The 230,686-nt window shown below is 43.0% G+C and carries 170 protein-coding genes, 3 pseudogenes, 1 riboswitch and 3 other annotated features; of the genes and pseudogenes, 51 read left to right on the forward strand and 122 right to left on the reverse strand.

The features are described 5' to 3' along the window. Positions 1-115 precede the first annotated feature (115 nt). The 3 genes from YK48G_RS10830 to YK48G_RS10840 all read right to left on the reverse strand — a co-directional run bounded on the left by YK48G_RS10830 (position 116) and on the right by YK48G_RS10840 (position 2,838). Entirely contained in the window at positions 116-970 is an 855-nt protein-coding gene (locus YK48G_RS10830) for a transporter substrate-binding domain-containing protein (protein ID WP_203630735.1), read from the reverse strand. A gap of 19 nt (positions 971-989) precedes the next feature. Beyond that, positions 990-1,748, reverse strand: coding sequence for an amino acid ABC transporter ATP-binding protein (locus YK48G_RS10835; RefSeq protein ID WP_203630736.1), 759 nt, complete (start codon positions 1,746-1,748; stop codon positions 990-992). Between the two features lie 274 nt (positions 1,749-2,022). Then, positions 2,023-2,838 (reverse strand): amino acid ABC transporter permease, encoded by an 816-nt coding sequence (locus tag YK48G_RS10840; protein ID WP_203630737.1) that lies wholly within the window; start codon positions 2,836-2,838, stop codon positions 2,023-2,025. A gap of 356 nt (positions 2,839-3,194) precedes the next feature. Beyond that, positions 3,195-3,440: a binding site (T-box leader), on the reverse strand. 486 nt (positions 3,441-3,926) lie between these two features. Further along, positions 3,927-4,170, forward strand: a binding site (T-box leader). Between the two features lie 179 nt (positions 4,171-4,349). Between YK48G_RS10840 and YK48G_RS10845 the strand changes: the two genes are divergently transcribed. The 4 genes from YK48G_RS10845 (at position 4,350) to YK48G_RS10860 (ending at position 8,114) form a co-directional block, all read left to right on the forward strand. Then, the gene (locus YK48G_RS10845) at positions 4,350-5,318 is read left to right on the forward strand and encodes a glutathione S-transferase family protein (protein ID WP_203630738.1); all 969 of its coding nucleotides are present in this window, start codon (positions 4,350-4,352) and stop codon (positions 5,316-5,318) included. Positions 5,319-5,322: 4 nt separating this feature from the next. Continuing rightward, on the forward strand, positions 5,323-5,766 hold the full coding sequence (locus YK48G_RS10850) for a GNAT family N-acetyltransferase (RefSeq protein WP_203630739.1): 444 nt from the start codon (positions 5,323-5,325) through the stop codon (positions 5,764-5,766). A 575-nt stretch (positions 5,767-6,341) separates the two neighbouring features. After that, positions 6,342-7,262, forward strand: coding sequence for a glutathione S-transferase family protein (locus YK48G_RS10855; protein WP_373300221.1), 921 nt, complete (start codon positions 6,342-6,344; stop codon positions 7,260-7,262). Between the two features lie 18 nt (positions 7,263-7,280). Further along, positions 7,281-8,114: a transporter substrate-binding domain-containing protein gene (locus YK48G_RS10860; RefSeq protein ID WP_203630741.1), complete on the forward strand. Its 834-nt coding sequence runs from the start codon at positions 7,281-7,283 to the stop codon at positions 8,112-8,114. Positions 8,115-8,190: 76 nt separating this feature from the next. Here YK48G_RS10860 and YK48G_RS10865 read toward each other — a convergent pair whose 3' ends face one another. The 16 genes from YK48G_RS10865 to YK48G_RS10935 form a co-directional block, all read right to left on the reverse strand. Further along, positions 8,191-9,033, reverse strand: coding sequence for a MucBP domain-containing protein (locus YK48G_RS10865; protein WP_203630742.1), 843 nt, complete (start codon positions 9,031-9,033; stop codon positions 8,191-8,193). Positions 9,034-9,789: 756 nt separating this feature from the next. Continuing rightward, positions 9,790-9,969, reverse strand: a complete 180-nt coding sequence (locus YK48G_RS13675; protein ID WP_373300213.1) for a hypothetical protein — start codon at positions 9,967-9,969, stop codon at positions 9,790-9,792. Between the two features lie 325 nt (positions 9,970-10,294). Continuing rightward, positions 10,295-12,421 carry a DUF5776 domain-containing protein gene (locus YK48G_RS10870; protein ID WP_203630743.1) on the reverse strand — a complete coding sequence of 709 codons (2,127 nt, stop codon included), beginning with the start codon at positions 12,419-12,421 and terminating at the stop codon, positions 10,295-10,297. A 236-nt stretch (positions 12,422-12,657) separates the two neighbouring features. After that, a complete protein-coding gene (locus YK48G_RS10875; protein WP_203630744.1) occupies positions 12,658-14,760 on the reverse strand; it encodes a DUF5776 domain-containing protein in 2,103 nt (700 codons plus the stop codon). Between the two features lie 390 nt (positions 14,761-15,150). Continuing rightward, positions 15,151-17,826 (reverse strand): MucBP domain-containing protein, encoded by a 2,676-nt coding sequence (locus tag YK48G_RS10880; RefSeq protein ID WP_203630745.1) that lies wholly within the window; start codon positions 17,824-17,826, stop codon positions 15,151-15,153. Between the two features lie 326 nt (positions 17,827-18,152). Next, positions 18,153-19,043: a PfkB family carbohydrate kinase gene (locus tag YK48G_RS10885; RefSeq protein ID WP_203630746.1), complete on the reverse strand. Its 891-nt coding sequence runs from the start codon at positions 19,041-19,043 to the stop codon at positions 18,153-18,155. Beyond that, the gene (locus tag YK48G_RS10890; RefSeq protein WP_203630747.1) at positions 19,044-20,402 is read right to left on the reverse strand and encodes a purine-cytosine permease family protein; all 1,359 of its coding nucleotides are present in this window, start codon (positions 20,400-20,402) and stop codon (positions 19,044-19,046) included. A gap of 4 nt (positions 20,403-20,406) precedes the next feature. After that, entirely contained in the window at positions 20,407-21,417 is a 1,011-nt protein-coding gene (locus tag YK48G_RS10895; RefSeq protein WP_203630748.1) for an ADP-ribosylglycohydrolase family protein, read from the reverse strand. Positions 21,418-21,901: 484 nt separating this feature from the next. After that, a complete protein-coding gene (locus YK48G_RS10900) occupies positions 21,902-24,418 on the reverse strand; it encodes a DUF5776 domain-containing protein (RefSeq protein ID WP_203630749.1) in 2,517 nt (838 codons plus the stop codon). 187 nt (positions 24,419-24,605) lie between these two features. Continuing rightward, positions 24,606-27,422, reverse strand: coding sequence for a DUF5776 domain-containing protein (locus tag YK48G_RS10905; protein ID WP_203630750.1), 2,817 nt, complete (start codon positions 27,420-27,422; stop codon positions 24,606-24,608). Between the two features lie 182 nt (positions 27,423-27,604). Beyond that, complete coding sequence (locus YK48G_RS10910) at positions 27,605-28,600, reverse strand: DUF5776 domain-containing protein (protein ID WP_232365370.1); 996 nt, start codon at positions 28,598-28,600, stop codon at positions 27,605-27,607. A 136-nt stretch (positions 28,601-28,736) separates the two neighbouring features. Then, a complete protein-coding gene (locus YK48G_RS10915) occupies positions 28,737-29,579 on the reverse strand; it encodes a C39 family peptidase (RefSeq protein WP_203630752.1) in 843 nt (280 codons plus the stop codon). Positions 29,580-29,645: 66 nt separating this feature from the next. Then, complete coding sequence (locus YK48G_RS10920) at positions 29,646-30,332, reverse strand: hypothetical protein (protein WP_203630753.1); 687 nt, start codon at positions 30,330-30,332, stop codon at positions 29,646-29,648. Positions 30,333-30,665: 333 nt separating this feature from the next. Continuing rightward, on the reverse strand, positions 30,666-38,735 hold the full coding sequence (locus tag YK48G_RS10925) for a DUF5776 domain-containing protein (protein ID WP_203630754.1): 8,070 nt from the start codon (positions 38,733-38,735) through the stop codon (positions 30,666-30,668). A 539-nt stretch (positions 38,736-39,274) separates the two neighbouring features. Next, positions 39,275-40,963 (reverse strand): CotH kinase family protein, encoded by a 1,689-nt coding sequence (locus YK48G_RS10930; RefSeq protein WP_203630755.1) that lies wholly within the window; start codon positions 40,961-40,963, stop codon positions 39,275-39,277. A gap of 175 nt (positions 40,964-41,138) precedes the next feature. After that, the gene (locus YK48G_RS10935; protein WP_203630756.1) at positions 41,139-41,573 is read right to left on the reverse strand and encodes a hypothetical protein; all 435 of its coding nucleotides are present in this window, start codon (positions 41,571-41,573) and stop codon (positions 41,139-41,141) included. Positions 41,574-41,805: 232 nt separating this feature from the next. On the opposite strand from YK48G_RS10935, the gene YK48G_RS10940 reads away from it, so the two are divergent. After that, positions 41,806-42,546: a hypothetical protein gene (locus YK48G_RS10940; RefSeq protein WP_203630757.1), complete on the forward strand. Its 741-nt coding sequence runs from the start codon at positions 41,806-41,808 to the stop codon at positions 42,544-42,546. A gap of 294 nt (positions 42,547-42,840) precedes the next feature. Then, positions 42,841-43,470 (forward strand): annotated as a pseudogene (locus YK48G_RS10945) (HNH endonuclease); the annotation flags it as partial. A gap of 170 nt (positions 43,471-43,640) precedes the next feature. Here the strand turns inward: YK48G_RS10945 and YK48G_RS10950 are convergent. The 4 genes from YK48G_RS10950 to YK48G_RS10965 form a co-directional block, all read right to left on the reverse strand. Then, complete coding sequence (locus tag YK48G_RS10950; protein ID WP_203630758.1) at positions 43,641-45,443, reverse strand: S-layer protein; 1,803 nt, start codon at positions 45,441-45,443, stop codon at positions 43,641-43,643. A gap of 545 nt (positions 45,444-45,988) precedes the next feature. Then, positions 45,989-46,222, reverse strand: coding sequence for a DUF2922 domain-containing protein (locus YK48G_RS10955; protein ID WP_203630759.1), 234 nt, complete (start codon positions 46,220-46,222; stop codon positions 45,989-45,991). 26 nt (positions 46,223-46,248) lie between these two features. Then, positions 46,249-46,491, reverse strand: a complete 243-nt coding sequence (locus YK48G_RS10960; RefSeq protein ID WP_203630760.1) for a DUF1659 domain-containing protein — start codon at positions 46,489-46,491, stop codon at positions 46,249-46,251. A gap of 91 nt (positions 46,492-46,582) precedes the next feature. Next, positions 46,583-47,164, reverse strand: a complete 582-nt coding sequence (locus YK48G_RS10965) for a sigma-70 family RNA polymerase sigma factor (RefSeq protein ID WP_203630761.1) — start codon at positions 47,162-47,164, stop codon at positions 46,583-46,585. Between the two features lie 367 nt (positions 47,165-47,531). Between YK48G_RS10965 and YK48G_RS10970 the strand changes: the two genes are divergently transcribed. Next, positions 47,532-47,678, forward strand: a complete 147-nt coding sequence (locus YK48G_RS10970; RefSeq protein WP_203630762.1) for a hypothetical protein — start codon at positions 47,532-47,534, stop codon at positions 47,676-47,678. Positions 47,679-47,851: 173 nt separating this feature from the next. Here YK48G_RS10970 and YK48G_RS10975 read toward each other — a convergent pair. After that, positions 47,852-47,971, reverse strand: a pseudogene (locus YK48G_RS10975) (SDR family oxidoreductase); the annotation flags it as partial. A 280-nt stretch (positions 47,972-48,251) separates the two neighbouring features. On the opposite strand from YK48G_RS10975, the gene YK48G_RS10980 reads away from it, so the two are divergent. Next, a complete protein-coding gene (locus YK48G_RS10980; RefSeq protein WP_203630763.1) occupies positions 48,252-48,737 on the forward strand; it encodes a YbaK/EbsC family protein in 486 nt (161 codons plus the stop codon). Between the two features lie 55 nt (positions 48,738-48,792). Here YK48G_RS10980 and YK48G_RS10985 read toward each other — a convergent pair whose 3' ends face one another. The 12 genes and pseudogenes from YK48G_RS10985 to YK48G_RS11040 form a co-directional block, all read right to left on the reverse strand. Next, positions 48,793-49,068, reverse strand: a complete 276-nt coding sequence (locus YK48G_RS10985; protein WP_203630764.1) for a helix-turn-helix domain-containing protein — start codon at positions 49,066-49,068, stop codon at positions 48,793-48,795. Further along, the gene (locus YK48G_RS10990; RefSeq protein ID WP_203630765.1) at positions 49,043-49,387 is read right to left on the reverse strand and encodes a type II toxin-antitoxin system RelE/ParE family toxin; all 345 of its coding nucleotides are present in this window, start codon (positions 49,385-49,387) and stop codon (positions 49,043-49,045) included. Before YK48G_RS10990 ends, YK48G_RS10985 begins: the two co-directional genes overlap by 26 nt. Positions 49,388-49,604: 217 nt before the next feature. Further along, positions 49,605-50,714 (reverse strand): glycerol dehydrogenase, encoded by a 1,110-nt coding sequence (locus YK48G_RS10995; RefSeq protein ID WP_203630766.1) that lies wholly within the window; start codon positions 50,712-50,714, stop codon positions 49,605-49,607. Positions 50,715-50,936: 222 nt separating this feature from the next. Continuing rightward, positions 50,937-51,248: a type II toxin-antitoxin system RelE/ParE family toxin gene (locus YK48G_RS11000; protein ID WP_203630767.1), complete on the reverse strand. Its 312-nt coding sequence runs from the start codon at positions 51,246-51,248 to the stop codon at positions 50,937-50,939. Further along, positions 51,248-51,499, reverse strand: coding sequence for an AbrB/MazE/SpoVT family DNA-binding domain-containing protein (locus tag YK48G_RS11005; RefSeq protein WP_203630768.1), 252 nt, complete (start codon positions 51,497-51,499; stop codon positions 51,248-51,250). Before YK48G_RS11005 ends, YK48G_RS11000 begins: the two co-directional genes overlap by 1 nt. A 121-nt stretch (positions 51,500-51,620) precedes the next feature. Beyond that, positions 51,621-52,064: a helix-turn-helix domain-containing protein gene (locus YK48G_RS11010; protein WP_203630769.1), complete on the reverse strand. Its 444-nt coding sequence runs from the start codon at positions 52,062-52,064 to the stop codon at positions 51,621-51,623. A 320-nt stretch (positions 52,065-52,384) separates the two neighbouring features. Further along, positions 52,385-54,427: a DUF5776 domain-containing protein gene (locus tag YK48G_RS11015; protein ID WP_203630770.1), complete on the reverse strand. Its 2,043-nt coding sequence runs from the start codon at positions 54,425-54,427 to the stop codon at positions 52,385-52,387. Positions 54,428-54,601: 174 nt separating this feature from the next. Then, on the reverse strand, positions 54,602-54,961 hold the full coding sequence (locus YK48G_RS11020; RefSeq protein WP_203630771.1) for a DUF5776 domain-containing protein: 360 nt from the start codon (positions 54,959-54,961) through the stop codon (positions 54,602-54,604). Positions 54,962-55,246: 285 nt separating this feature from the next. After that, entirely contained in the window at positions 55,247-59,659 is a 4,413-nt protein-coding gene (locus YK48G_RS13565; protein ID WP_232365356.1) for a DUF5776 domain-containing protein, read from the reverse strand. 191 nt (positions 59,660-59,850) lie between these two features. Then, positions 59,851-60,180: pseudogene (locus YK48G_RS11030) on the reverse strand (cyclase family protein); the annotation flags it as partial. Between the two features lie 160 nt (positions 60,181-60,340). Continuing rightward, positions 60,341-61,462 (reverse strand): 5-methyltetrahydropteroyltriglutamate--homocysteine S-methyltransferase, encoded by a 1,122-nt coding sequence (locus tag YK48G_RS11035; RefSeq protein WP_203630772.1) that lies wholly within the window; start codon positions 61,460-61,462, stop codon positions 60,341-60,343. A 79-nt stretch (positions 61,463-61,541) separates the two neighbouring features. Continuing rightward, positions 61,542-61,780, reverse strand: a binding site (T-box leader). 573 nt (positions 61,781-62,353) lie between these two features. Further along, the gene (locus tag YK48G_RS11040; protein ID WP_203630773.1) at positions 62,354-64,294 is read right to left on the reverse strand and encodes an ABC transporter ATP-binding protein/permease; all 1,941 of its coding nucleotides are present in this window, start codon (positions 64,292-64,294) and stop codon (positions 62,354-62,356) included. A 244-nt stretch (positions 64,295-64,538) separates the two neighbouring features. On the opposite strand from YK48G_RS11040, the gene YK48G_RS11045 reads away from it, so the two are divergent. Continuing rightward, the gene (locus YK48G_RS11045; RefSeq protein WP_203630774.1) at positions 64,539-65,285 is read left to right on the forward strand and encodes a matrixin family metalloprotease; all 747 of its coding nucleotides are present in this window, start codon (positions 64,539-64,541) and stop codon (positions 65,283-65,285) included. Between the two features lie 68 nt (positions 65,286-65,353). Further along, complete coding sequence (locus tag YK48G_RS11050; RefSeq protein ID WP_203630775.1) at positions 65,354-65,728, forward strand: hypothetical protein; 375 nt, start codon at positions 65,354-65,356, stop codon at positions 65,726-65,728. Positions 65,729-65,830: 102 nt separating this feature from the next. Here the strand turns inward: YK48G_RS11050 and YK48G_RS11055 are convergent, their stop codons facing one another. Together YK48G_RS11055 and YK48G_RS11060 are read right to left on the reverse strand one after the other, a co-directional pair. After that, positions 65,831-66,475, reverse strand: coding sequence for a GPP34 family phosphoprotein (locus YK48G_RS11055; protein WP_203630776.1), 645 nt, complete (start codon positions 66,473-66,475; stop codon positions 65,831-65,833). A gap of 245 nt (positions 66,476-66,720) precedes the next feature. Beyond that, positions 66,721-75,417 (reverse strand): DUF5776 domain-containing protein, encoded by an 8,697-nt coding sequence (locus YK48G_RS11060; protein ID WP_203630777.1) that lies wholly within the window; start codon positions 75,415-75,417, stop codon positions 66,721-66,723. Positions 75,418-76,190: 773 nt separating this feature from the next. On the opposite strand from YK48G_RS11060, the gene YK48G_RS11065 reads away from it, so the two are divergent. Both YK48G_RS11065 and YK48G_RS11070 read left to right on the forward strand, forming a co-directional pair. Continuing rightward, positions 76,191-76,787: a TetR/AcrR family transcriptional regulator gene (locus YK48G_RS11065; RefSeq protein ID WP_232365357.1), complete on the forward strand. Its 597-nt coding sequence runs from the start codon at positions 76,191-76,193 to the stop codon at positions 76,785-76,787. Between the two features lie 185 nt (positions 76,788-76,972). Beyond that, entirely contained in the window at positions 76,973-77,614 is a 642-nt protein-coding gene (locus YK48G_RS11070; RefSeq protein WP_203630778.1) for a TetR/AcrR family transcriptional regulator, read from the forward strand. A 119-nt stretch (positions 77,615-77,733) separates the two neighbouring features. On the opposite strand, the gene YK48G_RS11075 is transcribed toward YK48G_RS11070, so the two are convergent. Continuing rightward, positions 77,734-79,305, reverse strand: a complete 1,572-nt coding sequence (locus YK48G_RS11075; protein ID WP_203630779.1) for an NHL repeat-containing protein — start codon at positions 79,303-79,305, stop codon at positions 77,734-77,736. A gap of 690 nt (positions 79,306-79,995) precedes the next feature. On the opposite strand from YK48G_RS11075, the gene YK48G_RS11080 reads away from it, so the two are divergent. Continuing rightward, entirely contained in the window at positions 79,996-80,487 is a 492-nt protein-coding gene (locus tag YK48G_RS11080; protein ID WP_203630780.1) for a hypothetical protein, read from the forward strand. Between the two features lie 103 nt (positions 80,488-80,590). Here the strand turns inward: YK48G_RS11080 and thiE are convergent, their stop codons facing one another. The 4 genes from thiE to YK48G_RS11100 form a co-directional block, all read right to left on the reverse strand. Beyond that, entirely contained in the window at positions 80,591-81,238 is a 648-nt protein-coding gene (gene thiE, locus YK48G_RS11085) for a thiamine phosphate synthase (RefSeq protein WP_203630781.1), read from the reverse strand. Continuing rightward, entirely contained in the window at positions 81,239-82,060 is an 822-nt protein-coding gene (thiD, locus tag YK48G_RS11090) for a bifunctional hydroxymethylpyrimidine kinase/phosphomethylpyrimidine kinase (RefSeq protein ID WP_203630782.1), read from the reverse strand. It abuts the gene before it with no gap. A 61-nt stretch (positions 82,061-82,121) separates the two neighbouring features. Next, positions 82,122-82,910 (reverse strand): hydroxyethylthiazole kinase, encoded by a 789-nt coding sequence (thiM, locus tag YK48G_RS11095; RefSeq protein WP_203630783.1) that lies wholly within the window; start codon positions 82,908-82,910, stop codon positions 82,122-82,124. A gap of 431 nt (positions 82,911-83,341) precedes the next feature. Further along, a riboswitch (TPP riboswitch) is annotated at positions 83,342-83,449 on the reverse strand. 48 nt (positions 83,450-83,497) lie between these two features. Further along, entirely contained in the window at positions 83,498-84,355 is an 858-nt protein-coding gene (locus YK48G_RS11100; RefSeq protein WP_203630784.1) for an oxidoreductase, read from the reverse strand. Positions 84,356-84,516: 161 nt separating this feature from the next. On the opposite strand from YK48G_RS11100, the gene YK48G_RS11105 reads away from it, so the two are divergent. Then, entirely contained in the window at positions 84,517-84,999 is a 483-nt protein-coding gene (locus YK48G_RS11105) for a GNAT family N-acetyltransferase (RefSeq protein WP_203630785.1), read from the forward strand. A 76-nt stretch (positions 85,000-85,075) separates the two neighbouring features. Next, positions 85,076-85,921 carry an aldo/keto reductase gene (locus tag YK48G_RS11110; RefSeq protein WP_203630786.1) on the forward strand — a complete coding sequence of 282 codons (846 nt, stop codon included), beginning with the start codon at positions 85,076-85,078 and terminating at the stop codon, positions 85,919-85,921. A 68-nt stretch (positions 85,922-85,989) separates the two neighbouring features. Here the strand turns inward: YK48G_RS11110 and YK48G_RS13570 are convergent, their stop codons facing one another. Beyond that, positions 85,990-87,642 carry a DUF5776 domain-containing protein gene (locus YK48G_RS13570; protein ID WP_232365358.1) on the reverse strand — a complete coding sequence of 551 codons (1,653 nt, stop codon included), beginning with the start codon at positions 87,640-87,642 and terminating at the stop codon, positions 85,990-85,992. 406 nt (positions 87,643-88,048) lie between these two features. Between YK48G_RS13570 and rlmD the strand changes: the two genes are divergently transcribed. Both rlmD and YK48G_RS11125 read left to right on the forward strand, forming a co-directional pair. Next, entirely contained in the window at positions 88,049-89,434 is a 1,386-nt protein-coding gene (gene rlmD, locus YK48G_RS11120) for a 23S rRNA (uracil(1939)-C(5))-methyltransferase RlmD (protein WP_203630787.1), read from the forward strand. A gap of 72 nt (positions 89,435-89,506) precedes the next feature. Then, a complete protein-coding gene (locus YK48G_RS11125; RefSeq protein WP_203630788.1) occupies positions 89,507-89,941 on the forward strand; it encodes a hypothetical protein in 435 nt (144 codons plus the stop codon). Between the two features lie 270 nt (positions 89,942-90,211). Here the strand turns inward: YK48G_RS11125 and glpK are convergent, their stop codons facing one another. Beyond that, on the reverse strand, positions 90,212-91,741 hold the full coding sequence (glpK, locus tag YK48G_RS11130; protein ID WP_203630789.1) for a glycerol kinase GlpK: 1,530 nt from the start codon (positions 91,739-91,741) through the stop codon (positions 90,212-90,214). A gap of 189 nt (positions 91,742-91,930) precedes the next feature. Continuing rightward, positions 91,931-92,170, reverse strand: a complete 240-nt coding sequence (locus YK48G_RS11135) for a hypothetical protein (RefSeq protein ID WP_203630790.1) — start codon at positions 92,168-92,170, stop codon at positions 91,931-91,933. Between the two features lie 394 nt (positions 92,171-92,564). Here YK48G_RS11135 and YK48G_RS11140 point away from each other — a divergent pair, with 394 nt between their 5' ends. Then, positions 92,565-92,771 carry a hypothetical protein gene (locus tag YK48G_RS11140; RefSeq protein WP_203630791.1) on the forward strand — a complete coding sequence of 69 codons (207 nt, stop codon included), beginning with the start codon at positions 92,565-92,567 and terminating at the stop codon, positions 92,769-92,771. 292 nt (positions 92,772-93,063) lie between these two features. On the opposite strand, the gene YK48G_RS11145 is transcribed toward YK48G_RS11140, so the two are convergent. Continuing rightward, complete coding sequence (locus YK48G_RS11145) at positions 93,064-93,690, reverse strand: hypothetical protein (RefSeq protein WP_203630792.1); 627 nt, start codon at positions 93,688-93,690, stop codon at positions 93,064-93,066. A 135-nt stretch (positions 93,691-93,825) separates the two neighbouring features. Between YK48G_RS11145 and YK48G_RS11150 the strand changes: the two genes are divergently transcribed. Further along, complete coding sequence (locus tag YK48G_RS11150; protein WP_203630793.1) at positions 93,826-94,482, forward strand: DUF6198 family protein; 657 nt, start codon at positions 93,826-93,828, stop codon at positions 94,480-94,482. On the opposite strand, the gene YK48G_RS11155 is transcribed toward YK48G_RS11150, so the two are convergent. After that, entirely contained in the window at positions 94,460-95,311 is an 852-nt protein-coding gene (locus tag YK48G_RS11155) for an alpha/beta hydrolase (protein ID WP_203630794.1), read from the reverse strand. The genes YK48G_RS11150 and YK48G_RS11155 overlap by 23 nt on opposite strands. Positions 95,312-96,318: 1,007 nt before the next feature. Further along, positions 96,319-96,477 carry a hypothetical protein gene (locus YK48G_RS11160; protein WP_203630795.1) on the reverse strand — a complete coding sequence of 53 codons (159 nt, stop codon included), beginning with the start codon at positions 96,475-96,477 and terminating at the stop codon, positions 96,319-96,321. 130 nt (positions 96,478-96,607) lie between these two features. On the opposite strand from YK48G_RS11160, the gene YK48G_RS11165 reads away from it, so the two are divergent. Then, positions 96,608-96,877 (forward strand): type II toxin-antitoxin system RelE/ParE family toxin, encoded by a 270-nt coding sequence (locus YK48G_RS11165; protein WP_373300222.1) that lies wholly within the window; start codon positions 96,608-96,610, stop codon positions 96,875-96,877. A gap of 305 nt (positions 96,878-97,182) precedes the next feature. Here the strand turns inward: YK48G_RS11165 and purB are convergent, their stop codons facing one another. After that, positions 97,183-98,478 carry an adenylosuccinate lyase gene (purB, locus tag YK48G_RS11170; RefSeq protein ID WP_203630797.1) on the reverse strand — a complete coding sequence of 432 codons (1,296 nt, stop codon included), beginning with the start codon at positions 98,476-98,478 and terminating at the stop codon, positions 97,183-97,185. A 652-nt stretch (positions 98,479-99,130) separates the two neighbouring features. Here purB and YK48G_RS11175 point away from each other — a divergent pair. From YK48G_RS11175 to YK48G_RS11185, 3 genes are all read left to right on the forward strand, one after another. Then, entirely contained in the window at positions 99,131-100,411 is a 1,281-nt protein-coding gene (locus YK48G_RS11175; protein WP_203630798.1) for an adenylosuccinate synthase, read from the forward strand. A 95-nt stretch (positions 100,412-100,506) separates the two neighbouring features. Next, positions 100,507-101,478 carry a GMP reductase gene (locus YK48G_RS11180; RefSeq protein WP_203630799.1) on the forward strand — a complete coding sequence of 324 codons (972 nt, stop codon included), beginning with the start codon at positions 100,507-100,509 and terminating at the stop codon, positions 101,476-101,478. A gap of 125 nt (positions 101,479-101,603) precedes the next feature. Beyond that, positions 101,604-102,326, forward strand: a complete 723-nt coding sequence (locus tag YK48G_RS11185) for an alpha/beta hydrolase (protein ID WP_203630800.1) — start codon at positions 101,604-101,606, stop codon at positions 102,324-102,326. A 116-nt stretch (positions 102,327-102,442) separates the two neighbouring features. Here the strand turns inward: YK48G_RS11185 and YK48G_RS11190 are convergent, their stop codons facing one another. The 4 genes from YK48G_RS11190 to YK48G_RS11205 form a co-directional block, all read right to left on the reverse strand. After that, positions 102,443-105,127: a DUF5776 domain-containing protein gene (locus YK48G_RS11190; RefSeq protein ID WP_203630801.1), complete on the reverse strand. Its 2,685-nt coding sequence runs from the start codon at positions 105,125-105,127 to the stop codon at positions 102,443-102,445. A 409-nt stretch (positions 105,128-105,536) separates the two neighbouring features. Further along, positions 105,537-106,145: an aggregation-promoting factor gene (gene apf / locus YK48G_RS11195; RefSeq protein ID WP_203630929.1), complete on the reverse strand. Its 609-nt coding sequence runs from the start codon at positions 106,143-106,145 to the stop codon at positions 105,537-105,539. Positions 106,146-106,378: 233 nt separating this feature from the next. After that, entirely contained in the window at positions 106,379-107,779 is a 1,401-nt protein-coding gene (gene nhaC, locus YK48G_RS11200) for a Na+/H+ antiporter NhaC (RefSeq protein ID WP_203630802.1), read from the reverse strand. Positions 107,780-108,557: 778 nt separating this feature from the next. Beyond that, a complete protein-coding gene (locus tag YK48G_RS11205) occupies positions 108,558-109,100 on the reverse strand; it encodes a GNAT family N-acetyltransferase (protein ID WP_232365359.1) in 543 nt (180 codons plus the stop codon). Positions 109,101-109,197: 97 nt separating this feature from the next. On the opposite strand from YK48G_RS11205, the gene YK48G_RS11210 reads away from it, so the two are divergent. Then, the gene (locus YK48G_RS11210) at positions 109,198-109,587 is read left to right on the forward strand and encodes a hypothetical protein (RefSeq protein WP_203630804.1); all 390 of its coding nucleotides are present in this window, start codon (positions 109,198-109,200) and stop codon (positions 109,585-109,587) included. On the opposite strand, the gene trxA is transcribed toward YK48G_RS11210, so the two are convergent. The 4 genes from trxA to YK48G_RS11230 all read right to left on the reverse strand — a co-directional run bounded on the left by trxA (position 109,580) and on the right by YK48G_RS11230 (position 112,554). Then, positions 109,580-109,909, reverse strand: coding sequence for a thioredoxin (trxA, locus tag YK48G_RS11215; protein WP_203630805.1), 330 nt, complete (start codon positions 109,907-109,909; stop codon positions 109,580-109,582). The genes YK48G_RS11210 and trxA overlap by 8 nt on opposite strands. Then, positions 109,887-110,654 (reverse strand): TerC family protein, encoded by a 768-nt coding sequence (locus YK48G_RS11220; protein ID WP_203630806.1) that lies wholly within the window; start codon positions 110,652-110,654, stop codon positions 109,887-109,889. The genes trxA and YK48G_RS11220 overlap by 23 nt, the downstream gene beginning before the upstream one ends. Positions 110,655-110,919: 265 nt before the next feature. Then, entirely contained in the window at positions 110,920-111,537 is a 618-nt protein-coding gene (locus YK48G_RS11225) for a glycoside hydrolase family 73 protein (protein WP_203630807.1), read from the reverse strand. A gap of 39 nt (positions 111,538-111,576) precedes the next feature. Beyond that, positions 111,577-112,554, reverse strand: a complete 978-nt coding sequence (locus YK48G_RS11230) for a linear amide C-N hydrolase (RefSeq protein ID WP_203630808.1) — start codon at positions 112,552-112,554, stop codon at positions 111,577-111,579. Between the two features lie 652 nt (positions 112,555-113,206). On the opposite strand from YK48G_RS11230, the gene YK48G_RS11235 reads away from it, so the two are divergent. The 3 genes from YK48G_RS11235 to YK48G_RS11245 all read left to right on the forward strand — a co-directional run bounded on the left by YK48G_RS11235 (position 113,207) and on the right by YK48G_RS11245 (position 117,926). Beyond that, complete coding sequence (locus YK48G_RS11235) at positions 113,207-115,918, forward strand: MMPL family transporter (protein ID WP_203630809.1); 2,712 nt, start codon at positions 113,207-113,209, stop codon at positions 115,916-115,918. 283 nt (positions 115,919-116,201) lie between these two features. Continuing rightward, positions 116,202-116,672, forward strand: a complete 471-nt coding sequence (locus YK48G_RS11240; protein ID WP_203630810.1) for a C40 family peptidase — start codon at positions 116,202-116,204, stop codon at positions 116,670-116,672. A gap of 144 nt (positions 116,673-116,816) precedes the next feature. Then, on the forward strand, positions 116,817-117,926 hold the full coding sequence (locus YK48G_RS11245; RefSeq protein ID WP_203630811.1) for an acyltransferase family protein: 1,110 nt from the start codon (positions 116,817-116,819) through the stop codon (positions 117,924-117,926). A 92-nt stretch (positions 117,927-118,018) separates the two neighbouring features. On the opposite strand, the gene YK48G_RS11250 is transcribed toward YK48G_RS11245, so the two are convergent. Together YK48G_RS11250 and YK48G_RS11255 are read right to left on the reverse strand one after the other, a co-directional pair. Continuing rightward, positions 118,019-118,441, reverse strand: a complete 423-nt coding sequence (locus YK48G_RS11250; RefSeq protein ID WP_203630812.1) for a GNAT family N-acetyltransferase — start codon at positions 118,439-118,441, stop codon at positions 118,019-118,021. A gap of 129 nt (positions 118,442-118,570) precedes the next feature. Then, positions 118,571-119,227, reverse strand: coding sequence for a histidine phosphatase family protein (locus YK48G_RS11255; protein WP_203630930.1), 657 nt, complete (start codon positions 119,225-119,227; stop codon positions 118,571-118,573). Positions 119,228-119,405: 178 nt separating this feature from the next. Between YK48G_RS11255 and YK48G_RS11260 the strand changes: the two genes are divergently transcribed. The 3 genes from YK48G_RS11260 (at position 119,406) to YK48G_RS11270 (ending at position 123,556) form a co-directional block, all read left to right on the forward strand. Beyond that, positions 119,406-121,535 (forward strand): LTA synthase family protein, encoded by a 2,130-nt coding sequence (locus tag YK48G_RS11260; protein WP_203630931.1) that lies wholly within the window; start codon positions 119,406-119,408, stop codon positions 121,533-121,535. A gap of 8 nt (positions 121,536-121,543) precedes the next feature. Further along, positions 121,544-122,335: a potassium channel family protein gene (locus YK48G_RS11265; RefSeq protein ID WP_373300214.1), complete on the forward strand. Its 792-nt coding sequence runs from the start codon at positions 121,544-121,546 to the stop codon at positions 122,333-122,335. 246 nt (positions 122,336-122,581) lie between these two features. After that, positions 122,582-123,556: a lectin-like domain-containing protein gene (locus tag YK48G_RS11270; RefSeq protein ID WP_203630814.1), complete on the forward strand. Its 975-nt coding sequence runs from the start codon at positions 122,582-122,584 to the stop codon at positions 123,554-123,556. An 85-nt stretch (positions 123,557-123,641) separates the two neighbouring features. Here YK48G_RS11270 and YK48G_RS11275 read toward each other — a convergent pair whose 3' ends face one another. From YK48G_RS11275 to YK48G_RS11285, 3 genes are all read right to left on the reverse strand, one after another. Further along, positions 123,642-125,903, reverse strand: coding sequence for an ATP-binding cassette domain-containing protein (locus tag YK48G_RS11275; RefSeq protein ID WP_203630815.1), 2,262 nt, complete (start codon positions 125,901-125,903; stop codon positions 123,642-123,644). Positions 125,904-126,084: 181 nt separating this feature from the next. Further along, complete coding sequence (locus tag YK48G_RS11280; protein WP_203630816.1) at positions 126,085-127,080, reverse strand: NAD(P)/FAD-dependent oxidoreductase; 996 nt, start codon at positions 127,078-127,080, stop codon at positions 126,085-126,087. Positions 127,081-127,512: 432 nt separating this feature from the next. Then, positions 127,513-128,580 (reverse strand): PrsW family intramembrane metalloprotease, encoded by a 1,068-nt coding sequence (locus tag YK48G_RS11285; RefSeq protein WP_203630817.1) that lies wholly within the window; start codon positions 128,578-128,580, stop codon positions 127,513-127,515. Between the two features lie 150 nt (positions 128,581-128,730). Here YK48G_RS11285 and YK48G_RS11290 point away from each other — a divergent pair, with 150 nt between their 5' ends. Beyond that, positions 128,731-129,687 carry a nucleoside hydrolase gene (locus tag YK48G_RS11290; protein WP_203630818.1) on the forward strand — a complete coding sequence of 319 codons (957 nt, stop codon included), beginning with the start codon at positions 128,731-128,733 and terminating at the stop codon, positions 129,685-129,687. Between the two features lie 251 nt (positions 129,688-129,938). Here YK48G_RS11290 and YK48G_RS11295 read toward each other — a convergent pair whose 3' ends face one another. Both YK48G_RS11295 and spx read right to left on the reverse strand, forming a co-directional pair. After that, entirely contained in the window at positions 129,939-130,733 is a 795-nt protein-coding gene (locus YK48G_RS11295; protein WP_203630932.1) for a Cof-type HAD-IIB family hydrolase, read from the reverse strand. 285 nt (positions 130,734-131,018) lie between these two features. Further along, a complete protein-coding gene (gene spx, locus YK48G_RS11300) occupies positions 131,019-131,414 on the reverse strand; it encodes a transcriptional regulator Spx (protein ID WP_203630819.1) in 396 nt (131 codons plus the stop codon). Positions 131,415-131,911: 497 nt separating this feature from the next. Here spx and YK48G_RS11305 point away from each other — a divergent pair, with 497 nt between their 5' ends. After that, positions 131,912-133,465: a bifunctional metallophosphatase/5'-nucleotidase gene (locus YK48G_RS11305; RefSeq protein WP_203630820.1), complete on the forward strand. Its 1,554-nt coding sequence runs from the start codon at positions 131,912-131,914 to the stop codon at positions 133,463-133,465. A 108-nt stretch (positions 133,466-133,573) separates the two neighbouring features. Here the strand turns inward: YK48G_RS11305 and rny are convergent, their stop codons facing one another. Further along, positions 133,574-135,172 (reverse strand): ribonuclease Y, encoded by a 1,599-nt coding sequence (gene rny / locus YK48G_RS11310; protein WP_232365360.1) that lies wholly within the window; start codon positions 135,170-135,172, stop codon positions 133,574-133,576. Between the two features lie 98 nt (positions 135,173-135,270). Next, a complete protein-coding gene (locus YK48G_RS11315) occupies positions 135,271-136,215 on the reverse strand; it encodes an alpha/beta hydrolase (protein ID WP_203630822.1) in 945 nt (314 codons plus the stop codon). Positions 136,216-136,341: 126 nt separating this feature from the next. Between YK48G_RS11315 and YK48G_RS11320 the strand changes: the two genes are divergently transcribed. Next, on the forward strand, positions 136,342-136,764 hold the full coding sequence (locus YK48G_RS11320) for a helix-turn-helix domain-containing protein (RefSeq protein ID WP_203630823.1): 423 nt from the start codon (positions 136,342-136,344) through the stop codon (positions 136,762-136,764). A gap of 20 nt (positions 136,765-136,784) precedes the next feature. Next, positions 136,785-137,633 carry an SAM-dependent methyltransferase gene (locus YK48G_RS11325; protein WP_203630824.1) on the forward strand — a complete coding sequence of 283 codons (849 nt, stop codon included), beginning with the start codon at positions 136,785-136,787 and terminating at the stop codon, positions 137,631-137,633. Here the strand turns inward: YK48G_RS11325 and YK48G_RS11330 are convergent. Beyond that, positions 137,605-138,183 carry a methylated-DNA--[protein]-cysteine S-methyltransferase gene (locus tag YK48G_RS11330; RefSeq protein ID WP_203630825.1) on the reverse strand — a complete coding sequence of 193 codons (579 nt, stop codon included), beginning with the start codon at positions 138,181-138,183 and terminating at the stop codon, positions 137,605-137,607. The two genes, YK48G_RS11325 and YK48G_RS11330, sit on opposite strands and share 29 nt — an antisense overlap. A gap of 97 nt (positions 138,184-138,280) precedes the next feature. Between YK48G_RS11330 and YK48G_RS11335 the strand changes: the two genes are divergently transcribed. Together YK48G_RS11335 and YK48G_RS11340 are read left to right on the forward strand one after the other, a co-directional pair. After that, positions 138,281-139,699 carry a DUF2252 domain-containing protein gene (locus tag YK48G_RS11335; protein ID WP_203630826.1) on the forward strand — a complete coding sequence of 473 codons (1,419 nt, stop codon included), beginning with the start codon at positions 138,281-138,283 and terminating at the stop codon, positions 139,697-139,699. Between the two features lie 25 nt (positions 139,700-139,724). After that, positions 139,725-140,066, forward strand: a complete 342-nt coding sequence (locus tag YK48G_RS11340) for a DsrE family protein (protein ID WP_203630827.1) — start codon at positions 139,725-139,727, stop codon at positions 140,064-140,066. Between the two features lie 5 nt (positions 140,067-140,071). On the opposite strand, the gene YK48G_RS11345 is transcribed toward YK48G_RS11340, so the two are convergent. The 8 genes from YK48G_RS11345 to arcA all read right to left on the reverse strand — a co-directional run bounded on the left by YK48G_RS11345 (position 140,072) and on the right by arcA (position 149,739). Next, positions 140,072-140,728: an HAD hydrolase-like protein gene (locus YK48G_RS11345; RefSeq protein WP_203630828.1), complete on the reverse strand. Its 657-nt coding sequence runs from the start codon at positions 140,726-140,728 to the stop codon at positions 140,072-140,074. 242 nt (positions 140,729-140,970) lie between these two features. Beyond that, the gene (arcD, locus tag YK48G_RS11350; protein ID WP_203630829.1) at positions 140,971-142,401 is read right to left on the reverse strand and encodes an arginine-ornithine antiporter; all 1,431 of its coding nucleotides are present in this window, start codon (positions 142,399-142,401) and stop codon (positions 140,971-140,973) included. Positions 142,402-142,417: 16 nt separating this feature from the next. Beyond that, positions 142,418-143,113: a Crp/Fnr family transcriptional regulator gene (locus YK48G_RS11355; protein WP_232365361.1), complete on the reverse strand. Its 696-nt coding sequence runs from the start codon at positions 143,111-143,113 to the stop codon at positions 142,418-142,420. A 211-nt stretch (positions 143,114-143,324) separates the two neighbouring features. Next, the gene (locus YK48G_RS11360; protein WP_203630831.1) at positions 143,325-144,443 is read right to left on the reverse strand and encodes an aminotransferase; all 1,119 of its coding nucleotides are present in this window, start codon (positions 144,441-144,443) and stop codon (positions 143,325-143,327) included. Positions 144,444-144,462: 19 nt separating this feature from the next. Then, positions 144,463-145,905, reverse strand: coding sequence for an arginine-ornithine antiporter (gene arcD, locus YK48G_RS11365; protein ID WP_203630832.1), 1,443 nt, complete (start codon positions 145,903-145,905; stop codon positions 144,463-144,465). Positions 145,906-146,060: 155 nt separating this feature from the next. Then, entirely contained in the window at positions 146,061-147,014 is a 954-nt protein-coding gene (gene arcC / locus YK48G_RS11370) for a carbamate kinase (RefSeq protein ID WP_203630833.1), read from the reverse strand. Between the two features lie 253 nt (positions 147,015-147,267). Next, positions 147,268-148,299 carry an ornithine carbamoyltransferase gene (argF, locus tag YK48G_RS11375; protein WP_203630834.1) on the reverse strand — a complete coding sequence of 344 codons (1,032 nt, stop codon included), beginning with the start codon at positions 148,297-148,299 and terminating at the stop codon, positions 147,268-147,270. 204 nt (positions 148,300-148,503) lie between these two features. Continuing rightward, entirely contained in the window at positions 148,504-149,739 is a 1,236-nt protein-coding gene (gene arcA / locus YK48G_RS11380) for an arginine deiminase (RefSeq protein ID WP_203630835.1), read from the reverse strand. Between the two features lie 529 nt (positions 149,740-150,268). On the opposite strand from arcA, the gene YK48G_RS11385 reads away from it, so the two are divergent. Then, positions 150,269-153,376 (forward strand): YfhO family protein, encoded by a 3,108-nt coding sequence (locus YK48G_RS11385; protein WP_203630836.1) that lies wholly within the window; start codon positions 150,269-150,271, stop codon positions 153,374-153,376. 373 nt (positions 153,377-153,749) lie between these two features. Here YK48G_RS11385 and YK48G_RS11390 read toward each other — a convergent pair whose 3' ends face one another. Together YK48G_RS11390 and YK48G_RS11395 are read right to left on the reverse strand one after the other, a co-directional pair. Next, the gene (locus tag YK48G_RS11390; protein ID WP_203630837.1) at positions 153,750-154,232 is read right to left on the reverse strand and encodes an arginine repressor; all 483 of its coding nucleotides are present in this window, start codon (positions 154,230-154,232) and stop codon (positions 153,750-153,752) included. A gap of 385 nt (positions 154,233-154,617) precedes the next feature. Next, positions 154,618-156,930: a glycoside hydrolase family 65 protein gene (locus YK48G_RS11395; protein ID WP_203630838.1), complete on the reverse strand. Its 2,313-nt coding sequence runs from the start codon at positions 156,928-156,930 to the stop codon at positions 154,618-154,620. Positions 156,931-157,388: 458 nt separating this feature from the next. On the opposite strand from YK48G_RS11395, the gene YK48G_RS11400 reads away from it, so the two are divergent. Beyond that, complete coding sequence (locus YK48G_RS11400) at positions 157,389-158,321, forward strand: LysR family transcriptional regulator (protein ID WP_203630839.1); 933 nt, start codon at positions 157,389-157,391, stop codon at positions 158,319-158,321. 96 nt (positions 158,322-158,417) lie between these two features. Here YK48G_RS11400 and YK48G_RS11405 read toward each other — a convergent pair whose 3' ends face one another. After that, a complete protein-coding gene (locus YK48G_RS11405) occupies positions 158,418-159,722 on the reverse strand; it encodes a nucleobase:cation symporter-2 family protein (protein ID WP_203630840.1) in 1,305 nt (434 codons plus the stop codon). A gap of 398 nt (positions 159,723-160,120) precedes the next feature. Between YK48G_RS11405 and YK48G_RS11410 the strand changes: the two genes are divergently transcribed. Further along, complete coding sequence (locus tag YK48G_RS11410) at positions 160,121-160,486, forward strand: hypothetical protein (protein WP_203630841.1); 366 nt, start codon at positions 160,121-160,123, stop codon at positions 160,484-160,486. A gap of 71 nt (positions 160,487-160,557) precedes the next feature. Here YK48G_RS11410 and YK48G_RS11415 read toward each other — a convergent pair whose 3' ends face one another. Then, positions 160,558-160,908, reverse strand: a complete 351-nt coding sequence (locus YK48G_RS11415; RefSeq protein ID WP_203630842.1) for an aggregation-promoting factor C-terminal-like domain-containing protein — start codon at positions 160,906-160,908, stop codon at positions 160,558-160,560. A gap of 224 nt (positions 160,909-161,132) precedes the next feature. Continuing rightward, positions 161,133-161,873: a hypothetical protein gene (locus tag YK48G_RS11420; protein ID WP_203630843.1), complete on the reverse strand. Its 741-nt coding sequence runs from the start codon at positions 161,871-161,873 to the stop codon at positions 161,133-161,135. Between the two features lie 380 nt (positions 161,874-162,253). Here YK48G_RS11420 and greA point away from each other — a divergent pair, with 380 nt between their 5' ends. Then, positions 162,254-162,721 carry a transcription elongation factor GreA gene (gene greA / locus YK48G_RS11425; protein WP_203630844.1) on the forward strand — a complete coding sequence of 156 codons (468 nt, stop codon included), beginning with the start codon at positions 162,254-162,256 and terminating at the stop codon, positions 162,719-162,721. A 116-nt stretch (positions 162,722-162,837) separates the two neighbouring features. On the opposite strand, the gene YK48G_RS11430 is transcribed toward greA, so the two are convergent. Both YK48G_RS11430 and YK48G_RS11435 read right to left on the reverse strand, forming a co-directional pair. Beyond that, positions 162,838-165,654 carry a cation-translocating P-type ATPase gene (locus YK48G_RS11430; protein WP_203630845.1) on the reverse strand — a complete coding sequence of 939 codons (2,817 nt, stop codon included), beginning with the start codon at positions 165,652-165,654 and terminating at the stop codon, positions 162,838-162,840. A gap of 264 nt (positions 165,655-165,918) precedes the next feature. After that, positions 165,919-166,542 (reverse strand): DedA family protein, encoded by a 624-nt coding sequence (locus YK48G_RS11435; protein WP_203630846.1) that lies wholly within the window; start codon positions 166,540-166,542, stop codon positions 165,919-165,921. 127 nt (positions 166,543-166,669) lie between these two features. Here YK48G_RS11435 and YK48G_RS11440 point away from each other — a divergent pair, with 127 nt between their 5' ends. Both YK48G_RS11440 and YK48G_RS11445 read left to right on the forward strand, forming a co-directional pair. After that, entirely contained in the window at positions 166,670-167,623 is a 954-nt protein-coding gene (locus YK48G_RS11440; RefSeq protein WP_203630847.1) for an aldo/keto reductase, read from the forward strand. A gap of 213 nt (positions 167,624-167,836) precedes the next feature. After that, positions 167,837-168,652, forward strand: coding sequence for a DNA/RNA non-specific endonuclease (locus YK48G_RS11445; protein ID WP_203630848.1), 816 nt, complete (start codon positions 167,837-167,839; stop codon positions 168,650-168,652). A gap of 381 nt (positions 168,653-169,033) precedes the next feature. On the opposite strand, the gene YK48G_RS11450 is transcribed toward YK48G_RS11445, so the two are convergent. Further along, positions 169,034-169,780, reverse strand: coding sequence for a glucose 1-dehydrogenase (locus YK48G_RS11450; RefSeq protein WP_203630849.1), 747 nt, complete (start codon positions 169,778-169,780; stop codon positions 169,034-169,036). Between the two features lie 172 nt (positions 169,781-169,952). Here YK48G_RS11450 and tenA point away from each other — a divergent pair, with 172 nt between their 5' ends. Further along, a complete protein-coding gene (gene tenA, locus YK48G_RS11455) occupies positions 169,953-170,624 on the forward strand; it encodes a thiaminase II (protein ID WP_203630850.1) in 672 nt (223 codons plus the stop codon). A gap of 94 nt (positions 170,625-170,718) precedes the next feature. Here tenA and YK48G_RS11460 read toward each other — a convergent pair whose 3' ends face one another. After that, positions 170,719-171,705, reverse strand: a complete 987-nt coding sequence (locus YK48G_RS11460; protein WP_203630851.1) for an ADP-ribosyltransferase — start codon at positions 171,703-171,705, stop codon at positions 170,719-170,721. A gap of 87 nt (positions 171,706-171,792) precedes the next feature. After that, complete coding sequence (gene abc-f, locus YK48G_RS11465) at positions 171,793-173,307, reverse strand: ribosomal protection-like ABC-F family protein (RefSeq protein WP_203630852.1); 1,515 nt, start codon at positions 173,305-173,307, stop codon at positions 171,793-171,795. A gap of 645 nt (positions 173,308-173,952) precedes the next feature. Between abc-f and YK48G_RS11470 the strand changes: the two genes are divergently transcribed. Beyond that, entirely contained in the window at positions 173,953-174,150 is a 198-nt protein-coding gene (locus YK48G_RS11470) for a hypothetical protein (RefSeq protein ID WP_203630853.1), read from the forward strand. Positions 174,151-174,232: 82 nt separating this feature from the next. Here the strand turns inward: YK48G_RS11470 and YK48G_RS11475 are convergent, their stop codons facing one another. Beyond that, the gene (locus YK48G_RS11475) at positions 174,233-174,874 is read right to left on the reverse strand and encodes a DNA alkylation repair protein (protein ID WP_203630854.1); all 642 of its coding nucleotides are present in this window, start codon (positions 174,872-174,874) and stop codon (positions 174,233-174,235) included. Between the two features lie 67 nt (positions 174,875-174,941). Between YK48G_RS11475 and YK48G_RS11480 the strand changes: the two genes are divergently transcribed. Beyond that, positions 174,942-175,514, forward strand: coding sequence for a GNAT family N-acetyltransferase (locus tag YK48G_RS11480; RefSeq protein WP_203630855.1), 573 nt, complete (start codon positions 174,942-174,944; stop codon positions 175,512-175,514). Here YK48G_RS11480 and YK48G_RS11485 read toward each other — a convergent pair. The 14 genes from YK48G_RS11485 to YK48G_RS11545 form a co-directional block, all read right to left on the reverse strand. After that, entirely contained in the window at positions 175,473-175,988 is a 516-nt protein-coding gene (locus YK48G_RS11485; RefSeq protein ID WP_232365362.1) for a YoaK family protein, read from the reverse strand. The genes YK48G_RS11480 and YK48G_RS11485 overlap by 42 nt on opposite strands. Next, positions 175,985-176,128 (reverse strand): hypothetical protein, encoded by a 144-nt coding sequence (locus tag YK48G_RS13575; RefSeq protein WP_232365363.1) that lies wholly within the window; start codon positions 176,126-176,128, stop codon positions 175,985-175,987. The genes YK48G_RS11485 and YK48G_RS13575 overlap by 4 nt, the downstream gene beginning before the upstream one ends. 574 nt (positions 176,129-176,702) lie before the next feature. Beyond that, a complete protein-coding gene (locus YK48G_RS11490; protein WP_373300215.1) occupies positions 176,703-177,581 on the reverse strand; it encodes a metallophosphoesterase family protein in 879 nt (292 codons plus the stop codon). A gap of 72 nt (positions 177,582-177,653) precedes the next feature. Further along, positions 177,654-178,802 (reverse strand): ABC transporter ATP-binding protein, encoded by a 1,149-nt coding sequence (locus YK48G_RS11495; RefSeq protein WP_203630856.1) that lies wholly within the window; start codon positions 178,800-178,802, stop codon positions 177,654-177,656. 10 nt (positions 178,803-178,812) lie between these two features. After that, the gene (locus tag YK48G_RS11500; RefSeq protein WP_203630857.1) at positions 178,813-179,634 is read right to left on the reverse strand and encodes a carbohydrate ABC transporter permease; all 822 of its coding nucleotides are present in this window, start codon (positions 179,632-179,634) and stop codon (positions 178,813-178,815) included. Continuing rightward, complete coding sequence (locus YK48G_RS11505; protein WP_203630858.1) at positions 179,624-180,568, reverse strand: carbohydrate ABC transporter permease; 945 nt, start codon at positions 180,566-180,568, stop codon at positions 179,624-179,626. Before YK48G_RS11505 ends, YK48G_RS11500 begins: the two co-directional genes overlap by 11 nt. Next, entirely contained in the window at positions 180,555-181,838 is a 1,284-nt protein-coding gene (locus YK48G_RS11510) for an ABC transporter substrate-binding protein (protein ID WP_232365364.1), read from the reverse strand. Before YK48G_RS11510 ends, YK48G_RS11505 begins: the two co-directional genes overlap by 14 nt. A 368-nt stretch (positions 181,839-182,206) precedes the next feature. Next, complete coding sequence (locus YK48G_RS11515; protein ID WP_232365365.1) at positions 182,207-183,514, reverse strand: D-alanyl-D-alanine carboxypeptidase family protein; 1,308 nt, start codon at positions 183,512-183,514, stop codon at positions 182,207-182,209. A gap of 229 nt (positions 183,515-183,743) precedes the next feature. Beyond that, positions 183,744-185,759 carry a lectin-like domain-containing protein gene (locus YK48G_RS11520; protein ID WP_203630859.1) on the reverse strand — a complete coding sequence of 672 codons (2,016 nt, stop codon included), beginning with the start codon at positions 185,757-185,759 and terminating at the stop codon, positions 183,744-183,746. A gap of 482 nt (positions 185,760-186,241) precedes the next feature. After that, positions 186,242-187,120, reverse strand: a complete 879-nt coding sequence (locus tag YK48G_RS11525) for a glycosyltransferase family 2 protein (RefSeq protein ID WP_505744176.1) — start codon at positions 187,118-187,120, stop codon at positions 186,242-186,244. Positions 187,121-187,315: 195 nt separating this feature from the next. Next, on the reverse strand, positions 187,316-188,044 hold the full coding sequence (locus YK48G_RS11530; RefSeq protein WP_203630861.1) for an L-ribulose-5-phosphate 4-epimerase: 729 nt from the start codon (positions 188,042-188,044) through the stop codon (positions 187,316-187,318). Positions 188,045-188,283: 239 nt separating this feature from the next. Next, positions 188,284-189,891 carry a xylulokinase gene (locus YK48G_RS11535; protein WP_203630862.1) on the reverse strand — a complete coding sequence of 536 codons (1,608 nt, stop codon included), beginning with the start codon at positions 189,889-189,891 and terminating at the stop codon, positions 188,284-188,286. A 112-nt stretch (positions 189,892-190,003) separates the two neighbouring features. Further along, positions 190,004-190,675: a Crp/Fnr family transcriptional regulator gene (locus YK48G_RS11540; RefSeq protein ID WP_203630863.1), complete on the reverse strand. Its 672-nt coding sequence runs from the start codon at positions 190,673-190,675 to the stop codon at positions 190,004-190,006. After that, positions 190,675-191,325, reverse strand: coding sequence for a hypothetical protein (locus tag YK48G_RS11545; RefSeq protein WP_203630864.1), 651 nt, complete (start codon positions 191,323-191,325; stop codon positions 190,675-190,677). The genes YK48G_RS11540 and YK48G_RS11545 overlap by 1 nt, the downstream gene beginning before the upstream one ends. A 568-nt stretch (positions 191,326-191,893) precedes the next feature. Between YK48G_RS11545 and YK48G_RS11550 the strand changes: the two genes are divergently transcribed. Further along, a complete protein-coding gene (locus YK48G_RS11550; RefSeq protein WP_232365366.1) occupies positions 191,894-192,445 on the forward strand; it encodes a LysM peptidoglycan-binding domain-containing protein in 552 nt (183 codons plus the stop codon). 174 nt (positions 192,446-192,619) lie between these two features. Here the strand turns inward: YK48G_RS11550 and YK48G_RS11555 are convergent, their stop codons facing one another. The 5 genes from YK48G_RS11555 to YK48G_RS11575 form a co-directional block, all read right to left on the reverse strand. After that, on the reverse strand, positions 192,620-193,261 hold the full coding sequence (locus tag YK48G_RS11555; protein WP_203630866.1) for a TetR/AcrR family transcriptional regulator: 642 nt from the start codon (positions 193,259-193,261) through the stop codon (positions 192,620-192,622). Positions 193,262-193,521: 260 nt separating this feature from the next. Further along, positions 193,522-195,129, reverse strand: coding sequence for an ABC transporter permease (locus YK48G_RS11560; RefSeq protein WP_203630867.1), 1,608 nt, complete (start codon positions 195,127-195,129; stop codon positions 193,522-193,524). Between the two features lies 1 nt (position 195,130). After that, positions 195,131-196,051, reverse strand: coding sequence for an ABC transporter ATP-binding protein (locus YK48G_RS11565; protein ID WP_203630868.1), 921 nt, complete (start codon positions 196,049-196,051; stop codon positions 195,131-195,133). 308 nt (positions 196,052-196,359) lie between these two features. Further along, positions 196,360-197,214: an aldo/keto reductase gene (locus YK48G_RS11570; RefSeq protein WP_203630936.1), complete on the reverse strand. Its 855-nt coding sequence runs from the start codon at positions 197,212-197,214 to the stop codon at positions 196,360-196,362. Between the two features lie 147 nt (positions 197,215-197,361). After that, complete coding sequence (locus YK48G_RS11575; protein WP_203630869.1) at positions 197,362-198,567, reverse strand: MFS transporter; 1,206 nt, start codon at positions 198,565-198,567, stop codon at positions 197,362-197,364. A gap of 474 nt (positions 198,568-199,041) precedes the next feature. Here YK48G_RS11575 and YK48G_RS11580 point away from each other — a divergent pair, with 474 nt between their 5' ends. The 3 genes from YK48G_RS11580 (at position 199,042) to YK48G_RS11590 (ending at position 202,233) form a co-directional block, all read left to right on the forward strand. Then, positions 199,042-199,521, forward strand: a complete 480-nt coding sequence (locus YK48G_RS11580) for a PH domain-containing protein (protein WP_203630870.1) — start codon at positions 199,042-199,044, stop codon at positions 199,519-199,521. Further along, on the forward strand, positions 199,511-200,962 hold the full coding sequence (locus YK48G_RS11585) for a PH domain-containing protein (protein WP_203630871.1): 1,452 nt from the start codon (positions 199,511-199,513) through the stop codon (positions 200,960-200,962). Before YK48G_RS11580 ends, YK48G_RS11585 begins: the two co-directional genes overlap by 11 nt. Positions 200,963-201,387: 425 nt before the next feature. Further along, positions 201,388-202,233 (forward strand): aldo/keto reductase, encoded by an 846-nt coding sequence (locus YK48G_RS11590; protein ID WP_203630872.1) that lies wholly within the window; start codon positions 201,388-201,390, stop codon positions 202,231-202,233. A 180-nt stretch (positions 202,234-202,413) separates the two neighbouring features. On the opposite strand, the gene YK48G_RS11595 is transcribed toward YK48G_RS11590, so the two are convergent. From YK48G_RS11595 to YK48G_RS11605, 3 genes are read right to left on the reverse strand one after another with little or no spacing between them, the layout of a single operon-like run. Further along, positions 202,414-203,262, reverse strand: coding sequence for a hypothetical protein (locus YK48G_RS11595; RefSeq protein ID WP_203630873.1), 849 nt, complete (start codon positions 203,260-203,262; stop codon positions 202,414-202,416). A gap of 32 nt (positions 203,263-203,294) precedes the next feature. Then, entirely contained in the window at positions 203,295-203,666 is a 372-nt protein-coding gene (locus tag YK48G_RS11600) for a hypothetical protein (protein ID WP_203630874.1), read from the reverse strand. Between the two features lie 49 nt (positions 203,667-203,715). Further along, a complete protein-coding gene (locus YK48G_RS11605) occupies positions 203,716-204,363 on the reverse strand; it encodes a uracil-DNA glycosylase (protein ID WP_203630875.1) in 648 nt (215 codons plus the stop codon). Positions 204,364-204,537: 174 nt separating this feature from the next. On the opposite strand from YK48G_RS11605, the gene YK48G_RS11610 reads away from it, so the two are divergent. Next, positions 204,538-205,482 carry a GRP family sugar transporter gene (locus tag YK48G_RS11610; RefSeq protein WP_203630876.1) on the forward strand — a complete coding sequence of 315 codons (945 nt, stop codon included), beginning with the start codon at positions 204,538-204,540 and terminating at the stop codon, positions 205,480-205,482. 421 nt (positions 205,483-205,903) lie between these two features. On the opposite strand, the gene YK48G_RS11615 is transcribed toward YK48G_RS11610, so the two are convergent. The 8 genes from YK48G_RS11615 to YK48G_RS11650 all read right to left on the reverse strand — a co-directional run bounded on the left by YK48G_RS11615 (position 205,904) and on the right by YK48G_RS11650 (position 218,055). Further along, positions 205,904-206,854: a metal ABC transporter substrate-binding protein gene (locus YK48G_RS11615; protein ID WP_203630877.1), complete on the reverse strand. Its 951-nt coding sequence runs from the start codon at positions 206,852-206,854 to the stop codon at positions 205,904-205,906. Further along, complete coding sequence (locus tag YK48G_RS11620) at positions 206,832-207,692, reverse strand: metal ABC transporter permease (protein WP_203630878.1); 861 nt, start codon at positions 207,690-207,692, stop codon at positions 206,832-206,834. Before YK48G_RS11620 ends, YK48G_RS11615 begins: the two co-directional genes overlap by 23 nt. After that, positions 207,692-208,429: a metal ABC transporter ATP-binding protein gene (locus tag YK48G_RS11625; RefSeq protein WP_373300218.1), complete on the reverse strand. Its 738-nt coding sequence runs from the start codon at positions 208,427-208,429 to the stop codon at positions 207,692-207,694. The genes YK48G_RS11620 and YK48G_RS11625 overlap by 1 nt, the downstream gene beginning before the upstream one ends. 115 nt (positions 208,430-208,544) lie before the next feature. After that, entirely contained in the window at positions 208,545-209,696 is a 1,152-nt protein-coding gene (locus tag YK48G_RS11630; RefSeq protein WP_203630879.1) for a CobW family GTP-binding protein, read from the reverse strand. 354 nt (positions 209,697-210,050) lie between these two features. After that, positions 210,051-212,444 (reverse strand): DUF5776 domain-containing protein, encoded by a 2,394-nt coding sequence (locus YK48G_RS11635; RefSeq protein ID WP_203630880.1) that lies wholly within the window; start codon positions 212,442-212,444, stop codon positions 210,051-210,053. Positions 212,445-212,802: 358 nt separating this feature from the next. Beyond that, positions 212,803-215,208 (reverse strand): phosphoketolase family protein, encoded by a 2,406-nt coding sequence (locus tag YK48G_RS11640; protein ID WP_203630881.1) that lies wholly within the window; start codon positions 215,206-215,208, stop codon positions 212,803-212,805. Positions 215,209-215,435: 227 nt separating this feature from the next. After that, the gene (locus YK48G_RS11645; protein ID WP_203630882.1) at positions 215,436-217,055 is read right to left on the reverse strand and encodes a peptide ABC transporter substrate-binding protein; all 1,620 of its coding nucleotides are present in this window, start codon (positions 217,053-217,055) and stop codon (positions 215,436-215,438) included. A 97-nt stretch (positions 217,056-217,152) separates the two neighbouring features. Further along, on the reverse strand, positions 217,153-218,055 hold the full coding sequence (locus YK48G_RS11650; protein ID WP_203630883.1) for a proline iminopeptidase-family hydrolase: 903 nt from the start codon (positions 218,053-218,055) through the stop codon (positions 217,153-217,155). A 1,062-nt stretch (positions 218,056-219,117) separates the two neighbouring features. Here YK48G_RS11650 and YK48G_RS11655 point away from each other — a divergent pair. After that, positions 219,118-219,933, forward strand: coding sequence for a CAP domain-containing protein (locus tag YK48G_RS11655; protein ID WP_203630884.1), 816 nt, complete (start codon positions 219,118-219,120; stop codon positions 219,931-219,933). An 849-nt stretch (positions 219,934-220,782) separates the two neighbouring features. On the opposite strand, the gene YK48G_RS11660 is transcribed toward YK48G_RS11655, so the two are convergent. The 5 genes from YK48G_RS11660 to YK48G_RS11680 all read right to left on the reverse strand — a co-directional run bounded on the left by YK48G_RS11660 (position 220,783) and on the right by YK48G_RS11680 (position 230,362). Further along, positions 220,783-221,208 carry a hypothetical protein gene (locus tag YK48G_RS11660; RefSeq protein ID WP_203630885.1) on the reverse strand — a complete coding sequence of 142 codons (426 nt, stop codon included), beginning with the start codon at positions 221,206-221,208 and terminating at the stop codon, positions 220,783-220,785. A 549-nt stretch (positions 221,209-221,757) separates the two neighbouring features. Further along, a complete protein-coding gene (locus tag YK48G_RS11665; RefSeq protein WP_203630886.1) occupies positions 221,758-222,399 on the reverse strand; it encodes an SDR family oxidoreductase in 642 nt (213 codons plus the stop codon). A gap of 215 nt (positions 222,400-222,614) precedes the next feature. Continuing rightward, complete coding sequence (locus YK48G_RS11670) at positions 222,615-223,439, reverse strand: aldo/keto reductase (RefSeq protein WP_203630887.1); 825 nt, start codon at positions 223,437-223,439, stop codon at positions 222,615-222,617. Between the two features lie 970 nt (positions 223,440-224,409). Continuing rightward, on the reverse strand, positions 224,410-225,684 hold the full coding sequence (locus YK48G_RS11675; protein WP_232365367.1) for an S-layer protein: 1,275 nt from the start codon (positions 225,682-225,684) through the stop codon (positions 224,410-224,412). A gap of 274 nt (positions 225,685-225,958) precedes the next feature. Further along, positions 225,959-230,362, reverse strand: coding sequence for a S8 family serine peptidase (locus tag YK48G_RS11680; RefSeq protein ID WP_203630888.1), 4,404 nt, complete (start codon positions 230,360-230,362; stop codon positions 225,959-225,961). Positions 230,363-230,686 lie beyond the last annotated feature (324 nt).

Here is a 230,686-nt window from a genome sequence, read left to right on the forward strand (position 1 = left end):
CTGTCCTAGTAAGTGAGCGAAGCAAAGCGGAATATAAGTTTTCTAAACCAAAGCCTCGCCTTGGGATTTTGTGGCCAGGCAACTTGTACATGGGTTCCCACTCCGCGCAAGCACCCTACTCATTTCTCAACACCTTAGGCGAATAATCTTGTCCTAAGTATTTCTGGCTGATTTTAGTTAACGTGCCATCTTTTGCCAGCTTGACCAATTCTTGATTAACTGCCTGCTGGAACTTTTTGTCCTTGGCAGTTTTACCAAATAAGAAGTAAGTATAAGGATTACCAACGTTTTGACCGTCAGCGTTTTGGCTGGTATTTAACTGAACTGCTTTAACGTTGTTGACGTGATATTCTTTTTGTTCTGCATTGTACATTGACAGGTCCGTATAAGCAAAGTCGTATTTGCCGGCACTGACATCTTGTAGGTCGTGATAGTCTTTGACATATGAAATTTTGATTTTCTTGTTTGGATGCTTCTTATTATACGTTTCGAGATCAAGGGAAAAACCGGTCCCCACTTGGGCTGGCGTGGTCTTGCCGGCCGCGGTCGCAAAACTCTTGATTGTCTTATTGGTCTTCTTGACGATAAAGACCGGCTTGTCTTCAAAGATGGGCTTGGAGAATAAGTATTTTTCTTGCCGCTCAGCTGTCTTACCTAGATGATTGACGCCGACATCGGCTCGGCCAGAATCAATATTGCCTAACAAAGCTTCGTAATCAACTAACTTCCACTGTAGCTTGTATTGTGGTAGATGCTTAACAGCTGCCTTTAAAACATCGACATCATAGCCGGATAACCCACCAGATTTTTCCTTGACCGCAAACGGGGCAACGTTGCCATCCGTCACTGCAGTAATTGTTGTTTTATTGGCGGCACTAGATTTGCTTTGTTTACCACAGCCGGTCAATACCAACGTTGTAATTGCTAACAAGCCTGTCACGACTGCTATTTTTTTAAGGGTCAATTTCATGAATAAATTCCTCCGTTTCTTATGAATGAGCTAATTGTTGTTGGGTAAAGCGGCTCAAAAATTGTTGGGTTCGCTCATGTTGTGGGTGTTCCAAAACTTCTTCGGCGGTGCCCGTTTCTAGAATTTGACCATCTTCGAAAAAGACCACCTTAGTGGCAACTTGTTTCACGAATTCCAATTCGTGAGAAACTAAAACGACCGTGTAATCCGGATGGTCAGCGACAACCTGGCGTAGCGTTGCCAATACTTCACCAACCAACTCCGAATCAAGCGCCGAAGTTGGCTCATCCAACAGCAAAATTTTCGAATCAGTTGCTAGTGATCGGGCAATCGCAACTCGTTGCTTTTGGCCGCCGGATAACTGACCTGGATAGAAATTGGCATATTCGCTTAAACCGACTTTGGCAAGTTCGGCAAGGGCCCGCTGCTTGGCTTGTTGTTTATTGACGTGTTTAACAACCACTAGACTTTCTGCAACATTTTGCCAGGCTGTTTTTTGCCTGAACAGATTAAATTGTTGAAATACCATGGTCGATTCTTGGCGAATTTTGACAATTTCTTGTCGAGAAATGTGGCCAGCTTCATAATGTTGGTCGCCAATCACCACTTTGCCGGTTTCTGGAAACTCCAATAAATTCAAGCATCGCAGTAAAGTTGACTTCCCAGACCCTGACGGCCCGATAATCGCTAAAATATCCCCGGTGGCTATCTTTAAATTCAAATTTTTAAAAATGGTATGATTACTAAATGTTTTACTTAAATTTTCAACTGAAATCATTTGGCATCCTCCTAAAAAAAGTGAGCGGAGCCAGGCGCTTAGAAATCGGAGTATAAGTCTCCTCTAACAGAAATCCCCGGGCTTGGGATTTTTGTTAGAGGTGCTTATACGGAGATTTCTGCCTGGCGTAGCTGTCCTAAAAAAGTGAGCGGAGCAAAGCGGTTAGGGATCGGAGTGTAAGGCTCCTTTGTGAGAAATTCCCGGGCTTGGAATTTTTCGCAAAGGTGCTTACGCGCAGATCCCTGCTTTGCGCAGCTGTCCTAGTAAAAGCTCCCTAAACCGGCTTTTGATCTGAACGAAATTCCGAAACCGCCGGCTGAGATTGAACGCCAGCAACAGTTTGTGCAGCAGACGGCCTTTTCGAACCTGCTGTAATGACGTTTTGAGTTGCTCTAAAGCGATTAATGCGTTTTTCAATTATTCGGACAATCACTTCAGTAATTACGGTCAATACCCAGTAAATAATGGCCAGTGACAGATAAACCTCAAAATAACGGAAGTTTCTGCCGGCAATAATTTGACCCTCGGCGGTCATTTCAACCACCCCGGCTACAAATGCCAGCGAAGTGCCCTTGATTAAGCTAATGAATTGATTGCCAAGGGTTGGCAAAGCAACAACTAAGGCCTCTGGTATCGTAATCCGTCGCAAAATTTGGAAGTTAGTCATCCCAAGTGATTCGGCTGCCTCAATTTCGCCATGATCAACTGACAATAAGGCGCCGCGAATATTTTCAGAGTTATACGCTGCTTCATTGATTGCAAAAGCAATAAAAACAAAGAAGAACGCCGGAATATTGTTAATGTTATAGTCCGTGTGATTGTAATAATTCCAGTACCTTAATGCGATGGGAATCCCATAATAGGATAAATAAAGTTGAACCAGTAAGGGCGTGCCTCGGATAAAGGACACCAGTACAGTAAATAGCTGGGTCAGACCGGGGATCTTTTTCAAACGAACCAGCGCGATAATGAGCGCCAAAAACAGACCCACAACCATCGATAAAGCCACGATTGCCAGCGTAATTGGCAAATACTGAAGCAATTGCGGAATATTAGTCAAAATCATTTTAAAATCAATTAGTTTGGGCATAGAGATTCCTCCTCTAAAAAAGTGAGCGAAGCAAAGCGGTTAGAAAGCGGAGCCTAAGTTGACTTGGCCGAAAATCCCGGGTTTGGATTTTTGGCCAAGTCGGTTTAGGTGCAGCTTTCTGCTTTGCGTAGCTGTCCTAGTAAAGTGAGCGGAGCCAGGCGATTAGAAAGCGGAGCGTAAGTCTCCTCGAACGGAAATTCCCGGTTCTGGAATTTTTGTTCGAGGTGCTTACGTGTAGCTTTCTGCCTGGCGTAGCTGTCCTAAAAAAGTGAGCAGAGCAAAGCGGTTAGAAACTGGAGCATAAGTTAACACAGTTATCCTAAAAATAAAAAGAACCCATCAGCCGACCATCACAGATCAAGGACGAATGGGTTCAATTCGCGGTACCACCTTTGTTTCAGCCATTCTCACAAATGACTGCACTTTGGAGTATAGAAAAATACTCAGCCACAATAACGGATGGCACCGACAACACTTTACGTAACGTTTAGCACCGCAGTTAACATGGGACCATCTTCAACAGTCATCATTATTGTCTTTCAGCAGTCGACAATTCTCTTTGAATGATTAAACCATCTACTCATCCCACTCGTTTACTTAATTTAATTTCTAATCAGGAATTGGCATGACCGAAATCCCGCCAGCATGGCGATAACCCATTGAAACTTGGCGCATTTTATCACAACCCCTTCAATTTTTGTTAACAACATCAAAAAATCCCTGCCCAGATTTCTCTGAACAGGGACGATGATCGCGGTACCACCCATTTTTGCCACAAAGATTACTCAATATGGCCTCAAGACACACCTAAAGGTATCTCCAAAGCAATATCGCACTTTACACGTGTGAGTCGCTTTCACTCCTCACATGACGATGAGCTCATCTTCACTAATCGTTCGAATTCACCTTCTCAGCTACCGGCGTTCTCTTTAATTTCTAATAAATTAGTTACTCTTCTCATCAACGTCTAACTTTCAAGTTAAATTGAATGTTAGGCCTCCTGCTTGGAAATGTCAATCACAATTTCAAAAAAATTTTGGTTGACAAATAAATATTGGCGGCTTAAGATTGCATGCAATTAAATAAATGAGAAATTAATCAAAAGATGAGTAAACGATGAGAATCAATTTCAGAGAACCACTGGTTGATGAAAAGTGGTATTGATTCCGCGTTGAAGATGGTCTGATAACTAACGTCTTGTCGAGCTAAGGTTAGGCAAGAACGGTGCACCCGTTAGCGTGTGTGAGTATCAACAGTGTACTCAGCAAGGAGTTATTTGTGAAAATAGCTTAAATTAAGGTGGCACCACGGAAAAGCACTTTCGTCCTTTAAAAATTTATTTTAAAGGACGAAAGTGCTTTTTTGCTAACTGAAGGACAGCTGTGCAAAGCAGAAACTTCCGCATAAGCACCTCCAACGAAAATCCCAGAACCGGGGATTTCTGTTAGAGGAGCCTTATATTCCTGTTTCTAACCGCTTTGCTCCGCTCACTTATTTTTGGAGATGATTTTATGTCAGTTTTATCAGAAGCTCAAGCAAAGGAAATTACGACTCATGGAAAATTTGAACGCCAAGCTAATGCTTTTTCAACACCATTTGGTGATCATCCCGGAGAATTGCCCGTTGAAGCTAATCGCTATCGCCTGATTTGGTCAGCTGCCTGCCCGTGGGCAACTCGTTCAGTAATCGCCATTAACTTGTTGGGATTAAATCAAGTAATCAGCATTGGCAAGGCCAGCCCACTACGGCCAAAGATTGATCATGCTGACTGGGCATTTACCTTAGATGACGGTGATGTTGATCCAGTTCTCAAAATTCATTATTTATCAGAAGCCTATTTAAAGGCTGATCCCAATTATACCGGCCGGCCGACGGTTCCGGCGGTCGTTGACTTAAAAAGCGGTAAAGTCGTTAACAATGATTACTTTAAACTAACCAACTACTTTGAAGTTGAATGGCAGAAGTTTCAAAAACCGGATGCGCCGGATTTATATCCCCAAGACCTCCGTGAAGATATTGATGCGTTGAATGATATTATTTTCCACGATGTCAACAACGGTGTTTACAAAGCCGGCTTTGCCACTTCCCAAGCCGCCTATGAAGATGCTTACGACCATCTCTTCTATCGTCTGGATTGGCTGGAAGAGCGGTTAAGCCACCACCGATTCTTGTTCGGCAATCAACTCACTGACAGCGATATTCGCCTTTACACCACCCTGGCCCGATTCGACACTGCTTATTACGATAAATTTAAATGCAACAAACAGCGGCTTCGAGATTACGACAACCTTTGGAACTATGCTCGTGATTTGTATCGTATTCCTGCCTTTAAAAACGCCACCGAATTTGACGCAATCAAACTTCATTACCACGTGTCTGGCCACTTAGCCGGCACCGCCGATCAGTTCCAAGTCTTACCAAAAGGTCCTGATCAATCAGTTTGGCTGGCACCAAATAATCGCAACCGATTCGAGGACTGAGCAAATGCAAGTCACTAATCACCTCATCACATTTAAGACTGATAACCGTCACGCGGACTTTACCGCCGTCGCCCACCTACTCAATCAGTTTGGTCTAAGCGACGGGGACGCTGCTATGCAAAAACGAATTTTTGAAAATAGCCATGTCAGCTTGTTTGCCTATGATGGGCAAGCACTCATTGGCTGCAGCCGGGTATTATCCGATGGCATCAGCCAAGCCGTTATTTACAACGTAGCTGTCGATTCCAAGTATCATCACTTAGGCATTGGCAGCGAAATGATCCATCGATTGGTTCATCAATATCAGCAATGTAATATTATTCTCTACACCCATCCTAAAACGGTCGGTTGGTATGAAAAGCTAGGTTTCGAGCGAATGAATACCGGCATGGCCATCTATCAAGCCGATCACCGGGAATGGATGCGCAAAGAAGGATTTTTGAAGTAATTGTTTGTAGGACAGCTGCGTCAGGCAGAAACCTCCATATAAGCACCTCCAACAAAAATCCCAAGCCCGGGGATTTCTGTTGAAGAAGACTTATATTCCGGTTTCTAAGCGCCTGACTCCGCTCACTGATTTTAGGACAGCTCCGCAAAGCAGAAAGCTGCACCTAAGTCAACTTGTCCAAAAATCCAGGCCCGGGATTTCCGGCCAAGTCGCCTTAGGTTCCGACGGCCGTGAAACGCCTAGCCTACTTGGCGCTTTCTAATCGCTTTGCTCCGCTCACTTTACTAGGACAGCTCCGCCAGGCAGAAAGCTACACGTAAGCACCTCCAACAAAAATTCCAAACCCGGGAATTTCCGTTGGAGGAGACTTACGTTCCGCTTTCTAACCGCCTGGCTCCGCTCACTATTTTAAGAAAGGGGTCATCATCATGAGTGAATCAGAATTAAAAACAGAAGCAGCTAAACTTGCCAAGACCGAAACCGACAACGGCGCTCTTTGCGTGGTTGATTTTTCTACCGGTAAAGCCGTTAAGCGCGAGGTTACTCAAGTTCAAAAAGAAATTATTGAAAGCCCCATTTCAACTGATGAGGCACAACATGAAATTACCCGCGACGGCACGTTTAAACGCCAAGCCAACCGCTTTACCAGCAAGTTTGGCTCTGGGGCCGGCGAACTGGCGCCAGAACCAAATCGCTATCGGCTAATCTGGGGCGAAATCTGTCCCTGGTCAAACCGAGCCGCAATTGTTCGCAAGTTGTTAGGATTAGAAGATGTGATTAGCGTTGGCAAGGTTGCGCCGGTTAGGACCAAAGAAGGCTGGGAATTCTCCCTTGATCGCGGAAACGTTGACCCTATCCTAGGGATTCAATACCTTGGTGAAGCGTACTTGGCCGCCGATCCAGATTACGATGGTCGAGCCACCATTCCAGCTTTGATTGATACGCAAACTGGTAAAGTCGTCAATAACGACTATCACACCTTAACCAATCAATTTGAAGTCGCCTTCAAGCCTTTCCAGAAAAAGGGCGCGCCGGATTTATATCCCAAACCCTTACGAGAAGATATTGACAACCTCAATCAAATTCTCTTCAACGAAGTCAATAACGCCGTCTACCAAGCTGGATTTGCCCGTTCTCAATCAGCCTATGAACAAGCATATGACAAATTGTTTAACCGTTTGGATTGGCTGGAGGAACGTCTCGCTACCCGAAAATATTTATTTGGCGATCAGTTAACTGACTCGGATGTCCGCTTATACGTCACATTGGCAAGATTCGATGCAGCTTACTACCCTGTTTTCCACGTGAACCGCAATCGGTTAATTGATTTCCCCAATTTATGGCGCTACGCTAGAACGCTTTATCGCATCCCGGCTTTTCGTGATACGACCAATTTTGACGCGATTAAAAAGGGATATCAATCACTTAATGACGGAACCGGCATTATTTCAAAGGGGCCTGATGAACGAATTTGGGATGATCCGATTAACGAATAGCCAGGAGGAACGACCGCTATGAAGAACAAAAAACGACTAATGACTGTTGGCCTTTCACTGCTAATTCTTGGCAGCCTTAGTGCTTGCGGCACAAGCGCCAAGTCAAAATCTAAACAAGCAGAAGCAATCACCGTTGGAACATCCGGTGCGCCAAAGCCGTTTACCTACGTTGGCAGCAATAAAAAGATTCAAGGATTTGATATTGATACCGTCCGCGCGATCGATCAACAATTGCCCCAATACAAATTCAGCTTCACCAAAACCGAATTTCCATCAATTCTAGGCGGCCTGACTGCCGGTCGATTCCAAGTGGGAGCTAATAATTTTGCTTACAATCCCAGCCGTGCTAAACGATACTATTATTCCAAGCCAATCTTTCACGATAAGTACGTTTTGGTTGTTCCCAAAAAGGATCACCAAATCAAGCAATTTGACGACATTGCCGGCAAAACAACCGTCAGTGCCCCAGCGGTTAATTTCACAACCGCCATTGAGAACTTCAATCAACACGCAAAGGTTAAAAGCAAAATCACATATAGTTCAGAGGATGCTTCCAAGCAAATTCAAGACGTCCAGTCTGGCAAGGTTGACTACGTCCTAATCGATAAGCCATTATATGATAATTACCAAAAGACTTATCATTTTGATAACGTTAAAGCCGTTTCGTTAGACCTTAGCGATACTAAAAAGATTTCTAAAACAACGCCCTACAGTTTCTTGCTCGTTTCAAAAACCCAAGGCGGCAAAAAATTACTGGACCAAATCAATGACGCAATTGTGAAGATTCAAAAGAACGGGACTGCCCAAAAGATTAGTGAAAAGTACTTTGGTGAAAATTATATACCGAAGTAATCAAAAACCACCCTGGCAAAATGAAGGTCATTTCAAAAATGCTAAGGTGGTTTTTGATTAGGATAAAATTCTAGACTTATTCAAGTGTCGTGAGCTTAACAATGGCTTTTGGTTGATTTTCAGTCATTTCATAGTCAACATAATTTGGCTGACCAGCTGCCAATTGGTAACCCTCAGGAACATCGACGTAGTAGCGCCCCGACTTAGCTGGATGAGTATCATCAGTGCTGACTGCTTTAATCATTTTGTTAGTTGGTTGCTCGATAAATTGGATGGTCAGCTTGGGCCAAATATTAAGGGTTCCAATTTCTGGCAGCCAACTTGAAAAGGCTAAGTCAGAATTTGCCCGCTGGATTTTTTGCAACCCTTTGGCAGATAAGCGTAAGTCATGTTGTCCCGCGTTGGCCGTTACGCCGGCCAAATCCTCTGCATGAATCCGATAGACGTTTGCTTCACCGCGGACTTTTTGCCACTCACTTGGAATGTTGAAACCACTTGGGATATAAAGCCTAAAAGTTTCAGGAATTTGGCCATTCCAAGTATAACTTTGATAATGAACTTTAAAGTTCTCTGTGGTCGCGTTTTTTCGGTAGAGCACCGAAAATTGATTTTTTTCATGTTCGATAACAACGATTCCCCCAACTTGGTCGCAGACGGCGGTGTAGCCGGTGATTTCTTCTGGCTGAAACTTAATCCGTTGGCCGACAATCCCAATCGTCTTTTTAGGCTTGGCAATAGCTTTTCCAGTCACATCAACAAAGTGAATGGTGACTTCCCGAGGGCAAAAGATCGGCTTTGGAAAAATAGGTGACAAGACAACTTTACGATTGGCAGTTAAAGCTTCACCATCGTTTAGCCGACGAAGGGGTTGGCCGTTAACTGATTGCAATTGACTCATGCGATTGATCATCATGTTCATTTTAAAATCCCCCAGTGAGCGGAGCAAAGTGATGAAAAAGCGAAGCCTAAGTTAACTTGGCCGGAAATCCCGGGCTTGGATTTTTGGGCAAGTTGACTTAGGTGCAACTTTTTGCCTGGTGCAGCTGTCCTAAAGTAAGTGAGCGGAGCCAGGCGGTTAGAAAGCGGAGCGTAAGTCTCCTCCAACGGAAATTCCCGGTTTTGGAATTTTTGTTGGAGGTGCTTACGTGTAGCTTTCTGCCTGGTGCAGCTGTCCTAATAACAGTGAGCGAAGCAAAGCGGTGAAAAAGCGCCAAGTAGGCTAGGCGTTTCACGGCCCTCGGAGTGTAAGGCTCCTCAGGCAGAAATCCCGCGTTTAGGATTTTTGTTGGCAGGGTATTTAAATAAACCTTTGCTTCATACAATCTTTTTAACTCAATATTAATAACAATAAGGTTTATATATTCATTCTTAGTTAAGAATGAATATAATCACAAAAGTATTATCTTACATTACCCGAAAAAGGGCAATTATTTTGTCCACGAATATACGTTAATTACTACCATTAAGCAATAGCTAAACAAACCCGCAGGCTGTAAGGCTACTTGTCCTCACAAATGATAACCCATTACCAATTAAACCAAGCCCGCATTTGACCCTCCTTGCAGTTTGCCCAAGCATAGTGTCATCTGAGTCGGTCGCTCGCTTGGCGCAGTACCCGCAGATGCATACAATGGCGCTTCACTGAATTCTAAGGTCAGCTTGATGGCGTTCGCTACTAATTACCAATGCCTTTCAGAAGGTTAGCCTCGTAATGATATTTTGGTGTTGCCGCCATTTTGACTTGATGAGTCCAAAATGGTTTTTCATTATCAGCCTCTTGGACACAATAAACAAGTGATCCGCGTTGGACGGCAACTCCGCCAAAACTAGCACTTACTCGATTGCTGGCCCGCATGAATTTAACATATCAAAGCCGCCTCACATTTCAATCATTTTTAGTCGTGTAGCCATCACTAATTCGTTTGGTAATCAGAATTACGAATATTATATGACAGTCGTTGCTTGGCTTCAACTATCAGTTAGTTGGTATTATTGGCTATCAATGCCGGTATTATCAGATTCTTGCAACTTGGCGTAAAATTGGTCGGAAACGAGCCATAATAGTCGATTTTTAACAATAGTCGTTCGCAGCATGTACTTTTTGATTCAAAAAAAGCAGCTACCCATTTGGTAAGCTGCCTTAATTTAGATGATTCAGCTGTTAATAACTAAACAATAAACTACCGATTACCTTGAATAATCAACTTCTTATTGGCGGTAATGTACTCACCGTTGCTCAACTGATAACGAGTGGTCAAGTTATGCTTAACTAACTTCTTAACTGTGAGATGAGTACCTTTCTTAAAGTTCTTAACTTTTTTGGTTAGGTTGGCGTTCTTGTAAGCATTGACGCCCTTCTTATTGATAACAGTAATCTTCTTATTCTTTGGTAAGGTTGAATAGTAAACCTTCACAACATACTTCTTGTTAGCAGTGATGTAACCGCGTTTCTTATCAGTCTTAGTTCCATGGTTAACATCGCGAACTTTGTAGCGAAGGGCGCCACCCTTAGAATAAGCGTAACCAGTTACCACGAACATTGGCCGGTTAACCCGCTTAGCCTTTTGATACTGGGCAATTCGCTGAGACTTCTTGAAGTTGGCATTTTGATACATATAAATACCCTTGGTAGCATATACTGCAGCGCCTTTTTTGGCAACGTAACTTGGAACGGCCGGCTCTTTAGTAGTTGCGGTTGTTCCAGAAGGACTGCTGGTTGGATTGCTTACGACAGATGAATTGCCGTTAGTACTTGACGAATTGCCGTTAGTATTTGGCGTAACATTTGTACCACCATTCCCACCGTTGGGGCTTGGGCTGGGAGCCGGTTGTTTAACGGTCACGTTAATTGATTTCGTAATCTTAGTAGATGGATTAGCTGGGTTTGAATAAAGCGAATAGGTAACTCGATAAGTTCCCGGCTTAGTCGTATCAACCGTCTGGCCACTGACGTTGAAACCATAATCTTTTGCTTCCAATTGGGCATTAGTAAGAACCGTGTCTTGATCCCATTTAGTTGGATCCCAAACCGTTACGTGAGCCAACGGATCCCAAGTAGCACCATAATCGAGTTGAACATCATCGGCACCAATGACTTTAACCGGCTGGAAGATAATACCGCCATAGTTGCCCTTATTTAGCTGATGAATTGCATCGGTTGGATCTGAATGGTCGTCCGGAGTAGTTAGGCTAGCATCCCATCGATAAACCGACAAGCCAACCGGTAATGTATAACCATTATCTTGTAGTGCTTGACCAATCGGTTGCCCATCTACCGTTTTAATTTTTGACGTATTTAGATAGAATCGCGCACCTGAATAAAGATATGGATCGGTTGCCCCTTCTCCAGTTGCGAAATCATCAAACGTTAACTCACCGTTACCTGGATAAGCAATTTTAGGGAATAACTGTTGAATGTTTTGATCAACCATTGTGTATTTATATTGACCATTCCGCGTGGCAACAAGATAATCTTTGCCAACGCCAAAATAACTATTTACGTCAATTTTTTTGGCAAAACGGGTACTGAGATTATACGTAGGGTGTGATTTATCTGTAGCGGAATCTTGATCTGAAATCGTAAACGTACTATTCCGTTGAGATAAATTCACCTTGGAAAGATTCGTTACCTTTAGTGGGATGGAAATATCAATACTTCTACCAGCAGGAACATTAATAGAAAAGAAAATGCTACTCAACTTATTAATCGCATCTGCACCATTCGTTTGAAGATAAGAATCTAGTTGGTCGGCATCGATTGCAGTACCGCCATCCATATAATAAGTGATTACAGCCAAAAAAACTCCAGTTGAAGGCGCCTTTATCGTTGGTTTTTGTGCTGCAACTACATCGGGGACTTGATCTTTATCACTTGAAGACTGATTATTTTTCCAATTTCTAGGCAACATAAGTGTATGATAATATAATTGTGGTTTATCGGTGTTATTAGTTAATTGGTAATGCAACGTCAACTCGTGAGTCCCATTACTAAACTGATCTTTATCAATAATGGATTCTGCACTGGGCTGCTCCCCATTACTAACTGGCGTTTTGTTTACCGTATCTATTTGCCCATAATTTGATTTAATCCCATCAACCGTTAAATATAAACTACCAGTTGTGCTCCCATCACCTGAATAATCAACCTGGTTTTGATTGGGCTTTGTTCCGTTATAGATAATCGGGCTATTATCATCAGCCCTAACGTTTCCTGAACTTGTAACTGATCCCATCGTAAAAAATGCAGCTGAAAGCAGGGCAACCTTAACGACCTGCTTTAGCTTTCTGCTTATTCCGACATTTGTCATCAATAAACACCCCTCAATTTTTTTGTTTAGTATATCCCTCAGTTCATTGCACTAACTATAATCATTCTAACATAATAACTGTTAAAGAATGTACCCATCCTTAATTATTTATAACAGCTGATTATCAGCACTTTCCACAAAAAAAGTCGATGCATCACAGCGTCGTCATCGCTAAGATAAGATTCTTAGCTCAGAAACACGCTGTCATTCTTCGACTTTTTATCTCCATCGATAATTTAGTAATTCCCCTGAATAATCAACTTCTTATTGGCAGTAATGTAATCACCATTACTCAATTGATAACGAGTGGTTAAATTGTGTTTAACCAACTTTTTAACCGTTAAGCGAGTGCCCTTCTTATAATTCTTAACCTTTTTAGTTAAATTAGCTTGCTTATAAGCGTTGACACCTTTTTGATTAATAACCGTAACTTTTTTATTCTTTGGTAAGGTTGAATAGTAAACCTTCACAACATACTTCTTATTAGCAGTGATGTAACCGCGTTTCTTATCAGTCTTAGTTCCATGGTTAACATCACGAACTTTATAGCGAAGGGCGCCACCCTTAGAATAAGCATAGCCAGTTACCACGAACATTGGGCGGTTAACCCGCTTAGCCTTTCGATACTGGGCAATTCGTTGAGACTTCTTGAAAGTTGCGTTCTTGTACAGGTAAATCTTCTTAACGCCGTAAACAACCGTCCCCTTGGTATATGCACCTTTGGGTGTTGTTGAGCTACTTGTAGTCTTTGCAGGTTGTTTTGTCGTTGATTCAGTGGTTGAAGCCGAGTTGTTAGCAGGAGTTACTGCCGAATTTGGCTCGCTAACGCTACCGGTCGGTGTTGAAGTTGAATTTGGCGTCGATACGTTGCCATTGCCGACCGTAACGTTAACTGTCTTGTGAACGGTTAATGTATCATTAATCTTATCGGCATACGTTACCGCATAAACACCGTTGGTACTCGTATCGACTTTATTATCGGTGACCGGCGTTTCATTACCATTGGCATCAACTTTCTTAACCGTATAAGAAATGTTGCCGTCTTTTTCTGGTGCCGGAATCTTCTTGGAATTTTTATCAAGAAAAGCGGTATTAGCAAATGGATCCCAAGCTGCCCCTATAGCTAAGTGACTATCATTGGCATCAATGATTTTTTCAAATTCAAGGTACAGCGAATCAAGTGATTGGCCATCATAAGTTGTCGTCCCCGGATTAACAGGCGTTTTGCCATCAGGGAGAAGAATAGTGGCCGCTTTGCTATCTTGACCGTAACCATTATAAGTATAGGTACTCATTTCCTGACCATTGTTAAGATCGAAAGAATAACCTAGGTTATGAATGGTATCAGCTAAATTAGTCTTGCCATTTTGACCCATTAAGTGATTTAACGTCACTATCTGTAAATCACTATCATAAAAGTCGCCCTCATTTCGCGTAGCACCACCAGCTAATTTTTCATCAACCGCGCCATTGGGGTTTGACTTTGACTTCAAGTTTGAAATTGTCGTTGGCATTAGTTGTTGAAGCTCAGGGATCATAGTGTACTGATCGCCAGTCTTTGTCACTGCAACCATGTGGCCAGTTGGGGCAGCCACTTTTTTGCTAAAGGTTGCATAACCAGTCACATCATTTAAGTAAGGATTATTATCAAATGAATACGAATAAGCCTGGAACTCGAAGGATTTAGTTGACTGATCAGTAAAAGCACCAACTGATAATTTTACATTAACGGAAAGCGTCTGTCCCTTTGGTAAAGTTCCCTGAAACTGGATTGAAAGTAACTTTGTCCAGTCTTGATTTTGTGACTCGCTGGCGGAATTGTAATTACCACCACCCCAGTTATACCCAATCGAAAGACCATTTGTATAGCCAGTTGGCGTCACCCCAGCTTTAGAATCCGCATACGAAACGTTTGAATGCGAATTATTATATCGTGGCAAAATAATCACTTCATTGATTTTCTGCGGATCATTCGCCGATGTATTGGTGACCGAAAAATGAAGGGTTAAATTTTTGCACTGGTCTTGATCAATCACTGAACTGTCAGCAGCTTCTACTGGATCAGAGCCGCCGGCAACCCCATAATTTGAAGTTGAAGCGTCACCATTTTGGTTGTCAGCTGTCAAATACAATGATTCATTCATCGATAGGTTAGCGTTAGGACCGGTTCCTTTAACAATCGTACCCGACTGATTCGGATTGGCACCAGCGTTAATTGCCGGATTGCTGTCAGCATTAGCCTTGCTTGGCGCAATTCCCGTCAACAAAATAACTGTCATAACAGCAACTATGAATGGTAGTATGTAACTCAAATAATTTCTTGAAGTTTTGGTTCCCATTTTCATTCCCCCACACTTATAGTTTATTTTGTGAATTCAGTTACCCTAGATTACCTATCAACTATAATTACATAACCGATTCACTATGTCGATTATAGCACAAGAATAATGTGGTTAACTATTTTTAATTGATTTTTCTAATAATTTGTTAACAGCTTAAATGACTTAAGGGACTAAACCCCTTTGCTTGCTAAACGTTTCAGCTGGTTAAAAAAGCCCCCGATGTTATTAAAATTCTTTCATAGTAAATTTGAGATTACCTATCTGGAATAATATCACTTTCACTACTCAATTGATGATGATTAGAATAGCCGTTGCCTCGTTGTATGCGAAAAAAGGCACGTCATCTCTGACATGCCCTTTAATAAATAGTTACTTGATTATTATCAATTATTTAAGAATCTTTACAAACTTCGGATTAGCTGTCACAAAACCACCGGTAATTTGATAACGTTTAGCACCAAAAGTCGTCGTTGAATATGGATGGGAGTATTCCCATTTCTTCACTTTTAGAGTGGTTCCCTTCTTAATCTTCTTAGTTCGTTTATTAAAGTTTGCGGTATTGTAACGATAAATCGTCTGCTTAGCTTTAATCTTAATAATTTGTTTCTGCTTTTCAGAAATAACTAGTTTGCGGTTTCCGGTTACATAGTGGCCATTGGTGAGTTGATAACGAGTGGTTAAATGATGCGTCACAAAGTGCTTAACCCTCAACTGTGTTCCTTGCTTAAAGTTTTTGACCTTACCCGTTAAGTTCTTATTCTTATATTCATTGACCCCGCGAGGATTAATTACCGTCAACGTCTTATGAGCGCTGCGGTAGTAAACTGGCCGAACATATGCCCACTGAGCGGTAATATATCCCTTCTTGCCAGCAGTTCGACTATGATGGTTCACGTCGCGAACTTGGTAACGCAACCGACCACTGTTGGAATAGGCGTAACCGGTAACGACGAACATCGGCCGGTTAATTCGCGGCTTCTTTGCATAGCCGACGATTCGATCAGCTTTTTTGAAAGTCTTGTTTTGATACAGATAGATCTTCTTCAGTGAGTAAACCGCCTCACCTTTACGGGCAATGCCGCTTGAACTGGCAGGTTGAGTCGTCGTGGTTGTTGTCGAACCGCTCCCACTTGGTGTGGTTGGCGTTGGCGTCACCGGATTAACTGGATTAATTGGATTGATAGGATTAATCGGTGTTGGTGGCGTAGGTGCTTGCTTTTTATTATAGTAGTAGTTAATAAACTGTGTTTGCTTAGTAAACTGTCCCTTTACATTACTTGGTAACTTAGTGTTATCCAAGTTGTAAGTATCACCATTAATCACAATCGTGCTTAGTTGATATTTACCATCAGCCTGGTAGGAATCGCCAACTTTACCGCTAATTGTTTGGCTTTTCAAAATCGTATGATTGGCGGCATCGATATAGTTGACGATCACCGTGGCATCATCAGCCACCGTGGATACCTTCTTATAAGTGTAGGTAACTGTAATTGGATTAGTTCCCAACTTCCCTTTGACGTTCGTCGGTAGTTGACTGGTATCTAGTTGATAAAGCTGATTATCTTTAGTAATCGTATCAACTTTATATGGTGAAACTGAAGCATCATACGGATCGCCAACGTTTCCATTGATCGTTTGATTGTTGGCAATTGAATGATTATCTTCGTTTACGTATTTAACAGTAACCGGGCTAGCTACAGTAGGCTGTACTTTTTTACTGAAAGTGTACGTGACCGTTGGAATTGGCGTTGAATCAGCAAATTGACCACTATTTGGTGTGCTAACGGTAATTGAATTAAACCCATATTGCTCCTTTAATCGGTCAATTATGCTTTGAATCGTTTGATTTTGAGCGGAATCCACGTCGGCCAAATCAAATGAATTATCACCATTTAATGCTAAATTCCAGCTCTCCCCAAGATTTCCTGACAATGTTTGCTGTCCATAGATGTATTGATTATTATCGCCATTCTTAAAGTTCACGTTGACGTTTCCAACACGATCAGACAATTGATATGGTTGAATGACCCATCCCTGGTAAGTATAGCTAGGATTACCAAATAACGGATCCTCCCAAGTAACCGTCATATAGCCATGATCAATCGTGTTATTCTGATTCAAATTGGTCCAAGTAACCTGTGGCTTAGCAGGATCACTATATGCACCGCCATCAGCTGTACTCTTATATGCAGCTGCATAACTGTTAAAGTTAGGATTACTATCACCCGCAGCATAATATGGCTTAACGGGGACATTAGCACCAGCCACATTTTTGATAACAAATGACGGTGTCGTATAACTAGTAACCTTGGCGTTCAACGTGATTGTAGGTAATTTATACGATTGAAAGCCAAATGTAAAACTACTTCCTAACGTATCTTTAGAAGACTCCAGATAAGATGCATCAGTGATATGGTTATAACTCATCGATGTCGCAACATCGAATTTTTTCCCTACAACCGGGCTTAAATCATAAACATCATCGAATTGGATATTAAGTGACGTTAATTTATTTAGTGACTTTAATGCACTAATGTCAGATAACCTTCCATTCGGAAAAAGCCCCCAACTGGTAAATGCTGCATCTTGATCCGGACTAGCTGTAATATCAGTGATGTCAGTCGCATATTGCATCCCCTCAAGTGATTGCGTGTTAGATACCTGATTAAAATATGTTCGATTGGTATGTTCTTCGTCAACGTCTGGATAAAAATAAATCAAATTATCTTTAAGCAAGTTCTTCGTAATGTCATTTGGAGATGAAAGATTCTGATCATGCACAATGAGCTGCTGCAAATTCTTATCCGGCATCCATTCATCAATATATGGATGCCCATCCTTGGTCGAATCCAGGCCCTTGGCATCAGCCGGGATACTCTCCGCATACGCCTCACTGACCCAGTTAGGATTAATCGTCTTTAACCAAGCATCATGCTGTGCCGTGGTGCCACCCATCCAATTGCCATTAGCATCTGTATACGTATTCGGTGTTGCCGCCAATGCACTGGCTTGATTAGTCGCCAATCCACAACCAACCATCATCAACATAGTCACAACTACCATCAAAGCACTCTTGACGAAGCCCCTCAGCCTCGCCAGCTTGCAAAAATCCGTGATAACCATCACAAACTCCCCCTCATGTATATGTTATGTGTCAATTATCCCCAACAGGTATAGATACCCTGTTAACATTACATACTTAGGGTAACATACATTGCCATTTTATTGGCGGTTTGTGATGACGCTTTCTAATAAAAATTCTAATTTATCATGGTCACTAGAATGACTTTTTCATTTAGAAAAAGAGAGACTATTAATTTCTCCCCCGCTTTTCTCTAAACTTTCAAAAATAAGACCAAGACCATCAAGCTTAGTCTTATCTATCCGCTTTATTTCATTCGATCCAATAAGGTCCCACTTTCTTGTCCAACTACCAGCGAGGCCAGCTGGCTAGCTTTTTTGACAGCTTCCTTAATTGATAAGTTATCTGCTAGACCGGCTAGAAAACCGCCACAAAAAGTATCACCGGCTCCCAATGTATTGATGACTGTAACCTGAGGTGATTCAACAAGCCCCGATTCAGTGCCATTAAAAAAGTAAGCACCTCGGCCACCCAAAGTCACAATCACCGGTGCGTGGGTTCGCTCATATAGCTGGTGGCATTTTGCTTCAAGCGATGCCTTGCCAGTAATCAGCCACGATAATTCATCTTCGTTACAATGAATCATCACCCCCATCGCTATCAAGGCTTCAATCGTTTGTTTCGGCAGATACTGAATCCGTGGGGAGGCGTCAAATAAGATTTGCGAACCCGGTTTGCATTTTTTTAAAGCCTTTAAAATCACTGCGGCCGCCTGGTAATCCTCCATCTCATAACCGCTTAAGTAAAAGCTGTCATAATCACTAATCGCAATCTGGTTAAACCACTCGTCTCGCCACAGTTGCTCAACACCGGTAATTGTCAAAAAGCTGCGTTCACCATCGGGCTCAACAAATGAAATATCCCAACCGTTGTCAGCATCGCCAACCGCTAACTTAATTGGAATCCGTCGGCGAACCATCTCTTCTCTCACGACATCAGCATACTGGCCGGTGCCAACGGGAACAAACAAATCGGCCCGCTCACCAGCATATTTGACCGCACCATAAACGTTGAATGCCGAGCCGCCAACAATATTACCTTGAAAGTGACCGCTAACGTCCTCGCCACTCGTCGGCAATTTGGGAACGGCCACCATGACATCGACGAACGCGGCCCCAATAATCAATGATTGACGCATTTAAGCCACCTTCCTACTTGGTACCGCAACTTTCCACAATAACATGCAGATAATGGCAATCACCGCCGAAACAAAGACCCCTAAACTGTTATTTCTAAAAATGCCGTGAGCAAACGGCCCGTTCCAGATTGCATTGTTGGTAAACAAGAATCCCGTTACCGTTGCAATCACCCAAGAAACAATGCCACGCCAGTTATAATGGGTTGACGATTCCGACACTAATAGGTCAATTGCGTACCCACCGCTTCGAAACATGACATTGTCACAAAGAAAAATCGCCACCCAGCTTGCCAAGCAAATCCCCAAAAAGTTCAAGAATAGCTCAAAATTACTCAAAAAGTTACCTGAGATAAACAACACGTAAATTGGAATTGCTAAAACAATTACGCCATGAATCGTTAGCGATGTCCGTTGAGACACGTTAATCCCAATCGTTGCTAAATTGATTCTGGCTGACCGAAACGAAATGATACACTGCGGAATTAAACCACCGGCAGCTACTAAAAAGTAAATGGGACCAATCCAAGTCGGCAGTGCCGCATACATCACGCCAAACGGATCACCAGTGGTGGCTAACGTAGGCTCAATCGTGCTTAGCAAAACACCACCCGCCATTAACACAAACAACGGAACCGCACCGCCCATCGTCGTGTTCCAAAAAGTGGCTGCCGGTTTGGTCTGAGCCGTAACGTAAGCCCCCCAGTCCGCGGCCGCCATCGACCAAGAAATACCGGAGCCAGCTGCAACGATGCTAACGGCTGGCAAAACGCCAGTAATCCAACTACCCGCCGGCAAACTTACTGCAGCTTGCCAGTTAGCTTTGGCAAGGAATAAAACGAGAATTAGAATTGTCAGCACCCCAAAAATCCAACTCAACCAGGTCTGAATCTTAGCTAGGGTAGCCTCCGTTAGTAGCCCTGACAGAACCACTAAGCCACCAAAAATTGCTAATGCAATTGCGGTCGTCACCGCTGATTTTTGGACATTGATCACCTTAAACAATGACACCAATAGCAAGGTTCCCGTAATAACATTAACCGCCAACCAGCCAACCATGTTCAACCAAGCAATTGCGTTGGGAATCTTATTGCCGTGCGTTCCATAGGCTGCTCGACTAAGCTTGAAAGTGGTAACCCCCTCTTTTTGACCAATCATGGCCACCCAACCTGGAATCACAAATGACAGGGCGCCAACTAATGAAGCAATCATTGCTTGGAAAAAAGACAAATGATAGCTGACAATCATTGCACCAAATACAAAGCCCATAATACCAATGTTCGCCGCAAACCAATTATAAAATAATTTCCCAGCCGTTAACGTTTTTTGTGACTCGGGAATTTTAATGATGTTATCGTCCATAATTTCACCTCATCATTGCTTTCTTAAATTGCAATATCTGGCCCGCATATTGCGTAAGGTCGTGCTGTGGGTTCTTAGTGTCAATCAGCCGAAGCCAATCAGCTGGGATTGCTGACCGGCCGGTTCGGGCCCCACAAATTGCCGTCGCCATCGCCCCAATCGTGTCGGTATCACCACCTAAATTTGCACACATTAACGCACACTTTTGCACGTTTCTACAATAATAGGCAATCGCAACGGCGGCCGGCACACTTTCAGAAATCATCGTGCCGGTGCCGATGACGTCATAGATTCGCTGGGCAAATTGGTCATCATCGCCTTCGTATTTTTGGGCAAGATAAATCCCCAGCCGCAGTCGATCATGTGTCTTGGCTGCCCACGTTGGCGCCCCTAATCTTAACCCTTCATCATTGACTTTTAAGGCAAAATCAATGATATCGTCCCAATCTTGGTAAGCCATCGCTGCACTCACCGCCCCAGCAATCATAGCAGCGCCACTAATTGCCACGTCACTAGAATGGGTAATCTTCGTGACATCAAATACCATATGAACCAGTTGTTCATGCTGGCTGGGCATAAACAACGTCCCAATTGGTGCAATCCGCATACCAGCACCATTGGTCAAGGCCTGATCGGTAATTGACTTAGGATCCTGTCCAGCCTTAATTGCCGATAGTGCCGCCTTGCTGCTAGGGCCTAAGATATTATGTTCCCACGCCCCAACCGATTCAGCCCATGCCAAAATGTGCTTAACTAAGACCTGGGTGTCTGGCTGCCAATCCGTTTCGATTAACCCATCTAAAATTGCTAATGCCTGATTGGTATCATCAGTATATTGACCCTTGGTAAAGTTCTTGGCGATGTCGTTGCTTTGAGGACCATCAAGAAAGTCCGTGATCCGCCCGTTAAATTCGGTCTGAATTCTTTCAGCTGGCCACAACTCCGATGGCATCCCCATGGCATCACCGATTGCTTGACCATACAAAGTACCTAAAATGTGATCTTGATCATCCATATGCAGCCTTCTTTCTAAAATCAATAGTAATAAAAGTATTTTATACTTATATCGGTATCATACAATGTTTTGTTTCAAATGTCTCTTTAAATCATCATTTTTTTGGCAAATAAAAATGACTGCCTTTTTTCACACTTGGCTAGCCATCTCGTTATTCGAAAATCATTATCACCTAATAGAAACGCACGTCTTAATATGCTTGATCTGCTTGCATTTTGCTTTACAGTGTCTGCAACTCTTAATCTGTTTACCACAGCCATTATTTGTAGAATCGATAAGATAACATTTTTGTAATAGTCGAAATGAACGTTGCAACTAATCTCTTGCTCAATAAACAGCCATCGTTGCTACTTACAGAAAAACACCAATCATTCCAAATAAGAATAATTGGTGTTTTCCAATACGTCTTAAATTCAACGCATCATTCTGAGCTCCGTAAAGTTGAGATAAAAGCTCCTACCCACCTCTTTTGATTGTTTTTGATTTATTTGACACTAACATACCGTTCATTACCCGTTACATAACCGCCAACCACCTGATACCGTTTTGCACCAAAGCTAGTCAACGAATACGGCTGGGTATATTCCCATTTTTTAACTTTCAAAATCGTTCCGGGGTTAATTCGCTTGAGTCGCTTGCCGAAGTTTGCGTTATTATAGCGATAAATTGTCTTTTTAACCCTAATTTGCTTTGCCTGAGCCACTTTCCCAGCCATTACCAGTTTGCGGTTCCCGGTAACGTAATTGCCATTAGTTAATAGGTACCGAGTCGTCAACCGATGCTTAACAAAGCCCTTCACCTTCAATTGGATCCCTTGTTTGAAGTTGCGAACTTTACCGGTCAGGTTCTTGTTTCGATACTCATTGACCCCTTTTGGATTAATGACGGTCAAAGTCTGATGGGAACTGTGATAATATACTGGGCGGACATAGTCCCACTTGGTGGTGAGATAACCCACTTTACCGGCCGTCTTACTGTGATGGTTCACATCGCGAACCTTATAGCGATTGTTTCCGGCTTTAGATTGACCATAGCCAATCACCACGAACATTGGCCGATTGATTCGTGGCTTCTTAGCGTAACTCGCCAAGCGCTCAGATTTTTTGAAATCTTGATTTTTGTACAAATAGACCTTCTTTAGCGCGTAAACAGCTTCCCCTTTGCGGGTTCCCTTACCGCTTTCGCTGGTCGTGGCTGTCTTATCAGATTGGCTTGTCGTTGAGCCAGTATTCTTCTGATCAGAATTGGTCTTTGAATCATTAGTGGTGCCGGTTGCCGTGCCACTGTTTGCGTTTGTTTGGCTATCGTCCTTGATATATACGAGCTTTAAGCCTTTCTCAATATCACCATAGGTTTCAATCGCTGATAAATCGATGTTATGCCCATCGGCTGCTTGGAAATGATTAAATGTGTAACCGCTAATCGCCTTCTTTAATCGATTCAAATCATCAGCTGTGACCTTGGCATCTACCTTTCCTTTCAACGTCTCACTGGAAACGCCAGCGATCTGATTACCATTGGTGTCAACATAATTAATCGGCACCTCAACCGTTCTCGTTGTAAAAATGATGGTCCGATTCTTGCTATCTTTCTCGAAGTTGCCAGTCAATCCAACTGCCGTAGCAGACCCGTCATGGCGAAGAAAATCAGCATAATTTCCCGTGCCGCCAATCACCATTAGTCGATCATATCCATTACGTCGAGCAGTCGCCAATGCCGATTGCGTTTCAGGACTGCTCTCAAGATCGTACGTTTGCGTCAGTCCTCCAGACAACACAGCGCCAGGGGCAATTGTGACCAAAGTTCCATCGGCTTTAAGCAACTGAAAGTTCACGTAGACATTACCGATTACGTCACTTAACGTATACGGCACCATGATCCAGCCTTCAAAATCGGAGTTGGGGTCTTTCCAATGGCTGGATAAAGAGCCATATGCCTTCTCTGGATCCTGTAACAAATTGGTCCAATTCAATGTGATTGGATCAATGTTTTGACTATTCGCCGTGCTTGGATAAAGGGAAGGATAGTCATTACTTTCCTTGAGTGAATCATAGGGACTCACCGGCAAATTGTTGGCCTGCAGGTCTTTGATGATAAATGATGGGGTGGTATATTCTTTAGTCCCGGTCCTCAAAGTAATCGGCGCCAATAAAATATGTTGGTAGCCAAACCCATGCTTCAAGTTTAAACCGGGATTATTTCGATTGGTTTCTAATGGTGACAAATCCGCAATTTGGTTAAAGCTTAGATTGATCGTCGTCAGATTGGGCTTATTGGCTAGAGCCGAAACATCATTGATTGACAAATTAACTAAAATAACTTCTTTTAATTTATCAAGGTTCTTCAAAGCACTGATATCCCAAAGGTTACTATGCATATTATGGATGCCCCAAGCAATTTCACTTAAGCCATCCTGCGGCACCAAACTTATCTTTTCAAGGTTGGTCGCGTATTGCATCCCTTCTATCGACTTCATTGACATCATTGCTTGGAAATAAAGAGTGGGCACCTGTTTCCCATTCGTGATCGTTCGTTGTAAATCATTGGTGCTATCAATCGTTTCAATTGCCTGCATATCGTTCTTCGTGAAGTTATTGATAAACTCGCCAAAACTTGGGTAAGCTTTCTTGAAGCTTCCTTCATAAATGAAAACTTGAAACCCTCTATCCGGCATCCATTCGTCAATATAATTTTGCTTAGTTTGTGGGTCAACTCCCTTGGCGTCCATTGGAATCTTGGCCGCGTAATCGGCTCCTTTCCAAGCGTGGGCGCCCTGCACCTTAGTTAGCGGCTCGTGGACATACGTATATTGTAACGCCACACCTTTGGGAATATTAAACACATCTCGGCCGATAACCGAATTATCGACCTGCGCCTCCGCTTGCACGCGCATTGGTCGACTTACGATTACTAAGGCCAGCATCGACATGATCAATGCCATTAAAATCATTAATTGCCTAACGGGTCTCATCTGATTATCAACATGAGGTTTTTTCATCATAACCACTCCTCGTTTGGTTGTGAGTGCCTTTACTTTCCATTTATATTATAATATATTTTTTATCCAAACGATAACGTTACGACTTAACGTTTTTGGAACTTAGGGCTACCGTAAAAGCCCCGCCGCTTAGGTGTTTAACACCCATCCAAGCAGCGGGGCAGTGAGCCGTTCATTCAGTTAAAACTGGTTATTTGATGATCTTAACAAAACGTGGATTAGCTGTGACATATCCACCCGCGACTTGATAGCGTTTAGCCCCAAAAGTTGTGAGCGAATACTCATGTGAATACGTCCACTTTTTAACTTTTAAGACCGTCCCCTTTTTAACTGGGTTAAGCCGTTTATTAAAATTAGTATCATGATAACGGTAGATTGTCTTCTTAACCTTAATTTGCTTTGGCTGTGGTGTTCGACTGGCAATCACGAGTTTTCGATTCCCAGTAACATAGTGTCCGTTTTCGAGCAGATAACGGGTCGTCAAATGATGGGTCACAAAGCCCTTCACTTTGAGCCGCGTTCCTTGCTTGTAATTCTTGACCTTACTCGTTAAATTCTTGTTCTTGTATTCATTGACACCCCGTGGACTAATAACCGTCAGTGTCCGATGAGAACTACGGTAATAAACCGGGCGAACGTATTGCCAATTCGCAGTAATATAGCCCTTCTTGCCGGCCGTCTTACTGTGATGGTTCACATCTTTTACCACGTAACGTAAAATCCCGTTTTTAGAGTGGGCATAATTTGTTACGACAAACATCGGTCGATTAACCCGCGGCTTTTTGGCATACCCGACAATTCTCTGTGCTTTTTTGAAAGTTTGGCCCTTGTATAAATAGATTTTCTTCAAGGAATAGACCGCTTCGCCCTTTTTAGCAATTACACTCGGATTGGCCTTTGAAGCAGTTGCCGGCTTAGAATCTGCATTTGAAGCCGTGGCTGAATTTCCCGCTGGCGCCGTTGGGGTCGAATCAGGCGTTGGCGTCGGTTGTGGCGTAGGCGTTGGCGTCGGTGGATTAGGTGGGGTTGGCGTTGTTGATTTCTTGTACACAACGGTTAGTTTCCCATTAAGGCCTGCATAGGTCTGGTCGGCTAAATTATCAAGTTTATTTCCCTTAGCGTCTTGGTAATGGTCAAAGGTGTAGCCGTCAATCTTCTTGGTCAAACTGGTAATGTCCGTTGAAGCTAGCTTGTCATCCGGATAGCCAGCGATTGTTGAATTGGCAACGTTTGTCAATGCCTTCCCGTTTGTATCAACATAATTAACCGTGATGGTGGCATCCGCGGCTTTTTGATACAAAAGGACAATTTGTTTATCATTGTTGCCAAACAGGATGGGACCGTTAGCCAGTTTCTTTAATTGGCCATTTTCAATTGTCCCGACGCCAACAAATTCGTAGCGTGGGAAGTCCCGTTTAACGTCATCTAAATTAAGCGCGGTCCCCACTTGGCCTTCCTTTTCCATCGAAACCGGCGTCTGAGTTCCCGCTTCATTAAACGGTACAAACTTCGTTGCCTCGTTTGGATCGGCATAGCCATACGCAACATTAATTTTGGAAGTTCCTTGGGTAAAGATAATTGTTCGTGCTTGTAAGGCTTCGGTAAAGGTACCGGTTTGCCCAACCGCATTGGCTTTGCCGTTATTTGCCAAATAATCCGAATATTGACCCGTTCCGTCTAGGACGGTAAAGGCTTTGTATCCAAGGATCCCCAGTAATCGGTTTAAGGTGTAGGCAGTCTCCGAATTGTTCCCCAAATTATACGGATCGCCAACAGTCCCAGAGATTACCGTGGTTGGAGCTAACGTTAACTGATTACCATCAGCTTGTAGCATTTGATAGTTCACGTTGACATTTCCCACGCCGGCTTTGAATTGATAAGGCACCATAATCCAACCCTCAAAGTCAGAATTAGCGTCATTCCAATGACTGGACAAGGCCCCATAGTAGTCGGTTGGATCCGGAATGAAGTTGGTCCAGTTCAAAGTCGTCGGGTCAACGTTTTGACTGTCAGAAGTACTTGGGTATAGTGCCGCGTACTTTGACTGCTCCGTATCCGAATCATAGGGTTTAACCGGCAAATTATGCGCCTGCAGGTCTTTGATGATAAATGACGGCGTGGTGTAAGTCGTCGTCCCTGTTCGCAAGGTAACTGGATTCAGCAAAATATGTTGATGACTGAATCCCCTGGTTAGATCAAGGTTTGGATTATTCTTATTCGTTGCCAGTGGCGATAAGTCGGCAATTTGGTTGTAAGCTAAAGCAACCTGCTGTAGTTTTGGTTTATTAGCCAAAGCCGCGATGTCATTAACCGAAAACATTTGCATGCTAACGCTCGTCAATTCTTTTAAATTCGTTAACGCACTGATGTCCCACAAATTGCCATTCTTTGCTGCGGTTCCAAAGACCGCTGCGCTCACTGTTGGATCAGGATCCAGATTAATCGTCGTTAGGTCGGTTGCGTACTGGAGCCCTTCCAGCGTTTGCATTGACATTAAAGCATTGTAATAAACGGATGCCTTGGGGCTTTCCTCCGTCCCTGCATTTTGCTTTGATTGATCGCTGGTTAACGATTTAAGCGTTTTCATTTCATCCTTTGAAAAATTGTCCCTGAAGGTACTAATTGACGAATACTTTTGATCAAAGGCCTCAAGATACAAGAAATACTGAAAGGCGTAATCTGGCAGCCATTCATCAATGTAGGCATTACCAGTTTGTTTGTCGATCCCCTTCGCATCGTCAGGAATTGCTGCTGCATATTTGGCACCCTGCCATGCTTTGGCGCCTTGAACCTGATTTAAAGCTGGATGTTGATAGGTATACTGAAGCCCGACAGTTTTGCTGATGTTGAAATCAGACTTACCAGGCACAAAATTAGTTTCACCAGCGCCCCGAGCTGTCGTCGCCGTTAAAGTCAGACCAACAAACAGCATGATCAAAGCTGACATAATGGTTATCAGCATCAACTTGAAACCATGATAATCATCTATTCCCTTATGGTTAACCATGATGAGTCCCCCTCTCATTTGCAATTATTCCTCATTACCAATCTTAATAATAACAAATGCAGAAAGTGTTTTGGGGCGATTTGATTGTGAATTATATTCATTTAAATAATGATTGTGACGTGAATGCAACAACCTATATTAAAAACCGATAGCTAAATTAGCTTACCGGTCTTGATAATCATTTAGACAAATGGTCGGGCAATTCCTGCCACATTTGATCGCTGGCTATTTCTAATTGGCTGAACCATAATTTTAGGCGGCCAACTCTCAATCACACGATTGCGGCCTAAGTAAATTGCCACGTGCCAAATTGTGTGCGTGCCGGGTTGATAGTAGAACACCAAGTCGCCACGTTGACGCTGTGAGTAAGCGACGTGCTTGAACTTTTTGGAAGCCCATAAGTTACGGGAATTCCATTCATTGCCCGGATAAGCGTGATGAATGGCGCTCACTGGTAATGGATTGATGCCGCCAGCATACAGTGCTTGGATCACCAAACCAGAGCAGTCCGTTCCGTACTTTGGACTTGAGGAAGATCCAACCAAGTATGGATTCCCCAAGTACCGATAGGCTTGATGGATCATCGCTTCAATGTGCGCCGATCGGCCTTGTGAAGCGGTTGCGCCCAGTGGGGCTACGTAGCTGTCAATCGCCGTCCAGGCTTTTTTGGAAAAGCCCATCTTGACCCAAGTCTGTTCATCAACGTTGCCGGTGGCTTTTAAATGATGACGCCGCTGGAATCGCTTCACCGCATTATAGGTCGCTTGATTATACTTGTCATAACCGGCAAACGTCCCCATTTTGCGCATGATATACCAAGTCTTGATGCCCTCAAAGTTGCGTTTGACCGTGTAGCCGACTTGGCCATGGGGCTTAATTTGCTGATATTGGACCTGATAATAGCGCTTGGGATTTTGATAACCGGCTGTTTTGGTCACAAAGGCTTTGCTGGCGGTTAAGTAACGGCCAGTAGTCGTTTTTAAAACGGGCACTTGGCCAGCACTAACAACCACCTTGGTAATTTTGGCGTAATGGTTAGCCGGGACGGTTTTATCTTTCACTTTCCTGGTAGCATCTTGATAATAAACCACCCGTTGTTTCGTCTTAATGATTCCCGGGTTGGTCGTATAATAGCTGGAATCCGCTTGTGTCAGCGACTCCGAATTGATCGCGATCATGCCGATAAAGGCCGCTGCCACTAATAAAATTCGCTTAAAATAATGTAGTTTTCTCTGTTTCATTTGCTTCATTCCCCTCAATATTCCCCTCAATCATTTTGCAAGTACCGCTTTTTGCTTTGCACATGCCCTCTCGTTAATAACTTAACGCCCGGTACCCATCGCGAGACCGGTGCTGCTGCATTTGGGTGATCGTCATACTGGTTTTCTTGTCTGTCCATGGATCGTTATAATAAAATCGCGTTTTGGAGTACCCCGAGACCGTCAGCGCGTGATTTACGAACCCGTCCACATTATAAACCCAGACAACGACGGGATGGCCCACATTAATCTTGGCCTTGATCTTCGCCGGACTGGCGCCAGTTAAATTTTGAGCGCTACCAGCATATTTCTTGACCACTTTCAAAAGTCCTTTTGGATAGATATACCAGCCGGTTGGACTGTATGGGCTGCCCACAAAGCCCTTATTGGGATTACGGCTGCGCGGCGTCTGTTTAGCCAGCTGCATCTTGGTTACCTTCGCACCAGCAAAGTTCAACATCATCGTCGTGGCAACAATCTCACAACCAGTCGGCAATTCTGGCCGCTGGGCAATGAGCGGGACGTTAAGCCAACGATAATTTACGTCGGTAGCCTTTTGGTTGACCCAGCCGGTGAAATGCTGGTAGCTAAACTTGATCCAGGTCGTCTTTTGGACAACGGCTTGTTTGGTAACGTGAATTTTTCTTCCATTATATTGGTTATATTGGTGCGAATTTGCGACTGCTTTAGTTGTATCTGATGACGTTTTTTCAGGCCCAGATTGGTAGATGGGATAGTTTGAGCTTGGTTTGATTTTGGTATAGTAACTGATATTTTTTTGACTATCAGCTTTGGTGTAGACTTGATTAGAATTTGCACTGACTCCAATCCCGACACTTAGGCCTATTATTAATGTTTCCATTAGGATCAGTAGCTGTAAACTTTTTAAGAACTGCATTTATTCTCCCCCTAATGAGGTGATAGGATCCATACTATTAAAACTAGACATGATGAAAATAGCGAGCTAGGAATTCTTGTTACTTAGGTAATGGTAACGGAGATCTTGGCAAACTTCTTTTTCTAGTTCTATGCGGTATTTTTCGAATAAAATAGTAATGATAAACGCCGGAATCATTACTAAAGTAAACGTAAAGAGCACAAAAATTACGTTTTGATAATCACTTCTAAATTCAATTCTTTTAAAAAGAATTTTAAAAAAGTAAAAAACAATTGGTAAAGCCAATGACAAAGCCGTCTCAATACTTTTAAAGCCCAGCATCGACTTCTGCTTTGAAGTTATCTCATTAATCATACAGTCAATAACTTGGAGGTTTTGCATACCATACTTACTAAGTACAGTTTTTAAAGTTTGTTTAAATCCGAAAAACATGATGTCTGCTTTATATATACCAACGCCTAACATAAACTTATGAATTTTCCTAACGTGATAACTTGTACCCCAAATTATAATTAAATAGGCAAAGTCTACATCCGGAAAATAATGTGAAAAAAGTTGGGGGAATAAAATAGCTACAAAAAAAGCAACCACTAGTGCAGATACAGAACCCCAGAAATAAATATCAGAATATCTTTTTTGATATGAAAAGTATTCCGGAACATTCTTTATTGCTCTTAATTTTAGCGTTTTAGTAGATTTATCTCTAGTAACTGCTTGATCAAAAATATAGTACATATTCTCTCGATTTGTCATTATTCGTTCTCCCAGTTTAAAAATATCAAGTATCAATTCTTTAAGAATCAAATAGTTCTCCAATTAAGTTACAATAATATTTTACTCCATCAAATAATTATAAGCGATAACTAATTTAATTCTTCAATTTGATCCCTCAAACGTCAAACTTCTCTTATAGAAATATTTCAAAACAACATAAATAAATCAAGGAAGTGACTAATATTGATAAAATAGTGATCTCGAAAATTAATCAATAGTATCACTATTCATCTCAATCCCTATGTACAGCAAAAAGGAGCTTCGCCCAATCGCGAAACTCCCTTTTGCTATCTTCACTTCAAATGATTCAAACTACTTCTCAGCTTTAACGTATTTCTTACTTGCCGTGACATAGTGACCATTCGAAAGCTTAAATTCAGATTTACCATTGTGGTGAACGAGACCCTTTACCTTAAGGGTTTTGCCCATCTTGTAATGGCGAACTTTTGAGCTTTTCTTTAGGGAAGAACTTGCGTACTCGTTGACCCCGTGCTTGTTAACAACTTTTGCCTTGTCTGTTGTTGCCTTAGCCTTCTTGGTTGCTTTGACCATCGACTGACTGGCAGTGACAAAGCGTCCATTAGTCAACTCAAACCGGGTAACATCGCCGGACTTGACAATTCTCTTCACATGAAGAACTGTCCCAGCCTTAAGATGACGAACTCTACGTCCCTTCTTGAAGGTCTTGTTGCTATATTCATAAACGCCCTTCTTAGCAACGACTTTCCAAGTGCCAGCTGCCTCATTGATATTGTACCTTGAGCCAATCTTGGCAAACTTGCTAAAGCCTTTGTTAGCGGTGACGTAAGCGCCATCTGCGAGTTCAAATCTGGTGGTATCGCCACTGTGAACCACTTTGACAACGTCTAGAACTGTTCCGGCTTTGACGTGACCCAACTTCTTAGCAGCTGAGAACTTCTTGCCGTTGTATCGGTTAAGACCTTTCTTAGTGACAACTGCGTGCGTTGTGACTTGATCGTAGTAGTCACTATTCGTCTTAGTTGGTCCAGCTGGCTGAGATGTGGTTGAGCCGGTACCATTAGTCGTTGAACCAGTCGTTGACCCAGTATTAGCAGGTGACGTCGTGGTTGTCGAACCGGCCGTTGAACCACCATTGGATGGCACAACCGTTCCGCCGTTATTATTGCCACCATTATTATTACCACCGTTGTTATTATTGCCACCATTATTCGGGTTGTAAGTTGAGCCACCTGGCGTCGTTACCGTGCCGTTTGGCGTCGTCTTGGTGCCATTTGGTGTCGTCTTCGTACCACCCTTGGTGATGACCGTGCCACCAGTTGTGGTCTTGGTCCCATTGGCGGTCGTCTTGTTACCGCCTTTGGTATACTTCGTACCACCCTTGGTTGTGACGGTACCACCTTTGGTAATCGTTGAGCCATTTGGTGTGGTCCAAGTGCCACCTTTGGTATTGGTTGTATTCTTTGGTGGAATAACCTTACCGTTTGGCGTGATCTTCGTGCCATTCTTCGTGGTAATCGTGCCGCCCTTGGTAATCGTTGAGCCACCAGTTGTGGTCTTGGTCCCATTCTTCGTGGTTGTCGTGCCATTTGGTGTGGTCTTGGTACCATTTGGCGTTGTCTTGGTGCCGTTTGGCGTCGTCTTGGTACCATTCTTGGTAATCTTAGTGCCATTTGGTGTGGTCTTCGTACCATTAGCCGTGGTCTGGTCGCCGCCTTTGGTGATCTTGGTACCACCTTTGGTTGTTACCGTACCACCTTTAGTAATCGTTGAGCCATTTGGCGTTTGGATACCACCATTGTCGGTTGTATGCGAGCCATTTGGTGGCGTTACTTGACCATTTGGCGTAATCTTAGTGCCATTCTTCGTGGTGATTGTACCACCCTTGGTAACGGTCGTGCCATTTGGCGTCGTCTTGGTACCACCCTTAGTTGTCTTGGTGCCGCCTTTAGTGGTCTTGGTACCACCCTTGGTAATTGTCGAACCATTCTTCGTGGTCTGCGTGCCATTTGGTGTGGTCTTGGTACCGTTCTTAGTGTACTTAGTGCCGCCCTTGGTGGTAATTGTGCCGCCTTTGGTAATCGTTGAGCCATTTGGCGTGGTGATCGTGCCATTCTTCGTGGTTGAATTCTTTGGTGGAATGACCGTCCCGTTTGGTGTGACTTTTGTCCCATTCTTGGTCGTGATCGTGCCACCTTTAGTCGTTGACGTACCACCTTTAGTTGTCACAGTACCATTTTTAGTTGTCTTGGTACCACCTTTAGTGGTTGATGTGCCGCCTTTAGTAGTTGTCGTGCCACCTTTAGTGGTTGTTGTGCCATTTGGCGTGGTGATCGTGCCATTCTTCGTGGTCTTGGTGCCGCCTTTGGTGATAGTTGAACCGCCTTTAGTGGTCTTGGTACCACCCTTGGTGATGACTGTCCCATTTGGTGTGGTCTTAGTACCACCCGTAGTTGTCACCGTACCACCTTTAGTGATGACGGAACCCTTAGTAGTAGTCTTCGTACCATTTGGCGTAATCTTTGAGCCGCCTGGAGTTGTTTGGTCGCCACCTGGAGTAATAACTGTGCCATTCTTCGTGGTCTTCGTACCACCTTTAGTAATGGTTGAACCACCTTTGGTAAATGTGGTCCCATTGGTCGTCGTCTTGCTGCCACCCTTGGTGTACTTAGTGCCACTAGGCGTCGTAACGGTGCCACCTTTGGTAATCGTAGAACCACCTGGCGTCTTCCAGCCGTTATCGTTATTTGTTGAATTCTTTGGCGGAACAACGGTGCCGTTTGGCGTGATCTTCGTGCCATTCTTGGTGATAATCGTGCCATTCTTGGTAACGGTCGTGCCACCCTTGGTCGTATTGGAACCGCCCTTAGTAATGACAGTGCCGCCCTTGGTCGTCTTGGTCCCATTTGGTGTGGTCTTGGTACCACCTGGCGTTGTCACGGTGCCATTCTTGGTCGTTTGAGTGCCATTCTTAGTATACTTAGTACCATTTGGCGTGGTCTTAGTACCACCTTTGGTAATCTCAGTACCATTCTTAGTAGTGACCGTGCCGCCTTTGGTAATCTTAGTACCATTCTTAGTGACCGTTGAGCCATTAGTGGTAATGCGTGAGCCATTTGGTGGGGTTACCGTACCACCTGGGGTGATCTTGGTGCCATTGTGAGTCGTAATGGTGCCGTTCTTGGTAATGGTTGAGCCACCAGTCGTGGTCTTGGTGCCACCCTTGGTTGTGACCGTCCCATTCTTAGTGGTGACAGTGCCATTCTTGGTCGTCTTAGTGCCGTTTGGTGTCACCTTGGTGCCATTTGGCGTGGTCTTGGTGCCACCTTTGGTATAGGTCGTCCCGTTCTTAGTCTTAATTGTGCCACCCTTGGTAATGGTCGTACCACCCGTAGTCGTGGTTGTACCGCCTTTAGTGGTCGTTGAATTCTTTGGTGGAACAACGGTGCCGTTTGGTGTGATCTTAGTCCCATTCTTAGTGGTGATCGTGCCGCCTTTGGTGGTTGATGTGCCATTAGTCGTGGTCTTTGTACCACCTTTAGTGATCGTGGAACCGCCTTTGGTCGTGGTTGTGCCGCCTGGGGTAACTTTACTGCCATTTGGCGTAGTCTTATTACCACCTGGCGTTGTCACCGTGCCACCCTTAGTTGTGGTTGTACCACCTTTAGTGATCTTGGTACCGTTTGGTGTGGTCTTCGTGCCACCCTTGGTGATTGTTGAACCACCTTTGGTTGTCGTCGTGCCGCCTTTAGTGGTCTTGGTTCCGTTTGGTGTGGTCTTCGTGCCACCCTTGGTGATTGTTGAACCACCTTTGGTTGTCACTGTGCCGCCTTTGGTAATCAAAGAGCCGTTTGGCGTCTTAATGGAACCACCGGCCGTCTTATTTGAATTGTCAGGCGGTGTCACCGTGCCACCTGGGGTGATCTTAGTTCCATTCTTAGTGGTAATCGTGCCGCCCTTGGTGTAATTAGTGCCACCCGGGGTCGTCGTGGAACCATCTTTGTTAATCTTGCTGCCATTTGGCGTTACTTGCGTCCCATTTGGTGTGGTCTTGGTACCACCCTTAGTAATCCTTGAGCCGCTTGGCGTTGTAACGGTACCGCCCTTGCTAATCAATGAACCATTTGGTGTCTTGATTGAGCCGCCCTTGGTAGTCGTTGACTTATCAGGCGGTGTCACCGTACCACCTGGGGTAATCTTGGTGCCATTCTTGGTAGTAATTGTACCGCCTTTGGTAATGACACTCTTGCCTGGCGTGGTCTTGGTACCACCCTTGGTTGTGACGGTGCCGCCTTTAGTTGTGACCGTGCCGCCTTTGGTTGTAACCGTGCCGTTTGGCGTTGTGGTCTTACCACCTGGGGTTGTGACCGTCCCATGCTTGGTTGTCTTAGTACCATTCTTGGTAACCGTTGACCCATTTGGTGTTGTCGTCGTGCCGTTTGGCGTCGTGACACTACCATTCTTAGTGGTCTTAGTACCACCTTTGGTCGTCGTGGTACCATTCTTGGTCGTCGTGGTGCCGCCCTTAGTGATTGTTGAACCACCCTTGGTTGTCACCGTGCCGCCCTTGGTAATCTTGGAACCGTTTGGCGTGGTAATGGTGCCACCCGTGGTCTTGTTAGAATTATCAGGTGGGGTAATCGTCCCGTTAGGCGTAATCTTAGTACCATTCTTAGTGATGATCGTGCCGCCTTTGGTGATCTTTGAACCACCAGCGGTCGTAGTCGTCGTTGATTTATAAGTAAATGTGACAGAAGCTGGCTTACCACCAAATTCACCCGATTGTGAAGCTGGGCCAACGACTTCATAGCCATCAATTGCTTTAGCTGAAGCCGTGTAAGGTGACTGATAAATGCCACCTTGAATTGTCGTATCTGGTGCCAGTGTCTTGCCATCTTGGTCAACATAGTGAACCGTCACGTCACCGGTGGCGTTGATAGTAATGTTGGCATCGCTGGTATCAAAGTTGTTGACAGTGTAGCCTTCACGATAAGCGGCGTCCATTACGGCCTGCTTACCAGCATCCGTCAGCGAGTAGGTGTACTTGCCAGTGTCACTGCCGTCGCGGTTAACCGTATATTGACCGTCCGTCAATGTGTAAGCGTTGGCGTCGGTGCCAAATGAAACGGTCAACTTAGTGCCTTGGCTGGCATTCTTACCATCGTAGTACTTCGAGCCACTATTTAACTTAGCAGTAACATCTTTGTACTGATCAACAATATTTAGCTTGCCAGTGTAGTCACCGGTATTAGCTGAAATCGTGTTAACGTTGCCGCCGAGAATGCTATCACTATTAATCAATGCGTTAATGGCGTTGATGCCATTACCATTAACCGTAAAGTTGTAAGTGCCGATCTGGTTACCATCATTACTGAAATCAACTTCCGAGTTATCAAGGGGCATTGTCTTAGTAATGCCGTTTGCATCAATTGTCACAACCGGTGCGTGGGCCGTGGTGCCAAAGTCACTGGCGTTAGTGACGTCATCGAACTTCATGGCCCCATCAGAGGTAGTAATCGTCGGTGTTGCTTTATTGATTGTCAATTGACCAGTCAATGAAGATGGGTCAAAGGTGTAATCAAACCCATTCTTAGCATCGTGGGATTGATTATAGGCGTCAACTTGCGCCTTAATTGCCTGAGCACCGGCAGCTGTCAAACTGTACTTATAAGTGCCGGCCTTAGCAGAATTACCGTTAACCGTGACGTCACCTTTGCCCAACTTAACATTAATCTTGGTGCCATCGGCAGCCGTTGCCGTCGCGGTTGGTTCAGTTTCACCGTCTTGATAATTATGGTTGGACGGATCCGTGTTGTCCCAATTGTAAGAAGCATTGCCCAACGTAAAGTTAAGGTTTTGAACGTTCTTCGTATTCTTAGTGTAATTAAAGGTAACTGATGTGCTGCGTTGACCATCTGGATCATAAGTCATCGTATTTCCGTTCGAAATGGTTTGACTAGTCCGAGTAGCGCTCCAACCATCAACCGCTGGGGCAAAGACGTTAAATGAGGAATGGGTTGAATCAAGTAGGCCATAGACCGCCTTTGGATCCGTTCCTGGGAACTTAGCGTCACTTGAAGCCGTCTTAACGGATACTTTGACAACCGACTTCTTAGCTGAATTAAAGCCATCGGTAAAGGCTTGCCCAGATGGTTGACCATCACCATCGTACAATTGCGCGGTACCATCATTGGTGCCAGATAAGCCGTTTGGATCACCACTCACGTTTGGCCCATCCAGTTGGCCTAACTGCTGGAACTTACTCGTGTTGAATTGGCGAACCAATTCAGTTTGGCCGGCAGTAAAGGCTTTGTTAGCCCGGTCAACTTCGGTGTTGTAGACGGCTTTGTAAACGTCTGGCAGTGACTTTTGAATTGCCTTGGTAACCGTGGTCCCATTTCCATCAACGTCTTTTTGCTTTAATTGGGCGCTCTTTAGATAGTTGTCATCCCAACCAGTGCCGTCGTTGCTGGAGTCAAACTGCTTGCCGTTGGTAATGTGTTGCGTCATAGCGTCGCCACTGGCAACGTTAGCTTTATGAGCAGCGTTATCAGCGTTGGCAATGCCATCAGTGCCGGCAGCTGTCTTGGACAAGAAGTGCCATACCTGGGTGTAATCATCCAGGGTGTATTTGGCACCGGTAGATGGGTTGGTCCAAGTTGGCGTGGTGCCAATCTTAGCTGGGTTGGTTTCAAAATCGTGGTAAGCTTTCTTCACGGCATTAAACTCAGCGGTGTACAACTGGGTAATGTAGTTAACCGCGCCGTGGTTGGTTGGCTTGTAGGTTGCGTCAGAAGCCGGGTCAGTCGTTAACGACTTATAATCGGCATCACTAATTGCCCCTTCGGTATGCAACGTACTCAAGACGTTATCAGGTGCTTGAGTTGTGGCTAAATCACCATCAACTGCATGATTCAAAGCATCCTTAACAGCTTGGTTGGCAACTGCTGTGCCATATTTATTACCAAAAGCATAACCTTCGGATTCAGCTAACAGTGAAGTTGAACCATTGCCTTGCTTTTGTTCACTCATTGCCGAAGCAGGATTGCTTGGGTTAAAGCCCTTGATGCTTGAGAAGGCTGAAGTTGGATCGAACTTACCATTATCGAGAATATTGTTCATGGATTCGTCCATGCCTTTTTCAGCATCACTGACAATCTGGTTCTTAATGGCTTTGGCTAGTGATTCGTAAACCGACTCGGCAGCACCGCTGGCCATTGTGTTCTTCAATCCAAAGGCCGTGGCCAAATCATTCAAGCTACTATTTTGAGAAACCGCAGCTTGTAATGTCTTTGGCAAGGCAACTGAATTGTCACCTTCAAATGGATTATCACTAGAGCCTTGTCTGAGTCCCAGTGATTGAACAGCGTGGTAAGCATCGTATTGAATAATATTTTGAACGGTTGGTACCACAATGTTAATAAACGAATTGATATTGCTTACCGTTTGGTTGACCGCACCATCAACCGCCTTTTTAGCGTCTGAATCGCTCAACGCTGAATTGGATGAATAATTAAAAATAACCTTAGTTGATGCGTCACTCGTTAATGACTCATTATAACCCAGCCACTTGGCAATTTGATCAGTTCCAATACTAAAGACTTTCCCTAAAGTTCCAGTAATCTGGCTAATAATACCACTTAACCCGCTTTTAGCAGGGTCGTGGTCGCTTGGATCATATGGTGTGTAATTGGCAAGAGCCTGACTGTTTTTGCCGGCTTGGCTGTCAACTTGGTCATAGTAGCCCTTCATCTGCTTGTACCAATCAGTCATGACAGCTTCGTAGCCATCAGTGAACTGAGTTGTATTCAGCTTACTAAGGGCTTTATTGGCACCGCCGCCATTGTCAAAGACATAGTGTGTATGGGTACTCAAACTCGTAAGGCCACTGTAATACATCTGATCGCCATTATGCTTTAAGTCAGCACTGGCTGTACTACCAGAAATAATGACTTGATTAGCAGCCGAAGGATTGGCCACGTATTTAGCCATCTGATTATATAACGTGGAAACGCCATCTAGCTTTTGTGGCCGAAAATCAGAGCCGCCAGCCCATTGTGGTGTCAAATCAAATGTCGCTACTGCTTGGCCAAACTTGTATGAATCCGTTTGGGTTTCGTCATCGGCCGTTGCCGTCAATGGTGTCGCTGCATCAGTTGTTGGCAGGGCCGCCGTTGTCCCAGTCGATCCTTTGTTTAAAACGACTGAGTTACTGGTCGCCGAGCTGGCATTATCGTTCGTGTCAGCTCGGGCTTGGCCACTGGCGCCAAATAAAAATGCCCCCACTGAAAGCATGAACAAGCTGGCAGAGACCCAATGCTTGCCATCCTTGTAAAGCTTATAGTGAAGACCTGTTTTCTTGGCTTTCGCCCAAATGTTATGTGTCGAAACATTTTTCTTCATGGAATACCCCCTCAAAAAATAGTCCGCGTCGCAAAGTGCTTAGGAATCGATATGTAAGTTGCCTTCAAGGAAGATTTCCAAACTTGGAAATTTTCCAAGGGTGCTTATGCGGGTCCCTGCTCCGTGCAACTATCCTAATAACATATATTACCCATCAAACTACCTCAAACAGCTTGTTTTAACATCGCCTCCCCAAAAGCAATCACGTTGACCATTCTTACTCAGGTCATTAGGCCATCATTTCAAACGAGCATAATCGATCTTTATGTAGAAAAAATATGCCTTATTAGTTATTTTCCTCTTCGCCAAAAGCCTTAATGATGTAACCTATTAACCCTTACGTACTCAAAATTAGCATAGAGCCACACGGGATACAAGCGACTTCACAATTTCTTCACACTTTTATCACAATTTCTTCACACTTTTGTAACACTCCGGAGTGATAACCTGAACATAATAAAAGAAGTACCCCTTTTCGCAAACATCAATCATTTGCTAGAAAAGGGATACTTTCTTTGTTTTAGCATTCTTTGTAAGAGTTATAGTTTTTTGATTATTTCATCACAAGTTGGTAATTGCTTTTCTAAGAATTTTTTAACATTTCGATAACTACTTGTCACGCCAGTCGGACTCTGCCAAGTTGCCTGATCATTAACGTAATTTTCATCGCCAATTGCCGCCATCGATTGCTGATAAATGGCTAGAATGTGGTCGACAGTTAGCGTGGTTTGCCGCAAGTCAGCCCAGCGTTGCTTAACTTCACTGGTGAAGCACTGGCTGATGCGCTTCATCAAAGGCGCCTGAATATTTTTCAACAGGGGGTCATTATTGGTTAGTAGCGCGCCGCGGGCTTCGATGTTAAAGCTGATATCGAGGTCCAGCAGCGAAAACAGCCAGTATTGGCCGTCATACGTGAACGCCGACATGTTGTGCGCTTCGTTGTCGTAGGCATTCAATACGCCGATAAATAGCAAGTAGTCAATCAAATTAAGCGGGCTGAAATAGTCGTGGGCATGGGCGCGGAAGTCGGCGTCGCTGGTTTGGTTAATAAACCGCATCAGTCGGTTGGTGTCTGCTTTGAGATGCTGGTTGGATGGATACTGGCTGCTCATCACGTCGAAGTCGCTTTCATTGAGATAGGCAAAGTCGTTGCCAAACGCGAGGTACTTGCCGCCAATCTCGCCATTCAATGCCAACAACAGAATCTCGTGGTCATTTTGCGGGTTCAGCCGTAAGCTGGCCGCGTCAAAATAGGAAAACAGCGTGTAGAGACCCTGATTTTTGCCGTCGATGGTCACAATCACCGGGGTACCTTGAATCGTCCCCAGCATTTCTTTGTCGCGGCTATGCGCCTGATAATCCGCTTCGCTGGCTAACAACTCCCGCCACAGCTTGAAGCCGGTGGTATTGCGGACATGGGTCTGGTCGTAGTAATCGGCCCGCAGCGAGAATTTCGCCCGCGGCTGCCAGCCGCCAAAGGCTAACGGGTGCGGTTGGGTCAAGGTCAGGTCATCATAAAACGTCACCTCAAGGTTCTTCCGCGGAAATTGGGCCGTGAAATTCCCCTGATAGCTGACTAAGCCGTATAAATGCTGCGAGTCGCCATTTCCCTTCGTCACCGTTATCGGTAAGACCGCCTTGCCATTATCGAGATTGTCGATCCCCTTCTCAATTCGAATCGTCGGCAGCGCTTTGCCGGGATGCTGCAGGCATTCGCGCCGCACCCAGTACAGTTGATCGTTATAGATAAAGCTGACGTAGCGGTGCCCATTGGCCAGCGTTGCTTCTTGAATCAGGTTGACCGACTGGTTGTTGAGGTGCTGCTGCCAGACGTATGAAGTGGGAATGTGAGCGTGGGGTGCCGTGTAAGGCGGCTTGGCAAACAGTGGGTAGTTGACGTCGTCGCTGAGGATCGCCATGTAACTGACGTTGGTATAAGTAGCCGACTGCAGCGGCGGGATAATCGCTGTTTTCGTCAGCCAAACCAATTCGCCATTATGTTCAAACCGCACCCAGGCCGCCATCGAAGACGTCACTAATTCCTCGGCCACGTGAATAACCTGCCCATGCAGCTTGCGGGCATCCTGATTAGTCGGCACGTCGCCACGATTTGCCGGCCATGGCATCCCGGTAAGCAATGCATCAAACCGGCCGGTCTCGTCAATTGTGGCGGTGTAATCGACCTGTTTATCCTCGGTAATTTTGATATCGTAATCTGTTTCTTGCATATATCCTCCTACAACTTTTACTAATAAATGAATCATTATCTAGTAAAAAGTATAGTGAAATTTTAAGAAATGACAAATTGAAGTTATTGATTAACCGTAAAAACGCTTGCTTAACACAAAAGCTTTACTCCTTCCAAGTTTTATATAGGGGGGGCAAATTCTATTGCTTAAAAACTCATTTATCAGAAATAACAACAGAAAGCGCACCGCATATTACAGCAGATGTTAATGCTACAAACGCTGCAATAAGAAGTGGCGTATGGTTTATACCAATAATGTTACTTGGGTCACCAGTCAAATGTTGCCATATTCCAAATAATGCAAAGAAAGCGATCCCATTTAGGAAAGTAGCAGCACACATTTGAAATGAGTTTAGGTCCTTTCTAACAGCAAATTCTGAGCCTAACATTCCTAAAAACAAAATAATAGTTGCTACGGTAGTCTTAAAAATCAACTGTGTAAAGTCAATTCCTTTGATAAAACTAGGATAATCAACATAAAAAGAGAGCAAAGAAACAGCAAATGAGCGACTATTTGCAATACTCAGCTGAAAATATGGTTTAAAATTAATTGCACTCTTATGTCGTATGTAGCCAAAAGTTTGGGACATCTTATAATTTTCTCCTTCCATAAAGTAAGATTGAAGACAAATTGAACCTTCCCCTATATTCTAGTGCTTTTTTTGATTGTTCTCAATTTAATTGTCAAAAAGAGTTGACGGGGTAAACAAATTACGGTATGATACATTTTCGTGATATTAGAATTATCCTATTTATTAGAAAATGATGATATACCGAACTATTTATTGCCCGTTGTGACTACTTTCAGGAGGAATTTAATCCATGCATTACAGTGACCATTTAACCCAAAGTGGCCGAAAGACCCATCAAAAGTCGTTGGACCTGACTAAGTTGAAGCTGAGCCATATTAAGCACCGGTTGACGTCGTATGACCCGACCTATGCAAATGTGATGATGCTGATTAATTTGGAAAACAAGCGGTATAAGACCGCGATCCTAGACGTTAAGCAAGGCCTCGTTGCCGTCACTTTGTCGCCTAAGCAATTGCTGAAGAAGATGACAAAGCAACATCAAATTATGACGCATTGGTTTATGAGACACATGGCCTTTCACTTAGGGATTAGGGAATATGTCCCCTACGTTTATGGTGGCCTCAACTTTTCGCCATTGAAGACCGCCAAAAACGGCACCCAAAGTTGGCTGAATACCATGAAGATTGAGGGGATGCAGGAACATACCAACTTCCATTGCGTCAAACTCTGGTTCAAGGAATGTGAACACCCGCTGATTATTCCGGCAACCCAAAATTTCATCTTAGAACGCCGTAAGGATGCCAACCTGATCCAGCGAGGACATGATTCACTACTTGCTCAAATGTCGCTAGCCAATAGCGGTGAGTTCCATGATTCGTATAGCCGGCTTAAATTTGGCAACTTTCAGGAAAGCCCGCTGGAGTTGTTTGAATTCATCAAGGAGGCAATTATTAGAAAGTCATTCAAGTTTGCCGGGTTTGAGTATACCGAAGATGACGTGAAGGAGCTTGTTAGCCAGCTCATTGATTAGTTGGACTTAAGCAGATTAAGGAGATTGAATGGCTTGATTAAGTGCTAAGATTTGGCAGTTCAGGTGATAATGGCTTTGCTATCAATTGCACTAGTCCATACCCCATTGAGGTTGTTTTGCCCATTGGTGCCAGTAACACAATCAATACACGCCGAATTTCACGCAAGTAACGCTGCATCATGCCATCGGAAAAGGCAAGGAGCTGTGCTGTCATCCCGTAAAAATCAAGCTAACTGGTAAACGCAATAACGACTTTCTAGCCGCCAACGCCGCAGCCGTCTACAAACCAAACCGCCTGGATACACTTGGCACCATCTATACGACTTGCTATACGACTTGAATTTCGCCAATCCCGGCAATAATGATCATAGTTGGATGCAATTAGTTAGGATGCCAATGCACCGAAATTCGTGTCCCCACTTGGGTTCTGCCAAACAGTGGGTGGACAAGTATCAGACACCCTATAAATTAAACTTATCACCAACCAGGGAAACCTTTGCCGACCATGAACTTTTAAGCGCCAACAATCACAAGCCGGTGATTGAACCAGTTAAGTCATCGATTGATTTAATTAAAGGATTACATGAAAATAGGTGCGTGGGTCCAACGGTTTGCATGATGTTACCACTGAACCCGCATCATACGCTATATGTACCTACTATTTACGACTGGCATAAGGTAGGTGACTATGTAGGACTAATTAAAGCTCAACGGCCTGAATTGGTAAAGCTGGATCTCTTACCTTTAGGTGAAGATCCCTTTAGAAATGTCTTATGGTGGCAACAAACCAATCGGGTAGCCGAGGGAAACATTTACTACGTTCAAGATGATGTCGGCTTAGACTCCTTTGATGATAATAGCATTGTTTCCATTGGCATTAAGTTAGAGACTGTCGCGCAATTTATACGACAGTATATCCGTTGATCTTTATAAATTAACTGAATTCTTAAAGTATTCAAAAACCTCCCAACTTAACATTTTCGAGTTGGGAGGTTTTTATGTATACAAAAAGCCTCGGAAGTTCCGAAGCTTTTTGACATAGCTATTTGCATTACTTTCTATATGCTAAGCTACAAAGCAACACACACTATCCATTAGTTAAATGGACTTACAGTGTTTGCAGTTGAGCTGTTAGCAACTGGGAATGTAACATTTGTAGCAGGCTTGTCTGAAGCAAATGTGTAAACTGCACGAACTGGTGTAGTACCAAATGTTCCACCATTACCATTACTAAAGTTAAATGTGTATTGGTCGTAAGATACTGACGAACCATCAGCTGAAACAACAGGGAATACACCTGACTTCAAGGTTTGTAATGTAGCATGCTTACTAATGTAACTTGCAACATCTGCAGATGTGAATGTAGCATTTTGACTACCTGAGAACAAATCAGTAGTGTTCAAGTTAGCAGGAGCAATATATGATGTATTGGCTGCTGCAGCAACTGCTTTATTATAGGCAGTAGCAAATGCAGCTACATCGTCTGAGCTATTCTTATCATATTTGGCAGCAGTCAATGCTGATGCGTATGCAGCTTTAAATCCACTAACATCAAACGCATCCTTCTTTACAAATGTTGATAAGTCAATTGTTGTATCAGCATTACCAGCATCTGTACCCTTAACAGGAACTACAACCTTACCCGCAAATGCTTGAGGGTTAGTATTAGTAGTAGGGATAACCGTTAATTTCGTTGAAGTTAAATTATCTGATTTGTCTGCAGTATCCTGTGAGTAAGGAGTGATTTGTTGATATACAGTTGCACCCTTAGCCAAAGTGATATTAGTAGTTTCGCCCAATTTAGCTTGAGCTACAAGTGATTCGTTGGCAGCATTTGAAAGATCAAATGAGTAGCCAGTACCACTTAATGCATTACTAATAGCATTTGATAAGTTAGTCTTGTCAGCTGCGTTAACAGTCCAAGCATAACTCTTTGTAGTGTCATTATAAGTTAATGTACCAAGAGCATCGCCCTTCTTAGAAGCGCCAGCCTTAGTGTAATCAACTGTCTTAACAGTCTTACCAGATGCATCAGTGAAGTTCAAACGAACTGCATTGTCAGCAACTGGAGTTTGAGCTGGAGTAGTTGAAGTAGCAGTCAAAGCACTGTACTTGATCCAGCCGTTGATCTTAGCACCGTTAGTAGTGTTAGTATCAGCTACCTTAACCCAAAGGTCACCTTCACGAGTACGAGTAGTTTGGTCTGTAATCTTGAATGTGTCGTTTGCGTAAGGAGTTGCATCAGTTACAGTACGGCCCTTCTTATATTGTGTCCATGCAGGGAAAGTATAAGTAGTTGCAGTACCATCGTTAGCAGTACCAGCCTTAGTAATCTTGTAAGTAGCGTTCTTTTGTGCATCAGTCAAAGCAGTTGTCTGGTTTGATGGTGTAGTGAATGATGCGTTACTTGCAGAAGTACTTGAAGCTGATGAGCTGCTTGCTGATGAACTAGCAGCAGTTGTGCCAGCAGGTGTAGTAGTGGTGTTGTACTTAGTAAGACCACCAGCAAATGCTGAAGTGCTCTTGCCACCATAGATCCAGCCACGGTAAGTCTTATCAAATGATACGACCTTGTAGTAAACTGAACCACGGTTAGTAGTAGCTACACGATATACACGCCAGTTCTTTTGACCAGTCTTGTTGTCCTTAAGGCCAGCTAAAGTGGTCTTTGAAGCAACAGTCTTGGCACCTTTCAAAGTACCAGCCTTGGTGTACAATGCGTTTGTACCGTTAACGTTAACGTTACGGGTAGTAGCATCAGTACTCAAAGCTTTATTTGATGTAACCTTAGCATAGCTCTTAGCATTTGCAGTAGTTGCGTTAGCTGAACCAGCAACTGCGACAAAGCCTAAAGCAGCCAAGCCTACAAATAATGATTTCTTCAAGCTTGATTTCATTATCTTGTCTCCTCCAATATAATATGATTTGTAGTTCACTAGGTATATGTAAACTGCACTTATTATTCTAACTTACGAAAGCTGAAATAACAAGGACAATTTGTACCTAATCAACTCTACGTCTATTATTGTATCGCCTAACATTTCATATCGCAAGGCAAATGCTTTTTATTTATGTGTTTGTTATATCTGAAACATTGTTGTAATAGAAACAGCCGTGGGGTTAAGTAATTCAGACAAGCCCCTTGAACGGCTTTGCTTCGCGGAATGTTGCGATTGATACATTGTGGGCAATCGACCTGATTGACCCGTTCAAAAAGTCTCAATGCGTTGCTTTTTAATCGATCACTTTTATCGTGGCAACTGGTTTTACTTACTTTTTGATGGCATAAAATTGGCATCGGCCGCCATTTGCCCGCAAAAAAACGGCCGTCCCCACCATCCTTTGGCAGGAACAGACCGTTTCTTCCGGGAAGTCACCTTCTCGGTTGTACCTTAACAATGCTTAATACATAAACTGTTATATTAACTTCAACTAATGGTCACTACTTTTGCTTCTCCCGGTTATCAAACAGGGATTGAATCTGGGTGTCACGGTATTGCGCGGCAACTGGCGTCGAGTACAGATTAACGCCGTCTTTTTGGAACATGTTGAGCGCGGCGATCTGTTCCATCCGGGCTTTGAGGTCATCGGCCGTTAAGGTGTCGCTGGCGTAGTTGATGACCATGGTTTTGAGTTTGTCGTCTGATGACTTGAATACCAATTCTAATTTTCTCATATTGATTTCCTCCGATTATCCGTTAATTAAGCCTTGGGTGCTGCTGGTACCTGCGCCGGCTGACCATCGATATCAACCCGGTCGACTGACATCACTGCCGCGTCGGCCACGGTACCTTCAATAATGCCTTCCAGAATCTTGCTGAAAGCCGTCACCGATTCAGCCGTCACATTTTGCGCGACATTGCTAAAAGAATGCTTAACACCTTTCTTGTGAGCTTCATTAACCAACGTATAGGTAACACTAGATTTTAACCAGTCTTTCTTCATAATATGGTTCTCCTTTGCTTCAATTAGTTGTAAGCCGGTTGGCCAACCCTTACATCTATTAATAACGAAATAAGGGGTACTAAGTGTCAACCTAATTTTGATTTAAGCTGGCAAGCTTTTGGCGAAGGCGATTTCGCCACTTGTAGACGGTCTGGCGGGAGACGCCACAGTGAGCCGCGATCTCGGTTAGGTTGTAGCCAAGCATGGCCAGCGACAGGTACTGGTCTTCGTTTGGCGTGAGGACTTCCCGCAGCTGGCTGGCAAACGCGTTGGTTTCATATCCTTGAACGGTATGGTTGGGGTCTGCCAAGGCTGCCAGCGGGTCGTCATCCTCGCTGGCTACTGGCTGGACGTGTTGATTAATGCTGGCCTGCTTGCGGAGATAATCCAACAACTTCCAGTACACGCCTTGGTAGATGTACACCATTAGCGCTTTGGCCTGCTTGCCGGCCTTCTTTGCCTGACAATACTTTTCCACAAAGGCAATCTGCCCTTCTTGGGTCAAATCATCGTAATGCGGACTGGCTTTGGTCACGTGCAGTCGTTTGAGGACACCGAAAATAAGCTGTTCGTGATTGTCTGCTTTGAGAAACTGAAATGCTTCATTAATTAAGTGGTCGTCTGTTTGAACTTGGTTTGCTTGAGCTTGGTTTGCTTGATCCTGGATTGTCATTTGAATCTTCCTATCGTTTGAATTGATCCAAGGGCCCTTGTCACAAGAAAGCAGTATAGGATGAAAGCAGTTACACCACAACGCACGACTTATTAGGAAATAAGAGAAGGATGATCATTGAAACGCCGGGATTTGTTTGAAAATAATTGGCTTAAGTTTTGGCGATGACAGGAAAATGATTGACAGAAATCAGTACGGGGCAGTTGCGCGGCTTTTTAGTGAATTGCTAACAACGCCTCAATTTTTAATTGCGCATGATTCAGGTGTTCAAATCGGGATTGGTCTTCTATACTAGAAATTGAACAAACCAATTAGTTGGGGGGTGCGTTAAGTTGGGGGGAATTTAGCCCAACTTGGCAGAAATGACATGGCGCATACACTTAAGTATCTATTCATTCTCGTGGCGTTGGTATTATGCTGGTTCTTCATGGGATCGCTCAAATGGCTGGGAATTGTGGCATTAGCTTTGTACACTGTTTGGAGCGTGGATCACGATGAGTCGGATTCGGATTAATTGGGACGTGCTTCGGGGGTGGTTGTCGTTGGTAAAACCGCTGGCTGCTGTTTGGAGCATTTATGATTTTTATTATCAGTAAGTAAAGGAATCCTAATATTAAAGGCAGGGCGCATTTTCGATTTTCGAAATGTGTCCTGCCTTTAACGATTGCTATGAAGTTGATACTTTGCTTATTGCGCGGTTGAGCCGCCATCGACAACAAATTCTGCTCCGGTTGAATAGCTTGAATCATCGGATGCCAAGAATAATACTAGCTTGGAAACTTCTTCTGGTTTGGCAATTCGCTTCATCCTGTATGTAAAGTGGTTGGTATAAAAAATACCGCCAGCAACTGCTGACAGCTGAATCATCAAATTAAGGGTACAGGGTTAGAAAGCGTCTCTAACCGCGACTAGTGAATAGATACAAGGCCTCTGTCAGGCAATGTGGCGACCCCCTACCACATCAATCAAGCAAAGGCATTTCACTTTGCTCCAAAATAATAGTACTCGAAATAAGTGTTCATTTCAAAAATTACAACCAACGAATTGGCTATCAAACCATTCATATTACTAAATTGGAGTGACCAACATGCAACCTGCTAGCGAACAAGAAGCCTTGGATCTGCTGGATAACTTGCGGATTAAATACAAACGACTCGATCATCCGGCTATTTGGACAATGAATGATCCTAACGCGCCTAAAGGGGTTCACGAAGTAAAGAATATGCTCCTAAAACAAAAGAAAACCAACCAGTTCTACCTTTACCTAACTGATAATCCACGGATTGATTTCAAGTCATTGGCTGACCAACTAGGCATCCCCCGCAACAGACTCACCTTTGCGAGCGAAGCTGAATTGGCCCAATTACTAGGGTTGGTGCCTGGCATGGTCACCCCACTGGCACTGATGCATGATCGTCATCACCAAGTTCAAGTTTTACTGCACCGGCATCTTCAATCAATGACGGCAATTCCGGCACATCCTAATATTAATACCGCGACGGTTTTACTGAGTTACCGGGATTTATTACAAGTGCTAAGGGCGATGGGCTACGAGCCGAGCGTGATTGATTAACTGGGCCTTAGCTTTAGATACAAAAAAGCAGGCAACATGCCTGCTTCTTTTGATCTCATTCAAAATACATCACTAATTTTTTGTGGGTCGCTCGGGCAATCTTCTCCATATTTTTAATGGTGATATTGCCATCCCCCGATTCCCAGCGAGCAATCGTGGATTGAGGAACTTGAACTTTGTCGGCTAATTGTCGCTGGGTTAAACCAAGCTCTTTTCTGAGTTTAGAAATTTCAACGGCAAAATCATCCTGCTGCTGATAATGTTCAACGAGTTGTTTGAACTGAGGATCCGATTTACTAATTGTCTCAATCATCTTTTCGGTGGGTGTCATCGTAGCGCCTCCTTCGACGTCTTGCTTTTTTTATTTCAGATTTGGGTGTCCGCTGGGTTTTCTTAATAAAAGTTTGCGTAATCACATATCGACCAAGGGCATCTTTAAAATATATTGACCGGCTGATACCGTTGCTAAAATGAACTCGAATTTCGAATAAATTGTCATCTACTTTCTTGATCCATTGTTTTTGAAACGCCATCATTAGCCCATACTTCTCAATTTTGGTAATTCGACCGAGCATTTTTGCTTGATCTTCCCTAGGAAGTTTAGCTAGCTCCTTAATAAAATCATCCCAATCGTAGTAATCAAACTGCATGAGATAGGCCTTTTATATGATATCATATATGCTATCAAAGCACATCAAGCATTCTAATATGATCTTTTAACTTTGCTGAGATTGTGCTTCTGAATTTTATATACGCAAACATGTCTGTGAGTATCTCCTCGATTTTTTAAAACAAAAAAAGCCACCGTTGCGGGGTCCCGCCTACAACGATGGTTTAATGCCTTCCAAGGAACCGGTCAGATAGTGGTTAGTCAATTCCTTGGAAGTTTTTCGAGAATGTATCAACGGCTTTGATGCCTTGGAAAACATCATCAGCAGTCACGTTAAAGCCCATATTGTGAATTGTTTCGCCTTCTTGAGTGGTCAACTTGGCAACTTTCATCAAATCGTCATCTGAAGCATCTTCCAGATGCAAATCGGCTAATGTCGTTGGCAAGCCCAAATCAACTTCGAACTTGAGATAACGCTCCAGTGTCTTGTCGCCGGCCCCTTCCAGAACCAAGTTCAGCAAGGTCCCAAAAGCAACCTTTTGGCCGTGAGACAGCTTGTGAACGTCACCGGATAACGCCGTCAAGCCATTTTGGAAGCTGTGAGCGGCAGCTAGGCCTGAACTTTCAGCCCCCACGCCACTTAGCAAAATATTAGCTTCAATAATATGTTCCAAAGCTGGCGTGACTTGATGATTCTGAGCAGCGGTAACTGCCTGCTTGCCATAAGTAAAGAGCAACTCTTGGCATTTTTCGGCAAGTGCCAAGCCTGCAGCGGTCTGTTGGGTGTTCAACGGCAACAAAGTCGTCTCCCTTGCCCGGGCAACCGTTTGGGCTTCAACGTTGGTCGACAAGGCATCCGCCATGCCATCGATTAGGAATTTAACCGGCGCGCCAGCAATCACAGAGCTGTCAACCAGTACCAAGTCTGGATTTTTATCGTAGAAAATGTATTTAATGAACTCGCCACTTTCAGAGTAAATAACACTCAACCGCGTACATGGTGAATCATTTGAGGCCAAAGTTGGCACAATCACCACGGGGATTTTGAGCTGATCGCCAACCGCCTTGGTAGTGTCGTTCGTCTTACCACCACCGAGCGAAATCACGAATTTGGCATCAGTCGTGTCGCCAATCTTTTTAATTCGATCAATTTCTTCCGGTGAACTCTCACCATTAAAGGTAACGTGTTCAATCTTTAAGCCAGAATCCGTCAGCGTTTTATAGAACTTCTCACCAACTAGTTTCCAAACGATGTCATCCGTCAATAACAGCCCGTTGTCCCCATAAGGTTTGATATATTTTGCGGCATTATCTAATAAATTCTTTCCTTGGACATACGTCGATGGACTTGCAAAAGCTGTGGTCATGATGATTGCCTCCTCTATTCCAAACCTAATCTATCTTCAATTCACCACCAATTGTAATCGCTTTAGGAGGTGGTGCAAGAATCTTGAATAGATTTTTTGATCCCTCAGAAACGACCATTATCAACTATTTAGAAGTCAGTCTAGTTTCAGCTGCATTCAAACAATAGCGGTAACCATAATGGTTAACCGCTACCGCATGTGTTTGATATTCAGTTAGTCTTCTCAAAAGCGGAGGTCCATCTGTTTAGAACTAAAAACCGAACCAATATCAATCATCTTCCTAGCATCATCCACTCGATAAAAAACTGCATACCTACCAATTAACAATCTCCGAGTTACTTGTTCAAAATGATATAAGTCAGTAACATCTTGAAATCTCTTGGGAAAAGTCTTTAAAAGTTCAATTTCACGATAAACGATTCGAATGAAAGATTGGATTTGGTCATCATCAAATCCGATCTCTGCCCAATCTGAGATAATGGCTCTCAAACTTGCAATAAACGAATCTGTATATAGAATGTCGTACGTTGGCACTACTTACCCCACCCATACTTGCCAAATATCTGTTTCATTTCTTCTTCAGTATGCAAGTTTCCTTTTTCAACATCTTCAAATGATTTTTCAATTAACGCTCGATCATGAGCCTTCTGAGCTTCAACTAAACTAAGCTTGATAGTCTCATCCTCCTTTGTATATTCCAACTCATCACCTTCAGAAATGCCACTGTCTTTAGGAAGAATAACGCCAAGTGAATTGCCGATTTTTCGAACTTTAATTTTAGCCATAGTGGTTCCTCCTCACACTACGTTATAACGCAATTATAACATGCAAACTGAAATATCTACACAACTATTAACTACGCTAATCGTCACTTGTTATTTTTCTCATTCATCGTTTCTCTTGCAACTAACGCCCCACCACAAAGGTTTTGCCCAACACCTTCATCGCCCGCTGAAGTGTCACCAGACTAATCGCGGCATGGCCAGTTTCAATCTTGGCCAATTGGCTTTGGGTCAAGCCAATCCGTTTGGCAAGTTCGACTTGGGTCATCCCCATCCGATTGCGTTCATCCCGAATCGTATAGGCTGCGTCGGCTTCAACTGGTAGTTTAATTGCATGATTCAAAGGCTCATGGCTTTCAGCCCCAAGGATCACAGCCGCAGTCTCTTCATTGGTCAGCGGCCGCCCCAGCGCTTGAGCCAGGAAATGTGCTTCCTTGATACCGATGTTGCCAAACACTAATTGCTGTAACGTTTCTGCAGCCTGCTCATAGGCTGGGGAGCCCGGTTGATTATCATTAATTTGTTTATTTGGGGTATTTAATCGGGCGACGAGTTCGTCTTTGGTCATGAGTAATTTCCTCCATTCGGTGAATAATGCTGAATTGCTTAGTATTCATATTGCAACATATATTCCTCATACGAATAATATCATGACTCTAAAATGATTCGCCCTTTTTCGGCTTGTCCGCATACCAAGTAAATACGCGTTTTATCAAAGAAATTTGCTCACTCGGGCAAAAATATAAGGATTAACAAAGATAAAGCTTTCATAACTATTAAACAGGTGGGCGGGTGGCTCATTATTAGCCCATGAAGGCACATTTTTATCAAAACTCTAACCAACAAAAAAGTCGGAACCCAAATTCCGACTTTTCAAACTCCTTTCAATTAGTGATTCCCTTGAATAACCAATTTCTTATTACCAGTGATGTAATCACCGTTAGTTAATTGATAACGTGAAGTTAAGTTATGACGCACAATCTTCTTAACTTTAAGATGTGTGCCCTGCTTGTAATTCTTAACTTTCTTGGTTAAGTTGGCTTTCTTGTAAACATTGACACCGCGTTTATTGATTACAGTAATCCGCTTGTTCTTTGGTAGGGTGTTGTAATAAACGTTGACAACGTACTTCTTGTTGGCCGTGATATAGCCGGTCTTGTTGGCTGACTTTTTACCGTGGTTAACGTCTCGAACCTTATACCGCAATGCGCCGCCCTTTGAATAAGCGTAGCCAGTGACTACAAACATCGGTCGGTTCACTCGTTTGGCCTTGTTATACTTAACCACCCGTTGGCTCTTCTTAAAGGTTGCGTTCTTGTAAAGGTAAATCTTCTTAGTAGCGTAAACGGCCGTGCCCTTGGTGTAAGCACCTTTTGGCGTGATAGTCTTGCTAGTGGTCTTAGCGGGTTCCGTGGTAGTCGTCGTGCTTGTAGATGATGCGTTGGAATTCGTTGTCGAGGAACTATTGGTACTTGGCGTGACAATTGTCCCCGTCGCCGTATCATTGTTACTTGACGTATTTGGTGTCGGTGTTGGCGTCGGTTCTGGAGCGGCTTTAACAGTCAACGTCACTTTCTTGGAAACGTCGCCTACTTTAGTCAGGAGCACGGTATAAGTCCCAGCTGGAACGGTTTTCTTGTCCGATAAAGTTACTAAGTTGTTATTGGCATCCAGCACATAAACAGATGCGTCGGCTGGATCTGCCGTAAACGTTGCTGGTGTGATGGCCGTGTTGGAATCAATTGTTGCGTCCTTAGCGCTAATTTTAGGCGCATCATTTGGTAGAACATCAAACAAGACCACTTTATTGGCAATTTGACCATCTTGGCTGGGTTGGGACAGCTTGGCTAGATACTGGGCAACTTTAACATCCTTATCAAAATTGAATGGTCCTGTTGTAACTTGATTACTATCTTTAGGATCAGTGTCCGTATTCGTAACGGTCCCTCCATAAACAGGAAGTGATTGATCTGTCTTAAGAGTCCAGCCATCTTTGCCGTTCACAATTTCAGCCAAAGTCGTTTGCGCCTTTTGATCTGCCGGAACTCCAAAATCGGTCGGATCAAAATTGTAATGGCCGTCAGCGTCTGCCGCAACAGCATAGTGTCCGATGCTAGTTGGGTAAGTTGGGACAGAACGATCAGCTTTCCCTGCAAAGTTAAGGGTCAGTACCTTGGGGTTATTTGGTGTTTGGCTATTTGGTAAGAATAGATAATCCCCTAATTCTCCAAAGTAATAATCAAATCGATAACCGCCGATTGAATCATCAAGCGTCGTCGGATCAACATATGTTGCTGCGTATCGCGCATTCGTTTGGTCGCTCGGCTTTGTCAAATATCGCTTGATTTGAAGCGGAATTGTATAAGTAACTGTTTGGCCGGCTTGAAGTGTTCCTGTAAACCCTAACTTATCAACGCTATCAGGATTAGCTTTAACCGCATCATAGGTCTGGTTATAGTTATAATTCTTGGCGGTATCATAAGTTACCGTAAACCCAGAGTCGGCAGTATCCTGCGCAACATCCTTAAACGTTGAACCGGCATTCTTAGCAAGCCCCAATTGCATGCCATAATACGCCGCAACCGTAGCTGGATCTTGGAAAAGAATGTTTCGATTAACCTTCTCAGCTTTCCCGCCCGTGTTGGTCATAGTAACAATCAAATTAATCGTTGATCCAACCGGTTGCTTCTTAGGGTCAATTAACGTCCGCGGATATGGGGCATTTGCGTAGCTGCTCTTCCCATCTGCGGTTTCAAAATAACTCGTAAAGGAAATATCCCCATATTTTGCTGGTTGATTAGTCGCTGAACTTGCATTATAAAACGGCCCACTGATTGTGTAAGCCTTCGCTGGCATCCCCTGTGAAAAACCAACTAGCACTAATAACACTGATGCTGTGGCTAATAGTAACCACTGAACTTGTCGCTTCATAAATTACCCTCCCAATACATAATATTGAACAATATTGCATCACAACTAAGCCAATTATGTAATACCGCTCAACTAAATTATAACCCTCGTTTACTATAAATAAAGATTATTTCTTATAAATAACCGCCAAAAAAGCTGGGTATCTTTCCCCCCAGCTTTGACTTCTTATTGACACTACTGACCATTTTGGCTGACTAATTTTTTATTCCCAGTAACATAATGACCATTTGTCAGCTGATATCGCGTTGTTAAACGATGCTTAACAAGCTTTTTTACTTTCAGGAGACTATTTCGGTTGTAATTTTTAACTTTAGCCGTTAAATCCGTATTCCGATATGCATTCACACCATTTTTGGCAATCACTTTAATCGTACGATTCTTTGGCATTGATCCATAGTAGACATTAGTAACAAATTCCCGGTTAGCTGTGATATAGCCAGTCTTGCCAGCTGTTTTACCCTTATGTTTAACATCACGTACCTGGTATCTTAACAGACCGTTCTTGGAATAAGCATATCCAGTGACCACAAACATCGGCCGGTTCACGCGTTTGGCTTTTGGATAGTTGGCAATTCGCTGCGACTTTTTAAATGTGGCATTTTGATACAGGTAGATATGCTTAGTCGCATACGCCGCTTCTCCCTTCTTAGGGACACCTTTAGGAACTTTCTCTGTCTTAGATGCCGCCTCATCAGTCGTTGTTACTACCTCTGATATCGACTTTGGATTTGGCGTTGCCCGTCTTTAATTTATCATGGCATGATGTTCCCTGATCACAAAAAACAGCCTATCGATATAAACGATAGACTGCTAAATTAATTATCGAATCACTTTGACGAACTTCACGTTAGCGGTGATATAACCACCTGACACGTGATACCTCATCAGGCCTTTCTTAGTAACGCTGTTAGCGTGGGCAAAATCAAAGTTCTTGATTCGCAGTTTCGCACCCTGCTTAATATGCTGGGTACGTTTGGTTAAGTTAACATTCTTATAACGGTTGATGCTTTGCTTGACTCTAACGTAGCGTGGCATCTTTTGCTTGCCCATTTGAACTAACTTCCGATTACCGGTAATGTAGTGACCATTACTCAAAACGTAACGGGTGGTCAGATTATGGTGGACAAATTTAGTCACGTGGAGGACTGTACCTTGCTTGTAGTTGCGGACTTTGCCGGTTAAGTTAACCTTCTTATAAGCATTGACGCCACGAGGATTAATCACAGTCAACGTCTGGTGCTTGCTTTGATAGTAGACCGGCCGGACATAATTCCAATTAGCGGTAATGTAGCCTTTTTTGTGACGGTTTTTAGTCAAGTGATTGACGTCGCGAACCTTATAACGCAAATGACCATTCTTAGAGTGTGAATAACCCGTTACCACAAACATTGGGCGGTAAACCCGCGGCTTCTTGACGTAGCCGGCTAGGCGTTCACGCTTATCGAAAGTGCTATGTTTGTAGAGGTAAATCTTCTTCAATGAGTAAACTGCTTCACCCTTCTTAGCGATGACGCTTGGTTGTTTAGTGTCATTAGGCGTAGGCGTTGGTGATGGGGTGGTTGTGCCTGGATTGACTGGTGTTACTGGATTAACTGGATTGACCGGGTTAACTGGATTGACCGGGTTAACTGGATTGACCGGGTTAACTGGGTTAATCGGATTGATAGGGGTAATTGGCGTTTCGTTCTTCTTGTAAACATAAGTGACAATCGTCCCAGCCTTGGCAAACTCACCAATAGCGTTCTTTGGCAGCTTGGCCTTATCCAATGTATAACCAGAAATTTTGGGCTGATACTTCTCGCTAGAAACATCATACTGCGTACCCGGTTTGCCTTTGAGAATTTGTGGATCATGAATTTGGACACCATTAGCATCAACGTAACGAACCGTCACGGCTCCCTTCTTCACGAAGTTATAGGTGACGACAACTGGATTGTCTTTAATAAAAGTCCCACTAGTTGGCAGATCTGTGTTGATAAAGGTGTAATCGTCAGCCAAGTTAGAAATTGTCTTCTGAACAGCTTCATTAATATCGAGGTTATAGGTCTTTCCTTCATCTTCCTTGTAACCAAATGAAACGTCTTTAGCAATTGGATTGTTATCCTCGTCCCTAAATCGAGCCGTCCCATCGACTGTAGCAGGCGTTACCGGGGCTTTTTGGTACTTGTAATAGAGTTTGATAACATTTTTAGCTGGGTCGCTCGAAACTGATTTAAGCCCATGATCATCATTATCAACTGGCACATAATCGGCGATTGCTGGATAGTCTGAAGCTTTTGCCTGGAACGGCTTACCAATTTCTTGGTGAGTTTTGACAATTGGTGACGCAATCGGTTGATAGTCAGCCTGATCTGATTTTCGACCCCAGAATTGAATAGTGACGTCTGCGTATGGATCAGCAATTCGCGCGGTTGCTGGGGTAGATTCAAGCAACGTATCCCCATCACTTTTGCGCATTAAGAATGTATTGACGGCAACTGCGCCTGCTTTGGCATCATTGGCAAACGCTGCTGGGTAATTGAAAGTTATCTTCTGCTTAGGTGAAAGAATTGTTCCGTTATTTGCGGTAACTCTAATCATTTTCACCTGATCCCAGTCAGCAACCTGATCGGCGTTAACGAAGGTAGCTTTGTAATTATCTACCAATGGTGTCGTCGGCTTATCAATAGAATACAAAGCTGTATATCCTTGTGGGAGATTAGTAATTGGACCTGTTAAGTGAACTGCCGCAGTAGATCCCCTTGAAGTAGAACCGTCCGATTCGCCAATTTTTTGGTCCCCATCATAAGGCAGTATATCGATTGCGTCTAAATGGTTATAGTCAGTATCACCATTATTGATGATCGCTGATTGATACTTAAAGCGATCCCCGCTCTGTAAAGTTTGACCGGTATCGGAAACATATGGACCATAATCTCCTGATTGATTGTCCCTAATACTAATCTGATTAATATTTAACGAGCTGCTTGACGGATAATAGTAAATATCTGTTGTAGCCGAGAAAATACTGTTGGGATCATTTGTATTTTGATAAAGGCCATAATCCTCACCCGTTGCATCGTGTTTATCCACATGAAAATCTGTTGTCGGAAATGCTTCCCAATTATTATTATCAAATACTAAGTAACCTTCAATAATATAATGCCCATTAACGAGTCCTGGCTCTCCTTTTAATGAAATACGATATGAAATTCCATTAGGGTCTGACATTTGAACATAATCATCAAAATTGGTAATATCGCCAATAATTGCGGTTTTTCCGCTACCATGGAAGTTTTTCTCCACTCTTAAACCTGATAGGCCATTTGCAGTTGGCGCACCAAGTGTGATGCCGTCTGGAACAATAAGAATCAGCTTGCCATTTTGTGGTTTTAATTTTAGATTTTTATTCCCACCTGCAGAAAATAAGAAATTACTCGTGAATGGCTGACCGCCTAAAATTTGATGGCCATTATTATTAATGATTCCCATTCCCTGCCAGTTATAAAATGTCACAAGTGGTTTTTCAGGCTCCGGCGGTGCCGGCTTGGTCAGGCCAAAATCGGTCGACGCGGTTTCAGGATTGTGATAGACATTGCTCTTACTAGTTTTATCCTCTGATGTTTCACTAAATACCGTTGATAAATCATTAGTCCAAGAGATCTTTGACTCTGAACTATTTTTAAAATTGTCGATGGCCTTTTGGGTGACATTTCCAGTTATTTTTATTTGAAATGCCGTTTGTTTGGGGTCATCAAAGCGGACCGGCGATTTAAAGGTGACTGTAATATTTGAATAAGCTTTACCTTTTAAATTAATTGGCTGACCATATTTTAAGGACCCAAGCGATACTTGTTGACCATCGAAAGTTGCTGTTACCTCATTATCATTTAATTGATCTTTGAAAGCACTGCTTAGCTGATCCGTATCAACCATTTCAATTTGCTTCATTGGATAATTAAATTGAGGGGTGTCAGTAACACTCTTTACTTCTACATAATTGTGCCCGGTTGTGCCTTCAGAATTCAGGCCTTGAAAGTTATTCATCTCGACAGGGGTCATGGTCGTAATAACTGGTGTTTCACCTGTTACCTGATCGTAGTCCAAATAACGCGAAGAATTATTCCATTTCGTTACTTTACCATTTCGTGCATTAAAGTATGGAACTGGTTGATCGTCCTTAGCAATTCCAATAGTTGTTTTGGCCGTATCACTTTTAGGACCCGTCATTGTATATTGCAGAGAAAGCTTTGTCCCTGCCGGGGTGCCTTTGGGGTAAACAATCGAAAAGTCAAACAGATCATTTTGATAATCGTTATCCCCATGTTCCACAAGATTATTACTGTTTAGCTTAAGATGATCAGTAATCGTATTTGTCTCTTTATCATATACTGCATTACCATACACTTTTGATATTGTGTACCCGTCTGGTATTTTTAAGGTAATCGTATAATCGCCAGGTTCAGTCCTTGGGTTATAGATAAATCCATTATTGACATAGGTACCCGTAAAATCTTGATTCAGTTTATCTCCATTCCAGTGGGTATAATCCAAGTTAAAAATTCCTGACGTAGTATATAACTTTGGTGCATCCGTCTTTGCCTGAATTGTAAAAGTATCATTCGTGTAAATCTGATTACCTTTCTCATCAGTATATTGGATCGGAATTGAATGGGTCGATTGATCCTTAACTGCCCCCGGCTTTAAATGGAGCATAAAATCAATGCCAACAGGGGACCCACTGGTAATTGTCTTAAAATCCAAATTAATAATGTCGTAATTTGAATCACTGGTAATTGTTGGTGAATTTTTCAAATACGTACTATCAGAAACATCCGTTGTCGACACTGGCTGAAACGTATTTCGATCAACCAATATTTTGGCGTGCCCATTTGAGAAATAATTTCCAGTTCCCTGTACCTTAGTTTGAGCAACTAAATGAATCAGTTCTCCAGGATAAAATGGGCCACCAGTAGTTCCACCATTTAAATAGGTAATACCACTTCCCGTTAACAAAGTATCGTCATTGTTAACGGTTTCGTTTTTCTGCAACTGATTAGTTTGGTTGATCGTTGATTCACCATTCGGCAGATTCTTCAACGGTATTGTTGCCATCGTTTGCTCAAAAGCCGTCGCAGCCTTCACACTAGCGGTCTGCTGAGAGACCAGAACAATTGCCAACAAACTAAATAACATGAGTAATAAACTTTGAATTCCCCACCTAAGACGATGTGGGACCCCAACTGTATTCATATATACTCCTCCTCACCCCAAAAATAACTAAGTAACTAATAATTGTATGCCCTCATTATTATTCTAATTGTTCATGCCTGAGCCGGTCAACTATTCAAATCGTAATATTTGCCATAATGAACATACTAAAAAATCCCACTAGTCAACTGGCCAGTGAGACTTAATTTGTAAATCAACTATTCTTTATTATCTTACTCCGGCACCACTGCATAAGCCCTCACCGGAAAGCCCGGCGCCTTCTCAGCTTTAGGTACCGAAATGTGAATATAAGCGCCCGTTGCTGGCACCAGGTCCAAGTTATCAAGCAGTTCAACTTGGTAGTGGCCGTGGGACAAAACATAATATTCACCCACTAAGCCATTCTCCTGTTTCGTAGCGGTGTCCGTATCAAAGGTTTCATGGCCATTTGCCGTGACGTGACGTTGCTCATAAATGAACTTCAACGCGTCAAGATCCCAACCTGGGTAATGGGCTTGGCCGGCGTCATCCAGATTTTCAAACTTACTTTGACTTGGCCAACGGTTCCTACCGATCACGCTGCTTGCACGGCGTAACACCTTTCAAAGTTCATCTTCACCAAGAAACTAATCACCCATTTCCATCATCCGGGTTCTCTGACGATCAATCCCATTGGCTACTCTTCTTCTCATGGCTTTCTTTAAATTCGTTAATCAAATTGAGTTATTCAGCGTCTTGCCAAACATCTTTGGCGACCTTAATGACCAACCGCAGCTTATTCCACTGATCTTCTTCAGTCAGGTGATTGCCTTCTTCGGTTGAAGCAAATCCGCATTGTGGTGATAGACACAGGTTCTTTAGCGGGACAAATTGGCTGGCCTTCTTGATTCGTTGTTTCAATAAGTCTTCAGCCTCCAAATCCGGTTTCTTGGTCGTAACCAAGCCAACTACAATCCGTTGATTGCGGCCATTATCAGCAATCTTCTTTAGTGGTTCAAAGCCACCAGAGCGCTCGTCATCATACTCCAAGAAGTAACCGTCGATGTGCAGCTGAGCTAAGTAATCGGCAACCGGATCGTATGCGCCAGCGCCGGCCCAAGTTGAATCGTAATTGCCTTTACATACGTGCATGGTCAGGGTTAAATCATCGGGCTTGCTGTCGGCGATGGCGTTAATGGCCTTCACAGCGGCTTCTGCTAATGGCTTTAACTCTGGCTTCAACGTTTTATCCGAGAAGCTGGCCCACATGCCCCATGAGGTGTCATCGATTTGCAGGTAACGGCAACCCAGGTCATAAAAGTGCTGAACAGTCTGCTTATAGGCTTCGATTTCGTCTGCCAAGAAAGCATCAAAGTCGCCCTGATAATATTCATCGTAGACTTCTGCGTCTTCATTGGGGAAGAAGACATCCGGACTTGGGATCGTCTGCTTGGCAACAACCCCATCTGGGACGATGCTATTTAAGAATTTGAAGCCGTCAAAGAAGGGATGATCCGGATTGTAACCAATTTTGCCAGTAAACTTCACGCCGCCTTTACGGGTTTCTTCGCCATGGAAGATAAAACCGTGTTCTGGCACAAAATACTGTACGCCCTTCAAAGCCGCAAAGAAATCTAAATGCCACCAGCTGCGGCGGAACTCGCCATCAGTCACGTCCTTTAAGCCTAATTCAACTTGCTTTTTAACAATCCGTTCAATTTCTTCGTTTTCAACTTTCCGCAAATCATCAACGCCAATCTTGTGGGCCTGATAATCAGCCCGAGCCTGCTTAAGTCTGGCTGGCCGCAAAAGGCTGCCGACTTCATCGTATCGATTTGGAAATTTGGTTTGAATTGCTACTGTCATGTAAACCACTCCTCGTTTATTTTTAGATAAATTGACATCAAAACGCATAAAAAAAGTCCTTGTACAGATTTTTAATCCATACAAGGACGATATAGTCGCGTTACCACCTTAATTTTCACGCAGCTCACACTACGTGACTCACTAGGCACTCAAAATCAATGCCCAACCGCTATAAGGTGCGTTCACCAAGTTGTTTTGCTTATGCTCAACAACATTCTGCTCAAAGACCATCTTCATTCCATCGCGGTCATTCACTCGCATCCAACGTGAACTCTCTTGGCACCGCTCCAAAACTACTCATCTTCTCACTGCTTTATTTATCAACTTGTCTATATAGTTTAGTCACTAAAATGAGAATGTCAAGTGATTTTTAATTTTAACTAAATTTTAGCCGATGTATCCATTGCTAACTGCTGTCTTGGCGGCCGTTCTACATTAGAAAAAGATTAGGGAGACACATATAAACAACTTGAGCAAGTGGTCGTTTTTTCTTACGTAGATTAGGGCAGCTCCACCAGGCAGAGACTTGCGTATAAGCACCTAGCATGGAAGTATCAGATCAGCTTGTGGGTGTTCTCCCTCATATGGACTAGGACAGCTCCGCAAAGCAGAAGCTTGCACCTAAATCGACTTGTCCAAAAATCCAGGCCCGGGATTTCCTTATTCGCCATTATATAGCTAAAACGTGCTACACCGGGCAGAGACTTGCGCATAAGCACCTCGCATGGAAGTATCAGATCACCTTGTGGGTGGTGTTCTCCCTCATATAGATTAGGACAGCTCCGCAAAGCAGAAAGCTGCACCTAAGTCGACTTGGCCAAAAATCCAGGCCCGGGATTTTCGACCAAGCCAACTTAGGCTCCGCTTTCTAACCGCTTTGCTCCGCTCACTCTATTCATAGCTCAAACTCTCAATCGGATCCAACCTAGCCGCCTTACCTGCCGGTGCCAAAGCTGCCAATAGCGAAATTATTACGGAAACTAAAAATCCAAAAATTAAATTACCCGTCGAAATTTGCATGATTGCGTAATTAATTCCTGACTGCGACAAATTATTTGCTACCATTTGTAAAATCTCCGCTAGCGCAATCGCTAGGACCGACGAGAAGAGGCCAATAAAGAATGCTTCCGAGAAGAACAGGTTGCGGATGCTTCCTTTAGAGGCGCCTAACGCCCGCAGGATACCAATTTCTTTAGTCCGTTCCGAGACGCTGATATATAGCACCACAATAATCATAATCGCCGATACCAACAAGGAAATGCCGGCAATCGTTGCCAACACGTTAACCGCTAATGTAATATACGTGTTCAGCGTATCCACAAAGCCACCCACACCCGTAATTTGGTAAGCTGCTTTACCCTTCGCATTCTTGAGTGCCTTAATTTTATTAGTCACCGGCTTAACGTTTTTAACGTTACCAGCAATTTCAATTGTGACAAAGTTAGGCTTAATGGTCAGCCCCTTAGCGCTATAAAGCGACTTCATTGTCTGGTAAGTGACTGACGTCGAGCCGGTATTGGCCTTAGAAACGCCGCTGACCGTTAACGTCTTGCTCAAGACAACCGGACGCTTTTGTTTATCCAGCGTGTTCTGATAGAAGGTAATCTTCTTGCCAACCATCGCATTGGGATGCTGCTTATTAAACTTCTCGGCAATCTCCTTAGTCAGCAAAATCTGACCATTCTTCGGTGCCTTGCCCTTTGAAATACTCTTGGTCAAGATCGTCTTATTATACGTTTGCATAAACGACACCGAAGCAGTCTTTTTCCCTTGGCGCAATTGGCTGCCGCCCTGGACAAAATAACCGTCACTCATCGTTTTAACGTTCTTAATGTTTTTAATCCGCGCCTTATCCTTGCCGTTAACCGTAATCTTATCAATGTCCGGGCTGGAATCACCTGACACATTTTTAGTTACCTGAACCGCATTCGGGTTCACCTGCGAATAAATTTCGTGGTTAATGTAGCCTTGAACGCCGCTGCCTAAGCCCAGCATCACAATCACACTAAAGATCCCAATTGCCGCGCCAAACACAATCAAGAGGTTTCGCTTGAGGTTATAGCGCATATTTTCAAGCGCCATTTTTAAGGTTGCGCCAAACTTTAACGTCCGCGTTGACAGTTCATTTTCGGTGCTGGCTTTGTAAGGTTTCTTAATCGTCGTGTCTTCACCAATCTTGCCATCCGCTAACCGGACAATTCGGGTGCCATAGTCCGCTACCGTTTGCGAATGCGTTACCGTAATCACCAGTTTACCCTCGGCAGCGATTTGGTCCAACAGCTCCAAAATTTCTTGGGTGTTTTGGCTATCCAGCGCGCCGGTTGGTTCATCGGCAATAATAATTTCCGGATCAGACGCCAACGCTCTAGCAATTGCGACCCGCTGCTTTTGGCCGCCTGAAATTTGGTTAGGATACTTCTTCATGTGTTCAGATAAGCCCACTTGGGTCAATAACTCACGGGCTCGCTGCTCTTGTTGCTTATGGCTTAATTTGGTCATTTGCAGTGAGACCATGACGTTTTGAAAAATCGTCAAATGGCTAATCAGGTTGAAGTTTTGAAAAATGAAGCCAATCGTTTGGCGGCGATAGGCATCCAATTGCTTAGAAGTATCGTGGCGCAGCGACTTGCCGTTTAAAACCACGTCACCAGAATAATTACTATCCAAGCCGCCAATGATATTCATGAGCGTCGTCTTACCACCACCGGACTCTCCTAGGATTGAGACAAATTCTCCTTGATTAAATGACAGATCAATCCCGGTCAGCACCGGAAATTCCTGGCTGCCTAAATAGTAGGACTTCTTAATGTTGCGTAATTCTAAGTAACTCATGAGTTCCTCCATTTCATTTCAAGTGGTTGCACTTGTGTCAGTTTACCGCAGTTTGTCAGGTTTGCCTACCGCCAATGTTAAATAGGCGTTAAAAGTGACCTTGATGTAATTAATGGTTATCATAAGAATATCAATATAGTTAATGGCCTATTTCTGAGGGCGATTCGTCGGGGGACGTCGTTGAAAATTTACGGTTCTTTTTTCGTAGTTGTTAAATGAACCCGCCCAAGGAGGAGAGTGTGCCATGACATTAGCCGTAAAGTACCTAATCGCAATCGTTTTAGTAATGGTCTTGACCCTTTCAATCGTCGTCGCTGCCGATGCGTTTCTCATCGATCACGTCAAAACCAGCTATGCCAAAACTAAGAAAAAGTCAGCCAAAAAGAAGACCAAAAAGCGCAAATCAGCTAAGAAGCAAGCTAAGAAGTCAGCCAAGAAACAAGTCAAAAAATCAACTAAGAAGCCGACCACGCCAGTTAAACCTCAGCAAAGTGACCCGCACTTTCGAATTAGCGAAGCCGACCAGATTGCCACGCCAATCAAATATCGTTGGCGAACTACCAACATCCACTACCGAATTGACACGCATTCTGATTATTATCACGATGTCTGGCAGACAGCCGTTAAGAATTGGAACCAACATAACGTCGTGACCTTAAGCCCAGTTAGTCATAAGCCCGACATTCATCTAGATGTGGGAAGCGGTGGCAACATCGACCATGCCGGGTTGTGCACAACCACGTTTTACAACGAACAGCATCTCAATGACCTGCCATTACTAAAAGTGGCAACCGCCGTTATTTATGACGACACCTGCAAACTACACCGCTATTCTAAGACCGAGCGCGTTAGAATTGCCGAACACGAACTTGGTCATGCGCTAGGGCTTGGCCACAGTGAGTCTGAAACCAGCATCATGAACCCGACCCCCGTTGGTAAACAAATTGCTGATCAAGACGTTTCAGCCCTTAAAAAGGCCTATGCCGGCTAATGGCTGTGGTAATCCTTTCGCGCTTGTTCTATCATTATAGGTAATCCTAATCTATGCGAGGTTTTATCATGACGATTGAAGAGTTATTGAATCGGATTCACGACTACCAACAAAAGTTAAAGTTGCCGGATGCTTACCTATTTAATATTGTTGAATTTACGCCAACAGAGATTGACAGTTATCAGAGCAAACAGGCAGCTCTGGAGGTCTATCAAGCGGTTTTGCGACAAATCACCCGGCTTTATCTCTTAAGCCTGTCACCAAGAACGTTGCTTCAAAAGTTACGGGACTTCCAGCAATCAGCCAGCTTACCCCAACATGACTGGTTAGCGATTATGAACGTTAATCCAGACAGCCAAGCAGCTTTTTTAGCCGGCCAAATGCCAACGATGGTCTACGTAACCGCTCTTAATACCTTACAGTCAAAGTACCCAGCCCAATAGCCTTAGGATCACCGCCTTATAATTAAATCAAACGGGTCAATCGCTGATGCTGTAACCTAAGCATCGCCGATTGACCCGCTTAATTTTTGACCGATTTGATGGTCATCTCGCAAAGGAAACGGCCGCGATAATTGCCGACAACTCCGAATGGATTTTTTTAATAACATCAGAAATCAATGGATATTGATCAGACTTAGCAACTTCCTGCAGTCGAAGCCGGATTTGCTCAGCTTCATCCTTTGGAAAGTAGCTCTTAAACAAGCCGGAATTAATCAGCAACATCGCCAACATAACCGTTTGTTCATGCGGCTCTTTATCAGTCGTCATGTCGTGATAAAGTTCCGTCAAGGCCCGATCAATAACCGTCTGGGTGACGTAATACTTATTCTCATCCTCATCTAACATATTCATTTTAATTAACGATTGACATAACGCTTCTGCAAATAACGTAACTCGCTTTTTGCGAACCGATAGCACCGCGTTTTTGACGTAGCTATTAACCGTCTGGGACTTTCGCGCCCGTATGTCGGCTAATATTGGCTTAAGATAATCGGCCGGGGCATCCGCTCCTGGACCCACCAGCATTTTATCGTCGGCACTCAACTGAATTGCGCCGGCCCGTAACAATTCCACCACCTCAGCCAACAGTAAGCAAGCAGCAACTTCTCTTCGCTTAAACGCATTCAACTTAGGCTTTTGCCCTAGAACACACAGGGCAAATTGCTGTGTATAATTTAAACTCAACATAAATTGGCCTCCCACAAATTGTAAACCCTGACATTTCAACTTAAAGTTAGCTTAATTTGTCAATCTAAGCAAGAAATTAGGCCGATTATCGTAATTAATAAGTGTCGCCGGCAATTCAACCTAACGGGGGCGATTTTAGGCTGTGGCTGTTTTGTCGTTAACAAAAAAGCCGCCATTTCTGGCGACCCTTTTGAATCCGTTAGTCAATTCGACTAACTTGTTATGCAACTTATTAGAGAGGTGCTTTATCTAGTTGTCTTTACAACTGAAACGTACTTGCTGTTAGCGGTAATGTAGCCACCACTTACTTGGTAACGTTTAGTTCCAAAGCTCTTAGTTGAAGTTGCTCTTGAGTAAGCATATCCCTTAACCGAGATCGTCTTACCCTTCTTGATGGTCTTCTTAGCATGCGTCAGGTTAGCATCTGAGTAAACCTTGATGGCTTTCTTCGTCTTAACTTTCGTAGCTTGCGCAGCTTTACCACCGATAACAAGCTTCTTATTAGCCGTAATGTAGCGACCATTTGATAACTTGAAGCGAGTGGTTAAGTTGTGCTTCTCAATGCCAGTCACCTTCAAGACAGTTCCTTGCTTGTAGTGCTTTGCTTTGCCAGTCAAGCCAACCGTCTTGTAGGCGTTGACTCCCTTAGCAGCAATCACTGTGACGGTCTTAGCTGCAGGAACGCTGGCATAGTAGACGTTACTTACAAAGTTGGCATTCGCAGTAATGTAACCCGTCTTGTTCGTTTCAACATTACGTACCTTGTAACGAGCGACCCCATTTGAAGACTTAGCGGTACCCGTAACCACGAACATTGGTCGGTTGAGACGAGGCTTCTTAGCAAATGAAGCAACCCGTTCTGACTTCTTGAACGTTGGGTTCTGGTACATGTAGATCTTCTGGGTAGCGTAGACGGCTTTACCAATCTGGCTAGTTGATGGTTCTTGTGAAGTTGAAGTAGCACCTGACTGGCTAGTTGATGAAGGCGTGGTTGCGCTTGAACTGGTTGAACTTGAACTGGTATTTGAACTTGGCGTAACGATGCCATTTGAACCGCCACCGTTATTTGAGTTGCCACCATTATTATTGTTGTTACCACCGTTGTTGGCGTTCTTGGCGTCAAGGTCTTGAGCGTCTTTCAATGCGGCGTTAACGCCATCAACAGTCGTTGCTTTATCAACTGCGGCTTTAGCAGCAGTCTTTTCAGCATCACTCAAATGAGTCAAGTTGTCAATTGCAGTCTTAGCATCACTCTTAGCCTTAGCTAATGAAGTATCAGGGTTGAGTGCGTTGTTAGCTTTAACGGCATCAGCGAGAATATCACTAATTGCTTGAGCATCCTTTGCATCAGCAACTTTATCCTTAAAGTCATCCTTTTGATCCTGCGTCAAGTTGCTCAACTGATCGATCGCCTTATCGGCAGCCTCTCTAGCAGCCTTCAGAGTATCGTCATTAGAGTTCTTGTCAGCAGCATCAATTGCATCTTGGGCAATGGCAGCATTAACGGCATCAGATACCTCTGAGCCAGTCTTAGCAGCATCGACTTGATCCAGGTACTGACTCTTATGAGTATCGGTCAAGTTCTTCAATCCGTTGATGGTTTCCTTAGCTGTCTTCTTAGCAGCAGCTAATGCATCAGCGTTGTCCTTGTTAGCACCATTTAGATCATTTTGCTTTTGAGCGGCGGTCGTAGCTGCTTGAACGTCAGCAACTGACTTGGCAGCATCGATTTGCTTGTCAAAGCTGCTCTTCTCATCAGAACTCAAGTATGGCAATGCATCAACAAATGCTTTACCACTAGTTTGAGCATCCTTCAAAGCAGTATCGCCACCGGCATTATTAGCCTTGTTCATTGCATTTTGCAATTGAGCTTGGTTCAAGACTGAGATAACGCCTTCGATAGTCTTAGCAGCATCAACACTGTTATTGAAGTTATCAATTTCTGATGAACTCAAGTATGGTAATGCACTAATTGCGGTCTTAGCAGCCGTCTTGGCGTCCTTCAAAGTATCAGCAGAAGGATTCTTCTTAGCAGCTTCGATTGCATTTTGGGCTTTGGCAGCGGCAAAGACAGCGTTGGCTTCATCGATCGTCTTAGCAGCGTCAACTTGGTTCTTAAATGATGTCTTCTCAGCGTCAGTCAAGGCTGGCAAGCTGTCAATTGAACCCTTAATAGCGGTCTTAGCGGCAGCTAATGCAGCAGCGTCAGAAGTATCATTGTTGGCTTTGTTGATTGCGTCTTGAGCTTTAGCTTGGTCCAATGCGTTTTGAACACCGGCACCATCCTTAGCAGCGTCAACGGCATCAGTGAAGGCCTTCTTTTGCGCGTCTGTCAAGTTAGGTAACTTATTAATGGCATCCTTAGCGGCTGTCTTGGCAGCGTCAAGTTTATCTGTATTGTTGTTATCATTCTTAGCGGCATTAATAGCATCCTGGGCCTTGGCTTGAGCAACAACTGCATCGATTTCGTCAGTATTTGTAGCGGCATCAACAGCGCTGTTAAAGGCATCTCGTTGCGCACTAGTCAAACTATCCAAACCAGCAATTGTCTTCTTAGCAGCCGTCTTAGCATCAGATAATGCATTTTCGTTCTGGGTATTAAGATCCTTAGCATCTTTTAATGCGGCTTCAATACCAGCACCATCCGTTGCGGCGTCGATGGCTTTGTTGGCAGCGGCCTTTTGAGCGTTAGTCAATGCGTTCAAACCGGCAACGACGTCTTTAGCGGCAGCTTTTGCAGCGTCAAGGTTAGTCGTACTGTTATTGTTCTTAGCAGCTTCAATTGCGTCTTGGGCAATCGCATCATTCAAAGCTTTTTGAACACCAGCGGCTGTCGTGGAATCGTTAATGGCGTTCTTAGCAGCCGTCTTTTCAGCCGGTTTTAAGTTGGTCAAAGCATCAACGGCACTATTAGCAGCATCTTTGGCAGCTTGTAAGGAGTCCTTAGAAGAATTGTCGGCAGCAGCTTTATTAATTGCATCTTGTGCAATTGCTTTATTCAAGGCTGCTTGAACATCCTTGGCACTCGTTGCGGCATCAACAGCCTTCTCGAAGGCATCCTTTTGAGCTTGCGTTAAGTTGGCCAAATTATCAATCGCTGATTTGGCAGTATCCTTAGCTGTGTTCAAGGCATCTGTGTTAGAAGTACTATTGTTAGCAGCATTGATAGCATCCTGAGCCCGTGCTTGATCAATAATATTTTGAATCGTCGTTGCATCCTTAGCGGCTGTAATGGCAGCTTCAAAGGCTTTCTTTTGATCAGCAGTCAAGTTGCTCAAGTTGTCAATTTCGCTCTTAGCAAGGGTCTTCGCATTATCAAGTAACGTGCTGTCACTGGTATTGTTCTTAGCCTTGTTAATTGCGGCTTGCGTCTTGGCTTCGTCAAGAATCTTTTGAACATCGCTGGCCGTCTTAGCAGCGTCAATTGCCTTTTCGTAAGCATCCTTTTGATCCTGAGTTAAGTCAGTCATGGTGTCAATTGCAGTCTTAGCAGACGTCTTGGCATCACTTAACGTTGAACTATCGGAGGTATTACTATTAGCTTTATTGATTGCGTCTTGAGCCTTAGCTTGGTTCAAAATGTCAAGAATTTCTTGGGCAGTCTTTGCATTATCAATGGCGTTCTTGTAATCTGATTTTTGTTTATCAGTCAAGTTGCTCATGCCATCAATTGCGGTCTTACTGTCATTCTTGGCGTTGGTCATATTGGTAGTTGATGAATCTTTTTCAGCCTTATTAATGGAATCTTGAGCAGTAGCTTCCTTAACAATCTGATCAATTTCATCTTGGTTCTTGGCATTGTTGATTCGGTTGATGATTTCGTTCTTTTCATCAGTCGTCAAGTTAGTCAAGTTATTAACCGTGTTGGTAGCGGTCTTCTTGGAATTGGTAATGTCAGTCTCGTTCTTGTTATTTTGAGAAATGGCCTTATCAACGACATCTTGAAGGTCGCTTGAACTTGAAGCCTTATCAATCGCGTTCTTAATAGCGTCCTTTTGTGCTTGCGTTAAGCTGTTCAATTCATCGACCAGCTTCTTGGCCGCATCCTTAGCATCTTGCAAGGATGACTGGTCATTCTTAGACTTATTGATTAAGTTTTGAGTGTAAGCTTGATCCAATGTCTTTTGAATGTCAGCAGTTGATGTTGCTTTATCAATGGCATTCTTAAGATCCGTCTTTTGAGAGTCAGTCAAGTCGCTCATGCTGTCAATTGCTTTCTTGGCAGCATCCTTAGCAGCTTGTAATGAAGCTGCCTTCTCGGAATCACTCTTCGAAGAGTCATTGGCATCCTTACTTGCTTTGTTGATGGATTCTTGTGCATTGGCTTGATCAACAATGTTTTGAATGCTTGCCGCATCCGTAGCACTATTAATAGCTGAGATGTAAGCATCCTTTTGTGCTTGGGTTAAGTTATCTAAGCCGTTAACAACTTTAATGGCGTTAGTCTTAGCAGTATTCAAAGCAGTTGCATCGTTTTGAGCCTTATTAATCGCATCTTGGGCACTTGCTTGATCCAATGCTTTTTGAACGTCAGAAGCACTCTTGGCACTGTCAACGGCATTCTTATAAGCCGTCTTTTGAGCATCCGTCAAGTTGCTCATGTTATTAATAGCGGTCTTAGCTGACGTTTTGGCATCATCCAATGCGGAAGCATCGCTCTTGGCTTTGTTGATATCATTTTGCGCTTTAGCTTGACTCAAGACGTTTTGAACATCAGAAGCACTCTTGGCACTGTCAACGGCGTTCTTGTAAGCTGTCTTTTGAGCGTCAGTTAAGCTGTCCATGCTGTCAATTGAATTCTTAGCAGCCGTCTTAGCAGCGTCTAATTTAGCTTGTGATGAACTATCGCTGTTAGCCTTGTTAATGTCATTTTGGGCATTAGCTTGGTCTAAGACTTGTTGAACACCAGCAGCATCCTTGGCACTATCAACGGCATTCTTAAATGCGTTCTTTTGGGCGTCAGTTAAGTCACTCATTGAATCAATTGCATCTTTGGCAGCCGTCTTGGCGTCAGCTAATTTAGAAGAATCTGTCTTAGCAGCTTCAATGGCATTTTGAGCCGTTGCATTCTTAACAATTGCATTGATTTGGTCAGTGTTCGTAGCAGCGTCAATCTGGTTTTGATAATCCGTCTTTTGACTGTCACTTAAGCTGCCCATTTGAGCAACCTTACTCTTAGCTTCGGTTTTAGCTTGACTAAGGGCGTTCTTGTTGTTCTCGTTTTGGGTCTTAGCATCGTTAAGAATTGATTCAACGGTACTTGCATCGCTAGCAGCATCAATCTTGTCTTCAAAGCTCTTCTTTTGAGCGGCAGTTAAGCTATCCAACGTTTCAACAGCAGCCTTAGCAGCCTTCTTGGCATCAGCTAATTTCGAAGCATCGTTCTTAGCGTCGTTAATAGCACTCTCAGCTTGGGCATCTTTCAATGCGGCAGCAACTTCATCAGTTGTTTTGGCTGAGTTAACCTGATCTTTGTATGAACTCTTTTGAGCATCAGTCAAATTCAGGTTGTCAATAGCGTTATTAGCGGCTGTCTGAGCTGCTTTAAGAGCAGCATCTGTCTTGTCAGCAGCAGCCTTGTTCAACGCATTTTGAGCGGTTGCACTGTCTAATGCTTTTTGAACATCAGCAGCTGTCTTAGCGTAGTTAACGTCTGTCTTGAACTGGGTCTTTTGAGCGTCAGTCAAGTAACTCATGCCGTCAATTGCTTTATTAGCGGCATCTTTGGCAGCTTGTAACTTAGCAGCATCATTCTTGGCTGCTTCAACTGCGTCTTGGGCTTTAGCTTGATCCAATGCAGCTTGAACACCAGAAACCGTTGTAGCGGCATCGACTAAGTCTTCATAGTTAGACTTTTGAGCGTCAGACAAGTTCGTTAAGCTATCAATGGCTTGTTTAGCAGAAGCCTTTGCGGAATCAAGATTGCCGGCATTGATGGCATTTTGAGCCTTGGCACTGTTAACGGCGGCATCAATTTCATCTTGCGTGTTAGCAGCGTTGATGGCATCTTCAGCAGCTGATTTTTGAGCGGCAGTCAAATTCGTTAAGGCGTCAACCGTCTTAATGGCATCTTTCTTGGCTTGAGCTAAATCACTAACCTTGCTCTTGTCAAGGTTAACGGCATCATCCAAGGCTTTTTGAACTTCGGCAACGGTCTTAGCAGCCTCAACGTTAGCTTTAGCGTCAGCTTTTTCAGCTGCGTTCAAATGTTGTAAGCTGTCAATTGCGGCGTCAGCACTCTTCTTGGAGTTGGCCAAAGCAGTTGCGTCGCCATCTTGGTTAGCTTTGTTCAAATCATTTTGAGCTTGAGCTTGATCCAAAACGTTTTGGATACCGGCAGCAGTGGTTTGAGCATCAACATCGGCCTTGTAGGCAGTCTTTTGATCACTAGTCAAGTAAGGCATTGCATCAATGGAAGCCTTAGCAGCAGTCTTAGCGGCTGTTAAATTAGTGTCGTTACCATTATTGTTAGCTTTATTAATGGCATCTTGGGCCTTGGCTTTAGCAACGATTGAATCAATTTCATCGGTACTGGTTGCAGCATCAACTTGCGCTTTAAAGGCTGACTTTTGAGCGGCCGTCAGATTATCCAAGGCATCAATGGTGTTGTCAGCTTTCTTCTTAGCAGCGGCTAGCCCATCTTGAGCTTTGCCATCAGCGGTAATTGCATCTTGTAAGACATCTGAAACCCCGCTAACAGTCGTTGCAGCGTTAACCTTAGCTTTATAATCAGCTTTTTGAGCAGCGGTCAAATGAGGTAAGGCATCAATTGCGGCGTTAGCTAACGTCTGAGCGTTCTTCAATGCCTGAGCTGAACTATCATTCTTACCAGCGTTGATGGCATCTTGAGCCTGAGCTTCAGCTAATGCAGCTTTAACTTCGGGAACCGTAGTAGCGGCATCAATTGCAGCGTCAAACTTGGCTTTTTCAGTTGATGATAGGTTTGGTAAGCTATCCACGGCAGCTTTAGCAGCAGTCTTGGCAGCATTCAAGCTAGCGGTACTGTTGTCGTTAGCAGCTTTGTTCAAAGCATCTTGGGCTTTGGCGTTGTTAACAACTTGGTCAATTTGTGCTTGAGTCGTTGCGTCATCAACTTCGCCGTTGAATAATGCGGTTTGATCAGTAGTTAAGTTCTTTAAGTTGTTAATTGTCGCTTTAGCGTCGCTTCGTGCACTATCTAAGGCTGCCTTATTAGCATCGTTTTTAGTCTGTGCGTTCTTCAATGCGGTTGAAACTTCCTCAACGTTCATTGAAGCCTCAACAGAAGTTTTGAATGCTGCTTTGTCAGAAGCGGTTAGATACGGCATTGCGTCAATTGCGGCCTTAGCAGCAGTTTTAGCATTTGCCAACGCTGTTTGATCATTTGTATCTTGATTTGCTTTATTAATGGCATCTTGAGCAGCAGCGTTATTAAGCGCTGAAACGACTTGCGCAGCGGTTGTTGATGCATTAACTTGACCCTTAAATGTGGTCTTTTGAGCATCAGTTAAATATTGCATGCTGTCAATAGCTTTATTGGCAGCGTCCTTAGCAGCTTGAAGATCAGCGGCATTACCACCGTTAGCTTTGTTGGCTGCATCTTGGGCAACAGCTTCATTGACGATCGCCGTAATTTCACCTTGAGTCGTGGCATTATCCACTTTAGTGTTAAATGCTGACTTCTCGGCATCAGACAGGTTCTTCAAAGCGTTAATTGTATCCTTAGCGTTTTGCTTAGCCGTCTTCAAAGTGGTGTTATTAGCATCATCTTGAGCCTTAGCAGTTGAAATAATCGTATCAAGAGTTGCCGTCGTTGTCGCAGCGTCAATGTTCTTGTTGTAATTATCGCGCTCTTCTTGAGTTAGATATTGTAACTTATTAATTTGGTCATGTGCATATTCTTGGCATTTCTGGAATGAGAAGAAGTCATAAGTCGTTACATGAGAAGCAAAGCTGTTATAAGCCTTTGGCGTCTGAGTTCCAGCAAATGAAAGGTACATCCCAGTCTGCTTTTCAGAACTCTTAATCTCTCGTGTCCAAGTGCTGGTTGATGTTGATCCAGTTCTTGGATAAGTGTACTGTTTGTTAACCCCGTTGAAGAAGTTCCCTTGGTAGGTATTATCCGGAACACTAATCGTTAACTGACTCGTACCTGCATTGTAGCTAATGGTAAAGGCATGTTCTTTACCATCCATCAATGCTGGGTTCATCGTGACAACTTGAGCCATCGGATCCATTGAACCCGAATCAGCATCGCTACCCGTCCGGGCGTTAGAGTTAACGTTACCGTCCGAATTAGTTGTCCGCCATGAAGCGACGTTCAAGTTCTTCCAGTCATTGGCAAGAACGATACCCAAGTCATTCTTGAAGTCACCATCTTGTTCATTGTAGTGTTCATCAAATACCAAGCCAAATGCATTGTGCAGCCCTGCCATACCAAGCAGGCCACCTACACCGGAACCTGGCTTCAATGTATTCGGATTTTCCTGACTAAACAGGAAGTTAAACGCATCCCCACCAGCTCGATTATCATTCCAGCTAGTACCGAACTTAGCAAATCCTTGAACCTCAAAATCATGATTAAAGTCAAGTCGGTAGTTACTGGTCATGTAACCAACGTCATTATTATCACCGGAAGTTAACACAGAAGTTCCATTAGGTGTAATTGTATTAGTGCCGGTCATATTATTGGCACTAAAATTGTCTTTTACATTACCCGGATTAACACTTTGAGGATCATTTTGAACTGTTCCAACTTGATCCCAATCAATTGCTGTATCAGCCAGGGCTGTAATTGCCCCCCCTTTGAATCCACCGAAGTTGGCTTGTGATGGGCCAACTGCAGACATGGTACCTAAAGCAGCAGAAAACAGAATTGTGGCAACAATTCGCTTAGTCGGGAATTTAGATGCCTTCACCTTGTTTAATGCCCCTTTCGGATTTTTTTGTGAATCATTATTCATAAACTAATACCCCCCTAAAGATTTTTATGACTTTTTGTACGTCTCAAAATTAACATTGAATCATTTGGGGTAAAACCATCAAAGGGTCGCAAAGTGTTGGGACGTCCCTATTGAAAGCCTTGACAGATCACTCATCACGTCAGTATTAGTTAATGATGATTGAAAACTGATTGGTTATCGCGTTATTTTTTATCCGGAATTTTGAATTCTTTTTTACATTTCTTCAAGCCCTTCTGCGACATTAGTTTTGCCTTCACTTTCCCAACAGAACGGCTATCTTTGTTTGTTGAAACTGAATTTGATTCGACTATTCTATTAGTAGTGCCTGGCAATGTTCAGGTATTGTATTACCCATCTGTATTGTTAAACAGTGCCCCTGGCATTGGTCGGCTGGTGAACAACGGAAAAGGCCCCCTCCTTTCTCGTCGTTCACCAGCTTTTTTATTATTAAGTTGTACCGTTTAATTTCACTTTGAAAAACAAAAGGTTATGCAGCATAAATATTACCAACAGATCCGCTATATCTGTTGGTTTTCAAGCGCTAATAGTATGCTAAAGTTGAAGTAATGGGAACAATAATGAATCCGGTTACTATCAACCACAATGGTGAGTTGTCCATCAAGTTTTGAACGACCTTCTGAATTAGCAATAAACAGAATATGAGATAAAACACGATATGGTCTGGGCAAAAAGTGAATTTTTGCCCAGACCATTTTTTATAAACGGTATACACCAAAATCTAACTGCTTCCATAGAATTGTGAGGTGAATTTTTTGAAATACGATTTAGCCAAAAAGCCAACTTTGGGTTCAAGAAGAACGCTCAAATCCTTTTCAACAACCATGTTTCAGCTAATAACCAAAAAATCATTTGAAAAGATCACGGTTAACGAAATTTGTCGATTGTCCGAGTACCCCCGGGCAACGTTTTATAACTACTTTGACGACAAGTATGACCTTTTAAATTACTGTTGGTATCTCATTTTTACCCAAGCTGGCGTTCGAGCTGATACAGTGGTTGCTTCCCAAGATACTTTCGAGGAATGCTTTGATCGCCTTTACGACGTCTTTGATCAATACCGCTCAATTATTAAGTTAATCGTTCGGAAAAATCCAATAAATGATGAGCTTGCTTTGAGTTTCACTGACTACTTTAGAAGAACGGTTAAACGCATCTTCACCAATTCATTTGATGAATCTAAGATGACGATTCCTCTCGACTTGATTGTGATTCAGACAGTTGAACTTATCTTAAACGTATTGGAATGGGACTTCCTTGAAGATCACGAAATAACCCGCAAGCAAACTTATTATTATCTGCATGTCTTACTTTTAGGCAATCCCTTTCAAGACAGCCCCTGTAAAAAATAATGACCATTCACCCCCACAATCCACTTATTTAGACAATTTTAAGATTTTGTCTATTCCTTAACAAATTCAAAAAATCGTCAGTTGATTTAGTGCCTACAACAAATAGAATAAAGTTTGTTGGAGTATATATAGTAATGGTAATAAGGGGTAATACTCTTTGCACAACTATCAGGGGGACTTTATATATGGGTACAAATGCGCACTCAAAGACGGCACGGGCAACCGAGAAAAAAGTTGAACGAGCATTTTTGCAATTGATGTCGGATAACAGTTTTAATCAAATTACGGTTTCTGGGATTACAAGGATTGCCAAGATTAATCGGAGTACCTATTACGCTCACTATAAGGATAAATACGATATGGTCGATCAATTTGCCGATAAGCTGATCAATCACATTGTTGAACTGCTCAAAAGAGGATTAACCTCTTTAAATACAGAGGGGGCAATCGAAGATGCGGAAACAACTTCCGGTTACAAACAGATCCTTACATACATCTCCGATAACAGAAACCTGATCAGCACGATTTATGACATTTTGGGTTACACAAGAATCAAAGATAAAGTGTTGGATCGTTTGGACACAAATGAGAGAGTCGCTTTGAATAACAAAAACGACTTCGTCCAAATGACAACGGTCGTCCCATCAGATTATGCCTTCGATATTCTCGTCTCGACAGTGCTTAACGTTGTTAATACTTGGGCAACTTACAATCAAGCTCAATTTCAACGTCAAGTAACCGACATTATTCAAAAAACCCAATTGTTTCAAGTTAAGCTTCAAGCAAATGAGAATCGCTTAGATAATAACGTTAAAAGCCAACTTTAAGCTGGCTTTTTGTCATTTCATGAGTTGATTTATCTATAGACACAGCAAAAAGGGCTTCTGGTTCAATCCGCTATGGATTAAACCAGAAACCCTTTTTAATTGATTCAAAAAATCAGTTGTTAGTTCAACGGATCCGTTGACTGCATTAACTCAGGTGGCCACAAGGCTAATAAGTAGCCATAGCCATCTTGGTCAAACGCCAAGCTTTCGAATTCTCGACCTGAATTAAATGCTTGATAGTGGATATCACCGTCAGAGAAGTCCCCACTGCGAACACCGCTGGTTGGTACTGACGTTAAGATATCATCTGAAACAAAGTAGAGCCGATTATTTTGTGGGTTAACCGCAACCCCTTGGTTAGTTGAGCCACCCCGATTGCCGACGTAAGATGGGGAAGCTTGGAAGCTGACACCATTTTCATCTAAGCGGCCATAGAAGAACATGTAGCCACCATTAAATTTACGACCCCAATAAGCGTTCCCTTTACTATCAAAGGCTAACGTATGAAGTTGCAGATTAGCAGAATCGCCATGGTACATCTTAAAGTTATATTCTCGAATTGGCTTTAACGTGTCAGGATCCATTTCAAGAACCGTATTGTTATCGTCGCGAGAAGCTAGGTCAGTCAGCGTGTTATCTTCTGCCAGATAGATATGACCGTTATCCGGATTAAATGACAACGTTTGGCCATGACCAATATCAACCTCTGGACTCAATTGAGCGGTTTGGGCGATTTCAACGTATTTGAACATCTCTGGATTTTGAGCCTTTACTGAATCAATTTGACTTTGATAAGTGTTCAATTGATTTTGAATGCCCGAAATCTTGGTGTTGTATTTAGCAACCTTGGACTTGTGCATCTGGTATGACTTCATCCAACTAGCCATCTTAGAAGTTGCTTGCTTGACAACCTTCTTGGCATTGTTTCTAGTTGCATACGAGTATCGATAAGACTTCGAAATTTTGGTGTACTTCGCTTTCTTAGTCTTCCAATGCTGATACCATTTCTTAGCATTCTTTTGATAGTTAACTTGGTTATTTTGCCACGATTTATTTTGGTTTAACGTCTTAGTTAAGGTTTTAACCTGATCAAAGGCCCCTTGCAATTGGCTGTTAATTTGATCATATTCTTGGTTATGCTGCAATCCTTGATCTGAATATGGATTAAAGTAATCAAATGCTTTCCATAACAGCAAAATATCAGAGTCAACGCCAAGATCCTGCAATTTAGCGAGATTGAACTTCACAATCGCACCTTGATTGGTATTGGTTCCATTTGATTCAATAAAATAAATATTCCCCTCGTCGTCTAGCGTCACACTCTGAAAATTACCATGTTGGTAATCAGAAACGTTAAACCCATCTGGTAAGAACCATTTGGTATTAAACGTGGTGCTTTGTGAACTGCCAGCAATCGTTGAATAGCTGTTACCGTAATTATAGCCGGTTGGATCCAGGTTGTACTTGGTGTATTTTTTACTCATGTTTCCTTGCGGCGATGAATTATCGACTTTGTTTAAAGCACTTTCGTCATAGTCCTTTAAAACGTTCCCGGAGTTAACCTGGGTAATTGACCCAGCACTGCCAGGGTTATCGATCACATCCGCTTGGACGCTTGAGCCAGCACCAAAGACGCCTGCCGATGCAAATAAAAAGGCTACGGCAACTGCCAGCTTAAAATGTCCCTTCATAATATCCCACCTTACACAATATATGATTTACTACTCACGTTCCATATTAACGGTTTGAGACGCCATCGCAAGCCTAACGGTCGAATTTTATCTAAACCTAACATATGTAACGAGTCAGTAATTTCAGTGTAACATGCTCGCCTTTCTTAGGATAATCAGACGCCCATCAACTTAATTAACGATCGAATTGGTTAATTTGTAATCAATACCTTTTTGATACCAAAAATTTACAGGTTATTTACAGTGGTTTGCTACACTTTGGGTGTTGAAGGTAGGACAGCTGGGCAAAGCAGAAAGCTCCGTGTAAGCACCTCAGCCACAAATTCCAAGCCCGGGAATTTCTGGCTGAGGAGCCTTACACTCCGACGGCCGTGAAACGCCTAGCCTACTTGGCGCTTTCTAACCGCTTTGCTCCGCTCACTGTTTTAGGACAGCTGCACAAAGCAGAAACTTCCGCATAAAACATCTTAGCCAAAAATCCAAGCCCGGGATTTCCGGCCAAGATGCCTTATGCTCCAGTTTCTAACCGCTTTGCTCCGCTCACTTGTTTTAGGACAGCTGCACAAAGCAGAAACTTCCGCATAAAACATCTTAGCCAAAAATCCAAGCCCGGGATTTCCGGCCAAGTCAGCTTAGGCTCCGCTTTCTAAACGCCTGGCTCCGCTCACTTTTCTTAAGGAAGTCTTCTTTATGAAAAAAACACCGATGACTATTTTACTAACGTTACTTTTTTGCACAGTCGTTATTTTGTCAGGGGTTCACTCGCAGTCGCAAGACGACGCGTCGGCAGCCAATCCAAGCTTTGTTTCGAAATCTTTTCGTGGTAACTGGTACGGCAACCAAACCGAATTTACCTTTTACAAAAACGGTGTTCGAACCGCTTCACCAACCACTAATTACGTGCGGTCCGGCAATTACTTCGTATTTGGGCCAACAGATATGGACGGCTGGCACGCATTTGGGACGCCAAATACCCAAGACGTCACGGTTGCTCGCGTCACTCAGAAAAACGTTGCTGGCTTTACGCAACCCGTTTTGGAAACTTATAGGGTAAAGCACCCTGACTTTTCTCCCCATCAAGTTTACTATTATACCCGCAACAGTACAGATGTTATGAAGGCGATGAGCGGAACAATTAGCCGAGTTCCTAAAGCCAATGTTGAGGGATTTAACATAGAATGATGCCAGTCGATGAGATACTTCTTACTTGTAAATACAGGTAGGAGTGTCTTTTTTAGACAATAAAAAATCCCCGACCGTTTGAAGCGTCAAGGATTTATTAACGTTAAACCGTTTCATTCATCACGTTAACCGTCCGAAAAATATCATCGCTTTGAGCAATCATCGAAATAACGGCTGCCCCCGCTGCACCGGTCGCTGGCAATTCCTTAATATTTTCTTCAGTAATCCCACCAATTGCCACCACTGGCCGCTGACTGAGTTGCACCAATTTGGCAAGACCATCGACTCCGATCACTGGGTCGGCATCAGCTTTAGAACCCGTCGGAAAAACGGGGCCACTGCCCAAATAGCTAATCCCGGCAATTTGATTTGCCTGATCAACCTGAGCTTTCGTATCACAAGATAAGCCGACAAACATCGTTTCGCCGACCTGTTCAATTACTTTGTTTACCCGTTCGTCCTTTTGACCAACATGAATCCCATCAGCACTGATTTGCATTGCTAATTCGACATCGTCATCAACGATAAACGGGACGTGATAATCGGCACACAGGCTTCGCAACGTTTTGCCTAGCGCCAGTTTGGATTCACCAGTCAATGAAGTCGGCCCCTTTTCTCGGTACTGAAAAGCTGAAATTCCAGCTTCCAAGGCTTGTTTGACAACCTCTTCTAGTGGTCGATTATCTTTAATATCTTGAGTGCCAGCAATGAAGTAGCTTTTGAGCATTGCCGGTTCAAATTTCATTTTCATCTAATCACCGTTCCCTTCACCAGCAATTTTAGCCCAATGATTCAACGGCCCGTGACCGTGGCCAACTTCAATTCCGTTGGCAATCGTTGTTTGCACATACTTCTTGGCCGTTCGAATAGCCGTTTCAACGTCATGGCCTTTAGCGATTTCTGCCGTTATACAAGCCGATAATGTATCGCCGGTCCCGTGAGTCCGGACGGTATCAATTCGCGGCGCACTAACCCAAAAGGAGCGGCCACTTTCCAATAAAACAAAATCAGTAGAGTCCTTTGAGTCCGTTTGATGCCCGCCCTTAATAATCACGTTTTTAACCCCTAACGCTTGTAACTGCTTGGCGGCCGCAACCATCTGGTTCTGCGAGTCAATCTTCATTCCCGTCAATTCGGCGGCTTCTGGCAAATTTGGCGTTAAAATATCTGCCAGTGGTAGCAATTGCTCACGAACCGTCGTAATTGCATCTTCTGAAAGTAATCGTGCGCCACCCTTGGCAATCATGACTGGGTCGACTGTTAGCGGCCCCAGATCGTATTTCTTCAAATTAGCAACAACCGCTTCGACAGTCGCAACGTCCGCCAGCATCCCCGTTTTGCAAGCCCGAATCTTGAGATCACCAGCAACGGACGCAAATTGCTCATCGATCATTTTTTGCGGCATCGCCATAAAATCTTGAACACCAATGGTATTTTGAGCTGTCACGGCAACGACGACAGCTGCAGAAAACACGTGCCGCTCTTGCATCGTTTTAATATCAGCCATTACACCCGCACCACCGCCACTATCCGTTCCGGCAATTGTCAGGGCTTGAACAGTTTGGTTAATCAATTTCATTTTCCTTTCTTTACACGTTTCAAAGGCTTTTACTCATGACTAGAGTGGTTAGCCTTTATTCATACTGTGCATACTTTTCGACAGTTTTCACATCAATCAAATGCAGCTGATCAATTAATTGTGGGCCAAACGATCCAGCAAGGGGTTGCTTCATCGATTTAGCAACGATTTCACCCGCAACGTCAAAGACAACCGTTGCAGTTTGAGCAGCTTCAAATGCATCTTTTTCAATCCCACAGAAGCAGCCGATTGTACTGGAAAGCATGTCACCGGAACCAACGTGGAGCTTAAACAAGTCCGTTTCGTTAAATACCCGGACAACCGCTTCGCCATCCGTAATAATGTCAGTTTTACCGCTCTCAACGACAACGCAATGGCGCTTCTTAGCCAGTTTCTTGGCAATCTCTTCAAGATCACCTGAACCTTCGCCAGCATCAATGCCCTTTGACTGCCACTCGACACCAGCCAAAGCTGCAATTTCACCAGCATTGCCACGAATAACCGCTACATCCGTTTGGTCCAGCAGTTCGTTGCACCGTTCAGTTCGGTATGCCACTGCCCCGACGGCAACCGGATCAATCACGATCGGCTTGCCATACTGGTTAGCAAACGTGCTGACGGTGGCAATTTGTTCCAGCTGACCTTCTGTAAACGCGCCTAAGTTGATCGTCACTGAATTGCACATTTTAACCATTGCTTCGGCTTCGTTTTGTTCTTCAGACATGATTGGCGACGCCCCTAGTGCGTTGATGCCGTTAGCAACGTCTTGAACAGTCACAAAGTTAGAAATGTTAAACGCAATTGGGTTCTTTTCCCGTAGCGTTTCTAGTAAACTAATTTTCACAGTAATCTCTCCTTTTATAATGACACAAAAAAACGAGGGGCCAAGACAATCAGATTGCCGTAAGCTCCTCGTTGGGTAGAATAGTAGACACTCGTTGTGCATGTCTGCTGTGATGTTTTAGGTTATTTCTTTTTTGGTAGTTTTGATGCTTAATTCAGAAAAAAGCTCTGGTTATAATGGGCAATTGGCTTTTTCTGGTTTAAAAGCTTGCTTCGTTACTACCTAGCAGAAACGTGCTCTGTTAGGTAGTAACTTCCGCATAAGCGCCTCGATTGTGGTTCTCCAATCCAGGGGGTTGTTTCGCCACTACCTTGCAGAAACGTGCTCAACCAAGCAGAAACCTCCGTATAAGCACCTCTGACAAAAATCCCAAGACCGGGGATTTCTGTCAGAGGAGACTTATACTACGGTTTCTAACCACTTGGTTTCGCACTCTGCACCTTACACCTTTCCTACGCAAGTCCTAGCTTACAGGTTCCAAGGGTCCAACTCGTTTAGACTTGTCTCAGCTGCTTTTGGCAGCACCCCTAGTGTTTTAAGTTTAGAATACGTTATTTGTTGTTTATAGTCAATGACCTTTCGACAGTTTAGCGATTATGGGCCGTTTGTTTATTGATGATTTTTTGTGCGTACTTAAACATTGCCAAAGTAAAAGCATCCATGCAGCGATCGGGTAAAATCTGCTTGAGGCAAATTAATGGTTTCGCACCAGTACCAGCAACATATCTTGTCTTTGGCCGCCTGGAAAGAGCTGCTCGATCAACCATCCGGGCCACCACCCGCGGCGTTGACGCAAACTTATAAGCCAAGGCAAAGAAGTCGCTACTCTCTCTTGCTAGCGCCGCATACGGGCCTTCGCCCGAGGTTGCCATCAACTTATCAATGGCAATCCCCTTCCAGTTTGACGTAATTGCACCGGGTTCGATAACCGCGACATCAATGCCAAATGGTTTTAACTCCAACCGCAGCGAATCACTCATGCCTTCAATCGCATACTTGGAGCCAACGTACCAAGCTCCCATTAGCGTGCTAACTCGGCCAGCCATCGAGGACATGTTAATAATTCGCCCACTTTTTTGCGCCCGCATAGTCGGCAAAACAGCTTGAATCATCTTAACCATGCCAAAAACGTTAACTTTAAATTCATATTCACCTTCAGAGAGCGCCACTTCTTCGACCGAGCCAAACGTCCCCAAGCCCGCATTGTTCACCAACACGTCAATCCGGCCAGCTTCTTGAACAATTTGGCCGACTACCCGATCAATCTCCTCTTGATCAGCAACATCTAAATGCAATGTGTGAATCCCTAAATCATCCAAGTCGTTCATTCGATAGACCCGCCTGGCAAGTGCATAGACGTCCATCCCATTTCGAAGCAAATTCTTGGCAATTTGTTTACCAATTCCAGATGACGCACCAGTGACGATCGCTACTTTTTTAGTCATGATAGTTAGCCCCTTCTAATATAAAATGAATAGATCTATTCCAAACGTTTCACTTGTAAATTACTCCAATTATATCACGGAAAAGCGCTCACATGCCCTATGCACCAAAAGCAAATCGTGTTATTATCGAAACTAAAAAATTAACAAAGAAGGCATGTTGTATGGTAACTATCAGACCAATCAAGCCTCAAGATGACGCAAGCCTCGCCGAAATTGTCAAACAGTCTTTAAAATCTTTTGGCCTGGACATTCCCGGTACGGCCTATTTTGATCCTGAACTTAATAACTTAAGCAGCTACTACGCTAAAACACCCAAGCGACAATACTTTGTCGCTGTGGCCGATAACGGCAATATTCTCGGTGGCAATGGGATCGCCGAATACGATTCTGCCAACGGTGTGGCTGAACTGCAAAAGTTATACCTAGTTAATGAAGCCCAAGGCCATCACCTGAGCTACAAGTTACTCGATGCGGCCGTCGCGTTTGCCAAACAAGCTGGCTATCAACAGCTTTATTTAGAGACTCACCACGCTTTAACTACCGCCATTCATCTTTACCAGCGATATGGCTTCACTACTCTTGACCATCCCCTCAACAACGGCGAGCATTCATCAATGGACCGTTTCTTTATCATGAATTTATAGGTGCGATTAGTTGTCTGAATGCTTGGAATTCATTAAACTATAAATAGTTCTACCTAAACTAGGAGGGATCAATTTTATGTCATTAACAGATACTTACACGCTGTACAACGGTGTCAAAATTCCCCAAGTGGGCTTTGGAACTTGGCAATCAACCGGCGACGAAGCTTATCATTCAGTTTTGGCCGCGCTGAATGCGGGTTATCGGCATATCGATACGGCGGCAGGCTATGGCAACGAAAAACAAGTTGGCCAGGCCATCAAAGATAGTGGTGTCCCCCGTGAAGACTTATTCATCACCACTAAGTTATGGAATAACGACCACGGTTATGAAGCAACCAAAGAAGCCTTTGGCAAATCACTAGAAAATCTCGGCTTGGATTACGTGAACCTCTACTTAATCCACTGGCCCAACCCAATCAAATTTAGGGATAATTGGCAAGCAACCAACGCCGAAACTTGGCGGGCAATGGAAGAATTTTATGATCATGGCACCGCTAAGGCAATTGGCGTTTCTAACTTCCGACCAAAACACTTGGACGCCTTGTTAGAAACCGCCAAGGTCAAGCCGATGGTTAACCAGATGTTTATCAACCCATCGGATATGCAGCCGGCGGTGGTTGAATATAATGATGATCATGATATTTTGACTGAAGCTTACAGCCCATTGGGAACTGGTGGCGTCTTTAAGATCCCAGAACTAGAACCGATTGCCAGAAAGTACGGCAAGACACCTGCTCAAGTCGTCTTACGCTGGTCACTTCAGCACGGCTTTCTACCATTGCCAAAGTCCGTCCACGAAAAGTATATTAAAGAAAATGCTGACATTTTTGATTTTAACTTATCAAATGCCGATATGCAGACAATTAATGGCTTCCATGGAAAGTTTGGTTTGGCACAAGATCCAGATACGGCAACTTGGTAAAATTAGCAACCGTGTAAAATAAAAACTCCGAGGATTTTGATTCCCGGAGTTTTTATTTTGCCGACTGATTAGTAATTTCCTTGAATTACTAACTTCTTATTGGCAGTTACGTATGTTCCATTGCTTAGCTGGTAACGCGTTGTTAAATTGTGTTTAACAATCTTCTTAACTCGCAAATGAGTGCCCTGCTTATAATTCTTAACTTTCTTAGTTAAGTTAGCATTCTTATAGGTGTTGACACCTTGCTTGTTGATCACGGTGATCTTCTTGTTCTTCGGCATCGTCTTATAGTAGACGTTCACAACATACTTGCGACTGGCGGTAATGTAGCCCACTTTATTAGCAGTCTTTTTGCCGTGGTTGACGTCACGAACTTTGTACCTCAACGTGCCATTGTTGGAACGAGCATAGCCGATGACCACAAACATTGGGCGGTTAACTCGCTTGGCCTTTGGATATTTGGCAATCCGTTGTGACTTCTTGAAGGTGGCGTTCTTGTACATGTAGATGGCTTTGGTGGCGTAGACTGCGGTGCCCTTCTTGGCAGCATAACTCGGAGTGGCCGGATTTTGAGTGGTTGTGATTGAACTCGCTGGTTCGCTATTGCTATTCAGAGTTGGCGTTGTTGTGCTATCACTATTGGTAGTGGGTGTAATGCTGCCATTCCCAATTGAAATGGCAGTGCCACCGGTATTGTTTGGTGCAGGTGTCGGAGTAGGATCATACCAGAAAATGACCGCACTCTTAAAAATGTATGATTTACTCCCATCGTCCTTCCTACCCGCAATGCTTAAATCAGAAACCGTTTTATTATTTGTTGAATTATCAGCTTCCACATAATCATACTGTGGTGTACCTCCCCCTCCTAGCCAAGGATGGTAGAAGGTTGCGGTTTGACTTGAATTGAATTCATATCCCGATAAGCTTGGCGCGGTCACATCAGGTAAATTAATTGGAGTCGTAGCATCTGGTCTAAAATTATTGAAATATTGTTCGGGTGTAAAATCTTTATAATCTCCCACAGTCGTTGGAGCTTGAATGTCTTGGCCAGTTTTAATATCTTTGTAGAATATTTTTACAGGCCTTGTCGCCGGACCAAATTCTGGCGAGATGGTCTTCTTAATAGAATCCGTTTGATCATCTGACTTAAGACTATTAAAGTCTATCCGAACTGTATAGTTTTTCTGATCATTAGCAATCGATTGTTTAAGAAAGTCCAAACCAATTCCATCTTTAGAATCGGCAATCATGATAAACTTGCCGTGCGATTTATCATCATATGTCCATGGATCCCAAAATGTTATATTAGTATTCGACTTCGAAAATGTATTCCCATCCTCTGATGATACAGTTCCCCACGTATTTTCGTTGAACACTGGACTTCCAGGAGCAAGCGTCAATCCAATACACAAAGGCAAGTCCTTTGGATTATCCACACTAAAACTATATTTAACCGTGTAACCATAGGTACCGTTAGCCGTATCGTCCAAGCTTGCATTTCTCTCAACCGTCACTGGCTCAGTAACCTTAACGTGGCTGCCAACAATTGATGGCCAATTCTTCCAAATTGAACTTTGTGTTGTAATATTCGTTGGCGATATCTGATCGCTCGCCGCCGAAACATCCTGGGCAAAAACCGGCGTTTGTTTTTGTGCAGCAGCAAAGCCAAATAATCCCAATGAAGCCACTGCAAGCAAACAACTCTTTACTATTTTATGCATAGATTTCCCCTCCAAAAACTATTTTGAAGCAGCTAACAACCAACCTATGTCCCCTGATGATATGTAACCGCTTCATTAACTTAATTGTAATATCTAACTAGTTTGTAATCAACTCGGAACTAAAGGATAATTCAATTATTAAGCCGGCTCTTCTCTTGATCAGATTTTGTGTCCCCACTCTAAGTAATGTTAGTTATTTAGAGCGGGCTAAATCCCAATTCCATTTGTTGTAAAACCAAAGTCCGCGCATTAGTACCCTTACTGAAAATATCAAGTCAAGAATCTTCCAAGCAGCTGAAATTAGATAGCTAATACCAGCTCGGCTCCATCACCCTAAACTTCCCTCTCCGAATTCTCACCCTTCTGTGCTATCATATTGAGTAACTACAAATATAAGGACGGTTCAATGACTAACAACAAATCAGAAGTTCACGTAACCCCAGGTGAACAATTTACAATTCAAATCAAACGACTCGGCATCAACGGTGAAGGCATCGGTCATTACGAGCGGAAACTGGTTTTCGTTCCGGGTGCGTTGCCTAACGAAAAAGTGCTTGTTGAAGTTGTCGAAGACCTGAAGAACTTTATTCGGGCAGCTTTAGTCAACGTTGCGGTTAAAAGCAAGGATCGGGTTGAGCCAGTTGATGATTACGCCAATAAAGTTGGTGGCTTTGAGCTTGAAAATCTCGCTTACCCGGCTCAACTAGCTTTTAAACGCGATATTATTCGCGATTCTCTTGAAAAGTACCAGCCAACTGGCTATCGAAAATTCAAGTTATTGCCAACCATCGGGATGGATGACCCTACCGGCTACCGAAACAAAGCCACCTTTCAAATTCGCGAAGATCGAAACGGCAACGTAATCGCCGGCCTATACAAAACTCGCAGTCATGACGTCGTTGATTTAAAAACATCCGCACTCCAATATCCTTTGACGATGAAAGTCATGCGTGCAATTGTAACAATGATTCAAGACTTGAAGATCCCCGTTTATAACGAAGAAAAAAATGCCGGGATCATCAAAACGGTTGTTGTCAGGGCAGCAGTGGCTACCAATGAGGTCCAAGTCACGTTTATCACCCAAAGTAAGAAATTGCTTAAAAAGCATCAACTGGTTGAACGCATCCATGCCGAACTACCAGAAGTCGTTTCCATTATGCAAAACGTCAATCCCGGCAAAACATCAATGATCTGGGGCGACGATACGATCCACATCGATGGTAAAAAGACCATTACCGAAATCCTCAACGGCCTCAAATTTGAGTTATCAGCGCGAGCTTTCTTGCAAGTTAACCCAACGATGACCTCGGTTCTTTATAAAGAGGCCTTCAAAGCCCTAGAACTCAAAGGTAACGAGAAACTCGTCGATGCCTATTCCGGTGTCGGCACAATTGGCCTTTCAGTTGCTAATCAAGTCCGTGAGGTTCGTGGAATGGACACCATTAAAGAAGCAGTTGACGATGCCAATGCTAATTCTGTTAGAAACGGCATTATGAATACTTTATACGAAGTTGGTGAAGCAGAAGAATTGCTTCCCGAGTGGATTGACGCCGGCTGGAAACCTAACGCCTTGATTGTTGACCCACCCCGGACTGGATTAGCCGATTCCCTAATTGAAACGATTTTAACCATCATGCCCAAAAAATTCGTTTATATTTCATGTAACCCTTCGACTTTGGCTCGAGATCTTGTAAAATTAACTCAGAAGTACCAAGTTGAATATATTCAATCTGTTGATTTGATACCACAAACTGCTCGTTGTGAATGTGTTGTCAAATTTAGGCGAAAATAACTTGAGACCGATTGTGTCAAGCAGCGATCTACGCACAAACACACTGAACGTCAAATCGAGAGGAGGTTCACGATGCAAAATCCATTTGGAAGTGGCAACAATGACAATAACGATCCTAATCAAAACAATTTATTGCCAATTCCACCAAATTTCGCGACGGTGGTCAACAAAAAAAATGGGCAAATTCGAATTGCCAAGGTAGGGCTTTCCTGGACGGCCTTTTTGTTCAGTATTATGGTGCCGGTCTTTCGTTCCGATTGGTATAACTTTCTTTGCATGACAGCAGTCCAATTGATTGTCGCCATGGGCTTATCCATGCAAATGGGCGAACCCTTGCAAGTCACTTGGACAATCGGTTCGTATATTTTAGGGATTGCGTGGTTATTCTTATACAATATGATGTACTTCAAACATCTATTTAATTTGGGCTTTGTCCCCGCAGATCAACGGTCCAAAGAGTTATTAGCAAACTTCCATTATTGGAAGGAGCCTGAAGACAAAAACTAAGTTATCCTCAACGCGTCTTTTTATCACCGGATTGGTGGGTTAAGATCGCTTACAGAATTTATCAGTTACCATGGATAAATGAATATACGGCTTCACCTAACTGTTCACGGCTACTAGCATGGGCAGTTTTTTCTATCCATTCGAAAATTTCGCCTGTGACTTCAGGTTAAAAAAGTTCGGCTAACTGCTGGTCACAAAAAATCCCGATAACTGGACTGACATTCTAATGGGTCAGCCATTATCGGGAATTTTTATTGTCATTTATTTTAATTAATCCGAAATCTCATCATCTTCGCTTGGCTTAAATGCTCGGGCCGCATTCACCGCCGCCTTCCAACCGCGGTATAGTCGCTTACGCTTAGCCTTATCCATTTCTGGCTTAAAGGTTCGCCCTTCGACTGCCAAACTTTTAACTTCATCAATATCCTTCCAGTAGCCAACCGCCAAGCCAGCTAATATCGCTGCTCCAAACGCCGTGGTATTTTCATCGGCTGCCCGCTCAATTGGAATGTCTAACATATCAGCTTGGAACTGCATCAAATAGCGATTTCGAGAAGCACCGCCATCTGCTCGCAACGCTGGAATGTACATATTGGTATCCTTTTCCATCGTTCGAATGATATCCTTGGTGCCATAAGCAATTGACTGCAAGGTTGCTTTGACAAAATCATCCTTCGTCGTCCCACGAGTGAGGCCAAATACGGCACCGCGGACATCTTGTTCCCAGTATGGAGCTCCTAAGCCGTTAAACGCTGGGACAACATAAACTTCATCGTCATCTTGAGATCTCATCGCTGCATCGCGGGTCTCGGCAACGTTATCAATCAGATTCATTTGATCCGTTAACCAACTCAAGGCAGTTCCGGCCGAAAAGATCGATCCTTCCAGCGCATAAGTCACGTCGCCATCAATGTTATAGGCGATTGTCGTTAATAAGTTATCATCTGATAATTCCGGTTTAGATCCCGTATTCATCATGATAAATGCACCATCGCCATAAGTGTTTTTAATCATCCCCGGCTCAAACGCCAACTGACCAATTAAAGCAGCCGACTGGTCACCGGCAATCCCGGCAATCGGCACTTCAATGCCATAAAATTGATAGTTTTTGGTGGTGCCATATAATTCACTAGAGGTTTTAACGGCCGGTAAAATTTGAGCTGGAATGTTCAACAATTTTAAAATGTCATCGTCCCATCTCAAAGCATGAATGTTAAACAGCATGGTTCGACTGGCATTAGAAACGTCGGTAATGTGATACTTGCCGCCAGATAGTTTCCAGACCAGCCAACTATCAACCGTTCCAAAAAGCAGCTCGCCATTTTCAGCCCGCTGTTGCGCGTTATCCACATGATCTAATATCCAACGAACTTTAGTCGCTGAAAAATAAGAATCAATGATCAGGCCGGTTTTTTTATGGATTAAGTTTGAATAGCCTTCATCCTTTAGTTTCCGTGCTAACGGAGCTGTTTGCTTGGATTGCCAGCCAATCGCGTTATAGATCGGGTCTCCGGTTTCTTTGTCCCAGATGATCGTTGTTTCACGTTGATTAACAATCCCAATCCCGGAAATATCTTCTGGATGGATTCCCGCATCAATAAACGCGGATGAAATGGTACTCAACACAGAAGTCCAAATTTCATTCGGGTCCGTTTCGATCCAACCTGGATGGGGAATAATTTGTTTAACTGGTTTATAGGCCTCAATGACTTTTCTGCCATTTTGGTCAAAAATCATCGCCCGGGTACTCGTGGTCCCTTGGTCGATTGATAAAATATATTTTGGTTGATCTGTTAACATTCAATTCACTCCAATCGATGAAAATGCTAGTTCAATTATACAAAGGCATTTTCATGTAATGCAATTATTATGACCTGATTTGTTATTCATGATAATGAAAAAAGCACATTATGAACTATACCATAATGTGCTAATCATTTCAATTTGCTGGTTATCCAATGATTGTGAACGTTAATTCAACTAGACCAATTATCGTTTAACCTGAACATGAATATCATCGCCGTTGTCATTAAGTTCTTCATCGTAGCTGAAATTAGCGTCGGTAAAATATTGCTTGATTTCTTTATTAATATTTTCAAGCGGCCGATGATCCCCGTCCTGTCGGTTAATAATGATTTCATATTCTTTCTTATCATCATCGGTGTTGACGAAATTATAAATCACATCAACGGTATTTAAAATCTCTTGAATCAGTTGGCGTTCAGTCATTCCAATACCCCTTTCAAGTAAAGTGAGCGGAGCCAGGCGCTTAGAAAGCGGAGCGTAAGTCTCCTCGAACGGAAATTCCCGGTTTTGGAATTTTTGTTCGAGGTGCTTACGTGTAGCTTTCTGCCTGGCGCAGCTGTCCTCATTAAGTAAGCGAAGCCAGGTAGTCAGAAAACAGCATATAGACCTCCTTACCCCAAAATCCCTAGGCTTGGGATTTTTTTGTCGAGGTATTTATGCAGCGTTTTTTGTCTGGCAATGCTACTCTATACATCTACTTTAGCGCTAATTGGCAAAAAGTGTTACCAAAATATTTTCAAATTGTGCGCAAATCCGAAAAAAAGTTTACATTTCGCGTTTTGGTGAACTATACTTGAGATTATCGTAAGAGGTGAGTATGATGACGATTGCATCAAAAGAAATTTCAAATGAGTTGATGAGTGCATACAAAGAAGGTCGATTAGTCTCCATTCAAGTTTCCGATGGCACAATTACTGGCGGAGTGGCCGCAGTCAATGATGATCAGGCATTTATCAAACGACCAGCCAAGGGCGTTATGGTCATCAAGCTCAGTGACATTCAAAAGGTTACCATCTTGAATTGATGAGTTAGGTAATTAAGCAATTTTTCGCCAACTAGGATCGCCTGAATAAAGGTGAACTTAGTTGGTATTTATTTTGGGTAGTTAAGGCTGAAATGGTGTCCTTTAATGGGACACGACATTACTGCTATTCCAATATTAGAATTTTCCTCTATCCCATCGTATTTTTCTCCCTAGTCAAGTGACCCCCTGAAAACTAGCACTAAACTAATAAACAGCTTCGATTGACTCCCAAACTTGGGAAACTCAACCGAAACTGCTCATTAAACTGTGCCAAACTATTTTTCTCTGCACACTATTTATTTTTCTCATACAATATCTGCTCAAACTTCTCTCTCAAACTTTCAGTTAGCATAATAATATCTTTGGAGGCCCGATTGACTCCCAAATCAAAACAGAATCTCAATGGAACTCCCATGTTGTAATCTTCTTCAAATTCCTTGATCTTCTTTGGGTCCACATCTCGACTGTAGCCCATCAAATATTTCATGCCCAAGCGCTTATGGACATCCCAATTTGACGCATCTCGATGGCCAGCCAACAAATCACTTACTTTAATTGAATCTAATGCCCGCACCAATGTCTCGGCATTGCTAATTTTATGTTGGACGCCCAAAAAGATGAAATACCTCCTCATAACAGGAATAACGGACGTAAAGAATACGTTGGTTGCCGCAATTTTTTCTGGCAGCATTTTTAATATAACTTCTTTAATCGATCTCGCAGTATATCGCCTCGGACTTCGTAATTGGTACTTGTAGGACAAGCTGACTACTGCCTGGGTGATATAAAAGGCAGCCGCTTTTTCTGGTTTATTAAGTTTTTGAAATGAGCGGGTCGTCCGAAAGCGATTGAACCACAGACGATTTTTTTCAACGTTTTTTTCGGCTTCGACTTCCGAATAAGCTGTTCGTTGTTGCACAAGACCGCCCCCTCTAGTTAAGATATTAACACGACTAACACGATATACACATCAATTTGACTTTGAACGTTTTCAAAGACTACGAAATATTATACAATGAAGTTCATTGTATATTAAGGAGAAATTAACGACAAAATGGCTAAACTCAAAGATTTTAATCAACGTTTCTACTATCTCTGCTTATCAATAATTATAAACGCGGCTGGAAACGCCTTAGCAATCTCCAGTAACCTTGGCAGCGCCGTTTGGACTGGATCTGCCGTTAATTTATCCAAGTGGGTTAACATTCCATTAGGAAATACTTTATTCATCTATGGGATTCTCGTCACAATTTCAAACCAATTACTGATTGGCTCGTTTGATCGGCGGCGGTTTGTTTCCAACCTTCTCTTCACGCTACCATTTAGTTATCTGGTTCAGTTGGCACAATTTGTTTTTGATTCTTTAGGTGTCCCGACGCTCGACTTTTGGGCCAGAATGATCCTAGATATCATTGGCCTATTCGGCGTCGCGGTGGCCGTTTCCATGTATTCGCGAGCGAATCTCATTATGCATCCTAACGACGATCTGGCATACATTATTCGTTTCAAATTCATTCACGGAAGTGCCATCCTATCTCAATGGTTGAGCTACATTCCACCGATTATTGTCATTATTGCCGCTTATTTTTTCACCGGCAAGCTGTACGCCATTGGTTTTGGTACCATCTTTGCGCTCACTTTCCAAGGGGCAATGATGAAGTGGTCAGACACCCATGCCTTTCCAAAACTCAAGCACCACGTTGATCTTTGATAAAAGTGACAATCTGCTTCTTAGTACGTTTGGTTTCTGGCAAGTCAGGCCAGAGAATGTAGTCATGAAAGCCATCCTTGAGGGGCGTTACTTCAACTTGCATCGCGGTCTTTGCCAAAGCTGCGGTGAACTGCTCGTCACTTGGCACTAGCAGTTCATTGGCTCCGTAAAAGAGTCTTAACTGGCCGCTTAACATTGCTGGTGGCGCGCAAGGATCCACCCAATTAGCGGTAGTTAAGCCAGCTTTAAACTCCGTTGCAATTTGGCGCAGAACGCCTAGATCCAACATCACATCATTAGCTGCCCTAGTTTTAACCTGTGAATCCGTGAGTTGCAAGTCCAACCAAGGGGAAACCAATACCGTTCCAGCAATTCTGCTTGACTCCTTGAATAACAATTGGTTAGCGATTGTCGCACCAGCAGAATCCGCAATCAAAAAAATGGGCAAGTGCGTTTCTATCACCCGATTAAACGCCTCGGCTGAAAATGCTAACAGTTTATCGGCCGAATATTGCGGCAATAATGGAAAATCCGCAATCTGCAACGTACTATTAGTCGCTTCGGCAATTGACTCAATCATTGCCAATTGCGCTTCATTCAAGGGCACCCGAAACGCGCCACCATGAAAATAGAGAATTTGACTATTAGGCTGGCTTGAGTAACTAATCGTCACCAACTGGCCGCCTTCAAACTGATCAACGGCTTTAAATCGATCACTACTTTGAAACAAATTAAAGCGTTGATTGGGATGCAAAAAGCTGTGGCTCACAATCTGTTGATATCCCTGCGCTCGAAACTTTTTCATTAATCGTCTGGCTGCAAAGCTCATACCATCCCTCCTCACTATTTTTCGATAGATTTAACGATTACAAATATCTAGCCCATTTGGCAATTTCTAATTACTAGAGTTCGTGCTCACTAACTTTAGGCTACTCCATTAGTGAAATTTAAGAAACTATTATTTGGCTTTTAGTAAAATTCACACTTTCTTCACATTTAATTCATCATTTGGTAACATCCATTGGCTATTCTATTAAATGTGACGTGAGTTAATAAACTCATGTTAGTGATAAGTTAAATCCCCCTTTAATTTATTACTTTTGTATTCATATTCTTCCCCTAGAATATATTAGGTATCTTGAGATAAGACATCCCCGTGTCTTATCTTTTTTAATATCTCCCTTCCGTTCTGAGATTTGCAAAATTTCTCAGATCAAAAGTTCACAAAAAGTTCACACTTTATTCAATTTTTGGCAACAATCTTTGCTTATACTGTAGTCATCAAGTATGAAGGTTACTTACTTCATGCTGGTAATAAATTAAATCCCCCTTTAGTTTATTACTTTTGTATTCATATTCTTCCCCTAGAATATAGGTATCTTGAGATAAGGCATCCCCGTGTCTTATCCTTTTTTCTTCTTGAACTCATTTTGTCTCTCCCCCAATAGACAAGAAAAAGGTTTAATTTTAAACAACGGCCAACCAATTGGGTTGCCGCTGTTTTTTTGACTAAAGAGGACTTGCTTTTGGCGACCATGAATCCGCTTTGCTACGCTCACTATTTTTTTGTTAGTTCACAAAAAAATCACATTTTCTCCATTTTTTAGTAATATTTATCCTGTATATTAAAAGCATGGAAAGAGATAAACAATGTTTATTTCTTCTCACCCCCCAATAACGAGTGATAAATTAATCCCCCCATTAATTTGTTGCTTTTCATATTCATATTCCCCTCAGAATATTGATACTATAAAGATAAGGCTTCCCCCGCCTTATCTTTTTTTGTGCAGAGAAACGGCGAGTATGGTTACCGTATGCATCATAAGTACACTTCAATCAGCGTCTTTTCCATGCTCGACCAGCTTCACGGTCAATAATCGTCAAAATGCAGACATCAACAAACACCCAAACCAGCTCACCAATACTAATACGACCGTTAACCAAGTTTTTGAGCGGGTCAACGAGTAAAATGATGCCCGCAATATTCATCAACACTACCAAAGCTCCATAGAACAACTTTCTGCCATTCACTTTATCACCTACCTTCTGAGTTGATTATTTGCTATCATTTTAACAGGAAACCAATTAATTAATGAATCAAAACCAAGTAAGTTAAGGAGTCTAACTGATGACTTATCAACCCAAGTATCAATCCCGTTTCAAAAAACATTACCAAAACATGATTCGTGCCAAACGCTATACCGAAGCCGAATTTACCGCTATTAAGAAACAGTTATTAAGTGGCGAACCGGTTGCCGAAAAGTATGACGATCACGTCATCAAAAGTCGCAAACCTCAACGGGCGTTATTTATTAAGGGTAACTGGCTGCTCATTTATGAAATTGTTGGTAACACCATTTACTTTCTAGATACTGGCCGTCACGGGGAGGTTTAATCGATAATTAACACTAGTAACGATTTTTCGCCATCAAAAAAATCGACCTTTTATTCGGGTCGATCTTTTCATCTTTATCAAGTTATTTCCTGAGTTTCCTTAGATTATGAGCTACTATCACGGCCTTCTTTACCGATAATACCAGCCGTCATTTCGTCAACCGCCTTCAAACCTTCACTATTTATAACCATCTAAGGTCTCAACTTGTTTTCCATTAGTGATTACTCTCTCAAGGGCATTTCAGTTACGAAATGTTGCAACTTTAACTTTCAAGCTGATTAGTGATCAGCAAAAAGCTCAATGCACTATTCCAAACCAACCCGCGCAAATATCTCATCCACATGGCGAATATGATAATGGTAATCAAACGCATCGGCAATCTGGTCTTCACTTAGCGCATCCGTAATCTTTTTGTCGCCTTCGACTAAATCACGGAACTGAATGCCCTGATCCCAAGATTTCTTGGTTAATGGTTGAACCAAATCATAGGCCTGTTCTCTAGTCATTCCCGAGTCAATCAGCTTTAGCATCACTCGTTGGCTGTAAATCAGTCCATAAGTCATGCCCATATTCTGCTTCATTCGCTCTGGGAAGACCGTTAATCGCTCTAAAATATTTGAGAAGCGGTGCATCATGTAATCCAACAAAATTAAGGTGTCTGGAATGATGATTCGCTCTGCAGATGAATGGGAGATGTCTCGTTCATGCCACAATGGCACATCCTCGTAGGCCGTAATCATGTGACCACGAACTACTCGAGCGAGTCCACAAATATTCTCTGAACCAATTGGATTTCGCTTATGCGGCATGGCCGATGAGCCCTTTTGTCCAGCATCAAAATGTTCTTCAACCTCATGGATTTCAGACCGCTGCAGGCCACGAATTTCGGTGGCAAACTCTTCTAAACTCGTTGCAATCAGTGCCAAAGTTGAAATATAGTCCGCGTGTAAATCACGAGGTAAGATTTGGCTGGTGATCTCTTGGGCGTGCAAGCCTAATGAATCACATACATACTGTTCAACAAACGGTGGCACATTGGCGAACGTCCCGACTGCGCCAGAAATTTGGCCCGCCTCCAATTCTTTAGAGGTTACCTCAAAACGACGCTTATTTCGGTTCATTTCAGAATACCAGCGAGCCAACTTCAAACCAAAGGTAGTCGGCTCAGCTTGAACGCCATGTGTTCGACCGATCATAACCGTATCTTTATACTTCTTGGCCTGTTTGGCAATCACGTCAATCAGGCGATCAATATCATCTTTAATAAGTTTATTAGCTTGTTTAATCCGAACACCATATGCCGTGTCAACGACGTCCGTGCTAGTAACGCCGTAATGCACCCACTTTTTTTCGGGTCCTAGTGACTTAGAAACATCCCTGGTAAAAGCCACGATGTCATGATGGGTCACGGCTTCAATTTCGGCAATGCCATCCACATCAAACTTGGCATTCTTTTTAATTTTTTCAACGTCCTCAGCCGGAATTTTACCCAACTTGGCCCATGCCTCGTCAATGGCAATTTCAACTTTTAGCCAAGCAGCATACTGATTTTGGAGTGACCAAATCTGACTCATTTCCGGTAATGAATATCTATCTATCATAGTGTGTCCTTTCAAGTTAAAGTGAGCGGAGCAAAGCGGTTAGAAAGCGGAGTGTAAGTTTACTTGACCGGAAATCCCGGGCTTGGATTTTTGGGCAAGTAGGCTTACGCGCAGCTTTCTGCTTTGCACAGCTGTCCTAATAAAGTGAGCGAAGCAAAGCGTTTAGAAAGCGGAGTGTAAGTTTACTTGACCGGAAATCCCGGGCTTGGATTTTTGGGCAAGTAGGCTTACGCGCAGCTTTCTGCTTTGCGCAGCTGTCCTAAATAAGTGAGCGAAGCCAGGCGTTTAGAAAGCGGAGCGTAAGGCTCCTCTAACGGAAATTCCCGGGCTTGGGATTTTCGTTAGAGGTGTTTACGTGTAGCTTTCTGCCTGGCGTAGCTATCCTAATATAGGTAAAAAAGCACAACCACAAAGCTCATCCAAGCTCTGCCCCGCCATTCTAAATAATCATACCATTATGATAGCATATTGTTCGCCCTTTGACTATATTTTGGAAGTAATCTTCACGTTATGTTCGTATCCCGTTTTAAAGTCGAACTTTAAGCGTTTTGACCCTTAAAATTATTAACCTTTTGGTTGATTAATGGCGGCGATGTTGGTAAAATTAAAAATGCTGGGTTACGGCTTGGCAATAAAATTTAGAGGTGTTCATATGTCATCTATTGTGATTGTTGGAAGTCAATGGGGCGACGAAGGAAAGGGTAAGATTACCGATTTCTTCGGCCAAAGTGCTGACATTATCGCCCGCTATCAAGGCGGGGATAATGCCGGCCATACCATTGTCTTTAACGGCCATAGCTATCATTTGCAGCTAATTCCATCTGGTATTTTTGATCAAGAAAAATATAGTGTGATTGGCAACGGCGTAGTCGTTAATCCCAAATCTTTGATCAGCGAAATGGACAATTTAAAACAGGACGGCATCAGTACGGATAATCTTCGAATTTCAAACCGTGCTCAAGTGATTATGCCTTACCATATTTTGTTCGATGGTTTGCAGGAGCAAAAAAAGGATGCCAAAATTGGCACAACCAATAAAGGAATCGGCCCTGCATACATGGATAAATACGAAAGAATTGGAATCCGGATTGCCGATTTGATTGACAGAGAGACATTTGAAGAAAAGCTTCGAAGCAATCTCAAAATTAAAAATGAACTGCTAGAAAAAATTTATCATGTAAAACCGCTAGACTTCGACACAATTTTCAATGAATACAATCAATATGCTGAGCGTATTCGCCCTTACGTCATTGATGCTTCCTATATAATTAACAACGCATTAGATGATGACAAAAACGTTTTGTTTGAAGGTGCCCAGGGGGTTATGCTAGACGTTGATCACGGTACTTACCCGTTTGTAACGTCTTCAAACCCCAGTGCGGGGGGTGCGGCCGTCGGAACTGGCGTTGGCCCTAACCGGATCAATAACGTTATCGGCGTTTGCAAGGCTTACACCTCTCGAGTCGGTGAGGGGCCATTCCCAACTGAGCTTAAAGACGAGGTTGGCGATCATATTCGTGAAGTTGGTCATGAATATGGCGTTGTTACTAAGCGGCCGCGTCGAATTGGCTGGTTTGACAGTGTCGTCCTTCGCCACTCAGCTCGCGTAAGTGGTTATACGCATTTAGCACTTAACTGCTTGGATATTCTAACTGGTATTAAAACTTTAAAAATTTGTGTTGCTTATGAGCTAAACGGTCAAAAAATTGATCATTACCCTGCTACTCTTAAAGAACTTGATCATTGCAAACCCGTTTATGAAGAGCTCCCTGGCTGGGACGAAGACATCACCGAATGCAAAACGTTTGATGAATTACCGGCGAATGCTCAAAATTATTTGACTCATATTCAAGAAGCCGTTGGCGTGCCGTATGCAACTTTCTCGGTCGGTCCTGACAGAACTCAAACTAACGTTGTTGAAAAAGTGTGGTAACAAGTAGCAGTGAACGTAGCGAAACAATTAGAAGTCGTCAATAGGCTAGGCATTTCACAGCTGTCGGAGCTGTCCTAAAACCTCGGAGGTAAATCATGGAAGTATTTGATTACGAAGACATTCAACTCATCCCCAATAAAAATATTATTAAGAGCAGAAGTGACGCTGACACTTCAGTTAAATTTGGCCCAAAGACTTTCAAGATCCCAGTGGTTCCCGCAAACATGGAAACCGTCATTAACGATGATCTTGCTATTTGGTTGGCTCAAAACGACTACTTCTATGTTATGCATCGCTTCCAACCTGAAAAGCGAGAACCGTTCATTAAAAAAATGCATTCATTGAACCTTTACGCTTCAATTAGTGTCGGGATCAAACCGGAAGAATACGAATTTATTGATCAGTTAGTTGCTGACGGCCAAAAGCCAGAATATATCACTATTGACGTTGCTCACGGTCATTCTGACTACGTTATCCAAATGATCCATTACATCAAGGAACAATTACCGGATAGTTTCTTAATTGTTGGTAATTTGGGAACTCCCGAAGCGGTTCGAGAAATTGAAAATGCCGGTGCGGATGCAACAAAGATTGGGATCGGCCCAGGTAAAGCCTGCATCACTAAATTAAAAACCGGTTTTGGAACTGGGGGCTGGCAATTAGCCGCTTTAAGATTGTGCTCAAAGGCTGCTCGCAAACCAATGATTGCAGACGGTGGTATCCGTTACAACGGCGACATTGCTAAATCAATTCGCTTCGGTGCATCAATGGTCATGATCGGTTCATTGTTGGCTGGTCATGAGGAAACCCCGGGCAACCTCATCAGTATTGACGGTAAAAAGTATAAGCAATACTGGGGGTCCGCTTCAGAACGCCAAAAAGGCGCCTATCGAAACGTTGAGGGTCGCCAAATGCTAGTGCCATATCGTGGTCACATCGCCGATACGCTTAATGAGATGCAGCAAGATCTTCAGTCATCAATTTCATACGCTGGTGGCCGAAAGCTAAACGATATTACTAAAGTCGATTATGTGGTTCTAAAGAATTCCATTTTTAACGGTGACTAGCCCGCTACTTATTGACTAATTTAAAAATCCCTGCGACAATCATTCTCAAATGATGATTATCGCAGGGATTTTTATTATAGTGAATTCGAAAGGACAGCTGTGAAAAGTAGTTAGGAGCCTCAATCATGTCAATCTTAAATTTCACTCGCGCTTGGCCATCGCTTCAAGAACAGACAACCATTCATGTTATTTTACCCAATGAACTTCCAAGCGGCGGCAGCTTTCAAGTATTATGGCTGTTGCATGGCCTCGGCGATAACGGCAGTGGTTGGCTGCGAAAGACCAATCTTGAAGTTCTCGATAAGTATACTAATTTAGCCATTATTACTCCGGAAATGAACCGTAGCTTTTACACAAACATGGCCGCTGGTCTGCCCTACTGGGATTACTTAACGCAAGAAGTCATTCCAGAAATGCGCAAATTGTTGCCATTATCTACTGATTTCAAGGATAATTTTGTGGGTGGCGTTTCAATGGGCGGCTTTGGCGCGTTCAAGCTTGCTTTTGCTCATCCCGATTGGTTTAGTGCCGTGGTTGCCATTTCGGCGGTTGTCGATTTAACAATGCTCCCTGACCTTATGCCAGATTATCGTAGCATTTTCGGTGAAACGATGCCAAAACAATATTTGGAAAGATTGGCAGCAAAAGCCCCTCAAGCCGCTCTTCGTAAACTCCGCATTTATGACTGTATTGGCAATCAGGATTTCTTGAAAGCCACCAATGACCAATTCGCGGATTATCTTCAACACCAGCTGGACCTCAACCTCACTTATGTTACTGAAACCGGCGACCACGATTGGTTATATTGGCAGCGAGTTTTACCAGATATTTTGCATTGGCTACTTTAAGTTATGAGCAACCGCGACATTTTTCTGAGCAAAGAGAAAAGAGTTAGCCCAATCGCTGAGCAAAAATATCCCAACAATTTGCATATTGCGAATTGCTGAGATATTTCTTTCATAAATCATTTAATTGGCTTAACGTAATGTGAATTAGCAGTGATGTAACCACCGGCTACTTTATATCTTAATGAATTTCCATGGGCATAGTCCCATTTTACTACTCTAAGAACATGATGGGTCTTAATCAGGGATTCCTTATGGTGTAAATTAACATCGCGGTATAAATAGAGGTTGTGCTTGACGAGAACCCGCTTCGGCACGTTAGGCCGATTAATCGCCGTCCACTGTTTGTTTCCAGAGATATAATGACCGTTTGTTAACTTAAAACGAGTAGTTAAGCCGGAATGAACAACTTTCTTAACGTTTAACACAGTTCCTTGCTTGAAATGCTTAACCCGATTCAGATGCATAAATCTTGTCGATTTGTATTCGTAAGTACCTTTAGGATTAATCACATATAGTTTATGATAATTACCCTGCCAGTAAAGGGGCGCAACATAAGTGGCCTTTGCTGTGATAAAACTGCCATCACTTAAAACATATCTCAAATTGCCATTAGTCGATTTTTGCGTTCCAACCACGTGAAAAATCGGTGCATAAATTCTCACTCGTTGGCGATATTTTTTAATCCGCTGATTCTTTTTAAAGTTAACATTCTGATACCGATATACTGTCTTCTTAGCATATACTTTAAATTCAGACTTTGCTTGATCAGCAGTAGCGCTCTGTGCCTTTTGCTGATCAGGAATAGATTTCACAGAAGAATCGTTATTAACTCCCGTTGTATTTCTGGACACAATGGTCCCGGTTGCTGAACTATTATCTGTATGAATTGGTTTACTTTGAGCAATCACTTTGACACTAATCGTTTTTTGAGTTTCACCCAAACGATAAGTAACTGGATAAGTCCCTGGCTTGGCATTGTTTAATTTAGATGTGTCAATTTTCATCCCGGCTTTCACAGCATCGTTGTACTTTGCATACTTAGTGCCATCAGGTCCAATTGCCGAAACAAAGGCAGTCGCTGGATCAAACTTCTCGCCCTGATTAAGTGAAACATCTTTAAGCTCCAGGGCACTTTGATCCTTAACCGTAACGGTTGCAGTTTGGCTGGTCATTTGTGGTATTGCATATGTTACCTTATAAACGCCCGCTTTTGCTGTATCCACTTTAGGTGTTTCAGTGATCGTCATAATACCGGCCTTAATAAGTTCATCAAAGTATCTACCGTCATAGACATCTGTAACTGGCTTACCACTAATATCTGTGTTTTGAATCGTAAGAGAAATGAAGCCGTCTTTTGGGGTATAATTATCGCCAAGATTTAATGTTAAATCTTTGAGTTGCCATTGAAAGGGATTAGGTTTAACGACCACTGTTTGCTTGGCTGTTTGTCCTTCATAAGAATAAGTGAGGTTGTAAGTTCCGGGTACGGAAGTATCAATCGTTGGCGTAACGGTAATATCCTTGTTGGTCAGCCAGCGACCAGTGCTGTCAATTGAATGATAAAGTGTATAGTCCCCATACAAATACTTCTCAGGATCAAACTGGTCTTTATAATTTAGCGTCACTGCAGCCGGGCTCACCATCAAAATTCCCTTAAACGGTTTATGACTGACCACATAAGTTTCGGGCTGCTGGGGAACTGAAGAAGATGAATGACTGTACAAAGTTGCCAGGTCTAAAGATTTGTTCCCCTCTGGGTTAAAGACATTTCCGTTACCAACCAACTGATATTGAAGTGGCGTCTTACCATCATTTGGCGTTGTCGTGACTAGCTGTGGTTGTTCGACACCATTGACTGCATACCCTTTTTCATCCGCCAGTTCGATAATCCCCGAACTACCATTAACCATCATAAACGTTTGCGGTGAGTTAAATTTATCACCAGGCCCTAGCTTGATTACCGCCGGTGTATTGTAAATCCGATCCCACAAGGTAATTCCGAACATATTTTTGGTAGTCGCCTCACCATCGTTCGTTACACCGCTCATGTTCCAACTTGAGATATCGATATAATATTGATCTGTCGCTAACATATATGAGAAGTTCTTAACGTGTGAGACATCGATTTGGGCAAGCATCTTGTTCAAGACATTAGAGTTGGCTAGTATGTTCGCGTCATTGGCTATATAATTTCCCGTAGGTTCCCAATTTGAGAACATCCCTTCCATGCTGGTAACGTGACTGTAATCCAACTTGTCCAGCCCCGTAACCTGAGTATTATCTGAATAGAACATGTAGGCCATGTCAGTTACATCACTCGTATCCAGATTAGAAAGGTCAATTTCATCTGTATTTAAGTTTGCAAACAACCCATCCAGTGATTGATCAGTGGTCACACCTTTAGCAATAATTACTTTTGCTAATTTGGAATTATTATGATGGGAACTGTAATAACCATTGTCAAGCTTAGAAATTGAGTATGGATGAAATTGGTCATCAACGCCACCAGCTGGCACCCCAAGATGACCACTCAAAATAGTTAAAACATTGTTGGAAACTTGCCACTTGAAGTGAAATGTTGGGACTTTGTCATCTACGTATTCACCAGAAGTATGTTGATCGTCAGCAGATGAGCTGACAGATGTTAGTGATTGTAATTCACTTACATTTTGATTGAGTAAATTCGTATTTTGAGTATCATTAGTCATCTGCGTGTCGGCAGATGAATTACTCATCCCAATGCAGACTCCGGTCAAAGCAACTAAGCACCCCAAAAGCCATTGATTCTTTTTCCAAAACATTTATTAAAACTCCCCTCAAAAATTACAGAACAACTGAACAGCTTTCTGTAATCATTTTGTACTTTACATACTTTGTCATATTAGCATTACAAGTTGTTAATTGTCCATGTTTTCAAACCAAAATTTTTAGCTACTCAACTATGAATCATTCTTAGGATTACTTCACTCAACTATTGACTGTTTATGCTTACACAAATAACTCAGATAGCCTTGCTCTGCTACATAAAAAAGGATCCAACAATGAACAAAAACCGTTCATCATTAGATCCTTTCCCTACCACTTTGCGGAAACCCGTTCCGCCGGCCCTGACACTGACTAAAAAAATCACCAGCAATGAGCAAAACCTGCTCACTACTGATGATTTTCTTTTAGACTTCCGGGTCAACCCGGGTCTAATCACGCTCTATCTTAATACCAGCCATTTGCTTGCCAGAATGCTTGAGCTGCTGACCATGAACCGTAACGGCTTGCTACGTATTGGTTAGCGACTTTTTCCTGGTTTGCTGCTGAATAATCACCATGAAGGTATGATGCCGATAATTGGTACTTGCCAATGTATTGGCCATTTCGTGCTGAGTATGAACCGCCTGATTCTTTGTTGGCAATCCAAGCTTTGGCACTACCGCCAGTTGAAGCAGCTGATGAGTAATTTGAAGTCGTGTTGTTACTTGCATAATTACTTGATGCCTGAGTTGATGTCTGTGGTTGGCTGTAACTCGTTTGAGTTTGGTTAGTTGTTTGTGCTTGAGTGGTTGTAGCAGCTTGATTGTTACCTTGAGTAGTGGAAGTTGTTGCGGCTGCTGAATCATTTGCACCTGGAATAGTCAACTGTTGACCAACTGTAATCACATTTGCATTCGAAAGGTTGTTTGCATTTTCGATTGCGCTGATGGAGGTATTGTATTGTTGTGCAATGCCCCAAACGGTATCGCCGGACTTAACTGTAACTACTGTGGAAGCATATGCGGAACCTGCGAAGAATAAACCAATAGCTGCGGCTGAAGTTGCGAGAATCATAGATAGTACTTTTTTCAAAATTACACACTCCTATATCTGTGTCCTGTGTCTAGATTTTGTTGACCTCATCGATCAACAGTACATAGTGTATAATTACGTTGTTACTATGCAATATCGACAGTATTAAGAAAACAAGGGTCTGTGTAATTAATGTAATAGTTAGGTAACGTTTGTTAAGAATAAAGTAATTAAAACGTTTTTCCAAAGCGTTTCCAATCTTATTCTTACTCAAGTTAATCGGCTTTTGGTCGTCCACGCAAATATTTCAAACCAATGCCGGTAAACCCACTTAAAATCGAAAATACGGGCGATGACAGGCTAAAAATTGCGAATGGCAAGTAATGAATAGTTGAAACGCCCAGCGTATTGGCCGCAAAAACGCCCGCGACTCCCCAGGGAATCAAATAGTTAATAACTGTTCCGCCATCTTCCAAAGCTCGGCTTAACGCAACTGGTGCTAAACCGGCTTTATCAAAGGTTGATTTAAAAGCATTTCCGGGTAAGATCACGGACAAGTACTGTTCGCCGACAAATAAATTCACGCCAATTCCGCTCATAATGACCGCTGTAACGAGTGCGCCATTTGAGCTGAGCTTTTTGGACAATGGCCCCATCACCGCGTCAATGATCCCAAATTTCATTAACAAGCCGCCTAAGGCTAACGCCGAAATAATCAAGGCAATGGTTGCCATCATACTCATAATGCCGCCACGGGTTAAGAGATTATCAACGCTTTTATTACCAGTATGGGCAACGAACCCATTAGTCAAAGTATTGATAATCGATTGAATCTTTGTTCGTGGATTTTCCACGTAAATCATTCCCACAGCGACCACAATATTAATAAACAGCGTTGGGATAGCCGGAATTTTTCGCCATGCGCATAAAAACATTAGTACGATTGGCAGAAACGCCCAGGCAGTTACACTAAAATGAGTCGTTAACACGTTGACCGTCTGGTTAACCGAATGCTCATCCAGTTGCGCGTTTGAGTGACCAATGATGAAAAATACGGCCAAAGAGGTTAGCAGGGCCGGAATTGTCGACCACATCAAATTTCGAATGTGACTGAACAAGTCTGCGCCAACCACCGCGGACGCTAAATTTGTTGAATCTGATAATGGCGACGTCTTATCACCAAAGATAGCACCGGAGATGACTGCCCCCGCAATCATTGCAGGATTAATTCCCAGCGTTAATCCCATCCCTAAAAACGCAATGCCAATCGTCGATACCACCGTAAATGCGCTGCCAATCGCTGTACCAACAATTGTGCAAACTAAGAAAACCGATGGTAAAAACCACTCCGCAGAAATAAGCTGAAAGCCAAATACCATTAATGAAGGAATCACGCCGGCCGCAATCCAAGAACTAATCAGCGCACCAATCAGAATGAAAATAAACATTGGGATAATCCCCGTTGTAATGCCGTTAATAATCCCCTGATTAACGAAATCCCAAGAAAATCCGTGAACCTTTGCCCAAGCAATTAACAGTAGAATGACAAAAAGGATCGGCACCTCGGGTGAAATTTGAAATTTAATCACGCTGATTCCCATAATCATAAGCATCACCGCTAAAACAATTATTCCTTCAATTAAGCCAATCGGATTGGCGCTTTGGTTATTTTTCATAATGAAACTCCTTTTTTGATTGTTATGGTATGTATAAAGTAACCATTTAAAAATTTTGAGACGCAAAGAACGCCAACGACCACGAGTCGGGGGCAATCTATTTGGCTTCGGGCAAGGAACCTCATTAAAGACCTCGGGCAAAGATCCCCAGCCTGAGAATCTGGACCGGCCACCGAGCTGAATGACGCTCCGCCAGGCAGAAAAAGCCGCATAAGCACCTCGACCAAAAATCCCAAGCCCAGGGATTTCTACTTCTCGGCCACCGAGCCGAATGACGCTCCGCCAGGCAGAAAAGGCCGCATAAGCACCTCGACCAAAAATCTTAAGCCCGGGGATTGCTATTTCTCGGCTACCGAGCTGAATGACGCTCCGCTGGGCAATAATCTGCGCATAAGCACCTCTGACAAAAATCCCAAGCCCGGGGATTTCTGCTTCTTGGCTACCGAGCCGAATGACGCTCCGCCAGGCAGAAAACTCCGCATAAGCACCTCGACCAAAAATCCCAAGCCCGGGGATTTCTGGCCGAGGAGACTTATGCTCCGTTTTCTAATCGCCTGGCTCCGCGTACTAAAAAAGGCGCCCCCACCTCACGCGACAGGGACGCCTCACCGTTGTACCACCCAACTTTAAGCTCAATTAGCTCCTCACTAGACGATATCGGATCTAGTTATTATCCGTTCTTTGATAACGTATTTTGTGAAGCTATCCTGATCAGTTCGCATCACCCACTGACTTTCTGACACCCAGATAGCTTGACTACTTATTTATAAACATCTAATTAAACCTCAGTGTTTCGAACGCCAAAGAATTCCTCAGGATAATATATTTTACCACCCTTATTGAACAAACTGCCATCCGCCAATGGTTTAATCATATTGGCGTTCAAATCAACGGATAATGTCGAGAAAATGTCAAAATTATCCGCTGGAACGTAATTATTTTTAAAGAAGAAATCAGAATTATCAATCGCACTAACCGCCGGATAGCCAGCTAATTGCGCTCTGGTCTCCAATTCGATAACCATCGCTTGACCAATCCCTTGGTTTTGATGGTCGCGGCCAACACTGATTTCAACAATTGAAACAACGTCAAATGAATGCCATGGCGACCGCACCGTAACTGGAATCATGAGCGCGTGACCGACAATTTGGTGCTGACGATCTTTTGCTACGACCTCGAAATTTGGTTGATACTTTGAATACGATCGCAATCGATTGACCATATCGACCTCATCCCCATCCGTATTGGGGGCGTCGTTTCGATAACTATCAGCGATTACACCGTTAACCGGTACATAATCGGCTTGTCTAATTGTTTCCACTGAAAACTTCAAAATCTTATCTCACACTCTCTTTATTGGCTGTTGTTATAATTATAAGGAAAGACTCATCCAAATTTTGTTAGAAAGTTGGTTAGCTATGTCCACAAAATCTAAGATTACGATCATTAGTATTTTATCATATGGTTTCTTTGTTATTTTAGCATATTTCTTTAAATTTTTGTCCCCAGCGAAGATTGGTATCACTTGGACAGCTTTTTGGTACATTGCGGTCGCTTTAATCGTTTATTATTTATGGTTCAAAAACTTAATCTTTCAGCGTGTCATTTATTACGCAAGGCAACTGAACCTTACGCAAGCCGATTTGGCTAACAGGCTGCCAAATTTAAAACCAAACCAAATTGTCCCAGATCCTCACCGGGTCAACCTCTTCGCCCCGCTATTTACCTTCCCGTTGCAAGGATTAGACCGTTTGAACACTCAACTGACACAAGAAGCTCGTCAAAATGGTATCAAACCATTTAAATAGCCGCCACCTCAGCCAACTTTTGATCAAAGTATTTTGCCAGCTTCTCTTTTGGATAAACACCGGTAACCTTTTCAACAGCTTGACCATTTTTGAAAACCACCAAGCTGGGGACGCTTAAAACGTGGTACTTTTCAGCAATTGCTTGGTTGCCGTCAACGTTCATTTTGGCAAACTTCATACGATCACCGTAATCTTTCTCCAGTTCTTCAAGAATTGGATCCAAAATTTTGCACGGACCACACCATGGTGCCCAAAAATCGATGACCGTTAATTTATTATTGACCTCTGTTCTTAAATTCTCAGGAGTTATCTGAACGCTCATTTTTTATCTTCCTGCCTTTCTTTACCCTGACATAGTGGATGATCAGCGTTATAACAATTGCCACCAACACGATGAGACCAAAAAGCGGCGCGGGAATTTCAACATCGATAACTGGAATTGACAAGAATAATTTCACCGCAATGAGGCCAATCAAAATATACGCCATTGGTTGAAGCTCTGGGATAATCGCCATTAATTTCATAATCACTTCAGCAACGCCCCGCATCGCAAGGATCCCAATCATTCCACCAATTAACACAATAACCGGATTAGGCGAGATCGCTAGTGAGGCGAGAACCGAATCAATTGAGAATACAACATCCATAAATTCAATCTGTAACACAACCGACCAAAATAACGACAAGCCAGTCTTTGATTTACCCGCTAGTTTATGGGTTCGAACGACCCGAGTTTTTCTAAAGAAACTATACACCAAATACAACAGATAGAGGGAGCCAATCACTTTGATTTCCCAAAAATTGATCAAAAACGTTCCGATACCAATAATTAAGAAACGAAAGAGATAAGCTCCCCATAATCCGTAAAATAATGATTTTTCTTGTTGAGCCTTCGTTGGAAGCGCTTGCGTCTGGGCGGCTAAAACCACCGCGTTATCAACTGATAGCAAACACTCAATCGTTACCAGTGATAAGATAATCAACCAATCATCACCACTTGTGATAACCGTTGACCAATTATGTGCATCAAAAAACGGGCCGTACAGATTCGAAACCCAATCCAACAATTTAGCATCCCTCCGCTTAGCTTTCACTTATATTATATATATGAATTATACATATGAAAAATCAAAAAGTTATTTATTGATTAAAGTACGACGGCACTCAGGAAATTTACCCTCAATCCAATAGGGAACCTTTTTTATATGGGTCCCATACCAATCCATAATTAAAGAAGAGCAGTCCACCCGCAGAGCCTTCCGATTGCTCATCGCTTTTAAGACAACTACGTAAAGTAGGAGCTAGTATCAAACGCTTTGTCCTACCACTGCTCTACTCGTTTATCGCTTTTAAATCATACCTACTCAATCGATATTTTACAATTAAATGATTCAATTTACTAGCATACTTTGGATCAGTTGCATAACCATTTTCCTGCAGCATCCTCGTTGAGGTGCGGTAACTCACGATATTTTTTTGTTTAATAAATTTCTTTTCTACAAGTCGATTATGATCCAAAATGGCCGCCTTTAAACTTGGGTATTTCCTAAAATTGGCTAATACTTGAACCGACTTTCCTTTAATGACTTCGCGCGTGTAAAAGGCCACTGAGTTGCCTTCATAAGCCCCCTTAATGCCAAACGGATTCTTGGCTGCTCTGTACAGCTGAGAAGTTCCGTAGCGCGATTCCAAAATAGCTTGGGCAATCACCACGCTTGGCAAAATCCGCCGATCTCGTCGATACTGCTTAATTGCTGGTGTAGCAATCTGATTGATAAATCGCTCCCGTTGCTTTTTCGGAACGGTTTTTGGGTGCTTTTGAACAAGTGTTGGGACGTTTGGTCGCGCCTGCTTTTGGCGACTCGCACGATTCCGAATAGTTAATCCAGCAAAGATCACCAAACCAGTCACCAGCAATATTAAGATAATTCGCCAACTTTTTTTCTGCAATCAACTTTCTCCCATTTCGACTTTACAATAATTACACCGTCAAAGATCTACAAACCGAGTTTCATCGGGAACGTCAAAGAATCGTAACTGATTATTGCGAATCAATTGATCGGTCAATTGAATTCTAACAATTGATTTAGCGTGATAGGGCTGATAATAGTAATTTAAGCTCTCACAGCAAACCGCCGCCCGATAAACTGAATATGTTGGTTGGTGCGCTTGACTCTTGGGCACGTTCACCGCATCCAAAATGTGCCAACAATTATCAACGGCTTCAACCTCAGTTTTTGGCAGATCAATTCTTTCCTTGAGGTAAGCTGCCCGAATGAATCGCGATCCCGGCGAATAGGATCCTGGCGGAATTGCCTTGCCAGAAACATTTCCCGTTGTGACTCGAGGGGTGTTCAACGGAACGGTATGTGTCTTGAAGGCCGGTGTGAAGTCTAAATACTTTGCCAGTCGATCAATCTGGCGGTCAAAATGATTGCTATTCGTCAGAATGCCTAATGGATTTTCAATTATTTCAATTGGCGACGTTACCGGCTCAATCACGATACTTCTGCCAGTGCGGTCGCAGGCAGCAAAATGTAATTCGGAATGCCCATACTTTTTTAAGCTGGTTTTATCCGCCATTAATTCAATATCTTCAATGTGGTCAACAATTTCTTGAACGGAGCGGAAATTAGATAGTAGATAAAAAGATAATTCAAACGGTGCCAAATGAACTTTGTTTATACCCGGTTCTTCAACTAAGTCACTGCCATTTGTAAAGGTCAATTTTTGAACGGCCAGCCCAAATTCATTCACGCCATCTGACACATCAATTTCTTGATCATGGGCGCCACCAGAACCAATTAACGCGTATTTTGTTACATACTTTTGGGCATCATAAACTGAGGACCACTCAAAGTTGCGCGGGCAAAATACTGGCCGCGCCCCCAGCCTTGGCCAATCCATTGTCCTGGCAATCACGTGGGCCCCATCCGTTTGCCCAATCTGAAAAACACTTGTACACAAATCCAATGACCCCCTTAAAATAAGTGAGCGAAGCAAAGCGTTTAGGGATCGGAGTGTAAGGCTCCTTGGCGAGAAATTCCCGGGCTTGGAATTTTTTGCCAAGGTGCTTACACGCAGATTCCTGCTTTGCGCAGCTGTCCTACAATAGTGAGCGCAGCAAAGCGGTTAGAAAGCGGAGTGTAAGTTTACTTGACCAGAAATCCCGGGCTTGGATTTTTGGGCAAGTAGGCTTACGCGCAGCTTTCTGCTTTGCGGAGCTGTCCTAATAATAGTGAGCGAAGCCAGGCGCTTAGAAACCGGAATATAAGTCTCCTCTAACAGGAATCCCCGGGCTTGGGATTTCTGTTAGAGGTGCTTATATGGAGGTTTCTGCCTGGCGCAGCTGTCCTAAAAATAGTGAGCGCAGCAAAGCACTTAGAAGCTGGAGCTTAAGATGACTTGACCGGAAATCCCGGGCTTGGAATTTTTCGTAAAGGTGCTTACGCGCAGATCCCCGCCTTGCGCAGCTATCCTCGCCCCAATCCAACAATCTTTAGAAATTATTATCATTTTGAACCCTAAATCAAGCGGAAACGTATCGCACTCACCGTTATAAAATGGTAAACTTTTAATATATGAGCCTTTTCACACATACATATTAGGGGACGACTTCATGAAAGACACTATTCTAAAATTACACAGAAATCGGCTGTTTACGTTGTTAGTATGGCTGATTATCGTTTTTATTGCAATTATTTCAGCACCCAACATCACAGACGCGCTACAATCATATAGTCAACCAACCTTTAACACAAATTCACAGCCTGCAAAAGCTAACCGCCTACGCCAGCAATGGGGCTATCAATTGGGCAACACGACTTCAGTTAACGTGGTTTATGAAAATCCAAAGGGAAAAATCACGGACGCTCAGCAAGTCAAAATCAATAACGCCCTTAACAAGCTCAAACGCCACCAATCTTATTACAGCATTAAGAAAATCGTTACGTTAAGTACGAATGTCGCCGGCAAGAATCAGCTTCAGTCAAAGGACGGTTCAACTCAAATGGCTTCCTTAGATTTGGACGCCAACGGCAATACGCTAAGAGTATTGGTTAATGAGCTTGTCTCACAGGTAAAAGCTAAGGGGTTAAAATCTTATGTTACCAGTCCCGAAATTATCCGTGACGTTAATAATCAGAAAAATTCACAAGTCACGCAGCTGGTCTTAATTGCGTTATTCATTGTCTCAATCTTGATTGTTGGTATTTATTTCCGATCTGTATTTGCGCCACTCATTTCTTTTATTACGCTATTTTCGGCTTTTGTGACCGCTTATAGTCTGTCACTTAATTTATCAAAGCTCTTTGACCTGCCGTTTTCCCAGTATGTTCCACTTGAAATTGGAATTGCCACGCTCACGATTGGGACGATCTGGAATATCTACCTTTACCGCAAGCTTAGAAGCGTCTTAGCATTACAGCGAGAAGGCACTTACGCCACCAAACAAGTTGTCGCTGCCTTAAGGTTTCCAATCACTGTTGTTGGGGGTAGCTTGGCGCTCATTTTCTTCGCCTGCAGCTTTGTCAATTACGATCAAATTCAAGCACTCTGGTCCCTCGGAATTACTTATATCGTCTTAGTGTTAGCAACGATCACGTTAAACGCTGTCTTTACCGCCGCCCTGGGAGAAAGTCTTTTTTGGCCGGCCAATGCGCCGCTAACCACAATGAAATCCCATTTTTGGACGCGAGCGACCGAATTTTCCCTCTGGCAGCCAATCGCGAGTGTCTTAGTCGTTCTCTACATTACTTTGCCATTCATTTATTTCTATCACAATAGTTTAAACTTTTCGCCAATGACCAATCTAACTCAAACTAATCAGGCAACTAAGGGCGCCCAATTACTGCAGGCCCATTTTTCTGCCGGCAAGGCCACTCCGATTACGGTTTATCTCAAAAACGATCGGCCACTAGATAATGAAAAGTATCTCCAGCACCTTGATGCTCTAACCACCAAGCTTCAGCATACCCAAGGCGTGGATGCCGTTTATTCTTTGACACAACCAGGCGGGATGCCAATTGAAAAATACTATGTTTCCAACCAGCTTCAATCAATTGGGTTAAATGCCAAAGAAGCTACCGGCCAACTTTCACAAGCTTCAAGCAGCATCAAAAACAGCAACCGCAATCTTAATTTGGCTTCGCTTAAGCAACAAGTGAAAGACATGGCTAACTTAGTGAAACGCAGTAATCAAATTATTAGTGACAGCAGTCAGTTAGCTACTCAAGTTAATCGAGCGGCAGCTCATTCCAGCAGTGCTGTTCAACAAAGCGCTTCGCGTCGTGTTAGCGCCTATCAGGCCAAGATCAATGAACTCAATCAGTCACTTCAAGCGGTTTCTAGCGGCCTTAACCAATTGAGCACAGAAGGTCAGGTGATCCAAAACTACGGTCAAAACAGCTATAACAATCTTCAAAACTACAGCCAACAGATTGATCAGGTTCAAAAGCAACTTAAAAAAGTCAGCAACCAGGTTCACGGTTCAACCAACCAGTTAAATGGCATTTATGATTATCTAAACGGTCTCCAACAATCCGGCGCGGCTAATGTTTACTACATCACCAAGGCGCAATTAGCTGACACCGACTTTTTGCAGACGAGGCTGAATTACACGAGTGCCAACAAAAAGATCACCACTTTACAGATTGTGATGAAAAACGCACCTTCCAGCCAATCAAACATCCAACAAGTTAATCGAATCCGTGATCAAATTAACTTACAGTTAAGGGGAACGCCGCTTGCCAAGGCGCAAGTTGCCATCAGCGGCGAACCGGTAACCCAGGCCATTAACCAATCCAAACTGAATCACCATTTCATCTCCTTGCTGGCAATTGTGATTATCGGTGTCTTAGCATCCGTTTTCATTGTCAGTCGAGCAATTCTGCAGCCGTTTTATTGGACCATCACCTTTTTAATGGCTGCCGTGACCGGCTTCCAACTTGCATACATTACCATGCGATTTGTTGTTAACATTAATCAATTTGATTGGCAGGTGCCACTGATTTCCGTGTCAATCCTAACAGCGATTGCTGCTTGGCAAATTGTCGCTTTGGGACTGTCCTTTAGGTACACGGAATTATCGCTTTTGGAATGGATTCGGCCAACGCTTGCCAGCTATGGCAAGATCATTCGCTATATTTTACTAGTCGTTCTTGCCTTAGCGATTGCCCTAACCTTTGGGGCGTCTTATGCGCTCATCGAAATTGCACTAATCGTCCTCTATACCGTTTGTGTCTATTACTTGGTATTACCGTTAGTTATTTCCTCGCTTGGAAAGCTCTCGATAACTTTACCCAATAAGGACAATCTGTTAAAAAATAAGTAAGTGCTTGTCATTATGTATGATTAATTGTCACTTTGATAATTGGTAGACTATCATTTGCCAATTTCTTCACGAAGACCCATCCGAAATATTTCGTTTGGGTCTTCTTTTGTTTCGTCATTTAACCCCTGTATGGCAACGTTTGTGACTTGACTATGCACTAATTTTACGCGAATGTTGCAAGGCCCCCACCTCTTTTAACTGCATTGCAAATAGTTTGTTACACGACTGCAACAAACTATTGTTACAGTATTCACTGTAAATTGATAGGGAGTTGTTGAAAATTATGAAATTACATAAACAAATTATTTTAAGTCTAGTTGCTTTCTTTGCACTATTAACCGCCGGCTTCACAACTACTGCTTCAGCTGCTAAGTTTGATACTGATGCCTCTTATTCACAATTGTATCAAGTTGCTAAGCAAAATCTCAGCAAGCCATATTCATATGGTGCCAATGGCCCTTCTGCATTTGATTGCTCTGGTTTTACCAGTTACGTTTATAAGAAGGGTGCCGATATTACTTTGCCACGAACTGCTCAAGCTCAATACAATGCAGGGAAAAAGGTCGCTTATAAGGATCTTCAAAAAGGTGATCTTGTCTTCTTCGGCTGGAACGCATCAGCTATTTCTCACGTTGGTTTGTACGTTGGCAACGGCAAAATGATCGACGCACAAAATCGCGGTGTTATCACTGAAACTGTTAAAGCACCTTGGTGGGATTACGTTGGTTCAGCTCACATCGCTGATTTCGATTAATACTTATATCTAACAATTCAACTACTATCATCGACATAATAAAATTGAGAAGGACTGGAACTTGATTTCAGTTCTTTTTTCATGTATTCAGCTAGCTGATTATGATGGGCTGCATTAAACTATCAAAGGACCGATGTGAATGCAATGGTAAAATCAAATCCCCAACAAAATTTAACGACAGCAGACATTGGTGATTATCTCAAACTGGCTGCTTGCACTGCTGTCATGCTACAAACAATTTTAAGTTTCTCGCTAACAACTAATCCCAGTCACCAGGTCCAAACCTGGATTGGGATAGCATATAACTTCACCAAGTTCACCGCCCCAGCGTTTATTTTTGGCATTTTATATACCACCATTCGAACCTTCAATCCCACGCTGACTTATCACCATTATTTACACAACCAATGGCGGGCAACCCTTGTGCCCACAATTTGGTGGACCAGCATTTATTTGCTGACAATGCCCGGTCTCCAACAAGTTAACCATTACCATACCTTAATCCAGTTCGGTTGGCAATTTATCAACGGTAACGCTGCCCCTCATCTTTGGTACAACACCATGATGATTCAGTTTATTTTTCTTATGCCACTTTTTTGGTTATTGGCCGACTGGGTCGCTAATCGGGCTGGCCGTGGTTGGTTCGTCTTTGTCATTACTAGCCTCGGATATTGGGGGTGGTTAATTGGGTATGATCAGCTGGTTTTTCACGGACCGTTTATGACTAATTGGTATTTACTTGACCGAGTCTTCGTCAGTTTTAGTTTATACGGAATCGGCGGTCTCCTAGCCTGGCAATTCCGAAAGGCCTTTAGCAAGTTACTGCGATTCTGGCCAATTATTTTGATCATCGCTTTGGGATGTTTTTATTGGATTAACCTCAATTTGTTTCACTTTGGTTATCCCATTAAGCTGGCAAACGCCACCTACTATCGCCCATCAATGGCATTCTATGATCTGTCGGTTATTTTATTAATTTCAGCCGTTGGCAACTGGCAAATCAATCGCCAGTATCAATTGACCTATTTGGTTCATTATCTTGCCAACTACGCCTACCGCGCCTTTTTATCAACCGTTTTTTGGCAGCAGCTTCTTCGGTTAATCTTTGGCAGACAATTAATCGCCCAAACGCCTTTGATCGGCATTATCGTCGTCTATGTTGGAACTTGGATACTGTCGTTTACCTCGGCAATCATTATCAGCATGGGCTGGCAACGAATTAAAAGCGGGATTTTTGTCCATTGGCGCAAATAAAAACACGCTAGAATTTTCTTCTGGCGTGCTTTGATCTTACAAATTGAATGATCCTTGGAACCCGTTCAACCCAACGCGAACGAAGCGGTCACTCACACTTTCTCCATATTAATATGGGGAATGCCCACTTCGACAAACGGTTGCCCATAGGTTTTAAACCCAAGTGTCTGATAAAAGCCAACGGCGGTTTGCTGGGCACCTAAATAAAACCGTGTGGAATTAGCAAACCGGTCATCATTCAAAATAGTCTGTAATAACTGCTTGGCATAACCCTGGTGCCGAAAACGCTTCTCGGTTGCTACCCGTTGAATGTGGACACCCATCTCCGTTACCGTGGTTCGAGCTGTCGCAACTGGCCTATTGTCAACATAAGCCACAAAGTGAACAGCTTTTGAGTCGGTGCCATCGAATTCATCTTGTTCGTCAATCCCCTGCTCTTCCACAAAGACATGGCGACGAATCGTTCGGGCATCTTGATATGTGTCATCAAGTTGATCTGTTTCTTTAATTTTCAAAATGGTCCTACCTAGTGAATTAGTTTATTTACAATATGTGTGGTCAACGGGCTGGGCAACAACTTAAAGAAGTTGGCTACTGCCAATTTTACTAAAATCACGCAGGAATAACTCAACCCCTCCTGCATATTACTCATTATACGCCGTAACCGTAACGTTATCACCATCAAATGCTAACTTTGTTAAACTTCCATTTGCTGGTCGCTCAGTGACATCATATTTACCGTTCCCATAGCGCTCCACCACGCTCAATAACGTGTTACCATGGCTGATTAACAAAACATTATCGCCATCTTGAATTTTAGGATTGCGCTTAATCAGGTCAAACCCTTGATCCAAGCGGTGCCAATATTCTTGATTGTTTTCCGCCTGATGGAAGGGATCAGCGTCTTTTAAATAATCTTTTGCTTTACCAATTGAATATTTTTCAACGATGTCTTTAAAGGTTGGCAACCCGTGAGGCGCCCCAGCCAAATACCAAGCTTGCGACATATCGTTTCCTTCAAAATAACCGTAGAACTCTTCTCTAAAAAACGGTGACGTCTCCGGCCCTTTAATATCAGATGCCTGGTTATGAGACAAAATCACTTTCGCCGTTTTCTCAGCACGAGTCGTGTCACTACAATAAGCTGCCGCAAATTTGATACCTTTTAGCTTTTCTGCCGTATCAACCGCATTTTGAATCCCCTTATCGGTCAGTGGCGAATTGCTCCAGCCTTGAAGCTTATTGTAAATGTTGAAATAGGTTTGTCCATGGCGCACCATATACAACGTAAATTGACTCATCATCACACTTCCTTTACCCTTTAATGGTTTAAGTATAACAATAATTTTGGCTGGCGTTCATCTAAATCATTTTAAGATTTAGGCAAAATCTTACCTATTTAGTTAATTTCATCAAATTATTTGATAAGATAAAACAAGCAATAATTATGAAGGAGCAGACACTTTGAAATTCGTTAATATGATACTTGAGAAAAGCAGCACGCGTAAAGGGTTTCTAATCTTGTTAGTCACCTGCTTTTGGCTTAAAACGATGCTGGCTTACTTTGCTGACTTCAGATTAGGCATCACTAATCCCTTCCAATTTCTCATAGTTTTAATTAATCCATTGGCGACAACCGGCTTGCTGGTTGGCATCGCCCTATACTTTAAACGGGCCCGCTTCTTTTATCCAATCGCCTTGTTAATTTCAATCCTAAACACCGTCTTGCTTTACTTAAACGTCATTTACTTTCGTGAATTCACTGATTTTATGACCGTCAGCACCATGACCGGCTATTCGAAAGTTAATCAGGGGCTAAGCGGTAGCTCCCTGGCCTTGACTAATATTCACGATATCTTGTACTGGCTTGATCTAATAATCATTTTGATCCTATTGGTTTTGAAGAAAATCAAAATTGATCCCCGGCCACTCAATCGGCGGATTGGTTTGGCAGTCACTTCATTTTGTATGCTTTTTTTTACAATCAACCTCTCTTTGGCTGAAATGGACCGCCCTCAATTACTATCACGGACGTTTGACCGGACGTACGTCGTCAAATACTTAGGCATCGACGCCTTTACCGTCTATGATGCAGTCAAATCACAGCACAATAACGATTTGCGGGCAACAGCGACCAAGTCCGAATTAAATGATGTCTTAAAATTCACAAACGGGCACTACGCTAAGCCAAATAAGAAATACTATGGCATTGCCAAAGGTAAAAACGTCATCATTATTCATTTGGAAAGTTTCCAACAATTCTTAATTGGCCAAAAAATTAACGGCCAAGAAGTTACCCCATTTTTAAACAAACTTTACCGCAGTAAATCGTCCTATGCTTTCAAGAACTTCTTTCACCAAGTTGGCCAAGGCAAAACTTCTGACGCCGAAAACATGCTGGAAACCAGCACTTATGGCTTACCTCAAGGATCGCTGTTTGCTCAGTTAGGCAGCGATAACACTTTCCAAGCTGCCCCAGCCATTCTTAAGCAGCGCCGGGATTATACGAGTGCCGTTTTCCATGGAAACATTGCCAGTTTCTGGAACCGAAACAACGTTTACAAAAATATGGGGTATCAGTACTTCTTTGATGCTAGCTATTACGACACGTCAGGCGATCGTTCGCTGGGATATGGTTTAAAGGATAAGCTATTGTTCCGCGATTCTGTCAAATACCTCCAAAATCTTCAACAACCCTTCTACGTCAAATATCTCACCGTTACCAACCACTTCCCGTTTGACCTCGATAAAGAAGATACCAACTTTAAGACAACTGACACCCAAGATGAAGTCGTTGATAACTACTTCCTAACAGCTCATTATCTCGACCAATCCGTTCACGAATTCTATAATTACCTGCGAAAAACCGGGTTATTGAAGAAGTCCGTCATTGTTTTGTATGGTGATCATTACGGCATTTCTGACTCAGAAAATAAAAACTTGGCCAAAGCGATTCACCGTGATCCAGACGACTGGGACGATTTTGACAACGCCCAACTCCAACGGGTACCGTTTATCATCAATATTCCAGGTCGAAAGGACGGGTACGTCTCCAGCAAATACGCTGGTGAAATCGATGTCTTGCCGACGCTGATGCATTTGCTTGGGATCAGTACTAAACGCTACGTCCAATTTGGAACGGATATTTTCTCTAATCAACATGACCAAGTCGTCGCCTTTAGAAATCAAGATTGGGTTAGCCCAACCTTTACTTCAATTAGCGGAGACATTTACTCAAATCGAACCGGCCAACTGATGAAATTATCTAAGCGGCAACAGGCGCAAGTCAAAGTGAACAAAAAACGGGTTCAAACTGAGCTTTCCCTTTCAGATTCGCTGAATGAAAAAAATCTTTTGCGCTTCTATCACCCAAAGGGCTTTGAAAGTATTGATCCGCGAAAATACAATTACGCCAACGAATATCAAAAGGAAAAGCGGATTGAAGCCAAACGTGGTAAGCAATCAACCAGTCTATTCTCAAAGAATGGTAATCGATCAACGATCAAAGATTACACTACCGATGCACCAGAAATTCATCACAAGTCCAGTGATACGAACCGAATCAAGATTACCAATCCTGACGCAACCAATAACGATAGCAGCCGTTAAATTGGGGGATGGCGCTCGTGAAGTCAGAAAGTCAAAAACTCAATATTCTGTTTTATAACATTCTCGTTGCAATTCTAGCGTTAGCCTCCTTTCTACTAGCGGCACTAGAACTTAACGGCCTCATCAGCTGGCAAAGGGGACCTTATCGGCTCATTTTTATGCTGATTTGGTTGTTCTTCTTATCAGATTATGTGATTCGCTTTTTTAGAGCGGGATCGAAAAAAGACTTTTTGATCTCAAACTTGTTTGATTTAATCGCCCTGATTCCTTCCCATCCCATCTTCGTATTCTTCCGTGTGGCGCGGATTTATTCGATCGTGCGTTATTACAATCTGCTTTGGAAATTCGGCTTATCAGGAAAATTCACCAGGGCACTTCATCGATTTTTATACGATACCGGCTTCATTTACCTCCTGTCGATCAGTTTAGTCATTCTCATCTTTAGCTCATTGATTTTTGCCTCGTTTGAACATGATTCCCTGCAAAATTCACTCTGGTGGGCCATTACCACCGCGACAACTGTCGGCTATGGTGACGTGACCCCCAAAACGGATGGTGGCAAAATTGTTGCTGCCATCTTGATGCTTGGTGGGATTGGCTTTCTTGGTTTATTAACTTCGACAATTACGGATTTTTTTACAAATGAAGATAAGCAAGATGCGCAAACCAAAGCCCTTAAGCAACTTTCTAAACAGGTTAACCGGCTCACCAAGCAAGTCGATCGTTTGGAAAGCCAATTAAAGGCAACTTCTAATCAGTCAACGCCGGCTTCAGCAAAACACCTTAAAAAGAAACGGTAGCCACAATTAACTTAATTGTCAGCCATCGTTGATCAACTTATTTAAGCCAATCATACCAGCATTCTCCAAGTCAACTGCTGATATGATTGGCTTAAGCTTTGCCGTTACTTTGATCATTTTTTCCCAGCAACCCCAGTGACACCAACACTTCCAATCGATTTGCTGGGTTTCTTCTTCTAACGTTGATGCTATAGTAAGGATAGTATCAAGTAATTGCATAGATAATCTACAAGGGGGATTTAATTTATGAAATCAGTACAAGGTAAGAAATCCAGCTTTCGCATCATCAAAAAAGCCGCTACGATCGCATTATTCTCCGCTGGCTTAGCAACTTTTGCCGGTGTTGGTGTCCAAAACGGTGCCGGTTTATTTAGTTCACCAGCAGTCACTGCTTCAGCAGATACCACTGCCACTGCTCAACCAACGACTAACCAATTATTCAGCGTTAACACTCGCTATGGTAGCCAAACGACACTCAACACTAATTCGTTCGCGCAGTTAACGCAATCGCAATATAATGATTACGGCTACGCAACTACTAACAAGAAGCTTGACTTAACCAAAGACTTCTCGGTTACTGGTCGGCTTTATTTAGGCAGCCGGGTTGATGGCGGTGGCGATGCCTTTAACATCTTATTTAGCCCTGACAATCCAAATACCTTGCGGCCAGCTTCAAGTACTGGCGGCATGCTCGGGATGAACGGCTTGGCCAGTTCATTTGGCTTGGTATTTGACGAACACTATAACTCTGATTCATCATACGGCGACTTCCAGAACAAATCATGGTGGCAAGGTGGCCGTTATGAAGGCGTTGTTTCTTGGCGAACAACCAGTCCTGATGGTACGCTAAATTCTAACAAGCGCCAAGATACCGGCATTGGTTTTGCCTCTGCCCAATCAGCTGACGAAAAAGCCCAAGTTGTTTCAATGAACAAGGACATGATTAATGGTCAAGGTCATCCATTTGCCATTAACTATAACGCTGCCACCAGCACCATTACCATTTCTGTGCCTGACAACTCATACTCAGGTGCCTTTGGTCGTGACGCTCAATTAGTTTACACGAAGACCGGCGCTATCAGTGGTTCAACTTGGACCAAGCAAGTAACCTCACAGCAAAAGAAAGACGGCTTATACCTGTCATTTGCCGGGGTTACCGGTGCTAAAGATTACAACAACTTTGCGGTTGCCATTGACAGCACAAATAATATCAACAACTAATCGACTTTAACTACATTTTTTAAAAAAACTAAAACGACCGTTCGGCGAGATTATTTCTCGTTGAACGGTCGTTTTAAATATGATTTTAGGATCGCATTTGATTATATGCTTTAAGGGCAACTCCTGTCCGTGATTGGGAAACTTGTTGTGCTCGTTCCGGTATCCCAGCATATAATATTTGGCCGCCATAAATTCCAGCATCCGGGCCAACATCAATCAGCCAGTCGGCTTTACTAATCACTTCCAGATTATGTTCCACAATGATTAGTGTATTGCCAGCCGCTACCAGTTCATCAAATAAACGAATCAACTTGGCAACATCTTTCATATGCAACCCTGCCGTCGGTTCATCCAGCAGATAAATTGTCCCGGTTTTGTTCAACTGAACTGCCAACTTTAATCGTTGCAGTTCACCACCAGATAAGGTTGTCAACGGTTGGCCCAACGTAAGATAGTCCAAGCCCACCTTTTGCATATTAATTAATTTGCGGTCAATTTCGGGGGTCTGCTTAAAAAACTGAATTGCCGATTCGATCGGCATGTTAAGTACCTCACTGATGTTTTTGCCGTTGTAGTGATGACCAAGCGCTTCATCATTATAGCGTTTACCATGACACATCTCACATTCTTGAACCACTGGATCCATGAACGCCATGTTTGTAATGGTCACGCCCTTCCCCTTACACCTTGGACAAGCACCCTTGCCGTTATAGCTAAACAAGCTGGTAGACGTTCCCGTTGCCTTGGCAAATAACTTACGAATGTCGTCTAAAATGTTAAGATAAGTCACTGGCGTTGAGCGAATATTAGTCCCAATGGCCCCTTGAGAAAGATCAATATAAGGAACCTTTAGCTGGCGCTTGAGTGCGTCCACCAATGAACTTTTACCAGAGCCGGCAACGCCTGAAATAACCGTTTCAACGCCCAACGGTATCTCGACCGATACATCCTTTAAATTATGGGTAGTGACATGCTTTAAACTAACTGTCTTCGTCAATTGGCGGGGTGGCCGATAAGTAAGCGGTCGCTTTAAAAGGGTCCCAGTCATCGTATTGCTGGTCAATAAGGCTTGATAAGTGCCGGTAAAGGTGATCCTGCCACCATTTTTACCGGCCTGCGGGCCAATTTCAACCACGTAATCGGCAATCGGCATTAGCTCTGGGTTATGCTCCACAACTAAAATGGTGTTGCCCTTCTTTTTGAGATTAATCAGCGCGTTTTTGATCAGCTGAATGTCGTGGGGATGCAACCCCACGCTGGGTTCATCTAAAATATAAACCATATCAACCAATTCACTCGTCAAAAACTTAGCAATCTTGATTCGCTGGGTTTCACCGCCGGACAATGTTTCTGTGCTTCGATCAAGGGTAAGATAACCCAAGCCGATATCAACCAATGATTGAATTTTGACCGCAACTTCTCGAATCACATCGGCAACTAGTGGGATTTTGATTGCATGCAGAAATTGCAGTGCGTGGACCAAATCCATCGCTAAGACATCTGCAATGTTTAACCCATTAATTTGACAGGTCAAGACTTCTGGCCGTAATCGAGTGCCATGACAATCTGGGCATGGCCGCCGGGTTACAATTTGGGCAAGGGCTTCCTTATGATGTTCTGCTTCGCGCTTGCCGATAATTGAACGCCTGATTCGAGGAATGACCCCTTCATACAATGCGGTCCGCGGCCACTTCTCAGGTGCATTTTTAAGTCGTTGCTGAGGCGCGTTTAACAATAAATCCATCTCTTGGTCGGTGTAATCCTTTAGTGGCTTATCATTATCAAACAAACCACTATAGGCATAGCGCCGCCAGCGCCAAGTATGAGGGCCAAAACTCACAAACGTAATGGCGCCCTGGTTAAGTGATTTGTTGGGGTCAATCAAGGCTTTAGCATCAATATCATCAACATAGCCTAATCCTTGGCAAGTCGGACACATCCCCTGTGGCAGGTTAAATGAGAAGGTATCCGAATAACCGACAAATGGCTTGCCAGCCCGTGAAAACAGCAATCGCAATAACGAATAAATCCCGGTATACGTCGAGAGCGTTGAGCGGGCATTTTTACCAATCCGCTTTTGTTCAATCACAATTGCCACTGGTAGATGGTCAATCCGTTTAACCTGAGGCTGACCATATTTTGGCAAATATTGCTGGGTGAAACTTGGAAAAGTTTCGTTTAACTCCCGGCGTGATGCTGCAGCAATCGTATCAAATACTAATGAAGACTTGCCGGATCCGGATAATCCCGCAAATACGGTGATTTGATACTTTGGGATTTTTAAATTCACGTGCTTTAAATTATTTTGATGGGCATCATAGACTTCGATTGCCCCGCGTTCGAACATGCGACCCCTCCTTTTTATTACAATCAGCTGGTAGGTTTCTTGTAAATATGCTGTTTGATCGAGCGGTAACGTGCCTCAGCAAGCAGAAATCCCGGCATAAGCACCGACAACTAAAATCCTGGAGCCTAGGGATTCAGTTGTCAGAGACTGGTGCTCCGATTTTAACCGCTTGATTTCGCACTCATCTTTTTAACGACGTGCTATGCACTGGCCCTCTTCTATCTGGGTAAAGGCTCTTCATTGCCGCATTAACCGCAATTGGGGCTTCGCCAAACGCTGTTGCTATTAACGGTTGTTTGCCTTCGTACTTCGAAACGTCACCAATTGCAAAAACATTTTTTAAATCTGTCAAAGCATTTGAGGCAACTTTTATGGTGCCATGGTCCGTCTGTGGGTGAATTGTCCAGCCATTTAACGCATCATCTTGGGCAATAAACCCATAGTTCACGACGATATCGTTAACTGTCAATTCTAACATTTCATCCGTTTTCATTTTCTTAGCCGAAACCTTAACTTGATCACCATCTTGTTGCGTTAAGCCTTTAATTAAATAAGGCGTAACCGGCTGAATCGACGACTGAATGAGCTGTTCTACGCTGCGTTCCATTGCGCGAAATTGATCACGCCGGTGTAATAAATAAACCTTTTTGGCTACTGAATTCAACAACAGTGCTTCATCAATTGCCGCGTCACCACCGCCAGCAACCAGGACTACCCGGTCGCGGAAATGCGCTAAATCTTTTACACTATAAAATAAATTTTTGCCCTCAAAGGCGTCGCTATTATCAACTGCTAATTTTCTAGGGTTAAAGGCCCCCACTCCCGTTGCAATAATAATAGCTTTGGTTTGGGTCACTTCTTTATTAGTGGTAATTTGATAGTTTTCACCGACTTGGTCAATATTAACAACGGTCTGGTTCAATTTAACGGCCGTATCAGACCCCTGGAGTTGGTTTTCCAACTCCGTGACCAAATTTCTAGCTTTAATATTTGGATAGCCGCCAACGTCTAATATGGTCTTTTCAGGGTACAATGCGCTGACTTGACCGCCTAATTCCGATAAACTTTCGATAATTTGGGTCCGCGCATCTCGTAACCCCGCATAAAACCCAGCAAACATCCCGGCGGGGCCACCGCCAATAATCGTAATATCATAAACTGTATCTTCAACTGTCATCAAAAGTCCTCCTTAAATAAGTGGCCTTAGGTGCAAGCTTCTGCTTTGCGGAGCTATCCTAATATAGTGAGCGGAGCCAGGCGTTTAGAAAGCGGAACGTAAGGCTCCTCTAACGGAAATTCCCGGTTCTGGAATTTTTGTTAGAGGTGCTTACGTGGAGCTTTCTGCCTGGCGAAACTGTCCTAAAAACAAGTGAGCGGAGCAAAGCGCTTAGAAACTGTAGCATAAGGCATCTTGGCCGGAAATCCCGGGCTTGGATTTTTGGCCAAGATGTTTTATGCGGAAGTTTCTGCTTTGCGGAGCTGTCCTAAAACCAGTGAGCGGAGCAAAGCGGTTAGGGATCGGAGTGTAAGGCTCCTTTGCAGGAAATTCCCGGGCTTGGAATTTTTTGCAAAGGTGCTTACGCGCAGATCCCTGCTTTGCGCAGCTCTCCTAGCGTTTCTTAACCAGCCTCTTCTTGCTTCGCTGAATGACGATTTGCTGGCCTTGAAGGGTCTTGACTTCCCGCAAGCCAGCGTCAATCATTACAAAAATGAGAAACCACCCAATAATAACATCAATTAATTCCTGCAACAACGATACGCTAAGTCCTGTATGCGGAATGTCCCAGTCCCAAAACGTGTGCAGGCAGATCGTAATAAGAAAAAAGATAAAAAATCTCGGCTTGGTAAAAAAATCGTTTAACGTAAACGGCTGTTTACGTTTCTTACCAAGAATAATTGCTCCGCCAATGATTGCCGCCCAAATCGTATGAGTTCCAATCGCCTGAAAACTCCTAGTAAAAATCGTGACCAAGCCATACTCGCTCACATAGCCAGAACTTTCAAAAACAGAAAAGCCAGCGCCAATCGCCGCGCCAATCAAGACACCATTGAAAATATAATTCAATTTATATAAATTAATGAAAATAATGATCACAATACACTTAGCCAGTTCTTCGGTAATCCCAACAATCAAGGCCGACTCAATACTAATTTCACTTCGAATTGGCAACATCATATAAAAGGTCATGGTCACTAAAAGCGATAAAATACCGCCCATTAAAAAAGTCGTTAAGACTTGGAGAACCGAAATGTTTTGGTAAACATTAATTTCAAAAAACATCATTAATAGTGAAAACGGCACTGCCAACGAACCAATAAAGATCAAGCCGGGGATTGCTTTATTACTTTTGAACAAAAAAAGCAACAAAATTAACATCACAAAACTTAACGCCAGCACCAAAAAGACCCGTGAGAAAAACCACGGTTTAACCGGCCGGCTAGAAACTTTCTGCAGACTGGGGGTGGTGCTTTTGGTGCCAACAATAAACAACCGGTCTGCCTGATCCTTAGTGTGGCGTTTAAAAACATCCGAAAACATTTTTGATAAGTGAATTTCGACAGGACTATCGGCAGCGGTTTCACCTAAATGCTTAGCAATATTATCATCCAAGTTATCATAATTTCGTCGAACCCCTGTCCAAAGAAGCGAAAAGAAGTTTCTTCCAATTTTTTTCATCACGCACTCCTATTATTGTTACTATTAAGCGTAACTTACAACTTGATTGGTTTCAAGATTTGGTCGGGAATTGTGTTATGTAGAAAATTCGGTTATGATGGAGTAAAGGGTTTTCATCCTTGTTAATTCACGAACGGAGGTAACAATTTAATGGCCCAGAAAAAAATGATTTTAGACCTTGATACTGGCATCGACGACGCAATGGCAATTGCCTATGCGGTCGCTGATCCAGCTGTTGATTTAATTGGTATTATTGGTTCGTATGGTAACGTTTATGTGGAAGATGGTGTCCAAAATTCCCTTAAGATTTTGGAATTACTTGGTGCAGGCGACGTCCCCGTCTACCAGGGATTGTCTCACTCGTCAGAAACCGACCATTTCGATAGAATGCCGGTCAGCGCGCAAATTCACGGCGAAAATGGCATTGGTGAAGTTCAATTACCAGCGCCAAAACGCCAACCGGAAACGGGTGACGCAATTGACTTCTTCATTAACGCGGTTAAGCAGTATGGTAAAGACCTAATCTTAGTACCAACCGGCCCGTTAACCAATTTAGACGCCGCCATCAAAAAAGCACCAGAAATTGCCAATGAAATCGGCAACGTCACCATCATGGGCGGCGCCGTCACCGTTCCTGGAAATGTCACCAACGTTGCGGAAGCAAACATTCAACAAGACGCTTCTGCCGCCAATAACGTATTCCGTCACGTCCCGTTAACCCAAGTTGGCCTGGACGTGACGCTCAGAACCTTACTAACCAGAAAAGAAACTCAGCAATGGCGGGACTTACATACTAAGCCTGGTGAAGCATTTGCCGACATTGTGGATTACTACATCAAAGCTTACGAAGTTACCAGCCCAGATCTTCATGGTTGCGCATTGCATGATCCGTTCGCGGTCGGTGTGGCAATCAACCCTGACTTTGTTCAAACGATTGACTTAAACATGTATGTCACGACTGATGAAAAGTATTATGGTAGAACGACTGGCGATCCTGCTCGGCTTGATGATCCGAATACCAACGTTAAAGTTGCGGTGAACGCCAATGTTGACGCTTATCTAGAGGCGTTTATGGATCACTTGACCAATTTATTCAAGAAAAACTAGGCTGCTGAATCTTGGCCGATAAGTAAAAAGAATCCCTACGAGAAAAATCGTGAGGATCCTTTTTATTTAGATTCAAAGTTATTTGCGGCGACAACTAGACCTTTTGCCAGTCAAGCAGCTGCAAGTCCATGCCAATACTAGCAAACCAAGAGAATGTCTTCAAACTAAGATGAAGAAACCCGGCTAACCAAACGTTAACGCTCAACGCCACTTATCATTGAGAATCCGCCAAGCAACAGCCTTAAAATCTCCTACCCAAAATACTTCTCAAGATATTGAGCGACACCATCCTCATCGTTGGTACCAGTAATGACATTGCCTGCCTGCTTAACTTTTTCCTGTCCATTTTCCATCACAACGCCAATCTTCGCATGGGTGATCATGCCCAAGTCATTTTCAGCATCGCCAAAGGCCATCAAATTGCTAAAGTCCCAGCCAAAATATTTCAATAACGCTTCTAGGCCGACAACTTTGTCCATATGGGGGGCCAAAAATTCCATAATTTGTGGCTGAGAGCGAACAATGTGGTATTTCTGCCGCAACTGCGCGTCAATCGATGCCTGGTAGCGATCAAGCAGTGCCGGCTGATCACAGACAACCGCTTTGGAGTATGCATCACTCACTGCTAATTCCGCATATGATTCGGGAACAAAGGCAATGTTTCCCTTAAACTGCTGTCGATACATTGACGGCTTCAAATCCGTTAACGGGTAGACTTGCTCAAAGTCAAGCACGTCAAGTGGCGCTCCCTGTTTTTTGACGAACTCATATAGTGGCCGCAACGCTTCTTTTTTCATCCCACTCTTAGCCAATTCGCTCTTGTCGTTATTATGAACAACCAATGCACCATTAAACGTGATTGTATAATCAGCTGCTTGGGTAAGCCCCAGCTGTTCAATAAACCGCCAGATTGCGTTAATCGGTCGGCCAGTACACAAAACAACCTTAACGCCCGTCTGGTGAAGCTGTCTTAACACTTGTTCATTGCCTTTAGAAATCGTCTTGTCACTTGTCAGCAAGGTGCCATCCAAGTCTAATGCTACCATTTTAATCAATTGCGCTCGCTCCTTTATATTAACGAGATTCATTCTACTCAAGTTAACAGTAGAATACAACTGTCAGTATATTGATCACACCACTAATTAAACGGCGGGCTTCCCAACCGCCAAGATTGTTACGGACAAATTTTGATTTTTAAAAGTTATTTAACCAGCTACTTGTCAATTAGATAGCTAATCCGGACTCCTTTTCACAAACTAAAAAGTGACTCAAGCATCCATTTGCTTGAGTCACTTTATTTATACGTATAACTGATTAGTAATTATAGTAAACTAACTGATTTGCGACTCTAACTTGCGAAGTTCGGCTTCCCGTACGCTTCGTGGCAAGAATCGTCTGATTTCTTCTTCATTAAATCCAACTTCAAGGCGATGGTCGTCAAAAATAATTGGTCGTTTGATCAAATCAGGATATTTCACTACTAAGTCAACCAACTGAGAAACAGTCAGGTTGTCAATATCCAAATTCAACTTCTTATAGATATTGGATCTTGTAGAAATAATATCTTCACTGCCATTTTCGGTTAGCCTCAGGATCTGCTTAACTTCATCGGCATTTAGAGGGTTGGAATTGATATTTCTTTCCTTAAAATCGATGTGATGACTCTTCAACCATGCACGAGCCTTCCGACTGGAAGCACTACTTTGTGCAACATATAAATTGAGCATTAAAATCCCCCCATTCTATACAAAAACGTGAAACTGAAACAACATCCTTCAACGACTATATTAACATAACGATAATTTTTGTCAACACCGTTACTTACTTTAATTTAGTATATTGTGAAATTTTTTATCTCGTTCCTCTCTGTCATCCATTATAATATGGTTATCATGATTATTTTGAATCCGAGGTGTTATTTGGGAGATCTTTTACGCTATTTTGACGATTTCGATGCCGCCATCGCGCAGTGCGTTACGAAGGTTTATTAATTTAGGCTTTTTAATCTGAATATATTGATGTGGCCGATGTCTGCCGCCAAGACAAGGTTCAGCGAGATAACTCCAATTAGTTGAATCAAAGTATTTCAGTTCATCAAATGGACTTTTGCAACCAGATGTAAAAGTCACTTCAACGCCAGGGTAAGCGCTTTACTTATTGCTAATTTACAACCGGTAGATAATTGACTATACTTGACAATATAATTGTTTTTGTAGGTGAAAAAATGAAAATAACACTTCTTGCGACCAGTGACACTCACGGCTTTATTGAACCAACCAATTACGTAGATTCTAATGCCGACAAACCCTTTGGCTTGCAGCGTGATCAGACAGCAATTAAACGATATGCTCAACAACATCCAGATGAAAAGATTATCTTAATCGACAATGGCGACTTCCTTGAGGGGTCGCCAATGGCATACTATGTCGCCAAACTAGCAGACCAGGCGGATCAAGCAGCCTTTATTTCCGCTTATAATCAGGTTGGCTACCAGGTCGGCACGATCGGCAATCATGAGTTTGATTATGGGCTGAATTACTTAAACTTTATGATGACAAACTCCCACCGCCAGTTTGTCTGCGCCAACATCGTTGACCAGCATAACGAGCCCCAGTTAGCCGATCCGTATACAATCATCGAGATTGCCGGCGTCAAAGTGGGCTTCTTAGGTTTGACGACGACTAGTACCAAAAAGTGGAAGAACGTTAACGATTTAAATGAATTTAACTTAATTCCAGAACTCGACGCGTGCAAACGCTACATCCCAGAGTTACGGGCAAAAGCAGATATCGTGGTGGTCGTTTATCACGGTGGCTTTGAGCGGGACCATACTGGCAATTGGAACGATATCAACCCGGGAGAAAATCGCGGCTATGATATTTTGAAACATATTAAGGGAATCGATGCGCTCATTTCTGGCCACCAGCACCGAAAAATTGCTAGTCGCCTTTTTAATGTCCCTATTGTTCAACCGGGGTCTCGCGGTGAGTTTATTGGCAAAATTTCTTTCAACGTCTCAAATCACGATCAAAAAATCACTCGAACCAATTCAGAATTAATCAGTGCCAGCGACAGCGAACCAGATGAAGAAATGGGCCAATCAATTTCACGATTATCCAAACACCTGCAAACCTGGCTTGATAAGCCACTTTCAACAATTAAAGGCAGCCTGACCTTCGACGATCCATTTAAAGCCCGAATTGAAGAAACCGCGTTTATCGAATTTATTCAAAAAATCCAAATGGATAAGATGGGAACGGATATTTCAGCAACTGCCCTTTATAACAATGAAGCTCACGGGTTCGAAGACCCAATCACGATGCGAAACATCATCACTAACTACGTTTATCCAAACACATTGGTCAAATCGCGAATTACCGGTGCCGACCTGCGAGCAGCCCTAGAAGTCACCGCTAAATACTTTGATGTCAAGCATGGTGCCGTTACCGTAAATGAACAATTTATGTTTCCAAAAGAACGGTTCTATAACTACGACATGTATGAAGGAATTGATTACACGTTAAATATTTCCAACCCAGTTGGTAGCCGGGTCACTGAACTTAAATATCATGGTAAAGACGTGGTTGATGATCAAATTCTTTACGTGGCTTTAAATCGGTATCGGGCGAGTGGCGGTGGTCATTACCCGATGTTTACGCGAGACAAAATTGTTGCTTCAAGTGATACAACCATTAGCCAAGTCATACTAGAGTACTTAGAACAACATCCAGTCGTTGAAGCAACCAACAATCATAATTTTCGAATTGTCTCTCATTAAGTTTATCCCTGATTCAGCAATTTTTTCATTTTTAAATAGACAGATCGGGTGCGGCATTTGAAGCCACACCCGATCTGTCTATTTAAGTCCAAAAACTAGTCAACTAATTTAAGCTCCCCGACTTGCTTTTTTGGCCCGTTTTTTCTTTTCAGCCCCAACGTAAGCAGTCGCCTTGAAATCTCGGATCGAAGTCACCTTGATCTTTCCTGGATAGGTTAATTCGTCCTCAATTTGGCGCTTCACTTGTTGCGCTAATTCTTCATTTTGATGATCATTAACCTTTCTCGGATCAACCATCATTCGAATCTCTCGACCTGCTTGAATTGCGTAACTCTCTTTAACGCCGTGCTTTTCGCTGGCAATCCGTTCCAAATTCTTAAGCCGATTAACGTATTCCTCAACCGATTCGCTCCGAGCTCCCGGCCGACCACCGGAAATTGAATCCCCAGCTGCCACCAAATGGGCAATCGGTGTCGTTACATCCACGTCACCATGATGAGAGGCAATTGAGTTAACTACCTGGGGGTCCTCATCATAAGTTTCCGCAATTTTAACGCCTAACTCAACGTGCGTACCATCAACTTCGCGGTCGATCGCTTTACCAATATCATGGAGCAAGCCTGCCCGCTTGGCAATTTTTACGTCTAAACCTAATTCCGCGGCCATCAGCCCCGCAATATCAGCTACTTCGACCGAGTGATTTAAGACATTTTGACCGTAACTTGTCCGATATTTCAGTCGACCCACGATCTTAAGCAAGTCCGGATGCATCCAACCAATGTGGAGTGACCCCACGACTTTTTCACCTGTTCTACGCAATTCATTGCTTAAATCCTGTTGCGCAACAGCTACTTGATGTTCAATTGATTGCGGGTTGATTTGTTTCGTCACCAGCAAGTTCGAGATGGCCGTCTTAGCGACTTCTCGTCTCAATGGGTCTTGGGTAACCACGTGAAGCAAGCACGGGTCCTCTGGGTCAAATACCAAATCAACTCCGGTCAGCGTCTCAATATAGCGACTATTTTGGGAGTCCCGTCCCACTAATTTTTGCTTCGTATTAACGTCAGAGATTTGGATTGAGTGTTCGATATGTTCTCGTGGAATGTCAAGCGGTGCCCGTTGAATGGCATCAATCGCCAAAATTTTAGCCAGCTTGGGAGCGCTGACTTGGGCTTCGTCAGCTTGATATTTAAGTTCAACATCTTTTTCCCGGTTTAATTCATTTGTTAATTGAGCTAAGACTTGACGCTTTGCCTCATCAATTGTTAAGGCACCCCGTTTTTGCAGCGTTTGACTTCGCGCTTGAGACAACTCGTCAGCCTGGCTGCCTAAATCCTTAATCAGTTCTTTTTGATCATTTAAGCCATTTTGTTTATCCGCCAGCTTTTGATGCAGCTGATTGAGTCGTTCAGCTGTCTGCGTCAACCCATTTTGGCGCTGATCAATTCGGCTTTGGCGAGTGATGTTATCTGTTTGGTAACTATCAAGTTCTTCTTCAATTGAGTCTTTATAGTCCAGCGTCTGCTTTTTACCATTCTCAATTAACTTTTCAGCCTTATCCTGAGCATCAATGGTTGCTTTTTCAACAATTTTTTGAGCAGCCGCTTTTGCCTGGCTGATCTCTGCTTGATGGTGCTTTTTTTCTATTTGAATGCCACTGATCGCCCCGACAATACAAGCAATCAGGCCAAAAATTACATATATCAAAGACAAACCTCCTTTCGAAAACAATCCTAATAGCATTTTAACATATTCATTCCCGCCATGTGGCGAAGTTTCTGTATGGTGAATACCTCGTTAGCCATCTATTTGACCCATCGTTTTAAAAATTGGGCCACGGTCTGTTGATAAAGCTTCGGCTGGTTTTGGTACGATCGCGCATGCCCTTTCCCCGGGACAATTAAGAGTTGCTTGGGTCCTTTGGTCGCGTGATAAAGTGGATAAACCATTCGGGTTGGGACAAAATGGTCATGTGCGCCATGAATAAAAAGCATTGGTCGATGATTTTTCTTCACCTGGTTTAATGCACTGGCTTCTTTGAATGAGTAGCCGTTTTTTACATGATTAATTAAACTAACAATTCCTACCAATGGAAATTTTGGCAAATGATATAGCTCTTTGGCCTGATAAGCGACCTCATCGTAAACGTCTGTATACCCACAATCTTCAATATAAGCTTTAACTTGTTTGGGAACGTTCTTGACCCCACTAACCATCATCGTTGCCGCGCCACCCATACTCGTGCCAAACATCACAATTTTTGATGCTTGCCCATTTTGAGCAATAATTTTTTTGATCCATTTGACATTATCAAGCCGATCAGGCCAACCGTAGCCAATGTAGTTTCCTTGACTATCACCGTGTCCGCGCGCATCCGGCAGCAAAACATTATAGCCGAGGCGGTGAAATAAATAGGCATACGAAAACATTTTATCCTTATTGCCCATAAAGCCGTGCGCAATTAAAACCATCTTTTGCGTATGCGAAGCAGCTGGAATGTAGTCAGCATCAAGAATCAAATGACGGGTCGCAGACACTTCGTACCAACGCTGCTTGTTAACCTGCTGATACCACTTATAAGCTGGATACAATGGATTATTTTTGGTTATTTTTTGTGGCTTGCTTAAAAAGGTCTTTGGAGCTGGGACGACCGCCACTTGATAAAAATAAAGCCCCGCCCCAAATAGGCCGGCAGTGACAACGGCCGCCACGGCAACACAGGCAACAATGATTTTAGTGCGTTTTTTCATTACTTACTCCCACCCGTTTTAATTTTTACTGTTCACTATCTTACCATATTTACTAAATGGCAACGTCTCATTTTGTCAACCGGAAAAATGAAGTATAATGAGATTAACGAACAGGACGGTGATTACATGTTTCCAGAAAGATTACGTGCACTGAGAAAGGGACAACATCTCACTTTATCTGATTTGGCTGAAAATTTAAACGAAGAGTTTAACCAAGACGCCGCTAAAACGAACAAAAATACAGCTTCCCAAATTGGTAACTGGGAACGTGGCGTTAGAAAGCCTTCCTATGTAGAAGTTCAAAAGCTGGCCAAATTTTTTGACGTCACAATGGATTACTTGACCGGATTAGCAGAGAATAATACGTATGATCTTGCCAAACTGTTTATTTCTGACAAAACACTATTATTCAATGGCGAACAGCTCAACTCAAAAGATCGCTATGAAATCTATCAATTAATTTCCGGCTACGTCCATGGAATGAGCAGTCGAGTTGAAAAACCAGGTCCACACGTCCATCAAGAGGAGCTGGACTTAGGCCAATCGTAAGCAAATCGTTAGGAGTTCATATGTTATCTAATAAGCAAAAAAGGAAACTGCTAAAAAAGCATCCTGCTAAAAAAGCGGCATCATCCGGCTACATCAATCAATTACTCAATTACCGGGAACAATTTGACGGATATCCCCAGATCAAATACTTGATTAATAATGTCATCCAAAGTGATCATCTAATCAAGTCAGGGCTGCTGCCACAAGACCTACCAGAACTACTACTACCAGATGATGCTCAGGACCAAATCTTTCAAAAAATCAATCAACAGTTTGCCAAGGGGGATCCAGCCGGTGACCGGCTTTGGACCCAATTAAGTGACGCCTTGCCAAAGTTGGACAAATTGTTGCGGTCTTATCGGGACTATTTAGAAAGCGAATATGGCATGTGGGCGTACATCTCAGCTCCGTTCGTTAAGGACTTGGCCGATTATATTCGCCCCGGGGCTGCATTGGAAATCATGGCCGGAAATGGTTACATTTCAAAGGGCTTACAGGATCTGGGCATTCAGGTTTATCCAACAGATAGCTTAGCTTGGACGACTGAAAATCAAACTGGTAAACACCCTGTCACGGACATTGAACAATTGGATGCTTTAGCCGCAATTGCCAAATACCAGGACCAAGTTAATGTGGTCATTATGAGCTGGTCACCCGATAAAAGCAGTATCGATCAAGAGGTCTTAAAGGCGATTAGAAAAAATCACAATCAGCTTAAACTGATTGTGATTGGCGAAAAAAATGGAGCAACTAATTCCAAACAATTTTGGCTGCAAGCCCGCTACATCGAACCTGACGCCACCAACCGGCTCAATCGGCACCACCAGCCATTCGATTTAATTAAAGATCAGGTTTACCTAGTTGACTAATCTTGGGTAACGGTAACTTCTTAATCAGCGGTTGTTTAGAAATTGGGGCTTTCTCAAACTCAAGTAGTGATTTCTTGGCTGCTCTGCCACCGCGATATTCACCGATTTCACCGCTGGATTTAATAATTCGATGACATGGCACGACAATCAGCAAGGGATTCTGTGCGACTGCCGTTGCCACTGCCCGGATAGCTTTAGGACGCCCAACGTTTTCGGCTAATTGTTTATACGTGATTGTTTGTCCATAAGGCACTTTCATAATGGCTGCCCAAGTCTGTCGCTGCAGCTGTGTGCCTAACCCGTCAAAGTCAAGGGGCAGATCAAATTGTTTGCGTTTTTTAGCGAAATATTCGGTAAACTCGTTCAGGTAAGGCTCCGTGATGGCTTCGTCGTACATAAATTGGTAGCGATAACGGTTATCTGGATAAAAGTCAAAAATCTCCGATAAAAACCGACCTGGGCTGGAAACAAAGTTCAGGCCGGCTTCGGTTACCGTGAAGAAGAATTTTTGATCATTGATCTCAACACTCTGCCAGTATAGTTTTTTCATAATAAAATCTCCATATTACTCATTGTAAACATTGTAGCACGTTTGCCTTGCCTCTCTCCACAACCACCCATTTTGAAATTTAAAAGGAGCCCTCATCATGCCAATTAAACCAACTCAGGGGCTGAAGAACCTCTCTTCTAATAATTTAAGATATGATCTTAGCCAAATTAGGATTAATCGCTCCATCAGCGAACTGATCCAAATGGGAAAAAACAACCGGGAAAAGATCCCTTTTGAAGCCTTTGCTCAGTTCAAACCAGTTAAGCGTGATGCTGTTTCTGGAATTAAGCACGTTGAGCATAAGTTAATTCAAGAATTACTCCCTTTACGCCATAAACGTTTAGCGGCTTCAGCGTTTTCGTTTTTTCGGGGAACCGATGAATTAATGGCGTTTGACCTTTCAAAGCAAGTCTCTAGCAATATCCCCGTCGTCATTTCTGGCGATGCCCACATTGGCAATTTTGGATTCTACGCTTCCCCAGAACGCAAATTATTATTTGACCTCAATGATTTTGATGAATCCACAATTGGCTCTTGGGATTGGGACGTTCGCCGGCTGTTGGTCAGCATCGTCTTAGCCGGCGAACAAATCGGCCTCAATTTGGCTCAAAGTAAGGAAATCATGCAGTCAGCCGTTGAAACGTACCAGCAAATTTTAAGTGAATGTTTTGATGAGCATTCTGCAATGGAACGTTACTACTTTTCAACTGAAGTGGAAAATTTCTTAAAACAAGAAGCAGATGATGAGCCCCTGCCCAAACTATGGCGAAAAATTCTGACCAGTGCTTCACAACGGGATTCAGAGCAAGTCGTTAAGAAATTTACTACGATTGATAAGCGTGGGCATTTAATTTTTAGAGAAAACGCACCGCGAACGGTTCACGTCTCTGATAAGCGATTTAAGGAAATTAGCAACCATTTGGTTAAATACGATCAAACTGTCAGTCCCGATGTCGCCGTGTTACTATCTCAATTTCATATTAGCGACATTGTGCGCCATAGCGTTGGCGTCGGCAGCTTTGGTACCCGGTGTTACTTAGTGCTGCTTACCGCAATTGATGGCAGCCACCTTGTTTTACAAATCAAGGAGGCCTTGCAGACCCGTCGCTTTCAAGGCTTTGACGTGACCACCCCATACAGTCAAAATGGCCCCGATAACGGTGAGCGGATCGTTACTTGTCAACAAGTTCTTCAGCGAGCCTCTGATCCACTGTTAGGGTTTTATCATAACGACGATAGCAATCGAAGTTACTATGTTCGCCAATTCTGGGACATGAAGGAATCGATGAACCTCACCAAGATGGATCATGACGATTTTCAAACCTACGCTAAAATTTGTGCCCTTCTATTAGCTCGTGGACACGCCCAAAGCCCAACGGCTGCCATTGTCCGTGGTTATATCGGCAAAAAGAAAAAACTAGCTAACAGTTTAGTTGCCTGGGCTGCTTCATATTCAGAACAGGTTCACAAAGATTACCATAACTTTTTAACGGCTTTAGCTGCTAACCAACTATAAAAGAGAACTGAAAAGGAGAATTGAAATGACGCATCAAGTTGTTTTTCATATTGATGATTTGGCCAAGTGGCAACACGCACTGGGTAATGTTGCCAACTTAATCACATTTGGTCAAGCCACTAATCAAGATTATCAGATAGTTGTTTTAGTCAATGGTGATGCCATATTAGGATATCTTGAGAATCAGCTAAGAGCCACGATTGCTGAATTAACCAGCCAAGCGGTTCAATTTCACGCTTGTCAAAACGCCATGAATAGTCACAGTGTCAAAAAAGACCAGCTGCCCGCTCACGTTAAAATCGTCCCTGCGGGGGTAGCTGATCTCATCTCGCTCCAAGAAGCTGGTTATGCTTATATCAAACCATAAAGCCATTAGCCAACTAATCGACTGACACCGGCCTGAATTTCGTTTGGTCGATTAACAATCTCTATGGCATGAGCTTTCGTTAGTTCAGGAACATCGCCAAAACCATAGGTGACACCCAAGGTCTTAACATGATTATGGTAACCGCCAAGCATATCGGTATCTCGATCGCCAATCATCACACTCCGTTGTGGATTGGCGTTTGTTTTTTCAAGCGCATATTTTAAAACGGCCGTTTTGGTGATTCTTGTACGTTCGTCAGAAGAAGCCCCATACTCGCCAGTGAAATATTGATCCAAGTCGAAATGCTTCGTAATCAGCTTAATCATCTCTTCGGGCTTGGCTGAAGCGACATGAACCGCATATCCAGCGTCACTTAACGTCGTAAGCGCCTCTAGAATGCCTGGATAAATCGTTAGTTGAAACATCCCCGTCTGGCGATAATAGGTCTGATAATAACGAATTGCCTGGTCGACATCTGCGGTTGATAATTCAGGATAATAGGCCTTAATACTACGAATTAATGCCGGCCCAATAAACGTCCGATATTGTTTCGCAGAGAGTTCTGGTAATCCCATCTTGCTCACAAAATATTTGATTGATTTAACAATCCCAATTTCGGAATCGACGATGGTGCCATCAAAATCAAAGAATAGGTCTGCCATGCACTTTATTCCCACTTTCATAAAAGATTAACATTGCTTTATTATTACTGGTTTGGCTAAGAAAATCAAGCAGCTAAGAAACATAAGTTTAACCACAAAAAGCCCATTTTTAGCGGTTAGTATTGCTGCTAAAAATGAGCTCAATAATTGCATGTAGATTAATTAAAATCACTGAGTTGCAAAAAGCAACTTAAGAGCTGTTTCATTCCATCAACTATCCCTGCAAATCAACTGATTCAGCATTAAAAAGTAACCTTACCGACTGCTAACCCATAAATGGTATAAATCGCAGCGATCACAATCAAGATCGCAAGGGTCATTTCAACGGGGCCAAATACTTTTTTGGCGTGGTTATCGCGTTTTTGTAGAATCCAAAATACTGGAATACCAGCAGCAAACAGCAATGACATTAATAAGAGATAATTAACCCCTGCTGCGAATAATAACCAGCAGGCATAGACGCTGGAGATAATCCCAATCGTAATGTTGCCCGCACGACCTTTACCATGATCATCGTTGATTGAATACTTTAATTGGTAAAAGGCTGAAAAGGCATACGGAATCAAAATTGCGGCACTGGCAATTGAATAAAAGAAGTTATAAGCCTCGGCAGTAATGAGATACGTAAACATAAACAGCTCAACCAACACGTTAGTAACGGTTAATGACGTAATCGGGGCGCCGTTGTTATTTTCCTTGGCGAACATTTTAGGGAAAGACCCTTCCTTGGCGGCTTCGTATGGCAATTGGCCAGCAAACATCGTCCAAGACAGCCAAGCACCAACCACTGAAATAATCAAGCCAAGATTAACGACAACTGATCCCCACTCACCAACAACGCTTTTAAGCAAATCAGCCATTGCCGGTTGGGTTAAATGAGACAACCCTGCTCGACTCATCACACCAAATGAGAGCAATGTTACTAACATATAAATCAAAATAACAGTGATAATGCCAAGAACGGTTGCTTTACCGACATCCGAACGTTTGCGAGCCCGACCGGAAAAGACAACGGCTCCTTCAATACCGATAAACACCCAAACCGTTACCAACATCGTACTTTTAGCTTGCGATAAGACATCCGCAAACTGAAACTTGCCAGTTGGCGTAAACCAAAAGTTACTGGTAAACATATTGAGCTTAAATGCAAACAAGACAATTAGAATAAATAAGAAGATTGGCACCAATTTGGCAATCGTAATCACAACATTGACAAATGATGCTGATTCAACACCGCGTAGAATCATAAAATGACAAGCCCATAAAATGAAGGAGGCAGCGATGATTGACCAAATATTTTGGCCGTTGCCAAAGATTGGCAGGAAATAAGCTACCGCACTCATTAGCAAAGTTGCGTAGCCGACATTCCCAAGCCAAGCAGATAGCCAATAGCCCCATGCAGAGTTGAAGCCCATGTACTTACCAAAGCCAGCCTCTGCATAACTATAAATTCCGGCATCAAGATCCGGACGCTTCATGATGAGGTTTTGAAAGGTTAATGCCAGCATTACCATCCCAATTGCGGTAATGATCCAGCCAATAATAATGGCACCCGGGCCGGCGCCAGCGGCCATATCGTGCATGAGGTTAAATACCCCGCCGCCAATGATTGAACCGACAACAAGGCCAATTAATTCCAGCAAGCCTAACTTACCGTCTTTTTTCTCTTCCATATGACTCACTCCTCTTTTAGGTAGATGATTGATCTCTAACTAAAATTTTGAAATACTTTCGATTGTATTGGATCTTGTTTTCTTTAACCAATTGCTGAACCATTTGACTAGTCGTTTCGCGAGTTGTGCCACTCACTTTCGATAATTCAATCAAAGTCATTGGATAAGGAATCAAGATCGTCCCATCTTCTTGATCATCTCCAATTTGTTGGCCTAAAAACCAAATAGCGTTCCATACTCTGGCTTTGGCGCTAGTTGTGACCATTTCCTGTAATTGTGTTTCCGCCATGTTAATAATTCGACTCATCTCACGGATCGCATTCACCATGAGTTCGGGAGTTGCCCGCAAGACTTCCTCATATAATGGCATTGGCATTTCCAGAAGCTTCACCTCAGTCATACTTTCAACGGTGTACGCATAGTATTCATCGTCAAACAGGCCAATATATGGGAAAGCTTTATTCTGGCGAACATATAAATAAAGTTGTTCTTCACCATCTTCATTCCAGTGAAATGACTTAACGACGCCATCAACTAAATAATAAAAGTTATTTCGAGGGTCCCCTTGATCGAATAAAATCTGTCCGCGGTGATAGCTTTTTACCTTTGTCGCCGCGATCAACTTCTCAATGTTCTCATCAGTCAACGGGCCAAATTCTGGATGGGTTCGCAGCTTATCTGCGTCTAGTTGATCTACATGCTTATTTTTCATAATCATTAATCTCCCCAAAAACGGTTATCTCATCAAGAAAAGGGTCCCCCACGAATCGCTTCGGTAATCAATCCCTAAAAGCATCGCTTGGTCTTCAATTTCCCAACTAACACCCATTATAAATCCTAAGCGTCAATTAAAGACACCCAGATTCAAATCAGCACTGATGAGTGACTATTCTTGGGGTTAAACATTTGCAGAAAGTCACCGATTAATCATATTGTCTCAAAAATAGCGACAATCGCTTGAGGCCTTCACGCAACGTTTCTTCTGGAGCGCAGTATCCAAGTCGAACGTGTCCGGGCATATCAAATCGATTTCCCGGAACAAGCAACACACCCTGTTCCTTAAGTAATCGAATACAGAATTGCTCAATGTCTACTGGCACGTCCAATTTAGGAAACGATGTTGACACAGCCTGGGGCATAATGACACTTGCTCGTGGCTCGGAATCAATCCACTGCTTATAAATTTTTAAGTTAGTTAAAACGAGTTGGCGATTCCTTGCCAAAATCTTATCCCGATTCTTCAAAATATAGGTTGCCAGCATATCATTAAAAACACCGCAGCAAATCATCGTATAGTCTCGATACTTCCTAAACAAATCAGCTAATTCATGATTAGTTGCTGTCCAGCCAACTCGAATTCCTGGAACTGAATAAGTCTTTGACAATGAGTTGGTGGCAATTCCTTTATCATACAAGTCAACAATTGACACAAATTTGCTTGGATCATCCAAGGGTAAATAAACTTCATCTACTAAAACATAAGCACCAACCGACTTGGCGATCTCAACTACTTGCTCCAAGAAGTCCCGATTGAGGATTGTTCCGGTTGGGTTATTGGCATTATTTAAGCAAATCAATTTCGTATCCGGTCGAATTAATTGCTTTAATTCAGCAATGTCCGGGTACCAATCAGCTTCTTCATGAATATGCCAATAGTCAACCTCTGCGCCCAGCGATTTAGGGATATCGTATAGCTGTTGGTAAGAAGGATATTCCGAAATAACATGATCCCCAGGTTGGACAAGCGCGTATAACGCTAAATGATTAGCTCCGGTTGCGCCATTTGTTTGCAGGACGTTGTCCGGTGAAACATGGTCATATAATTTAGCCACTTCTTGCTTAAATTCTGGTGATCCTTCAATCCAGCCGTAGTTCATCTTTTGCTTGTTAAGCAAGTCATAAAACGTTTGGCCGTTTTGACCATCTAAATCTAAAATTTCTTGCATTGTCATTGACGCAATGGTACTTTGCGCAATGTCATAAGTGGCCTTTTTCTCCCAGACATTTAACCATTCTTCAACCCCAAATCCAGCAATTTGCATTTGATTTCCCTCCAGTGTTTTAAACGGATATTTTACCTACTACCAATAATACAACACTCACAATCGCCCCAAGCGCAATTAAGCTAGTCATGGCCCATTCGGATTTTGATAACCATTGGGTAGCACCGGCATCTTTACGGGCTTTTGCATAGAAGAATATTCCAGGAATATAGGCAATAAAGCATAACAAAACATATTGAAGCCCGGCAAGTGTGATGCCAACAACTTGGAATAAAAAGGCAATTAGGCCAATCACCAGTTGCTTAAAACTCCCTTTTTCGTGGATATGCTGCCAAGATAGCTTAATTTGATAAGCGGCGACGAAAATATAACAAATCACAATGGCCGCCGTACAAAGTGAATAAGCAAAATTGTAGGCTTTTTCAGTGAATAGCAGTGTAAAGAGAAAAAGTTGGATCAAAACAGCCGTTAACACGAGAGAGAAAGTTGGGGCCCGGTGTTTATTTTCCCGGCCAAATATTGGCGGTAATAATTTTCGGTTTGTCATTAGCCGCATCGTTTCAGCTGGTAACATTGTCCAGGATAACCAGGATCCTAGGATGGAGATAATTAAGCCGATACTAATAAAGATGCCGCCCCAATTTCCTACCATATCGTTAAAAATATAAACCATAGCTGGTTGGTGAATGGTTGCTAGTTCACCCCTTGTTAAATAACCATAAGGCAAGACAGACGCCAATACATAAATTAGCAACAAGCACAAAAGTCCCAAAATTGTCGCCCGGCCCGCATCAGACTTCTTTTTTGCCCGCGATGACATCATTGCGGCGCCTTCAATTCCAACAAAAACCCACATCATCACCATCATACAATTCTTGATCTGAGTGCCAACTCCTTGACCACCATCAAAATGGCCACTGAGGTTATTCCAGAACATGGACGTAAATAAATTGCCTTTGAACAAAATAATGGCAACAACAATAAAAGTGAACAGTGGAATTAATTTACAAATCGTTACAATGGCATTCAAAATTGCGGCGCTTTCAACTCCTTGATTCACAATATAAGTGAGGGCCCAAGAAGCAATACTGGCCGCTAAAATTGACGGCAAATTTTGCCCGGACTTAAATATTGGGAAGAAATAACCGATCGAGCTCATCATAACGGTCGCAAAGGCCACGTTACCCAACCAGGCAGACAACCAATAGCCCCAGCCACTAATAAAGCCGGCATACTGGCCAAAACCCGCTTCAGCATAGGCAAACACGCCTTCAAGATCAGGGCGCTTCATAACTAAATTGTTTAAGGACAGCGATAGCATTAAAATTCCAACACCGACAATCAACCATGCAATCAATGCAGGCCCTGGAGAAGCTGCATGAGCTAGATCGGAGGTCAATGCAAAGATACCCGAACCAATGGAAGACGTCACAACCGTTGCAACTAACGCTGGCAGGCCAATACCATTGGCGTTGCCATTTAAATTAACATCTTTTTCCATCACAGTAGTCCTTTCGAGTACTAACGAGGCAAAGGGAATTCTCTTAAAGACCCATTTTCATAACAAGAGATCTCAGCCATTTACCTCAGGGGCTTTGTCATATCTCAACTAACTAAATTTTACATCCGTAACGTTAGGTCTATATACTAAACAGCTTATACTTTCGACGGCTCTGGCTTAATCACTGTCCCGCTACCGTTTTCAATGAACCCTTCAATATTATCAAGTGCAGTAACCACCGCCTCTTTTCCAGTCGCCTTCACGAAGTCCATCGCTGCTTGAACTTTTGGCAGCATACTTCCTGGCGCAAATTGGTTTTCACCAACAAATTTTTCTAATTCGCTAACCGTCACCGCTTCAAGTTTTTGTTGATTTGGTTGGTTAAAGTTAACAAAGATATGGTCAACTGCCGTCAAAATAATCAAGGCATCGGCACCGACTAGCTCAGCTAGTTTTTCGCTTGCAAAGTCTTTGTCAATCACTGCTTCTTTACCCACCAACTGAGAACCGTTGCTAACCACCGGGATTCCGCCGCCACCTACTGAAATTGGAACAATGCCAGCGTCAACAAGCGTATTAACCGCCTCAGTCTCCACAACCCCAATTGGCTTAGGAGATGGAACAACTCGGCGATAACCTCGGCCAGAATCTTCAACAAACGTAAAATCAGGATTTTGTTTCTTAGCTAAATCAGCTTCATCTTTATTCATAAATGGTCCAATTGGCTTAGTCGGGTGGCTAAATGCCGGGTCATCGGCACTTACTTCTACTTGGGTGACAACCGTTGCAACTGTTTTATTCAAGCCCTTTTCCTTGATAACCTGATTCATTGCATTTTGCATCCAATAGCCAATGCTTCCTTGAGTCATTGCAACTGCTGTATCAAGTGGCATTTCTGGGTTATCCTCGGTACTGCCAGCAGCTTGTTGAAGTAATAAATTACCAACTTGGGGGCCATTTCCATGCGAAATAATCAGTTGATCACCGTTTTCAATGAACTTAACCAAGTGTTCTGCTGTATCACGTAACGCTTGCTGTTGGGCTGCGGCAGAAGCGTCTTTAGATAAAATGGCATTGCCGCCCAGTGCAACTACTATTTTCCGTCCCATAAATTTCTCCTTCTTTCTTAAAAAATAAAAGGGACTGGGACAAAACAATTGTTTTGCTGCCAGTCCCTCAGATTGTTTGACTAAGTTTTCTTGGAGGTTCAAGTTTGTGTGCAATCAGTAGATACCGTTCTACCTCATTGCAATTTATTCATAAGCAATTTTCAACAGCCTTTGACACTAATCGGATCAACTAACCAAAGAGTCGGGATTAAAAATACAACCCATCGAACCTATCTAGTGGTTTGGCACCTATTTAAACCTTTGGAATAAAGAGGTTGCCTAATGTGGCTGCCATCATTGCTTTAATTGAGTGCATTCGGTTTTCAGCTTCCTCAAATTGACGAGCATACTTACTGGTGAACACTTCATCAGTAACTTCCATTTCAGTAATGCCATATTTTTCTTCGATTTCTTTACCATATTCGGTTTCAGTATTATGGAATGCAGGCAAGCAATGCATGAAGATCAACTGATCATCAGGTGTGCCGGTTTTCTTCAGTGCAGCCATATTGACCTGATATGGGGTTAATAACTTAACGCGCTCTTCCCAGTTGCTTTCACCCATTGATACCCATACGTCAGTATAAACGATATTTGAACCCTTCATACCTTCATCAAGATCATCGGTAATCAACAGCTTTGCGCCTGACTTCTCAGCGAATCCCTTGGCAATATTTTGAATTTCATCTGTTGGGAACAATTCTTTTGGCGACACAATGTGAATGTTCACACCTAGAATGGCACCAGTAACTAACAATGAATTGGCAACGTTGTTTCGGCCATCGCCCATAAAGGTTAAAGTTAAGCCTTGAAGTTTACCAAAGTTTTCTTTGACCGTCATAAAATCAGCTAACATTTGAGTTGGGTGCCATTCATCTGTCAACCCGTTCCAAACCGGAACACCACTATCCCGAGCTAAAATTTCAGCATCACTTTGTTTGAATCCCCGGAACTCGATCCCATCAAACATACTACCAAGAACCTTAGCAGTATCTGAAGTCGACTCCTTCTTACCTAATTGGATGTCACCCGAACCCAAGTATTCTGGGTGGGCACCAAGATCAATTGCAGCAGTGGTAAATGCTGAACGGGTTCGTGTTGATGACTTTTCAAATAGAAGCGCAATGTTTTTTCCTTCTAAATAGTGATGCGGAATACCAGCTTTTTTCAAGGCTTTGAGATGTAATCCAAAGTCAATTAGATATTCCAGCTCTGAAGCTGTGAAGTCTTTTTCTGCTAATACGCTACGTCCTTGAAATACGTTTTGTCTGAAGTCTTTTGTCATAATCGATTCTCCTTGATAATTTGTTTGGGTACTGAATAATCAAATACCATGATAACCTTTCATTGTAGCAAGCTGCCTATTAAGCATTGGTCAGCGGCGTATAAGCGCCTTAACTTTAAGCCCAAAACCATGGGCTTAAAGTTAAGGAGGTAGCTATTTTAACGCCTGACCTACTTGGTAATTGTTAACCATCGGTTTTATCAACTAGATATCTTCTCTCACAATTGGGCAGCTCATGCAACGTGGACCCCCACGTCCTCTTGACAACTCGCTTGAGATAACTTCCAGTACTTTGAGACCGTGTTTTCTAAGCAAGTCATTTGATACGTAGTTTCTATTGTAGGTAACAACAACGCCTGGCGCAATTGCCAAAGTGTTTGAGCCATCGTTCCATTGTTCACGGCCAGCAATAATCGGATCACCACCGCCCGTTGGAATTAAATCTAAGTCATCGAGCTTTAATGCATCCTTCAAAACCGCTTTTAAGTCGGTCCGGTGTTCAAGATGAAGTTCACCTTCATTTTTGCCTGGTGTAATCGTCCAAGTATCGATGTGGCCACCTTCGCCTAAAATTCCTGGATGAACAGTGAATTGATCGTAATTAATCATTGTAAACACAGTATCTAAATGCATCATTGCATGATTGTGTGGAATCTTAATTGCAATAACGGTGTCAAAATGCCCGTCTTTAAATAAATTCTTGGCAATGTCTTGAATGGCATCAGCAGAAGTTCGTTGTGAAACCCCGATTGCCATCACGTGATCATTCAGGACTAATTCATCGCCGCCTTCAATTCGAGTGTCGTGATTGCGGTCACGCCATACATGGATGCCCTTGTTTGCAAATCGTGGATGATACTTAATCACAATTTCATTAAACAATGACTCGCGTTGCCGGGCTGGGTAAGTCATATGATTGATACTCAAGCCTTCACCAATACATGCCGATGGATCACGGGTAAAGTAAAGGTTAGGCATTGGGTCCATATAGAATTGATAATCTTCAGTTTCGGCAGCACTGACTAAGTCTGTTGGAACGAAGTCAACTTCGTTCTTCCGAATCCCTTCCATGATCTTATTGACCATGTCTTGATTATTCATACTGCCCAAGTAGTCTTTTAAGGCATCATGGATTGTGCCTGTCGCATATCCAGATTCGGTTAACATTTGCTCTAAGAAATCGTCTCGAACTTTGTCACCACCAGCATCTAATGCTTCAGCGGCTAGTTTTTCCAGATAAAGGACTTCAATCCCATTATCTCGAAGTGTATCGGCAAAGTAATCATGCTCCTTTTGAGCAATTGGTAAATATGGAATATCATCGAACAGTAAGCGTGGCATCATTTCCGGGGTGAAATTTTCAATTTCCCTACCAGGTCGTTTCAGTAAAACTGTTTTGAGCTTACCGATTTCAGATGTTACATGAATTGGACTTGTCATTCTTGTTACCTCCTCTTCCTTTGAGTACAATTACATCATAGTCTTTTTTGGAAACGCTATCGTACATTTTTTATCATCAAAAATGCGAGATTTTTAACAAAATTAGTGCACAATATCTGAAGGCATTTTATTATTAATTTTTTTATTTAATCATCCCTTCACAAGTTAGCATAACCGGTTTTTTATACAATGTCTATTAATAAGATTAGAAGATAATTTTTTGATTAGAATATCAAAAAAGCGGTAGTCCACCGATTTTCCCTCAAATCCACACTAACATTCTCATCTATTCAGTATAAATATTTCTGGCTTTCATAAAATATTCACAACTATTAACCAAAAAATTCATAAGTTTATCTGGGGGGAGTTCGTTAATTACCAAGTAAATTTTTAACCATCAATTGTAAAAAAGTTGCAACATAAAAGACACCAAGATAACATTATTTTCAATATTATTAAATTCTATCCGATTGCTTGCCATTACTCCTGCTAAAAGTAACAATTAAATTAGCATTGAGGAGGGACTTTCATGCAAACCGGAACTTATTTGAGGAGACGTTCGTCTAAATTATCTATTTTTTTGATGTACACAGCAGCTTTTTTGCTAATCTGCCTATTAACTTATACGATTCCCTGGTTGGCTGGTAAAACTTTAATTTGGAACGTAGATGGGATCGCCCAACATTTCCCTATCTTGGCACAATTTCAGGCGATTCTGCAGGGCAGGGTTCACCAATCATTGTTTGGGTGGTCTTGGAATCTTGGTGCTGGCGCCGATCAACTCACGACATTTGCCTTCTATGTTATTGGTGACCCATTTAGTTACTTAATTGCCTTATTTCCTGCCCGTCAACTAGAATTTGGTTATCAAGTTCTCATTATATTACGCCTATACTGTGTCGGCGTAGCCTTTCTCGCCTGGGCCAATGAGCGTTCATTTAGCCGTCATAGCAAACTGATTGGCACCCTTATTTACACATTTTCTGGTTACAACTTTTACGTTTCAATGCACCACCCATTCTTCTTGTTGCCGATGATGCTGTTTCCACTTCTTGCAATGGGGGTTGAAAAGGTGCTTCATCGGCAGAACTGGCTACCGCTGGCAATTGCGATTGGTTTAACGCTCATCAGTAACTTTTACTTTGCTTACATGCTGGCACTTGGCACGTTTGTTTACTTACTAACCAGATACTTACATATTGCTCACACGGCCCAATTACCATTGAAAAAAATCATCTATTGTCTTGCCCAAGCCATTATAACTGGGCTATTAATGGCGAGCGTGATTCTAGTTCCTACCTTACTTACAGTCTTTCAATCAACTCGCATTGCCTATCACGCAAAATTTGCAAATGGTTTGCTGCTCTACCCAATAAAATATTACCTAGCTATCCCAAACCAATTGATGACCAGCACCACCACCAAAGATTACTGGTTAGTTCTCAACCTTTGTGGACTTGTCTTTCTGGCAGCCATCTATGTCCTTCGCCATTTCAAAAAATACCGATCATTGGCAATCATTCTGGTTTTGATTATCATCGGCATGCTTTTGCCACAGATTAGCGCGACTACCAATGGGCTATCAACCCCGTCAAATCGGTGGTTGTTTTTAGCGGTCCTTCCTTTTTCCTTGGCCACGATGATTTTAGTCGATCAGTTGGCAAAACTATCAAGGGGCGACCTGATCTGGCTCCTTGGCGCGTTTGTGATGTTAATCAGTCTTGTTTGGATAACTAAGGGATTTACCCTTAACTTGCCGCAAAATGATTTGATTGCTTATGGATTTGCGGGCTGCTTTTTACTTTTATTTGCTTGTCAAGTGCCCCTTCGACTATCTCCTAGAACCGTCGCGGTCATCTTAAGCAGCCTGGTCATTGTCAATCTCATCAGCAATGGTCAAGGATGGTTTAGTCCAAACAACAGTAAAAATATCAACGCTAACGTTGCCGTCGGTGCCGCTTCCCAATGGCTTAACAAATATTACGATGGCGCCCAGGCTAAGCTCCCCACTCAAGGCGGCTTTTATCGAACCACGACCAGTCAACGTTATTATTCTCACCGAACGGCCGGTAATAATATTCCTATGGTCCTCGGCACTCATGATCTCGGCGCTTACTACTCAATTCAAAACGGCTATGTTTATCGATTCAGCCGATCACTTAATGATTCTCAGGCGGTCGTTAACTCTGTTTTGGGTGAAGGCGATGGGCGAACAACCTTGTTAAACCAATTAGGTGTTCGCTACATGTTTACCAAAACAGATATCGTCAAACGCCCCCAAGCAATCCCCTATGGGTATCACTTTGTGCGCAAAAATGGCCGCATTGTCGATTTTCCAGAACAGCCAGTCAGCGGGCTCAGTAATCATTCTGGCACGGTTCTTTTAAAAAACAATCTGGCATTGCCACTGGTATATACCCAAAACCAGGCAATCACGGCTTCGACTTATCATCATTTATCGCCACTCGAACGTGAGCAATCCCTGCTTCAAGGAGCTCAAATTAACCAATCCGTTTCGGGGATTAAATCTATTCAGCCCAAAGTAACCACCCAACCGGTTCAATATTCGGTTCAATTGTTTGATCAACACCTTGTTGATACCCCGGTCAAAGCCGTCTTATCGCGACTACGACTTTCCCCAAATAGCCGTTATCGTGCGACCGCCAAAAAGTATCGGACGACGCTGCCAAAGCGTAAAATTGCTATCTGGGAAAAGGCTACCGGTGTCAATCCCAATGGTAAACCGCTTCAGGCTGTTTTGGCCAAAAATAAAGCCGTCATCGCTCGCAATCAACGCTTTAATCATACCGGTCTTCATATGATGGACAGCGATGCTCAGGGCCGTCATTTGGCTTATCGGCTAACAATCAATCAACCCAAAAAGGCTCAAAACAGCGAGCTATATCTGGTTATTAATGGTATTGACAAAGGCTGTCATACTGCGATGGATCGCCTTAACAGTTTACGGGCCGATTCAATTATCGATGGAACCCCCGTTTCAAAATTAGCTAAAATCAATCGTTTAAGGACCGCCATTCAGCAACCAGACCTCGGTGGCTATACGGTGGCCATTACCTCGCCAATCAATTTTGCCTATTTCCGGCAATTACCGATGAATAATCTATCAGATTACGAAGATCGCCAACAGGTGGTTGTCAATTTAGGTTATGCTAATCAACCGCGAAAATCATTAGTCCTCCGATTTAAAGGCGTTAAACAGCTGCATTTTGATCAAGTCAAGCTCATCGCCGTTCCATTTAACCGCCAGTATAATCAACAAATCCATCGACTCCAGCAAGCCGGGCTGCAACGCCAAACAGTTACCAACAACGCCATTAGCGGCGAGACCAACGCTGTCAATCAAAGTCGGCTATTAACAACCTCGATTCCCTATTCAACCGGCTGGCACTTAAAAATTGATGGCCACCCTGCCAACACTTTTATTGTCAACCAAGGCTTCGTTGGCGCCAAGATTCCGGCTGGCCGCCACTTTATTCAGCTGCATTATCAAACGCCCGGACTATCACTTGGCATCAAATTAACCATCATTGGCTTAATTTGGCTCACCGGCTTTGCAATTGCGGCCGGCATCAAGTTTCTTTTGAATAGACGTCGCCTTCATAAGATTAATCAGTAAGAAAATCAGTCAATCCGTTAACCCCGATAGGAAACCGTTGTTTATAACATCTCTTTTTTGTGATCGCCAAGTAAACTGACTAAACCGTTCCAACCATTATCCATGGGGTGCCTAAAATCGGGCTATCCACTCTTGTAAATGCAATCTGGATTATCGCTAACATTCAAAAAAAATATACCAGCCACAGTGAGCGCCTGATTTACGCGCTAACCAGCTGATCGGAAATGAAACAAATCGCGCCACCACTCCAAGATCGGAAATGGTGACGCGATTTGTTTCATTTTTTTGGGGGGGCATACTATCTCCCCCTTTGAAATTAAAATCGCAGTTGCAAAGTGCTTAATCGATTGGCCTGGCAACTGTCCGTATACCGTTAATCATGCAAAGAAGATACCAATAAATCCGGATTCGAATGTTTGGTGAATAAATCATTAATCCGCTTGGCAGCCTCTATTGACGGGCTAAAAAGGACGATAGTATCATAGCCGGCCAACGTACCAGCTACATCGTCTAAATGCAAATCATCTACAACCGCCGCCAAAGGATTGGCATAGCTTGGTTGGGTGTGAATCACATTGATAAATTGAATCTGACGAATATCAGTTACCGTCCCATTAATCATTCGATACATGCGTTCCAATTCATTTTGATTTCCCGACTTAAAAATCATGTAACGAGAATTCCCAGAACTATCCGGTTGTTTGACAATTTGCATCTCGCGAATATCCCGAGACAGCGTTGCTTGAGTGACATTAATGCCGGAAAGCTTTAATTTTGCCATTAATTCATCCTGCGTTGTAATGGTGTATTGGTTAATAATTTGCTCAATTTTAGATTGCCGAGCTTCCTTTTTCATCGAAGTCCATCCCTTCCACAAGGCCATAACTATTAAGCTATCGCCCTTTGCAAACTTGTTTAAATATTCAGTAATCACCAAGTCATTTGCATAACACTATCATAACAAATAATAATACAAAGAGCGCCTTTTTGCGAAAATTTGGTATGAAAAGTGAGCCAAGCGTTTAAGAACTGAAACATCAGCCGCTGCCTACCAAAAGCTTGGGATTTTTGTCAGAAGTACTCACATAGCGGCTTCTAACTGGCACAATCACCTCCCCCTCCTATAACAATCGGGAGAAACTTTTCACTTACTCGCAAAAACACTAACCGAATTTATCAATTCAGCCATCGAAAAAAGGCAGCGCAAACTAGCACCGCCCATTGAAAAATTAAACTTCGACTTAATATTTACAGATTTTCTGGGGAGCTTCTGAAGATACTTTGACCTTCTTATCGTATATGGATAAAGTCAGCCCTTTGCCGCTCATCAATTCAACTTCTACTTGGTCTTGATAAATTGTAAACAATAGCTCGTTATGATGCAGCTGGAGCTTAAATTTCAAACAGTTCCACGCATCTGGTAAATGGGGTTCTAGCGAAAAATGATCGGCATTATTCACAATCCCGGCAAATCCATAGACAATCCCTGACCAAGCCGCTCCCAAACTACCGGCATGAATGCCATTTTTGGTATTATGATGCAAATCAATTAGATCCGTTTTGACCGCCTGGGAGAAGAAATCATAGGCCTGTTGATCACGATCAATCCGGGCAGCGACAATTGAATAGATGGCTTTTGAAAGACTGGAATCATGAGTCGTGATTGGTTCATAAAAGTCGTAGTCAGCCTTTAATTGTTCCTTTGTATTTCCTTGGGGGAACATGTAATCGACCATGATCGTATCGGCTTGCTTGTTAACCTGCGCGCGGTACAGCATTAATGGATGGAAGTGCAATAATAGCGGAAACATGCTTTGGTCAATCGCGTCAATATCCATTCGCGGCAACTGTTCAAAATTTTGGAACTGTAACTTCACATTTCGCTTCTGATCGTAAGGTAAGTACATCAGGTCTGCTGCTTCCTGCATATCTTCAAGCTCTTCTGCAGTTACATTAAGTTGAATTGAAATATCCGTATCATTAAACAACTTGGCATATTTCACCGCCAGCCGCAAATTGAACTGGGCCATCACATTAGTATAATAATTATTATTAACAAGGGCGCTATATTCATCCGGCCCGGTTACCCGATTAATGACAAAATGACGTTCACCATCGATTTCAGCAAAGTTGCCATATTGCATCCAAAATCTAGCTGTTTCCAAAATAATCTCAAAGCCATAATTTTTTAAAAAATCTTCATCGTTTGTAATCGTGTAATACTGCTCAACCGCAAAGGCAATATCAGCGTTAATATGAAACTGAGCCATCCCAGCCAGCCAATATGAGCTAGACTCAAATCCATTAATCGTTCGCCACGGATACATTGCGCCCTTGGCAAGACCAAAGTCACTTGCCTGCTCTTTAGCCATTTGCAATGTATGATACCTAAACATTAACAATTTTTTAGCAATTGCTGGTTCAGTGTAAACAAAAAATGGCAGCATGAAAATTTCTGTATCCCAAAAGAACTGACCGCCATAGCCGTTGCCAGTCAACCCCTTAGCGGGAATACTGGTAAACTCGTCTCTTCCGGCTGACTGGTTAAGCTCAAACAAGTTGAATCGAATACAGGATTGAATAACCGGATCGCCATCGATTTTAACGTCACTATGCAGCCAAAAGGTCTGCCAAACTTGGGCAGAAGCCATTAATTCAGCATTAAAGGTTGTGTTGCGAATAAAATTATCTAATGAAGCTAAATATTGATCCGCATACATTCTGGCATTTACTAAGGGATGAATATTACCAATTGAAAATAAAAATTCAAATTCTTTTTGGCTACCTGGTTTGGCGTGGTATTGGCTACGATAACCATAGTGACGATTAGCGTCTTCAAAATAGTCAATAGCTGGATTGGAATCCGTTGGCGTTCCGGCTTGAAAGGTTAAAATTACCCCTTGCTGGCTTCGAAAGGTCGTGACCAAATAACTCGGCTGGCCATTATCAGGAAGAAAGTCCAATTGCATTTGGCCGACATCCTGATTAACCCGCACATCGTCTGCTTGCGCATGGGTGGCCTGATTTACGTAATCATGAACCTTGATGAGCTCAATATCACCTTCAAAATTAGTCGGGATAATCGAATATTTGACACCGTATACATTCTGCTTGCTCAAGCTCGCAAAGCTTTCAACAACTAGATTAAAATTGCGGTTTTCCGGCGTTGTGACGCTAAACAGTTCATGAACCAGTCCCGTTTGCATATCCAAGTTTTTATCAATATTTTCAACTCGAAAGTGATCAACCGCCGAATCCTCGTTATCAACCTTGATTCGAATAAATCGGGGATCAAATAATCGGTTGATCACTTGATCATTATCAGGATAGCCGCGATACTTTTCTCCATAAGAAACTTCATTGTAATCAAAAAAACCATTAATAAAGAGACCGGGAGAGCCAATATAGTCAAGGTTATTGCCCTGAAGGGGATTGGAGTCCCGCACACCAATATGGCCGTTGCCGACATTATAAATTGTTTCAAGAAATAGTGGATCTTTGTTTTTTAGGTTCTGCAAATGAATTTGAAATTCCGGTGATTGTTCAATTCTCATTTGATGTCCTCCTCAAAAGTGAGCAAAGAAAAGCGATTAGAAGCTGCTCGGTAAGTTTAGGGGCAGCTTTTTGAATACGGGCAAAATGCTTTCTGGGCTACCTAACGCATGAGCCCCTACATTTTGACCATTACTTGCTATAATCGTTATAAACTTCGCCTGAGATAATTTTACCATCTTACTTAATCCATAGTGAGCTTTTAATATGTCAAAACATTTATATCTAGATGATTAACGAATTGATTACTAAGTTATACAATTGTTAAGAATTATTTAATACACCAGCGAAAAGATGAACACCCTTTACCGGTCAATTACGAATTGGTATACTTAACTGTAGCATCATAAAGATAGATTATTCGGTGTAAGTCATAATTCATGCATATATTACTGGAATATCCTATAATCTGTTTGTCGGATAACATTTTGATGAGGGGTCCCAAAGGAGAATAAGCATTATGAACAGCAAATTACTTTCGTTTCTTGAAGAGATAAAGGCACAAGGAAATATGTCAAAGGCCGCCCAAGCATTATTCGTTACTCAGCCGTATATTAGCCGGGTTATTAAAAACGCGGAAGTCAATTTCGGCGTTAAATTAATCGATCGATCGTCTCATCCAATCCAGCTAACATATGCTGGTGATCGGCTTCTGGCTTATTTGCAGGAGGAAAACCGATTACGATCGAACCTTGATCGTGAGATGACTCATCTTTCCCAGTTTAAATATGGTCATTTAACGATTGCCTCTAATGAGGTTGTTACCAATGATTTATATAAGCCGGTATTAGTACGTTTCTATAATAAGTATCCAAATATTCACGCTCAAATTACGCGGATGACCAGTCGGGATGCAGAAAAGCGCCTTTTGTCCGGTACGCTCGACTTCTTTATCGGCCACGCATTGCAAAGCCATAAAGTTGACTACCAGCCAGCCGCACACTTACCATTAGTTTTGATTATCCCCAAGACATCCAAATTGTTTGTGCCAAGACAACTTTATACAAACTATGAAGACTTGGATCTCACCAAACTCTCTGGCGAATCATTTATTGGTACACCACAAGAGGATAACTATCAGCGACTTATTAATAGTTACTTTAGTGACGTGGGGATCACCCCGGAATATAGTATTGAAGTTCCCGATTTGCATTTGGCATCCGACCTCGCAATCGAACACGTTGGCGCAATTGTAACACCTGAACCCTTTGCTGGCGAGCAACGTTTAACAAACGAGCAAAAAGCTGGCATCAATATTGTTAAGATTCCGACAGATGTTCTAACAGCTGACTTTGGGATTTCTTACATTAAGAATAAGCAAACCTCAGAGCCAGTCACCGACTTGCTTGACATTATCACGGAGTATGTTGATGAATACACGCCAAAAAGGTAACCGACAATGAGTGACGGATCAATTCTGCTACCTAAAAGAGCCCCCAATCAAATCCTAATCGGAATTTGATTGAGGGCCTCTTTTATTGATTAAAAACTACTCTTCGACCTTGTCCTTTAACCCCGTATGATTTAACAGGATATTCAAGATAACGGCCGTAAAACTACCAACAACCATGCCATTACTCATAATAACTTGAACCGTTGCTGGTAAATACTGAAATAGTGCCGGTTGAGTCGTGACACCCAGGCCCAGCCCCACAGAGATCGCGATAATTAGTAAGTTCTTATTATTTAGTTTAACTTGGGAAAGCATCTTAATTCCCTGAGCACCTACCATCCCAAACATCACGAGCATAGCACCGCCTAAAACGGAAGCTGGAATTAAGGTTGCAATTGCACCAAACTTTGGAATCAGCCCTAAAATCATAAGCATAAATGCCGAATAATAAATTGGCGTCAGCTTTTTGATCCCTGACAATTGCACAATTCCAACGTTTTGCGAAAAAGTTGAGTAAGGAAAGGTATTAAAAACCCCGCCAAGAATGGCCGCGATTCCTTCAGAACGATAACCATGCTCAAGATCCCGATCAGCTAACTTTCTGCCTGTAATATCGCTTAAAGCAAAGTAGACGCCCGTCGATTCAATCATACACGTAAAAGCTGCTAAAATTAGCGTCGCAATCGATGACCATTCAAACTTAGGGGTCCCAAAATAGAAGAACTGCGGTAATTGAGCCCAGTGTGCTTGTCCAACCGCCCCAAAATCAATCGTTCCCATCAAGATTGCCACGATGGTGCCAACTAAAATACCAATTAAAATTGAAATTTGCTTTATAAATCCCTTTGCCCAAATATTTAGCACAATAATAATCAAAGCGGTAAAGAAGCCTAAAAACAAATGGGTGGGATCGCCAAAACTTTTGGCAGTCGTATCGCCGCCACCAATATTTTGAAAGGCAACTGGCATTAACGTAAACCCGATTAATGTGATTAGTGAGCCGGTAACGACCAGTGGGAAATACTTTCTCATATGAGCAAATGGCTTGGCAATCAAAATAATAAATAATCCTGCAACAATGATGCCACCATACATGTAACCCAAGCCAAAATTCTTCCCAATCGATTGCAAAGGCGCAACGTACTCAACCGCGCACCCCAACACCACTGGTAAGCCAATCCCGGTAATAGGGGTTCGACGAATTTGCAGCAGCGTTGCCACCCCACACATAAAGATATCCATTGAAACCAAGTAGGTCATTTGGGCCGCGTTAAATTTCAAAGCGCCACCGATTAGCAATGGGACTAAAATGTCACCCGAGTACATAGCCAGCAAATGCTGAAAGCCGAGGATGGCGTTCTTAACTGGTGATTTCTCGGCCGAAACAGAAACATTATTCATGATATTCTCCCTTTTATTCGTGTTTAACGTAATATTGTCATACTAACACGAATGAATTTGAAAAACAATTTAAATTCCGAATAATAGTGTTCACATCATTATCTTTCTTGAATGGTTGTTACCTTTTGGTTGGTTAACTATATGAAGGCAATAACTGATATGCAAGTAACCAATAAAACACTAATTGATTTTCGAGAGCGTTTCCATTGATTATCATAATAAAAATACCGATATTAAACGTTTTCATAGGTGTTTTCACTTGACTTATTTTGGAAAGAAGCTAAACTAATTAACAGTAAAGGGGTTTAGATTTCGGAATACTGACATATCAGTTAACGAAGTTATCACTAAACTGCCTCAATTTGAAGTTAGTCAATCAGCAAAAAGGAGATCCTAATATGACAATCGATGATACAACCGCTTGGAAAGCATCCTTGCAATCAGCAGACTCATTTAAAGACTTTATTACTAAATATTTTCAGGAACATCAAGAATTAGTTGGAAAGTATGAAGTACCTTCCTATTACGAATACTACACTGCCAGATTAGACAGTCGCGATGGCATTATTATCACCTTAACAACCGGTATTAACCAAGCTGTCAACTCTGGAATTGCGCCACTTCCCTTCAAACAGAAGGAAAAAATGTCAATTGAACAATTTAGACAATTGATCTTAAACAAAAAATTCGCAGATATGCACGTCTCACTGGCTGACGTCTTCAAAGCTGTTGCTGGTGTTCCAACTGTTAAAGACGCCAATTAATTTAATTGGCAACATTAAAAGCCCGTCGATCAAAAAATCGACGGGCTTTTGTGTTACCTGATTAAGTTGTCTTAGTACCAACCATAGGCTTTCCAATGCTTTTTAGCGTTGACCCAGCTGCCATAGCGGGCAGAAACGTAATGGTCAGCGGCCTTTTCTTGATTATTCTTTGAATAATCGCCGTGTAAGTATGATGAACTTAATTGGTACTTCCCAACGTAGCGGCCGTTTCGAGCAGTGTAAGACCCTCTCGATTCATGATAAGCAATCCAAGCTTTTGCTTTTTGATTTGCTTTTGAAAGATTGGACTTGTAAACTTTGGTTGTTTTAGCGCTTGCGATTTCAGTGGTTGCGGCAACATCAAACGTGCCGTAAAAAGTTAATGCGACCATCAAGGCCATCACGATTTTCTTAAATTTCATTAAAAGAATTCTCCTCTGTATTTACTCAACACGTAAGAATATACGCTATCGTATTTACAGAGAGGTTGCCGATAAATTACAAGCGTGTTAAACCGGTTGTCATGTTAGTAATATTAGAAGGTAAATCTTATAGCTACGGGGTAATTGACTGGTTTAAATTCTGGTTAACAGTTTGAATTGTTGGGCTTGACTTAAACCTGCTAGGTCAAAATCAACCACCCAGTTTAATACTTAATCCAAACCTCATTAACCAAATCACTATCATATGATTTGCCGTCGGTCAGCACGGCATCGCCATCATAATCCGTATAACCGTAATAAGTTTCAACCTCACCATTACTCCAAGTGACGTCTACCTTAACGTTAGCCGTGATTTGCTTGGTTTTATTGGTGTCAGTTGTCACGTCATAGGATAAAATACCGCCTTGGTTATCAGCCGAAATGGTTGCCACCCCATGAAAGTTACTACCATCCGTATTTTCTTGAAGGACTGTTCCATCTGAATCAATCACCAAATCGCTTTGAAGCCGATCGGGATCATAATTGTAAAATTCATAGTCGCCAACAAACTTATCATAACTGTCAAAACTATTGTTAGGATTAAGGTTAGTTGTGCCACCACTCGCATTGTTGTTAGTTGCTTGGTTCTGCTTTTTGGCCTTTTTAAGCAAAAAGGCATCATTACTTTTTTGGAGCTGGAAATATTCCGTTTTTAAAGATCCAAAGCCATGATTAGATAGGTCAGCTACCCGAATACTATTTAACGCTTTGTTCGATGCTTTATAATTGCCGCTCTCGTTCAAATTCCTGGCTGACTTGATGATCCCCTCGTACTCTGAAATCTTATCACGCGTTTTAGTGCTAATCTTAGGTTTATTCTCATTATCAGCGTGGTTACTAGAACACCCAGCCAATGCGAATGTCATCGTTGCCAGTATACAGAACACCATTTTTAACTTTTTCATTGCTAATCTCCCACTCATAATTAAACTATTATCTAAATATATGATAGATTAAATATGATTAATTAACAATCACTTTTCTTAGCATTTGCATTAATAATTTGTTTTAGTTTTTCGTAATTTATACTAGAATTTATAAGATAACTATGTTGGGTGGTGGCTTGTGCCTAAGTCCTGCTGGCGTTTTCTAACCGCTTTGTTGCGTTCACTTTTCTTAGGACAGCTGCGCAAAGCAGAAAGCTCCGTGTAAGCACCTCAGACAAAAATTCCAAGCCCGGGAATTTCTGTCTGAGGAGCCTTACACTCCGACGGCCGTGAAACGCCTAGCCTACTTGGCGCTTTCTAACCGCTTTGCTCCGCTCACTTTTTTAGGAGGGATCATCTTGGACTCACACTTTAATCAAATTACCAAGGCTGGCTATGAGCATCTTAAAACCGAAATCCGTAGTTTAGAAAATGCTCGCCCATCAAAAATTCAAGCATTGGCCGATGCCAGAGCACTTGGCGATCTATCCGAAAATGCTGAATACAGTGCGGCCAAACGGGACCTGCGACACCTCGAAAGTCGAATGAGGTTCCTCAAAAAACAGCTGCAATACGCGAAAGTTTATACACCAAGCAACACTGATACAGTTGAAGTTGGTAAAACTGTCACCTTTGAATTTCTTGATGACCACACTACCGACACCTATGAAATTGTCGGCACCCCAGAGGTTGATATTGACAATAATAAAATTTCGATTGCTTCTCCCATTGGCGCTGCCCTATTAAATCATCATTCAGGAGACGTTGTCACGGTTTCAGCACCTAATCTAAATTATCAAATTAAAATTATCTCAATTAAAGTTTAATCGGCCTTTCTACATTCAAAAGCGAGCAGCCAACAAGACTATCTTAATCTGTTGGCTGCCCGTTTTTGAAGCATCTCATCATCAATTAATGTAAATTATTTAAGTTTGCCAAAATCCTATTCAACCAAGGCGGGATCATTTTGGCGATTACGAGCCCATCCAATTAACTTTTTGATACCGGAGATAATAAACGTTGGCAAGGCCGAGAGGATAATGATGCCAACATATAAACTAATCGATAGCGGGGCTGTTCCCATCACCTGATTAAAGAATGGCATCAGGGTGACTAAAATTGAAGCCGTTGCCGCAAACCCCCCTGCCAACGTTAGGCGTGAATTCGAGAATGGATTACGGTCAAATAAAGTTTTAGCACTTCTCGCATCATAAACGTGCCAGAGTTGGCCGAATACTAACGTTAAAAATGCAATTGTCTGACTTTCGGCAACTGAAAAACCTTGATTAGCTGCCCAAATAAAAGCAATAAAGACAGCCGCACCCATGATGCTACCACGAAACAGCACCCGCCGTAGCATCCCATTTGCTAAAATCGACTGGGTCGTATCTCGCGGCCGCTGTTTCATCACATCAGCTTCCGGTTCATCATACCCTAAAGCAAATGACGGCAGTGAGTCACTGACCATGTTAACCCATAAAACCATGAGGGCGGTCAGCGTTGGCGTGACTTCCGTGATATTTCCAATTGGTGCCGTAATCAAGAAAACCCCTAACAACAACGATAAAACTTCAGCTACGTTAGTCGTCAATTCGTGGCGCATAAAGTTTAAGATGTTGGCAAAAATTGTTCGCCCTGATTCAACGGATTTCTCAATAGTCGTAAACTGATCATCTAATAAAATCAGATCAGCGGCGTCTTTGGTCACTTCCGTTCCGTTAATCCCCATAGCGATGCCAATATCGGCAGCCTTTAGCGCCGGGGCGTCGTTAATCCCATCCCCAGTCATCGCAACGACCTGTCGATGATCTTGGAGCTGCTTAACAATTCGCTGCTTATGTTCAGGGGTGACCCTGGCATAAACGCGAGTTGTCAGGACGGCTTCTGCTAATTGCTGATCACTCATTGATTCAAGTTCTCGACCAGTAATCACCCTAGCATTGTCTGATTGAATAATTCCTAACCGTTTGGCAATCGCTTTAGCCGTGGCGGCGTGATCGCCCGTAATCATCACAACGTTAACCGAAGCAGTGGTTAATGTATTAACGGCCGCCTTAACTTCTTCGCGTGGCGGGTCAATGATTCCGACCAATCCTAGAAAGCACAGGTCTTGTTCTAACACTTCGCTCGGTGCGTTCAACGCTTGATCACGAGTCACTTTTCTTTGACTAATTGAAATGGTCCGCAACGCGCTATTGGCAAATGCCAGCATGGTTGTTTCAATTTCATCGGCTACTTCATCAATCTTAACCACCTGTTGATTAACCAGTGCCGTAGTAGTGCGGTTTTTGACGACATCCGGGGCACCCTTGGTTAAACTATAATATTGACCATTTTCTTTGATCACCACCGTCATCATTTTCCGAGTACTGTCAAACGGTAAGATCCTAACGATATCAATATCGCGATTGCCCTGGTCTTCCAATAGCGCATCCCGTTTGATCCCTTGCTTGGCAGCCAAGACAACTAATGAAACATCAGTTGGATTACCAAATGGACGCCAATTCTGCTTGTCATCCGATTTGATTTCGGCCTCGTTATCCAAGACGGCTACTTCTAAGAAGCGCCGATAATCAGCCTCATCCACTGGCTGACCATCCTCGGCAATAAAGTCTCCAACCGGTGTATAACCGTTGCCTTCAACGTCGTAAATCCGGCCATTAGCCATAAAACGTGTAACGGTCATCTCGTTTTTAGTTAATGTCCCAGTTTTATCGGAAGCAATATAAGTAGTTGACCCCAGCGTTTCAACGCTGCTAAGGGATTTAACTAATCCTTTTTGATCCGCCATCATCTTAGCGCCAATGGTTAAAACAATCGATAGCACCACTGGCATTGCGTCTGGAATTGAGGCCACGGCAATGGCAATTGCTGTCGAAGAGATCCCCGCCAAGCTTTCCAATGAAACACTGCCGGCTTCCATCAATTGCTTCACCACATCATAGCCAATTGTCAGCAAAATAATCATTGCCGCAATCATCATAAGCTTTTTACTTAATCCGTGAACTGATTTTTCAATTGGTGTTTTTTGATCGTCAATCCCCTGCATCAAGCTAGAAATTTTGCCCAATTCCGTCTTCATTCCAGTCGCGACCACCACGCCAATTCCGTTGCCATTAACCACCATTGAGCCCGAATAGCCCATGTTGGACCGATCGCCCAATTCAGTATCTTCTGAAACGGCCTGCGTGTCTTTATTAATCGCGTCCGATTCGCCGGTTAAGTGTGATTCGTTAATCTGAAGTTCAGCCGTTTTAAGCCACCGCAAATCACCATCAATAAAATCACCGGATTTGACGCTGACAATATCGCCCGGCACTAATTCCTGCGTTGCAAGGGATACCCAATTTCCTTCCCTTAAAACGTGCATGTGGTGCTGTCGCATGTTGGCCAGTGCTTCTAATGATTTTTGGGCCGAGCGGGTCTGGTGAAACGTTAAGCCACTGTTAATCACCACAATCAGGGCAATTGCAGCTGCTTCATAAATTGAAGCAGTGGCATGCTCAGTATTACCGGTTACTTTAAAATCGTACCAGGCACTGGCCAAGGCTAACGCAATTGCAACCAGTAAAATAATAACTAACGGTTCTTTAAAACTCTTAAGAAATAGTTTCCAAGCCGGCTCCTTTTTAGCAGTCTGCAGTTGGTTAGTTCCGACCTTTTCTCGTCGTTGTCTAACCTGGTCCTCACTTAAACCAGAAATCCGGTTGGTTGTTAATGCCTCTAAAACTGACTCTGGGGTTTCGCTATACCATTTCATCGGGTTCCTCCTTGTTAAGTAGATACCATTTCTTTTATGAATACTTAATAATAAGTATAACAAAATAAGCAGATACAATTGTGACTTTTGTCAGAAGATTTAGGGAAAGTTTAGGGAACATTTAAACTAACTTAAAAGATTAATGATTCAATGATTGCTTATATGATCGACGCCTTTCAAAAAGGGCTGGCTAATTCGTTTCCCGCAAGAATGGGAATGAATTAGCCAGCCCTTTTCAAAATACCTAAATTTTTTACCATTGGTTCATTTGGAGTCATCCCGATGGTTAGCCACAAACCGATAATACAAATAGCATGCGGCAATAACCGCTACGATCACTAAAATGACCATTAACCATTGATCCAGTTCGCTAAGCAACTGCTGCCAAGCCTGACCAGCAAAATGGCCGATCAAGATTAAGATCGTATTCCAAATAAGTGTCCCAATAATGGTCAAGCCGCTAAATTTGCTAAACGGATATCCGGTCATCCCAGCTGGAATTGAGATCAGACTCCGAACAACCGGCACACAGCGACCAACCAGAATTGCGATTGCGCCATGCTGATTAAAATAGGCCCCCGCCTTTTCAATGTCGGCTGGCTTGAGCCGTAACAGCTTGCCAACCCTACCAGCCGCTAATCGTTCTAATTGAGAGACGCTTAAGAGTCTGCCAATTCCGTATAAGGCGACTGCACCAACATAAGCACCACCTGTAGCCGCCAGAATTGACCCCAAAATAGTCAATTTGCTCGAAATCGTTAGGTACCCAGTAAACACCAGCACCACTTCTGATGGAATCGGTGGAAAAATGTTTTCAATTGCAATCAAAAGCGCAATTCCTAAATAGCCATATTGATTAATTAATTCAGTAATTGTTCCTTCGCTCAATTAATCTCCTCGTTTCTCAAAATTATGAAGTTAGTTCGCAAATTATAACATATTTTGTTGTCACAATTCTTTGGAATGTTAATTTGAATGGATTATAATTAAGGTAATTGATTAAAGGAGGATAACAATGAAGACATTAAAGATTGGTGACACCAACTTTGAAGCTTCTGCGGTTGCGTTAGGCATTATGCGGATGGCCGGTATGGACACCCCAGCAGCCGCTAAGACCCTTCAAGCTGCCGTTGATTCTGGCATTAACTACATTGATTCCGCTGACATTTATGGTGAGGGCAATTCCGAGAAGACGTTCAAAGAAGCCCTTAAAGCATCAGGAATTTCAAGAGATAAGCTCTTTATTCAATCAAAGGGCGGCATTGTTTTAGACCCTAGCCGAAGCCACGATGGCCTCGTGTTTGGGGCGCGCTATGACTTTTCAAAGCAACACTTGATTGAAGCGGTTGATGGTATTTTGGAACGCATGGGTGTTGATTATTTGGACTCATTTTTGCTGCACCGGCCAGATCCGCTGATGGAAGCAGATGAAGTTGCCGATGCGTTTGATACCTTACAACGTGAAGGGAAAGTTCGCCATTTTGGCGTTTCCAACTTCAATCCTCAGCAAGTTGAAATGGTTCAATCATGGGTTAACCAACGCCTTTTGATCAACCAGCTGCAATTTAACGTTGTTCACTCTGGTATGATTGAATCCGGCTTGCACGTTAATTTGGCCGCCAGTGACCCTAACGACCATAATGATGGCCTGATTGAATATTCACGACGCAAGCATATGACCATTCAAGCTTGGTCGCCATTTAACTATGGGTTATTTGCTGGCATGTACATCAATGATCCTAAATATGACAAGTTAAACGACAAGTTAGCAGAACTGGCTAAGAAGTACGCCGTTTCTAAGAATGCCATTGCCGTCGCTTGGATTCTGCGCCACCCAGCGCACATTCAAGTGTTGCTTGGAACTATGAATCCTGAACATATTAAAGACAGTGCTGCCGGCGCCGATGTCGACTTGACTAAGCAAGAGTGGTATGACTTGTACCTGGCTGCAGGCAACGATTTGCCGTAAAGCAAAAGCTGTCGATCAGTTTAAATTTATCTCAATCAAAATTGGCTAACGTTGACTTCTAATCAACGCTGGCCAATTTTTTCATTATTATGGCGACAATTCGTTTTTTAGTAATTTGCTAATCCCATCAATTTTAATTTCTAGGGGCTTGTTTGTTCCCCTGCTTTTCTGGTATCTTTAATAGCGGACGACTTACTTAATCGAGGTGACATCATGAGCAAACGTAGACGCAAGCGCCGGCAACCACAGTCATTGTTAAGTATTTTCATTGTGTTTGCCATCTTAATTGGTGGCTGGCTATTTTCCGGCGGCAAGCCAAGTGATCTCAATTCATTGATACAAAGGATGACCCAGATTGGTTCAACCCCAATCAAGAACGTGGCTTCAAGCGATGAACTGGCTAAGTTGGATTACCATTCTGGTGAACAAAGCTTTATATACATCAATCACAACAAAGCCAACCTCAATCCAGCAAGTTGGCAGACCAATCACGTTATTTATTCCAATCTGGATAGTCTCAACCGAACCAGTAAGGGAAACGTTGCTTACTTAACATCAAGGAATTTGGCATCAGATGACAATCGAGTTCGCCAATACGTTGAACCGACCGGCTGGCACCAAAAAATGGTCGACCACCAGCCAATTATTAATCGTGGTCATTTGATTGCCTACTCAATCTCAAAGGGGATTAGTACCACTGGAACTTATCAGCCAAACGATTCATCAGGTGATCAGAATAATCCTAAAAATTTATTTACCCAAACAGCCTTTTCAAATCAACGCGTCCAAACGATTTTCGAACAAAAAGTCCGCGATGCTTTAAAGGCTGGTAAGCGAGTGATCTTTTACGCTAAACCAATTTTTCGTGGGCGAGAACTAATGGCCCGGGGGATTCATTTAGAAGCCATTAGCACCGATCAATCGCTCAACTTTAACGTTTATCTATATAATGTCCAGCCCAATGTAGCGTTTGATTACGCAACTGGTCGGTCACGGATTGACCGGGAGATGAAGGTACCAGAACCTTAAGAAAAATATTCCTAGCCAAAACGAGCTCCAGCCAACTGACGCTAAACATATAAAGCCCCCACCATTGAAATCCAAACCCGGCCACTCCCGAGTCAAATAGTGCTCCGAGAAGCAGTCGCTAACAATATAAACGGCCCGCTATCAAAATCCAGAACCGGGATTTTGCGGTTCGCCACTACTTGGCCAAAACGAGCTCCAGCCAACTGACGCTAAACATATAAGAACCCCCACCATTGAAATCCAAACCCGGCCACTCCCGAGTCGAATAGTGCTCCGAGAAGCAGTCGCTAACAATATAAACGGCCCGTTATCAAAATCCAGAACCGGGATTTTGATAACGGGCCGTTTATATTACCGCGACTAACCGCTTCTCTCCGCACACTACGCCCTTTGTGCCCCATCAATCACGAAATCAGCTCCATTGGCAAACTTTGATTCGTCACTGCCCAGATAGACGCAGACCTCACCGATATCTTTTGGTTCGCCCATATGACCAACTGGAATCGTGCTGACGATTTGCTTTTCATATTCTTTAGGGACAATATCAGTCGCAATCCAGCCTGGATGAACATTATTGACTCGAATGGCTAATTTTTGTTGTGCTAAAGACAATGCCGTCGCGTGAGTCAACAACCGCGTGCCACCTTTACTTGCTGAATATGCGGGACTTAGCGGCAAACCAACCAGGCCAGCCACCGATGAAATATTAATAATTGATCCTTTACTACCCGCATACTTCTTCATCGCTTTAATGGCATACTTCTCACCCAAGAAATTACCGGTCAAGTTGATGTCAATAACTTGCTGCCAATCTTCTAGTTTAAGTTCATCGAGAGGGCCATTAACACCGCCAACCCCGGCATTATTAACTAAAATATCCAACCGGCCAAATTTATCGATCGTCTTAGCAATTGTGTCCTGCCAAGATTGTTCGTCAGCAACGTTTTGTTGGACGAACAAGGCCTTATCAGCACCAAACTTCTCAACTGCTTGTTTGCCGCCTTCAACATTGTGATTGGCGGTCACAACAACTTTGGCACCTTCGCGAACATAACATTCAGCAATTCCTAACCCAATGCCCGCAACGCCGCCAGTAATTAACGCAACTTTATCTTTCAATCGATCCATTACTTAACGCATCCCTTCTAGTAATTGTTTGATTCACCCCAATTCTACCGACTGCTCTTTTCAATAGCAATCGTTATGCGCTTTAGTTCACAAATAAGTCAAGCAAACTTTTTACGAGCCATCATGCTAAAATAAGGCTAATCAATATTACGATTAAAGGAGCCGAGATTTCATGTCAACGATCACAACCCAAATGCGCCAACAAGCCGATCCATTATGGCAAGCAAGCTTTAATCACCCTTTCATTAAAGAATTAGCCACCGGTCATTTACCAATGGCTGAGTTTCGATATTACCTCAAGCAAGACCGGTTTTATCTGCAAAACTTTGCGACCCTGCATGGGAAAATTGCCGATCAAATTGATGACCCAGCAGTCAAAAAGTTTTTATATGCCGGTGCATCTGGTTTAAATGATAGTGAAAAAGAAGTTCGAACCGATTTTTTTCAGCAGCTTCAAATTACGCCAGCAGAAATTCAAACAACCCAAATTGCCCCGAACGCTTATAATTACGTCAGTCATATGTACCATGAATTATACGTCGGCTCACCTCGCCGAGCTTGTGCGGCACTATTGCCATGCTACTGGCTGTACAACGATCTAGGCAAACGATTGATTAAAGCCGGATCACCCGTTAAAATTTATCAAGCATTCATCGAAACTTACGATAGTCCCGAATTTACGACAGCAACCAACCAAATGATCTCAATTGTTGACCGCCTGGCCGAAAAAGCGGATTCAGATGAACGGGGTGCAATGATCACCGCCTTCGTCCGCAGCAGCTACTATGAGTTGCATTTTTGGGAGATGGCCTATCGCCAACAAAAGTGGTCGTTAGCAAACTAATGATTAGACTCAAAAGGCCTAGACAAAATGATTATTTGCCTAAGCCTTTTTGACCTGTTCAGATTTAGTTAGCTGAGTAAACTGACATGCTTACTCATTTTTTCAAATTTAACGTTACCAACGTATAGTGAATTTTTGTATTAACGACCTGTCGTTTAGCCTGTTTCCCTTTTTGCTTCACGTTAGTTACGGTTCGGGTTGTTGAATCACCCTTTTGAATTTTAGTAACAATCAACTTTGTGCCAGATTTAAGCAGATATTCCTTTTCGCCAACGTTAGTCGAAATTGGATCGATATAGGCACCATAATTACCCGCCGGAACGTTGATTTTCAACATCACATGCTGCTTTGAAAAACCTAAAGCGATCATTTGGCTTAACGTACAAGACGAATACGCCGGATCTTGGTAAGCCCGGCCTACTCTAAGTGACTGGTTTGCCAATGATTTTTTGACACCGACTAGCGAAGTTCCGCGATAAATTGTCAGCGGTTTGGTTAACTTGAATCGATCAATGCTCGTATTAATTCGTTGAATGTTGGTGGTGACCTTTTTGCCTGGCTTTGACTCTGAGTCTCTCAGTGCCGTGTTAATCTTTCCATAGCCCTTATCCGTATAATACCGAATAGCAGCGATGTCAGCTTTACTCAAATCCTTTGACCACTTTTTAGATGCCGCCCGCAGTTTTTTAATTACCTGAGGGCTATTTTTAAGCCCCTTAGTTGAGTAAGTCGACTTTTGAGGACCAATCAAACCAAATGATTGTTGAGAATGCGGTAAGGTCACCACGTCTCCTTGATGGCTTAACAATTTGGACTTCACCGTTAAAACGGTGTTCTTAGGGACAACAATGTAATTACCGCGATTAACATCACCGTTAACTAGTGGATATAACACCGTGCGCTTATTAGTCACTAATTGCGGCTGGCCAACATTCTTGAGCTTGGCGGTATACGTTGTCGAAACGGTTGTCGTTGTGTTGCCGTGAACTTCTTTTTTAACTGACTGCGCATTAACTGGCATTGCCACCAGCATACCCATTATTAATGCAATTCCTAGTATTGCCCGCTTGGGGTTAAACATCACTAAATCATCCCTTCAAAAACTATAAGCTGTATCTTACGCTTTTTGCCGATTTTTTCAAGTTTTCTTGAGCTTTACCGATATGCTTTAGTGATGTGGCCGCTTCATTTCAATCATTGGCAGGTTGGCAATTGCCTTAATAAAATCACGATCGTGGTCAATCACGAGCATTGGTGGCTGTTTGTCTAAAATCAATTTTTCAATTTGTCGACGAGTGATGACGTCCAGATAATTCAACGGTTCATCCCAAATATATAAATTAGCAGGTTCACACAAACTTCTAGCCAGCGATACTTTTCGCTTTTGTCCCATGCTCAATTGGCTGAGATCTTCAGCAAATACTGTTCGTTCAAATCCCAACTTCCGCAACATATTCAATAAGTCTGACAGCGTGATTCCATACCGTTTGGCGTAACTGTCAATTGGTCCCCGCAATGTTTCAAAGTTTTGCGTCAGGTACGAAATTTTAAGTGTCGCCGCCCAGCTAATTGTCCCATTGACGATCAGTGCTTTTTCTCCAAGCAATGCCTTGACGATCGTCGTCTTACCGAACCCGTTTGACCCCAGCAAGACTTGCCGTTGACCAGGCTTTAAATCAAAGCTTAATGGTTGATTCAAAACCATTCCGTTTCGACTGACTTGTAAATCCATCACCCGCAGTAAATATTGCTGATATGGTTTTTGATAATTGAGTGTCAGGGCCGGCATCTCATCTAAATTCTTAAGTAACGATTTTTTCTTAGTGATTGCCGATTCTGTTCGATTCAGTGTATTTTTAGACCGCTTCATGACTTTAGCCGCTTTGTGCCCCAAAAAGCCTTTGTCCATCATAACGTGCCCTTGACTCCGATAATGATTTTGACTTTTTTTAACCTCAGCGTTACCAGCCCATTGCTTAATCCGGTTAGTTGCGGTATTCAAACGGCTAATTTCATTTTTAAGCTGGTGTTTTTCGGCCTGTTCCGCCGCATTTTTGCGGTCAAATTCGCGCTGCCAGGTTTCGTAGTTGCCGGTGAATAATTGAATTTTGGCCCGATCAATTGATAAAACGTGATCAATGATTTGATCAATAAAGTACCGATCGTGGCTGACAACGATGAAGCCTGATTTGTTTTTGAGATAATCTGCTACCACCATTCGGGCGTTAGCATCCAAGTGGTTAGTGGGCTCGTCAATTAACTTAAACGTTTCTGGTTGGCTGAACATAACCGCTAGTAGTGCTTTGGTCTGTTCACCGGGGCTTAACGTTTGAAACGGCCGACCAAGGACCTCATCGCCAAGACCCAGCTTATCCATTTCAATTTGGATTTGCCAAAGCTGACTGTCGTCTAATCCGGCGCTGTCCAACAGAACCGTTTGGGTTAGGTGCTCCGGCTTAGTAATTGTTTGTGGAAAATAGGTAAATTTAACATTGGTTGAGATTTGACCATGATAAGTCAGCTGGCCCATTAAGATCTTCAAAAAAGTGGTTTTGCCCCGACCATTTCGGCCAATCAGCCCTAATCTCCAACTGTCATCGATATTTAAATTAAGTTGCTCAAATAAATTGGTGAGCATCCCATCGTATTTAAACGATAATTCGTGAATTTTGATGGTTCCCATGTAATCCCTCCTAGTGAGCGGAGCAAAGCGCTTAGGGATCGGAGTGTAAGGCTCCTCTAACGGGAATCCCCGGGCTTGGGATTTTCGTTAGAGGTGCTTACGCGCAGATCCCTGCTTTGCGCAGCTGTCCTCACCCGCCCACTCACCAAACGTTATCCGAGCAAAGAAAAAGGCTGCTAAGCGAGTTATCTCGCCGGCAGGCCTTCTGAATGATGATTGTGAGTATACATCCCAAATAATCGCAGAAATAACCTTTCTGCCACGTTTGGTTTTGATCGCACAAAATAGCTAAATCGCCCAGAATAACCCCTGCTAAATGAGCAGTGATTGATTAGATTCTGAATTAACGATTAGCAATTTTCAATGCGATCCACATCCTTTATAATATCGATTAATTGATTGATATACCTAGTGACTAACTACAGTGTTTCATAAAAGCTAGAAATAGTCCAGAACATTGTGCAAAGTAGCTGAGAATACCACCATTTTTTTCGCATTAACTTCCCCCTCAACACATGTTATTTCCGTGGACATGCGTTACAATAAAGACGTAAAGAAAGCGCAACCATTTTGCGTGAACGTGGTTAGAATGCCTAACCATAAATATTTGTCACTTGATCATTTAGCGTATGGGGGAGCGATCATATGGATGAAAACTTGAAAATCACCTTAATTGGATTGTTAACATTGATTATCGGCACGATTTTTGTTTCAATCATTGCCAGCTTTGGCTACACTCAAATTTTAGCGGGGCTGGCTGCCTTCGTAGTCGCCGCAATTATTGTGGTTAGCGGGTTTCATTTTGGCGACCGCCACTATCGTCACATGACGCCGAGACATTAATTGACGGTCTCAGTAAATAAGCTCTAAAGATTAAAAGTCTTCGTCGACTCAACTGATTGGGTCAACGAAGACTTTTAATCGTTCATCTCCGCAACATTTTTGACCCTTCTTTAACGGCTAGTTTTGATAATTCATGACTTTCCAAAAATTGTTTGACCCATTCAGGATGATACTTACTATAGTTTCTAAGTGCCCAGCCAATCGCCTTTTGAATGAAAAATTCATTGGTTGTTTGATCAAATTCGATCGCCTTTGTCAGCAGTTCCGTATCTAACGTCTGCTTTTCCAGTAACTGCAACAAAATAGCCACCCGGCGCATCCAAAAATTTTTGTGGCGGTAAAACAAGGCAAAAACGGCTGGTTTTTGCTCCGGGTGAAGGATTACAAACTTACCAAAAACTTTTCGCCAAGCATCAACTGTATCCCACCAAGATTTTATCTGGACGAACTGAGTCAGTGCTTTAATGTCAGAAAAGGCCAGGCGATTGACATTTGCATCCGCCACATCGATGGCAACGTACTGGTATTCACGTGGTTTGCGTTGATATAAACGGTTCACAGTCGCGATTACCTTGGTTGTCGGCCATTGTTTTGAAGCTTTAATGAAGGCTTGGGACTGTGCCTTTCGCTGTGGTGTTCTAAGCCCTAGAAATGGGAATTGATTCCGCATGTATTTTTCCATAAACGGTTGATTCTTTTGATCGCCCACCAACCTAAAGACCATATTTTTACCCCCAAGTGAGATTAATTAAGCTATACTTAATTCTAACAGTAATGATGGAGGTTTTTATATGTTTACATATCAGGTTAACGACAAAATCGCTTTTAAACTACCAGCCAAGGCTGATGCCGACGACTTACTCGCACTCATTGACGACGATCGTCAAGCACTTGGTAAATGGCTGCCATGGGCCAAAGAAGTGCTAACGATTGACGATGAAGCTAAATTTCTTCAATACGGCATCGAAAAAATGGCCAAAGGCGACTTCTGGTTTGCCATTATTCTAGTTAACGGCGAGCCAGCCGGAATGATTGATCTCCACGAAATTAACCATGAACACGCCCGAGCTCAAATTGGCTACTGGCTGGCCCGTCGCTTTCAAGGACATGGAGCCATGCACATTGCCGTTAATGCGCTTGTCGAAATTGCGTTCAATGACTTACAGTTAAATCGAATTGAGATTCTTGCCGATACTAGAAATCAAAAAAGCCGCAACGTAGCTGCACATTGTGGCTTCCATCTTGATGGCATTTTAAATCAATATGCGTTTTATAATGACGATTTCAGGGACATGGCTCTTTACGCCAAACTAAAATCCCCTCTACCTGCCAAAAATCATGGCGACCAGCAAAATAATGGCTGAAAGTAAAATCGTTTGACTATGGAAATACTGAACCAAATATCCGTTTAATAACGCTCCAACAAAGAATGTGCTGATGATTGTTGCAATATCACCGGCTTTTTTGAGTGCCCGCTGATTTTTTTGAGCAAAGAAGTCTAGTAGGCTCTCGGCTAATGTACGGACATTTCCAGTCATCATCAACGATGTAAACGGCCCGTTTTTTAGCGTTCGAAATTCTTGTAATTGAGAAGCGGCTGCCAATGCCAGCATCCCAGTTGTAACCAGATTAGATACTCGATTGGCAACCAAACTGACAGCGACAAATAACCCAATCTCAAAAGTGAGTGTGATCACCCGACGCCTGACCACCCGTTCTTCAGGGTAATGGTACTGAACAATTCGAATGATCACAACGCCAACCATGAACATCAACAGCGATACAACTGCTTGCAGAATATCCCCGTATTCGCCACGGCCAAGTCGTAAACCAGTCAAAATGAGATTCCCCGTTTGAAGACCGGCAAAACCCCGCCATCTTCTAAATAAGTGTATGAATCAAGTGCGCCGGCGGCCATGGCTAACAGCGCCCCGCTAACCAAGCGCTCGTATGCGCCAATTTGTTGATCAGTTTCCATAATCATCCCTCTTTATTGAGTGAGCGAAGCAAAGCGGTTAGAAAGCGGAGTGTAAGGCTCCTCTAACGGAAATCCCCGGGCCTGGGATTTTTGTTAGAGGTGCTTACACGGAGCTTTTTGCTTTGCGCAGCTGTCCTAAAATAGTGAGCGAAGCCAGGCGCTTAGAAAGCGGAACATAAGTCTCCTTGAACAGAAATTCCCGGGCTTGGAATTTTTGTTCAAGGTGCTTATGTGCAGCTTTCTGCCTGGCGCAGCTGTCCTAGGTAAAGTGAGCGGAGCAAAGCGTTTAGAAAGCGGAGCCTAAGTTAACTTGGCCGGAAATCCCGGGCTTGGATTTTTGGACAAGTTGACTTAGGTGCAGCTTTCTGCTTTGCGTAGCTGTCCTAATAACAGTGAGCGAAGCAAAGCGCTTGGGGATCGGAGTGTAAGGCTCCTCAGACAGAAATTCCCGGGCCTGGAATTTTTGGCTGAGGTGCTTACGCGCAGATCCCTGCTTTGCGCAGCTGTCCTAAAATCAAGATCACAATACCCAAATATAATAGATGATTACCAGTTTAAATGCCAACAAATAGTCCTAACTTAACACACGATTAATCTCATTCATGATAAGCCCCCGATCCAAAAAATTAGTGTTCGGAATTTTAAAGGTATTAATCGTTTTAGTACCGAGCCGAAGCGGCCGCTGTTCAACACCGATTCCTTGGTCACCTAAATGAATCACGTTATAAGCTGTCGCGTCAACCACAAAATGTTCGTGAGGATTGGCGCAATTAATATGATAAGCCGTTGAATCAGCCACGATGTTTAAAATATCACCAATCTCATACGTATTAGCAAAGTGAACGTGTCCCGAAAAAATTGCCTGCACGTTACTGCCGTGAATCACGCGCATCAAATCATCGCCATTCTGCAAGATGCTATAAGCCATGTTGGTGAGTGGTGCCCCTAATAATGGATGATGCATGAATATAAGCGCCGGCTTAGCCGAATGGGTTAAATGAGCTTGCAGCCAATCCAACTGAGCATGGTCAATATAGCCTTGCTCAAGATCACCACATTTAGTATCTAAAAAATAAAAATCCCATTCAGCGCTAACTATCTTGTAATAATAACGACTACGATATGGCTGTTTGAGGTAGCCATCATAAAATGCCCGGGTTCGATCGTGGTTGCCCAAAATTACTTTAATTGGTGCCATTAGTCGCTCTTGTTCCTGACCTAAAATGTGACGTAAATGCTGGTAATCTTCAGCATGCCCTTCATGAATCAGGTCGCCGGTCATCACCACTAAGTCAGGATTCACATTTGTCGTATAAATATCATCAAAAACGGCTTGTAATTTCTCGGCCGGATCAAGCTGTTGGTGATTAGCCGGCTGAGCACCAGCTGGGGTTAAATGCGTATCGGTAATCTGTACAATTTTGTAAGCCATCATTATTAGTGGGCGAAGCAAAGCAATTACCCCTACGTCGGGGGTACATAAACCTCCTCAAGCAAATTTCCGAACTTGGAATTCTAAGGATGCTTATGCCTCTACTTTACGTCGCTGTCCTCCTTTCAGAACGAATCTTGCCTCTGGATTGGCATCAAGCCGCTCGTGAGTTTGGTCATCAAATAACAATAGATTTTCCCTCGAAAGTTTGACGTAAACGTTTCGGGTAGTGCCAACCGGCCAGTCGCTGACGACTGCTTTTAGTTCCAATCGGTCAAATGCCCTTAAGGTGACTTGCTGATAACGGCCGTAATCGACGACCGATTCGACTTCTGCCGGAAAATCCGTGTTGGCCGCCTTTAAACTAACCGCAACGTTCTCGGGGCGGATTCCTAGAAGATAGTCGGTATCTTCGACCAACCCCGCTGCTTGATAATTAGCCAGGTTCGCGACAACCGTACCATTTTCTTCGATTAATTGATGATTAAAATAATTGACTTTAAAGACATTAATTTGCGGCGTGCCGACAAACTGAGCAACAAATAAATTTGCCGGATTGTGATACAAATTTGCCGGGGTATCAATCATTTGAATTTTACCGTCATTAATGACCGCAATGCGATCCCCCAAAGCCATTGCTTCTTGTTGGTCATGGGTGACATAGATAATCGTTTGGCCATTTTCTGCATGAAGTCGCTGAATTTCGTCGCGGGCCTTTTCCCTTAGTTGGACATCGATATTCGATAACGGTTCATCCAATAAAAAGATTTTAGACTTTTTGGCCATCCCCCGGCCCAAGGCAACCCGCTGCTTTTGACCACCCGAAAGCTGGGCTGGAAAACGATCTTTGTAGTTGGTTAAATTCAGTGACGCTAGGATCTTTGCCAGTCGTTGTTGGCGAATTTGCTTGGGTACTTTGTGAACCCGCAAAGCATATTCCAAGTTTTGATAAACGGTCATGTTAGGGTAAAGCGCATAGTCTTGAAAAACCATGGCAATACTACGCTGAGTGCTTGACAATTGAGCTGAATCCTTACCATCAATCAAGACTTTACCGCCAGTGGGGGCTTCTAGGCCGGCAATAATGCGTAACGTTGTCGATTTACCACACCCTGATGGCCCCAGTAACACGAGAAATTCACCAGGAACCACAGACAAATTCATTTTGTTAATCACCTGCGTTTTTTTGCTATAGCTCTTAGACATCTGTTCTAATTCAATTGAATAACCCGTTGTTGTCATCAAATCATCCTCACTTTAATCCTGAACTGCTAATACTATTTAAGATATATTTCTGGAAGACCATGTAAATGAGCAGTGGCGGCACAATCATAATAACGGCCAATGCCATTGCTAACGGAAAATTGGTGCCGCCTTCACTTGAAATGTAGTTTTGCAGCGCCAATGGTAACGTAAAACTATTCTTATCCTTTAATACCAACGTTGGCCAAACGTATTCATTCCAACTATTGATAAAAAAGATGGCGCCAACGCTGATGATGTTGGGTTTTAAGAGCGGTACGATCAAATTCATAAAGATTTTGCGGTTGGGAATCCCATCAATCTTAGCGGATTCTACCAAACTCGTTGGAATTTTCTCCATTGCTTTGACAAAAAGCATGATGCCAGTTGCATCACACATCTGGGGTAATGCCACCCCAATTACATTATTTAGCAAATTCATTTTGGCAATTACCAAGTAATTGGGAATCATCACGGTCGTAAACGGCACGAAGATCGTGGCGACAAATATAAAGTAAACCACGCGTTTGCCTTTGAAATGAAAATTTTGAAATGCGTAAGCCGCCAGCAAACCGGTCAACACTTTTCCTAAGGTAACAATCATTGCCATCAAAAAAGTATTGGCGACCATGCGGAATAAATTGATCTGCTTATTCAACGTGACATAGTTGGTCAACGTTGGCTTGGCCGGAATCAACTGAAGAATTGAGTGGTAAGATTCCTGCAAGGTTTTAAACGAGTTAGAAATCATGAATAACACCGGCAGCATAATCGCCAAAATGATGAGGATTAACAAGACGTGCCAGCCAAGGTTGCGTTTTTCAGTCAGCATTTTGTTTCCTCCCCTCGACGAATTTGATTTCAACAAACAATAGAATTAAGAAAATGACAAAGGTGACCGTCGCCAGTGCTGACGCGTTGCCAGTCTTATAGAGGACAAACGCGTTCAAGTACGTATGATATAACAAGTTGGAAGAGCCATAATACGGACCACCTTGGGTAATAACGTTAATTGGCGTAAAGACGTATTGCAATCCTTCGACGATTGTTAAAATCAAGACATAAATCGCCACGCCCTTATTAAGTGGTAGCACAATGTTCCAAATAACCCGCCATTTGGGAATCCCATCTAATGCCGCGGCATCTAAAATGTTTTTGGGAACCGCGCCTAAGCCAGTTAGCAGCAAAATAAAGTTATAACCAAAAACCTTCCAATTCGTTATCAAACAAATCACGACGATCGCCATTGCACCCGAATTAGTCCACTGCGGTACTTTCAGCCCAAAGTCCCGCAAAAACAGTGCTAATGGTCCTGAAACGGGGTTTAAAATCCAAGAAAACAGCATTGCGCCCACTACTAGTGAAAATAGGCTGGGGATAAAGAATAAAATCTTGTAGGGGCCTTTCATCTTGCCGATAAAGAAATTTACGATCAGCGAAATGAAGTATGGCAAGATAAAGTTCAAGGCAACCAGCAGAATGATATACACCAACGTATTTAAAATTACTTTTTGATTCGTTGGGTCGGTGAAAACATTGATGTAATTCTGCAAGCCCACAAATTCCTTGGTTGGCGCAATCAGATTCCAGTTAAAGAAGCTTAAATAAAACGTGTAACCAATTGGAACGATCATAAAAACGAACAACAAGAGTGCCGATGGTAATAGGTACAAGAACGGCAAGAGCCGCCCACGTGGTTTGCGGGATTCCCGCGGGCCAGAGCGACTATTGATTTCTTCTTCAATTTGTGAATTATTGTTGAGCATTGATTTTCTCCTGTGCGGCTTTGAGGGTCTGGGCGACGTTTGCGCCCGTTAGAATTTTGTCACGAGCATCGATCATGTCTTGTTCGGCATCCAACCCATTCTTAGGAAACGAGGTCCACGGAACAGCATTGGCTAATTCATCGGTTGCCGGCTTGATCATCGGATTGGCCGCTAAGTATTTTTTAAATTGTGGTGAATCAAGCGCCGTTTTGGTTGGCGGTAAATAACCCGTTCCTTTATCCCAAGTTAACAGCGAATCATTTTTATAGAGCCACTTTTCAAAGGTCCAAGCAGCCTTTTGTTTCGTACTGTCTTGAGAAGTTAACGCCAGCATGGACCCGCCGACTGGTACCGTCAGTTTGTTGCCCTTAAAGGTTGGCGCAATCTGTGAAGACGCCTTAAAGCTGACACTTTGCTTAATGTGAGACGCTTGGGCGACGGTTGTAAAGGCCATGGCAACCTTACCGTTTGTGAAGTCATCCATTCCTTGCGCCCACGGAGTGTGAATTGCGGTTTTATCCTTAGTAACCATGTCTTGATATAGTTGGTAAGCTTTAACCCCTTGCGAACTGGCAAATGCAGCTTTACCAGCTGAATCCTTGATTTGGGCGCCATTGCTTAACATCATAGCTTGTTGTGCCCAGGTGTCAGCGGGTTCTTGAATATAGACGCCATAATTACCACTCTTTTGTTTAATCGTCTTAGCAGCTGCTTGAACACCTTCCCAAGTTCGAAGACTGGATTTTTGAATACCATACTTGGCAAGCATCGTATCGTTAGTGAACAAGATTGGCGTGCTTAGTGAATATGGCAGACCAACGAGCTTTCCTTTGGCATTTTTAGCAAATGATAGCGATTGCGTCGAGAAATTATTGGTAACGGTGCTTTTGCTCTTATCAAACTTTTGGGCAGCCGTCGTTGGTGTCATGTACTTAAAGTTATCTGAGAAGTAATTGGTAAACGCCCAGCCCACTTGAACAATATCGGGTACTTTTCCGGAAGCTTGAGCAGACTGTAGATTCTGCATTAAGCCTTGATACATATTGGGATTATACTTAGCCGTGACCTTAATATTCTTGTGAGTCTGGTTAAATTCTTTAACCAGCTTATTAACTGACGCCCCGCCTTGTGTTTCAGCGTTAACGTGCCAATAAGTAATGTGAACCGTTTTATGAGCAGCGGAGTTGGAACATCCAGCAAATAAAATTGCCACCCCAACAACCGACAAAAGGCCAAGCAGCCTTTTTAAACCGTGTCTGAAATTCATCATAAAATCCTCCTCGTCTTTACGGTGTACATTAAGGTTACCAAGACGATGTAAATTAATTGCAAATTTTTGGTTTCAGTGGTGTAAAAGTTGGCGACCAGCTAAAAACTAGTTTGACTTTCAAAAATCTCAGATTAGCATCAAGTCGGTTTAAAGATTAGTCCCCACTAAAAACTCTCTCCTAGTAATCCAAAAAATTACAGATAAGTAAAAGGAGGCAAGTTATAAAGCCCTCAGAATCAAGAACTGGCAACTGCATCCATGATCGAATCAAAGCATGTTTCTTCATGGGCAATCCGCATAAAAAAAGATCGAAAGTCAATGTGGCTTTCGATCTAAAACAGACCTATTTGTTCGTATTTGTGTACAAGCTATCTTGCCATAAAATGCGCAAACTTAGCCATTAATTTGTAAAAGCCTTCAAAAACGCCCAACAGCACATTTCCAATCGTCCTTAACAGTGATTGATGATGCGCTTTAGCAGACGAACTTTTAGCCTTGGTTGGCTGAATTGTTTTCGTCGCGAGTAGCGGCACCTTAATCACCCGATTGCGATGTGATAAAGCCACTTTCGCGTAACCAACCGAATTGCCCTTTTTAACGGGTAATTTCTGCTGATTGCTAGAATAACTAATAATCTTAGGGTGTTGATTCGAATGCTCCCGCCAAATAGCAGTTTGCTGAGATTCGGGTTTGGCAACAACCGTTTGGCCACCAATTGAAAATTGATGCGTGGGGATTTTAACCGTCGTTAACTGATTTTTCTGGTCGATTTGTTGAATCAACCGGTCCATTGAAGTAAACACGGAATTACTATCAATAATCGTTGCAATCAAGTGACGCCCGTTATGCCAAAAAGTCGTTGTTAAACAGAGGCCGGCGTTGATGGTATAACCGGTTTTTAACCCATCGACGTGATTGCTTTTTCGATAATAAACTTTATTTTTCAATAAACTGTTTGAATTAGCCAGCCACTGCTTGCCCACCTTCATCGCTGATTGGCTGCTCCACTGGGTGATCGTTGGAAAGATGGCTAATAAGTGAGCTGCAACCGTCGAAATTGCCGATGCACTCACCATGTTTTGGGCTTTGGCAGTCGTATGGGGGACTTGGTAATGGTACTTTGCCAAATCCGTGTTATCAAGACCGGAACTGCTGACAAAAGTGGCTTTAATCCCCCATTTTTGGGCTTGCTGGTTCATCTTATAAATAAATTCGGTATTGTTGCCGCCACCCACTAGCTTTCCCAGCGCAATTGCCGCTGAGTTGGATGAGGCGATCAAGGCAGCTTGATATAACTGTCTAACGGTAAATTCTCGTGAGCGGGTAATCTTAAATCCGCCCAAGGTGCCGTCTTTGCTCATTTTGATTAATTCATGATCAACCGGAACCTTTTGATTCCACTTGATTTGGTGATGATCAATCGCTTGTTTGGTTAAGTATAACGTCATGAGCTTGGACAGACTCGCAATTGGCCGCTTGGCGTTCGCATTCTTTTGATACAAAACTTGCCCTGTTTTAGCATCCATCACGTAAGCTTCTTTAGCTTGAAAAGCCGGTAACTTTTTAGCGCTAACAGGGAAACTTGCAAACATCAACAAACTAATAATGACACTGAAAGTAGCCACTAAGAGCTGTTTTAACCCAATCCAATGATGCTTTGAGGTAGCTTTAGTCAAACCGGGATACCTCCCATAAATTCTTAATCACTGATGCAACTATGCTAACCTCAAATTCACCTGATTAAAATGCTTAGTTAAAAATCTTTATATAAAATTTACCACCCTATTTGTTGATACCAAACACCTTACTTTGGATTGGCAGGCCAGCGCTCATTTATTTTAATTACTGAATTAATCAGTTATACCCACTACCCTCAGTGGGGCATATCAATCAAAAATACTTGAACTAGCGACTAATTTTCACCAACTTCGGACTCGCTGGAATGTAGCCGCCGGCAACTCGGTATCTCAACTTTCCATATTGATTAATTGCATAACCATCAGAATAATCATAACCATACACTCTAAAGGAGTGGCCTTTTTTAAACTGGCGGTGTTTTCCAGTTAACCCAACCGTCTGATAACGGTTAAGGACTGCTTTGGCACGAACAACTTTAGGAGTGGCGTGGCGGCCCATGTTCACCAATTTACGGTTAGCGGTCACGTACTGCCCATTTGTGAGCACATAGCGAGTGGTTAAATGATAGTTAACGATGCTCTTTACTTTAAGAATCGTCCCCTGCTGATAATGCTTCGCTTTGCCAGTTAGGCGCTTATTTCCATAAGCATTAACGCCATTTGGCGAAATCACCGTTATTTGCGCAGGCTGAGTCGCATAGTAAACTGGTCGAACATACTTCCAATTGGCAGTTAGATAGCCCGTTTTACCTGCACTTGGGCTATGATGGTTAACATCTTTGACTTTATATCGGAATTGACCATTCTTGCTACGAACCGTATCAGTCACAACAAACATTGGACGATAAATTCGTGGCTTCCGTTGATAAAATACTTGGCGTTCTGATTTCTTAAAGTTGGCATGCTTATAGAGGTAAATGGCGTTAACCCCATAAACAGCCGCTCCCTTTTTAGCCAGGTCTGATATTTTTTCTGAAACTGGGGTATTGGCCGTCGGCGAATCAACTGGTTGCACTGCGGATTGCGTCGGTGTTGAGGAAGTCGGCGCAGTTACACTTGAAGCCGCCGACGAAGTTGCTGGCGTTATCGTTGCTGATTGACTACTTGTCGGTGTCGCCGCTATATTGCTGGCTGGTGTATTGGCATCTTTTTTGAAATAGTAAGTAATGTCTTGTGAGACGTTAGTATAATCAAAATTCGAAAAGTCGGTTGTCCCAGAAAATGGGATTGTTTTAGTTGTTGCATCATAATCATCTGGAGCAATTGTCTGGGTCGGAACTAAACTGTACCCTTTAGCCTTTAACTTGTTAATTTCAGTCGTTAAATTGGCTTTATCACCTAACGACCCTTTCAATGTTTCAGCGGGGCGAATCTCTTGATTGTTATCTGCTGAAAGGTACTTAACATTAACGGTTCCGCCTGGCATGAAACTAATCTGGTTAATCTTCAAATTAATTTCAGCTGGCGCGTCTGCATTTGTAGCCGTAATGGCAAAGTTTAGTGGTGACCCTTTTACGAAGAATTGATTAGCATTGCCATCTGCTCGGTACCCTTTATCGCCTATCCTCACTTGGTAAGTAACCGTTTGCGTTTGAGCATTATAGGCAAGGGTGAATGGAAAATATTGTCCCTGGCTAAATGAATCAGCAGGTAGGCTGGCCGCAAGCGTCTGGTCAAAGAATAAGTCATTTGAATTACTTGAAGTACCTGAGGTGCTGTTTTGACTATCGCGGGCTTCAAACACGGCAATATAATTACCCGGCAGCCAATCCGCCTGCTCATGATGTGTATCCAAAACCGCACCAAAGGCCCCATTAAGACCTCGCACGCCAAGGCCAGGCCCTGAATCCCCGAGTTGGCTGGCAGCCCCTGGTTTAAATGCAAATCCCAAGCCTTCGCCGTAAGTTGATTTGCCAGCAACAGTTCCTGGATTAATATTGATTTCTCCAGAAATTAAAAAGTTGTCTGTATTGCTAAAGTGACCCTTTAGGTACGCAATTCCCGTTTGATTTGGCGCGTTAGAAACTAACCTGGTTACCCCCGTAGTCGGATCATATTTAGAATTACCGGCCGTTGTAAAATACGTTGAAAAGTTGGTACTGTTGATAGAAATATTGGAATTGGCTTGTTTCAACCAATTAGGTTCAAAGACAAGCGAGCTAACATCATCAGCCTTAGCAACGGTGGATGATAAGGCTTGTGGTGCTATGTTGGTTGAGCTTAATACGGTGGGAACAAATAATAAGCTACTGGCTACCCCTACAATCGTCATTAACTTCTTCAATATGTGCCACTCCATTTCTTTTTCTTGAACAAAACCCGACAACTTATAAGTTGTACACAACATGATTCTACACAACATTGTTTGTTGTGAAATTCATATTAACAAAATCCTCAGAATATGAAAACTATTTTTACTTTGTTTTTTTGTTTATGATTCACTGGTTATATCATTTGCTTTCTTGCATAGTTATGGGGCTATCTTATAAATGAGTCCGTCAACAATTTGATCAAACATTTTGTCAGTAAAGTTCTTCTTTAAACGCTCGAGGGTTTTGATGCCTATCCAAGTTGAACCAACATCAAGGTTTCCTCATATTTTCCATAGACGAGTGAAAACCGCCTTTTCACACATAGTTTTAAATCGAGTTGCCGCTTGAGATAACAAAAACGCCGGCTTAAATTCGTCGGCGTTTGACATGAACACAGGATAATATTAATTAAAAAAGTAATCTAAACTGATCGCTTAACAATTTGTGATGCATACTACGGTTGCAAACGCTCACCCATATCATCAATGTGGCGGCGGACCACTTGTTCTTTTCGCCGCATTTCCCAAGTTGCTGAATGAATGATACTGTTTCCGCGGCTAACTTTCGTATACAACGGCGCTGGGAAATACAGGATCTTGTGAGACGCAGCAATATAGTCAGCTGTGAACAACAAATCTTCTGCCAAATCCAACGTTTCGTCAAAGCGGATCTGATGATCACGAATCACAGAAAGCCGAAAGCCTTTGTTCCAGGTGTACCCACCAATTTCGGCGCCACGGTTATTAATTGAGTCAAACGCTTCTTGTTTAGGAATTGAAACAAAGTGATTGCCGGACCGGATACCGCCACCGCGCCACCCCCAAGAATACCCAACCGCATCCATGTCAACGCTAGGATCCTTGAGGCCATCGACAATAACCTCCAGATAATTGGCAGCCAACAAATCATCACCGTCCACAAACACGATGACTTCGCCCTTCGCATTATCGATCGCATAGTTTCGAGCTTTTGAGACCCCCTGATGTTTGTCGTAATAATGCGGCCGAATTCGATTTTCTCGGCTGGCAAATTCCCGAATTGTGTCAGCAGTCCGATCCGTGGAAGCATCATCTACCAAGATGATTTCAAAGTTTTGATAAGTTTGCTTAAAAATACTTTGCAGTGTTTTTTCTAAATAAGCGCCCAAATTATAAGCTGGAATTGAGATAGTTACTAATGGCAAAGTTGTCATAGTTGTTGCCCCCCTACTTTTTTCGGTCAGTGTAAGCGGATAAGTGAAATTGTGCAACGATTTTGCATTCTTCCGCGTTAGTAAAGGCTTCCAGGTGGCATCACCGCTATTGAAGTTCCAATTGGGGGCCTTATCTGGCACTTAGGATGCACTTCAAGCAGCTAATATATAACCGCGTCCTAATCGACATTCAAAGCCAAGATCGCTGCTAGCAACTGCCCCAAACAATGCACGCCAACACTAGCTTCAAAAAGCCCACTGACTTAATCCCAATCAGGATTTAAATCAGCGGGCTTTTGCGTTCCGCATCACGATACTATTTGGTATCTTTTAGTCCTATTCGTGTTCTGCATGTGACTTTGATTTTGCGTTGTTTTGACCATAGTAAGCATTCTTACCATGCTTACGGTAATAATGCTTGTCCAAGAGATATTGTGGGACGTGCGTTTCGTCTCTGGTCAACTGTAATGTGTGATAACTAATCTCTGCTGAAACTTCTAGCACCTTAGCGTTATAAACCGCCTTGTCCGCGGTTGGTCCCCAGGCAAATGGGCCGTGTTGGCTAACCAGTACTGCCGGCACTGCGTCTGGATCAACACCGCGACGATTGAATTCATCAACGATCACTTTACCAGTATTCAACTCATAAGCTTCTTCAATTTGCTTCTTAGTTAAAGCCGGTGCACATGGAATGTCACCGTAGAACGTATCAGCATGGGTCGTACTTACTGCCGGAATATCCATCTTAGCTGCGGCAAATGAAACTGCCCAAGGTGAATGTGTGTGGACAATTCCGCCAATATTTGGGAAGTGGTTGTACAAGTAAGTATGGGTTGGCGTATCACTTGATGGATTAAGGTCACCTTCAACAACTTTACCGTCTAAATCAACAACTACCATGTCAGAAGGCTTCAGGTCTTCATAAGGAACTCCTGATGGTTTAATGACGAATAATCCCTTGTCACGGTCAATTGCTGAAACATTTCCCCAGGTAAAAGTCACTAAATCTAACTTAGGTAGTTTCATATTTGCTTCATATACTTCTTGTTTAAGATCTTCTAGCATGTTATTTTATCACCTTTCAAGTTTTGATTAGCTGCGATTGATTCGTTTTGAAATTCACGATTGTTCCGAGTCACACGGATAAAATTACTTTAGCAAACTCTCGGTTCCATGTTACATAGAGCAGGACCGCTCCGCAAAGCAGAAATCTGCGTGTAAGCACCTTTAACTAAAATCCCAGGACCGGGGATTTTAGTTAAAGGAGACTTATGCTGCGGTTTCTAACCGCTTGGCTCCGCACTCTACTTCATTTTCATCGACTTAACCGCCTGTTCTTCAACTGGAAGAGCAGCCTTATAGTTGTCGATAAATTTATCGTAGCCTTGGACACTAGCTGGTTCTGGGTACAAGGTAGCCTTGGTTGCATCCTTGAAGACCCGGTTCTCCAGGTAATCCTCTAATGCTTCGCCATCTTTACGGTTAACACAGTAAAGTGCCAAAACTGCCATGCCCCATGGGCCACCTTCACCGGCATTTTCCATTACTGAAATTGGCGTATTCAATGCGTCAGCCAATACTTGCTGGGCAACAACCGGTGTCTTAAAGATCCCACCTTGCGCAACCAGGACACTTGTCTTAATGTGTTCTTCACGAAGTAAGATATCCATGCCAATCTTCAATGGCGCAAAGGCAGAATAGATCTGTTCCTTAATGAAGTTAGCCAAGTTTAACTTACTATCTGGTTTTCGAACAAATAATGGTCGGCCTTCCGGCATCCGCGTGATGTTTTCACCTGATAGATAAGCAAAATTAACTAGGCCACCAGCATCTTGGTCACCCTTAACCGATTCAGCGAATAACGTGCCGTATAAATCGTCGGGCTTTAACTGTAATCCCAATGCCTTTGCAAATTCACCAAACAAGCCAACCCAAGCATTGATGTCTGAGGAACTGTTGTTGGTATGAACCATGGCAACCGGTGCCCCATCAGGGGTTGTAACCATGTCAATGTCTCGATGAGCTGCCTTCATTGGTCGGTCCAAGACAACCATGGAGAATGCAGATGTTCCGGCTGAAATGTTACCAGTCCGCTTCTTAACACTGTTGGTTGAAACCATCCCAGTACCAGCATCGCCTTCAGGAGGGGCAATGAGTGAACCTGCCTGCAACTCACCACTTTGATCCAATAGCTTGGCGCCAGCCTCGGTCAATTCGCCGACTTTTTGGCCAGCAGGCAAAACTTTTGGCAAAATATCTTCAATGTTCCAAGGATATTGCTGAACCTCTGGTAGTGAACTAAACTTGTCAAGCATATCCTGCTTATAATTAACCGTTTTTTCATCAATTGGGAACATCCCAGATGCATCGCCAACGCCCAAAGCTTTCTCACCTGACAGCTTCCAAGTAACGTATCCAGCAAGTGTTGTGAAGAAGTCCACGTTCTTAACGTGTTCTTCCTTGTTAAGAATTGCTTGGTACAAGTGAGCAATGCTCCAACGTTCTGGAATGTTGAAATTAAACAGCTTGGTTAGCGCTTCAGCGGCTTGGCCAGTGATGTTGTTTCGCCAAGTTCTAAATGGCACTAGCAACTCACCCTTCTTATCAAACGCCATGTAACCGTGCATCATCGCGCTCACACCAATTGACCCGATCTTTTGTAAGTCACAGCCATACTTGTCATGAACTTCTAATGCCAAAGTTGCGTAACTGGTTTGAATCCCATCCCAAATTTTATCAATCGGATAAGTCCAAATGCCGTTGTCCAACTCATTTTCCCAAAGATAATCACCAGAAGCGATCGTTTGGAAATCATTTGTTACCAGGACGGCCTTGATTCTAGTAGAACCCAATTCGAGACCAAGCGAAATGTTTCCGCTTACAATTTCGTCTCGCACACGACTTTCATCCATTATATAATCCTCCAGAGTAACTCCAATAGTATTTTCAATTACTCCCTAATTGTAAAATATTCGTACGTATAAATCAATTGTTTTCGAAATTTGTAGAATAAATCTGCTTTGATCAAACCAAATCAACTAAGCGATCTTCATCCAAAATCGTTACTTGCGATCTCGAAGAAACAATGATCCCATCAGTTGCTAATTGTTTAAATATTCGACTAATGGTTTCTGGTGTGGTTCCTAAATAAGTTGCGATGTCTTTTTTCTTAAGCGGCAATTTGAACTGAGCCGTCCCTAAACCGGCACTGGTCTCTAACAAGTACTTTGCTAATTTGCCAGTTGTATCCGTTGTTGAAGCCAACGTTTTTTCTTCTTGCAAGTCACTAATCTGTTGGCTCATCGTGGCCAATAATTTAATCGCTAATTGAGAACTTGTCTTCAGCAGGTTCTGAAACGCATCCTGCTCAATTTGACAAACATTAGAATTAACTAAAGCCGTAGCGGTGACATTTCGTTGATTACCATTGAATAAGGAAGCTTCACCATCAAAATCACCGGGTTGCATGACTTTTAGTAACTGTTCCTTTCCATTAGCCGCTGCTTGTGAAATTTTGATTTGGCCGGCTTCCAGAATTAAAAAGTGGCCAACTGAGTCTCCGGCCATATAGATCATATCGCCCTTGACATACTGATGTTGGACAACTAATCTTGCAACTTCTTCTTTTTGCTTTTGAGGTAATGATCGGAAAAGTGGAACCAAATTCACACATTCTAGGGCATGTTGTAAGTTCATTATTGCCACTCCTTTAGCTGTTCAAGCCACTGCTTGGTTGTCTCATCCGGCGCGGTACTGGTATCAAAGGGAATTGGCGCAAAAATTTGAGCAACTCGCTGCCAATTAATCACGCCCTCAATCATAAACTGGGCAACTAATGAATCGAGTTGTTCCGGCTTGACTTGCTCAATAATTTGGCGATTGCCGGTTGTCATTAAAGTATTGGCTGCCAGCTGGCGACCAATGATTTGACTCAATTGCTCCTTAGAAACTGTCGCCGTCAAAAAAAGACGCGCTTTTAATGGCACCGCTGGAATCTCTCGCTTTAAGAACTGCTCAAACGGCGCCCAATTTTCAAAAACCACCCGATAAAATTGATAGGGTACTCGTACCCCAATATTCTTGAACGTTTCAGTGATAATCGTCGTTAGCGGCCAGGGATTAATTGTAGGTCCGGCAGTGTGAATCACTTCCATTAAGAACCGCTGCATGGTTTCTTTGGCAATCCCGTGATATTTTTTCTTAAGCGTTAAACCGTAGCGAACCAATACGAATTCTTCAAATTGGTCTGGCGAAATGATTCGCCCGGCTTGGTGATGCATATGGTGTCTGATTTGTTTGATTTGTCGTAATTTACTTGATTTAGCGAACCTACCTTGTTTAACCATTTACACACTCCTCTATTATTACCTTTATTATTGCCGAAATTGGTCATTAATTCAAAGTTGCAATCAAAAGAGCAGTTAAGATTCATCCACTCTTTCCTTTAATTCTCCGCTAGCCGCCACGAAGTCCCCTCATCCAAATAAATTTTAGCAGGATACGCCCACTTTGGATGACTTTACATAAGATTTACATTAATTTAATGGGTACCATTAATTTTAAATTTAATTTGTTTGTAACAAGCCAGCTAAATCCAGATTTATCATAGCAGTTGGTTGTCACATATTTGTCTTATTTTAAGCGGCTGTTGACGCCTTTTTTGGATCTGATATTATAGACGGCGTGATTGGTTCTGATGCGTTCAACCAGTTCCAATCACCTTCCGAGTTACCGTTTGACAATCCATCTGAGTGTTCCGGAACACACTTTAACAATCTATGTAACCGTGGAAGTCCAAGATTCAAACATTGAACGCAAATCTAGTCACAGCTAATTTAAAAGGTGGTTTTTACGATCAAAAAGAGTCTACTTACATTATCAGTTATCACCGGTTTTCTAGGGTTCAGCGGTGTCGTGGCCAATGCCGACACCTATACCGTTAAGTCCGGTGACACTGTTGCTAATATTGCTGATAAATTCAATGATACGGTTAGCGGCATTACCCAACGCAATCATCTATCCGATGCTGACATGATTTTGGTTGGCCAAAAGTTAACAGTTGGCAAGGATGCTAACAAGTCAACCAATAAGAACCATATGAAGACTTCATCAGCCGTTCACAATGAACATCAAAGTGCAATTATTGCCGATACTACTTCAAGTTCTGATTCTTCAAGCAGTACCAGTTCAAGTGATGCAACCAGCAGCGCCATCATTTCCCCAGCGGATTTCCAATCACAAGGGGTTGTTTACCAAAATGGTAAAAAATGGACTTATTACACAGGAGCTGCTTTTGCTGACGGCACCACTAATCATGGTGGTTATGATGCAGATGGTTATCTCATCGTCGCTGCTCCTTCAGACGTGCCATTTGGTACTCACGTCCAGACCCCACTTGGCGAGGGTGTCGTCCATGACCGCGGTACCGCGATTGTTGGCAATCACTACGATGTTGTCATGCCATAAGGATACTTCTAGTACAATCATGATTGCAATCTGAATAGAACAATTTTTCTAAGTAACCATTTTTGTGACAAGAATTTTAACAAACGACCATTGAACGGAAAAACCGTTGGATGGTCGTTTTTGGGTTGAATCAAATTAAGTTTAAAACCCTCTCACAAGGTGACTGCCAATTCATTAATCATCAACCACAATCCCATGCTCTAACATATCCATATAGGATTTGACTTGGTCAATGATGTCGCTCATATCCTCTATTTTCTTAACATCTGGATGCTTTTCAAAATATTGCTGAATGGTTTGGGAAAGCGTCGCTAAAAACATCGTCAAATAGACTTGGACATTCTTATGATCTAATCCTGGCCGTAAATTAAGATGACTAATCGTTGCTTCAATCACCGTATGCATCAAGTTGGTTTCCAACTCAGTAAACATCTTCGTCACCCGATCCCGCATTGGCTTAGGCACATACGAATCGCTGGTATACACCCGCATCAGTAGGCCAAACTCATTTGGAAACTGGTGAGAAAGCTCTGTTTTGTACTTAGTTGCCCGAATGATCATACTCACGAGGTCCTTAGAATCCGTCCAAACTGAAAAGTCAACTACGGCCATGATCGTGTCGATCGCCCGTTGTACGGCTTTGTAATATAAATGTTGTTTATTATTAAAATATCTAAATACGGACCCTTTAGAGACCCCAGCTAATTCCGCAATTTTATCCGTACTGGCTTGATAGCCAACCTGCCCAAATTCTTGGACAGCAGCAGTTAAAATTGCCTGTTCTTTTTGGGGGTCACGAGGTAATCGTTTTGTCATGGTTAGCCTTCTTTTTTTGGATACAATTTTGGTTGATTGATGATAAATGGTGTAACGCTTAGTTGACAGGCAGAAGCTTGCGCATAAGCAACTTTAACTAAAATCCCAAGCCCGGGGATTTCCGATCCATGGCGACTTAGCTAAAACGTGCTCCGCCAAGCAGAAACCTCCGCATAAGCACCTCCAACAAAAATTCCAGACCCGGGAATTTTCGTTGGAGGAGACTTATGCTGCGGTTTCTAAGCGCTTGGCTGCGCACTCTAATTTTCCAAATCTCGTCTCCCATACCCCACAAATCCAATCACTAATAATACTGCTGATACCAACAGCAACCACATAACCGGCGTCAAGTTGAGTTCATGGATTGGGACCTTATCGAACCAATAGAATGGGGACAGTTTCATTGCCCACTTTGGTAAATTAATTAGGCGGCCAAAGTACGAAATGATAAATGCACTGCCTAATAATAGCCAAACTATCGAGCGGAATTTGGGCCAAACGCCAACTAGGCAGACCAAGGCACTGATAAACAGCATTAAGACCGGCAGCATTGCCACAAAGGTTCGATTATAATACTTAATCGATAGCGGCTGCGTGAGCGTGGCGTTGCCAACCATCATCGTTGTCATCAACGCCGCAAACAAGATAATCATTGCTAAAGCCACGCCGTATGCGACATAAGTTAGCAGCAAATAGTAACGACTATGAGGAGTTGTATTTACCAGCTGAAGATAGCCTCTTTGCTCTTCCGTATAAAGGTGGCTAATGACCATCGCACCACCAATGGCCGCTAGAACTGTAAAAATGATCCCCAAAATGCCAACAAAGGACAAAATCTGATTTCGTTCCAATGTTCGAACCCCACTTTGGCCTAAAACTTGGCGGATTATGGGAGAATCATTGACTAACTTACCAATACTGTTGAAGACTGACCCATAGCTTGCTCCCAGAACCGCCATGCCAATAATCCAAAACAGGCTGATTGATTTTTGATTCCAGAACAATAAAGTAGCCGGCCCACGTAAAAATCGGCTGGACCGCTTGCCGCCACGGACCTGAATAATCCCTGCGTCAATATCTCGATGAACGTTCAAACCAACTGCAACAGCAAATGCGACAATCCCAAGCCCTAGAAACAGCCAAACCGGCAGCCAATTGTTCGTAACATAAATATTAGTTTTTTCGATCCAGCCGAATGGTGACCACCAGGTATAATCAGGGTTGGCAACGTCCGTCATCATTCGAACCAGATAAGTTAGGCCAAAAAACGAGTATCCATAGATCAACACGTTATGGCTATCGGCCACTAATTGGGAAAACACCAGTGAAATCATCCCAAACATCCAGCCAACGGCCGCCAAAGAAATCGCAAACAGCCAGTTGCCAGTCGTATCACTGCCTGGCATGTTGGCTAGCTGCATCCCAATTCCCGCAATGATCGCAAACAGGCCATTTGCAATGACTAGCTCTAACGCCACGGCACTAATCGGAGCAAGCCGACCAACTGGGTGGCCGCCAAGGATCATTTCAGTTAGACCGGATTCCTCTTGTCCTCGACTGGCGCCAACCGCAATTGCGTAATTAAAAATGACCATAAAGATCGCCCAAAAGACCGCCATTTCAACAGCAAAGATAATCGCTGTATTAAGTGACGTGTGAGTAATTGGCCCAAACAGGGCTGTCATCGCGGCAGACTTCAATGTTTGGGCAATCGTTTGAATTTGGGCCCGGCTACCATAAATACCTTCAAATTTGGCCGCTACCGCAATAAAAATTCCCGCCAAAACCAGCAGCCAAACCAAAATCTTGAGCCAATCTCGCTTTAAATTAGCCTTAAGCAACGATAAGGTTTGCGTATATTGCATCATGTTACTCACCTGCTTTTTGGGTATCATCCGAATGGTAATACCGTAAGAAAAGATCTTCTAATGTTGGTGGCGTCGTTTTAATTTGGAGGATCTGCTTTTGAGCCAAAGTCGACATCACTGTACCAATTTGATCGGAATCAACACTGAATTCAGCGGCCGTTTGCTGATCATTCTTAAACTGCAGCTGATAAACGCCAGCTAACTGCTGCAAGTCGGCCATTGTCTTCACCGTTTTGACCGTTACGGCATTTCGTGTCAAATGCTGCATAGATTCTAGCGAACCGGTTTCAATAACCTTGCCTTCTCGAATAATTGAAATCGTATCACACATTTTTTCAACTTCCGACAAGATATGACTTGATAACAAAACGCTTTTCCCCGCATCCTTTAGCTGTTTTACCCGCTGTTGAAATATGAGTTCGTTAAGGGGATCCAAACCAGAAGTCGGTTCATCAAAGATATAAAGGGAAACGTCGGTCGAAAAAGCCGCGATTAGTGCGACCTTTTGGCGATTACCCTTTGAATACGTTCGGTTCTTCTTACTCGTATCTAACTTAAACGCGTCAATCAATTGATCGACCACCGGCGTATGCTGCTGACCAGACATATGAAGCAACAGGTCAATTGTCTGCCCACCGGTTAAGTTGGGCCACAAATAAACATCGCCAGGAACATACGCTAAGTCCCGGTGAATCGCCACCGAATCGTGCCAGGCATCTTGACCGAATACTTTAGCCGAGCCGCCAGAGGCCTTGATCAATCCCAAAATCACCCGAATGGTCGTCGACTTACCCGCGCCGTTTGGACCGATGAAGCCCAAGACTTCTCCTGGGTGTAATGTCAAATTAACGTCCTTGAGTGCCTCAAACTTCCCAAATGATTTTTTTAACCCCTCAACTGCCAATATTAAGTTGTCGTCCATAATCTCACGGCCTTTCTTAGCTCAAAAGATTTTCAAAAAATCGGCTACTTTCTTAAATCGACCCCAGTATATCATCAATGACTGAATAGTCAATAACCGTGCAGTCATTTTATCAGTTTTCTTCACCATCGGTTCTAAAGGTTGATTTAACAAGGTTCATTGCCTCATACTTTTTTATGATTTGCCATATTTGAGCTTCCCGCGGCCTTTTTTAGCCCTCAAAAAAATGACCACTGATCAGAAAATCCCGATCGATGATCATTACTATTAAACATCCTTTTAAAAATCACGCTTCAGCTTAGTTCAGATTATAATTCATCATTTGAATCATCCCAAGCGGCGACTGAATCTCCATAAGGGCCATCTGGATTATGCCACTTAAAATCGTCGTACCACAAGCTGCGTTTGCCCTGATCCAATTGATTAATCGTTTGAACATCCTCATCGCTCAACTCAAAATCAAAGATATGGCTATTATCAATCACTCGCTGTTCGTGAACCGACTTGGTAACTGTAATGATGTTTCGCTGCCATTCCCAGCGTAAAATTATTTGCGCGGCCGTTCGCCCATATTTTTCTGCCAGCTTAGTGATCACTGGATTTTTCAAAGAATTCCCACCGCCAAGTGGTGACCAGGCCGTCATCGTAACACCGTGACTGCTATCAAACTTGAGAACTTCCTGCTCTTGGTTGGTTGGGTTAAATTCCATCTGATTGACGGCTGGCACAATGTCGGCCGCCTCAATGAGTTGTGCCATTCGTTGATTATCAACATTAGAAACGCCAATTGCGCGAACCTTACCCTCTTGAAGCAATCGCTCCATTGCCTGATAACTTTCAACAAACGTTTTGTCTACCGGCCAATGCATCAGATACAAATCAACATAATCCAGTCCCAAGTCTTTTAATTGACCCTCAAAGGCTTTCGAGATTCGCTCATAATTCCCTTGATCGCCATTAAAAAGCTTAGTCGTCACAAACAGATCTTCTCGTTTTAAACCGGTCTGCTCTAAGCCCAGCTTAATGCCGGCACCGGTTCCGCGTTCATTACCGTACTGTTTGGCCGTGTCAATTGCGCGATAGCCATTGCGAATCGCTGCTGCGACTGAATCTCTGGCTGCGTGATTATCGCTTTTCCAAACCCCGAGACCAAATCGAGGCATCTTAACGCCATTATTTAATTCCATCGTTGACTCTAAGCCAGCCAAAAAGAACATCTCCATTCATTATTAGATTACAGTTACAGGATAGCACAACTCACTATTTTTAGTGTAAAACGACCTGATGCATATGGCACATTGACGGGTGACTTATAAGGTCACCGTAAATTTTTGCTTTACCCAATAAGTCATCAACCACGAAGCAATTAAAAAGGCAGTCACTACCATGTAAGGGTAATGATAATTAAGATCCAACAGAGCGCCAGACATAATTGGCCCAATAATATTGCCCACGCTGGTCAATGACATATTGACACCATTAATCAGACCTTGAGCCGTTGCGCTGGCCTTTGTCAGCAGTGTTGTAATCGCCGGTCGAATTAAATCATACGCAGTAAAGACGATGAGTGTCGCAATGATCACTTCCAGTTTTGAATGAGCCAGCATAATCCAGATGGTACCAGCAAACGATAAGAAAAAGCAGTAGCGAATGAGCCGTTTTTCAGTCAGCCAAACAACTAACCGGTCAAACAACAACGCTTGAAACGTCAACGAAGTCAGCCCGTTTAACGTTAATACCAACGCAATGTTAGCCATTGTAAATTGATAGACCTCGTTCACATACAAGCTGTAAATACTTTCAAAACCAACCAACCCAAATGACGAAATTAAGATCAAGATAAAGAGTAGTCCCATTGGGCCGCTAAATAACTTTTTAGTTTGTGCCCAAGACGCTCTGGATCGCTTTCGTTCTGTAAGGACTGGTGGCACATCATTTCGGCTGGCAATTTTTTTAATTTCTTTTTCACTTGGCAACATTAACAATAAAGATAGCATGCTCAAGAAGCCAAGAACGGCGGCACACCAAAACGGTGTCTTATAATCGAACTTGGCTAAAATCCCGCCAATCCCAGGTCCCAAGATTAACCCACCACTAAACGCCGCCGACAGTAAACCAATCACTCTGGCTCGTTGTCTTGGGGTTGTCAGGTCAGCGGCTAAAGCATTCGTCGTCGGTACAACCATTGCCGCTGACAGGCCACCGATTGTTCGAGAAACATCGAACATCCAGAGCCAATTAGTTAACGCAAACAAAATTTCTGATACCATATAGAGCAAGAGGCCATATACTAGGATTGGTTTCCGACCGATTCGATCTGAAATCTGGCCAATAATTGGCGAGGCAATTAGTTGTGCCAACGCAAATAGCGAATTCATAATCCCCATATCAGTAGCAGATAAATGAAGTTCGTTTTTGATAAATGGCATTACCGGAAAAATCAGGCTCATACCAATACACACTAAAAAGTTGCCAAAAATTAGCACAATAATGGCGTTTCTAACTTTTTTGGTCACTTAGTTGCCCCCTTTCGATAACCTTAAGCGTAAAAGCTAGTATAACGCTATCAGGCTCATACTGTCCATCATAACTCCTGCTAAATTTAATTTTGAGAGCCATTTTGATAGTTCAATCTGTTAAGCTATTATTGAGATTATTGGAATAGTCGCGCAAGGCAGAAGCTTGCACCTAACCGCTTTGCTTCGCTCACTGATTTTAGGACAGCTACGCAAAGCAGGGATCTGCGCGTAAACACCTTTGCAAAAAATTCCAAGCCCGGGAATTTTCTGCAAAGGAGCCTTACACTCCGATCCCTAACCGCTTTGCTTCGCTCACTGATTTTAGGACAGCTGCACAAAGCAGAAACTTCCGCATAAAACAGCTTGGTCAAAAATCCAGGCCCGGGATTTCCGGCCAAGCTGCCTTATGCTCCAGTTTCTAACCGCTTTGCTTCGCTCACTTTAAACATATGAAAAAGAAAGGGATCACCCATGACTGAATCTAACCATCTACCCACAAAAATTAAAACCGTTTGGCGGATTTCTGCTGTCATCAACTTTCTCATTCTTGCTGCCATTGGGATTGGTGCTTACATTGCCTTTAAGCTGTTTGATTGGCACTGGCTGGTTTATGGCGCCATTGGCTTTGGCGCTTTGGCCCTAATTGACATTGTCGTTGAACTATCATTAGTTCCTTATCGTTATTCATTTTGGCTATACACTTTAACCGATGACGCCGTTGAACTGCGCTCAGGGTTTATTTTCCGCAGATTAGTGTCAATTCCAATTGCCCGAGTTCAAGACGTCACGCTGTCCGCTGGGCCAATTCTTCAATCCCAAAAGCTCCAAGAGGTCCGAATTGCCACGGCTTCAACGTCTCATAAAATTGACGGCCTCCAGCCAGAAGTTGGTGAACAACTGCGAAAGCAAATTATGGCACTCGCCGTGGAGGTGAACGATCATGACGTCTGATCAGCGGCACCATCTCAACCTACTCGCTCTGTTTTACTTTTTGTTTCATAACCTCTTTGATTGGTTGGTTTATATTATTTTGACAGTGGGACCACTAAATAGTTTTTTAAAGCGCCACGGCATCAATCCCTTGGTAGGGTTCGGGGGATTAATCGCTTTGATTGTCTTGATTATTGCCGTTCGTTATTGGTGTTTTACCTTTCAAATTGGGCCGGACATGCTAACGATTAACTCAGGTATTTTTGTTAAAAAGCACACGCATATCCCTTATGGTCGCATCCAAACCATTCAGCGCAGTCAATGGTTTTTCCTTAAGCCTTTCCACTTAGAAAAATTACAGATTGAAACCGCCGGTCACGACGACCATAGTCCTGAAGCTGTCTTACCACTAGTCAATGAGTCTGTTCGAGCTCAAATTGATCGCAACCGGTTAACCCAAGCAGCAGGGCAGCAGCCGATTGGGGATAGCAATCCGGCAGAAACTGATAGGTTAGCAACGCCTAGTTACCTTATTAACCCCCACGACTTAAATGTCTTTGCGCTCACTTCACTTGGTATTTTTCCGTTAATCGGGGCTTTATTTGCCTTATACGCTAAAATTCAAGATATGATTCCGCAACGTATTATCGACTCGATTACCAGTAAAATTATTCACCAATCACTGATCATTATCGTTGCCGTTGGCCTTCTAATTGTCATCGTCAGCATTATTACCTCATACCTAACGATCATTCAAAAATATTACAAATTCACCCTCACCACTCAGGCAGGTCAGCTCAAAACGTACCAGGGCCTGTTTCAACGTAGCTCGGTGACCATCCCCACTAATCGAATCCAAGCAATCCGCTTGAAACAAAACGTTATTCGACAATTATGCCGGCTATCAACTATCCAAGCCTTAGCAGCTTCTTCTGCCGGCGACGATGAAAAGAGCAATGATTTGATGATTATCCCGGTTGTAGATACCTCCAAAGCCTTTGCGACACTGGCGGCGTTTATTAACTGGACACCCCATCAAAAGGTGGCACTCGATCATTTAGCCAAAAAGAGTTATTGGTACTTCATCCGCAACGCTATGTTAATGACAACGCCGTTAATTGTGATTTGCGTTTATTTTTTCAAATTTTTAGGGGGATTGAGCCTTTTCTTGTTAATCCCAGCAATTTTATTGGGGTGGTATGCAGCTGGTAATACGGGCTGGGCAATCAATAATAATCAGCTAATCATGCAAAACGGTCACTGGTTAACCCGCTCCCAGTACATTATTCCCAAAAAGAACGTCCAATCCTTTGGCCTGCGTCAGTCAATTTGGATGCATCGCAATCAACTGGCGCACGTCCAGGTCAGCGTCCGCCATGGCAATCATAATCAATTAATAGAGTTGCGTTATCTGCCAATCGCCAAAGCAGAAACGTTATTTAACTGGCTTAAAAATCGCTAGCTTTTTTCACAAAGTCTGATTGCTGCGGTATACTTTTAATATTGTCACTTTAGCGATGGGGCAAAGCAGGCGTTTGTATGTAAGCTTCCAAGCCCGGGAATCCCCCAGAGGAGCCTTACACTCCGACGGCCGTGAAACGCCTGGCTCCGCTCACTTATACTAGGACAGCTGCACAAAGCAGAAGCTTGCACCTAAGCTATCTTGCCCAAAAATCCAAGCCCAGGATTTCCGGCCAAGATAGCTTAGGCTCCAGCTTCTAACCGCTTTGCTCCGCTCACTTTTTTAGGACAGCTGCGCAAAGCAGAAAGCTCCGTGTAAGCACCTCAGCCAGAAATTCCAAGCCCGGGAATTTCTGGCTGAGGAGCCTTACACTCCGCTTTCTAACCGCTTTGCTCCGCTCACTTATTATTAGGAGGTACTTAGTTATGAACGAATTAACGATTGGTGATACGACGGTTCCTGCAATTGGTTTAGGGACTTGGCACATGGGCGACCACGCGGCTACCCGGTCTCAAGAAATCAAGGCGATTCAAGCTGGAATTGATGCTGGCGCCCGAGTAATCGATACCGCCGAAATGTATGGCAACGGCCGCAGTGAAAACCTCATCGGCGAAGCAATTCAAACGATTAACCGTGATCAGTTATTCATCATCGACAAGGTTCTTCCTTCCAACGCCTCGGCTAGTCGTCTCGAACACAGTTTGGATCAAAGCTTAAAATTAGTTGGCACTGATCACTTTGATTTGTACCTCTACCATTGGCGTGGTGCCGTACCGTTAAGCGAAACGGTTGAAACCCTCCAAAAAATGCAACAAAAGGGCAAGATTAAACATTGGGGCGTTTCTAACTTTGATTTACCTGATATGCAAGAATTATTGGCTTTGCCAGGTGGCGATCAAGTTGCTGCCAATGAAGACCTCTATAATATTGGCAGTCGGGGGGTTGAATACAGTCTCTTACCCTGGCAGCGCGACCATCACATTCCATTTATTGCCTACACGCCAGTTGGCGCCGGTGACGAACGCGGTCGCCTGACAACCAATCAAGTTGTTAATGAGATTGCCGCTGCTCATCATGCGACCCCTTGGCAGATTATCCTAGCTTGGGCAATTCGAGATGGTAATACTTTGGCAATCCCACAGTCTGGTGATCCTAAGCACGCCGTCGATAACGTTAAAGCTGCCAATATTACGTTGTCTGCTGATGAATTGGCTCAAATTGATACTGAATTTCCAAAACCAACAAGCAAACAACCGTTAGATATTAGATAGTATACCCCAATTAAAAAACCTTCGCTCAGTCCTAATCAGACTAGGTGAAGGTTTTTGGGTTAAAGCTCAAAATTCAACGACTTAAAAAACACCGCCCATTATTATTTAGCTACAAGCCAATAAAGGATTGCCCACTATCACGTGCTCAGCTTGGCTTAGTAGCCCATCTTTGTCCACAATTCAATCGTCAATCGCCTTTTCGCCGACTTCTGTATAGTAAGCTTGATTACCCACTCGGTACTGAGCGTAGTAAATATCCGCAACAAACGCCTGCTTGCCACCATCCCAGACTCTCTGGGTGCGAATATACTGGTCAGCTAATTTAAGCCGATAACGATATTGCCCAGTTCGGCGAACTCGTTGATCATTTAGTCCCGTTATATGCGTTCGATAATAAAGATAGCGGACATTCCCCTTTACCGTTGACTTGGTAATCTTAGCCATTCCAATCGGTCGATTCGAAAAGCCTTCCGGGCCATTACTTGGATCATATCGATATCGTTCCACGTATCCATCAGCGGTGATCGCCACCTTATCACTTAGAAATGTATTCGGATAGGCTTTGGGCACACTGCCGAGATAAAGGTTCCCATCACTATTGGGTAGCGTATACGTTGGCTTTGAGACTTTCTTAAACCGCGCATGACTGTATGCAACATTGCCGGTTAAGTCCTGCCACTGCTCGAAATAATATCCTGGCAGTAAGGCGGTCTTTTTAACCGCATAGCTCAAGCTAGTCGACTTAATGGTAATCTGTTTAATCTGCTTGTTTTTAACAACCACCGGCTGCCCCAAAACAATCGTGCCCTTCGGAATTGTCATCCAACGATCCATTGCTCTATTGGCAGTGGGGTTGCTAACGGTAATCGCTGCCTTGATTGGCTTTTTGGTTTCATAATAATACTGCGTGATTAATGCTTTTTTTGGTGGTTGCCTTTCCCCCTTAGCAACCGCTTTGGTCGGTACCACTCCTATTACCGCCACGAGTGTCAGCACCGCCAAAATGATATCCCTTGATTTCGAGTTCATGACAAGCGCTCCCCTCTAATTCTTAACAAAGTTCACGAAGGCTGTCGCATTTTTTGAAAAATATTGACAACTTTAGATGGGTCATCAACGGTCAAAAACAGGTAATCGTAAGCCTCTCCATCTAATTTAATGAATAAAATATCCCGTTTACCAGAAATATTCACAAACGATTTAGATACGTTACCTTGGAAAGTGCCACTCTTTTTATGTGGCAGGCCAAGCCCTAACGTTCGAATCTTGATGTGATTCCATTTACCATCGGCCTTAAGCTGATCCATTGATTCAACCACCATCTCAGAAATATGTTTGAGCGGGATGCTGAGTCGGCTCTTAAACGCCCATACCTTATCAAGGCCGATTGGTTCAATAATCAATTGATCACTTGTAAACTTAACAGAGTTCATTTTACAAACCCCTTTCATCTAAATTGTACAGCCTGGCAACTAATAATGCCTAGCTATTTGCCCTTTTAATTTCATCATCAATCAGTTGTTTTAGCTTCAAGGAATCGGCATCAACAACCGCCTGCATATTCTTGAAACGTTTAGAATATGATGGGTGATACAGCGGGAAAATCCGCCGTTTACTTGTTGTTAGCTTAAACTTATTGGTTGTTTGGTCAAATTGTTGGATCGGTAGCTGCAATAATTGCCCGTGCAACTCGCCAATTTTAGCATGATTGCCAAGAAGGCGCTGGAGGCTTGCATTGCCCATTGGCACCAATAAAATCCCCGGAAATTGAGCCAACTCCCAATCAAACATTGGTGCAGATTGTTTCACTTCCGTCTGGTTGGGCCGCCGATCCCGTTTGCGGCCAGTTCGCCCAATTGAAAATGGTCGGGAATTGACAACTCCAGTGATGTAAATATCTTCGCGGGTTAATCCTAGTGATGCCAGCCAGCGATCAAGCTCCTTGCCAGCTGGTCCCATAAACGGCCGCCCCCGCTTAACCTCTTGATCACCCGGTGCCTCTCCCAGCAGTAATAGTTTGGGAGAATGGCCGCCTTCGCTAGGAACAAATCCTTCCAGCCGCGGATTGGCAGCGGAAATCGATTTGGCAAAGGCAATCCATTTAGGCGTTAAAATTGTATGGAGGGTCATGAGAACTTGCCTTCTTTCAATAGGAATCTAATTAGATTCAGTATAATTCAACTAATTGATAAACTGCAAAACTATTTGCGTAAATCTTATAAATCATCAGCGTCTGTGATATAATTTCCGCTGTTATCGTTTTTAGAACAAAATTTTGATACCGAATACAGGAGCAGAAGAATAATGAGTTTATTACTTGCATTAATTCCCCCACTGACTTGGGGAGCCACGGGGATTATCGGAACAAAAATGGGCGGTTCAGCGGCTCAGCAAACATTTGGGGAATCTTGCGGTGCCCTCTTACTGGGAATCGGCGTTTACCTATTCTTTGTTTTGCCAACTGGCGTCGAAGTCACTGGTCGTATTTGGTTAGTCGGTCTATTTTCCGGATTATTTTGGTCAGTCGGCACGGCCGGCCAATTCTTTGCCTACAAAAAAATGGGCGTTTCTGCAGCTTTCCCACTTTCAACGGCCGCCCAGATTGTTTCTAACGCCTTATTGGCCGCCGCTGTCCTAGGTGAATGGACCAGCGTTCGGATGTGGAGCTTTGGCGTTTTGGCGATCGCTTTGGTGACATTTGGTGCCATGGCCATTGCGGCGCGGTCAAACGCTGAAAAACGGGCTAATAATAAGCGGCCGCACTCGTATGGTCAAGGATTGCTTGCCCTGCTTTTATCGACAATCGGTTTTGCGCTTTATTTTATTTTTCCAAACCTGCTTTTTAAAGTTGGCTATATCAGCGACAAAATCCATAGCGCTAACAACGGGATTAACTATATGACGGCCATTGTCACCCCCCAAGCAGTTGGCCAAACAATTGGGTCATTGCTGATTGGCCTTTTGATTCTCCATGAACACGGCTTATTCAAAAAACCGGCTTTTAAGAATATCGTAACTGGGCTTGACTGGGCGGTTGGTAACCTCTTCATGTTTATTTCCTCGGCCAACCCCGCTATCGGCCAAGCAACGGCGACCACTTTATCACAACTGGGGATTATCGTTGGCACCTTTGGTGGTATCTATATCTTAAAGGAACGCAAAACTCGCGACCAGATGGTTAAGATTATCGCTGGGACGGTTTTAGTTATTATTGGTAGTATTTTGATTACAAATCTAAAAGTAATCTAAGCATTCCCCAACAACACTAGGTGCGCTGAGAAGGGTGCTACTATTTACGCGGCCAAAGCAACTTATATGTATAAAAGCGCCCCTTTAAAAGGACGCATAAAAGAACGCAATGACTCATTGGCCATCCAAAACAAAAACGAACAGCCGACCAATGTTTGTCATCATTGACGATGCCCCCTCAAGGGCAAGTCTTGACGGTTTAAAGCTAGAGCTGTCCTCCGCCATGCTGGTAAGACTGGCGGGGGACAGCCAATAAAAATAATGATTCAAGAGAGCCAGTAACTTTTGGTGATAGTAAACCCGCGGTAGATTTTTGCCGCGGGCTTTTTACAATTGGGTCATTTTACTAACTATCATTCAATGCTGAACCAAACTCAATCCAGTCATCACTGTATGTCTTAATCTTTCATCACTGAAGCCATCATGAGGCGGACAATCCCTCAGCAATCTTTTCCAAGTTCCACTTCATCATGCCGTAATAACTATCACCCGTCTCCCCCTTTTTGGCAATTGAATCAGTAAATAGGGTTGAGTGAATCGGGATACCGGTATCTCTAGCTACTGTCTTCATTGGTTTTTGGCTCACGCTGCTTTCAACAAATAATGATTTCACCTTTGTCTTTTTCAAGCGATGCACTAACGTACTAATCTGATCCGGGGAGCCTTCAACCTCGGTATTAATTTCCCAAATATAAGCAGAAGGGATGTTGTAGGCCTTACTAAAGTACTTGAAACAACCTTCACTTGTTACGATTAACTTTTGATTGTTCGGAATCTTGTTAAACTTGCTTTTGGCTTGACTATCCAACCGTTGGAGCTTAGCAACATATTTTTTTAAATTATTTTGATAGGCAGCTTTATGGGTTGGGTCAACGCGTTCCAGTTGCTTAGCAATGTTTTTTGCATAAATAATGCCATTACTTAGATCAAGCCAAGCGTGAGGATCTTGCTTATTTGTTTTGCCTTTACCTTCAAGATGAATTGCTTCGACGCCATCACTGACCGCAAATGATTTTTTCTTAACTGAGTCACCAATGTTATTTTGCATCTTCGTGAACCAAGCATTTTTGGCGTTTTCTAAATTAAGGCCATTGTAAAAGACCAAATCAGCTTTGGCCGTTTTTGATACATCATCCGGTAGCGGGTCATATTCGTGTGGATCTTGGCCAGTCGGGACAATCACATGAACCTTTGCATGGCCTTTGGCAACATTATTGGCGATATCACCAATAATCGTGTCAGTGGCAACCACTGACACTGTTTTTCCAGGAGTCGACTGCGACTTTGAATCCTTTTTTGTCTGGCTACAGGCCGTCAAGAAAACGCCTAGTACCGCAACAAGAGCTAGTCTAAGAATTGATTTTACTTTCATTGGTTAATCTCCTCCGATGGATTAGGGTTTGTTTTGGTGAAAATATAAAACTGATTACAAAAATTATCGCGCCAACAATGACGATGCATGAGCCAACCGCAATATTGAGGTTGTATCCCAAAAATAAGCCAAGAAAAGATGTCAACCCGCCAAGACAAGCAGAAACGATCATCATTGTTTTCAATTGGTTCACAAAAAGATAGGCCGTTGCCGCCGGGGTAATCAACAATGACACAATCAAGATGGTGCCAACGCTCTGCATCGAGACGACTGCGACCAGTGTTAATAACGTCATGAGCAAATAATGATAAAAGTTCACGCGAATCCCCAACGCTTTAGCCATCGTTGGATCAAAGGAAGTCAGTAATAATTCCTTAAAGAACATGATAATTGTCAAAAACACGACGATCGAAATCCCGATTGTCAAATACATATCTTGATCCTGAACCGCTAAAACATTGCCAAATAAAATGTGAAATAAATTAGTGGTCGTAGGAACTAGTGCAATTAAAATAACCCCAAGTGCCAAAAAGGTACTAAAGGTAATCCCAATTGCCGTGTCGCTTTTAATGACACTATTCTGACCGATTAATGTTATTAAAAACGATGCGACAACGCCAAATACTGCGGCGCCAATTAGCGGATGAACTCCCAGCATAAACGAAATCGCGACTCCCGGCAAAACGGCATGGGAAATCGCGTCTCCCATTAATGACATGCCACGCAAAATAATGAAACTGCCAATCGTTCCGGCAATTACTCCGATAACCACTGAAGTTATCAAAGCATTTTGGAGGAAGTGAAATTCTGAAAGGCCACTGAAAAAATTTGCAAACATTAAACTCCTCCTTGCATATTAACTATCGGCAACCCATACGCCTGGTTCATATTCTGAGCCGTGAACGTCTCTTTAGTTGGTCCTGCAGCAATTAATTTCTCTTTAATAATAATTATATTGTCAAAATACGTTGGCACTTTCGCTAAATCATGGTGGACCATCAGAATTGTTTTGCCATCAGCTTTCAAATCATTAAGAATCCTCATAATGGTTGCTTCACTGTGAGCATCAATGCCAGCAAATGGTTCATCCAATAAAATAAGCTCGGGGTGCTGAATCATGCAGCGACCAATCATTACCCGCTGAAGTTGGCCGCCAGACAGTTGACCAATTTGTCGGTTAGCAAACTCCGTCATTTCAATCTGTGCCAGCGTCCAATCAATTTCTTCTTGGTGCTTATTGCGACCAAGCCGTTGAAATAGTTTAAGCCTTGGCACGATGCCTAAACTAATCGTTTCAGCGACCGTAATGGGAAAGTGACGATCAACTTGGCTAGTCTGTTGAACGTAACCAATCTTTTTGGCAATTTCCGCAAGGCTAGTCCCGTTAAACTTAGCGTAACCACCATGAGGAATCATCGAAAGCATTGCGTTGAGCAGTGTTGATTTACCAGCGCCATTCGGGCCAATAATGCCAGTAATCGTTCCAGCAGGGAGCGAAAAAGAAACGTCCGATAATACTCGCTTTTGGTTCTGATAGGTAACGTTGATTCCCTGAACAGTTAGTATGTTAATCACTCCTATTCTCCTAAAAATGTGCTTTACCAGCTAAAATTTCACCTCCTCAAGGGGAGATTACCGGAAAAGCACATTTATGTCAATAGTAATTATTACTATTTTCTTGTAAAAAGGATTACTTATGCTGCAATCTAAACGGATCGCTTTTAATATCCACGACATCATCATCCCGCATCAAACAATTATCAAGCTGTTGAATAATTTGTTGCTGATTCATGTGTTGCCCAATCAAAACCAGTTCAATCATCCGATCGCCAAACCGAGCATCCCAAATCTTCTTCAGTCCTTTACGAACAGTAAACATCTTCTGGATTTCCCAATCTTTCATTGAAGCAATCCAATAACCTGATGGAATAATGTCCATCGCACGACCGGCTTGAGAAATTGTGAAAACGCGATTGGGCTGAGTCATCACCCACATCACCCCTTTACACCGGGTAATTGCTGGTGGCCAATGATCCAACCAAGCGTCAAATCGCAGTGGGTTAAACGGTCGTCGGCGTCGATAAACAAACGAATCAATCCCAAAGCCTAGATCATGAGAAGAACTAAAGTGACTCAAATCGCCCGAACGATCGTATGCCTCTAATTCATGCAACTCATCAAATAAGTGCGTATTAATGACTTGATTCACGGGAACCACTGCAAACTTAGTTTCAATAAAAATTGCGCTTGGTTGCAGTTGGCGAACAAACTGTTCAAGATATTGCCGCTGTTCGGTAGTCAAAAGATCGGTTTTATTAAATAATAGTACGTCGCAGAACTCAATCTGGTTGATAATTAGTTGGTTACTTTGCGTGAAGTCCTGATTGTACGCCCCATCGCCGGGCATAAACTGATGCAGGACTCGGAACCCATCAACAATCGTTACATTGGTGTCCAAACGGCATCGTTTTGATAACGCTTGTCCATCCGTCGTTTCACCCCGAGCAATTATTTTGGCCACCATATCTGGCTGAACAATTCCCGATGATTCAATCAAAATCACGTCAACTTCACCACTAGCCGCTAACTGGTAAACGGCATCCGCCAGCTGCTGTTGTAGCTTACCACTAATACTACCGTGAGTTAGGGGGACTAGCTTGTCAGCCTTTGAAAAGTAGGGGCTGCGTTCAATTAACTTCTTATCCACATTGACTGCCGCCATATCATTGACAATAATTCCAATTCGTTTATCTTCCTTACATTTTAATAAGTGCAAAATGAGCGTTGTTTTTCCTGCACCAAGATAGCCGGAAATCACTGTCACGGCAACTCGCTTATCCATTTTTGCCTTCATCCTTTTCACTATTATGCTTCACCATTAAGCTAACTTCATCACGATCTAAAATTGTCACTTGATAATTTCATTAATGATCAATTAACGTTTGTAAATCGTAATGATTACTATATAATGTATCGCAGTCCCTATAAAGATGTCAAATTATCTTCAGTATGTTTGACTTCGTGGCACTTAACACCATTCAAAGCGGCAAGTTGCTGGCAATTCGGCTTCAATGAAAATGAGCTGGGACGTTCCTGTCTCTTGAGTTAAGAATGTACTTTTGGGTTCACCTATTTGAAAGAATAATAAAACCACTTCAATCACTGAAGTGGCTTCATAACTTAATAAACTTGATAACTACTTAAATATCTTCACATATCTACCATTAGCGGTTACATACCCACCAACAACTTGATATCGTTTAGCCCCAAAGGTTGCCATTGAATCTGGATGTGAATATTGCCAATTTTTAACTTTCAAGAGGGTCCCCTTTTTGATCTGTTTATTGCGCTTGCCAAAGTTGACATTATTGTAACGATAGATTGGCTGCTTAACTTTGATTTGCTGAGGTTGTTTCAGTTTGCCTGCAAAAACTAACTTTCGGTTGCCAGTGATGTAATGACCGTTGCTTAATTTATATCGGGTCGTTAGGTTATGCTTAACGAACCCTTTAACTTTCAAGCGAGTTCCTTGCTTGAAATTCTTAACCTTGCCCGTTAAGTTCTTATTTTTATATTCATTTACCCCGCGCGCCGCAATCACTGTTAAGGTTTGATGCTTACCTTGGTAATAAACAGGACGAACATAGGCCCACTTAGCGGTAATATAGCCAATCTTACCGGCAGTTTTGCTATGATGATTGACATCTTTTACAAGATATCGGAGATTGCCATTTTTTGACTTAGCCGTATCCGTTACCACAAACATCGGCCGGTTAATCCGTGGTTTACGCGTATAACTAGCCAATCGTTCGTTCTTTTTGAAGTTCTTATTCTTATATAAATAGATCTTCTTTAAAGCATAAACCGCGCTACCTTTTTTAACTATTTCGGATTTACTTGGTTGAGCTGGCTCAGTGGCGGTGATTGTTCCAGAACCATCTCCGTTCGGCCCACTTGGTTCTGGAATAGGCGTTGGGTTTACCGGATTAATTGGCGGATTTGGTATTGGTGATTGGTTGCGAGTATATCGATAATAAACGATAGCGCCCTTCTCAGCATCAAACGTACCTCTTAGCGGTCCTTGAACATCTTTAAAAGTATAAGTTGGAATAGTCAGCTTGTACTGCGGGCCGCTAACGTCGTAAGTGTCGCCAACGTTACCATTAACTATTTTTTCTGGCGCAATGACTTGGGATGGATTATCTGCATCAACGTAACGAACAATCACCGGTTTGCCGGCAACCGGTTCTGACTTTGTACTAAAATTATAAGTAATCGTTGGCACGGAATCGTTAGTATATTCTCCAACAGCGGGATCACTAACCGAAATTTGATTGAATTGATACTGATCTTTCAATGCATCAATAACGGCTTGAATCTTTTGGTTTTGCGTCGAGCCAGTGTCAGCAAGCTTGAAACTATTAGAGCCACTTAACGCTAAATTCCATTTATCGCCCAACGGCCCGGCCAGTAGCATCGGCGAATGGATATCTTGACCATTATCGGCGTTCTTAAATTGAACGTTAATATTACCAACCTCATCATCAAGAACAAAGGGCTGGACTACTACGCCATCATAAGGAAAGCCAACTTCTCCAAACAACTTATCGGTCCAAGTAGACGTCAGGTAGCCACCGATTTTGCCTTCCGGAAGAAATTCTGTTGCTTTTAAATCTGTCCAGTTAATTTGTGATTTAGGTGTATCAATTGGACCCCCATTGGCAGTACTGGCGTATCGACCAAACCAGCTATCTTGAGAAGCATCATCATAATAAGGCGTCACCAGCACTGCTTGACCTTCAATATTCTTAATTGTAAAGGTCGGACTGGCCACACTGGCAATGTGACTGTTTACCGTGATCGTTGGTAACATGTAGCGTTGATAGCCAATTGTCAGATTGGGATCAAGTGTCGCCGCTGAAGATTGAAGTGGCGAAATATCAGTGATTTGGTTATGGCTTAAATCAGTAACCATCCCATTTACGGGAGATTTGAATACTAATTTTTTACCTGCTAAAGCACTAATATCATGAACGCTGTTAAGCGAAATATTCACCGTGGTTAAGTTGCTTAATCCCGTCAAAGCACCAATGTCTGCCAACCTCCCATTTGAAATGCCACCATCCCATCTCATTTGAGCATCGGTATCTGGTGAAACTTCGATGCTGGTCAACCGGGTTGCATACTGCAGACCATCAAGGCTTCGAACATTCATCACTGCATTATAGTAAGCTTGATTTTCATACTGAACACTTTGACCGGTGGGATCCTCACTATGATTTCTAACGGTTCTCAAAGTCGTTAACTCATCATCCAAGAGCTGCTGAGTTATCTGGTTTGTCGATGAAATTCGACTACCGTTAATTTGAACGTCTTTTTGCTGCAACTCCACTAAGACGATTGTCTGCAAGTTCTTATCCGGCATCCAATCGTCAATCACTGCATCAGCGGCAACCCTTGGCTGATTGGATTCCTCTGCTCCCATGCTCACAATACTATTACCAATCATTCCAAAGCCAAAGAAAAGTGCGATTGCCACAGCATATTTCAAAATGGCGTGTCGTAAATCTGCTTGCTTGGTGTTGCCCATCACAAGTACCCCCTCATTTAAATTCACAAACCATTAACTTGGTCTACAAAATTGATACATAGCTCACAATGACACCGCTTACATTATATCATTATTAGGAATTTCTTTGAAGGAAACCGTCTCGGGGATAATAACCTATCCTCTGAAGTAGCCCCCCAGCCACTACCGGTGCTAAGTTGCAAAATCATAATTGATTGCTCGTGATCGGCATGAGCTATGGAAGTAAGGATTTAGCTGTTCGCAGAAAATCAAATTTACTCATAAATTTGACTCCCGCAAAAAAGCCCCTCCACCCATAACAGGCAAAGAGACTTCATTTTTACTATTAACTTCTACCAATTACCGTGTAATCAACGCCCTACTTCAAATCTTTCCATTCCCAATTTCGGATTTCTGGTAGATCGGCACCATTTTGGCGAATGTAATCATGGTGCTCTTGGAGCTTATCGTCCATCTTCGACGTAAATTCAGCAGATTGCTCGCCATACACATCTTTGGCAACTTCTTCGGCCAAGTGGAATCGGTCCAAGTGGTTGAGTACTCGCATGTCAAATGGTGTTGTGATGTCACCATCTTCCCGATAACCATGAACATGCAGATTGTGATTGTGACGACGGAAGAATAAACTTTCAATCAGGTCTTCGTAACCGTGGAAGGCAAAGACAACCGGCTTGTCTTTGGTGAAGTAGTTATCAAACATTTCATCACTCAGCCCACGGGGATCAAATTGTGGTGAATGCAATCTTAACAAGTCAACTACGTTAATGAAACGAATCTTCAAATCTGGGAACTGCTGATGCAAAATACCAATTGCTGCCAAGCTCTCAAGGTTAGGTTCAGTGCCCGCGGCAGCCATCACAACGTCTGGCTCTTCACCCGCCTTCGTGGTACTTGCCCAGTCGATGACCTTCAAGCCTTGATCAACTAACTGCTCTGCTTCTTTCACTGAGTAGAATTGTGGTCGCAAATGCTTAGAAGCCACCGTGATATTCAAAGTTTGCTTCATATTCAATGCCTTGTGCATCACTGCCAACAAACTATTCGCATCGGCCGGTAAATACTCGCGAATATACTTCGGCTTCTTTTCAGCCAAATGCGTTAAAACCCCTGGGTCTTGGTGTGAGTACCCATTATGATCTTGCTGGAATGACGTTGAAGATGAAATGATATTCAAGGATGGGTACTTTTTACGCCATGGCTGCTCATCGGCTTCACGAATCCACTTGAAGTACTGCGTCAACATAGAATCAACTACTCGCAAAAAGGCTTCATAACTTGCAAAAACACCGTGACGACCAGTCAAAGTATAGCCTTCAAGCCAACCTTCATCTTGATGTTCTGAAAGTTGTGAATCGATGATCCGGCCACTGGCACCCATCCACTGATCATTTTGCATTTGAATTGGATCTAGCCATTGCCGTTTGGTTACTTCAAAGGCATCTTGCAGCTGATTGGAGGCCGTTTCATCAGGGCCAAATAATCGGAAATTATCAGGATTACGCTTAATGACATCCCTGAAGAATTTCCCTAATTCGAGCATATCTTGGCCGCCTTCACCAGTTCCCCGTTTGGAATTATCCAGCGCGTAATCGCGCCAATCCGGCAAATCCAACTGCTTTTGGTTCTTGCCCGCATTGGTAATTGGGTTAGCCGCCATTCGGGCATCCCCATCAGGGGTCGTTGCCCGAATTTCTGGTTTCAAGGTGCCGTTTTGGTCAAATAGTTCTTCTGCTTTGTATGATTTGAGCCAGCTAACCAACGCATCAGCGTGTTCCATGTGTTCTGAGTCAACCGGGATTGGAATCTGGTGCGCCCTAAATGATCCTTCAATGGGTTTGCCGTCCCACTCTCTTGGGCCGGTCCAGCCTTTTGGTGCCCGAAGGATAATCATTGGCCATGTTGGTCGCGTTGCTTCATCAGCTGAGCCTTCGCGGGCTTTCTTTTGAATCGCGTGAATGCGTTCGATTGCTGAATCCATTGCTTGGGCCATTACCGGATTTAACTTTTCAGCATCGTCGCCTTCAACAAACGTCGGCTCCCAACCCATACTCTCAAAGTATTTCGTCAATTCTTCATCCGATTTACGTGACAAAATGGTTGGGTTCGCAATCTTGAAACCATTCAAGTTCAAAATTGGCAGTGCCGCGCCATCCTTAACCGGGTTAATAAAAACATTGGAGAACCACGAAGCTGCTAGTGGCCCCGTTTCTGCTTCACCATCACCAATTTCAACGGCTGCGATAACATCGGGATTGTCGAAAATTGCTCCGACCCCATGCGACAATGAGTAGCCCAACTCGCCGCCTTCATGCATAGAACCTGGTGTCTTGGCATCGGCGTGAGAGGCAACCCCACCTGGATACGAGAAACGCTTGAACAACCGTTGAAGGCCTTTTTCATCCTGGGTAATATTAGGATAAATAGTCGTGTAGCTACCATCCAGGTATGAATTGGAGACCATCACCTGGCCGCCGTGGCCTGATCCTTCAATATAGAACATGTTCAAGTGATATTTTTTAATAACTCGGTTTAAATGCGTATAAATAAAGTTTTGGCCAGCAATCGTGCCCCAGTGGCCAATCGGGTGAAACTTCACGTCTGCCTTAGTTAACGGCCGCTTTAACAACGGATTGTCTTGCAGATACAATTGACCAACGGAGATATAGTTGGCTGCTCGCCAATACTTGGTCATCAACTCAAAATAGTCTTTTGAGGAATAATCCGGCTCGTTTAAAGCTTGATCTTTCTCTGTCGTATTTGTCATAAACGGATAGCCTCCTTACATTGTTCTCAACCTACAAACATCGATTAGAGAATAATGCGATCGGGTTGAACGGTCAAGCATTTTTACCGGGATAATTTCAGCGACAATGTTTCGAAACAATTAAGGTTCAATCATTGTGATTATCAGTTTCTCATGAACGACCAAGTTGATTGGGAGCAGTCGCCAAATGAGACTGGCTAATCTTTAACTATTTTCCTTTAACATTACTAATGGCTTAGATAAGCCCTGGTGTAATCATCCTCACCAACTGGGTGGCGCAAAACACCCTTCAAATTTGGATTAACTAAGTGGCTTTCAACCATTTGATACAACGGCACTACTGGCATCGTGGTATTCAAACGGTCTTGGAGATTACGCATGTTCTGCCAATATTGCTTAACTTCGGCAGCATGGGAGCTGCTGGCTTCTTGATATTGCTTATCAAAATAGTTGTCTTTATATTTGCCATAATCCTGGGGATTGCTGCTTTGAAGGATGCTCATAAAACTAATTGGATCAGCAAAGTCTGCCAACCAGAAGACCTGCTCCATATCAAAACTGCCGGTTTGTTCAGCGGATTGTTGACCCTTTGCTGGCAAGCTCTTTACCGTCACCTGAGCATCAGGCAATGACTTTTTAATTGAAGCTTGGACAAATTGGGCAACGTTTTTGGTGATGGTCTGATCATCGCCGACTACATTCATCTTAACAGTCCCCTTTTGGCCGGCTTCTTTAACGCCTTGCGCCCAAAGCTTCTTAGCTTTAGCAACGTCGTAAGGATCACTTGGCGTCGTCTCTTCAGCAAAATCCTTACCGGTAGTTGGGTCTTTGGCCAAATCACGTGACGTATAGGTATATGCTGGCTCAGAGCCGTCCGCCAACACATCTTTGGTTAATTGCTGGCGGTTCAACACTAAACTAACAGCTTGGCGCATCTTTTGGTTAGCCAAGGGCTGGCCGCTTCTTAAATTTAACCGCAGGTAGTAAGTACCAGCCTTGCGTTCATGAATCAAATCCTGATTCTTTTGTAAGCCTTTGGCAGTTACGCCAGTAATTGTGGCGTCATCAAGTTTCTTTTGGTCAAACAATTCATGAGCCGTATTGGCATCCTTGACGACACTATATTTTAATTCATCGAGATGGATCGCCTTTTTGTCGTAGTAATACTTGTTGCGCTTGAGAGTCCAATTATCGTTAGTACCGTTCCAGCCAGTGACTTTGAATGGACCGTTGTAGTACATGTACTTCGAAGCTGTTCCGTACTTAGAACCAAATTTCTTCAGCGCTGTTGAATTTTCCGGGAAGAACGCCGGCAACACCATCATCTTGTTAAAGTATGGCATTGGATGTTCCAGTTTAACTTGAAGCGTATGTTTGTTTAACGCATAGGCCCCCAGTGTCTTAGGTGACTTTTTGCTGGCAGTAATCGCGTCAGCATTCTTAATGCCAGAAAATATGTAATTATAGCCAGATTTGGCAGTTGGCGAGACTGAGCGTCGCCATGCTGTGACGAAGTCTTGGGCAGTCAATGGGTCGCCATTGCTCCACTTGGCATTTTGCCGTAAGTGAAAGGTATAAGTCAGCCCGTGATTCGTTGGTTTAACCACCGACGTTGCCGAAGCTGGTGCTGGTTCATTATTCTTATTTGCCCGATAAAGGCCTTCCATACTATTTTCCAACGTATTCCAAGTCGTAAAGTCAGCATGGTTAGATGTATCCAGCGATAATAATTCAGCTGTCTGCATCAGTGAGACTGAACGACGCTTTGAACTTGACGTTTTATTACCACAAGCGGCTAAAAGAACCGCTGAGGCACCAATCATTAAAGTAGCTAATAATTTTTTCATGCAAATACCTCCAATAACTTATTTTTAAAATAACTATGAAGGCCGCCGTATCTGGTCGACCTGCAATTATCAGGCTCTTGGTTAGGCTGACTTAACTTTATTCATTAAACGTGCCAGCTTCCACGTCTTTCAGGAATTCGCCCAACGTTTTGAAAAATGCGTCCGGATTATCAATACTATGGCAGTGACCGCCATCCGGGGTGAGTACTAATCTTGAATGTGGAATTTGTTCGTGCATCCGCTGGGCGGTAGCTAATGGCATCGTGTCATGATCGCCAAACGTCAGTAACGTTGGTACGGTAATGTTATGAATATCTTGGCGACGATCCCAACCATTCAACGTTCCAACCATGACAAACTCGTTGTTGCCTTGAAAATGGTTATATACCGGCGTTGCCATCGTCTCAACTAAATGTCGCGGTGCTTGGCTAGGATGCCGCATCACATAAATCTTATACAATTGGGCAACCAACTCTTGATATTTAGGGTCATCAAAGCGTTCGTGGGCTTCAATGTCTTTCATGTATGTCACTTCAAACTTCGAGAATGTTTTTTCCCGCAGTTGATTGATGTGAACGGTGTATTCTTCAATGTTGTCAATCATGCTCATAATGACTAAGCCTTTTAAGTGATTGCCATACTTCAAGGCATATTCTTGTGCAAGTAGTCCGCCCCACGAATGCCCAAGCAAATAAAAATTTTCTAGGCCTAATTGCTTCCTGACAGCTTCTAGTTCAGACAAGTAATAATCCAACGTTAGGTATTGTTGATTTTCGGGCTGGCTAAAATCTGGTTGATCCGAATAAAAAGATCCCAGCTGATCATACATGGATACCTGAACACCTACGTTAGCCAACCCATCACCGAAGTTCTCAAACTCTTCGTGATTACTGCCGGGGCCGCCATGGACGCAAAGTAATTTGACGTTACCGTGACCAACAGTTCTACTAAACAAATGAAACCCATTATCCAATGTCAAAATTCGACTACCTTCATGCATTTTGTTAACCTCCTAAAAATAAGTGAGCGAAGCAAAGCGGTTAGAAAGCGGAGCCTAAGGCTACTTGGCCGAAAATCCCGGGCTTGGATTTTTGGTCAAGTGGCCTTAGGTGCAGCTTTCTGCTTTGCGCAGCTGTCCTAATAAGTGAGCGAAGCAAAGCGGTTAGAAACTGGAGCATAAGGCATCTTGGCCGGAAATCCCGGGCTTGGATTTTTGGCCAAGATGTTTTATGCGGAAGTTTCTGCTTTGCGTAGCTATCCTAAAATAAGTGAGCGAAGCAAAGCGCTTAGAAACTGGAGCATAAGGCATCTTGGCCGGAAATCCCGGGCTTGGATTTTTGGCCAAGATGTTTTATGCGGAAGTTTCTGCTTTGCACAGCTGTCCTAATAAGTGAGCGGAGCAAAGCGGTTAGGGATCGGAGTGTAAGGCTCCTCTAACGGAAATCCCCGGGCTTGGGATTTTTGTTAGAGGTGCTTACGCGCAGATCCCTGCTTTGCGTAGCTATCCTACTGACAAGAAAAAAAGCGCCCTTCCAGAGAAATCAATCTCTGAAAGGGCGCTCACGCACGGTACCACCTTTTATTTGCTAAAAAAGCCTCACACAAACGGCAACTTCAATGACTCAAAGTTACGATTTGCCGCATGAATAACGGCTGCGTACCGATGATTGCTTACTTAGTTCAGCCCATAGCTCAAAAGTGATTTTCACTCATGACCCGTTGCCCCTGCTTTCACTTATCCAGGTTCGCTATTCAACGACTTCACGAGCTACTTTCTTCCTCAACGCTTTTATAATTTTCTCATCAATATTTAATATCACCACACTAATCCGTTTTAAGTTAACTGTCAACCCAGCAATTAAATTGTATCAGCATAGCCAAAACCCTTCTAACACCAAAAATCAAGCGTTAATAAGAACCGGTTGCTTTTCTTTTTAAATTAAAATTTTCCAATTATTTACTCACAAACCCATAATCGTTCACGAAATTCTAAGTTAAAATTTGCTATAATAAAGCCAATAAGTAATTTGTGATTAGGAATTCATGCATGGGGGGATTTAAAGTGCAATCGATCAAAAAACTATTGATTTCATTAGGATTATCACTTGGAGTTGTTTGCCTATCACCGCTAGTAACTAACGCCCAGACGATTAAATCAATGACCGTTCATTATGTTTCAACTACCGGCCAACAAATTCGAACACCCCTTACATATCATCGTGCTAACAACGGTGTGTCTGCATTTGGTAACGGTACAGCTTATTCAACAACTGGTTACACGACTGCCAAGGGTTATGTCAAAAAAGTCAAGGGCTACGTTCCCTATAAAATTCAGCAAGATTATACTTATAGTGAATTGCCTAACACCCTCACCGTTAAGTACATAAAAGAGTCAACTTTGGCTCGGCGAGTTGAAAAACAATACCTGAAGCAGATTAATGCATACCGGGCAACCAAGAAACTCAAAGCATTCAAGCACAATAAAGGCTTAAAAGCCAAAGCAATCGTTCGCTCAAAAGAACTTTGGCAAAAGACCAGCCATACTCGGCCCAATGGACAATCTTATAACGCTAGCAACAGCGGTTACGCTGAAGTAATGGCTGTTTTGCCCGCTTACTTTTTGCCAACTGGGATTGCAACGGTCAATACCGGGCTAGGGGCGATGTTGGTCTATAATCAAAACGGCCTTGTTTCTTACAAAAAGACCGCCCAAACGGCTAGCAACGAATTGTTGACCTGCGATCAAGAGCACCGGGACACTGAGCTAAATACTTGGGCAACTTACAGTGAACCTGCTTTTAGCTTTCATGCAGACGGCTCGGGGATGATGGCCCAGTTATTTGAGTTGAAAGGCGCCAGAGGTAGTGGGTCTTACTAGCTTTTGGCGACAAGAAGCCGCATTGTTTCCTAATAAATTTTGAATGGAAGCTGGCGGTTTTGACATCCAAGCAAGATGATACGCCAACGGCCCTGGGAGCCACGCTTGGTTGCTTAGTGAAAAACAACTACTCCCAATATCAGCGATGGCGCCATAAAATCCAGAACTTAGATTTTACGGCGCCATTGCTGATATTACTGCAGCCAACCGCTTCTCTCTGCCAACCACAAAAAAGGCCCCTGCTAACACGCAGAGGTCTGAGGGGTTTTTCATATTGAGGGGTAATTCATGAAGTTAAGAAATCGTTGGGGGTTTCTTAGTAATTATTTGAGGGGTGAATTATTAAAATAGTGTGTATCATTTGCGCAGAGGCTTATGCTTTCACAGGCATCCCTTCTTTCATAGCAGGCAGCGCCAGGTAAATCAACCATTTCATGACATCAAGGTATTGGTTTTCTTGAAAGAAATGTTCGACTGTCCAATTTCTCAAAGATGCTGACGCGACCGGCTTCAGATTTTGGGTTCCAGTTCACTGGCTGAATTAACGCCTTCTAGGTTTTAATAGCAACTCCAAACAATAAATCGTTTCTGATTGGAAGTTAACTTACGATCATACTTAAAATATAATTTTTGGTTTGTTGTTGTGGGCAATTCGTGCATCCTTCCTTTCTAAATCCATCATTCTTTGGAGAAGCTTGGTTAACGCATGTTGTGTTGTGGTGTGCTTTGTTTATCACCTCCCTTCATATTTGATTGTCTATAGAATACCTGCTTGAACTTAACTGAAGCTTAAATCTGGAAATAATCTATTATTTTTTCTCATCTCTTTTTTCGACCATCAACAGTTACTTAAGATGATTGGGTATATTGCACGCTTAAGCCGTTACTATTAACGTTGGTCGCATCGGTCAGCCCCGAATCAATCGTTTTGTAAGAAGAATGAGTGATCTTTTCTGGCCGATGCTCAAACCCACTATTATCGGTTAAAGTTTCCGCTGACGTTTCTGATGGGGTCAGAGATGTCATTGGCCTTTTAACCACCGTCAAAGAGCTTTTGGAAGAATCGCTCAGTTCAATCTTAGGCTTCTTGCCTGAGTCAAAATTACTTTTACTTTTGCCCATGCTCACCTCAGTTTGATTGATCTGTTTGATTTGTCGAGGTTGTGTCGACGTGACGGCTGCATTTGCCGAAATGACTGATCCTAAAATTGTCCCGGTCATCACCAAACTGACACTGGCACTAAACAGTCCTTTTTTTAGTCTAATCGTAATCAATTTCTCCCCTTTGTTCAAAAAGCGCTGCAAAGTACAAATATCTGTTTAAGCACCTGCAATCTAAATCTCAAGCTTGCAAATTTAAATTGGAAGTAACTTTTGTACCAATCCCTAACTGCTTTACTTTGCTTACTTTAATTAGGTATCTCTTTTAAATAATTGGCATCCTCTCCTTCGTATTTGATTATCACTAGATTAAATGGTTGCCCTTAATCGAAGCTTAAATTCGCAAACTAATTTCGCAAATTCAATTCAGCTTAAGAAAACCGCAAACTTTTTAATGGAAACTAAAGTTTGCGGTTATTTTTTGAGCAAAATTGTGAGCGGCTAAACTCAATTGCTAATTATGGTTACGACTTGGATCCCAATTAGTGTGTTCATAACCGCAACGATGGGCATGAAACGCTCAACTCGCTTTTGCATCCCTATCGCTTAACGAACAAGACTAATTACAAAAAGGACTAACCATTCCACAGCCAGAAACGATTAGCCCTTTTCACTAAATTCTGGGATCAAAACGTTTTTTATCCCAGTAAAGTTTACATTCAATTAATAAAACGATGGTTTATCCCCATCTGTATTTGGTTGATTGACGCCGACCGAATGGCGAACCTGAGCAGTCGGATCGTTAATTAAACGAACGACAAAATCCGCAATACTCTTTCGTGATACTTCAGTGCCCTTAAAAGCTTCACCCTTTTGGGTAGTTTCGTAATCCACAATATCTTTGTTAGATAACCAAGCTGGTCGAATAATCGTATAATCCAGCCCGGAACTTTCAATTACTCTGGCCGCAGCAGCATATGTTTCCAGATAACCACCATCTAATTGCTGGTGGTTCCATTTACCAAAATTGCCCGGAACCTCATCGTAGATCCCCAACGTTGAAATCCAGATTAGTCGACTAACGCCGGCCTGATCCATCGCCGCCATAATTGCTTTAGCTTGGTCTTCAATGTTTTTACCAGCAAGGTTAGCATACACGATATCGATGTCTGCCATTGCTGAAAGAAGCGCCCGAACATCCGTCGCATCACCTTGAATCACCGTCTCTCGATCAGCATCAGCTACTTGAAGTCGACTTTTATCCCGCAAAAATAATGTTAAGTGATGATTGGTTTCTTCCAAGAGTTGCTTTTCCACTAAGCGGGCAATTTGACCATTTGCCCCAAGAATTAATACGTTCGCCATAAAATTAACCAGTCCTCCTAATAAAGTGATCGTAGCAAAGCGGTTAGAGAGCGCCAGGTAGGCTAGGCGTTTCACGGCCGTCAGAGCCTAAGTTTACTTGACCAAAAATCCCGAGCTTGGATTTTTGCGCAAGTAGGCTTAGGTGCAGCTTTCTTGCTTTGCATAGCTATCCTTTAAATGATTTCGTCTATAATTTCAATTTTATCCCATTATCCTTAAGCCATGTCTGTTTCAGATAATTGGTTCAGCGTTTGCATGTCTGCCGCACTAATTTCAAAATCTAATTGAGTATTGTTTTCAATGTGAGCTTGATGGGTTGCTTTCGGCAGCGGCAAAACGCCATTTTGAAGCACAAACTTAATTGCTAATTGAGCAACACTTACCTTGTAATTGTCTGCAATCCGCTTGATATCCGGATTCTCCAAGATACCGCCAGTTGCTAATGGTGAATAAGCTTCAACCAACATGCTGTTATCTTGGGCAAATTTCGTAATTTGGGGTTCCGTGTAGCCGACAAAATACCGAATTTGATCAACCATCGGCTGAACATCAGCCGTTTTGATAATGTTTTGTAAGTCATGAACGTTAAAATTAGAAACACCAATTGCCCGGACATTGCCACTGGCATAAATGTCCTGCATCGCTTTCCAGACCTCAACATTGGCTTCATCGTAGTTGGCGCCCCGCTCATTCCATGGCCACGGGGCGTGAATAAGGTACAGATCCAAATAAGAAAGATTCAAAGCCGCCATCGTTGATTGGAAATCAGCAATGGCCCCGTCGTAGGTTTTCGTCGCTGCCGGTAACTTGGATGTCACAAACACATTTTCTCGATCAACATCCGAGTCAAGGATTGCTTCACCCACGCTTTTCTCATTCCGATAAGCTTTTGCCGTATCAATGTGGCGATACCCAGCCTTTAATGCCAGGCTCACCGCGTCATAGGTTGGCTGACCCCCAGGAATCTGCCAGGTGCCAAAGCCAACTTTGGGGATCTTAACCCCATTCGTTAATTCATAGGTATCCGTTAAGAATGACATGTCAGTCTCTCCTTTATAATTAATAGTGAGCGGAGCAAAGCGCTTAGAAAGCGGAGCCTAAGTCCTCTTGGTTGGAAATCCCGGGCTTGGATTTCTGACCAAGAGGATTTAGGTGCAGCTTTCTGCTTTGCGTAGCTGTCCTAAAATAGTGAGCAGAGCAAAGCGTCTAGGGATCGGAGTGTAAGTCCCCTCAGCCGCAAATTCCCGGGCTTGGAATTTGCGGCTGAGGTGCTTACGCGCAGAGCCCTGCTTTGCGCAGCTGTCCTAAAATAGTGAGCGGAGCCAGGCGCTTAGAAAGCGGAGCGGAAGTCTCCTCTAACAGAAATTCCTGGGTTTGGAATTTTTGTTAGAGGTGCTTCCGTGTAGCTTTCTGCCTGGCGCAGCTGTCCTAAAATAGTGAGCGAAGCAAAGCGCTTAGAAAGCGCCAAGTAGGCTAGGCGTTTCACGGCCGTCGGAGCCTAAGTCCTCTTGGTTGGAAATCCCGGGCTTGGATTTCTGGCCAAGAGGATTTAGGTGAAGCTTTCCGCTTTGCGCCCACCACGTATAGCGAGTACCTTCATTATGACGCTTTTAACAACAAAAGGCGAGAATTGTGATACGAAAAAAGACCCAAAATCGTCATTTTGAGTCTTTTTTGAACAAGCAGGTCGACATATAGTGTTTGCATTAATCTTGTTAGTGATTGATTGTTCGAATTCGCAAGTCCCCTTATTGCCGGACAAAATAAATTCACCCGTCCCTGCTACTCCTAAGCTACTATCCTGCCAACCAAAAAGGGTAAAATTGGCTATTTGCAAACAGTAATTATCCCCATAGCAATATTATCATGTGGATGATGACAGTGTCATTTTTTTCGCTCGTAACTTGTGGATACCAAAGCAATTATCTCCCGTAACTAGAAAGTGATGCCTTCCTAAGGGCCCAATTGTTGGCCTTAGTTGATTTTTAAATCAACGTGCACTGGCTTAATCTAATTTCTGACAATGTAATACAACTTCAACGTATCGCCATAGCGGGCGTTGGCGTTCGCGGCTAATGTCCGGTTCTTGTCAAAGTAGTAGGTTTTGCCATCAACGCCGTTTAAAATTGTCAGCTTGCCATTAGTAAATAATGCATTATCAAAAATGGACGTTGCCATCACTCCTTGACCATTACTTGAGAACAAGGCTCTTTCAGAATCAGATAGCGTTGGATAAGTATTACCAATTAGTTGGCCAGCATTAATTTGAGCATTCGTATTAGTTGAATAATAGGTTAATTGTGACGTGTATTGCGCACTGGCCCGGTCCACATATACCGCATAGCTATCGCTGCCAACAGTCAAGTCAGCTAAGTTAGTGTTCGGTTGCGTCTTGCTGATTGTATAACCGGCTGGAACGTTTTTCGAAACAGCCGCTGTGAGCGAATCGGTTGTATTCAAAATGTCGCCTAACTTGGCCCCATTGGTCAGTTTAGCACCGCTCTTTAAATCAGTTGGTTGAATAATCCATTGATAACTACCGACTGATTGGCCTGACGCGTTTAGGTAATTAATCTTTAAGCTATTGTTTGAAGTTGCCGTATTTGTGTTAGTCGGCGCATTCAGGCCATCGGCGTAAACCCAACCGTTAATCGTGGCATTATTGTTATCACTTACTTGATAATAAAGATACCCTTCCCGCGTTTTAGTAGCAGCGGCCGTAACCGTGAACGTATCACCGGCTTTATAGCCACTCATATCAACTTGTTGGGCCTTATACTGGGACCACTTTGGATTAACCCAAAGCGTATTTTTATTGATATCTTTTAACGTATAGCCCGTTGTAATCGTTGGCATGTTGGCATTAGCCATCGTATTGGCCGATTGAACGCCACCAGCAAACGCATTGGTTGACTTGCCACCATAGATCCAACCACGATAGTTGCCGTTAAAGGAAACCACTTTGTAGTAAACGGAACCCTTGTTCGTTGTCGCAACTCGATAAGCCCGGAAATACTTCGTCGAACTCTTTGAATTCCCATAACTCTGCAACGTGTACTTAGAAGCTACCAGCCGTGCGCCCCGTAAAGTACCTGCCTTAGTGTATAACGCGTTCGACCCATTAGTCACCACGTTGCGTGTTTCTGGCGCGCTAGTCATTGTCTTGTTTGATGTAATTCTCGCATACGTTTTTGCGCTGGCCTTCGTACTGGTCAAGCTCGAAGCGGCAACCATTGAAACTGCTGCCAAACCTAAATATAGTGATTTTTTTAATCCTGAATTCATAAATTCAACTCCCCACATAGTTTCACGTTTCATTAACGCTGCTTAAATGTTACCACGATCCAAGACAACTGGGAAATAACAAATAAATGAAATCAATTATTTTATTATCTGACCCAAAAAGTTAATAAAGGATGCCGACCATCCCCAAGCGGAGATGAAATTGACACCCTTTATTAGTTGAACAATATGACATTTTAAAATCCGATTTGACTATAGTTCGTACATTAAGATCGTCACTGAGCACAAATAACTGTCGATGATTTTACTCACCAGATTACTTGAATTGAACCCAGTGTTTATTTGCAGTAACAAAGTGACCGTTTGTCAATACAAATCTAGTTGCTGCACCACTTTTAACCACGTATTTAACATCCAAATAGTGATGTTGCTTCACATGTTTGAGCCGCTTACCCGCTGCAAACTTAGCCGTTGAATATTCATAAATGCCCTTTTTGGTCGTTACTTTAACTTGCTTAGGCGTTGAAACATAGTAGCCTTTGGGTAATTGAACGGGTTTAACCGCTGCTTTCAAAACGGTGACGTACTTACCGTTAGTTAATTGCACCCGATAAGCTTTACCACTTTGAACCAGCTTTTTAGCAACGAAGACGGCGTTCTTAGGTAAATGAAGACCGCGCTTGCCAGCCGCAAATCTAGCTCGGGAATATTCATAGACGCCCTTTTTCATCGTTACAACCCAGGTTTGGTGGAAGCTGGTGTAATACTTGAAAGAGCTGTTTGGTGATTGCTTGGCCGTGGTTGGCGAAGTTGTCGAACTAGCAGTCATACTCGATGGTTGCGTGGTACTTGCTGCTGTCGCAGGCGTGGATTGTGTACTTGTTCCAGTAATTTCTCCAGTTGGCAATCCGTTTTCCGGTACTTTTTGACGAATCACATGGAACTTCTTAGTCACAGTATTACCAGCTTGGTCAACTGCCGTAATGGTGAAGTAATTATCACCAAGGGCCAAATCATAAGTCTCATTGAAATCGTGAGCAGGGTATGGATTAGCGTCCTTAGTTGGATCATCATGATTGTTAAAGCCGGCATTGTTTTGCTCATGATAAACATTATTACTATTTGAGTAAAGGCGATAACCGTCAACATTGTCATCAGCCGAACCCTTTACCGTAAATTGATCACTAGTTGTCGTAATCTTGTAATCGCCAGTTTGTGGATCTACGGTCATCGAATTGGCTTGTGGCATATCCAAAGTTGGAAATTCTGAATCGACGACAATTTCTAGCGTACCGCGAGTTGATGTTTCCTTGCCATCTTGATCTTTAGTTGTCAGAATGTAGCCAACCCCACGTTGTTCAGTCTTTCTAAACGGTACTTGGTAACTAAAGCTGCCATCCGACTTAATCTTGACCGTATTTTGGGGATCATCTTGATTAGGTGACTTTAGGATCTGCAACTTGTCACTTGGATCGTCAACTTTACCACTAATTGTCAACGACTGGGTGTTGGCATCATAAAGCTTCGACGTTGCCCCAATCAAAGTGATGTTGTTATCGTTGAGACCATTAAAGGTAATTCCCGGTGTCGGGTCAAAGCGAGTGGTTAAGTCACCCAATTTATGACCTGGCAGTTCAGGAGCCCCTGAAAGTTTGGTGACATTTTTTGTCGCCGTAGCGTTGTCATCCAATGGGTTATCCTTGATTTGGGTCAGTTCCGAAAACGCCGGATATCCTGACGCATTAAAAATAATCATTCCAGCATCTGGTGACTTAATCGCTTCACCAAACTTGTTCGACGGTGCAGTTGTGTAACCATCCAATTCGACGTATGGATTACCATTAAATGGAATATCAAAAGTTGCCAAGCCGGTTGTTTGGTCAACTTTGGCTTTATAAGTCACTCCAGAAGCGTTATCCACCGCAAATACGGTTTGATCAGGTTGATTTTTCGGCACTTGTGCCGTGACGGCTACTTTGTCTGAAGAGGTGATAGCTTGCCAGTATGGCATGTCGGATGAAATATCGTCGCGGAACTCACCATTACTTGAATTACTTTTATCGCCAACTAAAACCCACTTAAATTGCGGGGCGACTGTATCACTAGTCGGGTTGGCCTGATTTTGACCTTTAGCCGCCTGAATTGTTTTAGTCGTTTGATTACCAGCAACGTCGGTCAACGTTAATTTTAGTTGACCGTTGCCCTGCTCCAAGGCATTTTTCTGGCTGTCAGTGAGTTTATAAGTCAGGGTTCCGGTATTATTTTTGCCGTCATTGCTCAAACTAACGCCACTTTCAGCGCCATTAATGCCAAGCACCAGATCAGAATCAGCAGAGAAGCCGACGCCACTATCGTGATAGCTAACAGCTAGAGTGCCACCATTGTAAGTAGCTGAATCGATTGTCGGAGCCGTATCATCCACTTTTACCGGCAAATCAAAGTTTTGCTGCTGATTGTTGCCACTATTAACGTTAGTCGTCACAATCCGGTACGTGTATTGACCATCTGGAACTACTTTATTATTGCCGGTGGATTGATCATAGACCGTTCCATCCCATTTGAACTTAGTTGGATCAAGCCGCATGGATGGTGATAAAGTGAGATCATTATTATAGTCGCTCCCATCTTCATAGTAGGATTTATCTGTATTAGTTTCTTGATTGACTATTCTAACGACCTTACCAGTTGAATCCAGTACTTCTGCCGTGACGTTCTTCAAGTTCTGTTTAGCAAATACATAGGGACTCACCGAATCGGCATTGTGATCCCCATTTGGTGAAAAGGCTACTTTGCTTTCATCAATTTTAGTAGCTGCATTGCTCCAAGTTAAGTCAGTTTTGCCTAAATTAATCGTGTTGGCAAGCGATTGACTGTCGGTGATGCCAAGGGGATTGTTATTTTCGTCGACCAAATAGCCGCCGCCAAAGACACTATCCTTTTGGTTTGCCGGTTTATCAATCGCATTCTCTTGGGTCAAATCACCGACAAATCCTAAATAAGGAACCGAAAGATCTTGATTGGAATCAGCATTTTTAAACTTAACGTAGCCTTCTGCCAACGTATTCTTAGCCGTCTTTGGATCAACCTTCAAGGTAAAGTTGACGGTTTTACTTTGACCGGCGGCAACCGTAAAGCTCGGCGTGTCGGCAGTCAGTGAAGCACCAGCTAACTTAACATCATGAACTCGGTTTTGATTCTCGGTATCTTGGGTCTGGGTATATGGTCCTTGACTATTATCAACTGTGTAAGTTTCGTCAGTTTTGCTATGATTAGTTACTTTGACAGAAAAGTTGGTTGATTCACCAATTTGTTTAAGCGAAACCGAACCGATTCCAGTCGTTGGATCTTGGGCATAAGATGTTAAATTGCCAGCCTTGGTAACGTCAACTTGGCCAGCCCCTTGGCGTCTTGGTGAAATGAGCTCTCCGGGATAATTAATGTCGGCCATTGGTTCGGCAGAGTTCATCAAAGCCGTTTTGACCGCGTTAACAAGGTCAGATCCCTTCAAGCTTGGGTCGTCATGCATTAACTTTTGCATGATGATCGCAGCTGAACCAGCGATATATGGGGAAGCCATCGAGGTACCACTGTCCGATTGATACGTATTGTCTTTCCAAGTTGAATTAATATCTACTCCGGGCGCTGAAACGTCAGGTTTTAATGTATAGTCTGGCAAAGGCCCCCACGACGAAAAACTAGCCATATCACTTTGGTTACCTAAGGCCGTATTCTCAGCTGCAACCGTAGCCGCGCTGGCAGCGGCACCCGGATCAGCTATTGTCCCATCATTGTCCGGATTATACGACGTGTTAATACCACCTGGAGAATACTGCGATGGACTCGTCCACGTGCTGGCGGCGTTACCATTATTGCTTGCAGAAATGGCCACAAAGACGCCATGGTCAGTTGCGTATTTAACGGCTGCTTGTTCTTCATCGGTCAATGATTGATCGGAAACCCCGATTCCTAATGACATATTGATGACGTTAGCACCTAGGTCAACCGCATCATGAATTGCTTTGGCAATGTTGTCAGGTGATTCATCGGCAAACCCGCCAAAGACCCGCAAAGCTAATAATTGAGCTTCAGGGGCAACACCCGTTATGTATTCACCCTTGTTAGCCTTATTGGCCGCATCGGCAACCGGGTCACCATTGCCGGCAATAATTCCGGAAACGTGTTCCCCATGAAAAGTAGATTGGTCGTCTGGCGCAGAAGTATCGTTGTCGTTATTAACGTAGTCGTAACCAAAAGGAATTTTGGCATTAATGTATTTCCCATAACCCTTTTTGGCAATTAAGGCAGTGGCGTCCGCTTGAGAAATTTTTGCGTCATTTGGATCAGACAGTCGCAAATCTTGATGAGGCTGAATTCCTGTATCAATCACAGCTACAACCATTTTTTGCCCTTTATAACCTTCTGACCATAACCCAGCCACATTGCCTTTGGTTAAGGCATCCTGATTAGCGGGTGCGCTAGCTGCGGTTTCAGCCGTCGTCGTATCTTTAGCAGGTTGATTAAGTTGCGGCAATCCAGTTAAACTACTAGTTTGAGCGGTCGATAAACTGCTTGTTTGATCGGCAGCTACTGGTCTGGCACTACCAACAAGCAATCCTGCAACCACACTCATTCCGATCAACGTTGCGGGTACCCAATAGCGTCCCGTTTTATGGGTTCGATAGCGGGCCTTCGGTTCACCCAACTGATTATTTAGATGCATCAAATCACTCCTTCAAATACAAACAGAATTTCCCCAACAATCTCAAAATTCCAATCATTTCCTCATATGATTAAATATAAATGAGATTTAATATCGACAGTATATCACCTTAACAAACATCGTCAAGTTCAACTTTACTTTTTACTATTTTCTTCAATCAACATACATCTCATAAAATATTCATGAAATTTTAATCATAAATCAGCGTACTGTGGCTAATCAGTTTAACAAAACCACTACAGGTATTTACCTGCAAATGCAAAAAGTCCCTTTGGACCACCAACCGGTTGGCGATTCAAAAGGACAGTGAGTATCTTGATTTTT

Source organism: Lentilactobacillus fungorum (assembly GCF_016860605.1).
Lineage (GTDB): Bacteria > Bacillota > Bacilli > Lactobacillales > Lactobacillaceae > Lentilactobacillus > Lentilactobacillus fungorum.

Excerpts from the sequence above, each read along its gene's own strand:
- glpK (WP_203630789.1), bottom strand. The coding sequence starts at position 91,741 with ATGTTAACAGATCAACCAAAATATATTTTATCAATCGACCAAGGGACC.
- YK48G_RS10940 (WP_203630757.1), top strand. The coding sequence starts at position 41,806 with ATGCATTACAGTGACCATTTAACCCAAAGTGGCCGAAAGACCCATCAA.
- YK48G_RS10895 (WP_203630748.1), bottom strand. The coding sequence starts at position 21,417 with ATGGATGATCAAGATCACATTTTAGGTACTTTGTATGGTCAAGCAATC.
- YK48G_RS11140 (WP_203630791.1), top strand. The coding sequence starts at position 92,565 with ATGATGACGATTGCATCAAAAGAAATTTCAAATGAGTTGATGAGTGCA.
- YK48G_RS11260 (WP_203630931.1), top strand. The coding sequence starts at position 119,406 with ATGATACTTGAGAAAAGCAGCACGCGTAAAGGGTTTCTAATCTTGTTA.
- YK48G_RS11450 (WP_203630849.1), bottom strand. The coding sequence starts at position 169,780 with ATGGATCGATTGAAAGATAAAGTTGCGTTAATTACTGGCGGCGTTGCG.
- YK48G_RS10860 (WP_203630741.1), top strand. The coding sequence starts at position 7,281 with ATGAAGAACAAAAAACGACTAATGACTGTTGGCCTTTCACTGCTAATT.
- YK48G_RS11360 (WP_203630831.1), bottom strand. The coding sequence starts at position 144,443 with ATGCAAATTGCTGGATTTGGGGTTGAAGAATGGTTAAATGTCTGGGAG.
- YK48G_RS11155 (WP_203630794.1), bottom strand. The coding sequence starts at position 95,311 with ATGAGCTTTGCAGCCAGACGATTAATGAAAAAGTTTCGAGCGCAGGGA.
- YK48G_RS11110 (WP_203630786.1), top strand. The coding sequence starts at position 85,076 with ATGTCATTAACAGATACTTACACGCTGTACAACGGTGTCAAAATTCCC.
- YK48G_RS10950 (WP_203630758.1), bottom strand. The coding sequence starts at position 45,443 with ATGAAATCAAGCTTGAAGAAATCATTATTTGTAGGCTTGGCTGCTTTA.
- YK48G_RS11430 (WP_203630845.1), bottom strand. The coding sequence starts at position 165,654 with ATGAAATGGTATAGCGAAACCCCAGAGTCAGTTTTAGAGGCATTAACA.
- YK48G_RS10925 (WP_203630754.1), bottom strand. The coding sequence starts at position 38,735 with ATGAAGAAAAATGTTTCGACACATAACATTTGGGCGAAAGCCAAGAAA.
- apf (WP_203630929.1), bottom strand. The coding sequence starts at position 106,145 with ATGATTCTCGCAACTTCAGCCGCAGCTATTGGTTTATTCTTCGCAGGT.
- YK48G_RS11175 (WP_203630798.1), top strand. The coding sequence starts at position 99,131 with ATGTCATCTATTGTGATTGTTGGAAGTCAATGGGGCGACGAAGGAAAG.
- YK48G_RS10995 (WP_203630766.1), bottom strand. The coding sequence starts at position 50,714 with ATGACCACAGCTTTTGCAAGTCCATCGACGTATGTCCAAGGAAAGAAT.
- YK48G_RS11340 (WP_203630827.1), top strand. The coding sequence starts at position 139,725 with ATGACGCATCAAGTTGTTTTTCATATTGATGATTTGGCCAAGTGGCAA.
- YK48G_RS11620 (WP_203630878.1), bottom strand. The coding sequence starts at position 207,692 with ATGTTTGCAAATTTTTTCAGTGGCCTTTCAGAATTTCACTTCCTCCAA.
- YK48G_RS11125 (WP_203630788.1), top strand. The coding sequence starts at position 89,507 with ATGCAAAATCCATTTGGAAGTGGCAACAATGACAATAACGATCCTAAT.
- YK48G_RS13570 (WP_232365358.1), bottom strand. The coding sequence starts at position 87,642 with ATGCATAAAATAGTAAAGAGTTGTTTGCTTGCAGTGGCTTCATTGGGA.
- YK48G_RS11325 (WP_203630824.1), top strand. The coding sequence starts at position 136,785 with ATGTTATCTAATAAGCAAAAAAGGAAACTGCTAAAAAAGCATCCTGCT.
- YK48G_RS11305 (WP_203630820.1), top strand. The coding sequence starts at position 131,912 with ATGAAAATAACACTTCTTGCGACCAGTGACACTCACGGCTTTATTGAA.
- YK48G_RS11185 (WP_203630800.1), top strand. The coding sequence starts at position 101,604 with ATGTCAATCTTAAATTTCACTCGCGCTTGGCCATCGCTTCAAGAACAG.
- YK48G_RS11395 (WP_203630838.1), bottom strand. The coding sequence starts at position 156,930 with ATGAGAATTGAACAATCACCGGAATTTCAAATTCATTTGCAGAACCTA.
- YK48G_RS11600 (WP_203630874.1), bottom strand. The coding sequence starts at position 203,666 with ATGAACTCTGTTAAGTTTACAAGTGATCAATTGATTATTGAACCAATC.
- YK48G_RS11610 (WP_203630876.1), top strand. The coding sequence starts at position 204,538 with ATGAGTTTATTACTTGCATTAATTCCCCCACTGACTTGGGGAGCCACG.
- YK48G_RS11570 (WP_203630936.1), bottom strand. The coding sequence starts at position 197,214 with ATGCCTCGATTTGGTCTCGGGGTTTGGAAAAGCGATAATCACGCAGCC.
- YK48G_RS11545 (WP_203630864.1), bottom strand. The coding sequence starts at position 191,325 with ATGGTTAAACAAGGTAGGTTCGCTAAATCAAGTAAATTACGACAAATC.
- YK48G_RS11275 (WP_203630815.1), bottom strand. The coding sequence starts at position 125,903 with ATGTTCGAACGCGGGGCAATCGAAGTCTATGATGCCCATCAAAATAAT.
- arcD (WP_203630832.1), bottom strand. The coding sequence starts at position 145,905 with ATGGAAAAAGATGTTAATTTAAATGGCAACGCCAATGGTATTGGCCTG.
- YK48G_RS11480 (WP_203630855.1), top strand. The coding sequence starts at position 174,942 with ATGTTTACATATCAGGTTAACGACAAAATCGCTTTTAAACTACCAGCC.
- YK48G_RS11505 (WP_203630858.1), bottom strand. The coding sequence starts at position 180,568 with ATGCTCAACAATAATTCACAAATTGAAGAAGAAATCAATAGTCGCTCT.
- YK48G_RS11400 (WP_203630839.1), top strand. The coding sequence starts at position 157,389 with ATGAACAGCAAATTACTTTCGTTTCTTGAAGAGATAAAGGCACAAGGA.
- YK48G_RS10985 (WP_203630764.1), bottom strand. The coding sequence starts at position 49,068 with ATGACACCCACCGAAAAGATGATTGAGACAATTAGTAAATCGGATCCT.
- YK48G_RS10980 (WP_203630763.1), top strand. The coding sequence starts at position 48,252 with ATGCAACCTGCTAGCGAACAAGAAGCCTTGGATCTGCTGGATAACTTG.
- YK48G_RS10835 (WP_203630736.1), bottom strand. The coding sequence starts at position 1,748 with ATGATTTCAGTTGAAAATTTAAGTAAAACATTTAGTAATCATACCATT.
- tenA (WP_203630850.1), top strand. The coding sequence starts at position 169,953 with ATGTCAACGATCACAACCCAAATGCGCCAACAAGCCGATCCATTATGG.
- YK48G_RS11530 (WP_203630861.1), bottom strand. The coding sequence starts at position 188,044 with ATGCTAGAAGATCTTAAACAAGAAGTATATGAAGCAAATATGAAACTA.
- YK48G_RS11080 (WP_203630780.1), top strand. The coding sequence starts at position 79,996 with ATGAAAAAAACACCGATGACTATTTTACTAACGTTACTTTTTTGCACA.
- YK48G_RS11345 (WP_203630828.1), bottom strand. The coding sequence starts at position 140,728 with ATGGCAGACCTATTCTTTGATTTTGATGGCACCATCGTCGATTCCGAA.
- YK48G_RS10910 (WP_232365370.1), bottom strand. The coding sequence starts at position 28,600 with ATGATCGCGATCAATTCGGAGTCGCTGACACAAGCGGATTCCAGCTAT.
- YK48G_RS11460 (WP_203630851.1), bottom strand. The coding sequence starts at position 171,705 with ATGTTTAACCCCAAGCGGGCAATACTAGGAATTGCATTAATAATGGGT.
- arcC (WP_203630833.1), bottom strand. The coding sequence starts at position 147,014 with ATGGGACGGAAAATAGTAGTTGCACTGGGCGGCAATGCCATTTTATCT.
- YK48G_RS11210 (WP_203630804.1), top strand. The coding sequence starts at position 109,198 with ATGTCCACAAAATCTAAGATTACGATCATTAGTATTTTATCATATGGT.
- YK48G_RS10900 (WP_203630749.1), bottom strand. The coding sequence starts at position 24,418 with ATGATGAAAAAACCTCATGTTGATAATCAGATGAGACCCGTTAGGCAA.
- YK48G_RS11335 (WP_203630826.1), top strand. The coding sequence starts at position 138,281 with ATGCCAATTAAACCAACTCAGGGGCTGAAGAACCTCTCTTCTAATAAT.
- YK48G_RS10935 (WP_203630756.1), bottom strand. The coding sequence starts at position 41,573 with ATGTCCCAAACTTTTGGCTACATACGACATAAGAGTGCAATTAATTTT.
- YK48G_RS11240 (WP_203630810.1), top strand. The coding sequence starts at position 116,202 with ATGAAATTACATAAACAAATTATTTTAAGTCTAGTTGCTTTCTTTGCA.
- arcD (WP_203630829.1), bottom strand. The coding sequence starts at position 142,401 with ATGGAAGAGAAAAAAGACGGTAAGTTAGGCTTGCTGGAATTAATTGGC.
- YK48G_RS11405 (WP_203630840.1), bottom strand. The coding sequence starts at position 159,722 with ATGAATAATGTTTCTGTTTCGGCCGAGAAATCACCAGTTAAGAACGCC.
- YK48G_RS11015 (WP_203630770.1), bottom strand. The coding sequence starts at position 54,427 with ATGAAGCGACAAGTTCAGTGGTTACTATTAGCCACAGCATCAGTGTTA.
- YK48G_RS11270 (WP_203630814.1), top strand. The coding sequence starts at position 122,582 with ATGAAATCAGTACAAGGTAAGAAATCCAGCTTTCGCATCATCAAAAAA.
- YK48G_RS11670 (WP_203630887.1), bottom strand. The coding sequence starts at position 223,439 with ATGTCATTCTTAACGGATACCTATGAATTAACGAATGGGGTTAAGATC.
- YK48G_RS11615 (WP_203630877.1), bottom strand. The coding sequence starts at position 206,854 with ATGAAAGTAAAATCAATTCTTAGACTAGCTCTTGTTGCGGTACTAGGC.
- YK48G_RS10955 (WP_203630759.1), bottom strand. The coding sequence starts at position 46,222 with ATGAGAAAATTAGAATTGGTATTCAAGTCATCAGACGACAAACTCAAA.
- YK48G_RS11535 (WP_203630862.1), bottom strand. The coding sequence starts at position 189,891 with ATGGATGAAAGTCGTGTGCGAGACGAAATTGTAAGCGGAAACATTTCG.
- YK48G_RS10840 (WP_203630737.1), bottom strand. The coding sequence starts at position 2,838 with ATGCCCAAACTAATTGATTTTAAAATGATTTTGACTAATATTCCGCAA.
- YK48G_RS11415 (WP_203630842.1), bottom strand. The coding sequence starts at position 160,908 with ATGAAATTTAAGAAAATCGTGATGGCCTTGATGGTCGCATTAACTTTT.
- YK48G_RS10905 (WP_203630750.1), bottom strand. The coding sequence starts at position 27,422 with ATGGTTAACCATAAGGGAATAGATGATTATCATGGTTTCAAGTTGATG.
- rlmD (WP_203630787.1), top strand. The coding sequence starts at position 88,049 with ATGACTAACAACAAATCAGAAGTTCACGTAACCCCAGGTGAACAATTT.
- YK48G_RS10880 (WP_203630745.1), bottom strand. The coding sequence starts at position 17,826 with ATGGTAGTTGTGACTATGTTGATGATGGTTGGTTGTGGATTGGCGACT.
- YK48G_RS11680 (WP_203630888.1), bottom strand. The coding sequence starts at position 230,362 with ATGCATCTAAATAATCAGTTGGGTGAACCGAAGGCCCGCTATCGAACC.
- YK48G_RS11595 (WP_203630873.1), bottom strand. The coding sequence starts at position 203,262 with ATGAACTCGAAATCAAGGGATATCATTTTGGCGGTGCTGACACTCGTG.
- YK48G_RS11390 (WP_203630837.1), bottom strand. The coding sequence starts at position 154,232 with ATGAAAAAGGAAGCTCGGCAATCTAAAATTGAGCAAATTATTAACCAA.
- YK48G_RS11640 (WP_203630881.1), bottom strand. The coding sequence starts at position 215,208 with ATGACAAATACGACAGAGAAAGATCAAGCTTTAAACGAGCCGGATTAT.
- YK48G_RS11190 (WP_203630801.1), bottom strand. The coding sequence starts at position 105,127 with ATGTTTTGGAAAAAGAATCAATGGCTTTTGGGGTGCTTAGTTGCTTTG.
- YK48G_RS11330 (WP_203630825.1), bottom strand. The coding sequence starts at position 138,183 with ATGAAAAAACTATACTGGCAGAGTGTTGAGATCAATGATCAAAAATTC.
- YK48G_RS11060 (WP_203630777.1), bottom strand. The coding sequence starts at position 75,417 with ATGAATAATGATTCACAAAAAAATCCGAAAGGGGCATTAAACAAGGTG.
- YK48G_RS11385 (WP_203630836.1), top strand. The coding sequence starts at position 150,269 with ATGCAAACCGGAACTTATTTGAGGAGACGTTCGTCTAAATTATCTATT.
- YK48G_RS10970 (WP_203630762.1), top strand. The coding sequence starts at position 47,532 with ATGGCGCATACACTTAAGTATCTATTCATTCTCGTGGCGTTGGTATTA.
- YK48G_RS10990 (WP_203630765.1), bottom strand. The coding sequence starts at position 49,387 with ATGCAGTTTGATTACTACGATTGGGATGATTTTATTAAGGAGCTAGCT.
- YK48G_RS11290 (WP_203630818.1), top strand. The coding sequence starts at position 128,731 with ATGGCCCAGAAAAAAATGATTTTAGACCTTGATACTGGCATCGACGAC.
- YK48G_RS10845 (WP_203630738.1), top strand. The coding sequence starts at position 4,350 with ATGTCAGTTTTATCAGAAGCTCAAGCAAAGGAAATTACGACTCATGGA.
- YK48G_RS11510 (WP_232365364.1), bottom strand. The coding sequence starts at position 181,838 with ATGATGAATTTCAGACACGGTTTAAAAAGGCTGCTTGGCCTTTTGTCG.
- YK48G_RS11265 (WP_373300214.1), top strand. The coding sequence starts at position 121,544 with ATGGCGCTCGTGAAGTCAGAAAGTCAAAAACTCAATATTCTGTTTTAT.
- YK48G_RS13575 (WP_232365363.1), bottom strand. The coding sequence starts at position 176,128 with ATGGAAACTGATCAACAAATTGGCGCATACGAGCGCTTGGTTAGCGGG.
- YK48G_RS11675 (WP_232365367.1), bottom strand. The coding sequence starts at position 225,684 with ATGAATTCAGGATTAAAAAAATCACTATATTTAGGTTTGGCAGCAGTT.
- YK48G_RS11565 (WP_203630868.1), bottom strand. The coding sequence starts at position 196,051 with ATGGACGACAACTTAATATTGGCAGTTGAGGGGTTAAAAAAATCATTT.
- YK48G_RS11355 (WP_232365361.1), bottom strand. The coding sequence starts at position 143,113 with ATGAAAAATAAGCATGTAGATCAACTAGACGCAGATAAGCTGCGAACC.
- YK48G_RS11020 (WP_203630771.1), bottom strand. The coding sequence starts at position 54,961 with ATGTTTGTGGTCACTGGATATGCTTATTCCAAGAACGGTCTGTTAAGA.
- YK48G_RS11420 (WP_203630843.1), bottom strand. The coding sequence starts at position 161,873 with ATGAAAAAGTTAAAAATGGTGTTCTGTATACTGGCAACGATGACATTC.
- YK48G_RS13675 (WP_373300213.1), bottom strand. The coding sequence starts at position 9,969 with ATGCGGGCCAGCAATCGAGTAAGTGCTAGTTTTGGCGGAGTTGCCGTC.
- YK48G_RS11605 (WP_203630875.1), bottom strand. The coding sequence starts at position 204,363 with ATGACCCTCCATACAATTTTAACGCCTAAATGGATTGCCTTTGCCAAA.
- YK48G_RS11495 (WP_203630856.1), bottom strand. The coding sequence starts at position 178,802 with ATGACAACAACGGGTTATTCAATTGAATTAGAACAGATGTCTAAGAGC.
- YK48G_RS10915 (WP_203630752.1), bottom strand. The coding sequence starts at position 29,579 with ATGCAGTTCTTAAAAAGTTTACAGCTACTGATCCTAATGGAAACATTA.
- YK48G_RS11180 (WP_203630799.1), top strand. The coding sequence starts at position 100,507 with ATGGAAGTATTTGATTACGAAGACATTCAACTCATCCCCAATAAAAAT.
- YK48G_RS10960 (WP_203630760.1), bottom strand. The coding sequence starts at position 46,491 with ATGAAGAAAGACTGGTTAAAATCTAGTGTTACCTATACGTTGGTTAAT.
- nhaC (WP_203630802.1), bottom strand. The coding sequence starts at position 107,779 with ATGAAAAATAACCAAAGCGCCAATCCGATTGGCTTAATTGAAGGAATA.
- purB (WP_203630797.1), bottom strand. The coding sequence starts at position 98,478 with ATGATAGATAGATATTCATTACCGGAAATGAGTCAGATTTGGTCACTC.
- YK48G_RS11105 (WP_203630785.1), top strand. The coding sequence starts at position 84,517 with ATGGTAACTATCAGACCAATCAAGCCTCAAGATGACGCAAGCCTCGCC.
- YK48G_RS11035 (WP_203630772.1), bottom strand. The coding sequence starts at position 61,462 with ATGACAGTAGCAATTCAAACCAAATTTCCAAATCGATACGATGAAGTC.
- YK48G_RS11005 (WP_203630768.1), bottom strand. The coding sequence starts at position 51,499 with ATGGCTAAAATTAAAGTTCGAAAAATCGGCAATTCACTTGGCGTTATT.
- YK48G_RS11585 (WP_203630871.1), top strand. The coding sequence starts at position 199,511 with ATGACGTCTGATCAGCGGCACCATCTCAACCTACTCGCTCTGTTTTAC.
- YK48G_RS11445 (WP_203630848.1), top strand. The coding sequence starts at position 167,837 with ATGAGCAAACGTAGACGCAAGCGCCGGCAACCACAGTCATTGTTAAGT.
- trxA (WP_203630805.1), bottom strand. The coding sequence starts at position 109,909 with ATGAGCGTTCAGATAACTCCTGAGAATTTAAGAACAGAGGTCAATAAT.
- YK48G_RS11475 (WP_203630854.1), bottom strand. The coding sequence starts at position 174,874 with ATGGTCTTTAGGTTGGTGGGCGATCAAAAGAATCAACCGTTTATGGAA.
- YK48G_RS11555 (WP_203630866.1), bottom strand. The coding sequence starts at position 193,261 with ATGACAAAACGATTACCTCGTGACCCCCAAAAAGAACAGGCAATTTTA.
- YK48G_RS11295 (WP_203630932.1), bottom strand. The coding sequence starts at position 130,733 with ATGGTAGCATTAGACTTGGATGGCACCTTGCTGACAAGTGACAAGACG.
- YK48G_RS11255 (WP_203630930.1), bottom strand. The coding sequence starts at position 119,227 with ATGAGTCAATTTACGTTGTATATGGTGCGCCATGGACAAACCTATTTC.
- YK48G_RS11500 (WP_203630857.1), bottom strand. The coding sequence starts at position 179,634 with ATGCTGACTGAAAAACGCAACCTTGGCTGGCACGTCTTGTTAATCCTC.
- YK48G_RS13565 (WP_232365356.1), bottom strand. The coding sequence starts at position 59,659 with ATGAATACAGTTGGGGTCCCACATCGTCTTAGGTGGGGAATTCAAAGT.
- thiE (WP_203630781.1), bottom strand. The coding sequence starts at position 81,238 with ATGAAAATGAAATTTGAACCGGCAATGCTCAAAAGCTACTTCATTGCT.
- YK48G_RS11235 (WP_203630809.1), top strand. The coding sequence starts at position 113,207 with ATGAAAGACACTATTCTAAAATTACACAGAAATCGGCTGTTTACGTTG.
- YK48G_RS11245 (WP_203630811.1), top strand. The coding sequence starts at position 116,817 with ATGGTAAAATCAAATCCCCAACAAAATTTAACGACAGCAGACATTGGT.
- YK48G_RS11040 (WP_203630773.1), bottom strand. The coding sequence starts at position 64,294 with ATGAGTTACTTAGAATTACGCAACATTAAGAAGTCCTACTATTTAGGC.
- YK48G_RS11320 (WP_203630823.1), top strand. The coding sequence starts at position 136,342 with ATGTTTCCAGAAAGATTACGTGCACTGAGAAAGGGACAACATCTCACT.
- YK48G_RS11540 (WP_203630863.1), bottom strand. The coding sequence starts at position 190,675 with ATGAACTTACAACATGCCCTAGAATGTGTGAATTTGGTTCCACTTTTC.
- spx (WP_203630819.1), bottom strand. The coding sequence starts at position 131,414 with ATGCTCAATTTATATGTTGCACAAAGTAGTGCTTCCAGTCGGAAGGCT.
- YK48G_RS11075 (WP_203630779.1), bottom strand. The coding sequence starts at position 79,305 with ATGAAGGGACATTTTAAGCTGGCAGTTGCCGTAGCCTTTTTATTTGCA.
- YK48G_RS11135 (WP_203630790.1), bottom strand. The coding sequence starts at position 92,170 with ATGACTGAACGCCAACTGATTCAAGAGATTTTAAATACCGTTGATGTG.
- YK48G_RS11315 (WP_203630822.1), bottom strand. The coding sequence starts at position 136,215 with ATGAAAAAACGCACTAAAATCATTGTTGCCTGTGTTGCCGTGGCGGCC.
- YK48G_RS11645 (WP_203630882.1), bottom strand. The coding sequence starts at position 217,055 with ATGAAAAAATTATTAGCTACTTTAATGATTGGTGCCTCAGCGGTTCTT.
- YK48G_RS10865 (WP_203630742.1), bottom strand. The coding sequence starts at position 9,033 with ATGAACATGATGATCAATCGCATGAGTCAATTGCAATCAGTTAACGGC.
- YK48G_RS11100 (WP_203630784.1), bottom strand. The coding sequence starts at position 84,355 with ATGACTAAAAAAGTAGCGATCGTCACTGGTGCGTCATCTGGAATTGGT.
- abc-f (WP_203630852.1), bottom strand. The coding sequence starts at position 173,307 with ATGGGAACCATCAAAATTCACGAATTATCGTTTAAATACGATGGGATG.
- YK48G_RS11590 (WP_203630872.1), top strand. The coding sequence starts at position 201,388 with ATGAACGAATTAACGATTGGTGATACGACGGTTCCTGCAATTGGTTTA.
- YK48G_RS10830 (WP_203630735.1), bottom strand. The coding sequence starts at position 970 with ATGAAATTGACCCTTAAAAAAATAGCAGTCGTGACAGGCTTGTTAGCA.
- YK48G_RS11150 (WP_203630793.1), top strand. The coding sequence starts at position 93,826 with ATGGCTAAACTCAAAGATTTTAATCAACGTTTCTACTATCTCTGCTTA.
- YK48G_RS11070 (WP_203630778.1), top strand. The coding sequence starts at position 76,973 with ATGGGTACAAATGCGCACTCAAAGACGGCACGGGCAACCGAGAAAAAA.
- YK48G_RS11635 (WP_203630880.1), bottom strand. The coding sequence starts at position 212,444 with ATGGGCAACACCAAGCAAGCAGATTTACGACACGCCATTTTGAAATAT.
- YK48G_RS11470 (WP_203630853.1), top strand. The coding sequence starts at position 173,953 with ATGGATGAAAACTTGAAAATCACCTTAATTGGATTGTTAACATTGATT.
- YK48G_RS11055 (WP_203630776.1), bottom strand. The coding sequence starts at position 66,475 with ATGTTGAGTTTAAATTATACACAGCAATTTGCCCTGTGTGTTCTAGGG.
- YK48G_RS10965 (WP_203630761.1), bottom strand. The coding sequence starts at position 47,164 with ATGACAATCCAGGATCAAGCAAACCAAGCTCAAGCAAACCAAGTTCAA.
- argF (WP_203630834.1), bottom strand. The coding sequence starts at position 148,299 with ATGACAAAAGACTTCAGACAAAACGTATTTCAAGGACGTAGCGTATTA.
- YK48G_RS11560 (WP_203630867.1), bottom strand. The coding sequence starts at position 195,129 with ATGATGCAATATACGCAAACCTTATCGTTGCTTAAGGCTAATTTAAAG.
- YK48G_RS10850 (WP_203630739.1), top strand. The coding sequence starts at position 5,323 with ATGCAAGTCACTAATCACCTCATCACATTTAAGACTGATAACCGTCAC.
- YK48G_RS10890 (WP_203630747.1), bottom strand. The coding sequence starts at position 20,402 with ATGGACGATAACATCATTAAAATTCCCGAGTCACAAAAAACGTTAACG.
- YK48G_RS11580 (WP_203630870.1), top strand. The coding sequence starts at position 199,042 with ATGACTGAATCTAACCATCTACCCACAAAAATTAAAACCGTTTGGCGG.
- YK48G_RS10870 (WP_203630743.1), bottom strand. The coding sequence starts at position 12,421 with ATGACAAATGTCGGAATAAGCAGAAAGCTAAAGCAGGTCGTTAAGGTT.
- YK48G_RS11440 (WP_203630847.1), top strand. The coding sequence starts at position 166,670 with ATGAAGACATTAAAGATTGGTGACACCAACTTTGAAGCTTCTGCGGTT.
- arcA (WP_203630835.1), bottom strand. The coding sequence starts at position 149,739 with ATGACAAGTCCAATTCATGTAACATCTGAAATCGGTAAGCTCAAAACA.
- YK48G_RS11045 (WP_203630774.1), top strand. The coding sequence starts at position 64,539 with ATGACATTAGCCGTAAAGTACCTAATCGCAATCGTTTTAGTAATGGTC.
- YK48G_RS10885 (WP_203630746.1), bottom strand. The coding sequence starts at position 19,043 with ATGCGTCAATCATTGATTATTGGGGCCGCGTTCGTCGATGTCATGGTG.
- YK48G_RS11630 (WP_203630879.1), bottom strand. The coding sequence starts at position 209,696 with ATGGATAAGCGAGTTGCCGTGACAGTGATTTCCGGCTATCTTGGTGCA.
- YK48G_RS10875 (WP_203630744.1), bottom strand. The coding sequence starts at position 14,760 with ATGGGAACCAAAACTTCAAGAAATTATTTGAGTTACATACTACCATTC.
- YK48G_RS11665 (WP_203630886.1), bottom strand. The coding sequence starts at position 222,399 with ATGGCGAACGTATTAATTCTTGGGGCAAATGGTCAAATTGCCCGCTTA.
- YK48G_RS11010 (WP_203630769.1), bottom strand. The coding sequence starts at position 52,064 with ATGACCAAAGACGAACTCGTCGCCCGATTAAATACCCCAAATAAACAA.
- YK48G_RS11650 (WP_203630883.1), bottom strand. The coding sequence starts at position 218,055 with ATGCATGAAGGTAGTCGAATTTTGACATTGGATAATGGGTTTCATTTG.
- YK48G_RS11410 (WP_203630841.1), top strand. The coding sequence starts at position 160,121 with ATGACAATCGATGATACAACCGCTTGGAAAGCATCCTTGCAATCAGCA.
- YK48G_RS10930 (WP_203630755.1), bottom strand. The coding sequence starts at position 40,963 with ATGCAAGAAACAGATTACGATATCAAAATTACCGAGGATAAACAGGTC.
- YK48G_RS11050 (WP_203630775.1), top strand. The coding sequence starts at position 65,354 with ATGACGATTGAAGAGTTATTGAATCGGATTCACGACTACCAACAAAAG.
- YK48G_RS11280 (WP_203630816.1), bottom strand. The coding sequence starts at position 127,080 with ATGACAGTTGAAGATACAGTTTATGATATTACGATTATTGGCGGTGGC.
- YK48G_RS10920 (WP_203630753.1), bottom strand. The coding sequence starts at position 30,332 with ATGACAAATCGAGAGAATATGTACTATATTTTTGATCAAGCAGTTACT.
- YK48G_RS11285 (WP_203630817.1), bottom strand. The coding sequence starts at position 128,580 with ATGAAAAAAATTGGAAGAAACTTCTTTTCGCTTCTTTGGACAGGGGTT.